The organism is Cryobacterium sp. N22, from assembly GCF_002929555.1.
GTDB lineage: Bacteria > Actinomycetota > Actinomycetes > Actinomycetales > Microbacteriaceae > Cryobacterium.
This window is the reverse complement of sequence record NZ_PJJP01000034.1, coordinates 1-218,936: the sequence shown is the minus strand read 5'-3', so window position 1 is coordinate 218,936 and position 218,936 is coordinate 1. Positions and strand designations below refer to the sequence as shown.

Annotated in this window: 211 protein-coding genes, 3 pseudogenes and 2 riboswitches; of the genes and pseudogenes, 97 read left to right on the top strand and 117 right to left on the bottom strand. The window is 69.8% G+C overall.

The window, feature by feature from the left end; translation table 11 throughout:
- The 7 genes from CXY76_RS10245 to CXY76_RS10215 form a co-directional block, all read right to left on the bottom strand.
- Positions 1-570 (bottom strand): hypothetical protein (locus CXY76_RS10245; protein ID WP_146073425.1); only part of this gene is annotated, 570 nt, incomplete at its 3' end.
- Between the two features lie 7 nt (positions 571-577).
- Positions 578-1,075: a hypothetical protein gene (locus CXY76_RS10240; RefSeq protein WP_104164126.1), complete on the bottom strand. Its 498-nt coding sequence runs from the start codon at positions 1,073-1,075 to the stop codon at positions 578-580.
- Positions 1,072-1,797: a 4Fe-4S single cluster domain-containing protein gene (locus CXY76_RS10235; protein ID WP_104164125.1), complete on the bottom strand. Its 726-nt coding sequence runs from the start codon at positions 1,795-1,797 to the stop codon at positions 1,072-1,074. Before CXY76_RS10235 ends, CXY76_RS10240 begins: the two co-directional genes overlap by 4 nt.
- Positions 1,794-2,006: a DUF2997 domain-containing protein gene (locus CXY76_RS10230; protein WP_104164124.1), complete on the bottom strand. Its 213-nt coding sequence runs from the start codon at positions 2,004-2,006 to the stop codon at positions 1,794-1,796. Before CXY76_RS10230 ends, CXY76_RS10235 begins: the two co-directional genes overlap by 4 nt.
- Before the next feature lie 23 nt (positions 2,007-2,029).
- Positions 2,030-3,658 carry an AAA family ATPase gene (locus tag CXY76_RS10225; RefSeq protein WP_104164123.1) on the bottom strand — a complete coding sequence of 543 codons (1,629 nt, stop codon included), beginning with the start codon at positions 3,656-3,658 and terminating at the stop codon, positions 2,030-2,032.
- Positions 3,655-4,473 carry a hypothetical protein gene (locus CXY76_RS10220; RefSeq protein WP_146073424.1) on the bottom strand — a complete coding sequence of 273 codons (819 nt, stop codon included), beginning with the start codon at positions 4,471-4,473 and terminating at the stop codon, positions 3,655-3,657. Before CXY76_RS10220 ends, CXY76_RS10225 begins: the two co-directional genes overlap by 4 nt.
- A 78-nt stretch (positions 4,474-4,551) precedes the next feature.
- The gene (locus tag CXY76_RS10215) at positions 4,552-4,980 is read right to left on the bottom strand and encodes a hypothetical protein (protein WP_104164121.1); all 429 of its coding nucleotides are present in this window, start codon (positions 4,978-4,980) and stop codon (positions 4,552-4,554) included.
- A 109-nt stretch (positions 4,981-5,089) separates the two neighbouring features.
- On the opposite strand from CXY76_RS10215, the gene CXY76_RS19750 reads away from it, so the two are divergent.
- The 3 genes from CXY76_RS19750 (at position 5,090) to CXY76_RS10205 (ending at position 6,668) form a co-directional block, all read left to right on the top strand.
- Complete coding sequence (locus tag CXY76_RS19750; protein WP_255408473.1) at positions 5,090-5,224, top strand: hypothetical protein; 135 nt, start codon at positions 5,090-5,092, stop codon at positions 5,222-5,224.
- 35 nt (positions 5,225-5,259) lie between these two features.
- Positions 5,260-5,547, top strand: coding sequence for a nitroreductase/quinone reductase family protein (locus tag CXY76_RS19680; RefSeq protein ID WP_233199690.1), 288 nt, complete (start codon positions 5,260-5,262; stop codon positions 5,545-5,547).
- Positions 5,548-5,618: 71 nt separating this feature from the next.
- A complete protein-coding gene (locus CXY76_RS10205) occupies positions 5,619-6,668 on the top strand; it encodes a zinc-dependent alcohol dehydrogenase family protein (protein WP_104164120.1) in 1,050 nt (349 codons plus the stop codon).
- A 302-nt stretch (positions 6,669-6,970) separates the two neighbouring features.
- Here the strand turns inward: CXY76_RS10205 and CXY76_RS10200 are convergent, their stop codons facing one another.
- The 8 genes from CXY76_RS10200 to CXY76_RS10165 all read right to left on the bottom strand — a co-directional run bounded on the left by CXY76_RS10200 (position 6,971) and on the right by CXY76_RS10165 (position 16,096).
- Positions 6,971-7,546 (bottom strand): nitroreductase family protein, encoded by a 576-nt coding sequence (locus tag CXY76_RS10200; RefSeq protein WP_104164119.1) that lies wholly within the window; start codon positions 7,544-7,546, stop codon positions 6,971-6,973.
- Positions 7,547-7,676: 130 nt separating this feature from the next.
- Positions 7,677-9,383, bottom strand: a complete 1,707-nt coding sequence (locus CXY76_RS10195; RefSeq protein ID WP_104164118.1) for a long-chain-fatty-acid--CoA ligase — start codon at positions 9,381-9,383, stop codon at positions 7,677-7,679.
- The gene (locus CXY76_RS10190; protein ID WP_233199689.1) at positions 9,380-10,450 is read right to left on the bottom strand and encodes a low specificity L-threonine aldolase; all 1,071 of its coding nucleotides are present in this window, start codon (positions 10,448-10,450) and stop codon (positions 9,380-9,382) included. The genes CXY76_RS10195 and CXY76_RS10190 overlap by 4 nt, the downstream gene beginning before the upstream one ends.
- A gap of 49 nt (positions 10,451-10,499) precedes the next feature.
- Positions 10,500-11,519: a nucleoside hydrolase gene (locus CXY76_RS10185; RefSeq protein ID WP_104164116.1), complete on the bottom strand. Its 1,020-nt coding sequence runs from the start codon at positions 11,517-11,519 to the stop codon at positions 10,500-10,502.
- Positions 11,516-12,421, bottom strand: a complete 906-nt coding sequence (locus CXY76_RS10180; RefSeq protein ID WP_104164115.1) for an ABC transporter permease — start codon at positions 12,419-12,421, stop codon at positions 11,516-11,518. Before CXY76_RS10180 ends, CXY76_RS10185 begins: the two co-directional genes overlap by 4 nt.
- Positions 12,421-13,506 (bottom strand): ABC transporter permease, encoded by a 1,086-nt coding sequence (locus CXY76_RS10175; protein WP_104164114.1) that lies wholly within the window; start codon positions 13,504-13,506, stop codon positions 12,421-12,423. The genes CXY76_RS10180 and CXY76_RS10175 overlap by 1 nt, the downstream gene beginning before the upstream one ends.
- Positions 13,503-15,053: an ABC transporter ATP-binding protein gene (locus CXY76_RS10170; protein ID WP_104164113.1), complete on the bottom strand. Its 1,551-nt coding sequence runs from the start codon at positions 15,051-15,053 to the stop codon at positions 13,503-13,505. The genes CXY76_RS10175 and CXY76_RS10170 overlap by 4 nt, the downstream gene beginning before the upstream one ends.
- On the bottom strand, positions 15,050-16,096 hold the full coding sequence (locus tag CXY76_RS10165) for a BMP family ABC transporter substrate-binding protein (RefSeq protein WP_104164112.1): 1,047 nt from the start codon (positions 16,094-16,096) through the stop codon (positions 15,050-15,052). Before CXY76_RS10165 ends, CXY76_RS10170 begins: the two co-directional genes overlap by 4 nt.
- Before the next feature lie 260 nt (positions 16,097-16,356).
- On the opposite strand from CXY76_RS10165, the gene CXY76_RS10160 reads away from it, so the two are divergent.
- From CXY76_RS10160 to mtnB, 4 genes are read left to right on the top strand one after another with little or no spacing between them, the layout of a single operon-like run.
- Entirely contained in the window at positions 16,357-17,448 is a 1,092-nt protein-coding gene (locus CXY76_RS10160; RefSeq protein WP_199190261.1) for a hypothetical protein, read from the top strand.
- Positions 17,445-18,680, top strand: coding sequence for a phosphotransferase (locus tag CXY76_RS10155; protein WP_104164111.1), 1,236 nt, complete (start codon positions 17,445-17,447; stop codon positions 18,678-18,680). Before CXY76_RS10160 ends, CXY76_RS10155 begins: the two co-directional genes overlap by 4 nt.
- Positions 18,677-19,393 carry an acireductone synthase gene (gene mtnC, locus CXY76_RS10150; RefSeq protein ID WP_104164110.1) on the top strand — a complete coding sequence of 239 codons (717 nt, stop codon included), beginning with the start codon at positions 18,677-18,679 and terminating at the stop codon, positions 19,391-19,393. The genes CXY76_RS10155 and mtnC overlap by 4 nt, the downstream gene beginning before the upstream one ends.
- Complete coding sequence (mtnB, locus tag CXY76_RS10145) at positions 19,390-20,043, top strand: methylthioribulose 1-phosphate dehydratase (protein WP_104164109.1); 654 nt, start codon at positions 19,390-19,392, stop codon at positions 20,041-20,043. Before mtnC ends, mtnB begins: the two co-directional genes overlap by 4 nt.
- Here mtnB and CXY76_RS10140 read toward each other — a convergent pair.
- The 3 genes from CXY76_RS10140 to CXY76_RS10130 are packed head-to-tail and all read right to left on the bottom strand — an operon-like array spanning position 20,040 to position 23,754.
- Entirely contained in the window at positions 20,040-21,104 is a 1,065-nt protein-coding gene (locus CXY76_RS10140; RefSeq protein ID WP_104164108.1) for an ABC transporter permease, read from the bottom strand. The two genes, mtnB and CXY76_RS10140, sit on opposite strands and share 4 nt — an antisense overlap.
- A complete protein-coding gene (locus tag CXY76_RS10135; protein ID WP_104164140.1) occupies positions 21,101-22,666 on the bottom strand; it encodes a sugar ABC transporter ATP-binding protein in 1,566 nt (521 codons plus the stop codon). Before CXY76_RS10135 ends, CXY76_RS10140 begins: the two co-directional genes overlap by 4 nt.
- Positions 22,663-23,754, bottom strand: coding sequence for a substrate-binding domain-containing protein (locus tag CXY76_RS10130; protein ID WP_104164107.1), 1,092 nt, complete (start codon positions 23,752-23,754; stop codon positions 22,663-22,665). The genes CXY76_RS10135 and CXY76_RS10130 overlap by 4 nt, the downstream gene beginning before the upstream one ends.
- A gap of 137 nt (positions 23,755-23,891) precedes the next feature.
- Here CXY76_RS10130 and CXY76_RS10125 point away from each other — a divergent pair, with 137 nt between their 5' ends.
- A complete protein-coding gene (locus CXY76_RS10125) occupies positions 23,892-24,467 on the top strand; it encodes an acireductone dioxygenase (protein ID WP_104164106.1) in 576 nt (191 codons plus the stop codon).
- A 1-nt stretch (position 24,468) separates the two neighbouring features.
- Here the strand turns inward: CXY76_RS10125 and CXY76_RS10120 are convergent, their stop codons facing one another.
- The 14 genes from CXY76_RS10120 to CXY76_RS10055 form a co-directional block, all read right to left on the bottom strand.
- Positions 24,469-25,608 carry an ABC transporter permease gene (locus tag CXY76_RS10120; protein ID WP_104164105.1) on the bottom strand — a complete coding sequence of 380 codons (1,140 nt, stop codon included), beginning with the start codon at positions 25,606-25,608 and terminating at the stop codon, positions 24,469-24,471.
- A complete protein-coding gene (locus CXY76_RS10115; RefSeq protein WP_104164104.1) occupies positions 25,605-26,489 on the bottom strand; it encodes an ABC transporter ATP-binding protein in 885 nt (294 codons plus the stop codon). The genes CXY76_RS10120 and CXY76_RS10115 overlap by 4 nt, the downstream gene beginning before the upstream one ends.
- Positions 26,490-26,595: 106 nt before the next feature.
- Positions 26,596-27,102: a universal stress protein gene (locus CXY76_RS10110; protein WP_104164103.1), complete on the bottom strand. Its 507-nt coding sequence runs from the start codon at positions 27,100-27,102 to the stop codon at positions 26,596-26,598.
- 81 nt (positions 27,103-27,183) lie between these two features.
- Positions 27,184-28,698, bottom strand: coding sequence for an HNH endonuclease signature motif containing protein (locus CXY76_RS10105; protein WP_104164102.1), 1,515 nt, complete (start codon positions 28,696-28,698; stop codon positions 27,184-27,186).
- Between the two features lie 153 nt (positions 28,699-28,851).
- Positions 28,852-29,892 carry an LPXTG cell wall anchor domain-containing protein gene (locus tag CXY76_RS10100; protein WP_104164101.1) on the bottom strand — a complete coding sequence of 347 codons (1,041 nt, stop codon included), beginning with the start codon at positions 29,890-29,892 and terminating at the stop codon, positions 28,852-28,854.
- Between the two features lie 147 nt (positions 29,893-30,039).
- Positions 30,040-30,765, bottom strand: a complete 726-nt coding sequence (locus CXY76_RS10095) for a response regulator transcription factor (protein ID WP_104164100.1) — start codon at positions 30,763-30,765, stop codon at positions 30,040-30,042.
- Positions 30,762-32,168, bottom strand: a complete 1,407-nt coding sequence (locus tag CXY76_RS10090; RefSeq protein ID WP_104164099.1) for a sensor histidine kinase — start codon at positions 32,166-32,168, stop codon at positions 30,762-30,764. The genes CXY76_RS10095 and CXY76_RS10090 overlap by 4 nt, the downstream gene beginning before the upstream one ends.
- 79 nt (positions 32,169-32,247) lie before the next feature.
- A complete protein-coding gene (locus CXY76_RS10085) occupies positions 32,248-33,135 on the bottom strand; it encodes a helix-turn-helix transcriptional regulator (RefSeq protein ID WP_104164098.1) in 888 nt (295 codons plus the stop codon).
- Between the two features lie 166 nt (positions 33,136-33,301).
- Positions 33,302-33,985, bottom strand: a complete 684-nt coding sequence (locus CXY76_RS10080) for an SDR family NAD(P)-dependent oxidoreductase (RefSeq protein ID WP_104164097.1) — start codon at positions 33,983-33,985, stop codon at positions 33,302-33,304.
- 7 nt (positions 33,986-33,992) lie between these two features.
- Positions 33,993-35,399, bottom strand: coding sequence for a DUF6421 family protein (locus CXY76_RS10075; protein WP_104164096.1), 1,407 nt, complete (start codon positions 35,397-35,399; stop codon positions 33,993-33,995).
- Positions 35,400-35,496: 97 nt separating this feature from the next.
- On the bottom strand, positions 35,497-35,811 hold the full coding sequence (locus tag CXY76_RS10070) for a hypothetical protein (protein WP_199190260.1): 315 nt from the start codon (positions 35,809-35,811) through the stop codon (positions 35,497-35,499).
- Complete coding sequence (locus CXY76_RS10065) at positions 35,774-36,463, bottom strand: hypothetical protein (RefSeq protein WP_104164095.1); 690 nt, start codon at positions 36,461-36,463, stop codon at positions 35,774-35,776. The genes CXY76_RS10070 and CXY76_RS10065 overlap by 38 nt, the downstream gene beginning before the upstream one ends.
- Positions 36,464-36,589: 126 nt before the next feature.
- Positions 36,590-39,268 carry a LuxR C-terminal-related transcriptional regulator gene (locus CXY76_RS10060; RefSeq protein WP_104164094.1) on the bottom strand — a complete coding sequence of 893 codons (2,679 nt, stop codon included), beginning with the start codon at positions 39,266-39,268 and terminating at the stop codon, positions 36,590-36,592.
- A gap of 9 nt (positions 39,269-39,277) precedes the next feature.
- Complete coding sequence (locus tag CXY76_RS10055) at positions 39,278-39,871, bottom strand: helix-turn-helix domain-containing protein (RefSeq protein ID WP_104164093.1); 594 nt, start codon at positions 39,869-39,871, stop codon at positions 39,278-39,280.
- A gap of 121 nt (positions 39,872-39,992) precedes the next feature.
- On the opposite strand from CXY76_RS10055, the gene CXY76_RS10050 reads away from it, so the two are divergent.
- From CXY76_RS10050 to CXY76_RS10020, 7 genes are all read left to right on the top strand, one after another.
- Positions 39,993-40,241, top strand: coding sequence for a hypothetical protein (locus tag CXY76_RS10050; protein WP_146073423.1), 249 nt, complete (start codon positions 39,993-39,995; stop codon positions 40,239-40,241).
- 28 nt (positions 40,242-40,269) lie between these two features.
- Positions 40,270-41,031 (top strand): DNA alkylation repair protein, encoded by a 762-nt coding sequence (locus tag CXY76_RS10045; protein ID WP_104164091.1) that lies wholly within the window; start codon positions 40,270-40,272, stop codon positions 41,029-41,031.
- A 115-nt stretch (positions 41,032-41,146) separates the two neighbouring features.
- Positions 41,147-42,322, top strand: coding sequence for an ROK family transcriptional regulator (locus CXY76_RS10040; protein WP_104164090.1), 1,176 nt, complete (start codon positions 41,147-41,149; stop codon positions 42,320-42,322).
- Between the two features lie 69 nt (positions 42,323-42,391).
- Positions 42,392-43,744, top strand: coding sequence for an extracellular solute-binding protein (locus CXY76_RS10035; protein WP_104164089.1), 1,353 nt, complete (start codon positions 42,392-42,394; stop codon positions 43,742-43,744).
- Between the two features lie 48 nt (positions 43,745-43,792).
- Positions 43,793-44,737: a carbohydrate ABC transporter permease gene (locus CXY76_RS10030; protein ID WP_104164088.1), complete on the top strand. Its 945-nt coding sequence runs from the start codon at positions 43,793-43,795 to the stop codon at positions 44,735-44,737.
- A complete protein-coding gene (locus CXY76_RS10025; RefSeq protein ID WP_104164087.1) occupies positions 44,734-45,675 on the top strand; it encodes a carbohydrate ABC transporter permease in 942 nt (313 codons plus the stop codon). The genes CXY76_RS10030 and CXY76_RS10025 overlap by 4 nt, the downstream gene beginning before the upstream one ends.
- Positions 45,672-47,204, top strand: a complete 1,533-nt coding sequence (locus CXY76_RS10020) for a glycoside hydrolase family 3 protein (protein WP_104164086.1) — start codon at positions 45,672-45,674, stop codon at positions 47,202-47,204. Before CXY76_RS10025 ends, CXY76_RS10020 begins: the two co-directional genes overlap by 4 nt.
- 25 nt (positions 47,205-47,229) lie before the next feature.
- Here CXY76_RS10020 and CXY76_RS10015 read toward each other — a convergent pair whose 3' ends face one another.
- Positions 47,230-48,192, bottom strand: coding sequence for an ROK family protein (locus CXY76_RS10015; RefSeq protein ID WP_104164085.1), 963 nt, complete (start codon positions 48,190-48,192; stop codon positions 47,230-47,232).
- Positions 48,193-48,419: 227 nt separating this feature from the next.
- Here CXY76_RS10015 and CXY76_RS10010 point away from each other — a divergent pair, with 227 nt between their 5' ends.
- Complete coding sequence (locus CXY76_RS10010) at positions 48,420-50,057, top strand: peptide chain release factor 3 (RefSeq protein ID WP_233199688.1); 1,638 nt, start codon at positions 48,420-48,422, stop codon at positions 50,055-50,057.
- Between the two features lie 13 nt (positions 50,058-50,070).
- Here CXY76_RS10010 and CXY76_RS10005 read toward each other — a convergent pair whose 3' ends face one another.
- The 5 genes from CXY76_RS10005 to CXY76_RS09985 are packed head-to-tail and all read right to left on the bottom strand — an operon-like array spanning position 50,071 to position 53,629.
- Positions 50,071-50,556: a MepB family protein gene (locus CXY76_RS10005; protein ID WP_104164084.1), complete on the bottom strand. Its 486-nt coding sequence runs from the start codon at positions 50,554-50,556 to the stop codon at positions 50,071-50,073.
- Positions 50,556-51,644 carry a sulfate/molybdate ABC transporter ATP-binding protein gene (locus tag CXY76_RS10000; protein ID WP_104164083.1) on the bottom strand — a complete coding sequence of 363 codons (1,089 nt, stop codon included), beginning with the start codon at positions 51,642-51,644 and terminating at the stop codon, positions 50,556-50,558. Before CXY76_RS10000 ends, CXY76_RS10005 begins: the two co-directional genes overlap by 1 nt.
- Positions 51,641-52,435 carry an ABC transporter permease gene (locus CXY76_RS09995; RefSeq protein ID WP_104164082.1) on the bottom strand — a complete coding sequence of 265 codons (795 nt, stop codon included), beginning with the start codon at positions 52,433-52,435 and terminating at the stop codon, positions 51,641-51,643. Before CXY76_RS09995 ends, CXY76_RS10000 begins: the two co-directional genes overlap by 4 nt.
- Before the next feature lie 4 nt (positions 52,436-52,439).
- Entirely contained in the window at positions 52,440-53,228 is a 789-nt protein-coding gene (gene modA / locus CXY76_RS09990; RefSeq protein ID WP_199190267.1) for a molybdate ABC transporter substrate-binding protein, read from the bottom strand.
- Positions 53,225-53,629, bottom strand: a complete 405-nt coding sequence (locus CXY76_RS09985) for a molybdopterin-binding protein (protein WP_103461285.1) — start codon at positions 53,627-53,629, stop codon at positions 53,225-53,227. The genes modA and CXY76_RS09985 overlap by 4 nt, the downstream gene beginning before the upstream one ends.
- A 134-nt stretch (positions 53,630-53,763) precedes the next feature.
- On the opposite strand from CXY76_RS09985, the gene CXY76_RS09980 reads away from it, so the two are divergent.
- Together CXY76_RS09980 and CXY76_RS09975 are read left to right on the top strand one after the other, a co-directional pair.
- On the top strand, positions 53,764-54,153 hold the full coding sequence (locus tag CXY76_RS09980; RefSeq protein ID WP_104164080.1) for a helix-turn-helix domain-containing protein: 390 nt from the start codon (positions 53,764-53,766) through the stop codon (positions 54,151-54,153).
- Positions 54,150-54,701, top strand: coding sequence for a cysteine hydrolase (locus CXY76_RS09975; protein ID WP_104164079.1), 552 nt, complete (start codon positions 54,150-54,152; stop codon positions 54,699-54,701). The genes CXY76_RS09980 and CXY76_RS09975 overlap by 4 nt, the downstream gene beginning before the upstream one ends.
- On the opposite strand, the gene CXY76_RS09970 is transcribed toward CXY76_RS09975, so the two are convergent.
- Together CXY76_RS09970 and CXY76_RS09965 are read right to left on the bottom strand one after the other, a co-directional pair.
- Positions 54,698-54,946, bottom strand: coding sequence for a hypothetical protein (locus CXY76_RS09970; protein WP_104164078.1), 249 nt, complete (start codon positions 54,944-54,946; stop codon positions 54,698-54,700). The genes CXY76_RS09975 and CXY76_RS09970 overlap by 4 nt on opposite strands.
- Complete coding sequence (locus CXY76_RS09965; protein ID WP_104164077.1) at positions 54,943-55,935, bottom strand: epimerase; 993 nt, start codon at positions 55,933-55,935, stop codon at positions 54,943-54,945. The genes CXY76_RS09970 and CXY76_RS09965 overlap by 4 nt, the downstream gene beginning before the upstream one ends.
- Before the next feature lie 110 nt (positions 55,936-56,045).
- Here CXY76_RS09965 and CXY76_RS09960 point away from each other — a divergent pair, with 110 nt between their 5' ends.
- Complete coding sequence (locus CXY76_RS09960; RefSeq protein WP_104164076.1) at positions 56,046-56,495, top strand: SRPBCC family protein; 450 nt, start codon at positions 56,046-56,048, stop codon at positions 56,493-56,495.
- A 26-nt stretch (positions 56,496-56,521) separates the two neighbouring features.
- On the opposite strand, the gene CXY76_RS09955 is transcribed toward CXY76_RS09960, so the two are convergent.
- Positions 56,522-57,019, bottom strand: a complete 498-nt coding sequence (locus CXY76_RS09955; RefSeq protein WP_233199687.1) for a ClbS/DfsB family four-helix bundle protein — start codon at positions 57,017-57,019, stop codon at positions 56,522-56,524.
- A 60-nt stretch (positions 57,020-57,079) separates the two neighbouring features.
- Positions 57,080-58,672, bottom strand: coding sequence for a sodium:proton antiporter (locus CXY76_RS09950; protein WP_146073422.1), 1,593 nt, complete (start codon positions 58,670-58,672; stop codon positions 57,080-57,082).
- 98 nt (positions 58,673-58,770) lie between these two features.
- On the opposite strand from CXY76_RS09950, the gene CXY76_RS09945 reads away from it, so the two are divergent.
- A complete protein-coding gene (locus tag CXY76_RS09945; protein ID WP_104164074.1) occupies positions 58,771-59,124 on the top strand; it encodes a VOC family protein in 354 nt (117 codons plus the stop codon).
- A gap of 4 nt (positions 59,125-59,128) precedes the next feature.
- Here CXY76_RS09945 and CXY76_RS09940 read toward each other — a convergent pair whose 3' ends face one another.
- Positions 59,129-60,361: an RNA polymerase sigma factor gene (locus CXY76_RS09940; protein WP_104164073.1), complete on the bottom strand. Its 1,233-nt coding sequence runs from the start codon at positions 60,359-60,361 to the stop codon at positions 59,129-59,131.
- 27 nt (positions 60,362-60,388) lie between these two features.
- Positions 60,389-60,814: a YciI family protein gene (locus CXY76_RS09935; protein WP_104164072.1), complete on the bottom strand. Its 426-nt coding sequence runs from the start codon at positions 60,812-60,814 to the stop codon at positions 60,389-60,391.
- Between the two features lie 171 nt (positions 60,815-60,985).
- Between CXY76_RS09935 and CXY76_RS09930 the strand changes: the two genes are divergently transcribed.
- Together CXY76_RS09930 and CXY76_RS09925 are read left to right on the top strand one after the other, a co-directional pair.
- Positions 60,986-61,372 (top strand): PadR family transcriptional regulator, encoded by a 387-nt coding sequence (locus tag CXY76_RS09930; RefSeq protein ID WP_233199686.1) that lies wholly within the window; start codon positions 60,986-60,988, stop codon positions 61,370-61,372.
- Positions 61,369-62,088: a hypothetical protein gene (locus CXY76_RS09925; protein WP_104164070.1), complete on the top strand. Its 720-nt coding sequence runs from the start codon at positions 61,369-61,371 to the stop codon at positions 62,086-62,088. Before CXY76_RS09930 ends, CXY76_RS09925 begins: the two co-directional genes overlap by 4 nt.
- On the opposite strand, the gene CXY76_RS09920 is transcribed toward CXY76_RS09925, so the two are convergent.
- The 11 genes from CXY76_RS09920 to CXY76_RS09870 form a co-directional block, all read right to left on the bottom strand.
- Positions 62,085-62,900, bottom strand: coding sequence for a hypothetical protein (locus tag CXY76_RS09920; RefSeq protein WP_104164069.1), 816 nt, complete (start codon positions 62,898-62,900; stop codon positions 62,085-62,087). The two genes, CXY76_RS09925 and CXY76_RS09920, sit on opposite strands and share 4 nt — an antisense overlap.
- Positions 62,897-64,054, bottom strand: coding sequence for a cysteine protease StiP family protein (locus tag CXY76_RS09915; RefSeq protein ID WP_104164068.1), 1,158 nt, complete (start codon positions 64,052-64,054; stop codon positions 62,897-62,899). Before CXY76_RS09915 ends, CXY76_RS09920 begins: the two co-directional genes overlap by 4 nt.
- On the bottom strand, positions 64,051-65,469 hold the full coding sequence (locus CXY76_RS09910) for a phosphoribosyltransferase domain-containing protein (RefSeq protein WP_104164067.1): 1,419 nt from the start codon (positions 65,467-65,469) through the stop codon (positions 64,051-64,053). The genes CXY76_RS09915 and CXY76_RS09910 overlap by 4 nt, the downstream gene beginning before the upstream one ends.
- Positions 65,466-66,656, bottom strand: a complete 1,191-nt coding sequence (locus CXY76_RS09905; RefSeq protein ID WP_104164066.1) for an HpcH/HpaI aldolase/citrate lyase family protein — start codon at positions 66,654-66,656, stop codon at positions 65,466-65,468. The genes CXY76_RS09910 and CXY76_RS09905 overlap by 4 nt, the downstream gene beginning before the upstream one ends.
- Before the next feature lie 5 nt (positions 66,657-66,661).
- The gene (locus CXY76_RS09900) at positions 66,662-67,465 is read right to left on the bottom strand and encodes a hypothetical protein (RefSeq protein ID WP_146073421.1); all 804 of its coding nucleotides are present in this window, start codon (positions 67,463-67,465) and stop codon (positions 66,662-66,664) included.
- 3 nt (positions 67,466-67,468) lie between these two features.
- The gene (locus tag CXY76_RS09895; protein WP_233199695.1) at positions 67,469-68,011 is read right to left on the bottom strand and encodes a TerD family protein; all 543 of its coding nucleotides are present in this window, start codon (positions 68,009-68,011) and stop codon (positions 67,469-67,471) included.
- Positions 68,012-68,016: 5 nt separating this feature from the next.
- A complete protein-coding gene (locus CXY76_RS09890; RefSeq protein ID WP_104164063.1) occupies positions 68,017-68,529 on the bottom strand; it encodes a hypothetical protein in 513 nt (170 codons plus the stop codon).
- Positions 68,530-68,564: 35 nt separating this feature from the next.
- Complete coding sequence (locus CXY76_RS09885; RefSeq protein WP_104164062.1) at positions 68,565-69,767, bottom strand: toxic anion resistance protein; 1,203 nt, start codon at positions 69,765-69,767, stop codon at positions 68,565-68,567.
- Positions 69,768-69,819: 52 nt separating this feature from the next.
- Complete coding sequence (locus tag CXY76_RS09880; RefSeq protein ID WP_104164061.1) at positions 69,820-70,398, bottom strand: TerD family protein; 579 nt, start codon at positions 70,396-70,398, stop codon at positions 69,820-69,822.
- A 56-nt stretch (positions 70,399-70,454) separates the two neighbouring features.
- Complete coding sequence (locus tag CXY76_RS09875) at positions 70,455-71,045, bottom strand: TerD family protein (protein WP_104164060.1); 591 nt, start codon at positions 71,043-71,045, stop codon at positions 70,455-70,457.
- Positions 71,046-71,187: 142 nt separating this feature from the next.
- Positions 71,188-72,369, bottom strand: a complete 1,182-nt coding sequence (locus tag CXY76_RS09870; protein WP_104164059.1) for a TerC family protein — start codon at positions 72,367-72,369, stop codon at positions 71,188-71,190.
- Between the two features lie 152 nt (positions 72,370-72,521).
- Here CXY76_RS09870 and CXY76_RS09865 point away from each other — a divergent pair, with 152 nt between their 5' ends.
- A complete protein-coding gene (locus CXY76_RS09865) occupies positions 72,522-73,016 on the top strand; it encodes a MarR family winged helix-turn-helix transcriptional regulator (RefSeq protein WP_104164058.1) in 495 nt (164 codons plus the stop codon).
- Positions 73,017-73,029: 13 nt separating this feature from the next.
- Here the strand turns inward: CXY76_RS09865 and CXY76_RS09860 are convergent, their stop codons facing one another.
- The 7 genes from CXY76_RS09860 to CXY76_RS09830 form a co-directional block, all read right to left on the bottom strand.
- Positions 73,030-73,407, bottom strand: coding sequence for a CrcB family protein (locus CXY76_RS09860; protein ID WP_104164057.1), 378 nt, complete (start codon positions 73,405-73,407; stop codon positions 73,030-73,032).
- Positions 73,404-73,862 (bottom strand): CrcB family protein, encoded by a 459-nt coding sequence (locus tag CXY76_RS09855; RefSeq protein WP_104164056.1) that lies wholly within the window; start codon positions 73,860-73,862, stop codon positions 73,404-73,406. Before CXY76_RS09855 ends, CXY76_RS09860 begins: the two co-directional genes overlap by 4 nt.
- On the bottom strand, positions 73,862-74,608 hold the full coding sequence (locus tag CXY76_RS09850) for a 2,3-diphosphoglycerate-dependent phosphoglycerate mutase (protein WP_233199685.1): 747 nt from the start codon (positions 74,606-74,608) through the stop codon (positions 73,862-73,864). The genes CXY76_RS09855 and CXY76_RS09850 overlap by 1 nt, the downstream gene beginning before the upstream one ends.
- A 36-nt stretch (positions 74,609-74,644) precedes the next feature.
- Positions 74,645-74,717: riboswitch (Fluoride riboswitch) on the bottom strand.
- A gap of 10 nt (positions 74,718-74,727) precedes the next feature.
- A complete protein-coding gene (locus CXY76_RS09845) occupies positions 74,728-75,201 on the bottom strand; it encodes a universal stress protein (protein WP_104164055.1) in 474 nt (157 codons plus the stop codon).
- A 72-nt stretch (positions 75,202-75,273) separates the two neighbouring features.
- Entirely contained in the window at positions 75,274-76,017 is a 744-nt protein-coding gene (locus CXY76_RS09840) for an SDR family NAD(P)-dependent oxidoreductase (protein WP_104164054.1), read from the bottom strand.
- 8 nt (positions 76,018-76,025) lie between these two features.
- The gene (locus CXY76_RS09835) at positions 76,026-76,805 is read right to left on the bottom strand and encodes an SDR family oxidoreductase (protein ID WP_104164053.1); all 780 of its coding nucleotides are present in this window, start codon (positions 76,803-76,805) and stop codon (positions 76,026-76,028) included.
- Entirely contained in the window at positions 76,802-77,341 is a 540-nt protein-coding gene (locus tag CXY76_RS09830; protein WP_158253878.1) for a MarR family winged helix-turn-helix transcriptional regulator, read from the bottom strand. Before CXY76_RS09830 ends, CXY76_RS09835 begins: the two co-directional genes overlap by 4 nt.
- A 221-nt stretch (positions 77,342-77,562) precedes the next feature.
- On the opposite strand from CXY76_RS09830, the gene CXY76_RS09825 reads away from it, so the two are divergent.
- From CXY76_RS09825 to CXY76_RS09805, 5 genes are all read left to right on the top strand, one after another.
- The gene (locus CXY76_RS09825; RefSeq protein WP_104164051.1) at positions 77,563-78,507 is read left to right on the top strand and encodes a carbohydrate ABC transporter permease; all 945 of its coding nucleotides are present in this window, start codon (positions 77,563-77,565) and stop codon (positions 78,505-78,507) included.
- A gap of 4 nt (positions 78,508-78,511) precedes the next feature.
- On the top strand, positions 78,512-79,468 hold the full coding sequence (locus CXY76_RS09820; RefSeq protein WP_104164050.1) for a carbohydrate ABC transporter permease: 957 nt from the start codon (positions 78,512-78,514) through the stop codon (positions 79,466-79,468).
- A 42-nt stretch (positions 79,469-79,510) separates the two neighbouring features.
- Positions 79,511-80,854 carry a sugar ABC transporter substrate-binding protein gene (locus CXY76_RS09815; protein ID WP_104164049.1) on the top strand — a complete coding sequence of 448 codons (1,344 nt, stop codon included), beginning with the start codon at positions 79,511-79,513 and terminating at the stop codon, positions 80,852-80,854.
- Between the two features lie 92 nt (positions 80,855-80,946).
- Positions 80,947-83,073: an alpha-galactosidase gene (locus CXY76_RS09810; RefSeq protein WP_199190259.1), complete on the top strand. Its 2,127-nt coding sequence runs from the start codon at positions 80,947-80,949 to the stop codon at positions 83,071-83,073.
- 30 nt (positions 83,074-83,103) lie between these two features.
- The gene (locus CXY76_RS09805; protein WP_104164048.1) at positions 83,104-83,511 is read left to right on the top strand and encodes a RidA family protein; all 408 of its coding nucleotides are present in this window, start codon (positions 83,104-83,106) and stop codon (positions 83,509-83,511) included.
- Here CXY76_RS09805 and CXY76_RS09800 read toward each other — a convergent pair.
- The 3 genes from CXY76_RS09800 to CXY76_RS09790 are packed head-to-tail and all read right to left on the bottom strand — an operon-like array spanning position 83,508 to position 85,390.
- Positions 83,508-84,020, bottom strand: a complete 513-nt coding sequence (locus tag CXY76_RS09800; protein WP_104164047.1) for a GNAT family N-acetyltransferase — start codon at positions 84,018-84,020, stop codon at positions 83,508-83,510. The genes CXY76_RS09805 and CXY76_RS09800 overlap by 4 nt on opposite strands.
- Positions 84,017-84,868, bottom strand: coding sequence for a siderophore-interacting protein (locus CXY76_RS09795; RefSeq protein WP_104164046.1), 852 nt, complete (start codon positions 84,866-84,868; stop codon positions 84,017-84,019). The genes CXY76_RS09800 and CXY76_RS09795 overlap by 4 nt, the downstream gene beginning before the upstream one ends.
- Before the next feature lie 51 nt (positions 84,869-84,919).
- Positions 84,920-85,390: a hypothetical protein gene (locus CXY76_RS09790; RefSeq protein WP_104164045.1), complete on the bottom strand. Its 471-nt coding sequence runs from the start codon at positions 85,388-85,390 to the stop codon at positions 84,920-84,922.
- 125 nt (positions 85,391-85,515) lie between these two features.
- On the opposite strand from CXY76_RS09790, the gene CXY76_RS09785 reads away from it, so the two are divergent.
- Positions 85,516-86,031, top strand: a complete 516-nt coding sequence (locus CXY76_RS09785; protein WP_146073420.1) for a hypothetical protein — start codon at positions 85,516-85,518, stop codon at positions 86,029-86,031.
- Between the two features lie 101 nt (positions 86,032-86,132).
- Here the strand turns inward: CXY76_RS09785 and CXY76_RS09780 are convergent, their stop codons facing one another.
- Genes CXY76_RS09780 through CXY76_RS09765 form a run of 4 tightly spaced genes read right to left on the bottom strand, consistent with a single transcriptional unit; the run spans position 86,133 to position 91,491 of the window.
- Positions 86,133-87,044: a carbohydrate ABC transporter permease gene (locus CXY76_RS09780; RefSeq protein WP_104164043.1), complete on the bottom strand. Its 912-nt coding sequence runs from the start codon at positions 87,042-87,044 to the stop codon at positions 86,133-86,135.
- Positions 87,041-87,979, bottom strand: a complete 939-nt coding sequence (locus tag CXY76_RS09775) for a carbohydrate ABC transporter permease (protein WP_104164042.1) — start codon at positions 87,977-87,979, stop codon at positions 87,041-87,043. The genes CXY76_RS09780 and CXY76_RS09775 overlap by 4 nt, the downstream gene beginning before the upstream one ends.
- A gap of 2 nt (positions 87,980-87,981) precedes the next feature.
- Positions 87,982-89,301 carry an ABC transporter substrate-binding protein gene (locus CXY76_RS09770; RefSeq protein WP_104164041.1) on the bottom strand — a complete coding sequence of 440 codons (1,320 nt, stop codon included), beginning with the start codon at positions 89,299-89,301 and terminating at the stop codon, positions 87,982-87,984.
- A 24-nt stretch (positions 89,302-89,325) separates the two neighbouring features.
- Positions 89,326-91,491: an alpha-galactosidase gene (locus CXY76_RS09765; RefSeq protein WP_104164040.1), complete on the bottom strand. Its 2,166-nt coding sequence runs from the start codon at positions 91,489-91,491 to the stop codon at positions 89,326-89,328.
- A gap of 213 nt (positions 91,492-91,704) precedes the next feature.
- Between CXY76_RS09765 and CXY76_RS09760 the strand changes: the two genes are divergently transcribed.
- Positions 91,705-92,859 carry an ROK family protein gene (locus CXY76_RS09760; RefSeq protein ID WP_104164039.1) on the top strand — a complete coding sequence of 385 codons (1,155 nt, stop codon included), beginning with the start codon at positions 91,705-91,707 and terminating at the stop codon, positions 92,857-92,859.
- Positions 92,860-92,923: 64 nt separating this feature from the next.
- Here CXY76_RS09760 and CXY76_RS09755 read toward each other — a convergent pair whose 3' ends face one another.
- Genes CXY76_RS09755 through CXY76_RS09745 form a run of 3 tightly spaced genes read right to left on the bottom strand, consistent with a single transcriptional unit; the run spans position 92,924 to position 95,807 of the window.
- A complete protein-coding gene (locus CXY76_RS09755; RefSeq protein WP_104164038.1) occupies positions 92,924-94,021 on the bottom strand; it encodes a D-2-hydroxyacid dehydrogenase in 1,098 nt (365 codons plus the stop codon).
- A complete protein-coding gene (locus CXY76_RS09750; RefSeq protein WP_104164037.1) occupies positions 94,018-95,037 on the bottom strand; it encodes a sugar kinase in 1,020 nt (339 codons plus the stop codon). Before CXY76_RS09750 ends, CXY76_RS09755 begins: the two co-directional genes overlap by 4 nt.
- Complete coding sequence (locus CXY76_RS09745) at positions 95,034-95,807, bottom strand: fumarylacetoacetate hydrolase family protein (protein ID WP_104164036.1); 774 nt, start codon at positions 95,805-95,807, stop codon at positions 95,034-95,036. The genes CXY76_RS09750 and CXY76_RS09745 overlap by 4 nt, the downstream gene beginning before the upstream one ends.
- 38 nt (positions 95,808-95,845) lie before the next feature.
- On the opposite strand from CXY76_RS09745, the gene CXY76_RS09740 reads away from it, so the two are divergent.
- The gene (locus CXY76_RS09740; RefSeq protein ID WP_233199684.1) at positions 95,846-96,622 is read left to right on the top strand and encodes an IclR family transcriptional regulator; all 777 of its coding nucleotides are present in this window, start codon (positions 95,846-95,848) and stop codon (positions 96,620-96,622) included.
- 25 nt (positions 96,623-96,647) lie between these two features.
- Here CXY76_RS09740 and CXY76_RS09735 read toward each other — a convergent pair whose 3' ends face one another.
- Positions 96,648-98,078, bottom strand: coding sequence for an MFS transporter (locus CXY76_RS09735; RefSeq protein ID WP_104164035.1), 1,431 nt, complete (start codon positions 98,076-98,078; stop codon positions 96,648-96,650).
- A 210-nt stretch (positions 98,079-98,288) separates the two neighbouring features.
- Between CXY76_RS09735 and CXY76_RS09730 the strand changes: the two genes are divergently transcribed.
- Positions 98,289-98,897 (top strand): TetR/AcrR family transcriptional regulator, encoded by a 609-nt coding sequence (locus CXY76_RS09730; protein WP_104164034.1) that lies wholly within the window; start codon positions 98,289-98,291, stop codon positions 98,895-98,897.
- 9 nt (positions 98,898-98,906) lie between these two features.
- Here CXY76_RS09730 and CXY76_RS09725 read toward each other — a convergent pair whose 3' ends face one another.
- A complete protein-coding gene (locus CXY76_RS09725; protein ID WP_104164033.1) occupies positions 98,907-100,019 on the bottom strand; it encodes a Gfo/Idh/MocA family protein in 1,113 nt (370 codons plus the stop codon).
- Positions 100,016-100,819, bottom strand: a complete 804-nt coding sequence (locus CXY76_RS09720) for a sugar phosphate isomerase/epimerase (RefSeq protein ID WP_104164032.1) — start codon at positions 100,817-100,819, stop codon at positions 100,016-100,018. Before CXY76_RS09720 ends, CXY76_RS09725 begins: the two co-directional genes overlap by 4 nt.
- A 228-nt stretch (positions 100,820-101,047) precedes the next feature.
- Between CXY76_RS09720 and CXY76_RS09715 the strand changes: the two genes are divergently transcribed.
- A complete protein-coding gene (locus tag CXY76_RS09715; protein WP_104164031.1) occupies positions 101,048-102,391 on the top strand; it encodes a hemolysin family protein in 1,344 nt (447 codons plus the stop codon).
- Positions 102,384-103,424: a hemolysin family protein gene (locus CXY76_RS09710; RefSeq protein ID WP_104164030.1), complete on the top strand. Its 1,041-nt coding sequence runs from the start codon at positions 102,384-102,386 to the stop codon at positions 103,422-103,424. Before CXY76_RS09715 ends, CXY76_RS09710 begins: the two co-directional genes overlap by 8 nt.
- A gap of 21 nt (positions 103,425-103,445) precedes the next feature.
- Here the strand turns inward: CXY76_RS09710 and CXY76_RS09705 are convergent, their stop codons facing one another.
- Positions 103,446-104,717, bottom strand: a complete 1,272-nt coding sequence (locus CXY76_RS09705; RefSeq protein WP_104164029.1) for an MFS transporter — start codon at positions 104,715-104,717, stop codon at positions 103,446-103,448.
- Between the two features lie 148 nt (positions 104,718-104,865).
- Between CXY76_RS09705 and CXY76_RS09700 the strand changes: the two genes are divergently transcribed.
- On the top strand, positions 104,866-105,240 hold the full coding sequence (locus tag CXY76_RS09700; RefSeq protein ID WP_104164028.1) for a DUF1622 domain-containing protein: 375 nt from the start codon (positions 104,866-104,868) through the stop codon (positions 105,238-105,240).
- 37 nt (positions 105,241-105,277) lie between these two features.
- On the opposite strand, the gene CXY76_RS09695 is transcribed toward CXY76_RS09700, so the two are convergent.
- The 4 genes from CXY76_RS09695 to CXY76_RS09675 form a co-directional block, all read right to left on the bottom strand.
- The gene (locus tag CXY76_RS09695) at positions 105,278-106,480 is read right to left on the bottom strand and encodes a class I SAM-dependent methyltransferase (RefSeq protein ID WP_104164027.1); all 1,203 of its coding nucleotides are present in this window, start codon (positions 106,478-106,480) and stop codon (positions 105,278-105,280) included.
- Between the two features lie 126 nt (positions 106,481-106,606).
- The gene (locus CXY76_RS09685) at positions 106,607-107,599 is read right to left on the bottom strand and encodes an LLM class F420-dependent oxidoreductase (RefSeq protein WP_104164026.1); all 993 of its coding nucleotides are present in this window, start codon (positions 107,597-107,599) and stop codon (positions 106,607-106,609) included.
- A 48-nt stretch (positions 107,600-107,647) separates the two neighbouring features.
- Complete coding sequence (locus CXY76_RS09680) at positions 107,648-108,052, bottom strand: VOC family protein (RefSeq protein WP_104164025.1); 405 nt, start codon at positions 108,050-108,052, stop codon at positions 107,648-107,650.
- Positions 108,053-108,078: 26 nt separating this feature from the next.
- Entirely contained in the window at positions 108,079-108,651 is a 573-nt protein-coding gene (locus CXY76_RS09675) for a signal peptidase II (protein ID WP_233199683.1), read from the bottom strand.
- 161 nt (positions 108,652-108,812) lie between these two features.
- On the opposite strand from CXY76_RS09675, the gene CXY76_RS09670 reads away from it, so the two are divergent.
- The 3 genes from CXY76_RS09670 to CXY76_RS09660 all read left to right on the top strand — a co-directional run bounded on the left by CXY76_RS09670 (position 108,813) and on the right by CXY76_RS09660 (position 111,433).
- Positions 108,813-109,877 (top strand): diacylglycerol kinase family protein, encoded by a 1,065-nt coding sequence (locus CXY76_RS09670; RefSeq protein ID WP_104164024.1) that lies wholly within the window; start codon positions 108,813-108,815, stop codon positions 109,875-109,877.
- 63 nt (positions 109,878-109,940) lie between these two features.
- Complete coding sequence (locus CXY76_RS09665) at positions 109,941-110,732, top strand: alpha/beta fold hydrolase (RefSeq protein WP_158253877.1); 792 nt, start codon at positions 109,941-109,943, stop codon at positions 110,730-110,732.
- Positions 110,729-111,433 (top strand): triacylglycerol lipase, encoded by a 705-nt coding sequence (locus CXY76_RS09660; protein WP_104164022.1) that lies wholly within the window; start codon positions 110,729-110,731, stop codon positions 111,431-111,433. The genes CXY76_RS09665 and CXY76_RS09660 overlap by 4 nt, the downstream gene beginning before the upstream one ends.
- A 46-nt stretch (positions 111,434-111,479) precedes the next feature.
- Here the strand turns inward: CXY76_RS09660 and acs are convergent, their stop codons facing one another.
- Positions 111,480-113,582, bottom strand: a complete 2,103-nt coding sequence (gene acs / locus CXY76_RS09655; protein ID WP_104164021.1) for an acetate--CoA ligase — start codon at positions 113,580-113,582, stop codon at positions 111,480-111,482.
- A gap of 325 nt (positions 113,583-113,907) precedes the next feature.
- Between acs and CXY76_RS09650 the strand changes: the two genes are divergently transcribed.
- The 8 genes from CXY76_RS09650 to CXY76_RS09615 all read left to right on the top strand — a co-directional run bounded on the left by CXY76_RS09650 (position 113,908) and on the right by CXY76_RS09615 (position 121,697).
- Entirely contained in the window at positions 113,908-114,744 is an 837-nt protein-coding gene (locus CXY76_RS09650) for an SDR family NAD(P)-dependent oxidoreductase (RefSeq protein WP_104164020.1), read from the top strand.
- Positions 114,745-114,942: 198 nt separating this feature from the next.
- Positions 114,943-115,980, top strand: a complete 1,038-nt coding sequence (locus CXY76_RS09645) for a LacI family DNA-binding transcriptional regulator (RefSeq protein WP_199190258.1) — start codon at positions 114,943-114,945, stop codon at positions 115,978-115,980.
- Complete coding sequence (locus CXY76_RS09640; RefSeq protein ID WP_104164018.1) at positions 115,977-117,482, top strand: sugar ABC transporter ATP-binding protein; 1,506 nt, start codon at positions 115,977-115,979, stop codon at positions 117,480-117,482. Before CXY76_RS09645 ends, CXY76_RS09640 begins: the two co-directional genes overlap by 4 nt.
- A 19-nt stretch (positions 117,483-117,501) precedes the next feature.
- A complete protein-coding gene (locus tag CXY76_RS09635) occupies positions 117,502-118,473 on the top strand; it encodes an ABC transporter permease (protein WP_104164017.1) in 972 nt (323 codons plus the stop codon).
- Positions 118,474-118,519: 46 nt separating this feature from the next.
- Positions 118,520-119,464 carry a substrate-binding domain-containing protein gene (locus tag CXY76_RS09630; RefSeq protein ID WP_104164016.1) on the top strand — a complete coding sequence of 315 codons (945 nt, stop codon included), beginning with the start codon at positions 118,520-118,522 and terminating at the stop codon, positions 119,462-119,464.
- A complete protein-coding gene (locus CXY76_RS09625) occupies positions 119,461-120,456 on the top strand; it encodes a ribokinase (protein ID WP_233199682.1) in 996 nt (331 codons plus the stop codon). Before CXY76_RS09630 ends, CXY76_RS09625 begins: the two co-directional genes overlap by 4 nt.
- Positions 120,453-120,836, top strand: coding sequence for a D-ribose pyranase (rbsD, locus tag CXY76_RS09620; RefSeq protein WP_104164015.1), 384 nt, complete (start codon positions 120,453-120,455; stop codon positions 120,834-120,836). Before CXY76_RS09625 ends, rbsD begins: the two co-directional genes overlap by 4 nt.
- 93 nt (positions 120,837-120,929) lie before the next feature.
- The gene (locus tag CXY76_RS09615) at positions 120,930-121,697 is read left to right on the top strand and encodes a VIT family protein (RefSeq protein ID WP_104164014.1); all 768 of its coding nucleotides are present in this window, start codon (positions 120,930-120,932) and stop codon (positions 121,695-121,697) included.
- On the opposite strand, the gene CXY76_RS09610 is transcribed toward CXY76_RS09615, so the two are convergent.
- The 4 genes from CXY76_RS09610 to CXY76_RS09595 all read right to left on the bottom strand — a co-directional run bounded on the left by CXY76_RS09610 (position 121,694) and on the right by CXY76_RS09595 (position 125,682).
- Positions 121,694-122,401, bottom strand: coding sequence for a M50 family metallopeptidase (locus CXY76_RS09610; RefSeq protein ID WP_104164013.1), 708 nt, complete (start codon positions 122,399-122,401; stop codon positions 121,694-121,696). The two genes, CXY76_RS09615 and CXY76_RS09610, sit on opposite strands and share 4 nt — an antisense overlap.
- A gap of 1 nt (position 122,402) precedes the next feature.
- The gene (locus CXY76_RS09605) at positions 122,403-122,981 is read right to left on the bottom strand and encodes a GNAT family N-acetyltransferase (protein WP_104164012.1); all 579 of its coding nucleotides are present in this window, start codon (positions 122,979-122,981) and stop codon (positions 122,403-122,405) included.
- Between the two features lie 80 nt (positions 122,982-123,061).
- On the bottom strand, positions 123,062-123,433 hold the full coding sequence (locus CXY76_RS09600) for a DUF488 domain-containing protein (RefSeq protein WP_104164011.1): 372 nt from the start codon (positions 123,431-123,433) through the stop codon (positions 123,062-123,064).
- A 35-nt stretch (positions 123,434-123,468) separates the two neighbouring features.
- Positions 123,469-125,682 (bottom strand): copper-translocating P-type ATPase, encoded by a 2,214-nt coding sequence (locus tag CXY76_RS09595; RefSeq protein ID WP_369826117.1) that lies wholly within the window; start codon positions 125,680-125,682, stop codon positions 123,469-123,471.
- A 96-nt stretch (positions 125,683-125,778) separates the two neighbouring features.
- Here CXY76_RS09595 and CXY76_RS09590 point away from each other — a divergent pair, with 96 nt between their 5' ends.
- The gene (locus tag CXY76_RS09590; RefSeq protein WP_104164010.1) at positions 125,779-126,015 is read left to right on the top strand and encodes an SHOCT domain-containing protein; all 237 of its coding nucleotides are present in this window, start codon (positions 125,779-125,781) and stop codon (positions 126,013-126,015) included.
- A 162-nt stretch (positions 126,016-126,177) separates the two neighbouring features.
- Here CXY76_RS09590 and CXY76_RS09585 read toward each other — a convergent pair whose 3' ends face one another.
- Positions 126,178-126,810: a GNAT family N-acetyltransferase gene (locus CXY76_RS09585; RefSeq protein WP_158253876.1), complete on the bottom strand. Its 633-nt coding sequence runs from the start codon at positions 126,808-126,810 to the stop codon at positions 126,178-126,180.
- Positions 126,811-126,979: 169 nt separating this feature from the next.
- On the bottom strand, positions 126,980-133,384 hold the full coding sequence (locus CXY76_RS09580; protein WP_104164008.1) for an SCO7613 C-terminal domain-containing membrane protein: 6,405 nt from the start codon (positions 133,382-133,384) through the stop codon (positions 126,980-126,982).
- 145 nt (positions 133,385-133,529) lie between these two features.
- Here CXY76_RS09580 and CXY76_RS09575 point away from each other — a divergent pair, with 145 nt between their 5' ends.
- Positions 133,530-134,147: a TetR/AcrR family transcriptional regulator gene (locus CXY76_RS09575; RefSeq protein ID WP_158253875.1), complete on the top strand. Its 618-nt coding sequence runs from the start codon at positions 133,530-133,532 to the stop codon at positions 134,145-134,147.
- A 51-nt stretch (positions 134,148-134,198) separates the two neighbouring features.
- Entirely contained in the window at positions 134,199-135,173 is a 975-nt protein-coding gene (locus CXY76_RS09570) for a DUF5692 family protein (RefSeq protein ID WP_104164006.1), read from the top strand.
- Positions 135,174-135,310: 137 nt separating this feature from the next.
- Here the strand turns inward: CXY76_RS09570 and CXY76_RS09565 are convergent, their stop codons facing one another.
- The 3 genes from CXY76_RS09565 to CXY76_RS09555 are packed head-to-tail and all read right to left on the bottom strand — an operon-like array spanning position 135,311 to position 136,950.
- Positions 135,311-136,126, bottom strand: coding sequence for an alpha/beta fold hydrolase (locus tag CXY76_RS09565; protein ID WP_104164005.1), 816 nt, complete (start codon positions 136,124-136,126; stop codon positions 135,311-135,313).
- Between the two features lie 49 nt (positions 136,127-136,175).
- A complete protein-coding gene (locus tag CXY76_RS09560) occupies positions 136,176-136,619 on the bottom strand; it encodes an SRPBCC domain-containing protein (protein WP_104164004.1) in 444 nt (147 codons plus the stop codon).
- Positions 136,612-136,950 carry a helix-turn-helix transcriptional regulator gene (locus CXY76_RS09555; RefSeq protein ID WP_104164003.1) on the bottom strand — a complete coding sequence of 113 codons (339 nt, stop codon included), beginning with the start codon at positions 136,948-136,950 and terminating at the stop codon, positions 136,612-136,614. The genes CXY76_RS09560 and CXY76_RS09555 overlap by 8 nt, the downstream gene beginning before the upstream one ends.
- Positions 136,951-137,067: 117 nt before the next feature.
- Here CXY76_RS09555 and CXY76_RS09550 point away from each other — a divergent pair, with 117 nt between their 5' ends.
- Positions 137,068-137,988, top strand: a complete 921-nt coding sequence (locus tag CXY76_RS09550) for an AEC family transporter (protein WP_104164002.1) — start codon at positions 137,068-137,070, stop codon at positions 137,986-137,988.
- Between the two features lie 12 nt (positions 137,989-138,000).
- Here the strand turns inward: CXY76_RS09550 and CXY76_RS09545 are convergent, their stop codons facing one another.
- A complete protein-coding gene (locus CXY76_RS09545; RefSeq protein ID WP_104164001.1) occupies positions 138,001-138,618 on the bottom strand; it encodes an antibiotic biosynthesis monooxygenase in 618 nt (205 codons plus the stop codon).
- 48 nt (positions 138,619-138,666) lie between these two features.
- Positions 138,667-139,503 (bottom strand): exodeoxyribonuclease III, encoded by an 837-nt coding sequence (locus CXY76_RS09540; RefSeq protein WP_104164000.1) that lies wholly within the window; start codon positions 139,501-139,503, stop codon positions 138,667-138,669.
- Between the two features lie 69 nt (positions 139,504-139,572).
- Here CXY76_RS09540 and CXY76_RS09535 point away from each other — a divergent pair, with 69 nt between their 5' ends.
- From CXY76_RS09535 to CXY76_RS09520, 4 genes are all read left to right on the top strand, one after another.
- Positions 139,573-140,574 carry a TIGR03557 family F420-dependent LLM class oxidoreductase gene (locus CXY76_RS09535; protein ID WP_088457473.1) on the top strand — a complete coding sequence of 334 codons (1,002 nt, stop codon included), beginning with the start codon at positions 139,573-139,575 and terminating at the stop codon, positions 140,572-140,574.
- Positions 140,575-140,576: 2 nt separating this feature from the next.
- Positions 140,577-142,040 (top strand): coenzyme F420-0:L-glutamate ligase, encoded by a 1,464-nt coding sequence (gene cofE / locus CXY76_RS19820; RefSeq protein ID WP_104163999.1) that lies wholly within the window; start codon positions 140,577-140,579, stop codon positions 142,038-142,040.
- The gene (cofC, locus tag CXY76_RS09525; RefSeq protein ID WP_104163998.1) at positions 142,037-142,786 is read left to right on the top strand and encodes a 2-phospho-L-lactate guanylyltransferase; all 750 of its coding nucleotides are present in this window, start codon (positions 142,037-142,039) and stop codon (positions 142,784-142,786) included. Before cofE ends, cofC begins: the two co-directional genes overlap by 4 nt.
- 99 nt (positions 142,787-142,885) lie before the next feature.
- Positions 142,886-143,728, top strand: coding sequence for a hypothetical protein (locus CXY76_RS09520; RefSeq protein WP_104163997.1), 843 nt, complete (start codon positions 142,886-142,888; stop codon positions 143,726-143,728).
- 104 nt (positions 143,729-143,832) lie between these two features.
- Here the strand turns inward: CXY76_RS09520 and CXY76_RS09515 are convergent, their stop codons facing one another.
- Positions 143,833-145,914: a fructose-specific PTS transporter subunit EIIC gene (locus CXY76_RS09515; protein ID WP_104164130.1), complete on the bottom strand. Its 2,082-nt coding sequence runs from the start codon at positions 145,912-145,914 to the stop codon at positions 143,833-143,835.
- Between the two features lie 152 nt (positions 145,915-146,066).
- Positions 146,067-146,167: riboswitch (TPP riboswitch) on the top strand.
- Here CXY76_RS09515 and CXY76_RS09510 point away from each other — a divergent pair.
- Positions 146,158-146,877 (top strand): hypothetical protein, encoded by a 720-nt coding sequence (locus tag CXY76_RS09510; protein WP_104163996.1) that lies wholly within the window; start codon positions 146,158-146,160, stop codon positions 146,875-146,877. Its footprint overlaps the riboswitch before it by 10 nt.
- Before the next feature lie 16 nt (positions 146,878-146,893).
- Here the strand turns inward: CXY76_RS09510 and CXY76_RS09505 are convergent, their stop codons facing one another.
- On the bottom strand, positions 146,894-149,248 hold the full coding sequence (locus tag CXY76_RS09505; RefSeq protein ID WP_104163995.1) for an arylsulfatase: 2,355 nt from the start codon (positions 149,246-149,248) through the stop codon (positions 146,894-146,896).
- Between the two features lie 135 nt (positions 149,249-149,383).
- A complete protein-coding gene (locus tag CXY76_RS09500; RefSeq protein WP_104163994.1) occupies positions 149,384-150,340 on the bottom strand; it encodes a formylglycine-generating enzyme family protein in 957 nt (318 codons plus the stop codon).
- A gap of 205 nt (positions 150,341-150,545) precedes the next feature.
- Between CXY76_RS09500 and CXY76_RS09495 the strand changes: the two genes are divergently transcribed.
- From CXY76_RS09495 to narI, 5 genes are all read left to right on the top strand, one after another.
- Complete coding sequence (locus CXY76_RS09495) at positions 150,546-151,217, top strand: metalloregulator ArsR/SmtB family transcription factor (protein ID WP_104163993.1); 672 nt, start codon at positions 150,546-150,548, stop codon at positions 151,215-151,217.
- Positions 151,218-151,408: 191 nt separating this feature from the next.
- Positions 151,409-155,113: a nitrate reductase subunit alpha gene (locus tag CXY76_RS09490; protein WP_369826119.1), complete on the top strand. Its 3,705-nt coding sequence runs from the start codon at positions 151,409-151,411 to the stop codon at positions 155,111-155,113.
- Positions 155,114-156,778, top strand: coding sequence for a nitrate reductase subunit beta (gene narH, locus CXY76_RS09485; protein WP_104163991.1), 1,665 nt, complete (start codon positions 155,114-155,116; stop codon positions 156,776-156,778).
- Positions 156,775-157,467 (top strand): nitrate reductase molybdenum cofactor assembly chaperone, encoded by a 693-nt coding sequence (gene narJ, locus CXY76_RS09480; protein ID WP_104163990.1) that lies wholly within the window; start codon positions 156,775-156,777, stop codon positions 157,465-157,467. The genes narH and narJ overlap by 4 nt, the downstream gene beginning before the upstream one ends.
- Positions 157,464-158,273 (top strand): respiratory nitrate reductase subunit gamma, encoded by an 810-nt coding sequence (narI, locus tag CXY76_RS09475; protein ID WP_104163989.1) that lies wholly within the window; start codon positions 157,464-157,466, stop codon positions 158,271-158,273. The genes narJ and narI overlap by 4 nt, the downstream gene beginning before the upstream one ends.
- Positions 158,274-158,564: 291 nt before the next feature.
- Here narI and CXY76_RS09470 read toward each other — a convergent pair whose 3' ends face one another.
- Entirely contained in the window at positions 158,565-160,193 is a 1,629-nt protein-coding gene (locus tag CXY76_RS09470; RefSeq protein WP_104163988.1) for an HNH endonuclease signature motif containing protein, read from the bottom strand.
- A 100-nt stretch (positions 160,194-160,293) separates the two neighbouring features.
- Positions 160,294-160,767 (bottom strand): hypothetical protein, encoded by a 474-nt coding sequence (locus tag CXY76_RS09465; protein ID WP_104163987.1) that lies wholly within the window; start codon positions 160,765-160,767, stop codon positions 160,294-160,296.
- 152 nt (positions 160,768-160,919) lie between these two features.
- Between CXY76_RS09465 and CXY76_RS09460 the strand changes: the two genes are divergently transcribed.
- Together CXY76_RS09460 and CXY76_RS09455 are read left to right on the top strand one after the other, a co-directional pair.
- Positions 160,920-162,140, top strand: coding sequence for a sensor histidine kinase (locus tag CXY76_RS09460; protein WP_199190257.1), 1,221 nt, complete (start codon positions 160,920-160,922; stop codon positions 162,138-162,140).
- 23 nt (positions 162,141-162,163) lie between these two features.
- Positions 162,164-162,744: pseudogene (locus CXY76_RS09455) on the top strand (DNA-binding response regulator).
- Here CXY76_RS09455 and CXY76_RS09450 read toward each other — a convergent pair.
- Positions 162,741-164,066: an MFS transporter gene (locus CXY76_RS09450; RefSeq protein ID WP_104163985.1), complete on the bottom strand. Its 1,326-nt coding sequence runs from the start codon at positions 164,064-164,066 to the stop codon at positions 162,741-162,743. The pseudogene CXY76_RS09455 and the gene CXY76_RS09450 sit on opposite strands and share 4 nt — an antisense overlap.
- Before the next feature lie 181 nt (positions 164,067-164,247).
- On the opposite strand from CXY76_RS09450, the gene moaA reads away from it, so the two are divergent.
- Together moaA and CXY76_RS09440 are read left to right on the top strand one after the other, a co-directional pair.
- Entirely contained in the window at positions 164,248-165,363 is a 1,116-nt protein-coding gene (moaA, locus tag CXY76_RS09445) for a GTP 3',8-cyclase MoaA (RefSeq protein ID WP_104163984.1), read from the top strand.
- A gap of 40 nt (positions 165,364-165,403) precedes the next feature.
- Positions 165,404-166,114 (top strand): metalloregulator ArsR/SmtB family transcription factor, encoded by a 711-nt coding sequence (locus tag CXY76_RS09440; protein WP_104163983.1) that lies wholly within the window; start codon positions 165,404-165,406, stop codon positions 166,112-166,114.
- A 56-nt stretch (positions 166,115-166,170) separates the two neighbouring features.
- Here CXY76_RS09440 and CXY76_RS09435 read toward each other — a convergent pair whose 3' ends face one another.
- Entirely contained in the window at positions 166,171-166,509 is a 339-nt protein-coding gene (locus CXY76_RS09435; protein ID WP_104163982.1) for a non-heme iron oxygenase ferredoxin subunit, read from the bottom strand.
- Positions 166,510-166,634: 125 nt separating this feature from the next.
- On the opposite strand from CXY76_RS09435, the gene CXY76_RS09430 reads away from it, so the two are divergent.
- From CXY76_RS09430 to CXY76_RS09405, 6 genes are all read left to right on the top strand, one after another.
- On the top strand, positions 166,635-166,961 hold the full coding sequence (locus CXY76_RS09430; RefSeq protein ID WP_233199681.1) for a DUF2249 domain-containing protein: 327 nt from the start codon (positions 166,635-166,637) through the stop codon (positions 166,959-166,961).
- Positions 166,962-166,993: 32 nt separating this feature from the next.
- Positions 166,994-168,202 carry a hypothetical protein gene (locus tag CXY76_RS09425; RefSeq protein ID WP_233199680.1) on the top strand — a complete coding sequence of 403 codons (1,209 nt, stop codon included), beginning with the start codon at positions 166,994-166,996 and terminating at the stop codon, positions 168,200-168,202.
- Positions 168,199-170,856 carry a multicopper oxidase domain-containing protein gene (locus CXY76_RS09420; protein ID WP_104163981.1) on the top strand — a complete coding sequence of 886 codons (2,658 nt, stop codon included), beginning with the start codon at positions 168,199-168,201 and terminating at the stop codon, positions 170,854-170,856. Before CXY76_RS09425 ends, CXY76_RS09420 begins: the two co-directional genes overlap by 4 nt.
- Complete coding sequence (locus CXY76_RS09415; RefSeq protein ID WP_233199679.1) at positions 170,853-171,602, top strand: Crp/Fnr family transcriptional regulator; 750 nt, start codon at positions 170,853-170,855, stop codon at positions 171,600-171,602. The genes CXY76_RS09420 and CXY76_RS09415 overlap by 4 nt, the downstream gene beginning before the upstream one ends.
- An 89-nt stretch (positions 171,603-171,691) precedes the next feature.
- On the top strand, positions 171,692-171,925 hold the full coding sequence (locus CXY76_RS09410) for a heavy-metal-associated domain-containing protein (protein ID WP_104163979.1): 234 nt from the start codon (positions 171,692-171,694) through the stop codon (positions 171,923-171,925).
- A gap of 21 nt (positions 171,926-171,946) precedes the next feature.
- Entirely contained in the window at positions 171,947-174,031 is a 2,085-nt protein-coding gene (locus CXY76_RS09405; RefSeq protein ID WP_233199678.1) for a cation-translocating P-type ATPase, read from the top strand.
- Here the strand turns inward: CXY76_RS09405 and CXY76_RS09400 are convergent.
- The 10 genes and pseudogenes from CXY76_RS09400 to CXY76_RS09355 form a co-directional block, all read right to left on the bottom strand.
- Positions 173,930-174,367: pseudogene (locus tag CXY76_RS09400) on the bottom strand (lysoplasmalogenase family protein); the annotation flags it as partial. The gene CXY76_RS09405 and the pseudogene CXY76_RS09400 overlap by 102 nt on opposite strands.
- Positions 174,368-174,538: 171 nt before the next feature.
- Complete coding sequence (locus tag CXY76_RS09395; RefSeq protein WP_199190256.1) at positions 174,539-175,420, bottom strand: alpha/beta fold hydrolase; 882 nt, start codon at positions 175,418-175,420, stop codon at positions 174,539-174,541.
- Positions 175,421-175,537: 117 nt separating this feature from the next.
- Positions 175,538-176,014: a hypothetical protein gene (locus CXY76_RS09390; RefSeq protein ID WP_104163976.1), complete on the bottom strand. Its 477-nt coding sequence runs from the start codon at positions 176,012-176,014 to the stop codon at positions 175,538-175,540.
- Between the two features lie 81 nt (positions 176,015-176,095).
- Entirely contained in the window at positions 176,096-177,607 is a 1,512-nt protein-coding gene (gene cofD / locus CXY76_RS09385) for a 2-phospho-L-lactate transferase (RefSeq protein WP_158253874.1), read from the bottom strand.
- Between the two features lie 52 nt (positions 177,608-177,659).
- On the bottom strand, positions 177,660-178,718 hold the full coding sequence (locus tag CXY76_RS09380) for an ABC transporter ATP-binding protein (protein WP_104163975.1): 1,059 nt from the start codon (positions 178,716-178,718) through the stop codon (positions 177,660-177,662).
- Positions 178,715-179,848 carry a putative F420-0 ABC transporter permease subunit gene (locus tag CXY76_RS09375; protein ID WP_104163974.1) on the bottom strand — a complete coding sequence of 378 codons (1,134 nt, stop codon included), beginning with the start codon at positions 179,846-179,848 and terminating at the stop codon, positions 178,715-178,717. The genes CXY76_RS09380 and CXY76_RS09375 overlap by 4 nt, the downstream gene beginning before the upstream one ends.
- Before the next feature lie 52 nt (positions 179,849-179,900).
- Positions 179,901-180,896, bottom strand: coding sequence for a putative F420-0 ABC transporter substrate-binding protein (locus CXY76_RS09370; protein WP_104163973.1), 996 nt, complete (start codon positions 180,894-180,896; stop codon positions 179,901-179,903).
- 399 nt (positions 180,897-181,295) lie between these two features.
- Positions 181,296-182,597 carry an FAD-binding oxidoreductase gene (locus CXY76_RS09365; protein WP_104163972.1) on the bottom strand — a complete coding sequence of 434 codons (1,302 nt, stop codon included), beginning with the start codon at positions 182,595-182,597 and terminating at the stop codon, positions 181,296-181,298.
- A 129-nt stretch (positions 182,598-182,726) separates the two neighbouring features.
- Positions 182,727-184,028 carry an FAD-binding oxidoreductase gene (locus tag CXY76_RS09360; protein WP_158253873.1) on the bottom strand — a complete coding sequence of 434 codons (1,302 nt, stop codon included), beginning with the start codon at positions 184,026-184,028 and terminating at the stop codon, positions 182,727-182,729.
- Between the two features lie 142 nt (positions 184,029-184,170).
- Positions 184,171-185,505: an aminotransferase class I/II-fold pyridoxal phosphate-dependent enzyme gene (locus CXY76_RS09355; RefSeq protein WP_233199677.1), complete on the bottom strand. Its 1,335-nt coding sequence runs from the start codon at positions 185,503-185,505 to the stop codon at positions 184,171-184,173.
- A gap of 241 nt (positions 185,506-185,746) precedes the next feature.
- Here CXY76_RS09355 and CXY76_RS09350 point away from each other — a divergent pair, with 241 nt between their 5' ends.
- From CXY76_RS09350 to CXY76_RS09300, 10 genes are all read left to right on the top strand, one after another.
- Positions 185,747-186,625, top strand: coding sequence for a nitrilase-related carbon-nitrogen hydrolase (locus CXY76_RS09350; protein WP_104163969.1), 879 nt, complete (start codon positions 185,747-185,749; stop codon positions 186,623-186,625).
- A gap of 244 nt (positions 186,626-186,869) precedes the next feature.
- A complete protein-coding gene (gene hydA / locus CXY76_RS09340) occupies positions 186,870-188,303 on the top strand; it encodes a dihydropyrimidinase (RefSeq protein WP_104163968.1) in 1,434 nt (477 codons plus the stop codon).
- 11 nt (positions 188,304-188,314) lie between these two features.
- Positions 188,315-189,352 carry a TIGR03842 family LLM class F420-dependent oxidoreductase gene (locus CXY76_RS09335; RefSeq protein ID WP_104163967.1) on the top strand — a complete coding sequence of 346 codons (1,038 nt, stop codon included), beginning with the start codon at positions 188,315-188,317 and terminating at the stop codon, positions 189,350-189,352.
- Positions 189,349-190,293 carry an ABC transporter permease gene (locus tag CXY76_RS09330; RefSeq protein WP_199190255.1) on the top strand — a complete coding sequence of 315 codons (945 nt, stop codon included), beginning with the start codon at positions 189,349-189,351 and terminating at the stop codon, positions 190,291-190,293. Before CXY76_RS09335 ends, CXY76_RS09330 begins: the two co-directional genes overlap by 4 nt.
- Positions 190,290-191,117 (top strand): ABC transporter ATP-binding protein, encoded by an 828-nt coding sequence (locus CXY76_RS09325; RefSeq protein WP_104163965.1) that lies wholly within the window; start codon positions 190,290-190,292, stop codon positions 191,115-191,117. The genes CXY76_RS09330 and CXY76_RS09325 overlap by 4 nt, the downstream gene beginning before the upstream one ends.
- Positions 191,114-191,944: an ABC transporter permease gene (locus CXY76_RS09320; RefSeq protein WP_104163964.1), complete on the top strand. Its 831-nt coding sequence runs from the start codon at positions 191,114-191,116 to the stop codon at positions 191,942-191,944. Before CXY76_RS09325 ends, CXY76_RS09320 begins: the two co-directional genes overlap by 4 nt.
- A 62-nt stretch (positions 191,945-192,006) precedes the next feature.
- On the top strand, positions 192,007-193,158 hold the full coding sequence (locus CXY76_RS09315; RefSeq protein ID WP_104163963.1) for an ABC transporter substrate-binding protein: 1,152 nt from the start codon (positions 192,007-192,009) through the stop codon (positions 193,156-193,158).
- Between the two features lie 93 nt (positions 193,159-193,251).
- Positions 193,252-194,580: an aspartate aminotransferase family protein gene (locus tag CXY76_RS09310; RefSeq protein WP_104163962.1), complete on the top strand. Its 1,329-nt coding sequence runs from the start codon at positions 193,252-193,254 to the stop codon at positions 194,578-194,580.
- Between the two features lie 169 nt (positions 194,581-194,749).
- Complete coding sequence (locus tag CXY76_RS09305) at positions 194,750-196,249, top strand: CoA-acylating methylmalonate-semialdehyde dehydrogenase (protein ID WP_104163961.1); 1,500 nt, start codon at positions 194,750-194,752, stop codon at positions 196,247-196,249.
- Positions 196,250-196,375: 126 nt separating this feature from the next.
- On the top strand, positions 196,376-196,786 hold the full coding sequence (locus CXY76_RS09300) for a CbbQ/NirQ/NorQ C-terminal domain-containing protein (RefSeq protein WP_199190254.1): 411 nt from the start codon (positions 196,376-196,378) through the stop codon (positions 196,784-196,786).
- 62 nt (positions 196,787-196,848) lie between these two features.
- Here the strand turns inward: CXY76_RS09300 and CXY76_RS09295 are convergent, their stop codons facing one another.
- The gene (locus CXY76_RS09295; RefSeq protein ID WP_104163959.1) at positions 196,849-197,127 is read right to left on the bottom strand and encodes a GlsB/YeaQ/YmgE family stress response membrane protein; all 279 of its coding nucleotides are present in this window, start codon (positions 197,125-197,127) and stop codon (positions 196,849-196,851) included.
- Positions 197,128-197,272: 145 nt separating this feature from the next.
- Between CXY76_RS09295 and CXY76_RS09290 the strand changes: the two genes are divergently transcribed.
- Genes CXY76_RS09290 through CXY76_RS09275 form a run of 4 tightly spaced genes read left to right on the top strand, consistent with a single transcriptional unit; the run spans position 197,273 to position 201,132 of the window.
- A complete protein-coding gene (locus CXY76_RS09290; RefSeq protein WP_104163958.1) occupies positions 197,273-197,935 on the top strand; it encodes a response regulator transcription factor in 663 nt (220 codons plus the stop codon).
- 35 nt (positions 197,936-197,970) lie between these two features.
- Positions 197,971-199,587, top strand: coding sequence for a xylulokinase (locus CXY76_RS09285; RefSeq protein ID WP_104163957.1), 1,617 nt, complete (start codon positions 197,971-197,973; stop codon positions 199,585-199,587).
- Positions 199,588-199,631: 44 nt separating this feature from the next.
- Positions 199,632-200,339, top strand: coding sequence for an alpha/beta hydrolase (locus CXY76_RS09280; protein ID WP_104163956.1), 708 nt, complete (start codon positions 199,632-199,634; stop codon positions 200,337-200,339).
- 31 nt (positions 200,340-200,370) lie between these two features.
- Entirely contained in the window at positions 200,371-201,132 is a 762-nt protein-coding gene (locus CXY76_RS09275; protein WP_104163955.1) for an SDR family oxidoreductase, read from the top strand.
- Between the two features lie 10 nt (positions 201,133-201,142).
- On the opposite strand, the gene CXY76_RS09270 is transcribed toward CXY76_RS09275, so the two are convergent.
- Entirely contained in the window at positions 201,143-201,556 is a 414-nt protein-coding gene (locus tag CXY76_RS09270; protein WP_104163954.1) for a helix-turn-helix domain-containing protein, read from the bottom strand.
- A 78-nt stretch (positions 201,557-201,634) separates the two neighbouring features.
- Here CXY76_RS09270 and CXY76_RS09265 point away from each other — a divergent pair, with 78 nt between their 5' ends.
- Positions 201,635-202,456: an NAD-dependent epimerase/dehydratase family protein gene (locus tag CXY76_RS09265; protein ID WP_199190253.1), complete on the top strand. Its 822-nt coding sequence runs from the start codon at positions 201,635-201,637 to the stop codon at positions 202,454-202,456.
- Here CXY76_RS09265 and CXY76_RS09260 read toward each other — a convergent pair.
- Positions 202,446-203,507 carry an SDR family oxidoreductase gene (locus tag CXY76_RS09260; RefSeq protein WP_104163953.1) on the bottom strand — a complete coding sequence of 354 codons (1,062 nt, stop codon included), beginning with the start codon at positions 203,505-203,507 and terminating at the stop codon, positions 202,446-202,448. The two genes, CXY76_RS09265 and CXY76_RS09260, sit on opposite strands and share 11 nt — an antisense overlap.
- Before the next feature lie 85 nt (positions 203,508-203,592).
- Between CXY76_RS09260 and CXY76_RS09255 the strand changes: the two genes are divergently transcribed.
- From CXY76_RS09255 to CXY76_RS09225, 7 genes are all read left to right on the top strand, one after another.
- A complete protein-coding gene (locus tag CXY76_RS09255) occupies positions 203,593-203,904 on the top strand; it encodes a helix-turn-helix transcriptional regulator (protein ID WP_104163952.1) in 312 nt (103 codons plus the stop codon).
- Positions 203,905-203,956: 52 nt separating this feature from the next.
- On the top strand, positions 203,957-204,523 hold the full coding sequence (locus tag CXY76_RS09250; RefSeq protein WP_104163951.1) for an AAA family ATPase: 567 nt from the start codon (positions 203,957-203,959) through the stop codon (positions 204,521-204,523).
- A gap of 70 nt (positions 204,524-204,593) precedes the next feature.
- Positions 204,594-205,001, top strand: coding sequence for a hypothetical protein (locus CXY76_RS09245; RefSeq protein ID WP_104163950.1), 408 nt, complete (start codon positions 204,594-204,596; stop codon positions 204,999-205,001).
- A gap of 141 nt (positions 205,002-205,142) precedes the next feature.
- Entirely contained in the window at positions 205,143-206,432 is a 1,290-nt protein-coding gene (locus CXY76_RS09240; protein ID WP_104164127.1) for an ROK family transcriptional regulator, read from the top strand.
- Between the two features lie 82 nt (positions 206,433-206,514).
- Positions 206,515-207,594: a sugar ABC transporter substrate-binding protein gene (locus CXY76_RS09235; RefSeq protein ID WP_104163949.1), complete on the top strand. Its 1,080-nt coding sequence runs from the start codon at positions 206,515-206,517 to the stop codon at positions 207,592-207,594.
- Between the two features lie 122 nt (positions 207,595-207,716).
- Complete coding sequence (locus tag CXY76_RS09230; protein WP_104163948.1) at positions 207,717-208,577, top strand: ATP-binding cassette domain-containing protein; 861 nt, start codon at positions 207,717-207,719, stop codon at positions 208,575-208,577.
- Entirely contained in the window at positions 208,574-209,878 is a 1,305-nt protein-coding gene (locus CXY76_RS09225; protein ID WP_104163947.1) for a sugar ABC transporter permease, read from the top strand. Before CXY76_RS09230 ends, CXY76_RS09225 begins: the two co-directional genes overlap by 4 nt.
- A 185-nt stretch (positions 209,879-210,063) precedes the next feature.
- Here the strand turns inward: CXY76_RS09225 and cobA are convergent, their stop codons facing one another.
- On the bottom strand, positions 210,064-211,158 hold the full coding sequence (gene cobA / locus CXY76_RS09220) for a uroporphyrinogen-III C-methyltransferase (protein ID WP_104163946.1): 1,095 nt from the start codon (positions 211,156-211,158) through the stop codon (positions 210,064-210,066).
- A gap of 3 nt (positions 211,159-211,161) precedes the next feature.
- Positions 211,162-213,834, bottom strand: coding sequence for a nitrite reductase large subunit NirB (nirB, locus tag CXY76_RS09215; RefSeq protein ID WP_104163945.1), 2,673 nt, complete (start codon positions 213,832-213,834; stop codon positions 211,162-211,164).
- Positions 213,835-214,037: 203 nt separating this feature from the next.
- Here nirB and nirD point away from each other — a divergent pair, with 203 nt between their 5' ends.
- Complete coding sequence (gene nirD, locus CXY76_RS09210) at positions 214,038-214,436, top strand: nitrite reductase small subunit NirD (RefSeq protein WP_104163944.1); 399 nt, start codon at positions 214,038-214,040, stop codon at positions 214,434-214,436.
- Positions 214,436-215,179, top strand: a complete 744-nt coding sequence (locus tag CXY76_RS09205) for a sirohydrochlorin chelatase (protein WP_104163943.1) — start codon at positions 214,436-214,438, stop codon at positions 215,177-215,179. Before nirD ends, CXY76_RS09205 begins: the two co-directional genes overlap by 1 nt.
- Positions 215,180-215,207: 28 nt before the next feature.
- Here the strand turns inward: CXY76_RS09205 and CXY76_RS09200 are convergent, their stop codons facing one another.
- The 3 genes from CXY76_RS09200 to CXY76_RS09190 are packed head-to-tail and all read right to left on the bottom strand — an operon-like array spanning position 215,208 to position 217,587.
- Positions 215,208-215,762: a GNAT family N-acetyltransferase gene (locus CXY76_RS09200; RefSeq protein WP_104163942.1), complete on the bottom strand. Its 555-nt coding sequence runs from the start codon at positions 215,760-215,762 to the stop codon at positions 215,208-215,210.
- Between the two features lie 9 nt (positions 215,763-215,771).
- A complete protein-coding gene (locus tag CXY76_RS09195) occupies positions 215,772-216,629 on the bottom strand; it encodes a hypothetical protein (protein WP_146073418.1) in 858 nt (285 codons plus the stop codon).
- 10 nt (positions 216,630-216,639) lie between these two features.
- Entirely contained in the window at positions 216,640-217,587 is a 948-nt protein-coding gene (locus CXY76_RS09190) for a LysR family transcriptional regulator (RefSeq protein ID WP_104163940.1), read from the bottom strand.
- 132 nt (positions 217,588-217,719) lie between these two features.
- Here CXY76_RS09190 and CXY76_RS19745 point away from each other — a divergent pair, with 132 nt between their 5' ends.
- The 3 genes and pseudogenes from CXY76_RS19745 to CXY76_RS09180 all read left to right on the top strand — a co-directional run.
- Positions 217,720-217,842, top strand: a complete 123-nt coding sequence (locus CXY76_RS19745) for a hypothetical protein (RefSeq protein ID WP_255408472.1) — start codon at positions 217,720-217,722, stop codon at positions 217,840-217,842.
- A gap of 73 nt (positions 217,843-217,915) precedes the next feature.
- Positions 217,916-218,461 carry an orotate phosphoribosyltransferase gene (gene pyrE, locus CXY76_RS09185; protein ID WP_199190252.1) on the top strand — a complete coding sequence of 182 codons (546 nt, stop codon included), beginning with the start codon at positions 217,916-217,918 and terminating at the stop codon, positions 218,459-218,461.
- Positions 218,461-218,936: pseudogene (locus tag CXY76_RS09180) on the top strand (hypothetical protein); the annotation flags it as partial. The gene pyrE and the pseudogene CXY76_RS09180, both read left to right, overlap by 1 nt.

Genomic DNA, 218,936 nt, shown 5'->3' with positions numbered 1-218,936 from the left:
GGCGCGCGCCGCCGCGTCGGCATCCGCGCGTCGCTGGGCGCGCGTGGACCGGCGCCGGCGCGGCGCCGACGGCGGGGCCGCGGAATCGTCGACGTAGTCGGACCTCGACGTGCCGCCGCCGCCGAGGAGCCGCTCCGCTTCCTTCGGCAGCGCCGCCGCGCGCTGCGTCGCACCGTTTGGCGCATTCCTCCGCGCTGCGCCGCCGCGGGGGTTGCCGAGTATCGTGAGACCGTTTTCGTTGCGCTCCCAGAGGAGCACAAGCCAGCCCTGGTTGATGATCAGGCCGTGCAGCAAGACCACTAGGTACAGCGTTCCCGCGGCGATGTGCCCCGCAGGGTCCTCCGGCACCAGAACGGCGATCGCGGCCACCGCATAGATCCCGGCGAAGATCCCCCAGGAGCGACGACGGGCGATGATGGCGAGTATCCCGAAAGCCAGCCAGGCGAGTGCGCCGCCGCCGACCAGCAGGAGCAGCAGCCACGCGCTCGCGCCGAAGCGCCAACGGAGCGACGGTCCGGTCGCGGTGGCCGTGACCGGTGCGCCGCGCGTGCGACTGGGGGCGTTCGTCATCGGTTCGTTATGCTCCCGCGCGGACGTTGAGCACCATGGTCACGGTGTCATCCGCCTCCCGGGTCTCCGAGACGAGTTCGAAGCCCGAGCCTTCAGCTCGAGCACGAATCTTCTCGGCGACGGCCTGCTGCACCATCCCGGCATACTCGGTGTCGAGTCGCTGCAGGAGTTCGGTCGCACTCACGACGGTGACGTCCCGGCCGTCGAGGCCCTCCACATGAGCCTCCCAGACCGCATCCTCGGTGAGGGTCATGGTCAGCGAGACACCGTCGACCTCGGCGGTGACGCGCGTGCGTGACACGTCGATGGCCGTGGCGCCGAGATTCGTCAGGGCGTCGGTGAGCAGTGTGCTGTCCTTCATCCGGGTGCGCACCCGGATCTCCGGGCGGGCGTGCTCGTCGGCATTGCCGCCCTTCGCCGTCACGGCCGCGCCGATCGCGCCGACGCCACCCGCTGCCGCGGCTGCGGCCAGCGCGAGGGGGAGGAGGATCAGGGTGACACTCATGCGAGTCTCGCTTTCGTTCGGGGCCGGTCCTGGCGGGGACCGAGGTCGTGCAAGAGTTCTTCGAGGGCCGCGTCGTCGGCCCAGCCGTTCACGTCGATCTGGCCGTCGGGGCGGATGCGGATTTCGAGCCGGTCGAGCCCGCCCTCCAGTTCGATCCGGGCGACCTCGTCGGCGTACGCCGGGGTGAGCGCGCGGATGCCCTGGTTGGTCGACCCGAGCCAGGGGCGCACGGCGTCGGGCCGGTCACGGAGGTACGGTCCGTCGACGAGCAGGTCGGTGGCCGCGAGGAGCCGGGCGATGTCCGGCCGGGTCGTCGACCATCCGGTGAGCAGGTCGAGGGGGTAACCGGAGAAGGTCATCACGGTCAGCCCGGCAGCGCGGAAGGCCTCCGCGACCGACCCGAGTGCGTCGGCCTGATCGAAGGGTTCGCCGCCGAGAAGGGTGATTCCCTCAACGCCGGCGCTGACCGCATCCGCCACAAAACGCTCGGCGAGCTGCGTCGTGTTCTCGACCGTGCCGCCGACCTCGGCCCAGAGCTGCGGGTTGAAGCAGCCGGGGCAGTGCACGCTGCAGCCCTGCACCCACAGCGCCGAGCGGAGGCCCGGACCTTCGGCGGCCGTCGCGGCCAGGAACCGCGACCAGCGCAGGTCGGTGCCCGGCTTGGCGACCGGCTCGACCGTACCTAACAGGGACGTGCCCAACACCGAAGCGAGCAGGGTCACCGGGTGCCGTCCCAGTTCTGCGCCGTCGTCTCCTGCTCTGCGGCCACCTGCGCATACGCATCCGTGAAGGACGACGCGGTCGTCTCAGCCTCGAGCATGTTCTCGAGCACGGCGATGTAGTCCAGGCATTCGTTGCCGTACATGCCGAGGGTTTCGGCGTGCACGGTGCCGTCGGGCCGGACCTGCACGATGAGCTGCTTGTCTGTCATGGGGGTGTCCTGTTCACAAACGGTTAGAAGTCAACGGTGCGTCCGCCGCGGCGGCTGGAGAGCCCCGCACCGCTCGTGTCGCCGGCACCGACCAGCGCGTCTTCGTGAGGGTCGATGTCTTCACTGCCGGTCGCCCGCACGGCGCGCACCTCGGCCCAGGCGCGGATGGCCTGCACCTCCTCCGACTGGGTCACGGCCAGCGGGATCATGTTGGTGATCGCCTCGGTGAGGTCGTGCAGGGTCGCCGGCCGGCGTTCCGCGAAGGCCTCGTAAAGCGCCACGATCACGGCCTGTTCGATCTCGGCGCCGGAGTAGTTCTCGCTGTCGGCGACGAGCTTGTCGACGTCGGCGGTGCCGATGGCCGCGAGCCCGTTGCCGCGGGTGGCGTTCGAGGCGAGCTGGATGGTCCAGATGGCGCGCCGCTCCACGGCGGTGGGCAGGTCGACGAAGAAGATCTCGTCGAATCGGCCCTTGCGCATGAACTCCGGCGGCAGCGAGTCGATGTTGTTGGCCGTGGCGACGACGAACACCGGATGCTGCTTCTCCTGCATCCAGGTGAGGAAGTAGCCGAAAACGCGAGCGGTGGTGCCGGAGTCGCCGGTGCCCGTGGTGTTCGAGAAGCCCTTTTCGATCTCATCGACCCAGAGGATGCACGGGGCGACGGCCTCCGCGGTGGCCAGGGCGGTGCGGAGGTTCTGCTCCGAGGAACCGACGAGTCCGGAGAAGATCCGGCCGATGTCGAGCCGGAGCAGCGGCAGACCCCACGACGCGGCCATCGCCTTGGCGGTGAGGGACTTTCCACAGCCGGGCACGCCGGTGATGAGCACCCCCTTCGGGGCCGGCAGGCCGAACTCCTCGGCTTCGGCCAGCCAGGAGCCGTCGCGCCTGGACAGCCAGCGTTTGAGGTTGTTCAGGCCGCCGACGGAGTCGAGGTCGAGGGCCTTGGTGACGAAGTCGAGCAGTCCGGACTTGCTGACGATCTGGCGTTTCTCGTCGAGCACCACGGTGATGTCGCCGGCAGTGAGCTGGCCGTCGTCGACCATCGCACGAGCGAAAGCGTTCTCGGCTTCGGACATCGTCAGGCCGCGCGCGGCCTGCACGAGGGCCTCGAGAGTTTTCTCATCGGCCCGCACCGTGATCCGGCCGCTGCCCGAGGCGTTGTTCTCGATCATGGTGTCGAGCATCGTGCGCAGCTCGACGGTGTTCGGCAACGGGAACTCAAGCAGGTGCGCGAGCTTGTCGAGCTCAGGGGGGATGCACCGCACCGGAGCCGTCACGACCAGCGCGCGGGCGGCATCCGCGTGGCGCAGCTCGAGAACCGTCTCGCGCACCTTGCGGATGATGACGGGGTCGCCGGGGCGTTGCTCGGTGCCGAAGTAGGCGTGCAGGTCGCAGAACACGAAGACGGCGTTCTCGGGGATGCCGACGATGTGGTCGAGCGCCCTGGCGGGTGTGGTCGTGTTGTTGATGCCCTTGCCGTCGGGGCCGATCAGCCCGGTAGCGCTGGTCCACGTCCACACCTCGCGCGGTCGCCGCAGCGCCTGGGCGGCGCGGGTCACCTCCTCGAGGGCACGCACCTCCTCGCTGGTCTCGATGTACAACAGCGGCAGACGGGCCTTGAAGGCCTGGTCGAGCGTCTGGGCGAAACTCATGGCGTTCCTCTCGGGGATTCGGCCGGGGATTCGGCGGGTTCGGGGTCATCCGGCGCCAGCTCGTCGATGTCGACCGACCAGGCGCCCCGGGCGTCATCGGCCTCGATGGAGATGTAGACGGCGTCGGTGGGGTCCCAGGACAGGCGTTGATCGACATCGCCGGACTCGATGATGGGCCGGTCTGACCGCTCGCCGATGGTCTGGATGGTCACGTAGAACACCCCCTCGCCCTTGTGCACGAAGCGTGCGCTGACCGCATCGCCGCGGTAGACGAGGAAGTCATTGCCCTCGCCGCTGGCGAACCCGTCGGTGATCTCGTCGACCTCGGCTTTTTGCAGAGTGAACTCCCACGGGTCGTCGGTACGCACCCACAGTTCGAGGTCTCCGGCGGGAGGGAGGACGAGGGCTTCATCGTCGGGGTCGTAGAAGTACGCGACGTTCTCGGGGTAGCCACGGTCATCGGCGGGCTGGTCGAGATCCTCGACCCCGGTGACGTAAAGGTCGAGATAGTCGCCCGAGACGAGCCGCACGAGGTAGGGGTCCTGATTGTGGTCCTCGAGGGGAATGCGGATCAGGCCGCTGCCCGCGCCCGAGTACGTGGTGCCGTCCGGTTCGAAAACGGGCGGCTCGTCGACGTCCCACGGGTTCTCCCCGTCGCCGAGGATTGCGAGGCCCTCCTCGCCGATCCCGACGTCGGCATAGGTGTTCAGTGCCCCGACGAATAGAACCAAGGCGCCCCACACCCAAATCCACACGGAGAACGTGCGGATGCGTCGCCGAGCCGTGCTGGACACCGAGACGTTCCCCATACTCACGATGCGTCTCCTCCCCCCGGTGCGCGCGGCGCAGTGTTCACAGACTACTGGGGGCGTGGCCGCGGGCTGGGCGGGGCTTCACTCGTGTCGCTGGGGGAGTTCCTCTGCCGGCGGCATCGTGCCGGGATACGGGTTCTCGGGTCGTCTGGCCGCCAGGTGCAGCAGCTCGTGGCGAGTGAGCCGGCCCTTCGAGGCCTTATCTGCGCACGCCATCATCTCGAAATCCGAGCCGACGCCTGGCTGGTCGTTCGTACCGTGCTGTTGGGTGATCGCCCACGCGTAGACGGCACGTTGGGTCTTCGACATCCGGCGGTAGGCACGGACCAGCCAGACCAGGCAGGCCAGGAACATGATCCCGATCAGGAACAGCATGACGCCCTTGCCGGGCTCGTCGACGATGAACAGAACGATGCCGCACGTCGGTGCGACGATCGCCGCAAACGCGCTCACAGCAATCTGCGACACCCAATAGCCGGCACCGGTCTGCTCCGCCTGTTTCGCCTGCATCGGACCACTGTACCGGGGAGGGTCAGGGTCGGGCCGGGGCGGGTGGGCGGAACGGTTGTACAGTCGCGCTGACAGTTCCGTTCTGACCGACCGAGAGGATGCAACCGTCATGACGACCCCCCGCTTGCCGCCGCGCTGGTTTGTCGTGCTGGCTTGGAAGGTGCACAGGGCCGTGTTCCGGGTGACCGGCGGCCGACGTGGCCTGTGGCGCGCCCGGCCCAGCGGTGGGGTGCGTTGCGGCTGACCACCACAGGTCGCCGCAGCGGCCAGGAACGGTCCGTGATCGTGGGCTATCTGGAGGACGGCCCGAACCTGGTGACCCTGGCGATGAACGGCTGGGGTGAAGCCGAGCCCGCGTGGTGGCTGAACCTGCAGGCGCACCCGCTGTGCCAGGTCCAACTCGCCGACGGGTCGCGCCGCGTTGTCGCGCACGCCGCGACCGGACTGGAACGCTCCCGGCTGTGGGACCGCTGGCGGTCGGTGGACAAGGACCTCGACGGGTTCGCCAGCCGCCGCCCCACCGAAACGGCCGTCGTGGTCCTCGAACCCGCCTCCCGCGAACCGTGAGCTAAGCACCTGAACTCGGCCGTTTCTGGGGCTTAACTCACGGTTCGCGGGCTGAGGGGTAGGGTTTTCTGATGCGTGCAACAGTTATTTACGGCGAGCGGGATGTCCGACTCGATGAAGTTCCCAACCCCGTCCTCTCCACCGGCGGTGACGCCATCGTGCGGGTGGTGGCGGCCTGCGTCTGCGGGTCGGACCTCTGGCCGTACCGCGGCGTGACCCCCACCGACGAGCCGCACCGGATCGGCCACGAGTTCGTCGGCATCGTCGACGAGATCGGTCCGGACGTCACCACCATCAACGTCGGCGACTTCGTCATCGCCCCGTTCTACGACTGCGACAACACCTGCGTCAACTGCCGCAACGGCGTCAGCACCTCCTGCCTCAACGGCGGCTGGTGGGGCTCGGACGACCAGCTCGGCGGCTTCGCCGACGGCGCCCAGGGCGAACGCGTGCGGGTTCCGCACGCCGACGGTTCGCTCGTCGCCACCCCCGAGCAGCCCACGGATGCCCAGGTGCCGGGCCTGCTGACCCTCGCCGATGTGATGGGCACCGGCCACCACGCCGCCGTCTCGGCCGGCGTCACCGTCGGCAGCACCGTCGTGGTGGTCGGCGACGGGGCCGTGGGCCTCTGTGCGATCATCGCCGCCAAGCGCCTCGGCGCCTCCCGCATCGTGGCCATGTCACGGCACGCCGACCGGCAGGCCGTGGCCCGCGAGTTCGGCGCCACCGACATCGTCGAGGAGCGGGGAGACGCCGGTGTCGAGCGCATCCAGGAGATGTTCGACGGCGTCGGCGCCGACTGCGTGCTCGAGTGCGTGGGCACCGAGGAGTCGATGGACCAGGCGATCCGCTCGACCCGGCCCGGCGGCATGGTCGGCTACGTCGGCGTGCCCAACGGCGGCGCCGAGCTGCCGATCAAGGCCCTCTTCGGCCGCAACGTGGGTGTGAACGGCGGTGTCGCATCCGTGCGCGGCTATGTTGAGGAACTGCTGCCCGAGGTGCTCAGCGGGGCGATCAACCCCGGCCGGGTCTTCGACCTGCAGCTGCCGCTGTCCGAGGTGGCGCTGGCCTACTCCGCCATGGACGAGCGCCGCGCCATCAAGGTGCTGCTGCGCCCGTAGCCCCACCGCACATGACGAACGCCCCCTCGCTCGATGCGAGGGGGCGTTCGTGTGTGCGCCCGCGGGACTTGCGGGCCCCGCGAGTTGCGGCGGATTCCCCCTTCAGTACAGCCAAAGGGGCGCAATGACGCAACTCGGTGAGATGCCTGCCGCACGACTCGCCACTTCCGGCCCATTGGCGGCCCGGTCACATCCATCATGCGGCGTCGACACCCGCGAGTTGCGGCAGAAGTCCCTTTCGGGGCGCCCCACAGGGAAATGTGCGGCAACTCGGCGGGATGGTGCCGCGACGGGGCGGATGCTTAGTCGTTGACGAGCAGGATCTCGGTGAGGGGCTTGCGGGTGCGCGGAGCGATCTCACGCTCGAGCAGCTCGGGGCTGAGGGCCTCGGCATCGCCGAGCACACCCAGCACCGTCACGGTGACGGCATCCTGGTCGGCCTTGAGGCGGAACGCTTCGGCCAGCGCCTTGCGGTCGATGCCGCCGAGCTGGTGGCTGAACAGGCCTTCGTGCTGAGCCTGGATGGTGAGGTGCGCGACGGCCTGGCCGAGGTCGTACTGAGCCCAGGGGTTGTCACCCTCGGCGATGTTGAGGATCAGCACGGAGGCCTTATCCGCCCAGGCCTGGTTGAAGCCCTTGAGGTTCGCGTGGATCTTGGCGAAGCTCGCGGACCCGCGGCGGGCGACGATAAATCGGGCCGGCTGGTTGTTGTTGCCGGACGGCGCCCAGCGGGCGGCCTCGAGCACCGTGGTGAGGGTGTCTTCGTCGATCACGGCGGTCGGGTCGAAGCCGCGGGGGCTCCAGCGCTCGGCCATCGCCGGGAGGATCGGCGCCGTCGTGTCGGCGGCGCGGCTGTGGGTGTCGGTAATGAGGGTCATGATGCCCGGCTTTCTCTCGTGCGTGTCTATCAATTGGCGCGGGGCATCATCGTCCCAGTCTGGGTCAACGCGGTGCGGGCCCAGTTATTCCATGCATCCGCATCTTTGGTGCGGTCTCGGATGCTGCCGGTCAGGCGGTGTGCTCCGCCGCCGCTTCGAGGTTGTCGCGCACGGTGCGGCGCAGGACCTTGCCGATCAGCGAGCGGGGCAGGTCGTCGACCTCGACGATGCTGCGGGGCACCTTGTAGGCGGAGATGCGAGTGCGGCAGTACTCCCGCAAGCCGGCCACGTCGAGGGTGGCGCCGGCGATGAGCACCACGGCGGCCACGACATCCTCGCCGCCGTGCGCGCTCTTCAGGCCCACCACGGCGGCGTCGGCGACGTCGGGGTGTGAGAGCAGGGCCGCCTCCACCTCGGACGGCGACACGTTGAACCCGCCGGTGATGATCAGTTCCTTGATGCGGTCCACGATGGTGACAAAACCGTCCGGGGACACCGTGACGATGTCACCGGTGCGCAGCCAGCCATCCGGCAGCAGCGTCTGAGCGGTCTCGGTGGGGCGGTCCCAGTAGCCGGAGAACACCTGCGGCCCGCGGATCAGCAGTTCGCCCTCCTCGTCGAACCCGCGGTCGACGGCGGGGTCGGCGGGGTCGACCACCCGGATCTCGGTGCTGGGGAACGGCACCCCCACGGTGCCGGGGCGCCGGCTCGGGCCCATCGGGTTGCCCACCGCGATGGGGGAGCATTCGGTCATGCCGTAGCCCTCCACCAGCAGGCCGTCCGTGGCGGACTCCCACAGTTCGACAGTGGCCAGGGGCAGGCTCATCGCACCCGAGATGGCGTACTTGGTGCCGCGCAGGCTGATGTTCTGCTTGGCGGCCGCCTTCACCAGGCGGTCGTAGATCGGCGGCACCGCGGGCAGGAAGGTGGGCGGGGTGCGCTTGACGGCGTTCAGCACCAGCCCCTCGTCGAACTTGGGGAAGAGCACCAGACGGGCGCCGATCGACATGGCGACGGTGAGGCAGAGGGTGAGGCCGTAGGCGTGGAACATCGGCAGGACGCCGTAGAAGACCTCGTTGCCGCGCTCGAGGCCGGGCACCCAGGCCTCGCTCTGCTGCGCGTTGGCCTGCAGGTTGAAGTGCGTGAGGATCGCGCCCTTGGGCGAACCGGTGGTGCCGCTGGTGTACTGCAGCACGGCGGTGTCGCCGAGCAGCGGGCGCGGATGCGCGGTGCGCAGCCGGCGGGAACCCACCAGGGCGCTCCATTCGATGGCGTCCTTGAGCGGCTGGGCCACGGTGAGGGCGGCGCGGGCGGTGCGGGACTTGGGGATCGGCAGGCGCAACGCCAGCCGGGTGGCCAGCGGCATCGACCGGGTGACGTCCACGGCCACGACAGTGTGCAGGCCCATGTCGCGGGGGAAGCCGCGCACCATGGAGTAGACCTTGTCCCAGACGATGGCAACGCTGGCCCCGTGGTCCTCGAACTGGTGCCGCAGTTCACGTTCGGTGTAGAGCGGGTTGTGCTCCACCACGATCGCGCCGAGCCGCAGCACGGCGTAGAACGCGACGATGTGCTGCGGACAGTTCGGCAGCACCAGCGCCACCCTGTCGCCGGGCTTGACGCCGAGCCGGCGCAGGCCGTTGGCCACCCGGGAGATCTCGTCGCCCAACTGCCCGTAGGTCATGGTGCCGCCGAAGAAGTCCAGCGCCACCTTGTCAGCGAACCGGCGGGTGGAGCCCTCGATCATGTCGACGAGGGTCTCGGTGGGGTCCTTGATCGTGTTGGGCACGCCCGCCGCGTAGGAGCTCAACCAGGGCTTGTTCGTGAAGACGTTCATGCGCTGATCAGTTCCTTCTTCAGGGCGGCGACAAAATCGTCGACATCGTCGGGGGTGGTGTCGAAGCCGCACATCCAGCGCACCTCGCCGGTGGCCGGGTTCCAGTCATAGAACCTGTAGAACTCGCGCACCTTGTCGGCCACACCGGCGGGCAGCACGGCGAAGATCGCGTTGGCCTGGGTGGGCTGGCTGAACGAGAGCCCGGTCACCGAGCCATCCGCCAGGCCCTCCTCGAGCGCACCGCGCAGGCGAGCGGCCATGGCGTTGGCATGGTCGGCGTTGCGCAGCCACAGGTCGCCGTCGAGCAGTGCGATCAGCTGAGCCGAGATGAAGCGCATCTTCGAGGACAGCTGCATGTTGAGCTTGCGCAGGTACTTCAAACCGGTGGAGCTGTGCGGGTTGAGCACCACGATGCACTCGCCGAGCATCATGCCGTTCTTGGTGCCGCCGAAGCTGAGCACGTCGACGCCGGCGTCGCTGGTGAACTCCCGGAACGGCACCCCGAGGGCGGCCGCGGCGTTGGAGATGCGGGCACCGTCCATGTGCAGCAGCATGCCGTTGGCGTGCGCGTGGTCGGCGATGGCGCGCACCTCGGCCGGCGTGTACAGGGTGCCCAGCTCGGTGGTCTGGGTGATCGACACCACGAGCGGCTGGGCACGGTGCTCGTCGCCCCAGCCCCAGGCCTCCTGGTCGATCAGGGCGGGGGTGAGCTTGCCGTCCGGCGTCTCGATCGGCAGCAGCTTGAGGCCGCCGACCCGCTCGGGGGCGCCGCCCTCGTCGGTGTGGATGTGCGCGGTGCTCGCGCAGATCACCGCTCCCCAGCGCGGCAGCATCGACTGCAGCCCGGTGACGTTGGCGCCGGTGCCGTTGAACACCGGGAACGCCTCCACGCCCTCGCCGAAGTGCCGCGTGAAAACACGCTGCAGTTCGGCGGTGTAGACGTCGTCGCCGTAGGCGATCTGGTGGGCGCCGTTTGCCCGCACGATGGCGTCGAGAATCTCCGGGTGAATGCCGGAGTAGTTGTCGGACGCGAAGCCGCGGGAGAGCAGGTCATGGAGGGAGGTCACCCCTCCATCTTGGCGTAAACGGATGCGCCCCATCTGTGGATTTCCCCGGTCAGCCCGCACTCGTTCCGGAGAGCACCCCGACAAAATCGGTGAGGAAGCTCGCGCGGTCGACGTCGACGACGACGACGGTGTCGGGCGCATCCGTCGTGGGCCAGCTCACCGGTGCGCCGTCGTGGGTGCGCACGAGGTGCGCGCGGATGGCGTATCCGTCGGTGGTGATGTTGACCGGGCCCTCGAGGGCGGCGGTGATCCACTCCGGGTGGATGAGCAGCGCCGCGGCCAGTCCGTCGTGCGCCGGCGAGACCCGTCGGCCCCAGGAGTACTGGTAGAAGTCCATGTACGCCTCGAGGATCGCGGCCGAGAACGTGCCCCACGGCGTTCCGGCGTCGTGCAGGGTGGCGACGGCCGTTTCGTCGACGATGGTTCCGGCGGTCACGTTGACGCCCACCATCACCAGGCGCCGCCGGGGAGCGGCGAACACCAGCGCCGCGGCATCCGCGTCGTTGTGGATGTTGGCGTCGACCATCTGCACGGTGCCGAGCGGCGGGAACGGGCCGGAGCCGCCCATGAGAACCACCGAGCGGAACAGGGTGAGCAGGTCGGGTTCGATCTGCAGTGCCAGGCCGAGGTTGGTCAGCGGTCCGATGGGCAGCAGGTCGTAGTAGCCGGGGCGGGAACGGCCGAGCTGCACGAGCAGCTCGGCCGACGACAACGGCGACAGGTTGCGCGGGGAGAGGGGTGTCGACCAGAGGTCGCCCAGCCCGTCGGCGCCGTGCACGTGACCGGCTATCCGGGGATCGCCGTTCAGCGGGCCGTCTGCCCCGCGGGCCACGAGCACGTCCGGCAGGCCGGCCACCTCGAGCACCCGGGCGATGTTGGTCAGCGCCGCGTCGACGGGGGTGTTGCCGTAGACGCTGGTGATCGCCGAGATCTCCGCGTTGGCGCTGCCGGCCAGGTAGAGCAGCGCCAGAGCGTCGTCGATGCCGGTGTCGGTGTCGACGATGATGTGCCGGACCGAGTCGACGGGGGCTGCGTCATCGCGGGCGGTGGCATCGGAGGGTGCGGTCATGCGGTGAGGCTCGCTTTCGTGCGGCGGGGAATGCGGATCCGGGTCAGGACCAGCACCAGGATGGTGATCAGGTACGGCGCCGCGTCGGTGAGCTGTTGGGGCGCACCCACACCCTGCAGCCGAAAACCGAGGGCCTCAGCCGCGCCGAAGCCCAGGCAGGCCAACGGCAGCCAGAGCGGCCGCCCGGCGACGAGCATCACGGCGGCGACGGCGATCCAGCCGCGGCCGGCGGTCATGTTCTCGGTGAAGACGGTGACGTTGCCCAGCGACAGCTGCGCGCCGGCGAAGCCGCAGAGCGCCCCGGCCGCGATGGTCACCCAGAACTGGTAGCCGGGAACGTTGATGCCCAGGCTCGCGGCGGCCTCCGGATGCTCCCCGACGCCGCGCAGCCGCAGTCCGTGCGGGGTGAACAGGAGCCAGAGCCCGACGACCACGATCAGCACCAGCGCGAGCGGAACGAGGGCCGTCTGGCCGCCGAACACCGCACCGAGCACGGGAACGTCGTGCAGCCACTGCATCTTCGGCAGGCCGACGAGGCCGCGGGGCGAGAACGACCCTGACACGTCGAAGAGCACGCCCATGAGGAAGCCGGTGATGCCGAGGGCGAAGAGGTTCGAGCCGATCGCGATGACGATGGGGTCGGCCTTCCACCTGGCCGCCCCGACGGCCAGGACCAGCGCGAACACCGCGGTGGACACGACGGCCGCCAGCACGCCGGCCCAGGGGTTGCCCGTGTAGTAGCTCGCGGCGACGGCCGCGAACGCGCCCCAGAGCATCTGGCCCTCCAGGGCGATGTTGAACACCCCCACCTGCGCCGAGATCGCCCCGGCGAGGGAGGCGAACAGCACCGGGGTGGCCGCGAGCAGCACGGCGGCGACGAAGCTCAGTTCGAACACGTGCATCAGCGGGCCCCGCTCTCGCCGGAGCGCCTGGAATCGATCACGGTGCGCAGCGCGAGCACGACGATGACCACACCCTGGAGCACATCGGAGAGCTGGCGCGGAACATCGGCCGAGCGTTCCATGGCCGCGCCGCCCACTTGCAACACCGTGAACAGGATGGCCGTCACCGGGATCAGCGCCGGCCGGCCGCCGGCCAACAGCGCCGCGGCGAGCCCGGCGAAGGTGTAGCCGGGCGAGAGCAGCGCACCGTCGATGAGCCGGTACGGGGAGGACAGCGTGATGATGGCCCCGACCACGCCGGCGACGGCGCCGGATGCCGCCATCGCGCCGAAGGCCAGGCGGCCCACCCGCACGCCGCCGTAGGCGCCGAACCGGCGGTTGGCGCCCACCACCCGCAGTTCGAACCCCACGGCGGTGCGGCTGTCGACCAGCCAGAAGGCCACCATCAGGCCGATCACGACCAGCAACCCCACATTGGTATAGGAGAGGTCGCCGATCGCCCACATCCGGGCGCCCTCCGGGAACCGTTCGGTCTGGGCGACGGCGGCGCCGGCCTCACCGATTCGGAAACGCACGAGGTAGGAGACCACGGCGACGGCGATGGGGGAGAGCAGCAGGGTGCTGATGATGATCGGGATGCCGAACCGGGTGGACAACGGGGCGGAGAGAGCGCCGAACCCGCCGGCGAGCACCGCGGCGGCCAGGAGGGCGACGGGCACGGCGACAAGCGGCGGCAGGCCGGACTGGCCGGCGACCAGCGCCGCGGCGAGTCCGCCGAGCACCAGCTGGCCGTTGCCGCCGAGGTTGAACTCGCCCATGCGCAGGGGGATGGCGGCCACGAGCGCCATGCCGCAGATGAATCCCCAGACCGAGAAGGTGTAGTCCAGGGTGTCGGGGTCCAGCGCCCCGGCGAGCACGGCCGCGTACGCGGTGACGGGGTCGAGCCCGGCCGCGGCGATGATGACGCCGCCGATGAGCACGGCAACGGCCACCGCGGCCAGCGGGACCACGGCGGGGTGGCGGGCGGCGGCATCCACCAGGCGGGCGGCCGGGTGGGCGCGCCAGGATGCGCGGGAGTCGCTCACGGGCGGGATCCGTTCGGTAGGTTCTGGGCGGCGAGGCCGGCCATGGCGGCGCCGATGCCCGCGGTGGTGGCGTCGGCGCGGCTGAATTCGGCGACCAGAGCGCCGTCGAGCATCACCAGGATCCGGTCGGCGAGCGCGAGGAGTTCGCTGATCTCGTGCGACACCAGCAGGATGGCGCCGCCGCCGGCCCGGTAGTCGAGCAGGCGGCCGTGGATGGCCTCGATGGCGCCGACGTCGACGCCCTGGGTGGGTTGTTCGGCGATCAGCAGCGGGGCGTTGTGGGAGAGTTCGCGGGCGATGACCACCTTCTGGGCGTTGCCGCCGGAGAGCGATCCGACGCTCTGCTGCTCGCCCGCGGTGCGCACGTCGTAGCCCGCGATGAGGGCCCGAGCCTCTGCCCGGGCGGCGCGCACCGAGATCCAGCCGCGGCGGATGCCCCGCTCCGCGCCGATCGGTGCGGTGCGGTGATGGCCGAGGGCCAGGTTCTCCGTGATCGACATGCCGATGGCGCTGCCCTCGCCGCGGCGGTCCTCCGGGATCACCGCCACGCCCCGCAGCCGGCGGTCCCGCACCGTCCAGCGGGTGACGTCGGCGCCGAGCAGTTCGACGGTGCCGGACTGCGTTGGCCTGGTGCCCAGGATCGCTTCGACAAGTTCGTGTTGGCCGTTGCCGGAGACCCCGGCGATGCCGACGATCTCGCCGGCCCGCACGGCGAATGACACGCTCCGCACCCGGGTGATGCCGGCGTCGACGACCCCGGCGTCGCGCACCTGCAGCACGGTGGCGCCGGGGCTCCCCAGCCCCGGGTTGCTCACCGGCCGCACCTCGCGGCCGGTCATGGCGTGCACGAGCTGGGCGCTGGAGGTCTCACCGGTGAGGAAGTGTCCGGTGACGCGCCCGTCGCGCAGCACCGTCACCTCGTCGCTGACGGTGAGCACCTCGTTGATCTTGTGTGTCACGAGCACCACGGTGGTTCCGGCATCCGCGGCGCGCCGGATTACGGCGAACAGGGTGGTGACCTCGCCGGGAGTGAGCACGGCGGTGGGTTCGTCGAGGATCAGGATGGTGGCGTCGCGGTGCAGCGCCTTGAGGATCTCCACCCGTTGGCGTTCGCCGACCGACAGCGAGGACACCCGTGCGCGGGGGTCGATCTGCAGGCCGTAGCGCTCGCCGAGTTCGCGCACCCGAGCCTCGGCGGCGCGCCGGTCGAACAGGCCCGCCCGGCGGGGTTCGGCGCCGTAGACGACGTTCGCCGCCACCGACAGGGAATCGAACAGTTTGAAGTGCTGGTGCACCATGCCCAGGCCCGCCGCGATCGCGTCCAACGGGCTGGTGAACACCTGCGGCCGGCCGGCGATCAGGATCTGGCCGGCATCGGGCGAGAGCAGGCCGAACAGGATTGACATCAGGGTGGACTTGCCGGCGCCGTTCTCACCCATCACGGCGTGCACGGTGCCGCGGCGCAGAACGAGGTCAACGCCGTCGTTGGCCACGACGGCGTTGAACCTTTTGCTGATTCCGGTCAGCTGGGCAGCGGGAAGGGTCATCCGGCGGTGAGCGGATCGACGACGACCAGGTCGCCCGCGATGATCTGGTCGCGCACCGCGGCGACCTTCTCGATCACGTCGGGGTGGTCGATGATCAGGCACTGCGAGTCGGCGACGCCGTCTTCCAGGCCGGTCAGGCTGACGCCGCCTTCGGCGAGGCCGTAGGCGGTGAATCCGCCGGTCGTGCCGTCGAGGATGTCGCCGATCGAGCTGACGACGGCGATGTCGACACGCTTGATGGCGTTGTCGACGACGTTGCCCGGCGAGTCGAGGCACTGGTTGGTGTCGACGCCGAATGCCTTCACCGACGTTTCGGAGGCCGCCTCGAACACGCCGAGGTTGCCGCCTGAGGCGGCGGCCTGCACATAGTCCGCGCCGGAGTCGGCGAGGATCTGGGCCTGCGCCTTGGCGCGGGCCTGGTCACCGAACGGGTTGTCGCCGCCGACGTACTGTGCGGCGGTCGTGATGGCGGGGTTGACGCTCGCGGCGCCGGCGAAGAACGGGTCGATCCAGCGGTGGATGAACGGGGTGTCCAGAGCGGCCACAACACCGATGTTGCCGGTCTCCGAGAGCAGGCCGGCCTCGACCCCGGTGAGGTAGGTCGCCTCGTACTCCTTGAAGACCGCGGCGGTGAGGTTGTCGGTCGGCTCGTCGGCCGAGGTGTCGATCAGCAGGAACTGCTGCTCGGGGTAGTCGATGGCCGCCTGGGTGAACTGGTCGAGCACGCTGTAGCTGACACCGATGATCACATCGGGCTTCTCCCGCACCGCGGCGTCGAGGTTCTGCTGGATGCTGGTGGGGTCCTCGCTCTCGTACACGTCGACACTGGCGTTGTACTTCTCTGCCGCCTCGGATGCGCCGTCCGAGGCCAGCTGCAGGAAGTTGTTGGAACCGATCGGCGTGGGCGTGATCATGATGATCGAGGCCTCGGTGGAGCTCGCGGACCCGGCGGCGTCGTCGGTTCCGGCGCATCCGGTGAGGGATGCGGCGACAGCGACAAGGGCGATGCCGGTGCTGATGCCGGCGCGCGCAGAAAGCTTCATGGGGGTGTACCTAACGGGGAACGGCGCAGCACGTTCGAGACGGGTGCGGGACGGGGAGCCCCGAGCGTAACAACGGCGCAACCCCCGGTCCGGCGGGCGTTGTCACAGAACTTAACAATTGCGGGCTGCCGCCGCCGCGTGATCACGGGGCGGGGAGCGCCCGGGGTCGGCGCGCAACTCTGCGGCCTCCCTCCGGCCGGTACTCTCGGGTGAATCGACCCGGCCGACGGGTGACCCCGCCCGCCACCTAAGAGGATCAAGTGACTGTTCGCGACACGCAAGGTATCCGTTTGCCTGCCGGGCCCGCGCTCGACGCCTCCGTGCGGGTCGAGGACGGTTCCGTCTGGATCCTGGACCGTCGCACCTTCCCGGCCCGCGTCGACTGGGTGCGCGCCGATTCGGCCATCGAGGTGGCCGCGGCCATCACGAGCATGGTCACGCAGAGTTCCGGCCCGACCTTCGCCGCCTGCGCCGGCATGGAGCTTGCCGCCCTGCAGGCCGCGACGCTGCCCCTGCCGGACGCCGCCACCGCGCTGAGGGGCGCGGCCGTGGTGCTCGCCAACGCCCGCCCCACCAACAACCATCCCCGCGAGGCCGTCGAGTTCGTGCAGGCGGCCCTGGTGGGGGCGTCGTCGACCGCCGAGCTGGTGGAACGCGCGATCGACGCCGCCCGCGGCTACGCGGTGCGGTACCGCAGCCGCAGCCGGGCCCTCGGCGAGCACACCGTGGCGCTGCTCGACGACGGCGCCCGCATCCTCACCCACTGCTGGATGGACACCTACCTGATCGAACTGGTGCGTGCGGCCGCCGAGGCGGGCAAACGCTTCGAGTGGGTCGCCACCGAGACCCGGCCGTACCTGCAGGGTGCCAGGCTCACGGCGCACACCCTGCGGGAGATGGACCAGCGGGTGACCCTGATCACCGACGGCATGGCCGCGGCCGCCCTCGCCCCCGGCTCCTCCCTGGGCCGGATCGACGCGCTCGTGACCGCCGCCGACCGGGTGAGCATGGACGGCAGCGTCGCCAACAAGGTCGGCACCCTCGGGCTCGCCGTCGCCGCGACCGCCTTCGACGTGCCGTACTACGCGCTGATCCAGGCGCCGGATGCGGCCCTCCCCACCGGCGCCGACATCGTGATCGAAAACCGGGACCCCGCTGAGGTCTTCCAGACCCTCGGCGCCCGCACCGCCTCCGCACTGGTGACGGATGCCTGGTACCCGGCGTTCGACGTCACCCCGCCCCGGTTCGTGACCGCCCTGGTGACCGACCGCGGCCCGTTCCAGCCGGCCGCGCTGAGCCGGTACTTCGACAGCCCCCACCCGTCCGCCTCCCAGGATCGAGCCACCCGGTGACCACAACCGCACCCCAGACCCCCGCCGCCTACGACCTCCTGGTGGACCGCGACGATGTCGTGAGCTACCTCGTTGGCGCCGGCTACCTGCCCCGCCTGGCCGCATCCGCTGAGCAGGTCACCGTGCGTGAGGTCACCGCCGGCAACATGAACCGGGTCTTCATCGCGAGCGGGCCGCTGGGCAGCCTGGCCGTGAAACAGGCGCCGCCGTGGGTGCAGGCGGTGGGCCCGGAGTGGCCGATCGACCCCAACCGGATCGCCTCGGAGGCCCGCGCCTACGCGATGCTCGCCGACCTGGCACCGGCCAGCGTGCCCACCGTCGACCCCGTCGACCTCGACAGGTACGTGCTGGTGATGGAGGATCTCTCCGACCTCGACGTGCTGCGGGATGTGCTGGTGCGCCAGGTGGCCGACATCGTCGCCGGCGCCGCACCCGTGGCCATCGACTTCGACGCTCTCGGCGCCGTCGTGGGCCGGTTCAGTGCCGAACTGACCCTCGCCACGAGCCTGGTGGCGCTCGCCCCCGCCGCGCACGCCGCTCTCATCGAGACGGCGGCCAACCCTGAGCTCTGCGCCCTCACCGTGGACGCCGTGCTCGACGAGCCGTACCGCCTCAACGACCACAACCACTGGATCCCCGAGCTGGACGGCGAGGTGCGGGCGATGTACACCGACACCGAGCTGCTGGCCGCCGTCGGCCACGTGCGGGAGATCTTCGCGACCCGCGCCGAGGCGCTCATCCACGGCGACCTGCACTCGGGGTCGCTGATGATCGGGGAACGGGAAGCCGAGCAGGCCACCAAGATCTTCGACCCCGAGTTCAGCTTCGTCGGCCCGATCGGCATGGACCTGGGGCTCTTCTGGGCCAACCTCACGATCGCGTCGATCGCGGCCACGCAGGTGGGGGCCGCCGGTCTCGCGCGCGAGCGCGCCTCGGCGATCCCGTCGAGCTGGGACGCGTTCGTGACGGTGGTCACCGAGCGCTGGCCGCACCGGGTGGGGGAGCCTGACGGACTCGACCTCGAGACCTGGCTGGCCCGCATCCGCAGTGACGCCTGGCGGTTCGCGGGGGTCGAGTCCGTGCGCCGGGCGGCCGGGTACTCGCATGCGGCCGACTTCACGACCCTCCCCGCCGCCCGGATCCCGGCCGCATACGCAGACCTGCTCGTGCGCGCGCGGGCCTGGATCATCACCGGCACCGACAGCACCGACTCCACCGAAGGAACCCTGTGACCCTGCGCATCACCGCCAGCACCCTCGTGCTCGACCTGGAGGGCACCACGAGCGCCGCCGGGTTCATCCTGGGCGACCTCTACGACTACGCCCGGCCGCGGCTGGATGCCTGGCTCGACGACCACGCCGCCGACCCGGCCATCGCCGAGGCGCGGGACCAGGTCATCGCCGACGCGTCCCTGTCGCCCGACGCCACGACCGAGCAGGTCGTCGCGGTGCTGCACCGGTGGATGGCCGAGGACGTCAAGGCCACCCCGCTCAAGACCATCCAGGGCCAGATCTGGGCCGAGGGCTTCGCCCACGACGAGATCAGCTCGCACTTCTTCGACGACGTGATCCCGCAGCTGCGCCGCTGGCACGAGAACGGCGTCACCCTCGCGGTGTTCTCCTCGGGGTCGGTGGCCAGCCAGGTGCCCTGGTTCCGGCATTCCCCCGACGGCGACCTGACCCCGCTGATCGTCGACTACTTCGACACCGTCAAGGCCGGCTCGAAGAAGGACCCGGCCTCCTACGAGACGATCCGCGCCGCACTGGGCGTCGACGCGGCCGACGTGGTCTTCTTCACCGACCACCCCGACGAGGTCGCCGCGGCGACCGAGGCCGCCTGGCAGGTCGTGGCGTTCTCCCGGCCGGATGAGCCGTGGTTCGGCGCCGACTTCGGCGCGGCCCCTGTCGTGGCGTCCTTCGACGAGGTCGAGGTGGCCCGGTCATGAACCAGTTCTCGCCGCAGGGCATCACCGAACAGACCCTGCACGCCGCCGGCAGCGCGCTCGCGGCCGAGGCGGCCCGCTTCGCCGGGCTCGGCTGGATGCGCGGCACCTCCGGCAACCTCTCGGTGACCCTGGACCGCGACCCGCTGCTGCTGGCCGTGACCGGCTCCGGGCTCGACAAGGGCGAGCTCACGGCATCCGATTTTGTGATCGTCGACCAGCTCGGTGAGCGGGTCGAGGGCCGCGGCGGATCGGGCCACCGACCCTCCGCCGAGGCGGGCCTGCACGCCCGCATCGCCCGGGTGACCGGTGCCGGCGCCGTCGTGCACGTACACGCCCTGGCCGCCGTCGTGGCGGCGCGCCACTGGCCGGACGGCGTGGTGCTGCGAAACCTGGAGATGCTCAAGGGCCTCGGGCACCTGGCGCACGACGAGACCGTTGTCATCCCGGTCGTGCCCAATAGCCAGGACATGGTGGAGTTGGGCGACGCCTTCGAGGCGCGCTACCTGCCGGCCACGAGCACGGTCGCCGAGGTGCCGGTGGTGCTGGTGGCCAACCACGGCATGTACGCCTGGGGCGCCGACCTGCAGCAGGCCCGCTGGCACGCCGAGCTCATCGAGTGGATGCTGCGCTTCACCATCGAGACGCGCTAGTTGGTCATGCTCCCGGCCACCACGACCGTGCGCTTGCGGGAGAAGGTGAAGCTGAACAGCAGGGCGACGAGCAGCACGATGCCCTTGCCGAAGTCCTGCGCGTAGTACGGCAGGCCGATCATGGTGAACCCGGTGACCATCACCGCGATCAGCACGGCGCCCAGCGCCGTGCCCCAGGCGTTCGGGCGGCCCATGCCGAGCACCGAGACACCCACCAGCGACACCGCCATGGCGTCCAGCAGTAGCGAGTTGCCCGCGCTCACGTCACCCTGGCCGATCCGGGCGGCCAGCAGCAGCCCGGCGACGGAGGCCAGCAGGCCACAGCCGACGTAGGCGGCGGTGCGGTAGAGCAGCACCCGGATGCCCGCGAGCCTGGCGGCTTCGGCGTTGGCGCCGACGGCGTAGAGCGCGCGGCCCCACTTGGTGCGCTCGAGCACGAACCAGAGCAGCACGGTGAGGGCGATGAAGATCACCACGGGCACCGGGACCGGCCCGATGTTGCCACGGTCGAGCCAGAGGAAGTCGGGCGTGAAACGGCCCGGCGCGCTCGACCCGTCGGCCAGGGTCATCTGCGACGAGATGGACTTGCCGTCGACGATGAGCAGCTTCAGCCCCACGATCACGAACATCGTCGTGAGGGTGGCGAGGAGGTCGGGGATGCGCGCGACCACGATGAGCAGGGCGTTGAGGGCGCCGATCAGGGCCCCGCCGACCAGCACGACGCCGACGGCGACACCGCCGACCTGATTGCCGACCACCATGGTCCACGCGGCGATGGACACCGCGAACCCGGCCGAGGCGCCCACCGAGAGGTCGATGCCGCCCACGGTCATCGCGAGCATCACGCCCAACCCGGCGATCGCGGTCGGGGCGATGAACTTGAGCATGCCGAACATGTTGTCCGCGGTGCGGAAATTCGGTTCGGTGAGAGCGAAGAAGCCGATCAGCAGCACGGTGACGGCCACGAAGCCCCACCGCACGATGCCCGCGGAAACGGTGTCGAGGGCACCGCCGCGAATGCGGTCGACGACGGTGGTGTTGCCTGGGGGAGTGCGGCTCATGCTGTGGTTCTTTCCGGTGTGGTGTCGGCGCCGATGAAGGCGGTGACGATCGTGGCGCGGTCCAGGGTGTCGGCGTACCCGTCGAGGGCGACCTCGCCGGCGACGAGCACCACGATCCGGTCGGACACCTCGAGGATCTCGTCAACGTCGCTGGAGAACACCACGGCGGCGTTCCCCGACTGGGCGAGGGTGTTCAGGTGGGCGCCGATGCCGCGGCGGGCGGCGATGTCGACCCCGCGGAACGGTTCGTCGAGCACGGCCAGCCTCGGGTTCGCCGAGAGCCACCGGCCCACGATCACCTTCTGCTGGTTGCCGCCGGAGAGGTCGTCGGTACTGGTCTGAACCGACTCGGTCACCACCTCGAGATCGGCCACCACGGCGGCGGCCCGGTCGGTTTCGAGGTCGCGCCGCAGCGTTCCCCAGCGGGAGGACTCGGTCAGGAACGGCACACTCACGGTCTGGGTGATCGACCAGCCGGGCAGGATCGCCTGGCGTTGCCGGTCCTCAGGCACGAGCACGACGCCGGCCGCGATGGCGTCGCCGGGCCGCCGGGGCGCGTACGGCGCTCCGTTGAGGGTGAGGCTGCCGCCGGCCGGGCGGGCCAGGCCGCCGAGGACCTCGGCGAGTTCGCTCTTGCCCGCGCCGATGAGGCCGAGCACGCCCAGCACCTCGCCGCCGCGGATGGTGAGCGAGAGGGGCCGCGCCTCCGGGAACAGGGGCACCCCCTGCACCTCGGCGACGACGGTGCCGCCCCGGTGCACGTGCTCACGCTTCTGGGCCAGCTCCGTGGCCCGGCCCAGCATGTCGTGCAGGATGCCGTTCCACTCGAATGGGCGCGGGCTGTGGCTCTGCACGGTGCCGTCCCGGAGCACCACGACGCTGTCGGCGAGGGCCTCGATCTCGCCGAACCGGTGCGAGACGTAGACAATCGCGAGACCGTCGGCGCGGAGGGCCCGCAGCACGTCGAAAAGCCGGTCGGCTTCGGCGGAGGTGAGCGCGGAGGTGGGCTCGTCGAGGATGAGCAGGCGCGGCGTGTGGCGCAGGGCGCGGGCCAGGGTGACGAGCTGGGCATCCGAGATGCGCAGGTCCCTGGCGTCCTGGGAGAGCACCCGGTCCGACCAGTCCAGGCCGAGCAGGGCGAGGGCGCGGCGGGCGGCGGCGAGGTCGCGCCGCCGGCTGCGCATCACCCCGCGGGCGCCGGCGAGGTTGTCCAGGAGCACGTTCTCGGCCACGGTGAGGCCGGGCACGATGCCGTCGGCCACCTTCTGGTGCACGGCGGAGATGCCGTGCAGCCGCGCGACCGTGGGGCTGGTGAGGGCGACCTCGGTGCCGGCGACGCTGATGGAGCCGGCGTAGCGCGGGTTGGCCCCGGACAGCGCCTTGATCAGCGTGGACTTGCCGGCGCCGTTCGCGCCGAGCAGGGCGGTGATGCGGCCGGGCGCGAAGTCGAGGTCGACGTCCCGCAGCACGACGTTGGAGCCGTAGGAAAGTGACACACCTCTGAGGGAGACGACCGGGGCGCGGTCGTCCCCCTCGAGGAGTGCGGTCGAGTCGTGGGTCACGAGGTGGCGGGCAGCCAATCGGCGACGACGGTGGTGTCCAGGGTCAGGCTCGGTTCGGCGTCACGCAGCGCGGTGACGTTGTCCACGCTCTTGGCCGCGAGGAAGTCCTGGGTGATGACGATGGCCGGGAACTGCACATCGGTCTCGTCGAGCTGGCCGGCCAGCGAGAGGGCCAGCGACCGCACGACGGCGGCGCCCACGGCGGCCGGGTCGGTGGCGGAGGTGGCGACCCAGGGGCTGTCCGCGGCGTTGATGACCTCGAGGTCGGCGTTGGAGATGTCGATGCCGTAGACCTTCACGGAGGACTGCAGGTTGTTCTGGATGACCGCCTGCACGGCGCCCTTGGTGATCTCGTCGTACGGGGCGAAGATCGCCTGCACGTCCGGGTTCTGCTTGAGCGCGGCATCCACCAGCGGGATGTTGTCGCTCGCGGTGGACTCGCTGACCTTGCCGGTGGAGAAGACCACGTCGAGGTCGTGGTCGTTCACGTACGTGTCCCATACGAGGGCACGTCGGTCGAGGGCGGCGAAGCCCGTGGCCGAGACGTAGCCGACCTTGGCGCCGTCGCCGACATCCGTGATGAGCTGGTCGAGCACACCGGAGGCCATCGACTCGTCGGACTGCGAGGTGGTGATGACGCCGGTGCTGTCGGTCAGGGCGAGGTCGTAGACGACGACGGGGATGCCGGCGTCGACAGCCTGGCTGATGAGCGGCTGGAGGGTGTCGGTCTGGCCGTGGTCGACGATGATCGCGTCGGGCTTGGAGGCGATGGCCTGCTCGAGGTCGCTGGCCTGCTTGGCGTTGTCGTTGCGGGCATCCGTGATGGTGAGGTCGATGTTCGCGGCCTTGGCCTGCGCCTTCGCGCCGGCGCCCCAGGCCTCGAAGTAGTCGCCGGCGCCGCTCTGGCGAACGAGCGCGACGGAGACCGCGTCACCGTCGAACGGGGCGGGCAGCGGCGCGGTGGCCTCGGTCACGGCGGCGGACGTGGATTCGGCGGTGCCGGCGGCGTTGGACTGCGCGCACCCCGTGAGAGCCAGGATGGCCGAAGCCGTGAGGGCAAGGACTGAAATGCTGCGTGCGTGGGCCATGGGCGGGTCTCCAGGAAAGGTGAGGGGGTAGCTCATCGAACCAAGAGGGGCGCTCCGGTGCACAATCACGTGACCGCGTGTTACGCCAGGGCCGTCCTGAGACTGCGGATCCCCTGGCGGCTGAATATATTCGTCTCATGACACTTCTCACCGTCTGGGACGAAACCGACGAAACCACCCCCACCCTGCAGACGCGGGATGCCGCCGTCATCGCCGACACCCTCTCGCCGTTGGGCGTGCGGTTCTCCCGCTGGGAGCTCGCGGAGCTGTCGGAGAACCCCACTCAGGACGAGGTCCTGGCGGCCTACGGAACGCAGATCGACGCGGTCAACGCCGCCCAGGGCTACACCCTGGTGGATGTCGTCTCGATCGCGCCGTCGGATGACCCCGCATACGCGGAACTGGCGGCGGTGTCACGACAGAAGTTCCTCAGCGAGCACCAGCACGACGACGACGAGGACCGTTTCTTCGCCCGCGGATCCGGCGTGTTCTACCTGCGTGTGAACGGTTTCGTGCACGCCGTTCTCTGCGAGGCGGGCGACCTCATCTCGGTTCCGGAGAACACCACCCACTGGTTCGACATGGGTACCCGCCCCGACTACGTGTCGGTGCGCTTCTTCCACGATGACGACGGCTGGGTCGGTAACTTCACCGGCAGCACCATCGCCACCAAGTTCGCCACCTTCGACGAACTCGCGGCCGTCCCCGCCTGAATCAGCCGCGCAGGGCCTGCTTGATGGTGACGCGGCCGCCCATCCGCAGCAGCGAGTTGCGGTAGATGCGCGAGCCCAGGACGATCACCCCGGCCGTGGTCACGGCGAGGATGATCAGCGCCAGGATCGGCTCCCACCATTCGGCCGAGCCCAGGAAGATGCGCACGGGCATCCCGACCGGTGCGGAGAACGGCACGTAGGACATGATGGCCATCACGAGCGGGTTGTCATTGAAGAAGATCACCAGGAAATAGGGGATCATCACCAGGTAGGTCACCGGAGCGGTGGTGGAACCCACGTCTTCCTGGCGGGACACCATCGACGCCGTCGCGGCGAAGAGGGCGGCGATCATCACGAAGCCGAAGGCGAAGAACACCGCGAACCAGCCGATGGCCGGACCCAGGTCGGCCAGCAGCACCCGTTGGCCGGTGACGGCCATGCCGATGCCCACCAGCAGGGCGATGGCCACGATCTGGCCCAACGCCATGATCGAGTTGCCCACCACCTTGCCCGCCAGCAGCGCGCGCACCGGGATGGCGGACATCAGGATCTCCACGACCCGGGTCTGCTTCTCCTCGACGACGCTCTGCGCGATGGTGGAACCGAAGGTCAGCGCCGACATGAAGAAGACCAGGCCGAAGCCGAGCGCCACGATGTAGACGAGGAAGCCGCCCTGTTCGGCCGGTTCGAGCAGCTCGACGGCGGGGGAGACGCTGAGCGCGTTCATCACCGCGCTCGGCGGTGAGTCCAGGGCGATCACGCTGACGCCCAGCAGGGAGTCGTCCGGAACCACGGCGGCTTCGACGGTGCCGTCGCGCACGAGGGCCTCCGCGTCAGCGACGTCGTCGGCGGGGACCGTGGTGAGACCGGCGGACTCGCCGACGACGGCGCCGGCCGAGCCGACCACGGCCACCGAGGTGGTGGACGGGTTGGCGCTCATGATGCCGCCGGCGACGACGGAGCCGACCGCGATCAGCAGCAGGATTCCAGTGGAGATGAGGAAGGCCTTGCTGCGCAGGCGCGAGATGATCTCCCGGGTGGCGACCAGCCAGACGCTGGCCCAGAAGTTGGGCGCGGGGTGTGTGGTGCGGGGCGCGGCCGTGGTGTCGGTGCCCTGGCGGGCTTCAGTTTCAGTGCTCATCGCACGACCTCCTTGAAGATGGTGGAAAGGGAGGGCCGGAGGTGGCCGAAGGAATGTACGGCGCCGCGGGTGAGGGCCTCACGGAGCACCTGCTGGCTGGCGGCGTCGGAGTCGGCCTCGAAGACGGCTTCGCCGCCGTCGAAGTCGACCACGGTGATGCCGGCGACGCCGCGGATCCAGCCGGCGTCGGCATCCGTATGGATCTCGAACCTGGGGGTGCTGAACTGCTCGCGAAGGCGTTCGCGGGACCCGTTGGCGCGGATTTCGCCGGCGGCGATGATCACGAGGTCGTCGCAGAGCCGTTCGACGAGGTCGAGCTGATGCGAGGAGAACAGCACGGGGGCGCCGGCGGCGGCGCGCTCCTTGAGCACCGTGAGCACCACCTCGACGGCGATGGGGTCGAGGCCGGAGAACGGTTCGTCGAGCACCAGGAACTCGGGGTCGTGCACGAGCGCTGCGGCGATCTGGGCGCGCTGCTGGTTGCCCAGCGAGAGGGCCTCGACAAGATCGTTGGCGCGCTCGCCGAGGCCGAGTCGCTCGAGCAGGTCGCCGGCGTTGCGCTTGGCGGTGGCGGTGCTCATGCCGTGCAGCCGGGCCAGGTAGACCAGCTGTTCGGCGACCTTCATCTTCGGGTAGAGGCCGCGTTCCTCTGGCATGTAGCCGAACCGGCGGCGGTCACCGGCGGTGAGCGGCACGCCGTCGAGCAGCACGCTGCCGGAGTCCGGCGAGAGCACCCCCAGAATGATGCGCATCGACGTGGTCTTGCCGGCGCCGTTGGCGCCCACGAAGCCGGTCATGCGGCCCGCGCCCACGCTGAAGCTCACATCGGTGAGCACCTGGTGGGTGCCGTAGTGCTTGTTGATGTCCCTGATCTCGAGCATGTCTGCCCTTTCGTTGCGTAACGTCAACGCTAGGGATGCGGGGCCGTGGCCGCATCCGCCTGCGGGGTGAGTGTCGGCCTCCGCCCACCGGGTGAGGAGCGCTGCCTCATTCCTCGTCCCAGGGTAGTTCGGTCCCGAACGGAATCGGGTTGAGCGGGATGATGATGACCGGGCGTTGCTGGCCGTGGGCGAGGCGCACGGCCACCGATCCGGTGAAGAACGACCGGAGGGTGTGCCGCACGGTCGGTTCCCGGGACCCGACGACGATCATCATGGCCCGCACGGTGCCGGCGAGGTGGCCGAGCGCCCTGGCCGGCTCGCCGGCGAGTGCCCGCGTCGACCAGACAACCCTGCGGCCGGCCAACACCCGTTCGATTTGGGCGCGCAGGCCAGCGTCGAAGTCGGCGGCCGCCTGCTCGAACGAGTCCGGGTCGAACGAGGCGCTCGTCATGCTGCCGTCCGGCAGCTCCTCGAGCATGTAGCGGCTCGGGTCCACCGACGCGCAGATCAGCTCAGCACCGAATTGGGCGGCGAATTCCGACGCGGCCAGGACCACGGCATCGGGCTGACCCGTTGTGACACCGACGACGACGGGCGGGGGTGTGCGCACCATGGTTGCTCCTTCGCGACGCTGGACTCCGGCGCCGTCCCCCCGGTGCCGGGTTCTGCTTCGACCCTAGCCGGGATACCCGGCTCAGAACGGCGGCGGGTCGTCGGCGCCGTGTCGAGGTGCGGATGCCGAGGGCTTGGCCGGGGCCGGAGCTGGTGCCGGAGCCGGTGTCGGAGGTGCTGGCGTGGCCGTCGGGTCGATGGGGCGGCCGGTTGGTTGGTTGTCGTAGCTGGCGGGGTCGGTGTTGGCGGGGGCGGAGCGGTATTTCTTGCCGGCGGGGGTGGTCCAGGTGAGGGCGCCGCCCGGGCCCTGGCTGGTGCTGAAGCTGGATTGGTGTTTCAGGCGGTGGCAGCCTTTGCAGAGGTGCACGAGGTTGTCGACGTCGGTGCGGCCGCCGGTGTTCCAGGCCTGGGTGTGGTCGATTTCGCTGAGGGTGGCCCGCCGGTTGCAGCCGATGCCCTGGCAGGTTTGGTCGCGGGCGTCCAGGTAGCGACGCATATCGGCGGGCGGGTTGTGGGTGTCGCGGCCCATGCTGAGCCGGCAGCCGGTCTCGGGGTGGGTGAGGATCCGGATCCAGCTGGTCGCGGTGCCCGCGATGCGGCGGGCGGTCTCGGGGGCGGTGGGCCCGTAGCCTTCGAGGATGGCGGGTTCGTCGCTGCGACCCAGCAGGGTCAGGGCCGGAACGGTCACGTGCACGGTGCCGCGGATACCGTGGCCGAGCCCAGTGGGACCGACGCCTTCCAGGAGCAGGTCACGGTAGGCGTCCGCGCGGCGCTGGTCTTTGGTGCGGTGGGCGATCGGGGCGTCGGTGCCGCTGCCGGAGGAGTCGGCATGAGTGCCGGGTGCCGCAGGGGCGTCCGTGTCGAGGTCGAGGTCTTTGGCGATGTGGTTGAGCCGGTCGTAGATCGCCTGGGCGTCCTCGGCTGTCAGGTAGGCGTTCAGCCACGCCATCCCGTCGGCGTCGGGCTGCAGTAGCACCCGGCGTTTGGTGGCCGCGGCGTCGGCGCGCTCCTGCATCGGCACCGGGTGCATCCCCTCGAGGATCCGGCCGGCGACCCGGACGAACTGGGTGGAGGTGAGCTTCTGCGCCGCGGGCAGCACCTTCGCTTCGAACGCGGGCAGGATCTCCTCGGGAACACCGTCGGTGAGATCGAGCATCTTCACCGCGTGGCCCCAGGTGATGCTGCCCCGGCTCAGCGCCGCGTGGAAGCCGGGCAGCTGGCCGGTGAGGCGGGCGGCGGTGAAGATCATGATGCCCGCCGTGGTGGCCGTCAACCGCAACGCCCCGGCGGCTTCGGCGGCCATGCAGCGGCGGGCCAGTTCCTCGTCGTCCCAGGCCGGGCCGTGCGCGCCGGTATCCGGGTCGTTCCGGCCGGACTCGATCGGGTCACCGCACAGGCCCGCGATGATGCGCGGCTCGTGACCGAGCCGGTCCAACTCCGCCAACAGCCGGGTGCGTTCCGCGTAACCGGCGGCGATTGTTTTCTCGTTGGTGATCAGCGGGTCGATGACCGCGCTGATCGCCGCCGCGACAGGATCCACCGCGGGGTCCGAGGTGTCATCGGGGGTGTCGTCGGGTGTGGCAGCTGAGGTGGCCATAGGGACAGTGAACCACCCACCACCGACACTAAAAGGCCCCACAAACCAGCTGTGGACAGGCCGTCACATGCCCGCCTGTGGAGGAGGGGCGCCGGCGAAGACATGACAAAGGGGCGCGGCCGACCGGCCGCGCCCCTTCGCTGGTTGTGCTGGTTAGGCGGTCACGCGACGGCGACGCACGACCAGCACGGCACCGAGCATGAGGAGCACCGCTGCGGCTGTCAGCGGACCGGTTACTGAAGCGCCGGTCTCGGCCAGAGCGGCGCCGGTGCGCACGGCAGCGACTGCAGACGGGGCAACGTTCAGCGCCACGGCCTGGGTCAGGCCTGAGGTCTGTCCGGTGATCACCAGGGTGTGCGCACCGGCGGGAAGGGCGCCCAGCAGTGCGGCGCTCAGCGGGATCTGTACGGCACCGTCGACAACCGCAAAGCTACCCACCAGCGTGGGCTGTGAGTACACGTAGACGTCGACGTAAGAGTCGCTCATCTCCATCCACGTGATGTTCGCCGTGTATGCGCTTGTCGGGTTGAGCGCGCCGGCCGGCAGTCCAGCCGACGTCTGCGGCTCAACTGTCACGTTCGCAGCGGCCAGGTACTGGCTCAGCACGGCAGAATCGGGCGCCACCGCGGCCGGCTTCTGGGGCTGGGTCACGGTTGTCTCCATGAATTCGCGCACCGTCGTTGAGGTGAAGCCGTCGAGCGACCCCGTGACGGCCAGTCCCATCGAGCCGTTGGCCTCGGCTGAAGTCAGGGTGTAGTTGATCGAGGTGGCACCTTCGACCTCGCCGCCGTAGTAACCGAAACCGACGGTCCACTGGTACGTGAGGGTGGTTCCTGCCGGCCAGCCGGTCGTGGTGCCCGTGAGGGTGTTTCCCACGATCGGTTCGCCGGAGACCGCGACGGTGCCGGCCGCAAGAGCGGGGAGCTCAGGAGCTGCGGGCGCTGGAGTGGGAGAGGACGTCGGAACGTCGGAAGGTGACGGGGAGGGCGTGGCCTCGTCGGAAGGCTCGGGGGTCGGCTCGACCTCGGGGGCGACGGCCTCCTCGGAGGGGACGGGTGAGGCTGTTGCGGCAGCCGGCTGAATCTCTTCTGCCTGGGCGGGGCTGGCAACCAGGGCCATGCCGCCGATGAGGGCCAGGCCCAGGCCGAACGCTGCTGTGCGGTTCGTCCACGTCTTGGTAATGCTTGTCGTCAAGGTTCGGTTCTCATTCAGGTCAGGGTCGGGAGAGTGAGGGGTCGCGCACAGCGGCTGCGCGCGGGGGGCGTATGTTCACGCTGTACGGGAGCGTAACGAATAGAGGGTGCCCTGACCGTGGTTCGGCCCGAACTGGGGGTACCCCGGTCAGCGCTGCTGCGCCGCCCCGGGCACCACGATGCCGTGTTCGTAGGCGTAGACCACAGCCTGGATGCGGTCGCGCAGATCGAGTTTCTGCAGCACCTTCGAGACGTGGGTCTTCACCGTGGCCTCACCCAGGTACAGCCGGCCGGCGATCTCGGCGTTGGCCAGGCCCAGCGCGATCAGCTCGAAGACCTCGCGCTCCCGGTCGGTGAGCATGCCCACCGCGGCCGGCTCCGGCCGGTGCGCACCCGGCGCGGGCGCGGCATCCGGTGCGGCGGCCGGCGGGGAGCCCGGGAAGCTGCCGGCGAAGCGGGCGATCACCCGGCGGGTGATTTCGGGGGAGAGCAGGGCGTCGCCGCGGGCGAGCACCTGCACCGCCTCGACGAGGGACTCCGGCGAGGCGTTCTTGAGTAGGAACCCGCTGGCGCCGTGCTGCAGGGCGGCGAACAGGTAGTCCTCCCTGTCGAAGGTGGTGAGCACGAGAACCGCGGCGCGGCTGGTCGGGTCGGCCACGATCGCGCGGGTGGCGCTGAGCCCGTCCATGCCCGGCATCTGCACGTCCATGCAGACCACGTCGGGCCGCAAGGCGGCGGCCTGGCGAATCGCGGCGGCGCCGTCAACGGCCTCGCCGACCACCACGATGCCCGGCTCGGACTCGAGGATGATGCGGAATCCGGCCCGCACCAGGGCCTGGTCGTCCACGAGGAGCACCCGGATCGGCGCGCTCATTCGACGGTCTCCACGGCTTGGGGCGCCCGCGCTTCGGCGGGCGGCACGGCGAGGGGCGGCTCGGTGGCCGCCGGCGGACCGGTGAGCGGAACGCGGGCGCGCACCAGATAGCCGCCCCGGGGCCGGTTGGCCAGCTCGAGGGTGCCGCCGACGGCCGCGACGCGCTCGCGCATGCCCTGCTGGCCGAGGCCGCCGGGGGTGCTCCGCTCGACGGCGGGGTTGGCCGGGGCGCGCACGCCGCGACCGGTGTCGGTCGCCTCCAGCTCCACGGCATCCGCCTCGTACCGCAGGCGCAGGTCGGCCGTCGCGCCGGAACCGGCGTGCTTGCGGGTGTTGGTCAGGGCCTCCTGGGCGATTCGGTAGAGGCTGAGACCGATGGTGCCGGGTACCGGGCGCGGCTCGCCGATCACCTGGAGCCGCACGGGCAACCCGGCGTCGGTGTTCTCCTGGGCGAGTTCGGCGAGCTGATCGACACCGCGGGTGCTGGTGCTCTGGTGGGCGGGCTGCGCACCGTCGGCGTCGTCGGCGCGCAGGGCGCCGAGCATGGTGTTCAGTTCGTCCACGGCGGTGCGGGCGCTCTCTTCGATCACCGTGATCGCGCGCACGGCCGCGGCCGCGTCGCGGTCGAGGATGCGCCGGGCGGCGCCGGCCTGCACGCCCATCAACGACACGTGGTGGGCGACCACGTCGTGGAGCTCCCGGGCGATGCGCACCCGTTCGAGGCTGACCGCCTGGGCCGCGGTGCGCTCCCGTTCGGTGGCGAGCTCACGGGTGAGACCCTCGAGCGCCGCCGAGCGCCGGGCCGCCTGCCAGGCGGCGCCGCCGAAGTAGTATGCGGCCCAGAAGTAGACCAGGTTGAGCAGCACCTGCAGCAGGCCGTAGGCGGCATAGGGGGAGAAGAAGCCGTCCCTGGACAGTTCGGGGATGGCGGTGGCCTGGTTGGCGGTCTCCAACAGGCTCCAGAACAGCCAGATGAACATGCCCGCGATGATGCCCAGCCGCGTCCACCGGGCGATCGTGCGGTGGTGGCTCCACGCGCCCACCGAGTAGATGGCCACGTAGAGGCAGATGTTGGAGAAGAGGCCGTCGGTGATGCCCATGCTGCCGGACACGGCGAAGACCAGGGAGACGAGCAGCGCCACGGCCTCCGGCCAGCGGCGACGGGCGGCCAGGGGCAGCGCGATGAGGGCCACCCAGATCACGACCTGCCACCACGGCGCATCGCCCATGAGCCCGGTGCCGAGGCTCAGCGAGATGCTCAGGGCGGTGCCGCCGGCCAGCGCCAGCGCCACCCAGGCATCCACCCGGTACGCGGAGCGGGGACCGCGCGGCCGCCGCCATCCGTCGGCCAGCGGGTCGGCGGCCCGTTCGGTGACCCGTTCGGGTCGGGCTTCGGCAGTCATCCCCCCACGCTAGCGTCGTCGCGGCGCGGGCGGATCAGCCCCAAGGGGGAGGGTCGTTACGCGAACAGGCCGGCGCGGTTCAGGCCTCGTCGCGGACCGTCGCCTGGTGCTGCGGGAGCGGCTCCTGGGTGGCGGCCCAGCTCGAGAGCAGCCTGAGGGCGTCCTGGCTGGCCGAGCCGGGCTCGGTGCCGTAGACGATCAGGGCCAGGCCGGGGTCGGCGGGCAGGTCCATCGATTCGAAGGTGAGGTGCAGGTCTCCCACCACCGGGTGATGGATGGACTTGGCGCCCATGGTGTGGTGGCGCACATTGTGCGCAGCCCAGAGAATGGCGAATTCGGTGCTGCGGGTGGCCAGTTCGCCGACCAGGTCGGAGAGGCCCCGGTCATGCGGGTCGCGGCCGGCTTCGCCGCGGAGGCTCGCGACCATGTCGGTCGCCGCGCCCTGCCAGTCCAGGAAGAACGTGCGCGCCCGGGGATTGAGGAACAGGAATCTGGCGGTGTTGACCGGGGCGGGGCCGTCGGCGTACACCTCGGAGTAGACCGCGAAGCCGAGCCGGTTGGCCGCGAGCAGGTCGCGCCGGTTGTTGCGCACGAAGGCGGGCGCATCCGTCATGGCGTCGAGGATGCGTTGAATGGTGGGCCGAACCCGCTGCGGGGCGGGGCGGCGGCGCGGAGGTCGTACGGTGGCGGTGGCGCGGGCCAGGTCGAAGAGGTGCTCGCGTTCGGCGTCGTCGAGCTGCAACGCCCGGGCGATGGCGGCGAGCACGCTCTCGGAGACGCCGCCGAAGTTGCCGCGCTCCAGCCGCGTGTAATAGTCCACGCTCACACCGGCGAGCATGGCGACCTCTTCGCGGCGGAGGCCGGCGACGCGACGATTGCCGCCGTAGGCCGGCAGGCCCGCCTGCTCTGGCGTGATTTTCGCCCGCCGGGTGGCCAGGAATTCGCGGATATCGCTCTGGGTGCTCACCCGTTAAATCTACGCGGCGGCCCCCGCCGGCTGAGAGGCCCTGACAGTACCTGGGTTTCAATCGGCGACGGATGCCGGTGCGCGGGTCAGGCGCCGCTGCGCGGGTGGCGCGCCACCCGCCTAGCGGCGCGTTGCCCGCATTCCGCGCCGCGGGCCGCCGCCGCGGTCAGGGGGCGAGGATGCGGCGGGTGTTGTTCAGGGTCGCGGCGGGGGAGTCCCAGAGCGCCACGACCTCCGCGGCCAGCCGGGACTCGAGACCCTCCAGGGCCCGCACCGCGTATATCACGGCCGCGGCGGTGTCGCCGGCCTTGGCGAAGCCGTGGCCCACCGCCCGGGTCCAGGTCTCGGCGGCGGCCTTGGCGCTGGCGTAGTTGGCGCCGCCGGGGGTGGGCGCATCCACCGACACAGACGACACGATCGCCAGCCGGCCGGTGAACGAGGCCAGCAGGTCGGCGTTGAAGGCCCGGGTGGTGTTGCGCAGGGTCTGCACAATGCGGGAGTGCAGAAAATCCCAGTCCTCGTCGGTCTGGCCGTCGAGCCCGCCACCGCCGCGCCAACCGCCCACCAGATGCACGAGCCCGTCGACGGGTCCGTGTTGGGCGTGCACGGTGGCGGCCAGGGCGGTCACCGCCGCGAAGTCGGCCAGGTCACAGACGTAGACGGATGCTTCCGGCACCACCTCCAGCACCCGCACCAGGTGCTTCTCGTTGGAGCCCACGGCCAGCACCCGGGCGCCCGCCCCCGCCAGGGCGGCCGCGACGGCCACTCCGGCGGTGCTGGTTGCCCCGGCGATCAGCACCGTGTGCCCGGCGGCCCCGCGCTCGCCCGGGTCCCCGGACGGGTCGACCATCGTGAGCCTACGCATCCGCGGTGATGCCCACGGTCGACTCGATGACCGGCTTCATCTTCTTGTCGAGCGCCTCGAAGAACATCGAAAGCGGGAACTCGTCGTCCAGGACGAGGTCGGTGTACCCCTTCGGTGCCCCGGCCAGCACCTCGAGCGGCAGACCATGAGCCCACGTCGACGCCGGATTGGGCGTGAGCGTCTTCGTGAGCATCTCGTACGCGGCCAGCCAGTGCGCCTTCTTCGGCCGGTCGATGGATTCCCAGTACAGCTCGTCGATCTGGGCGCCGAGGGCGATGACCACGTCGGGCACCGCCTCCCAGTCGAAGGAGAGCGCCGTGTCGGTCCAGTGCAGCACGTGGTGCTGGTGCAGCCAGGCGAACAGCAGCTGGCCGCCGAGACCGTCATAGTTGCGCACCCGGCTGCCGGTGATCGAGAACCTGAAGATGCGGTCGAAGATCACCGCGTACTGCACCAGCTTGGCGTGCCGGCGGGCGTCGGGGCTGGCGGCCTCGTCGTGTTCGATCTTCACCGACTCGCGGAACGCGGTGAGGTCGCAGCGGAGCTCCTCGAGTGAGTAGAGGAAGAACGGCATCCGCTGCTTGATCATGAACGGGTCGAAAGGCAGGTCACCGCGCATGTGGGTGCGGTCGTGGATGAGGTCCCACATCACGAAGGTCTCTTCGGTGAGGTGTTGGTCGTCAAGCAGCGCGGCGGCCTCGGCGGGCAGCTCCAGCCGGGTGATCTCGGCGGCGGCGCGCACCACCCGGCGGAACCGCGCGGCCTCCCGGTCGGCGAAGATCGCTCCCCAGGTGAACGTGGGGATCTGCCGCATCGCCACGGTCTCGGGAAAGAGCACCGCCGAGTTGGTGTCATACCCGGCCGTGAAGTCGAGGAAGCGGATGGGCACGAACAGCTTGTTGGTGTACTCGAGCTCGAGCTCGGCCACGAACTCCGGCCAGAGCACCTCGATCAACACGGCCTCGACGAGCCGGTTCGGGCTGCCGTTCTGGGTGTACATCGGGAACACCACCAGGTGCCGGATGCCGTCGACCCGGTGCTGCTGGGGTTGGAAGGCCAGCAGCGAGTCGTAGAAGTCGGGCACACCGAAACCGCCCGCCACCCAGCTGTCGAAGTCGACCACGACGGCAGCCAGGTAGGCGGCATCGTGCGGGAAGTGCGGCGCCAACTCGGTGACCGCGGCGGTGATCTCGGCGACGGACGCGTGCGCATCGGCGTGTGCACCGGCCTCCGGGATTGAGCCGTCCTGTGCCTGCACGGCCTGCAGGGCGGTGGCGGCGGTCTTGAGCCGCAGCCAGGCGGGCGAGCCGGTCAGGTCCGAGCCGGTCAGGTCCGTGGCCACGGTGTCCTCGAGAACCTCGGGCTCACCGACCAGTGCGTTTGCAATGTAATTCGACATGGGAACCTCCCGTCCTCGTGAGTGCCGCGGGCGCGACGTGCGTGCGACGCACACCGGTGTGCGCCGCCCCCAGCGTAACCGGGGGTTGACGGCGTTTTCATGCGAGCCTCCGCAGTGAATCGCCGTCTTCGCCCGGTTCGGCGCGTGATTCGGCCGGCCGGACCCGGTGATCCGGGGCGGTGGCGTTGATCGAGATCAGGGTGACGCCGAGGTCACCGATGCGGCGCAGCAGCCCGTGCAGTGCCGCCTGATCCGGAACGGGGCCGGTCAGGATGGTGGTCCCGTCGCTCCCAGCGCTGAGCTGGAAGCCGTCGAACCAGGTCCTCCACCGGTCATCGAACCGGCCCCGGAGACGAATCTCGTAACGGGCGAGCTCAGCGGGTGGGTGCGGCATCCTGGCTGCGTCGCTCATCTCGACCCTCCTTCAGCGCCGCGTTCTTACGCACTGTCGACCACAGCGAGTAGCCGAGCCAGATCAGGGCGAGGCCCATCGGAATGGCAGCCAGCCGTTCGATGTTGTGCGGGAGCAGGCCGAAGACGGGCGTGAGCACGGCCGCGGCGATGAGCAGGATGCCCGCACCGCGCGAAAGAACGTGCGCCCGGAGAATCGCGATCCCCAGCAGCAGCGCGCCCAGGATGTACAGCGCACTCCCGACCGGCACGACCAACGCAAGCGGGCCCAGGTCGGTCTCGCTGGCGTAGCGGCCGAAGAGCCCCACGAAGTCCTCGGCGAACTGCGGGGCGACTCCGGCGATCAATGGCGCGATGAATGCCTCGGCGAAGTTGAACGCCGCCTGCAGGATGAAGAACAGGCTGAACATGAGGTATCCGATCAGGCCCAGCAGCCCGAGCTTCGTCACCTGGCTCAGGTACAAGCCGGCCAAGCCCGCAAGGCCCAGGACGGCCATGCTGAGGCTCAGGATGTGCACGATCACCCAGGCCGGCGTGGTGATGGAGGCGACCACGTCGCTGGGGTGGATGAATTGGATGACGATGTACAGAAGCCCGGAAAGCGCGGCAGAAATGCCGGCTGCGCGGGTGAGGGCGGACGGTGTGATGCTCATGGTGTCTCTCCTTGATCGTGAGTGGCTCAGGCTGATTCCTGATGACGACCTGAATCTACGGAGAGAGGTGGTGACACGGCATCACCAGGCATGGTGATCGACGTGGTGATTGTGCCCGGCAGCGGTCTAGAGCAGGCCCAACGCTTCTGCGCGAGACACGGCCGCCGGGCGGCTTTTCACGTCGAGCTTGGCGAAGATGTGCTTGGTGTGAGTGCGCAGGGTATTCACCGAGATGTACAGCTCGCGGGCGATGTCGGGACCGCTCAGGTCGCTGGCCAGCAGCCTGACCACCTGCACCTCGCGTTCGCTCAGAGGGTCCGCCAGGGTCTGGATGCTCCCGGGCCGGCCAGCGGTGAGCCGGGTGTCGCGCTGCAGTCGCCGAACATAGTCCGGGGCGATCCCCCTGGTCGAGGCCTCGCGCAGCAGCGCCGCCATCCCCGCCCCCTCATCAGCGAAGAGCCGCAGATATCCTTCGGGCTCGGCCTGGGCGAGAGAGCGTGCCAGGGGAGTGAGCGCCAGCGCCGTGTCGCCGTGGGAACCGTGCGCCAGTGCCTGGAGCATCAGGATTTCGGTCGTGCTGCGGCACCCGGTCTCCGCCGCATCCAGCAGCCGTTCCAGTAACCGCAACGCCTCCGGCGTCTTCTGCTGGGCGATCAGCAGTCTCGCCAGGGTGAGATGGTCGAACTCGCGGAGATAGGTCAGGTCTTCAGCGACCGGTTCGGCGCCGGCCGACAGGCCCCGCTCATCGGCCCAGGCTCCGGCCTCATCCAGCCGCCCCTGCGCGATCCGAACCCGGGCCGTCATCGCCGGGATCGGGCGCACTTCGGGGAAGAACCCGCGCAGGTAATGACGCTCCGCCTTGCCGAGCAGGTCGATGGACGCATCCAGGTCGCCCTCCGTCTGCCGGATGCGCGCCATGGCCACGAACCACCGGTACCGGTTCTCCCGCGAGTTGGCCTGGTCGCCCAGCGCCTCACTCGCCGCCAGATGCCCGGCGGCGGCGGGCAGGTCACCCAGCTCCCGCAGCAGTTCGCCGAGACCGATATGCAGGTCGCCGGTGGATTGCGGGGGCGGATCGCCCTGCTCGCCGGCCAGCTGCAGAGCCTGCTCATAGGCGCGTCGGGCCTCCCTCAGCCGGCCCTGGGAGAGGAGCATGTCAGCGGTCGGAATGGTGGTCGCCAACGCATCGGCCAGGTTGCCGGCCAGACGCAGGCTCGTCCTGACCTCGCCGAAGGCGCGCACCCCGCCGTCGAGATCGCCGGCGGCCCACGAGGCGAGCCCGAGGAAACCGGCGGCCGCGCCGCGTCCGAGATGGTCGCCGGGTCGGCTGAGGTCCAGGGCCCGCCCGGCGTGCACCTTCATCGCGCCTACATCGCCCCGCGCCTGCGCCAGGGCGGCCCGATAGACCGCGATCGTCACGGGAAGGGTGCGCAGCTCCTCGCCGGGCGCCGAATCGTGCGCCGGGGCTCCGTCCGCGGTGGTGGCGGCCAGCGCGTGCTCCGCGTCGACCAGGCGGGATTCCACGGTCAGCAGGTCGCCGGAAACGAGCGACGACCAGGCGTAGTACACGCCCAGCACGGGACGCCGCGCGATGGTGTCCTCAGGTAACAGCGTCAACCAGCGCAGCAGCGTGGCATCCTGCCGGCTTTGCCGCACCAGGGGTACCGCGAGCTCAATCAGCCGCGCCGCCCGGTCAAAATCCGCTGCCGCCAGCGCGTGGGCGACGGCGTCCTCCGCCAGGCCGTTGTGCTCGTGCCACGCGCTCGCGAGAGTGTGCAGACGGGCAGGGCCGGCCGGGTCGTCGGCGGCCAGCCGCGCGCGGAGCACGTCGGCGAACAGGTGGTGGTAGCGGTACCACTGGCGTCGATCATCCAGGGGGACGACGAACACGTTGTCCCGCTCGAGCGAAGCGAGGATCTCGCTGCTTCCCGAGCGCTCGGTCACGGCGTCGCAGAGGGGGCCGCTGAGCCTGTCGAGGATGGCGGTGTGCAGCAGGAAGTCGCGGATGCGGGTGGGCTGGCGGTGCAGGACCTCTTCAACGAGGTAGTCGATGACAAAACGGTTGCTGCCGGTGAAGCCCTGGATGAAGCCGGTGGCGTCGGTGCGCTCCCGTAGCGACAGCGCTGCCAGCTGAAGCCCCGCGATCCAGCCCTCCGTGCGGGCCTCGAGGGCGGTTATGTCGGCTGCGGACAGGTCCAGGTGCATCATCTGGTTGAGGAACGTGGCGGCCTCGTGCGGCGTGAAGCGCAGGTCGGCCGCGCGCAACTCGGTGAGCTCGCCGCCGGCCCTGAGCCGCGCCACGGGCAACAACGGGTCGGAACGGCTCACGATCACCAGGTGCAGTTTCGGCGGGAGGTGGTCGAGCAGGAACACGAGGGCGCCCAGGATCGACGGGTCCTCGATGAACTGGAAGTCGTCGAGCACGAGAAGGATGTGGTGCGACCCCTGGCTCACCTCGTTGATGAGGGTGGTCAGTGTGCCAATCGGCTGGTCGCTCGGCGCCTCAACACCCAGGGTCGCATCGGCGCGATTCACGGCGCCGAGCAGGCAGGCGAGGAAGCGGGACGGATCGTTGTCACCCTCGTCCAGGGACAACCAGGCGACCTTGGGGAACGGGTCCTGGTGCTGGACATCGGTAATCCACTCGCTGAGCAGCGTGGTTTTCCCGAATCCGGCGGGGGCTGCGACCAGTGTCAGCTTGCGTCCGGAGCGGAGCGCCTCGTTCAGCTTCTCGATCAGGCGCGGCCGGGGAACGGTGTGCGGTCGGAGTCGCGGGATGAAGAGCTTCGTCTGCAGAACGGGCATGGTCCGCGGCTAGCTCGACGTGGCGGATGTCGACCGGGCGCGCAGGTGGATGCGTTCGCCCTGCTTGCCGAACATGGAGAGGATCTCCACCGAATCGGTGCCGGTGGAGCCGAACCAATGGGGATTGCGGGTGTCGAACTCCGCCGCCTCACCCGTGCCCAGGACCACGTCGTGCTCGCCGAGGATCAGCCGAAGGCGACCGGAGAGCACGTAGATCCACTCGTACCCGGTGTGGGTGCGGGGTGCGGGCACCCGATCGGTGGCGGGGATGACGATCTTGAAGGCCTGGGGCTCGCCCTGGTGCTGTGAGAGGGGCGTGAGGGTGCGGCCATCCGCGCGGGTGGGCTTCTGCGGTACTCGCGGGTCCTGCACCCTGGGCGGGCTGACGATCTCCTCGAACGGCACCGCCAGGGCGGCCACGATGGGCAACAGGAGCTCGAGGTTGGGCTTTCTCTGCCCGGACTCGAGCCTGGACAGCGTGCTCTTGGAGATCCCGGTAATGGTGGCGAGTTCGGCCAGCGTGACGTTCTTCTTCTCGCGGGCGCGGCGCAGGCGCGGCGCGATCTGACTCAGCTCGTCGTTGATCCGGGGAGTGCTGCTCATGCGGCCAGCTAAGCAGCGTGTCCCACTTTTGGCAACGATAGTTTCAGTATTCTCGCGGCGGCCGCACTGTAGGTGGACGAGGTCGTGATCATCGGCCGCCCGTTTCTCGAGAGGAAAAACCGTGTCAATTCCCCCAGCTCCCCGCGGAAGTGCCGGACCCCCATCGGTGCACGCGCGGGCCGTGATCACCTGGATCGCCATCTTCCCGTTGGTGACGCTCGGATTCTTCGCGATTGCCCCGTTCGCCGCCGACTGGAATCCGGTTCTGCGCGCCTTCGTGCTCTCCATCGTCGTGGTGCCGGTCGCCGTGTACCTCGTGGTGCCCCAGCTGATGCGTGCCTACGGCGCGATCCGCACCCGGCGGCGCTGATCGGCCCGCGAGGCGCTAGCCTGCTGCCATGACGGATGCCGGGCACGCTCTGGGCAGTGCCACGGCTGACGACGTGCGGGCCGCGCTCGCCGCGATCGCCGACCCGGAGCGCGCGGCGGGGACCGCCCGATACTTCCAGACCGGGCCCGGGCAGTACGCCGAGGGTGACGTGTTCATCGGGGTCACCGTGCCGCAGACCCGCGCCGTGGTCACGCGGTTCTCCACGCTGGGGCTGACCGAGACCGGGCAGCTCCTCGCCGGCCCGGTGCACGAACACCGGCTCGCCGCCCTGCTCATCCTGGTGGCGCAGTTCGCCCGGGCGAGCGCCCCGCGCACCCGCGACGATCCCCGGCGCCGGGTTCTCGCCGAGTTCTATCTCGCGCAGCTCCGGGCCGGCCGGGTGAACAACTGGGACCTGGTGGACTCGTCGGCGCCCGGGCTGCTCGGCGAGTACCTGTTCGACCGCCCGCGCGGCCTGCTTCTCGAGCTCGCGACCAGCGAAATGCTCTGGGAGCGGCGGGTGGCGGTGGTCGCCACGTCGGCCTTCATCCGCCGAGGCGACGCGACCACCACCCTCGACCTGGCCGCCCGGATGCTGAGTGACCCCGAGCCGCCGATGCACAAGGCCGTGGGCTGGATGCTGCGCGAGGTGGGCGCCCGCATCGACCGGGACCTGCTGCTCGGCTTCCTCGACCTGCACGCCGGCCGGATGCCTCGCACCATGCTCAGCTACGCCACCGAGCACCTCGGCCCGCAGCTGCGCGCGCACTATCGCGGCCTGCCCCGCTGAGCGTCGCGGCCCTGCCGACGGGCGCTAGCGGCCCCGCGTTACGAATTGGTAAACAACCCAACCAATAGTTTGTTCTCCCTTGCGCGCATTTCGTTCGTAAGGTTTACTAACAAACATGACAGCAACCGGCGCCCCGCGGACGATCCAGGACCGAGCCCTTCGCCCCACCACGAAGGTGTTGCCCGAGCACATCCGCCTGAACAATCGCACCCTGGTGTTGCAGACGCTGTACCGCACCGGGCTGCAAAGCCGCGCGGACCTGGCCCGTGAGACCGGCCTCACCCGGGTGACGGTGTCCGACCTGATCAGCGAGCTGATGGGGGAGAACCTCGTCATCGAACTCGGCCAGCGCCAGGAACCGCGCCCCGGAAAACCGGCCACCCTGCTCGACATCAACCGGGCCGCCTTCCAGATCGTTTCGCTCGACCTCTCCGGTCACACCCGGTTGCGCGGCGCCGTGCTCAGCCTCGACGGTGCGGTGCTCTCCAGCTCGGGACTCGACCTGGCCGGCGCCCGCGGCGAGGCCGCCTTCGACACCGTCGCCGAGCTACTCGCCCAGGTGATCGCCCGGGCCACCGCCCCGATCCTCGGTGTCGGAATCGGCTCGCCCGGCATCGTCGACCGGGCCGGCGTCGTCCGCAACGCGCCCAACCTCGGCTGGCGTGACCAGCCGCTCCAGGCCCGGCTCCAGGGGCTGACCGGTCTGCCCGTTCGGGTGGTCAACGACGCCAACGCCGCCGTGCTCGCCGAACACAGCTTCGGTGGCGCCGACCACGATCTGCTCCTGGTCAAGGTGGGCCACGGCGTCGGCGCCGGCCTGCTGATCGGCGGTCGCGCCATCTTCGGCGAGCGCTTCGCCGCCGGTGAGATCGGCCACGTCGTCGTGGGCACCGACGACGGTCCGCTGTGCGCCTGCGGCAAGTCCGGTTGCCTCGAGGCCTGGCTCTCCGTACCGCGGCTGACCAAGGCGATCCACGACGCCACCGCCGCGGCCGCCACACCAATGGATGCCGAGCGCGCCATCTCCGACATCCTCACCGAGGCAGGCCGCCGGCTGGGCATCATCCTCGCTCCCGTCGTCGGCGCCCTCAACCTGCTCGAGATCGTGTTGAGCGGTCCCCCCGAACTTCTCGACGGCGCCCTCTCCGCGGCCACGGTCGAGACCCTCCGGTCGAGGACCATGGCCACCGAAACCGGCGATCTCACCCTGCGCATGACCGCGCAGGGGGAGGACATCGTCCTGCGCGGCGCGGCCGTGATGGTTCTCTCCGCACAACTCGGCGTTTCGTAGCCGAAGGATTTCCCCTGCACCAACGACGTGGCACCCGCCAACGTCGGCAATCCACGAAAGGAATATCTCATGAAGAGAAAGCTCGTATCTCTCGCCGCGCTGGCCACTGCCTCCGCGCTCGTGCTGGCGGGATGTTCGTCCTCCGCCGATGGAGGCACTGACGCCTCCACCGACAACAGCGGCAAGACCATCACCCTCTGGCTCGCCGGCGGTGACACCCCCGACAAGATGCGCGACTACCTGAAGTCCGAATTCGCCGAACAGACCGGCGCCACCCTGAACATCCAGCAGCAGGACTGGGGAGACCTCGTCACCAAGCTGACCACCTCGCTGCCGGACGCCAACAACACACCGGATGTCGCCGAGCTGGGCAACACCCAGTCGTCGACCTTCGCCAACGTGGGTGCGTTCCTCGACATCTCCGACATGTACGAGGAGCTCGGCGGCACCAAGCTGCTGCAGTCCTTCGTCGACGCCGGCATGGTGGGCGACAAGAACTACGCCCTGCCCTACTACTTCGGCTCCCGCGCCGTATTCACCCGCTCCGACGTCTGGGCGGCAGCCGGAGTCGAGCAGCCCACGACCCTCGACGAGTTCAACGCCGGCGTCGCCGCGATCAACGCCGCCGATCCGCTGGGCATCCCCGACTTCTCCGGTTTCTACCTCGGCGGTCAGGACTGGCGCAACGGCATCTCCTGGATCTTCGCCAATGACGGCGAGCTCGCCACCGTCAAGGACGGCACCTGGACCTCGACGCTGGCCTCCGAGAACAGCCTCAAGGGCCTCGCCCAGCTGCAGAAGCTGTACAAGTCCGCCTCCAACGCGCCCAACGACGCCAAGGACTCCAACCAGTACATCTACCTGAACGACAGCGACGAGATCAAGGATGCGGAGGGTGTCGTCACGTCGAACACCTCGCTGTCCGCCGCCACGATCATGGCGCCCACCTGGGCGCACCTGTCGATCGGAACCCTCGGCACCGACGCCGACGGCAAGGCCACCCGCACCTGGGACGACACCAAGAACGAGGTGTTCGCCCTGCCGGGCAACGACGGCAAGCCCGCCCCGGTCTTCGCCGGCGGTTCCAACATCGGCATCTCCGCGAAGAGCAAGAACCCCGAACTGGCCAAGAGCCTCCTCACGATCATCTACTCGGAGGACTACCAGACCATGCTCGGCCAGAACGGCCTCGGCCCGGCGAACAGCGACTACGTTGACTCGCTCGGCGACGACCAGTTCGCCCAGGCGCTGATCGAATCGGCCTCGAACTCGAAGCTCACCCCGGCAGCACCCGGCTGGGCCACGGTGGAAGGCTCCCTCGTGATGGAGGAGTTCTTCAGCAAGATCGAAGGCGCCACCGACCTCAAGGCCCTCGCGAAGGAATACGACGAGAAGCTCACCCCGATGCTGAACGGCGAATAACCGGCGCCTGTCGAACCAGACGAACCGAACAACGAAAGGAGGGTCGGCGTGACCACGCAGAACCTCGTGCTGGGCCAGGCCGATCCGCCTCGCCAGGCCAGGCCCCGAAAAAGGGGCAACACAACGCCGTACCTGCTGGTCATCCCGGCCTGCGGCATCCTGATCCTGGCGCTCGGCTACCCGCTGGTCTGGCAGTTCGTCACCTCGATGCAGAGGTTCGGGCTCTCCCAGCAGTTCGGCCAACCCCCGGAATTCGTCTGGTTCGACAACTACGTCACCCTGTTCACCGACCCGTACATGTGGACAGTGGTGGCGCGGTCGCTGGCCTTCTGCCTGGTCACCGCCGCGGTCACCATGGCCATCGGCACCCTGATGGCCCTGCTGATGAACGCCGTGCACACCAGTGTGCGCATCACCCTGCAGATCTCGATGCTGCTCGCCTGGGCGATGCCCGTCGTGGCGGCGATGACGGTCTGGAACTGGCTCATCGACTGGCGCCGCGGCGTGCTGAACTCGGTTCTGACCGGCATGGGCCTGGATTTCCAGAACCACAACTGGCTGGCCGACCCGCTGTCGTTCTTCTTCGTGGCCATGGTCATCGTGGTCTGGATGAGCGTGCCGTTCGTGGCGTTCTCCATCTTCGCCGGCCTCACCCAGGTGTCCACCGAGGTGCTCGAGGCCGCCCAGCTGGACGGCGCCACGCTGTCCCAGCGGCTCCGGTTCATCATCGTTCCGATCATCCGGCCGGTGCTCGCGATCATCCTGCTGCTGCAGGTGATCTGGGACCTGCGGGTGTTCACCCAGATCCGGCTGCTGCAGGATGTGGGCTCGATCGCCTCGGAGACCAACCTGCTCGGCACCTATATCTACCAACTCGGCGTCGGCTCCAGCGACTTCGCGATGGCCAGCGCCGTCTCGATCTTCGTGCTCGTGCTGACCGTGGCCCTGAGCTGGTTCTACGTACGCAGCATGCTCAAGGAGGACGAATCATGACCTCGACGGTCCACCCCGCCGATGCGGGAACCGCGCAGGCCGGCCCCCCGCTCCGGCCCCGGCCCAGCACTGAACCGTCCCGCCGGAAGAGCGGCGGCAACCGGCGCATCCGGCCCGGCCGGATCGCGCTGGGCGCCATCGGCGTCGGGGTCTCGCTGATCTGGGTCTTCCCGGTCTACTGGATGCTCAACTCGTCGCTGCTGCCCAACGTGGTGCTGCAGAGCACCACCCCGACCTGGCTGCCGTTCGGCGGCTCCCTCGACAACTTCGTCGCGGTCTTTTCGGGCGGAACGTTCCTGCCCGCCCTGGGCATGAGCACGGCCATCGCCCTCATCACCGTGGCGTTCTGCCTATTCTTCGCGTTTCTCGGGGCGTTGGCGATCAGCCGGTTCAGGTTCCGTGGCCGCAAGGCGTTCGTCCTGGCCGTGCTGCTGATCCAGATGCTCCCCGCTGAGGGTCTCTTCATCGCCCAGTACAAGCTGATGGGCAGCCTGAACATGCTCAACTCGATCGTGGGCGTGAGCATCATCTACATCGCCGCCGTCGTGCCCTTCACGATCTGGATGCTGCGCGGCTTCGTCGCCGGGGTGCCCGCCGACCTCGAGGAGGCGGGCATGATCGACGGCCTGAGCCGCACCCAGGCCTTCATGCGCATCACCTTCCCCCTCCTCGCACCCGGGCTGGTGGCATCGGGGGTGTACGCCTTCCTGCAGGCCTGGAACGAGTTCACCGTCGCCCTGGTGCTGCTGCAGGACACCTCCAGCCAGACGCTTCCGCTCTGGCTGCGCGGCTTCATCCAGGCCAGCGCCAGCCGGGCCACCGACTGGGGCCAGGTGATGGCGGCCTCCACCATGGTGGCCATTCCGGTGATCATTTTCTTCCTCTTCGTGCAGGGCAGGATGACCAGCGGACTGGTCAGCGGGGCGGTGAAGGGATGACCGGCGTCACCGGCGACGAGTCCCTGCTGCGCACGCACATCCGGGCAACCCTGATGCCGGGCTTCGTGGGCACGGCGCTGCCGGATTGGCTGCGCCTGCGCCTGCAGGGCGGACTCGGCGCCGTGTGCCTGTTCGGGCAGAACATCGTCTCGATCGCCCAGCTGCGGGCGCTGACGGACTCGATCCGCGCCGCGAACCCGCTCGCGGTCATCGCGATCGACGAGGAGGGCGGCGACGTCACCCGGCTCTACTTCTCCTCGGGCTCGCCGTATCCGGGCAACGCCATCCTCGGCCGGATCGACGACGTCGGCTACACCGAGGAGGTCGGCCGTCAGGTCGGCTGGGAGCTGCGCAAGGCCGGCTGCACCCTCACTTTCGCACCGGACACCGACGTCAATTCCAATCCCGACAATCCGGTGATCGGCGTGCGCAGTTTCGGCACCGACCCGGTCCGGGTGGGCCTGCACTCCGCCGCCTGGGTGCGCGGGTTGCAGTCCACCGGGGTCGCCGCCTGCCCCAAGCATTTTCCGGGCCACGGTGACACCGCGCTCGACTCCCACCTGGCCATGCCCGTGGTCGACCTGCCCCTGGCGACCCTGCGCGAGCGGGAACTGGTGCCCTTCCGTGCCGCGATCACGGCCGGCGCGAAGAGCATCATGACCTCGCACATCCTGCTGCCCCAGATCGACCCGGAGAACCCCGCGACGCTCTCGCCGCGGGTGCTCGGCGGCCTGCTGCGCACCGAACTGGGCTTCACGGGCGTCATCGTCAGCGACGCCCTGGACATGAAGGGCGCCAGCGGCATCCTGGGCATCCCGGGGGCCGCCGCCGCTGCGCTGGCCGCGGGCTGCGACCTGCTCTGCATCGGCACCGAGAACACCGCCGACCAGCTCGACTGGATCGAGGCCACGGTCCTGGCCGCCGTTGAGGCCGGCACCCTCACGGAGGACCGGCTCGCGGAGGCCGCCGGCCGCGTGCATCGACTTGCCGCCGGCACCCGCGACGAGACCCTGAGCGTCCCGCTGCCGGCTGCCGCGCTGTCGATGTCTGAGCCCGCCTTCGATGCCGGCCGGATCCGTGCCTCCTTCGCCGTCAACGACCACGCGAAGCGGTGGCTCGAGGCGGCTCCGGAGACCTTCTCGGTGGTGCGGCTCGACACCGTGACGAACATCGCCGTGGGCCCGGCGCCCTGGGGGCCGTTCGCCGAGGCGGCCGCCCACCCCGAGTCGGACCTCGCCGCCGCATGGCGGGCCCTGCCCCTCGTCGGGCGCAGCGCGCACGACACCGGGGCGGTGGAACTCGCCGACCGGGCACCCGTGGTCGTGATCGGCAAGGACAACCATCGGCATCCGTTCATTCGCGGCCTGGTGGATGCGCTGCGAGCCGACCGCCGTGATGTGCTCGTGGTCGACATGGGCTGGCCGTCGGATGACCTGCGCTACGCCGACATCGCCACCTTCGGCGCCTCACGGCTGGCCGGGCGCGCGCTGCTCGAACTGCTGGTGTTCCCGTCAGGCGAGCCGGCCTAGCCCGCGGGCGCTGCCCGTCGCGCCGCTAGCTGACCAGGTCCCGCGCGCGCAGGGCGCCGCCGAGCAGGCCGGCGTTCTCGCCGATCGACGCCGGCAGGATCACGGGCCGCCGGTGGAAGCTGAGCAGGGCGCTCACCCGTTCACGCAGTGGCACGAACAGGTGGTCGCCCGCCTGCGCCAGCCCGCCGCCGATCACGATGGCCTCCGGCGCGAGGATCGCGGCCAGCTGGGCGATGCTCAGGGCGAGGGCGTCCAGTGCCTCGCTCCAGATCAGCGCTGCCGCGGGGTCGCCGGTGCGGGCCAGGGCCAGCACCTCGCGGGCCCCGCCCAAACGGATGCCGGTGACCTCCTCGTACCGGCGCACGATCGCGCCGGCCGAGGCCACGGTCTCCAGGCAACCCCGGGAGCCGCAGCCGCAGAGCGGCCCGGCGGGGTGCACTATCGAGTGGCCGATCTCGCCCGCGTAGCCGGCGCCGGTGTGGGCCCGGCCGTTGATGAACAGCGAACCGGCGATTCCGGTGCCGATGACCAGCACCACCACGTTGCGATACGGGCGGGCAGCACCGAGCCTGAACTCGGCCTCGCCGGCGGCCCGCACGTCGTGCGAGAAGGTGGTGGGCAGGTGGATGAGGTCTTCGGTGAGTTGTTTGAAGGGCACGTTGGACCAGTGCAGGTTGGTGGAGAGCACGCCGATGCCCGCGTCGTCGTCGACGAGGCCAGGCGCGAGCAGGCCCACCGCCCGGGGCCGCACCCCGGGAAAGTCCGCGGCGAACTGCAGCGTGAGTTCCTGCACCCTGGCGATGACCGAGAAGGCCGTGTTCTCGCCGTCGAGCGGTGTCGGCGTGCGGCTGAGTCCGAGCATCCGGCCGGACGCGTCGAAGAGCGCGGCCTTGGTGTCGGTGCCGCCCACATCCACGGCGATCACCGGCTCGCCGTCCCCGAGCGGGAGGGCCTGGTCGAGAGCCGGAGTGAGGGTCACGGCGGTCATGGCGGGGGCTCCTCAGCGGTAGGCGAGTGTCGCGGGCAAGAAACCGGCCACGAGGGTGCTCATGCTGTCATCAACTGCCTGTGAGGTCAGTATCCCATGCGCCGACACTGTTTGTAAAGGATGGTAACAATTAGCGGGGAGGAGTTGAACAGCCGCGCAGGTTAGGTTTGAAGGACGCGTGCGCGCAAGCGGCGTATTGACAGACATATAGAGGTAGGAACCGAGCAGTGGCTGAAGCAACCGTGACCCCTGGCACCGAGGTGTCCCCGAAAGAGGTCGAGGCTCAGGCCGTGCGCCGGCGCACCTTCGCCGTCATCTCCCACCCCGACGCGGGCAAGTCCACGCTCACCGAGGCACTGCTGCTGCACGCGCGCGCCATCACCACCGCCGGCGCCACGCACGGCAAGGCCGGCCGGCGCGGCACCGTCTCCGACTGGATGACCATGGAGCAGGAGCGCGGCATCTCGATCACCTCCGCCGCCATCCAGTTCGAGTACCGCGACAGCGTCATCAACCTCGTCGACACCCCCGGCCACGCCGACTTCTCCGAGGACACCTTCCGGGTGCTCTCCGCGGTGGATGCCGCCGTGATGCTCGTCGACGCCAGCAAGGGCCTCGAGGTGCAGACCATGAAGCTCTTCGAGGTGTGCAAGCAGCGGGGCCTGCCCGTCATCACCGTGATCAACAAGTGGGACCGGCCCGGCTCCGCCGCGCTCGACCTGATGGACGAGATCCGCACCCGCACCGGCCTGATCCCCACCCCGCTGACCTGGCCGGTGGGCATCGCCGGCGACTTCCGTGGTGTCATCGAACGCGACAGCAGCGACTTCATCCGCTTCAACCGCACCGCCGGCGGCGCCACCCGCGCCGACTTCGAGCGCACCAGCGCCGACGACGCCGCCGCATCCGAGGGCGCCGCCTGGGTCGCCGCCGCCGAGGAATCCGAACTGCTCGCCGAGGAAGGCCAGAACCACGACGAGGAACTGTTCCTGGACGGCGTGACCACCCCGGTGCTGTTCTCCGCCGCGGTGCTCAACTTCGGCGTGCAGCACATCCTGGACACCCTGGTGGACTTCGCCCCGCCCGCCGAGGCGCGCCTGGACGCCGACGGCGGCCACCGCCCGGTGACCAGCCCGTTCTCCGGCTTCGTCTTCAAGGTGCAGTCCGGCATGAACTCCTCGCACCGCGACTACGTCGCGTTCGTGCGGGTCTGCTCCGGCCAGTTCCGCCGCGGCATGGTGGTCACCCACTCCGCCACCGGCCGGCCGTTCGCCACCAAGTACGCCCAGCAGCTGTTCGGCAAGGACCGTGAGGTGGCCGAGGAAGCCTGGCCCGGCGACATCGTCGGCCTGGTCAACGCCTCCGCGCTGCGGGTCGGCGACTCGATCCACGAGGGCAGCCCCGCCGTCACCTTCCCGCCGCTGCCGATGTTCGCGCCGGCGCACTTCCGTGCCGTGCGCCCCGCCGACACCAGCAAGCACAAGCAGTTCCGTCGCGGCATCGACCAGCTCGACCACGAGGGCGTCATTCAGGTGATGCGCTCGGATCTCCGCGGCGACCAGGCCCCGGTGCTCGGCGCTGTCGGCCCGATGCAGTTCGAGGTCGTCGAAGAGCGGATGTCGCACGACTTCGGCGCCGCGATTCGCAGCGACGTGCTGCCCTACCAGCTGGCTCGCCGCACCGACAAGGAGAGTGCGCTGATCCTCGGGCACGACCGCCAGGTCGAGGTGCTCCGCCGCAGCGACGGCACCCTGCTGGCCCTGTTCAGCACCCCGTGGCGCCTGCGCAACACCGTGCGCGACCACCCCGAACTGCTGCTCGAAGACCTCGCCGGCGGCGGTCCGGTCGACGAGGTGCGCTACTAGCGACGTCCGGGTCTCACTGGCCGGTGAGTATCCGCAGCCGGTCGAGATCGAACCCGTCGCCGGTGTCGAGGAAGTACGCGCCCTGCCACTTCTGGGTGCGGATGGCCTGGGCATTGTCGGTGGGGGACCACGGCGGGTAGACCCTGAAGCCCCGTTTGCCGCCGGCGCCGGCCACCGAGGTGATGCCGTGGCGCACCAGCGCCGACCGGGGGAAGACGAACTGGCCGGCGTTCTGGCCCTCCGTGGTGGTGATCACCAGCAGGTCGACGTCGTCGGCGGGGAACGGTTCCGTGGGTCCGGCGGTCGAGCGCCGCCAGACGGCGACGAACAGGCCCACTTTGGTCGGGGTCAGCTTGCCGACCCGCAGCCGCACGGTCCGCGCCCCGATCCGGGTGAGCGCGGCGCCGTACTCGTCGTTGTCGGCCTCGGCGACGGCCGGCTGTGGGCTGTCGCCGAGCAGCGCGAAGAGTCGGATGGCCTGGGCAACTTCTGGATGCATCACGATGGTGCGGACCTTTCGGATCGGCCGGTGGGGTAGACCATCGCGGCGGCAGACGGAATCGAGAACCACAGGGCCGAGCCCACGGCCGCATCGAGCCCCGCGGCGTCCTTCGGGCTGACATCCGCGGCGAGCAGGGCGCTGCGCGCCCGCACGAAGTCGCCCCGGGGTTCGAGGTCGATCAGCTCGGCGCGCACGCTGGTGCGGGCCGGATCGGCCGGTTCGTCGAACGTCACCGTCACTGCCGCGGGCCTCACCGCGAGGGAGATGGGGTCGCCGTCGGCGCCGGCCGACCCGGCGTCGATGGTGATCGTCGTCGCGGGGTCGGCCACGACCAGGGTGTCGCCCCGCCGGATGCCGGTGATCAGGTTCAGCCCGGCCAGGCCCGCCGCGAACGCGCTGCGCGGGCGATCGAGCACCTCCGCGGGTGTTCCCTGGTCGACGACCCGGCCGTCTTCGATGATCACGACCCTGTCGGCGAGGGTGTACGCGTCGAGCACGTCGTGGGTCACGATCACGGCGCTGCGATCGAAAAGCACGCGGCGGAGCATCCGCCGCACCGCCGGGGCCACCGAGATATCCAGCGCGGCCAGCGGTTCGTCCAGCAGCAACAGGCCGGGGTCGGAGGCCAGCGCCCGCGCCACCGCGATGCGCTGAGCCTGCCCGCCGGAGAGCTCGGCCGGGCGCCGGGCCGCGAGGGCCTCGGCATCCACTTCGCGCAGCCACCGGGTCGCCGTCTGGCGTGCGCGGGTCGCCGGGACACCCGCGCTGCGCGGGCCGAAGGCCACGTTGTCGAGTGCGCTCAGGTGCGGGAACAGCAACGCCTCCTGCGCCAGCAGGGAGACGCCGCGCTGGTGCGGCGGACGCCAGATCCGGCGGCCGCTCCCGGCTGCCGGCAGGTCGAACAACACGGTGCCGTTGAGCTCCGCGCGCCCGGAGTCGGGGGTGACCAACCCGGCGATGGTGCCCAGCAGGGTGGACTTGCCGGCGCCGTTGGGTCCGAGGATCGCGACGGTCTCACCGGCCGCCACGTCCAGGTGCAGGCTCACGTCGCGTTCGGCGACGTGCAGGTCGAGGGAGAAGGTCACGAGAGCGCCCGCGCCCGCCGGCGGGAGGGCTCACCGGTGCGGTGGGCGAGGCTGACGATGATGACGGCCACGACCACCAGCACCAGTGACAGGGCCACGGCGGTGTCGGGGTCGGTCTCCCGCTGCAGGTAGATCTCCAGCGGCAGGGTGCGGGTGGTGCCCTGCAGGCTGCCGGCGAAGGTGAGGGTGGCGCCGAACTCGCCGAGGGCCCTGGCGAACGACAGCACGGCGCCGGAGAGCACCGCCGGCAGCACCAGGGGCAGGGTGATGCGGCGCAGCACCGTGGTGGGGCTCGCGCCGAGGGTGGCGCCGACGGCCTCGTAGCGGCTGCCCACCGTGCGCAGGGCGCCCTCCAGGCTCAGCACCAGGAACGGCAGGGCGACGAAGGTCTGCGCGATCACGACGGCGGTGGTGGAGAAGGCGATCTCGATGCCCAGGAGCTCGAAGGTCTGCCCGAGCAGCCCGCGGCGGCCGAACGTGTAGAGCAGCGCGATGCCGCCCACGACCGGCGGGAGCACGAGGGGGAGCAGCACCAGCGAGCGGAGCACCTTCTGACCCCAGAAGTCGGTGCGGGCCAGCACCAGCGCCATCGGTACGCCGAAGATCACGCATAGCAGGGTGGCGGCCAGCGACGTGCGCAGGCTGAGGAGCAGTGCGGCGACCGAGGCCTCCGAACTGATCAGCGGCACGAACTCCGCCCAGTTCACCCGGAGCACCATCGCCACCAGCGGCAGCAGCACGAAGGCCGCGCCGATACCGGCCATGGCGAAGACCCAGCGGGGAACCGTCATGGGATTACGGCGCCCCGAAGCCCGCGGCACCGAGCACGGCGGCGCCGGTGCCGCCGGTGACGTAGTCCACGAACGCCCGGGCCACGTCGGCGGATGCCGAGCCGGTCACGGGCACGATCGGGTAGGTGTTGACGGCGCCGGCGGACTCGGCGAACTCAATGCCCTCGACGGCGGCGCCCGCGGCGGCCACGTCGGTGACGTAGACCAGGCCGGCGTCCGCTTCGCCCGAGGTGACCTTGCCGAGCACATCGGTGACGGACGATTCCTCGCTCACCGGGGTGAGCGTGACGCCGGCGGTCGCGGCCAGGGCCGTGGCCGCGCGGCCGCAGGGCACCTCGGGGGCGCAGACGACGAGCCTGACGTCGGGGCCGGCCAAGTCGGCGAGGTCGGTGATGCCCGCCGGGTTGCCCGGCGGCACGGCGATGGCCAGGACGTTGGTGGCGAAGTCGACGGGGCTGCCGTCGGTCAGGGACGCGTCCGTGAGCCTGGTCATGTTGGCGGTGTCTGCCGAGGCGAACACGTCGGCCGGGGCGCCCTCGATGATCTGGGTGACGAGGGCGGAGGAGCCCGCGAAGTTCAGCACCACCGTGGTGCCCGGGTGGTCGGTCTCGAAGGACGCGGCCAGGTCGGTGAAGGTGGCCTGGAGCGACGCGGCGGCGTAGACCGTGATGTCGCCCTGGAGGGTGACGGCGGAGCCGGTCGGTGAGCCGGCGGCCGGGGTTGCGCATCCGGTGAGGGCCAGGGTGATTCCGAGTACGATCGCGAGGCCGCGGGTGACGCGGGCCACGGTCAGACTCGCCCCTGGGGGGTTTCGACGATGACCGTCGTGGCCTTCACCACGGCGATGGCGACCGAGCCGAGTTCCAGGCCGAGCTCGCGCACGGCTTCGCTGCTCATCAGTGACACGACCCGGTGCGGGCCGCACTGGATCTCGACCTGGGCCATCACCGTGTCCATCACGATGTCGGTCACGAGGCCCACGAACCGGTTGCGGGCGGACCGGCCGATTCCCGACGGGTCCTCCGGGAGCACCGCGTTCTTGCGCGCCAGCTGGGCCAGCGCCAGACCGTCGACGACCGTGCGCGACGAGGCGTCCTTCGAGCTGGGCAGCACGCCGTTGTCGATCCACCGGCGCACGGTGTCGTCGCTGACACTCAAGAACGCGGCGGCGTCTTTGATGCGTATCTGAGGCATGGGAACCATGCTATCGCCGATTCCGCGGAATGGACCTGCGCCTCGGTCCGTATTCGCGACTGGCGATAGTCGGTCGGCGGGGTGACAGAAGTGCTTACTTTGCGTAAGTACTTGATCCGGCCTAGCCTGTAGCCATGACGCCGGAGATCGCTCAGTCCGCCGAGTGGGCCGACCCGGTTGCCACGTCGCGCGAAGTGCTGGAACACGCGACCGGCCGCTGGGGCGCACTCACCCTCGCGGCATTGATCGATGGACCGTTGAGGTTCGCCCAACTGGGCCGGGCGGTGCGGGGAATCTCGGACCGAATGCTGGGGCAGACGCTGCAGCGGCTCGAGGGGCACGGGCTGGTGTCGCGAACACAGCACTCCACCGAGGCGCTCCGGGTGGACTACGCCCTCACCGACCTCGGCCGCCCCGTCGCCCTGAGCGTGCGCGCCCTGATCGACACCATCCGCGACCAGCTCCCCGGCATCCTCGAGCATCACCACCGCCAACCCGCCCCGCCCCAAGGAGAATCCCTGTGACCATCACCGCTCTCGACAGCACGACCGCCCTCATCGTGATCGACCTGCAGGCCGGAACGCTCGGCGGCCCTACCGCGCATCCGGCCGAGGAGATCGTCGAGCGCGCCGCCGAACTGCTCGCAGCGTTTCGCGAGCATGAGCTGCTCGTGGTGCTGGCGAACGTCAACGGCACGCCGGCCGGCCGCACCGAGTATGGCGCGGGCGCCCGGGAGTTCCCGGCGGCGTTCAGCGCCCTCGTGCCCGGTCTCGACCAGCAGCCCACCGACGTCACCGTCACCCGCGCCACCTGGAGCGCCTTCGCGGGCACCGACCTCGACGCCGTGCTGACCGAGCGGGGCATCACCCAGATCGTGCTGGCGGGCATCGCGACGAGCCTCGGCGTGGAGTCCACGGCCCGCGATGCGTATGACCGCGGCTACACCGTGACCCTGGCGGTCGACGCCATCACCGATCGCAGCGCGGATGCCCACACCACGAGCGTGGTCGGCGTCTTCCCGGCCCTCGGCCAGTGCGGCACCGTGGCGGAGGTCATCGCGCTGCTCGCCTAGTTGGACCGACGCTTCCGGCGGCGCCGAAAACGCGGCTTCGCGCGGGTCGCGACGGCGGGAGGTTCGTCCTCGCCCCGGCGCGGCAGCAGGACGGGCAGGTGAACGACCGACGACGTCGCGGAGCCGGGGCCGGCTCCCAGTGCGTCGAAGATCACCAGAGCCGTTTTCAGGGCCGCCTGGGCGATCGTGCGACCCAGGCGTGCCAGTCGTGCGGTGAGTGCGCCGCGGGCGCGATCCCCGGTCACTGTCGTGCCGTTCGCGTGGCCACATCGGCGATGGCGGGCTCAAGGTCTGGCCAGAGGAACCGGTATCCGGCGGCGACCAGGCGTTCCGGCTCCACCCAGCGGCTCTTGAGCACCAGCTCGGGTTCGGTGCGCAGCAGCCACATGGCCGGTTCAAGCATCCAGCGGAACGCCGGCAGGCCGAGCCTGGCGCCCACACTGCGGCGCAGCGTCGACATGAGCGTGCGGTTGTCGCTGGGGTGCGGCGCGGCGAGGTTGACCGGCCCGGTGAGTTCGTCGTGGGCGACGATGAATCGGATGGATGCCACGACATCGTCGATGTGAATCCAGCTGAAACGCTGCCGCCCGCGGGAGTGATGCGTCGGCGCCCTGCTGTCGCCGGTCGGCTGGGCGCCGATGCCGCGATAGCGCCGGTGCGGAAACCACCGGCCGTCGACCTGCGGGCCGCCCAGCCCGAAACGGGCCAGGCGCAGGAGAATCGCGGTGGCGGGACCGTCGCCGAGCACGATGGCCATCCGCAGCGCCACCCGCCGGGTCCCGGGCAGGTCGCCGCCGAAGAACTCGTCCTCCCAGTTGCGGGCGATGTCCGCCGAGAAGCCGGAGCCGATCTCGCCGTGGGTCTCGGTCATCGGGCGATCCATCGCGTACCGGTAGATGGTGGCGGTGCTCGCGTTCAGCCACACCCGCGGCGGCCGGACGCTCGCCTCGATGGCCTCGCGAAGCTGCCGGGTGGTGTCGATCCGGGAGCGCAGGATCTCGGTGCGGTTCCGGTCGGTGTACCGGCAGTTCACGCTTGTGCCGGCCAGGTTGATGACCAGCGCGGAACCGTCGATCAGCGCCCGCACGGCGTCGTCGTCGTCCCAGCGCGCGTCGGGCCCGGTGCGGCCGATGCGGGCGACCTCGTAGCCCTGGTCGCGGAGCTCGCGAACAAGCCTCTGGCCGATGAACCCGGATGCCCCGGCTACCACTGCGCGTTCTCTCGTGTCCCCCACGGGCCCCGCCTGCCCCGCCTAGCTCGTGTGGCACTCGCGCGGCCGGGCTCGACGACCCGTGGTCGCAGACTGCGCCGGCGGCGCCATCGGCCCGCTGATAGGTTGGCGCCATGCCGGTCTCCTTCGAATGCAGCACGGAGTCGGTGCTCCACCCCGCACGCCTGTTCGATCTCGCGCGCGATGTCTCCGCGCACACCGAATCCATGTCCAGATCACGGGAGAGCGCGATCGGCGGGGTCCGAAGCGGTCTCATCGGCCTCGGCGAGGAGGTCACCTGGCGCGCCTGGCACTTCGGGCTGCCCCTGCGCATGACCAGCAGAATCACCGCGATGAGTCCGTCATCCAGTTTCACCGATGAGCAGATCCGGGGGCCTTTCCGTTACTTCAGGCATGAACACCTGTTCACTCCGCGGGGAACGGGCACCCTCATGATCGATCGGGTCGCCTTCGCGGCGCCGCTGGGGGTGCTCGGCCGGGCGGCCGAGAGCCTGTTCCTCGCGAACTACCTGCGCAGGATCATCGAACAACGAAACGTGTACCTCGCGAGCATCGACTCCTAGCTCGCAGTTCCTGGCGCGCAGTGGGCTCAGAGGGTTCTCAGCCACGCGCGGATGCGGCCCCGTGCGTTCAGGTACGGGGAGGAGGTGTTCAGGGAGATCATCCGGCCCATCGTGTAGGTGCCGTACCAGGCGCGGCCGTAGAGCTCATCGTCGGAGTACCCGTCGACCAGCGCCACGACGGCCTGATTGGCCCTGGCCAGCCGGGAGCGCAACTCGCTCCAGGACTCATCCCGATGCTCGGAGTAGTACCGCTGGGCGAGCGCGCCGAGCTCGTTCCAGGCGGCGCCGGCCGCCGGGAACTCGTCGGGCAGGCTCGCCGACCGACGCTCGTGCCAGAGAAGCACCTGCTCGTTCCAGCCGATCAGATAGGCAACGAGGTCGGCGGGACTCATCGTCGTGTTCTTGGCATGGCCGGCGAGCACGGGTTCGCGGGCGAGTTCCGGCGGCACCCTGTCGAGGTCGGTGTTGAGCGACGAGAAGGTCGTCTCGATGGCCAGGAGAAGGTCTGCTTTCGAGACAGGCACCGCCACCGACAGCCTCCTCCGATTCACCCCGACTATAGCGGGCGAGCGGATGCGCGTGCGCTAGTCGAGCAGCGGTGTCACCCCGGCCTGCAGGGCATCGAGTTCGCTCCGCACGTCTCGGGCGCTGCCCGGGTAGACCTGCCGGGCCCGAACCGCCGCGGTGAGGGCGGCCCGCTGCAGGTCGAAATACTCGCCATCGGTGGTGTCGGTCCGGCCGGCGACCGCGGCGGCGGCCACGGCGCGGGCCTCCGCCCGGCCCTCCTCCACCTCGGCGTCTTCGGCGCTGGTGTCGATCCGCAGGGTCTTGGCCAGCAGCGGCAGCGTCGATCCCTGCAGCAGCAGGGTGCCGACGGCCACGATGAACGCAACGGTCTGGATGATGGTGCGGCCGGGGAACGGCGCCCCGGAGGCGATGGTGAGCGGGATGCCGCCGGCGGCGGCGAGGGTGATGATGCCGCGCATGCCGGTCCAGGAGACGAGGAGGTTCTCCGCGGGGGTCAGCACCGTGACGTGACCGCGGTCCCTGCCGCCCTGCCGCCCCAGCGGACCGGTCCGGCCGCCGCGCCCGGGTCCGCCGCGCCCGCGCCGACGACGCCGGGCCAGGGGATCGAGGGAGGCGGCCATCCGTCTGGCGTAGATCAGCAGCGCGAGTTGGGCGCGGCCGTAGCTGAGGTATACCCAGGCGAACCGGCAGAGGATGACCGCGAGCAGCACGATCAGGCCCAGGCCGATGGTGGACCAGGTGGGGGTGCTCGAGCCGGCGAGGTCTTCGAGCACAAACCTGAACTGCAGGCCCATGTAGGCGAAGACGAAGGCCTCCAGGATGAGGTCGACCACCGGCCAGAGCGCGGCCTCCTGCAGCCGGGTGCGGTAGGCGGTGGAAGGCTGGGCGGACTTTCTGCGGCCGAAGGAGGACAGGCTCACGGTGAAGCCGGCCGCGACGACGGCGATGATGCCGGAGGCGTGCAGTTGCTCGGCCGCGACGTAGGCCAGGAACGGCACCAGCAGGTTCAGCCCGCTCTCGATGGTGGGGTTGCCCACCCTGGCCCGCACCCCCACGACGACCCGGCCGACGATGACACCGAGGATCAGCCCGATCGCGGCCTCCCAGCCGAAGAGCAGGAACGGGTTCTCGATGAACTCCCGGTCGCCGGTGACCGCGGCCACGGCCACGGCGAACAGGGTCAGCGCCGCCGCGTCGTTGACGAGGCTCTCGCCGGTGAGGATGGAGATCGTGCGCCGCGGCAGGCCGATCTCCCGGCCGTGGCTGACGGTGGTGACCGAGTCCGGCGGTGAGACCACGGCGGCGAGCACGAACGCGCCGGCCAGGCCGAGCTCGGGGGCGATCCACGAGGTGAGGAAGCCGACGACCACGGTGGTGAAGATCACCAGGCCGACGCCGAGGCCGAGGATGCTGCGCAGGTTCTTGAGGAAGGCGAAGAACGAGAAATTCAGCGTGGCCGAGTAGAGCAGCGGCGGGATGACCACCCCGAGAATCAGCTCGGGGTCGAGCTCGAGCCTGGGCAGGCCCGGGATGAACGAGATGGCCGCCGCCAGGGTGACGGTGACGATGCCGGCCTGCAGGCCACGCAGGTGGGCGAAGGCGGCGATGACCAGCGCACCGGTCATCACGAGGAGCAGCTGGACGTCCATGGTGCCTGTCTGGTCGGAATCGGTATCGTGCCAGTCTTCCCTAGAGCGGTCGTGTAAACGAACCTCCGGACCCTGAGCTGCCGTGGCAAGCTGGGGGAATGGAACATGTGCTTGGAATCGGCGGCTACTTCCTGCGGGCCGCGGACCCGGTGGCCTTGACCGCCTGGTATCGCGAGTGCCTCGGCCTGGACGCCGGTGAGAACGGCCTGTGGCAGCAGGAACCCGGACCGACGGTGTTCGCGACGTTCGAGCCCGAGACCGACTACTTCGGCTCTCGTACACAGGGCACCATGCTCAACTTCCGGGTGCGCGACCTCGACGCGATGCTCGCGCAATTGGGCGCCGCGGGAGCGGACGTGGCCGCTGAGACTGAGGACATGGTTGGGGTCGGCCGATTCGGTTGGGTCACCGATCCTGAGGGCAACCGGATCGAGCTGTGGCAGCCCGCCTGAGCGATCACAGGGCGGCGGCCTTGGCCAGCAGCACAGCGCGCTCCCGCGTGTTCGCGGTGAGGGCGGCGGCCGTGACGAACTCCGCACGGGCCTCCTGGCCGCGGCCGAGCCGGGCCAGCAGCTCGCCGCGCACACTGGGCAACAGGGCCGAGCCGCGCAGCGCGCCGGCGTCGGCCAGCTCGTCCACGATCCGCAAAGCGGATGCGGGACCCGTCGCCATCGCCACCGCCACCGCCTTGTTGAGCTCCACCACAGGGTTCGGCGCGATCCGGCCGAGCGCCTCGTAGAGCAGCACGATCCGGGCCCAATCGGTGTCGGCGACGCTCGGGGCGGTGGCATGGCACTCGGCGATCGCGGCCTGCAGGGCGTAGTTGCCCCGGCCGCGGCCCAGCGCGTCGGCGCGGGCGAGGGCGGCCTGCCCCCGGCCGATCTGGGCGTGATCCCAGCGGCCGCGGTCCTGGTCGGCCAGCAGGATGGGCGTGCCGTCGGCGCGCAGCCGGGCACCGAACCTGGAGGCCTGCAGCTCCATCAGCGCCACGAGCGCGTGCGCCTCGGGCTCCCGCGGCATGAGGCCGGCGAGAACCCGGGCAAGCCGCAGCGCCTCGTTCGCGAGGTCGGTGCGCATCCAGTGGTCGCCGGCGGTGGCCGCGTAGCCCTCGGTGAAGATCAGGTAGACCACCCCGAGCACGGAGCCGAGCCGGGCCCGCCACTCGGTCGGGTCGGGCGCCTCGAAGGGCACCTTCGCGGCGGCGAGGGTCTTCTTGGCCCGCACGATGCGCTGCTGGATGGTGGCCACCGGAACCAGGAACAGCCGGGCGATCTCCTCGGTGGTGAGCCCGCCGATCAGCCGCAACGTCAGCGCCACCTGGGCCTCGCGTGCGAGCACCGGGTGGCAGGCGATGAACACCAGGCGCAGCACGTCGTCGTCGATCGGTTCCCCGGCATCCGCGGCGGCGCCGGCGCTCGGCAGGTTGTGGGCCATCGCCCGGTATCTCGCATCGAGGCGCTCGCGCCGCCGCCAGGTGTCGATGGCCCTGCGCTTGGCGACGGCCGTGAGCCAGGCCCCCGGGTTCTGCGGGATGCCCGACTCCGGCCACTGCCTGAGCGCGTCGACCACGGCTTCCTGGGCGAGATCCTCGGCCAGCACCACATCGTTGGTCATCCTGGCCAGGGTGGCGACGATCCTGGCGCTCTCGATGCGCCAGACCGCCTCAACGGTGCGCCGCGGATCGGCCATGATTCCAGCCTCCCGGCCGAGGTCCCGTCAGGCCTGGCCGCTCTCGGCGCGCCAGAGTTCCTGCTGCGCAAGAACCGGGTTGTCGGCCGCCTCACCGAAATCGCTCATCTCGGTGACCCGGCGCACCTCGAGCTTCGACCCTGGCCCGAGCGGGCACCGGCTCGCCCACTGAATGGCCTCCTCCTTCGAAGCGACCTCGATCATCCAGAAGCCGCTGAACAGTTCGTGGGTTTCGCCGTAGGGGCCGTCGGTCACGATGGGCGGGTCGGCCGCGAAGTCGACCACGAAGTTGTCGGCCATGGAGTCGGCGAGGCCGTCGCCGGCGAGCATCACACCGGCCTTGAACAGGGCCTCGTTGTAGGCGCCCATCTTCTCGATGATCTCGTTGATGTCCGCCTTGTCGTAGTCCTGACGGGCCGCTTCGGTCGCGCGCATGATCAGCATGTACTTCATCGGGTTCTCCTCACTTCTCAGGGCGCCGAGTGCGTCCCTCTACATAATGCGTCGAACGGGGCCGGCCTGGATCGACAGGACGGTGAACAAATCCAAGCAGATTTCGCCCGGCGGATCTATGGCCCGGCCCAATGGGTTGACACCCACACTACTTAGACACACAATATAGTCATGACTGCTGACCGACCGGATACCCCTGACCCGATGCCGGGGGAGTGGCCCAGCGACTGGCTGCGCGCGACGCTCGGCCTCCTGGCGCTGCGCGCGCTCGAAGCGGGCCCCTCGTATGGCTACGCGATCATCGCCGAGCTCGAGCGGAACGGCCTGGGCGTCATCAAGGGCGGAACGCTCTATCCCTTGCTCACGCGCTACGAGGCGGCGGGCCTGGTGGCCACCGAGTGGCGACCGGGCGACGCCGGCCCCGGCCGGAAGTACTTCGCCCTGACCGACCGTGGGCGCACCGAACTGCAGCGGTCGCGCACCGACTGGACGCGGTTCACCTGGGCCACCACCAGCTATCTCGACGCCGACCGCCCCAACAAGGAGAACCTCGCATGAAGACCAGCACCCCCGACAAAAAGTGGTTCGACGACCTCATCGTTGAGCTCCGGCTGCGCCAGGTCAACGGCCCCGCTATCGGCGATACCGTCGCGAGCGCCCGGGAGCTGCTCGCCGACACCGGGCAGGATGCGCAGGACGCCTTCGGGCCCGCTCGCGACTACGCCGCGTCGCTTGAGTTGCCCCGTGACGATCGGGGCCTGTGGCGGGGTGCCGCCCTGTGGTCCTCGCTGGCCGGGCTCATCGTTTTCCTCACGTTCACGCAGGCCCTCGTGCCCTGGGCGAGGGGCGAGCCTCTTCTGTTCTCTCCCGCCCAGCTGGCGCTGTTGGGAGTGACAGTGCTTCTCATCGCCCTACTGCCGCTCTACCTCACCGCGGCCATCCGGCATCCGTGGCTGCTCGGGCTGCTCTTCGCGATCGGCGGCGCCGCTGGATTCCTCTCGTCCGTCGTGGCGCCCGAGACGGTCGACGAGGCCTGGCTGGTGCTGGCCGCCGCGCCGTGGCTGGCCGGCAGCGCGGCAGCGATGGTTCTCGTCTCGCTCGGCAACACCATCCGCGTCTTGCGGCGCGGCAGCGTCGACGACATCACCGACCCGCTGCAGGCGCCCGCCTCAAGGCGCAAGCGCTCGGGCCTCGTGCTGGCGCTGGTCACCGCATGGCTGTTCCCGCTCTTCGCGGGGCTGATGTTCGCCCTGGTGACCGTGTTCCTGCGTTAGGGGCCGAAGGCCTGCCGGGTGATGGAGAGCAGCAGTTCCTCCCCGGCCAGGATGCCCCGCGTGTTGGTCACCGCCAGGTTGTGCCTCGTGAATGCCGCGTCGTGCAGCTCGCCGTGGGCCGGGCGGAAGGCGAAGTGCGCCTCCTCCAGCATGCGCTGGTCGAGGAGCGAGTCGCCGGCGGCCAGCACCGTGGGTGAGCCGAGCCGGCGGTGCACCTCGGCCACGGCGGCGCTCTTGTTCACGGCCTCCGGCACGCAGTAGAGCTTGCGCCCCTGCACGGATACCGTCCAGCCGAGCGCCCGGCACCGCTCGTGCAGCCCGGCGATCCAGTCCGCGGGCATCGCCTCACGGTCGATGATCGCGTAGGTGAACAGGTCCTCCGCGGTGTGCACCCGCACGATCCAGCCCGCCGCGGCCGGGTCCTCGAGCAGGGACCTGACCTCGGCCAGCGGAGCCGCTTCCGCGCCCAACCGTGTCTGCAGGGTGCGTGACCACGCCGGATCGACCTCACCGTCGACCAGGATGGTGCCGCCGTTGGTGGTGATGGCGAAGCGTGGCACGGGCCCCGGCAGCTGCACCCGGCTGTACTGGGCCACGGTGCGGGTGGTGACCGGCACGAAGGTGGCCGCCGCGGCGAGCTCGATCAGAAGCTGCTCGGCGGCGCGGGTCATGTAGGAGATCGGCACGCCGTTGTAAACCTCGGAGACCACGATCGGGGGCGCCTGGGCGTCCGGCGTCTCGAGCCAGAAGGCGCGCGACGAGTAGATCAGGGTGCGGTCGAGATCGCAGGCGACCAGGGGCAGGCCGGTCACTGGGCAGCCTGAATCCCGTGGCCGGGTCGGATGAGCCCCACGCAGCTGTACGGCAGGTCAGGCACGACCTCGATCGGCACGCCGCGCTGCTCGGCCAGCAGCAGCACGTGCGCGACATCCGCCACGGCATCCGCCCGCACCAGCACCTTCCAGGGAACCCGGCGCAGCAGCACCCGGGTGGTCTCGCCGACCCCCGGCTTGACCAGGTTCACGTCGTTGATGCCGTACTCGGTGCTGATCTGCTCGACCGCTTTCCAGCCGACCCACGACGGGGTGCGGTCCTCGGTGCCTGCCGCCGCGACCCCGGCGGCGACGTCGTCGGCGACATCGGTGAAGTAGCCGCAGACGGTGTCGAGAAAGTCCCTCGAGACGTCGTTGTGGCTCAGCTCGGCGTAGAACTTGGCGCCGTGGAACTCGTCCTCGCCGATCAGGTCCCGGTTGAAGACGGTGCGGGACACGAGCCCGGACACCGTGGAGTTCAAACAGGCCGACGGGATCAGGTAGTCCTCGCGGGTGCCGTGGATGGTGACGCAGTGCCCGGGGTCGGCCAGCACCGCCAGGTCGTCCCCGAAGAACACGCCGTCGGTCTGGCCGAACAGGGCGATCGCCGCGGACAGCTCCCGCGCGATGGCGCCCTTGCCGGTCCAGCCGTCGACGAAAATGATCTGCTCAGGTTCGTGGTGCACGGCGAGGTAGCGCAGCGCGGTCTGGTCCAGCCCCACGCCGCGCACGATGCTCATCGTGTAGTGCGGCACGTCGATCCCGCGGGCGTGTTGGGCCCAGCGCCGCATCAGGATGCCGATCGGGGTGCCGGCCCTGGCGAGGGAGACGAACACCGGCCGGTTGCCGCGGGCGGCGAGGGCGAGGTCGGTGACGACGCCGACGGCGACCGCGAGCCGGCGGCCGGAGCGTTCCAGGGCCTCCCGGTAGAGGGCCTCGTATTCCGGCGACGGGAGGTATTCGATGGGCAGCGACTCGGCGTAGTTCGCCGCCCCGGTCTGGATGGCGTGCTCGCGCTCCTCGGCCGGTGCTTCGAGGGCGGCGCCCTGCAGGTCCTGCAGCAGCCAGCTCACGTCCTCGGCGGCGTACGAGCCGAAGGCGGGGCCGCTGAGCGGATGCGGCAGCACGGCCGCGGTCGGGAGAGAGCTGGTCACGGGGCGGGTATCCCATCGGTGGGGGCTGACGCGGTCAGAAGCACGACCACGATGCGGTCGCTGACGCGGCGGAGGGCCTCGAGCACGCCGTCGGCGCCGTCGAGCCCGGCCGGGTCGGTGCCGGGTTCCGGCATGAACACCACGGTGCCGAAACGGCGGCCGGAGGCGGTGAGATTGTAGGCGAAGCGCACCCCGACGCCGTCGGAGGTCGTGTCGTGGCTGCGGAAGCGGATTGCGCTTCTGATGGGGTAGTCGGCCTGATCGAGCGTGGCGATCGGCGACCGGGTGCTGGTGGAGAACCTCACCGACAGCGGCGCTGCGGCGCGCTCCAGCTCGGCCGCGGTCAGCATCGGTAGGGCGATGAATTCCTCCGAGCCCAGCACCAGGACCCCCCGGTCGCCGGCAGCCGGCGTTCCGGTGGGGAGCAGGGTTGCCACACGATCGGCGATCGCCGTCGCGACGGCGGTGTCGGCGGGCGCGGTGGTGCCGAAGCGGGCGCTCCGCAACGGTGGCAGGTCGGTGCAGTCGAGCAGGCGCACCTCGCCGGCGACGGCGGGCGCCGGGGGGACTGCGGGCATCGACTCGATCATCCGGCCGGCGCGGGGGAGCACGTCGGCGGGGAGCCCGATCGAGCCGGCGGCCAGGCAGACCACGGAGATGCGGGTGCCGAGCGTTGCCGCCAGCTCGTCGAAGCGGCCGAGGTCGGCGGGCGAACGCAGGTCGATCAGGGAGGCGATCACCCAGTGCCGTTGCGGGACGAGGGCCTGGAGCGCTGTGATCGTGTTGATCACCGTGGTGCCGGTGCTCAGTTCGTCGTCGACCAGGATCGTCGTGCCGCCCGCCCGCAGCCAGTGCGGGTCGGAGGGCAGCAGGGCGTGGTCGGTGGCGTGGGAGTGTTCCTCAGCGAAGCCGGCGAAGGACGTGGCCCCGGCCGGGGCGTGCCGGGTCGAATGCAGGTAGTAGGCGCCGAGGGCGTCGGCGACGAGCTGGCCGAGACCGGTCGCCGTCTCGGCGTAGCCGAAGGTCACGACGCCGGGTCGCGGTGTCGTCGCGGCGCGGACGTCGCGGCGCAGGGTGGTGAGGTCGCGGTGGGCCCGCTCCAGGGTGTCCGCATCCGTCGGATCGGTCTGCTCGGCCAGCCGGGCCACCAGGACGGCGAAACGGTCGCCCAGCTCGCGCGCACCCCCGGGGCCGGCGTCGCCGACGACGCCGGACACGAGGAGGCCGAGCAGCTCTCCGGCCGCCAGGGCGATGCCGGGCGCCGTCGGGACGTGCTTGGCGAGCACCGTGGAGACCAGCAGATGGGCGCGTTTGGGGTTGCGGCGGAGAGCGATGCCGACGAGCTCGTCGACGCCGAGGATGCTCCGGTCGGAATCGGTGAGCACATGGATGTCGAGGGCCGTCGCCACCGTCACCGCATGCTCGCTTCGAGGAGGTCGACGAAGGTGGTGTCCTCCGAGGCGACACCGAAGGCCTCGGCGCGCAGCATCGTCTTGTGCGCCCACGCGGAGTGCGGCTTGGCCTCGTTCATCTTGTTGCCGTAGGGGGATGCGCTGGCGCCGCCACCCACATTGTCGAGAATGACCGCGGCGTCGAGGTACTCCTCGTGGCTCACGACCGACAGGGCGTGTACAACCGACACGTGGGTGGGATGGATCACCGTTTTGCCGAGGAGACCGTTGGCCTGGTCGAGGGAGATCTCACGGATCAGCCCGTCCAGGCCGCCGAGCATCAGCCGGTGCCGCAGTTCCCGTTCGTTGGCCTCGACGAAGGGGGTGAGGCGCAGCTGAGGGCGGAGGATGCGTTCGGTCGCGTAGTGCTCCCAGACGGTTCCGGTGATCACAAAACTGTCGTCGGAGCGGCCCAGCACGTTCACGATGTCGGAGATCATCGAGGCGACCACCTTGACGTCGTACACGGTGAGGTCGCGCGAGCGGCGCAGCCCGAACGCGCTGGACAGGTCGGTCGCGCCGATGCGCGCGGCCAGCACGTCCTCGCGGTTGTCGTGCAGGATCTCGCGGATCGAGGAGAGCGCCGAGGTGCGCGTTTCGCTGTGGATCATGCTCGGCGACTCCAGGATCGGCATCAGCCGCAGCCGCTTGCCGCCCTGCGAGCCGTCGGCGCCCCAGTGGCGCTGGATGTCGCGGAGCGCGACGAAGAACGCCTCGCCGTAGCCGGTCTCGTTTTCGAACTTGGGGACCACGAACCCGCTCAGCAGGTCGAGGCCCGCACCGCTGGACTCGGCCACCCGCCGCATCTGTTCCGGGGTGCGCACCCGCACGAAGAGCAGCGGGAGGGCGATGTCCGGCTGGTCCAGCGACAGGCGGTGCAGGGTTGTGATCGCCTCGGCGACGTTGATCTCGGCGGCCGCTACGGCGCTGTCGGCGATCGAGTCCTCAAGGCAGAGCACCATGCTGACGCAGCCGCGCGCGGCCTGTTTGACGACGTCGTCGGCGATCGCGGGACGGTCGCCGGGGCAGTAGAGCGTGGCGCCGAGGAACGCCGCGAGCAGCGGTGCGGGCGAGTCGACCGCTATCTCCTGCGGCTGCCGGTGGAAGAGCTCACCGGCTTGGGAGCTGTCGAGGAATGCGAAGTGGCGCATGGTGCTTATCGGCTCCGGGATTCTCGGGTGGCGACGTGGGGGGTGAGGGTGAAGCCGAACTGCTTCAGGATCGTGTCATCCGACGCTGTGCGGTCGACGGGTTCGGCGCGCAACTCGAGCAGGTTGCCGATCCGCAGGAGGTAGAGCACGAACATCCGTGAGTCGTCGCCCCTGGCTGTCGTGACCGTGGCGCCGTCGAAGACCTGCACGCCGAGGGTGTGCGGGCCGCGGGCCACGAACAGGGCCCGGCGCAGTTCCCGCACGTGCCGGAGGGAGACGAGAGCGTCGGCCTCGTCGAAACCCACCAGCGGCCGATTGCCGGAGGTCGTCACCGGGGTGCCGGCGGTGTCGCCGGAGGCGTGCGCCGAGCCGGTCACCCGGTCGGTGTCTTCCCACACCGCCACATCGGCGCCGCTGACGATGAGACTGCCCACGGCGGACTCGCGGGCATTGAGCCGGAGCACCGGCTCGGTGCCGCCCAGTTCGCGGACGTCGTCGATCGTGGGGGCGGGGAACGGGAGCGAGTCCGGCGAAACGGCGGTCGGCGCCGCCGCGACAGACGCCCGGCCGGCCGGTGACGCGGTGCTCGTCGACCCGGCACTTACCGACGCTGTGCCCGTCGACGCTGTCCCCGTCGGATGGGGGGCGAGCGACAACCCGGCGGATGCCGCCCGGCGAGGTGCCGGCTCGGCCTCGGCGGTCTCGCGCTCGGCGGCGGCCGGCGCGGCGGTCGCGGCCGGTGCTGCGGGCTTGACGCGCCGGCGCAGGTACCCGATGTCGGCGCGCACCCCAGAGCTGTTCAGTGCCACCGGTCAGAGGTCGATTCTGAAGTCGGCGGCGACGCCGCGCAGGCCCGTTGAATAGCCCTGGCCGAGGGCCCGGAACTTCCAGTCGTCGCGGTGGCGGTAGAGCTCGCCGAACATCAGCACGTCGATGTTGCGGTTTTCGCCGGCCGGGAGGGCGAAGCGCACGAGCTCCCGGTTGTCGCGGGTGGCCACACGGACGTAGGCGGAGCGCACCGACGAGAAGTTACCGGCTCCGCGCACGTCGGGGTCCACGTAGACGACGAACACGATCTTCGCGACCTCGGCGGGCACCCGTGCCAGGTCGACGTCGATCTCCTCGGTGTCGCGATCGTCGCGAAAGGCGACGGAGCCGTCCTGGCTGACGATCTGGTTGAAGAACACCAGGTGGTCGTTGGAGAGCGAGGTGCCCTGGGCGTCACACAGAATGGCCAGCGGCACGAGCTCGACCTGCGGCCCGCGGCTCGGGATGATCTCCCAGCCGAAGCCGATCATCAGTTCAGTGAGTCCCGGGTTCTCACTGGTCAGAGCGGCGTTGGCCCCCGGGATCATGTCGGTCACGACCGTCCGTCCAGGGTGAGGGAGGGCGCCGCGAACTTATCGGCGAGAAAGCGGCCGTGAGTGGAAAGCTCCGCGATGGCGCCGATGCGGATCTGGTTGAGCAGGTCGTTGATCGTCTCTTCGAGGATCCCGAGCTGGGCGGAGAACTGCAGGGTGGCGGACGAGGTGTTCGTGCGCTGGCCCTCCGGCAGGGCCAGGTACGCGCGCAGCGGAGTCGGCAGGTAGTCCCGGATCATCGCGTCGAGCAGCACCCGTTGCTCGGTCGAGGCGTTCTGGGCGGCCACCATCTCGATCACGACACGGAGCAGGTCGTCGATCTGCGCCAGCCTGGAGCTGAGCAGGGTGGGCAGTTCGCTTCCGGCGCTCCGCACGGCGGTGCGCAGCAGGTCCAGCGCGCGCGCCGTCGCCTGGTCCTCGGTTTCCGCGGCACGGGGCTCGGCCGCGACCGATGACACGTCGGGCGTCGCCTGACCCTTGAACAGCGAGTCTACGAACTTGCCGAATGCCATCTGCGTTTACCGTCCCCGTGCTGTTGCCCGATTCTCTAGCGTAGCTCCCGCTGTTCGCCCTGCTTGCTGCGTTCCAGGTAGGGCTTCGCCTTCGCCAGTCCCACCTCGAGGGCCGAGACTGTGCCCTCCATGTTCTTGGCGGCGTCGGCACGGAAAGTGTCGATGGCGTCCATGGTGGCGAACACGTTGTCGAAGGCCTTCTGCAGCGTCTCGACGCTCACGCCGGAGTTCGACGCCTGCTCGTGGATGCGCACGGTCTGGTCCTTGAGCATCTCGCTGGTCTTGAGGATCATGTTGTTGGTGGTGGTGTTGATCGCGTCGATCTGGTCGAGCACCATCTTCTGGTTGGCCAGGGCCTGCGCCACGATGACCGCCGTGCGCAGCGCCGCGATGGTCGTCGTGCGCGCCCGGTCGACACCCTTGATGAGTTCCAGGTTGTTCTTGCGGATCAGATCCATCGCCAGGTAGCCCTGCACCGACACCGCGAGCTGGGTGAGGATGTCCTGGTGCCGCTGGCGGATTGGGAAGAGCACGTCGGCCTCGAGCTTTTGCGCTTCGTCGATGCGGCCGGCCGAGCGCGAGGCATCGATCTTCTCCACGGTGGCGTTGTCCAGGGCCTTGGCGAAGACCGCGTACTCGCTCAGCGTCTGCATGGTCTCCCAGAGCTGCACCTTCTCACCGGCGAGCGACGCGTTGTCCTTGAGCAGTTCGTCCTGCCCGCTCATCAGCGACTTGATGATGGCGTCGAGCTGGGTCTGGGCGGACTCGTACTTCTGGAAGTACTTCGCCAGCTTGTTCCCGCCGGGGATGAAGCCCAGAATCTTGCGTCCCATGCCGAGGTCGGCGTCGTTCGGCGTGAGGTCCTCGACGGTTGAACGCAACTCACCGAGCGTGTTCGCCACGGTGATCTGCGCGCTGTTGCCGGTGCGCTTGGCGCCGGCAACCGAGGTCGACGAGCGTTCCAGCATGCGGGTGGAGTAGCCGCTGGACTGCACCATTTCCGCGCCCGCGAGGCCGGAGATCCCCTCGATCTTCGCGCTGAACTCGGGTGTCCGCGGGTCGAGGGACGAGACATCCGCCACGAACTCCCGCGCCTGACGGGCGATCTCCTGCTGCCGCTCGGCCGGAACCGGAACCATGCCTGGCGCGTCGTCCGCCACCACGATGTCCGGTGCGTCCGGCGCTTTCAGCACCAGGGCCAGCTCGGAGGCGTCCGGGGGAGAGAGGGGTGAACTCATGCGTGTTCCTGTCTGATTTACGATGCGGCGGGCGGCGACGAGCGCGAGCCGGTTAGTCGAGTGAGATGCCGAAGTCGGTGGCGATGCCGGCGAGCCCGGAGGTGTAGCCCTGGCCGACGGCCTTGAACTTCCAGTCGGCGCCATTGCGGTAGACCTCGGCGAACAGCATGGCGGTCTCGGGCGCCGCGTCTTCGCTCAGGTCGAAACGCACGATCTCCGCGTCATCCTGGTCGACGACCCGGCAGTACGCCCCGCGCACCTGGCCGAAGTTCTGGCGGCGTGCGTCGGCCTGGTCGATCGAGACCACGATCACCACGCGGGAGACGTCGCTGGGCACCAGGCGCAGGTCGATCGTGATCTGCTCGTCGTCGCCGTCGCCGGCTCCGGACCGGTTGTCACCGAGGTGCACGACCGACTTGTCGGCCGAGGCCGGCTGGTTGTAGAAGATGAAGTCGGCAGAGGAGCGCACCTTGCCGTTGTCGCCGATGAGGAGCGCGGAGGCGTCCAGGTCGAAAGCCTCGCCGCTGGTGGTGCGCGGGTCCCAACCGAGGCCGACCGTGGCGACGGTGAGTCCGGGGCTGACCTTGGTCAGCGAGAGGTTGTTGCCTTTTGCGAGTGTCAGACCTGCCATGGGGATTTTCTCCTTGTGTGTACGGGGTGGGTGAACGGACGTGCGGTGGGGCCCGGTTAGAGGGCCTTCGCTGCCGCCGTGAGCAGGTCCATGGCCGAACGGCCGGTGGCGCGCTCGCCGATGGCCTTGAAGGTCCAGCCGTTGCCGTCGCGGGAGACCTTCGACATGATCATCGCGGTGTGCGGGCCGCTGTCGGTCAGCTGGTAGCGGGCGACCTCGGGGGTGCCGGCTGAGGAGTCGTCGACGAGGCGGCTGAACGCGTTCTCGACGGCGTCGAAGGTCTGCTGGCTGTAGCTGCTGATGACGAACACGATCTGCGAGACCGCGGGGGACACCTTGGCGAGGTCGACGAGGATGGTTTCGTCGTCGCCGTCGCCGGCCCCGGTGAGGTTGTCGCCGGTGTGGCGGGTCGATCCGTCCTTGCTGCTCAGCTGCTGGAACCAGACGGTGTCGAGGACCTTGCCGGCGGCGTCGAAGAAGATCGCCGAGGCGTCGAGGTCAACCTCCGCGGCCTTGCCGCGACCGAACAGTCCGCGCTTGACGGGGGCGGCGCTGTCCCAGCCCAGGCCCATGCGGACCTTCGAGAGGCTTCCGCCATCCGCCTTGGTCAGCGAGAGCGACTGGCCCTTTGACAAGCTCAAACCCATTGTGTACTCCTTTTTATGACGTTTTTGTTGGTCAGCGCCAGTGCGCGCCCAGTCTAGAGGCCACCGGCACGGAAAATCCTGCACGGAGCGGGCGGCGGGGCGACGACAGCCGCGTGCTTCGCCGCCCGCTCCCTAGGTGTTGCTACTTCGCGAAGCTGCTGTGCGCGTCGTGCGCCTCGGTCAGGAGGGTCTGCAGTTCGTCGTCTTCGGCGGCACGAGCCTGGTGCTCGCTCGAGAGCAGGCCCAGAGCGCGTTCGTGGGCGACGACGAGCGCGTAGGTCTCGTCGCGCGTCTCACCCTTGCCACTGAAGTCGCCGGTCAGGTACTTCTTGGCCGATCCCTTGCTCAGTGCGATCGCGCTGTGCGCCCGACCAGCGGGGCTGATCAACGAGGCGACAACGGTGACCGCGAGCACACCGATGATCACGGCGAGCGAGAGGCCGGTGCTGATCTCGAAGACCGGCACGTGCTCGCCGCCGTTGATGAACGGCAGCGTGTTCTCGTGCAGGGCGTGCAGCACGAGCTTGACGCCGATGAAGCCGAGGATCGCGGCCAGGCCGTAGCTGAGGTAGATCAGGCGGTCGAGCAGTCCGTCGATGAGGAAGTAGAGCTGACGCAGGCCCATGAGCGAGAACGCCGTCGCGGTGAAGACGATGTAGACGTTCTGGGTGAGGCCGAAGATCGCGGGCACGGAGTCCAGCGCGAACAGGAGGTCGGTTCCACCGATGGCCACCATGACGAGAAGCATCGGCGTCATGACCTTCTTGCCGTTCTCCATGGTGAACAGGCGGTCGCCGTCGTAGCGTTCGGTGGTGTGGAACAGGCGCTTGGCGAGCCGGATGATGAAGTTGTCGGCCTCGTCGCTCTCGGCTTCGGGCTTGAGCAGCTTGACCGCGGTGTAGATGAGGAACGCGCCGAACAGGTAGAACAGCCAGGCGAACGAGTTGATCAGGGCCGAGCCGAGGAAGATGAACCCCGTGCGAGCGATCAGCGCGAAGACGATGCCGAAGAGGAGCACCTTCTGCTGGTCGGCGCGAGGCACCTTGAAGCTGGCCATGATGATCAGGAAGACGAAGAGGTTGTCGACCGACAACGCCTTCTCCGTGATGTAGCCGGCGAAGTACTCGGTTCCCAGCGTGCTGCCGCCGAAGAAGAGAACGCCGAGCCCGAAGATGATCGCGATGCCCACGTAGATGGCGGACCATTTGGCGGCCTCGGGCAGCGTCGGCTCGTGCGCCTTGCGCACGTGGAAGAAGAAGTCGAAGGTGAGCAACGCAAGGATGCCGAGGATCGTGAGGAGCCAGACGTATCCGGGTATGTCCATGGGTGAAGTTCTCCGCGGGGGTTAGTGGTGTGATGAAGTTGGGGGCACCCCAACCGTTCGCCTGCCTACCGAAAGGTAAGGTGGCTCCACTATATTAGTTGGATACGTCCAACTATTCGTCCAACCCCCGAAAAGTCAGGAAACATTCAGCCATGGCGCACAGTCGGGAACCCGCAACCGCCGTGGGCGAGGCCTTGGAATCGGCCCTGTCGTCAATCCTCCGCTGGTCCACCCGCGCGGACAATAAACGGATGCTGCACGATTCGAGCGGTGCCGCCCTCTCCAGCACGGACTCCTGGTTGCTGGAACGCGTCGTGGTCGCCGGTCCGCTGCGGATGTCGAAGCTCGCGGGCTGGATGGCGGTCGACAAGTCCACCATGACCACCGAGATCCGTCGGCTGGAGAAATCGGGCCTGGTGACTCGGCGATCCGATCCGACCGATCGTCGCGCCGTGCTCATCACCGCAACCGACGAGGGTCGAACTGCAATCGCCCGGCACCGCCAGCTCGCTCAAGACGTCTACGGAACCCTGGTCGGTAAGTGGACCCTGGAGGACCGCACCGAGTTCGCGCGGTTGCTCGGCCGCTTCGTCGACGAACTCTCCTGGGTGACCGATGCGGTGGCCCGGCACAACGAGTCGATCTGACCGGCGCGCTGGGCTACCCGCCCAGGCCCAGCCACAGGCCGAGGGAGGCGCAGCCCACCGCGAGGACGAGCATCCCGAGCCCGTTGAACAGGGTCGGGAGAGACCGGCGATCCTGCGCCAGCCGCACGGTCTCGTAGCTGGCGGTGCTGAACGTCGTGAACCCGCCCAGCAGGCCGCCGCCGAGCACGAGGTGCCAGGCCTCTGGCAGCCAGAGGGCCAGGGTGAGCCCGGTGATCAGGCCCAGCAGCAGGGAGCCGACCACGTTGATGAGCAGGGTGCCGACAGGCAGGGTGGTGCGCACCCTGGTGCGCACGACGCCGTCGAGGACCAGCCGCAGGGTCGCGCCGAGACCGCCGGCCAGCGCCACGGCGACGAAGAGCGGCGGGGTCATCGGGTCGCCGTCCCGCTACGGTCCGGGCGCCGGCGATGCAGGGCGCCGGCCGCGCCGATCCCGGCCCAGGAGGCTGCCGCGCCGACGAGGACGGTGCCCAGGGCGTAGAGCAGCGCCGCGGGGAGCCGGCCGTCGGCCAGCAGCAGGCTTGTGTCCGTGGCCAGGGCGCTGTACGTGGTGAAGCCGCCGAGCACGCCGGTGCCCAGCAGCAGCCGCAGGTGCCGGCGCCGGCCCTCGTCGGGGCCGCGGTGGGCCAGGGTCTCCAGCAGCAGCCCGAGCAGGAACGCGCCGACGATGTTGATGGCCACGATCGACACGGCCACCCCTGCGACCGGCGGGACCGCGATCGCCAGGAGCTGGCGCAGCGCGGTGCCCATGGTGCCACCGGCGAAGACGAGGGCGAGGTGCGGCCAGTGCAGGTGCACGGCGCGGGGCGGGGCGGGGCGGACCGTCATCAGGTGCCGCCGTCGAGGGTGAGCGCGAGCGCGGCCGCCTCGGCACGCGGGGCGTCGAGGTAGCGCCGGCCACCGGCCTGGTACACGAGCGGATGCGCGGTGGGCAGGTTGAGCCGGTGGATGGCCGATTTGTCGAGTGCCTCGAGCACGGCGCAATACGCGCGGAGCGAGTTGCCGTGCGCCACGACCAGCACGGTGCGCTTCTCCGCCAGGAGCGGCAGCACCCGTTCGGTGTGGATCTCGGCCACCCGGGCCATCACGTCGCGCAACGACTCGGTGCGGGTCAGCGCCCGCCGGGGCAGGCCGCGGAACAGGGCGGTGCCCGCGAAGACCGCGAGCCGCTCGTCGGACATGGCCGGGGGCGCGGTGTCGACCGAGCGGCGCCAGGCCAGGAACTGTGCCTCGCCGGCCTCGGCACGCACGTCGTCCTTGGACCGTCCGGTGAGGGCGCCGTAGTTGCGTTCGTTCAGGCGCCAGTCGGTGTCGACCGTGCCGGCCGGCAGCTGCAGGTCGCCGGCCACGATCGCGGCGGTCTGCACGGCGCGCTGCAGCGGGGACACGAGGACGGCATCCGGCACCAGGTCGTGCGCCGTGAGCAGGCCGGCCGCGGACAGCGCCTCGTCGGCGCCCGACGGCGACAGTGCGGGGTCGAGGATGCCGGTGAAGAGGCCGGCGGCGTTCGCGGTGCTCTGTCCGTGGCGGAGCAGAACGAGGGAACCACCGCTCGGCCAGCTCGTCACGGTCACCCACCAGTCTCGTCGGCCGGCGTCGGCGCGACTAAGAAGTCGGTAGGAACCATCAGCGCAGTCGGCGGTTCGAGCGGGTGCTCAGGTGGGATCCATCACCACGCAAAAGGGTACACCGCTCAATCGGACTCCCAGGGCAGGTCATCGTCGAACGACACCGGCGACAGGGGGACGACGACGACGGGACGGTTCTGCCGGTGGGCCAGGTGCATCGCGATCGATCCCGCGAAGAACTCTTGCAGGCTGCCGCGCACGGTGCCGTCCCGGGTGCCGACCACGATCATCACGGCCCGCAGCGTCTCGGCGAGCTGCCCGAGCGCCCTGGCCGGGTCGCCGGAGAGCTGGCGGGTGCTCCACTGGATGTCGTGGCCGCCCAGGATGCGGGTCAGGTGGGCGGTGAGGTAGGGGTCGATGCCCGCGCCGTCACCCGCTGCGGGCGCATCGGCATGGTCGGATCGCGGATGCCGGCCCGGGTCTACCCAGGCGCACACCAGCTCGGCGTCGAACCGCGCCGCGAAGACCGCGGCCTGCAGCACCACGCCGTCGTCCTGACCTGGATAGACGCCCACCACCACTCGGGCTCGGATGTTCATGGCGCCCAGAGTGGCAGAAGTCCCCGAACCCCGGTAGGCCCCTATCCAGGACGGCGCCGATGTGCGGTCGACTCAGTGCAGTTTGATCGTTCCGCCGTCGACCATGAGCGTCTGCCCGGTGATGTAACTCGAGTCGTCAGAAACCAGGAATGCAACGGCGGGTGCGACATCGGTGCGCGGGTCGCCGAAGCGACCGAGGGGGATTTTGCCCAGCGTCGACCGGTAGAGCTCCGGGAATGCCTGCGACCAGGCCTGAACGCCCTCGGTCATTGCCATGGGGCATACGACGTTGACCCGGATTCCGTCTGGCGCCCATTCGTTCGAGACGACTCGGCTGAGCCCCCGGATCGCTTCCTTCGCTGCCGCGTAGGCGGCCTGGGTGGGCTGGCCGTCCAGGCCGGCGCCCGAGCCGAAGTTGACCACTGACCCCGTGGTCTTCTTCAGCTCAGGGTAGGCGGCGCGCATGAAGTTGATGGTGGCACGCAGTCCGGTGGAGAACGAGAGGTCCCACATCTGCTCGGTGAGCTCGAGGAAGGACGCCTGACGCGAGGCGTGCGCATTGTTCACCAGTCCGTGCAGCCCGCCGAAGCGCTCCACGGCTGCGCTGACGGCACGCTCGGCCACGGCGGGGTCGGACACGTCGCCCTGCAGGAACACCACGGAGTCACCGAGCTCGGCGGACAGGGCTTCCCCGGCCTCCGTGGCGAGATCCACCATGACGACGCTGGCGCCACGTTCGACGAAGGTGCGGGTGATGGCACCGCCGATGCCGGAGGCTCCGCCGGTGACGATGACGCTCTTGTTGTCGAGTTGCATTTTCGGGGTTACCAAGTGCTGTCGCCGCGCACCACGGCGTCGTAGCCGCCGTCGATGAAGATGACCTGGCCGCATAGGTGCGAGTTCTCTTCGTCGGCGAGCCAGACGAGCAGCTTCGCGGCGACGTCGGCGTCGAACGGTCCGTTCAGTGGCATGGGCACCTGTTCGTTCAGGCGTGCCCGTCCCTCGGGGGTGGCGACCAACTCGGTGGTCATCGGGGTGAGAACGACACCCGGCGCGATCGCATTGAGCGGAATCCCGGCGCCGGCCCAGTCGGCGGTAGGTGCGGTCGTGCGCAGCCACCGGGCCAGGGCCCGCTTGCTGGACGAGTAGATCTGGTGCCCGGTCGCCGGGTCGGTGGCGAGCTCGGCGGCGCGGGCCAGGGCCTCCTGTTCGGTGCCCTCCAGCAGGAGCCGCACCAGCTCCTCATCGCAGGGCTGCAGCGATGCCATCGAGGCGACGGCCACGGCGCGCGGGGCGGGGGAGCGGGTCAGCAGCGGGCGGAGACCCTCCAGGGTCGCGACGGTGCCGTAGTAGTTGACCGCGGCGGTGACGGGGATCGGGTGGCTGAGACCGGCGACGGCGATGACGCCATCCAGCACACCGCCGGAGAGCTCCCCGGCGGCTTGGACCAGCGTCTCGCGTCCCTGCACGGTGGACAGGTCGGCGTTGATGTCAGAGTCCCTGAGGTCGGCGCCGATCACCCGGTGGCCCCTCTCGATCAGGAGTGCGGCGGTGGCCTTGCCGATGCCGCTGGCGGCGCCGGTCACGAGGTAGGTGCGGGTCATTGCTGTTCTGCTTTCTGGTCGGTGGTGAGTTCGGGCGTCGGCGCCTCGACGCGGATGGCGTGCGCGAGCGCGTCGTCCCGGAATCGGCTGAGTAATCGGGTGAAGTCGGCGCGGTCGTCGTCTGACCAGCGGCGCATCAGGTCCGCCATCATCACGTCGCCGGCCTGGGTCAGCGCCGTCGCGGCGGCTGTTCCGGCGGGCGTCAAGCGCAGAAGGGTGGCCCGGGAGTCGTCGGGGTCCTGGCGCTTCTCGATCAGGCCGTGCGCGGTGAGCCGGTTGCTCAGTTTGGAGATCGCGGAGGCGCCGACGCGCAGGCGGGAGGCGAGGGCGGACGCACGCTGCTCGCCGTCGCGGGCGAGAACGGTGACGGCCACGATCGAGGTGGCGTCCAGATCGACCCCGGCCCCGACCGCCAGTCCACGGATGAACGTTCCGGAGGACCAGACCGAGAAGACCTCGAGCAGCGCCCCGAGCTGCTCGTGGCGGTACGACCGAGCGAACGGTCCCGGTCCTGCGTCGTCGGCCTCAGGGGACACAGCGGCACGTCCTTTCACACTCTCGTCTTTTACTGTCTCTAAGACAGCATATAGGAACCGAGTTTGTTTCGTTAGGGAAGGTAATGAAGCGCACACTGTAAAAAGTTTCGATGTCGCGCCGCGAAATGTGCCCGATTGTCACAGTTTGACCAGATCTATTGACGAAGTTACTTGCAACATGCAACGATCTCTCTCGACAACGAAGTTATGGAGGCCGTCCCATGGTGGTGACCGCACTGAAGGAACCCGCCGCGTCGCTTGCGACCCGGAGAACACCCAGAGTGAAGACCGGACGCAGGGACTCGCAAACGCGGGCCGCGATCCTCTTTCTCGTCCCGGCGAGCATCGGCTTCCTGGCCTTCTTCGCCTGGCCCACCCTGCGCGGCCTGTACCTGAGCTTCACGGACTACAACCTGCTGCGGGACCCCACCTTCATCGGGCTCGACAACTACCTCGCGATCGCCGGCGATCCGGTGTTCTGGAATTCGCTCAAGGTCACCCTGGAATACGTGGTCATCAACGTGGGCGTGCAGACCGTCGCGGCGCTCGCGCTGGCTGTACTGATGCAACGCTTCACCCGGTCGATGGTGGTGCGCGGCGTGATCATGCTGCCGTACCTGATCGCCAACGTGATCGTGGCGCTGGTCTGGTTCTGGCTGGCCGACTACAACCTCGGTCTCATCAACGCGACCCTGGACACCATGGGCCTGGGCAAGATCGGCTTCTTCGGCAACGAGGACCTCGCCATGGGCACCATCGCCCTGGTCAACGTCTGGCGGCACCTGGGCTACACGGCCCTGCTGCTCTTCGCCGGGCTGCAGGCCATCCCGCGCGATGTCTACGAGGCGGCCGAGGTCGACGGTGCCGGAGAGTGGCGGGTCTTCCGCAGCGTGACACTGCCGTTGCTGCGGCCGGTACTCGCGTTCGTCCTCGTCGTCACGGTCGTCGGTTCGTTCCAGATCTTCGACACCATCGCCGTCACCACCGGCGGCGGCCCCGTCGACGCGACTCGCGCGATCAACTACTACATCTACCAACGCGCCTTCGAGCGACTGGACTTCGGCTACGCCTCGGCCCTGGCCGTGATCCTGATGATCCTCCTGGCCGCCATCGCCCTGGTGCAGAACAAACTGCTGCGCGCCAACGAGTCAGACCTGGAGAGATAGCACCATGGCCATCATCGCCTTCAAAGCCGGTAAACGTCCCTCCCTTTCGGCCAAGCGCGCGTCGAACGCCGACGACGCGGCCCTGGCCAAGTCCAAGGTCTCGCTGTTCTTCGGCCGGCTCGCCCTGGTCATCGTGATCCTCATCACGCTGTTCCCGATCTACTGGATGTTCCGCACGGCCTTCAGCAACAACCGGGCCATGTTCTCCGAACCGCTCAGCCTGCTGCCGGTGGACTTCACCTTCGGCCCGCTGCAACGGGTGCTCGGCCTGGCCACGACTGAGGAGGCACTGGCCGAAGGCGGCTCCGGCGCCTCGATCAACTTCGGCCAATACATGCTCAACTCGGTCCTGGCCTGCACCCTCATCACCGTGCTGCAGGTGACGTTCAGCTCGATGGCCGCCTACGCGTTCGCCCTGCTCAACTGGAAGGGCCGCGACAAGGTCTTCGCGATCTTCCTCATCGCCCTGATGGTGCCCGGCATCTTCACCCTGCTGCCCAACTTCATCCTGGTGAAGGACCTCGGCCTGCTCAACACCATCCTGGGAATCGCCCTGCCGGCGATGTTCATGACCCCGTTCGCGATCTTCTTCCTGCGGCAGTTCTTCCTGGGGGTCAACCGCAGCATCATCGAGGCCGCGGTGATCGACGGCGCCAACCACTGGCGCATCTTCAGCCGGATCGTGGTGCCGCTGGCCTGGCCGCAGATCATCACCCTGGGCATCCTGCAGTTCATCCAGTACTGGAACGACTATCTCTGGCCGTTCCTGGTGGGCCAGAGCGAGACCTCCAAACTTCTCACGGTGGGCCTGGGCATCTTCAAGTCCCAGACGCCGCAGGGCAACCCCGACTGGGCGGGCCTGATGGCCGGCGCCCTCGTCGCGGCCGTGCCGATCTTCATCCTGATGCTCGTCTTCGGTCGCAAGATCGTGGGCTCCATCCAGTCTTCCGGCGTCAAGTAACCCGCGCCCCTCCCCAACCCCCAAGAGAAAGAGAACACGACCATGAAGAAGAACCGACTGGCGATCCTGACCCTCGCCGCGATTCCTCTCGTCCTCACCGGATGCTCCGCCCCCGCGGGCTCCGATTCGGCCGACGGAACCACACTGTCCTACGGACTGTGGGACGCGAACCAGCTGCCCGCCTACGAGCAGTGCGCAGCGGACTTCCACGAGGCCAACCCCACCATCACCGTCGATGTGGAGCAGCTGGGCTGGGACGACTATTGGAACAAGATCAACACCGGCTTCGTCTCCGGCGAGAACTTCGACGTCTTCACCGGCCACCTGGCCAACTTCCCCGAGTTCATGCTCAACGAGCAGATCCTGCCGTTGGACGACTACATCAAGGCCGACGGCGTCGACCTCTCCATCTACCAGGCCGGCCTGGCCGACCTGTGGAAGGGCTCGGACGATAAGCAGTACGGCCTGCCCAAGGACTTCGACACCGTCGCCCTGTTCTACAACAAGCAGTTCACCGACGCCGCGGGCCTCACCGCCGAGCAGCTGGGCGCCCTGACCTGGAACCCCGAGGACGGCGGCAGCTACGAGGCGGCCATCGCGCACCTCACCGTGGACAAGAACGGCGTGCGCGGCGACGAGCCCGGCTTCGACAAGTCGAACGTGGAAACCTACGGCCTGTGGATGGAGAACTCCGGCGGCGCCGACGGCCAGACCCAGTGGGCCTACCTCACCCAGACCAACGGCTGGACACAGACCAACGGCGCCTGGGGCGACGAGTACAACTTCGACGACCCCGCATTCCAGGACACCATCGACTGGTGGTACTCGCTGGTGGAGAAGGGCTACATGCCCACCTTCGAAGCGCAGACCGGCATCGGCTGGGCCGACCAGTTGTCAGCGGGCAAGGCCGCCCTGGTGGGCAACGGCTCATGGATGACCGGAGCCGTGTTCGGTTCGGCCAGTGACACCTTCACGCCGGCGATCGCCCCCACCCCGGTGGGCCCGAGCGGCGAGCGCGCGTCGATGCTCAACGGCCTCGCCGATAACATCTGGGCCGGCACCGACCACCCCGACGAGTCCTGGGAATGGGTGAAGTACCTGGGCTCCAGCGCCTGCCAGGACGTCGTAGCCGAAGCTGCCGTCGTCTTCCCCGCCATCACCACGGCGACCGACGCCGCGGTGGAGGCGTTCGCCGCCAAGGACATCGACGTGAGCCCGTTCATCATGCAGGTCGACGATGACACGACCTTCCTCTACTCGATCACCGACCACCGCTCCGATGTGCTCGCCCTGGTCACCCCGGTGATGGAGTCGATCATGTCGGGCAAGTCCCCGGCCAGTGCGCTCACCCCCGTGAACGAGGAGATCAACGCGCTCTTCAAGTAGCATCGCACCACTGCACGAGCCGATCGGCTGGGATCCCGCCGGAACCCAGCCGATCGGCGCTCCACCACCACCCACCCTTTGAAGGAACCGCCGTGAGCCAGCCCGTGAGTATCCCCGACACCCTGATCGAACTCGTCGCCGATGGGGTATGCCTCCGCGTCGACCTGGCGACGGGAACCCCGGTGATCCAGCACTGGGGAGCCGGGCTCGGCGCGCCGGGATCGGCGGGCGAGGTCGCCGATCTGCTGCACGACGGGGTTCCGCAGTCGAGCATCGACGAGCCGGTCGCCCCCGGCCTCTGGCGGGAAAATGCCCGCGGATTCCTCGGCCGCCCGTCGGTTCTCGGGCACCGGGCCGGCGCCGACTGGTCGCAGCTGTTCACCGTCAACCGGGTCGAAGCGACGGCGGCCACCCTGCTTGTCGAGTCGACGGATGCCGTGGCCGGCCTCACCGTTCGCGTCACCTTCGACCTGCAACCGGCCGGTGTGCTCCTGATCAGCCAGACCGTCACCAACGACGGCGCCACCCCCTTCGACCTCACCGAGCTCACCACCTGGCTGCCGTTGCCCGACGCCGCGACCGAAACCCTCGACTTCACCGGCCGCTGGTTGAAGGAGCGCCAGCCGCAGCGCCGGCCCATCCAGGTGGGCACCTGGGCGCGCGAGATCCGCGAGGGCCGCTCCGGCCACGACTACACGATCGTGCAACTCGCCCTCTCCGACGGCGCCGACTACCAGACCGGTTCGGTGTGGAGCACCGGCCTGCTCTGGAGCGGTAACACCAGGCACCTGGTCGAACGACTGCCGAACGGGAACACCTCCTTCGGCGCCGGCGAGCTCCTGCTGCCCGGCGAATCGATCCTCGCCCCCGGTGCGAGCTACGCCGCGCCCACGGTGGCCGCCACCTTCTCGGATGCGGGCATCGACGGCATGACCGACCGGTTGTACCGCTGGCTGCGCGCACGGCCGCAGCATCCGGTCCGGCCACGCCCGCTGACGCTGAACGTGTGGGAGGCCGTCTACTTCGACCACGACCTGGTCAAGCTCGGCGCCCTCGTCGACGCGGCCGCCGAGGTGGGCGTGGAACGTTTCGTGCTTGACGACGGCTGGTTCCTCGGCCGTCGCAACGATTTTGCCGGCCTTGGCGACTGGATCGTGGACCCCATGGTCTGGCCCGACGGGCTGGGGCCGCTGGCCGCCCGGGTGGCAGCGGCGGGCATGGAATTCGGGCTCTGGTTCGAGGGCGAGATGGTCAACGTCGACTCCGACGTCTACCGGGAGCACCCCGAGTGGATCTTCCAGGCCGGCGGGAGGATCCCGCCGGAGGCCCGGCACCAGCAGGTGCTCGACCTCGGGCACCCGGGCGCCTACGCTCACGTGCTCGGCCAGGTCGACGCGATTCTCACCGAGTACGGCATCAGCTACATCAAGTGGGACCACAACAGGGTGCTCACCGAGCCCGCCCACCTCGGCGTTGCCGGCGTGCGCCGCCAGACCGAGGCGATCTACCGGCTCTTCGACGAGCTCAAGCGCCGCCACCCGCGGCTGGAAATCGAGTCCTGCTCCTCCGGCGGCGGCCGGGTCGACCTGGGCATGACCCAGCACGCCGACAGGTTCTGGACCTCGGACTGCAACGACGCCCTCGAACGCCAGTACATTCAGCGCTACACCCAGTTCGCGATCCCGCCTGAGCTGCTCGGCACCCACATCGGCCCGACTCACTCGCACACCACCGGCCGGGTGCACGCCCTGTCCTTCCGCGCGATCACGGCCCTCTTCGGCCACGCCGGGATCGAGTGGGACATCACCGAGGCCACCCCGGCCGAACGCGCCGCCCTCGCCTCCTGGGCCGCCTACTACAAGCAGAAGCGCGCACTGCTGCACACGGGCCGGGTGGTGCGGGTCGAGCAGGCCGACGACACGGCGTTCCTGCACGGAGTGGTGGCGCAGGATGGCGGCGAGGCCGTGTTCGCCTACGTGCAGCTGGCCGCGGCCGGTGGCAGCAACCCGCGGCGCATCCTGCTGCCCGGACTCGACCCGGCGGCGCGCTACCGGGTGCGGCTGGTGGAACCGGCCGGAGCGGCGGGCACCACCCAGGCCCAGCAGCCGAGCTGGCTGACCGGGCTGGAGAGCACCGGGGCGGCGCTGGCGCAGATCGGGCTTCGGCCGCCGATCCTGTATCCGGAGACCGCCATCCTGATCGAGCTGACCCGGCTCTGAGCACCCGGCAGCGGGGCGATACCGTGGGGCATGCCCTCTGCCGTCACCCTGATTCGTTCCGCTGCCCTCTCCTCAGTCGCCGAGTACGCCTATGCGGCGACCGCTCCCGCCGGTGCCCGGCTCATCTTCCTGGCCGGTGCGTGCCCGGTGAACCTCGACGGGAGCACGGCGGGGGTCGGCGACTATGCGGCGCAGGCGGCGAAGGCGATGGAGAACCTCGTGATCGCCCTGGCGGCCGCGGGGGCCGAGCTTGGTGACGTGCTGAGCACGCGGGTGCTCGTCGCATCCGCCCGGCAGAGCGATCTCGTCGAGGCGTGGACGGTCGTGCGTGACGCCTTCGGCGCGCACGACGCGCCGAGTACCCTGCTGGGTGTGACGGTCCTGGGCTACACCGACCAGCTCGTCGAGATCGAAGCGGTCGCTGCGGTGGTCGACTAGCTTTCAGCGTCGCCAGGAGGAGTGCTGAGCTGTTTCGCCATCCGGAAGTTTCGCATGCGCACTCCCCGGGTGACCGGATGCTGTTCCGCAACGATGACGAACCCGTATCGTTCGAAGAACGGGCGAGCGGTGATGCTCGCGTTTGTCGACAACGACGAAACGCCGAGACTGTGCGCTCGCCGTTCGACCGCCGCCAGCAGGTCGCGAGCGACGCCTCGCCGGCCGAACCGTGAAGCCACGAACATCATGTGGATGTACCCGTCGGCGCTCACGTCAGAGAAGCCGGCCAGCTCCCCGTCACTGATCGCGACCACGGTCCCGAGCCCGGTGCGGGCCAGGTTCCACTCCGTGAGGTCGCGCTCCTTGGGCGCGGACCACGCCGCAACCTGTTCGGGCGAGTAGTCCTTGGCGGCGGTGACGGTCACGGCGTCCAGGAAAACGGCGAGCGTGCCCTCGGCATCGTTCGCCTGGTAGGGGCGAACCGTCACGGTGCCGACGGGCGGCGTCATCGACTCAGCGTCGGTGACTGCTCGGGAACGGGGAGGATCTGGCCGACCGGCTCACGCTTCTCGGCCTGGAACCGGTCCTCGGTGCGGCCCTGCGCCCAGTACCCCGACAGGGAGAGCTCTGAGCGCTGCACGCCGCGTGCCGAGAAGACCTCGCGCAGGCCCTTCATCGCCGAGCGCTCGCCGTGCGCGAAGACCTGCGGCCGGCCGGGCAGCCAGGTCGCGGCATCCACCGCAATGGACAGCTGGCCGGGGTCGGTACCGAACAGCCACTGAATCTGCACCGCGCCGGGAGCGGCCAGCTCCAGGATCTCGGTCGCGTTCGGCACCTGGATGAAGGCCAGTCCTTCTGCCGTGGCCGGCAGCGACGCCAGGGCGGATGCGATGGCGGGCAGTGCGGACTGGTCGCCGGCGAACAGGTGCCAGTGGGAACCGGGGTCGGGGGCGTAAGCGCCGCCGGGGCCGGAGAATGACAGGCGGTCACCGAGTTGGGCCGCGTCGGCCCACGGTCCGGCCAGACCCTCAGTGCCGTGGACGACGAAGTCGATCGAGAGGGTGCGCGCGTCAAGGTCCACGTTGCGCACGGTGTAGGTGCGCGTCACCGGCAGGTCTTCCGGGGCGAGGGTTTCGCGCAGGAGGGCGGCATCGAACGGCGGTGTGAGTCCGAGCTCCGGCTTGGCGAAGTGGATCTTCACGTACTTGTCGGTCGCGTCGTTCGTCACGAAGTTCTCGAACTGATCGCCGGAGAGGACGATCCGCACCAGGTGCGGGCTCAGCTGTTCGCGTCGGACGACCGAGAGGGTGATTTGCGGCCGGACGGGACGGGCCGGTGCGGCGGTGGGAGTAGACATCGCGATCCACTCTAAGTTAGGTAACCCTCACTTGGCAATGCCGGGGTGCCGCTAGCCGAAGCGCAGAATACGGAATCCTGCCGCGTCCAGGGTGGTGAGGCCGAACCGCTGCCGGAGGGTGCGTTCCTTCTGGCCCGGCACGACGTTCGAGAGTGCCAGGGCCACATGGAACAGGACCTCCGACGCCACCAGACGTTGCAGCTTCGGGGGCGCGAGCTTGGACCGGCGGCTCTGCACCACGATGATCCGCACGGCGTCCGGCGCGATGTGGTCGTTCAGGTCCCGAAGCAGCGACGCCGCCTTCACGAGCGAGGACCGCCGGGCATCGCGTTGGATGGCCACCACGACGACACGTGCCGGCTGCGTCGCCGACGCGCGGTCGGTCTCCGGAATCCCCGCTGCGCGCGCGCCGGTTCGCATCACGGTGAGGAGCTCGTCGGCGTCCCCCTCGAGCAGGATCGGTGCCGTCAGGACGTGTGTTGCAATCGCCCGAAGTTGTTCCGCGCGCCTCTTCCGCGACATGCCGCCCCCTCTGCTGTCCCTCCCATTCTCCGGCACAACCGCTGGGAGCGGGCCTAGACACCGTCGGATGGTCGGGGCAAAGATCGTATCGAAGAACGCCGACGCGCGGCGCGGGATGGAGACCAGTGGATGCGGAGACAGTGAGGCCCTGGTCGAGCGCCTGGCTGAGACGGGAGTTCATCACTCAGGAACTCATCTCGGGCACCGTGCTGGTCAGTGTCGTGATCGCGGTGGCCGACGAGGCCGGTGGCATCCTCGATGTCTTCGCGATCACCCTGGTGAGCATGCTGATCTTCTGGGCCACTGAGGTCTTCGCGCACACCATCGCCGCGCAACGGCGCCGGCCCGACACCGAGACCGTGCACGTCAGGGCATCGGTCCGGTCGGCGCTCAAGGACTCCCGAGGGCTGGTATTCGCGAGCATTCCGCCCCTGGTCTTCCTGCTGCTCGGACTCCTCGGGGTGCACGAAGGCGAAGTGGCCTACTGGACCGCGCTCTGGGTCGAGGTGGCCATCCTGGCGGCGGCGGGCTGGATCGCCTTCGGCGGTATGCGGGTCGCCTGGTACTGGCGGGTCTGCGGGGCGTTGGCCACGGCGGCCCTGGGCTTGCTCGCCATGCTGCTGAAGATCCTGGTGCACTGACGCAGCACCGTACAGTGCGGTGCGGGCCGAGGTGGATTCAACCCACGAGGCCCGGCTCCCCGAGGGAGGCCGGGCCGCGCGAGTGTCTCTGGCTGCGGCGGCTACTTCACCGAACCGCGGGTGACGCCGCTCACCACCCACTTCTGGGCGATCACGTAGACCACCAGCAGCGGGGCCAGGGCCATCAGGTAGGAGGCGAACGCCACCGGGTAGTTGGTGTTGAACTGGCCCTGGAAGATGAACTGCGCCAGCGGCAGGGTCCGCGCCGACGGGTCGGAGAGCACCACCAGCGGCAGCAGGAAGTCGTTCCACGCCCACACGCAGGTGAGGATTCCGACCGTGGCGTTCATCGGGGACAGCAGCGGGAAGATCACCTTCCAGAACACCATCCAGGTGCTCGCGCCGTCCAGCCGGGCGGCCTCTTCCAGCTCCACCGGGATGGAGTTGATGTAGGCCACGAAGATGAAGATGTTGAACGAGAGCCCGTAGACCGTGTACAGCAGGATCAGGCCCACCGGGGTGTCGATGCCCAGCATCGCGGTCTCCTTCACCACCGGCAGCATGATGATCGGGAACGGCACGAAGATCGCCGCGAGGAAGTAGAAGTACAGCCCCTTGAAGAACTTCTTGTGCATGTTGCGGGCGATCGCGTAGGCCACCAGCGAGTTGGTGAGCAGCGTGAGGAACACCGCGCCCACCGTGATCAGGGCCGTGTTCATCAGCGCCCGCGGGAAGTTCGTCAGCTGGTAGGCATCCGCGAAGTTCTCCCAGCGGATGCTGGTGGGCAGTTCGAACCCGGTGCCGCCGAGCTGGTCGGGCGTCTTCAACGCGGTGACGACGGTGAAGTACAGCGGGATCAGCACGGTCAGCGAGCACACCGCGATCAGCGCGGTGAGCCACCAGTTGGTGCCGCCGTTGCCGCCGTCCAGGCGCCGGCGGGTGCGGGGTGCGCGGGTCGGCGCATCCGGGGTCTCTGGCAGCGGTGCGCTGGTCTGGGTGAGGGTGTCGGTCATGAGAAGCTCGCCTCCCGGCGCTGCAGGATGCGCAGCTGGAGAAATGAAACGATGATGATGACGAAGAGGTAGACCACGGCGTTGGCCATCTGGTACCCGTACTCACCGCCCTGGAAGCCGCCGCGGAAGATCACGAGGGCGATGGATTCGGTGGACGTGCCCGGTCCGCCGGCGGTGAGGGCCACGATCTGGTCGAAGACCTGCAGGAACGACTTGAACGAGAGCACCATGTTGATGGTGAAGTACGCGCCGATGAGCGGGAAGGTGATCGACCGGAACCGGCGCCAGCCGGAGGCGCCGTCGATGGCGGCGGCCTCGTACAGGTCGGCGGAGATGGTCTGCAGCCCGGCCAGGTAGAGGATGACGTTGAACGCCGCCGCCTGCCAGACCGTGGTGATGACGATGCCGATCCAGGCGAAGTCGGGGCTGGCCAGCAGGTTGTCCGAGAGCCCCGGCAGGCCCAGCGCGGTGAAGATCGCCGGGAACGAGTTGGCGAACAGGTAGTTGAACACGTAGCCGATGATCAGGATCGCCAACACGTACGGGATGAAGAACACCCCGCGGAACGCGGCCTGGAATTTGATCTTCGAGTTCAGGCCCAGCGCGATGGCCAGCGCGATCACGTTTACCAGGAGGGTGGACACGATGGCGAAACCGAAGGTGAAGCCGTAGGAGTTGAGCACCCGGTCGTCCTGGAACAGGTTGATGTAGTTCGAGAAGCCGACCAGGTCCCAGGTGCCGTAGCCGGCGTAGTTGGTCAGGCTGAAGAACATGCCGCTCAAGACCGGAATCGTGTGCAGGGCGAAGAAGATCACGACGGCCGGCACCACCATCCAGTAGAAGGTGCGCGGTGTGCGGGCGATATTCGAGCGGACGCGCGCCGGGGGGCGCGGTGTTGCGGTGGGCGTCTTCGCCCGCGTGGCAGTGGAGGTCATGCTCACTTCCCCTGTCTCTGCGTGGTGGTGCGGGCGGCGACCTTGTCCCATTCGGAATCCAGGTCGGCGAGGAAGGTCTCGGTGTCGCCGGTGATCACCAGCGTCTGGAGCAGGTTCGGCAGCGGGACCGCCGCGGGAATCTGGTGGTCGATGAAGCCGATGATCGTGCCGGCAGAGAAGTACGGCTCGAGTCCGGCCAGGGCGGGGTCGTTGTTGGGTGCGGCATTCTTGAGCGGCGAGAAGGTGCTCTGCGCTTCGGAATACGCGGTCACGACGTCCGGCGACATCAGGTAATCCACGAACTTCTGCGCCTCGGCGGCGTGCGGGGTGTCCCGGCCGATCATGATGCCCACGTCGACTCCGGAGACCGCGACGCGGCTGTCGGCGTCGTCGGTGACCGGGTAGGGGAAGGAGCCGATGCTGGCGTCGGGGTTGTTGGCACGGATGGCGGGGATCGCGTAGGAGCCCTGCAGGTACATCGCCGATTCACCGTCGGCGAAGGCCTTGTTGCCGGCGTTGTAGTCGCGGCTGGCGAAGTTGTCCTGGCAGTACTCGAACAGTGCCACCTCCTTGTCGGCGGCCTCGGCGAAGTCCTGGGCGAACGAGACCGTGCCGGCGCCGCCGGTGCTCTCCTCGCGGAGGGTGTCGAAGAAGCCGTCGGGCATCAGCGTGCCGCCGAGGTTGACGAAGGCCGGGTTGGCGGTCCAGGAGTCCTTCATCGTGCAGAAGAACGGGGAGACCCCGTTGGCCTGGAAGGTGTCGGCGGCCGCGACGAGCTCGGTCCAGGTGGTGGGCACCTCCACGCCGTTCGCGGCGAAGATATCGGGGTTGTAGAGGATGCCGGAGGCGTTGCTGGCGAACGGCAGCGCGTTGACCTCGTCAGCGCCGTCGGCGCCGCAGGTGCCCAGCGACTGCACGATGTCCTGCACGGCCGGTTTCACGGTGTCGGCGACCGGGTTCTCGCCGAGGTCGGCGAAGATGCAGGCCCTGGCGAGCTCACCGTAGTTGCCGTTGACGTTGAGCGTGAGAACGTCGGGCACCTTGTCTTTCACGAGCAGGGTGCGGATGGCGGTGTCAGGTTCCGGCACCGAGTTCTGGGCAACCCTGATGCCCGGGTTCTCGGCCTCGAAGTCCTTGATGATGGCGGTGAAGTCGCCCACCGCCTCCGGCTTGAACTGGAAGAAGTTCAGGGTGACGACGTCGCCGGCGCCGGCGGAGGCGGAGCATCCGCTCAGGGCGACAAGGGCCGCGGCCGCGAGGACCATGGCGGTCGCCCGCCGGCGACGCGGTCTGGGGCGGGACGTGGTGCGGGGTGGTTTCATGGCGCCTCCTTGCGCTCGGTCCGCCTAAGCGGACGTGATCTGGAAAACAGCGAGGTGTTCGGGGAAGAGCACCGGCCCCTGCAGGCCGATGGTTCGCAGTGCCCGGCCGGTGAGGGTCAGTGGCTTCTCCGCCCACACCAGCGGGGACTGGCCGTTGCCGACGCCGGTGTGCTCCCGGTTGACCAGCCGCACGCTGTAGCGGGTGTCGTCGGCCAGGCCGGTGAAGCGCAGCGGCCCGACCGGGTAGGCCGCGCTGCTGGCGACCAGGCTGAAGACGAACATCGCCTCGCTCCGGTCGGCGGCGACCACGCCGCGCAGGTCGACGGCCGGGTCGGCGTGGTCGACGTGCACCGAGGTTCCGGTGTGGAAAAGGGCGCGGTTGGCCTTGTAGAGCTCGATCCAGCTGATCAGCTCGGTCTCCTCGGCCGCGGACAGCGCACTGATGTCCCACTCGATGCCGAGGTGGCCGAACAGGGCGACGCCCGCGCGCAACGACAGGTCGTGGCGGCGCCCGGTGGAGTGCGATTCGGGGCCGCTGATGTGCGCCCCCATCAGTTCGTAGGGCACCAGCAGGCCGGTGTACTTCTGGATGGTGAGGCGTTCGATCGGGTCGATGCAGTCGCTGGTCCAGATGCGGTCGGTGTGGTCGAGGATGCCGAGGTCGACGCGGGCGCCGCCGGAAGCGCAGCTCTCGATCTCCAGGCCGGGGTGGCGGGCCTTGAGCTCGTCGAGCAGGGCGTACAGGGCCACGACGTTGTCGTGCACGGCGGCGGTGCCGGTGCGGGTGCTGCCGGCGTCGACGAGGTCGCGGTTGTGGTCCCACTTGAGGTAGCCGATGGGGTATTCCACGAGCAAGGCATCGAGGCTCGCGAGGATGTAGGCGTAGGCATCCGGGTGCGAGAGGTCGAGGACCTGCTGCTGGCGGCCCTCGACGGGCAGCCGTTCGGCGGCCTGCAGCAGCCAGTCGGGATGCGCGCGGGCCAGGTCGGAGTCCGGGTTGACCATCTCGGGTTCGACCCAGAGGCCGAACTGCATGCCGAGGCCGGTGACGGTGTCGATCAGCGGGCCGAGGCCGTCGGGCCAGACGTCGGCGTCGACGACCCAGTCGCCGAGGCCGGCGGTGTCGTCGCGACGGCCGAGGAACCAGCCGTCGTCGAGCACGTACCGTTCGACGCCGACGCGGGCGGCGGCCTGCGCCAGTGCGGTGAGCCGGCCGAGATCGTGGTCGAAGTAGACCGCCTCCCAGGTGTTGAGGGTGACCGGGCGCGGGGTGCGCGGGTGCACGTCGCGGGAGCGCAGGCGGGTGTGGATGCGGGCGGAGAGCTCGTTGAGCCCGTCGCCCCAGGAGGCGATCACGGTGGGGGTGCTGTAGCCGGCGCCGGGGGCGAGGCGGATCTCGCCGGCGGCGAGCAGCTCGCCGGCCTGCAGGAACGCCGACCCGGTGACGAGCTTCTCGGCGGCCAAGCGGTGGTTGCCGCTGAAGGCCAGGTGCACGGCGTGCACGAGGCCACTCTCGAAACCGAAGCCGGGGGTCCCGGCGGCCAGCAGCAGGGTCGCGTCCGCGCCGGGACGGCCCTTGCGGCTGTCGCGCTGGTGCCGGCCCTGGGTGAAGGCGTGCCGCTGCGGGGAGCGTTCGCGCAAGTGCCGGCCGGTGGTGTCCAGGATCTCGGTGGCGCTGGCGGGCAGCGGCAGGGTGACGCAGAGGTCGACCAGGTCGTAGTCGTCGTCGCCGGTGTTGGTGAGCGTGAGGCTCGAGCTGAGCACGCCGGCCGCGTCGACGGCCAGGTCGATGCGGAGGGCCAGGCGGTTGATGTCATCCGTGGCGTGCGCGGTGAGGGTGTTGCCGGTGTGCTCGATGGCGGTGGTGACCAGTGCGGGGGAGAAGAACCGGCCCGCGCGGCTGCCGGTCAGGCCAGGGGTGCCCTGCCAGCCGGTGGACTCCTGGGGCAGTAGGCCGAGGCGGGCCGGCACGTCGAGACCGCCGGAGACGCGCTGGGGCAGGGTGGCCAGCACGATGGCGTCGAGGTCGGCGGCATCGGGGGAGCCCAGGTCGGCGCCCCAGTGCACGATCACGGGAAGGCCGGGGCCGCTCGGATCGACAAGAACGCTGGTGCCGCCGTTGCGGAGATGGACGACGGCACTGTTGTTCACGACGACACTGTTATTCACGACGACACTGTGGTGGGACATGCATATATTTCTATATTGCAAGTAAAGCAAAGTCAAGTTGGCCGGATCCACCCGGAAACCCGCAAGTCTGCGCGCTCGACGGCTTCATTTTCTTGCGTTTTGCAACATAACGGGGCGAGCGGAACCGGTATTCTGATCGTACTCACCAGCCCCTGAGCGCCGATGGCGCAGGGGGCGCCGTGCCGGCACTGTCCGATCGAAAGTTGCCCACCCATGTCATCCGTCGATGCCGCCGAGCGCCGCTACCGCGCACCGTCCAGCGAGCTGGCCCGGGAGGTCCTGATCCACGGGCCGATCCTGCGGAGTGTGCTGGCCCAACGGCTCGGCCTGTCGCTGGCCACGCTCACCCGCCTGGCGCGCCCCCTGCTCGACGGCGGCCTGCTGGTGGAGGTGACCGAGCAGCTCGAGGGCGCCATGGGCCGCCCGGCGAAGCCGCTCGACGTGCGCGCGGATGCCCGGCAGTTCCTGGGCGTGAAGCTCACGGGCGACACGGCCGTCGCCGTCACCACCGACCTGCGCGCCGCGGAGGGGAGCAGGGCCACCCGCCCGCTGCCCAGCCACGAGCTGCACGACGTCGTCGCGGTGATCGTGGACCTGGCCCGGGAGCTGGCGAACGAGCAGGAGTTCTCCGCCATCGGCATCAGCGTCGGCGGCCAGGTCTCCGACAACAGGGTGGTCGACCGCGCACCGTTCCTGGGCTGGCGCGGGGTGCCCCTGGCGGATGCCGTAGAGGCGCAGCTGAAGGTGCCGGTCATGGTCGAGAACGACGTCGTGGCCCTGGCGGCGGCCGAGCACTGGTTCGGCCTGGGTCGAGGGTTCTCCAACTTCGCCGTGCTCACCGTCGGTGCCGGCGTGGGCTACGGCCTCGTCATGCACGACCAGGTGGTCAGCACCTCGCAGGCGGGCCTCGGCCTGGGCGGGCACTTCCCGCTCGACCCCACCGGACCGCTGTGCTTCCTGGGCCACCGCGGCTGCTCCACCGCGCTGCTGACCATTCCCAGCATCCGTGCGCAGGTGGAGGTGGCCCTGGGGCGCCCGGTCAGCTACGCCGAGGTGCTCGAGCTCGCGCAGAACGACAACCCGGTGGCGCTCGCCGTGCTGCGCGCCGCCGGAACCGCACTGGGCCGGCTGATTGCCGCGGTGGCCAACCTCGCCATGGTGGAACACGTGGTGCTCGCCGGCGAGGGGCTGGGCTTCCTGGAGATCGCGCGCGCCGAGATGGATGCCGCCATCCTGGCCGACCGCGACCCGGAGGCCGCCGAGGTTGACGTGCTGCTGGAAGCGAGCGGATTCATCTCTTGGGCGCAGGGCGCCGCGGCCGTCGCCATCCAGCGCACCATGGACACCCTGACGTCCCGCGAACCGTGAGCTAAGCCCCAAAAATCGCGGATTTTCGGGGCTTAAGTCACGGTTCGCGGAAGGGGCAGGGGCCCTAGTAGAACTCGACGGTGTCGACCTCGTTGCGCAGGGGCCTGCCGTCGAGCAGGGCGGTGGCGTTCTCGGCGAACAGCTCGGCGATGCGGCGTTCCTCGCCGGGGTCGAGGGCGGCGGTGTGCGGGCTGACGAGAACGTTCGGCAGGTCCCACAGTGCGCTGTCGGCGGCGAGGGGCTCGGTGGCGAACACGTCGAGCGCGGCGAAACCGACCTGGCCGTTCTGCAGGGCGAGAGTGAGGGCGGCCTCGTCGATGACGGTGCCGCGGCCCACGTTCACGACGGTGACGCCGGGCCGGGCGGTGGCGAACACCGCTGCGCCCACTAGGCCTTCGGTGGCGTCGGTGCCGGGCAGCGAGACGACGATGGCGTCCGCGCGGGCGGCGTGCTCGGCGAGGTCGTCGATGGACACGTACTCGTCGACGTGGTCGACGGTGCTGCTGCTGCCCGCACGGCGGGCGCCGATCACGTGCATGCCGAGGGCGTGGGTGAGCCGGGCGATTTCCCGGCCGATGCCGCCCAGGCCCACGAGGAGCACGGTCTGGTCGCGCACCTGGCCGAGCGGGCGGCGGGCCGGCCAGTCGTGCTCGTGTTGCTGCTGCTGCAGCTGGGGCAGCCGCTTGGCGCCGGCCAGGATGCCGAACAGGGCGAACTCCGCCAGCGGGCCGCCGTGCACCCCCGCGGAGGTGGTGAAGGCCACCCGTGCCAGGTCGTCGTCGCCGAGTCCGGCCGCCTTCACCTGGGCGCCGCCGCCGGCGGCCATGAGCTGCACCCAGCGCAGCTTCGGGTTGGCCTGCGCCGTGCGCCGGAGCGCGTCGGGGTCCACATCGGGGATGCCGTAGAGCACGTCGGCGGAGTCGACGAGCGCCTCGAACGCCGCCTGCTGGGCGGGTGTGCGACGGAAGGCCGGGTCGCCGCGGTAGTCGGCGGGGTGCCGCATGGGCGGGAGCAGGGTTTGGTCCCGCACGAGGTCGAGGCGCGGTTCGGCCCGCTCGATGAGTCGGCAGAGCTCCTCCGAGAGCGGGGAGGCCACGACGACGCGAAGGGTTGACGGGCGGAGTGCGGACGGGCGGGTGGTGGTGGTGGTGGTGGTGGTCATGCGAAGGCCCTTTCTGCGGGCGTGGAGGCGTGGTTGAGAGGCTGGCGTGTCGCGGCTTCGAGGAAGGCCTCGAGGCCGGCGCGGTCGGGCAGGCCTTCCTGGTCGCCGTGGCTGGTGGTGGCGATGGCGCCCACCGCGGCGGCTCGGCTGAGCCACTCGTGCACGGGGCGGCCGTCGAGGGCGGCGCTGATGAACCCGGCCGCGAAGCCGTCGCCGGCGCCGACGGTGTCGACCGGGGACACCCGGAACGGCGGGCAGACGACGTGCAGGCCGTCGCGGGTGAAGAGTTCGGCGCCCGCCGAGCCGGTCTTGACGGCGACCACCTTCACTCCGCGGTCGAGGTACCAGCCGGCGACGCCCTCCGGCGTGCCGTGCCCGGTGAGGATGCGTCCCTCGGGCAGGCCGGGCAGCACCCAGTCGGCCTGCACGGCGAGATCGTTGACCGTCCGCACCATGGTCGCGGTGTCCGGCCAGAGCGCTGGACGCAGATTGGGATCGACGCTCACCGTGGCGCCGGAGCGCCGGGCGGCGGCGATCGCCTGGCCGGCGAGGGCGCGCGGGCCCTCGCCGAGGGCGAGCGGGATGCCGGTGAGGTGAAGGTGCCTGGCGCGGCGCAGATAGGCATCCGTCGCCGCGGTGGGGGCCAGCCGGCGGGCGGCGGAGTGCGCCCTGAAGTACACGACGGTGGGGTCGTCGCCGGGGTCGGCCCGGTTCTTCAGCTGGAATCCGGTGGGAGCGCCGGCGTCCATGCTGACCTCCCCGGCGTCGATGCCGAGTTCTCGCAGCCGGGCGAGTGCGAACTCGCCGAACGGGTCGGCGCCCAACCGGGTGAGATAGCCCACCCGGTGGCCGAGCCGGGTCAGGCCCACCGCCACGTTGAACTCAGCCCCGGCCAGCCGGCGGGTGAAATGATCGACGCCAGCCAGGATGCCGGCCTCGTCGGCCACGAACATCGCCATGATCTCGCCGAGGGTGACGACGTCGAGAGTGCCGCTCTGGCGCGTGTTGGGGGTCATGCGATGGCCTTCCGGTAGTGCTCGAGCAGGCCGGCTGGGGCGGCGGCGCCGACGACGGGGTTTACCAGGGTGAGCCCGCCCACGGTGATGGCCACGGTGCCGCCGGGCAGCAGGCCGGCGTCGGCACCCGGGGCGCCGGTGAGGATGACGTCACCCGGCTGCAGGGTGGTGATGCTGCTGAGGTAGACGATGATCTCGGCGAATCCGCGTGCCAGTGCGGTCGTTGTGGAGGCGGAGACCGTCGTGCCGTCGACGGCCAGGCAGATGCCGGCCTCGACGGGCAGCTCGGTGTCGATCACCGGGCCGAGCGGGGTGAACCCGTCGAAGCCCTTGCCGGCCAGCCACAGCGAATCCTGGGCCTGCAGCGCGCGAGCGGTGACATCGTTCGCGGCGGTATAGCCGAGAACCACCTCGAGCGCGTCGGCGAGGCTGCGATGCCGGGCCGGGCTGCCGATCACGAGGGCCAGCTCGGCCTCGGCGACGACAGGGCCGATCCCGTGCGGCACCGGGATGGGGTCGCCGGGGCCGATGGCGCCGTGCCGCGGCTTGAGGAACGCCTGCGGCGCCAGTTCCCGGTCGGCGGGACCGGTGTTGTGGGCCATCCCATAGATGGTGCCCGGCTGTACCGGCGCAAGCAGGGTGTGCGGCGTGAACGGTACCCGCTCGCCCGTGCGGCGCAGATCGGCGAGGCTGCACACCAGCCGCACCTGGTCGCCGTCCACGATGCCGTGCCGGGGTCCACTGTCGGTGGCCACCCGTGCGATCAGCACGGTGCGCCCGCCAGAGCGGATGCCGGTACGATCGACGCGTGAGAACCGGGGACACCGAGACGGTGGGCAAGGACATGGTGGGCAAGGCGCTGAGCCTGCTGACCGTGCTCGGCCCGCATCCCGACGGGGCCACCCTGTCGGACCTGGCGCGCTGGAGCGGGTACCCGGTGACCACGACGCACCGGCTGCTCGGCTCGCTGGTGCGCGACGACTTCGTGAGCTTCAATCCGGAGACCAAGCTCTACAGCCTCGGGTTGCGCCTGTTCCAGCTCGGCGCCGCCGTGTCCAGCGCCCACGGCTTCCAGGGCGTGGCCCTGCCCGTGCTTCGCACGCTGTCGCGAGCCACCGGCGAGGCCAGCCTGATGTCGGTCCTCGACGGCGAGCATCAGCTCTACATCCACCACATCGAGGCGCGCCACCACGTGGGCGTTCGCGGCGAGACCGGCAAGCTCGGCCCGCTGCACTGCACGTCGATGGGCAAGGTGCTCGTGGCCTTCGCCGACTGGGAGACCCGCGACCACCTGGTGACGACGCTGCCGCTGGAGCGGTTCACCAGCCGCACGATCACCGACCGGTCGGCATTCGCGGCCGAGATCGCCCGGGTGCGCTCGCAGGGTTTCGCGGTCTCGAACGAGGAGCACGAGGAGGGCATCGTCACCGTCGGCGTTCCCGTGCTCGATGCCATGGGCATCGCGGTGGCCGCCCTCTCCGTTCCGTCGCCGGCCTACCGCACCACGGTGGAGCAGGCCCTGCAATTCCTCGGTCCGTTGCGCGAGGCCGCCGCCGAGCTGGCCGTGCTGCTGCCCCGGCGCTGAGGTCGACGCGTCGGCCGCATCCAGGTCAGGCACGAGGAGTACCCACCGCGGCGGCGACCGGCGCGGATGCCGTTGCCGGGGCCGTCAGGGAGACGTCGTCGAGCGCATCCGTCTCGAGGTCGAGGTCGCGGCCCCTGGTCTCCGGCGTGATGAACGTCACGGCGATCGTGATACCGGTCAGCAGGAGCAGGTAGAGCGCCAGCGGCACCCAGCTGTCGCTGAACCAGGCCAGCAGCAGCGCACCGACCAGCGGCACCAGGCCGCCCGCGATGACGGCGGAGAATTCGCGGGCCACCGACACTCCGGTGTAGCGGTGCCGGGAGCCGAACAGCTCGGGCATCAGGGCGCCCTGGGCGCCGAACATGCCCCAGGTGCCGATGCCGAGGGCCACCGAGATGGCCGCGACGGTCGCCACGACGTTGCCGGTGCTCAGGATCCACCAGACCGGCACCGCGATCACGAACTGGAAGATCGCGAACCCGCGGTAGACCCGCACCCGACCGAACCTGTCGCTGAGCAGCCCGGCCACGGGCACCGTGATCGCGCCGACGGCGGCGGCGAAGACCAGCGAGATTGCGCCGATCGGCCCGGCGGTGACCGACGAGCCCAGCGCGACGGTGACGACGTAGCTGATGGCCAGCACCTGGTAAATCGACGAGCCGCCGTTTTCGGCCATGCGCAGGCCCATGCCGATCAGCACGGTCTTGCGCGAGGTGCGCAGGAGGCTGCGCAGCGGCTTCTCCTGCACCTGCTCGTGGGCCTCGAGCTTCACGAACGAGGGCGATTCCTTGAGCTTGAGCCTGATGTATACGGCCACGCCGATGAGCACGGCGCTGGCCAGGAACGGGATGCGCCACAGGCCGTCCAGGACGACCTGCTGGCTCGGGATGAGCAGCAGGAAGAAGACCAGGGCCGCGATCACGGTGCCGATCTGGATGCCCATGAACGGCAGCGACGCGAAGAACCCGCGGCGGTGGCGGGGCGCGTACTCGGTCATCAGGGTGGCGGCGCCCGCCTGCTCGGCGCCCGCGCCGAAGCCCTGAAGGATGCGGAGCACGATGAGCAGGATCGGTGCCAGGATGCCGACCTGGTCGTAGGTGGGCAGCAGGCCCATCGCGGTGCTGGCGCCGCCCATCAGGAGCACGGTGAGAAGCAGCACCGACTTGCGGCCGATGCGGTCGCCGAGCGATCCGAAGAACAGGCCGCCGAGGGGGCGCACCGCGAAACCGATGAAGTAGGTGGCGAAGGCCAGGATGCGCCCGGTGGTGGGGTCGCTGTCGGTGAAGAACAGTTCGCTGAAGATGAGCGCCGACGCCAGGCTGTAGAGCGCGAAGTCGTAGTACTCCAGTGCGCTGCCGAGCGAGCTGGCCCAGCCGGCCCGGCGCAGGTCCGCCTCGGAGATGCTCGAGTCGGCGGTGCGGGGCGGCGCGGCCGGGACGGGGGTTGACGATGACATGGAGACCTCTCTGTCTTTTGTCTGAATCCAGTGTGCGTGAACGTGCGTCCGGTGACCGGCGCGGGATCAGAATTCCACACAGTTTCCACTATGTGGGTGCCCTTTCCGCGATGCGGAAAGCCTCCTCTCGCGAACTGTGAGATAAGCCCCACAAACCTCGGGTTTTAGGTGCTTTGCTCACGGTTCGCGGAAGGTCGGTAGCCTTGGGAAATGGCGACCCTGGGCAGATACCCGAAAGGCGTCGCGAAGCGCGCCGAGATCCTCGAGACCGCCCTGGCGCTCGTGGCTCGGCAGGGCTTCCACCAGACTTCGGTGCGGGACATCGCCGCCGCGGTGGGCCTCACGCAGGCCGGCCTGTTGCACTACTTCGAGTCCAAGGACGACCTCTGGGTGGCCATCCTGCGCACCCGGGACGAGATCGACGCGGCGAAGGATCCCGAGGACCCGGACCCGGCGGCCACCTTCGCGGCCCTGATCCGGCACAACGCCGAGGTCCCCGGGCTCGTGCAGATGTTTGCGAACCTGTCCGCCGCCGCGGCGACCGACCCCGAGCATCCTGCGCACGACTACTTCCGGGAACGCTACGCGCACTCGCGGAGCACCATCACGGCCGGGCTGAGCCGGATGCAGGCATCCGGCCGGCTCGACGCCTCGGTCGACCCGGAGATGCTGGCGTCGATCCTGATGGCGGTCAGCGACGGCATGCAGGTGCAGTGGATGTTCGATGGCACCCGGGACATGGGCGCCCACGTCGAGGCCGTGATCGCGCTGGCCCGCACCGGGAACCGCCCGCCGGCGGCGGGCGGCTCCCCGGCCTGATCGGCTCGGCTACAGGGTGGCCGCCGCGGGATCCCAGTCTTCGGCCAGCGGCGTCGGCTGGGGAACGCTCGACGCCACGTCGACGGTCTGGGCGGTCTCGGCGGCCTCGGCGACGGCCAGCAGCACGTCGAGCACGTGCGCCGCGACCGCGCCGCTGGCGCGCTCGGGCACCCCGGCCCGGATCGAGCGGGCCAGGTCGAGCACTCCGGAGCCGCGGCCGTAGCTGGAGCCTGTCGCCGTGAGAAGACTCGGCTCCTCGTGGCCGAACCGCCACAGGGTGGAATCACCCTCGAAGGTGTTCGGGTCCGGGAGCACCAGGGTGCCCTCGGTGCCGCTGATCTCCACGAAGCCCATCCGGGGCAGGGCGTTCTGGAAGCTGAACGTGGACTGCGCCGACTGGCCGCCCTCGAACGCGATGACCGCGGCGTGGTGGGTGGGCACCTCGACCGGGAACTCGGTGCCGGCGCGGGGTCCGCTGCCGATGGTGCGCACCGCGCTGGAGGTGGACGACACCGCGCCGACCCGGCTGGCGGGGCCGAAGGCGTGCACAAGCGTCGTGACGTAATACGGCCCCATGTCGAAGAGCGGGCCGGCTCCAAGCGCGAACAGGAACTCCGGATTCGGGTGCCAGGCATCGGGGCCCGGGACGTGGAACATCGTGGTGGCCGTCAGCGGCTCCCCGATGTCGCCGCGCCTGATCGCCCGCATGGCGGTCTGGATGCCCGCGCCCAGCACGGTGTCCGGCGCGCAGGCGACCCGCAGGCCCGCGGCGTCCGCCGCGGCGAGCAGCGCCGCGCCGGAGTCGTGGTCCAGGGCCAGCGGCTTCTCGCTCCAGACATGCTTGCCCGCGGCGATGATCCGCGCACCCACTGCGGTGTGCACGGCGGGGATGGTGAGGTTCACGACGATCTCGATGTCGTCCCTGGCCAGCAGGTCCTCGACGGAACCGTGGCCGGGAACCCCGTAGGCCTCGGCCTGCGCCTGGGCGCGATCGAGGTCGAGGTCGGCGACGAAGAGCACGTCGAGGTCGGCGAAGGCCGTCATGTTCTCCAGGTAGGTACCGCTGATGACCCCGGCGCCGATGACGCCGACGCCGACGCCGACGCGTCCGGTGCGGCTCACTTGTCGTTCTCCAGAAGCCAGGCGAACGACGCCGCGATGCCCTCGAAGACATCGCCCGCGTAGCCGTCGAACTCCACCACGCGCAGGGCGTGCGGGGCTGCCGTGAGGATGGCGGCGACGCCGACGTCGCCGCTGCCGGCCGGCAGCTGGTTCTTGAACGCCTGGGTGAGTTCCTCCGGAACCTCCAGTGCGCTCTCGTTGCTGGGCAGCGTCGTGGCGATGGCGCCGGCGATCGGGCCGTCCTTCACGTGCAGGAACTGCACGCGGTCGCCCAGGCGGCGCAGCAGCTCCGGAGTGTCCGCGCCGCCGACGGTCGACCAGTAGGTGTCGAGTTCGAGCGCGACGTCGGGGGAGAGTCGCTCGACGAACAGCTCGTAGATGCTGCGGCCGTCCACCTGGTTCGCGAACTCCCACTGGTGATTGTGGTAGCCGAAACGGAGGCCCTGGGCGGCGGCGATCGTCTGGAGTTCGTTCACCCTGTCGGCGATGCGCGCGGCGTCGTCGGCCGTCTGCCAGCGGTCGCTCGGGATGAACGGATCGATGACGGTGCCGATGCCCAGCTGGGCAGCGGCGTCGAAGGTGCGGCCGGGGTCGGCGGAGTCGATGACGGGGGCGTGCCCGGACGGTGCCGTGACGCCGGATGCGGCGAACGCCTTCGCGAACTCGTCGGAGCGTTCGACGAAAGCGTACGGCTCGACCTGGGTGAAGCCGATGTCGGCGACGCGGGCGATGGCGCCCTGGAGGTCTGCGGAGATGGCATCCCTCACGGTGTACAGCTGGACCGAGGGTGTGCTGGACATACTTGCTCCTTTGGAAGTGATGGCGGGCAGGATTCTGCCGCAGGAACAAACCTAACGTTGCAAGGTTTTTTATGCCAGACCGCCCTGGCTGCGAGCTCCTGTGCGTTTGTACAGGGAGGGACCCTAGGCTCGACCCACAATGGATGACCCTCCCACGCATAAACCCATGCTCCCTGCCCGCCCCGAAGCCTTTCAGGCACAGAATTCACGGGCACAGGGAGCCACCTCGTGAACGAATGGATCATGCTGGGCCTCGGGCTCATCCTGACCTTCGGCACCGGCGTGTTCGTCGCCGCCGAGTTCGCCCTCGTCACGCTCGACCGCAATGAGCTCGAGGCCCGAGCGGCCCGCGGCGAGAAACGTCTCGGCCCCACCATCAAGGCGCTGCGGATCACGTCTACGCACCTCTCCAGCGCCCAGCTGGGCATTACCCTGACGACCCTGCTCACCGGATACACCTTCGAGCCGGCCATCAGCGCGCTGCTGCGCGGACCGATGATCAACCTCGGAGTGCCGGAGGGCGCCGTGCCCGTGCTCGGCACCGTGATCGGCATCTCGCTGGCCACCCTGTTCTCCATGGTGATCGGCGAGCTCGTGCCCAAGAACTTCGCGTTGGCCGTTCCGCTGGCCACCGCCAAGTTCGTCGTGCCGATGCAGGCCGCGTTCACCACGGTGTTCAAGCCCGTGATCCTGCTGTTCAACAACACCGCCAACGCCCTCATCCGCCTGGTCGGCATCGAGCCCAAGGAGGAACTCACCGGCGCGCGCAGCGCCGAGGAGCTCGGCTTCCTGGTGCGCCGCTCGGCGATGGAAGGGCTGCTGGACGCCGACCACGCCGAAATGCTGGGCCGCACCCTGCGGTTCTCCGACCACTCGGCCGCCGACGTGATGACCCCCCGGGTGCAGATGGCGTCGGTGCACGCCGGCGACACCGCCGAGGGCATCGTCACCCTGGCCAGCGCCACCGGCTACTCCCGGTTCCCGGTGATCGGCCGTGACACCGACGACATCCTGGGCGTGCTGCACGTCAAGCAGGCCTTCGCGGTGGCCCTGGGCCGACGCACCCTGGTGCGCGCCGACGAGCTGATGCTGCCCGCCCTGCGGGTACCGGAGTCGATGGGGGTCGACAGGTTGCTCGGCACCCTGCGCGAGGAAGGCCTGCAGATCGCCGTGGTGTCGGACGAGTACGGCGGCACCGCCGGCATCGTCACCCTCGAGGACCTCGTGGAGGAACTGGTCGGCGAACTCGATGACGAGCACGACAGGGCCAAGCCCGGCATCGTCCGCACCGGCCGCTCCATAGTCTTCGACGCGGGCCTCCGCCCCGACGAACTGCTCGAGCGGATCGGCGTCACCGTGCCGGACGACGGCGACTACGACACCATCGCCGGTTTCGTGACCGACCGGCTCGACCGCATGCCCGAGTTGGGCGACACCGTGCGCATCGACGTGGGCATGCTGCGGGTCGAGCGGATGGACGGCGCCCGTGTCTCGCGCATCCGCCTCACCCCCACCGAAACCACACCAGACCCGGTCAGCGCCGTTCTCGAAGGGAGGCCGACCCATGAGTGAGTACCTTCCCGGGCTGCTCTGGCTTGTTGTGCTGCTGGCCGTCAACGCCTTCTTCGTCGGCGCCGAGTTCGCCGTGATCTCGGCCCGTCGCTCGCAGATCGAGCCCCTGGCCGCGCAGGGCAACAAGGCCGCCAAGACCACCCTGTGGGCCATGGAACACGCCACGCTCATGCTGGCGACCTCGCAACTGGGCATCACCGTGTGCTCGCTGGTGATCCTCAACGTGTCCGAACCGGCGATCCACCACCTGCTCGAGATCCCGCTGGGCCTCACGGCGCTCTCCGATGAGGCGATCAGCGCGATCGCGTTCGCGGTGGCGCTGGGCCTGGTCACCTTCCTGCACGTGGTGCTGGGCGAGATGGTGCCCAAGAACATCTCGTTCTCGGTGCCCGACCGTGCGGCGCTGATTCTCGCACCGCCGTTGGTGTTCGTGGCCCGGGTGTTCACACCGGTGATCGTCAGCCTCAACTGGCTGGCGAACAGCGTGCTGCGGCTGTTCAGGGTGACGCCCAAGGACGAAGCTACCAGCGCGTTCACCCTCGACGAGGTCGCCGGCATCGTTCGGCAGTCCACCCGTGAGGGCATGCTCCTGGATGCTTCCGGCACGCTTTCGGCGGCGTTCGAGTTCACCACCAAACGGGTCCTGGACGTGGAGGTGCCGCTGTCGGGCATCGTATGCCTGCCCGAGCATGCGTCGCCGGCCGACCTTCAGCGTGCGGTGGCCGAGCACGGCTTCTCCAGGTACATCCTCACCGATGCGGCCGGGTTGCCCGCCGGTTACCTGCACCTCAAGGACGTGATGGACCTCACCGGACCGGAGGCCTTCGCGGCGCCGGTGCCCGCCAAACGGGTGCGCAAGCTCGCCTCGGTGCTGCGTGAGCGCGACCTCGAAGACGCCCTCGCGGCCATGCGCCGCACCGGCTCGCACGTGGCCACCTCGTTCGACACGAGCGGGGTCGCCACCGGGGTGCTGTTCCTCGAGGACATCATCGAGGAGCTCGTCGGCGAGGTTGAGGACGTCACCAGCGTGTAGGCCGCGACAAACGCCCGTCGCTCAGCCTGCGAGCGGTGCGAGCGGGGCGACCGGGCGGCCGAGCAGCGACCAGGCCACGACCACCGCCACGAGGGCCATCGCCGCGACGCCGAGGCCCGAGTAGCCCACCAGCAGCAGGACCGGGCCGGCCAGGGCCCCGCCGAGCGCTCCCGCGGCGTTCATCGACAGGTCGGAGAAGCCCTGCAGCGCCGACCTGTCGTGCACCCCGACGGCCTCGGTGATCAGCGTCGAGGCGGCCACGACGGATGCCGACCAGCCGAGCCCGAGCAGGATCAGCCCGACCGTCATGGCCGTCGCGTTGTCGCCGGCGAGCCAGAACAGCACCAGCGCGGCCAGCAGCAGGGCCTGCCCGGCCAGGATCACCGGCATCCGCCCCACCCTGTCGGCGAGGGCGCCGAACACCGGCGAGAGCGCGTACATGCCGGCCACATGCAGGCTGATGGTCAGGCCAACGATGGTGAGCGAGGCGCCGTGCTCGGTGAGGTGCACCGGCGCCATCGACATGAGCGCGACCATGGTGGCGTGGCTGAGGGCGATGACGGCCACGGCGTAGCGGGCCAGCGGGTTGGAGCGCACGATGGCCAGCCCGCCGTGCTGGCGGGTGTTCGCCGGCCGGGCCTCGCGCGCCGACAGGGCGGTGAGCAGCGGGTCGGGCCGCAGCCCGATAGTGTAGACCAGGGCGGCGCCCACCTGCGCGGCGAGGGAGAAGGCGAACGCCCCGGTGAGCGGGGGCAGGCCGAGCTGTGCGCCGACGACCTCGCCAGGGCCGAACAGGTTGGGGCCGAGGACCGCGCCGATGGTGGTCGACCACACGACGATCGACAGGTCGCGGGCTCGGGTGGTGGGGCCGGCCAGGTCGGTCGCGGCGAACCGGGCCTGCAGGTTGGTGGCCGAGCCGGCGCCGAGCAGCATCAGGGCGAGCAGCAGCAGCGGGAAGGTGTCGAGCGCGACCGCGGTGATGGCCAGGATGGCGCCGATCCCGGCGATGCCGGCCCCGGTGGCGAGGGACCGGCGGCGGCCGCTGGCCTGGGCCAGGCGGGCCAGCGGCACGGCCACCAGGGCCGCGCCCAGCGTGCTCATGGTCGCGGCCATGCCCGACCAGGCGTTCGACCCGGAGAGCTGCGCGGCGAGCAGCGCGCCGAGCGAGAGCGTGGCGCCCATGCCGATGCCGCCGAGGATCTGGCCGAGGATCAGCACCCGCACCACCTTGCGTTGCAGGCGGGGGTGCGCGCTCGAGTCCGTGCCGGAGGCGGGACGGCGGGGTGTGGTCATGGGATCCCTGGGTCTGCTGTGCTGACGAATGTGGGCGGCATCGATCAGCCTAGGGCTCGGTTGGTCGTGCACGTCCGACCGGCGGGGCAGGCTCGCCCGGCGAGGGGGGAGTATCTTCGCGCCAAGGGTGACGGCGGGAGAGGTGCGGATGACGTTCGAGGAAGTGGTGGAGGCGGCCGTGCGGGTGGTCGAGGTGGCCGGTGCGGCCATCATGGTGTTCGGCGGGCTGGCGGCGCTCCTGGCCGGCATCCCGCGGATACTCCGCTCGGACACCAGGCCGACGGCGTACCAGGCCATGCGGCGGGAGCTCGGCCGGGCCATCCTGCTGGGCCTGGAGGTGCTGATCGTCGCCGACATCATCCGCACCATCGTGGTGGAGCCCACGGTGGAGAGCGTGCTGGTGCTCGGGGCGATCGTGATCATCCGGGTGCTGCTGAGCTTCTCGCTCGAGGTGGAGATGGACGGCGTGTGGCCGTGGGCGCGGTGGCGGATGACGGGCACGACGCCACGCGCCACGGAGTAGCGCGAGTTGCCCACCTCCGGATTGGGCAACTCGGCGGTTAGGCCCGGCGCAGCCGCCAGAGCGAGGTGACCTCGGCCGCCCGCGCCGCGTGCAGCGGGTCGGACGTGTCGGCGACCTTGCGGTGGGTGGGCCGGGTGTCGAGGCGCGCGACCACCGCGAGGCCCGCGTCGTCGATGAGGTCGAGCAGTGCACCGCGGGAGCGCAGCCCGAGCAGCTCGGCCAGGTTGGAGAGGATCAGCCAGCCCTCGCCATCGTCGGTGAGGTGCCCTGCGAGCCCGGCCAGGAAGCCGCGCAGCATGCGGCTGTCGGGGTCGTAGACGGCGGCGTCGGTGCTCGTAGCGGCGGAGGCCGGTAGCCAGGGCGGGTTGCAGACCACGAGGTCGGCGCGGCCCGGCGGGAACAGGTCGGCCTCGACCACCTCGACCTGGTCGGCATAACCCAGGCGGGTCAGGTTCTCGCGGGCGCAGGCCAGTGCGCGGGGTTCCATGTCGGTGGCCACGACGCGGTCGAATCCGCGCTGGGCGAGCATCGCGGCGATCACGCCGGAGCCGGTGCCGATGTCGAACGCCAGCCCGGTCGCGGGCAGGGGAGCGGTGGCGACGAGGTCGAGGTACTCGCCGCGCACCGGCGAGAAGACGCCGTAGTGCGGGTGGATGCTGGCGCCGAGCGCCGCGACCGGCACGCCCTTGACACGCCACTCGTGAGCGCCGATCACGCCGAGCAGTTCGCGGAGTGAGCGAACCGACGCGCGGGTTCCGGGGCCGTACGCCTCGTCGCAGGCCTGCCGCACGTCGGGGGCGCGGCGCAGGCTCAGGGTGTGGTCGGCATCGAGCGACACGAGCACCAGGCCCAGCAGCCTGGCGCGGCGCAGGGCGTCGGCGCGGCTGATCTCGAACGCGGCCGACAGGCCCGTGGCGGGGGTGCGCCGGCGCCGGTCCACGCGCCGGGCCATCGCCGTGAGCAGTTGCCGGGCGTTCTGGAAGTCGCCCTGCCAGAGCAGGCCGGTGCCGGACTTCGCCAGCCGGTATGCGGCATCCGCGGTGAGGGTGTCGTCGACGACGACCACCCGCTTGGGCGCCGGCCAGCCGCCCTCGGAGTGCCAGCGGGCGGTGTGCTCGGTGTCGCCGTCACGCCAGTGGATGTCGGCGGCCGCGTCGGGTGCGGCCACGGCGGGTGCGGCCGCGTCGGTGCTGCCCGAATCGGGGGCATCGGCGTTGTCGGGGGTGTTCGTGCTGGACATGGTGTCCGATCTTGTGCCGCTGGGGTTCGGTCCGCCCGGGTTCGTGCACGCGGGCCGCTCGGCCGGAACCGCAGAGGCGGTCCCGACCTGTTCGATTATCGCATCCGTCGCCGCCCCACCGCCTCGCTACAGCAGCGCCGGCATGACCTCGCGCTCGAACAGCTCGAGGCCCGACCTGTCGTAGGCCGCCTCGGGGAAGTAGTGGATCGCGTAGCCGAGCCCGCGCTCCTTCATGCCGGTCAGCCGTTCCACGATCTGCTCCGGCGTGCCCACGCCCTGCGCCTCGCCGCTGCAGTACTCGGCCATGAAGCTCGCCGCGCCCTCCACGCCGAGGTGCGGGGTGACCCTGGCCTCGATGGCGTCCAGTCTCTCGGCGACCTCGGCCTCGTCGCGGCCGATCACGGTGTTGTAGTTGGCCGAGCGCGTGATGGCGTCGAAGTCGGTGCCGAGCGTGGCGCAGTGCTCGCGCAGCAGGTCGCTCTTGTGAGTGAAGCCCTCGGGGGTGCCGTCGAAGTTGGTGTAGTTCGCGTACTGCGCCGCAATGCGCAGGGTGACCTTCTCGCCGCCGCCGGCGATCCAGATCGGGATGCCGCCCTCCTGCAGCGGCAGCGGCCGCACGATGGCGCCGTCCACCCGGTAGTGCTCGCCGTCGAGGGTGGCGGTGCCGGTGGTCCAGGCCTGCTGCATGATCTGCACACCCTCGTCGAGGCGGGCGAGGCGTTCGCCGGCGCGCGGGAAGCCGTAACCGTAGGCACGCCACTCGTGCTCGTACCAGCCGGCGCCGATGCCCATCTCGACGCGGCCGCCAGAGATGATGTCGATCGTGGAGGCCACCTTGGCCAGGTACGCGGGGTTGCGGTAGCTCATGCAGGTGCACATCTGGCCGAGGCGCACCCGGCTGGTGGTGGCGGCGAAGGCGCTCATCAGGGTCCACGCCTCGTGGGTGGCCTGCTCGCTCGGCACCGGAACCGTGTGGAAGTGGTCGTACACCCAGATCGATTCCCAGGCGCCGGCATCCGCGTGGGCCGCGAGGCCGCTCATGGTGGCCCACTGCTGGGCGGGATCGATGCCGACGAGGTCATGACGCCAGCCCTGGGGAATGAAGAGTCCGAATCGCATGAGGCCCAGCCTAGGGGTGGCGCCGCGGTCGAAGCGGAAGCGGCCGAATCAGGCGGGCAGGACCGCGAAAAGGGAATGGATGTTGCCCTCCGGGTCGGCGAAGAAGCCGGTCAGGTGGCCCCAGTCGCGCTCCGCCGGCGCGGCGATGGCCACCGCCCCACGCTCGACGAGCTCGGCAAACCGGGTGCGCACCTGGTCCGGAGTGCCGCACTGGAAATTCAGTTCCACCGCCTGCCCGCTCCGCGGCGCCACGAATGACGGATGGTCGTGGGTGTGTGCCCCCATTCCGCCGCGCCGGAAGATGGCCAGCCGCACCCCGATCGGGCCGCCCAGCGCCACATAGTCCGGTTCGCGCACGGCCACCTCGAACCCGAGCGCATGCTCGTAGAAGTCGGCCATGCCGGCCACGTCGTCGGCCAGCAACGTCACACCCTCGAGCATCATCGCGTCCATGCCTCAGACGGTAGCATCGCCCAGGCTCAGGCCGTGCTGCCGGGGTCCTGGGGTGCGGGGGAGGCGGTGCCGGCTTCCGGGGTGCGCATGTGCACGCCCATCACGGTGAGGATCGCCAGCATGACGGCGCCGGCGAAGATCGCGATATCGGCGACGTTGCCGATGAACAGATTGCCGTAGCCGATGAAGTCCACCACGTGGCCGCGGGCGAAGCCGGGCTCGCGGAACAACCGGTCACCCAGGTGGGTGACGGCGCCGCCGAGCAGCAGGCCGAGGGCGATCATCCAGCCGCGGGACTCGACCCGCAAGGTGAGCATGGTGATCCACACCACGGCGGCGGCGGCGAGCACAGCGAACACCCAGGTGAAGTCGGAGCCGATCGAGAAGGCCGCGCCCGGGTTGTAGACGAGCACGAAGCGGATGACGTCACCGATCACCGGAATGACCTGGCCGTCGCCGAGTGCGGCCTCTGCCCACCACTTGGAGGCCTGGTCGAGGAGGATCACGACCAGGGCGATGGCGAAGGCGGGCCAGGCCAGCCTGGATGCCCGCGGCGAGCGGGTGGTGGCCGGCAGCGGAGTCTGGGAGGCAGAAGTCACCCCTCCATCATCCCAGCGATCGAGCGGACCGTGCGGCGCGGTTGTCGGAACCCTTCCCGAGTGAGGCGTGTAGCGTTATTGCACCCGCACGCTGAGCCTGCCGGCTGCAGCGGGATCGACCCGAGCGGAATCATCCGCTCATCTGCCTGAGGAGAGCGCGCATGTCGACACCTACCGACATCCCCACCGACGACCCCACCGACATCCCCACCGACATCCCGACCGACGACGACACCGCGACCGCGGATGCGCAGCCCGACCGGGAGGCCGCCGCCGGCCTGGCCGCCGTGGTCTACAACCCCATCAAGGTGAACCTCGACGCCATCAAGCGCGCCGTCGCGGTCGAAGAGGCCAAGGCCGGCTGGGGTGAGACCCTCTGGTTCGAAACCTCCAAGGAAGACCCGGGCCAGGGCGCGGCGCAGCGAGCCCTCGACGCCGGCGCCACGATGGTGATCGCCGCCGGCGGTGACGGCACCGTGCGCGCGGTGGCCGAGGTCGTGCACGACAGCGACGCGGCGCTGGCCCTGCTGCCGTCCGGCACCGGCAACCTGCTGGCCCGCAACCTCAACCTCACCCTGGACAACCTCGAGCACTCGATCGGTACGGCCTTCTCCGGCACGGATCGCAAGGTCGACATCGCCCGGATCGAGATCCGGCACGAGGATGACACGGTCAGCAAACACGCGTTCCTCGTGATGGCCGGCCTGGGCCTGGACGCCAAGATGCTCGCCAGCACCAACGACGAGCTCAAGGCCAAGATCGGCTGGCTCGCCTACGTGGGCGCGATCATCACGGCCCTGCGTGACCGCAACCAGCTGCGCCTGCGCTACAGCCTCGACGGCGGCAGCACCAAGTCGGTGCGCGCGCACACCGTGATCGTGGGCAACACGGGCACCCTCACCGCCAACGTGCTGCTGCTGCCCGAGGCCGTCATCGACGACGGGCAGTTCGAGATGCTCATGCTGCGCCCGGAGGGGTTCGTGCACTGGGTGCAGATCATCGTCAAGGTGTTCTGGGAGAACGGCGTGCTGCGCCGCACCCCGCTCGGCCGGCGCATGATGACCAAGGAGGTCGAGGCCCTCAACTACGTCAAGGGCCGCCAGATCACCGTGAAGCTCAGCCACCCCGAGGAGATCGAACTCGACGGCGACGGCTTCGGCACCGCCACCGCTTTCAAGGCGCGGGTGCTGGCCGGCGGCCTGCGGGTGCGGGTTCCGCAGGAGTGACCGATGTTTCCGATCGCGCGAATCTCCCACCGGCGAACACGTCGAGCGAGCGGAGTCGGCCGCGTGCGTGAGCTGCTGCTGCCGGTGAGCGGCGCATCCGTCCGGGTGCGCTCGACTCCGGGCCCGGGCACGCCGGATGCGCCGGTGTTCGTGCTGGTGCACGGCATCGGCATGTCGCACCGCTACTTCGACAGGATGCACGCCGAGCTGGCCGCCGCGGGCGCCGTGCACTCGGTGGACCTGCCGGGCTTCGGCCGCTCGCCCAAGCCCGCGGATGGGGTGTCGATCGAGCAGTACGCCGACTACCTCGGCGAGTTGCTGCCGATGCTCAGCGTGCGGCCCGTCGTGCTGGTCGGGCATTCGATGGGCGCCCAGTTCGTGACCGAGGCGGCCGTGCGGCACCCGACGGAGGTCGCCCACCTGGTGTTGATCGGCGGCGTCACCGACCCCACCCGTAATTCGGCGCTGCGCCAGGCACTGGCCCTCGGCCGGGACACCCTGAAGGAACCGGTCACCGGCACGACGATCGTGTTGCGCGACTACCTGCTGTGCGGTCCGCGCTGGTACCTCGCAACCCTGCGGCCGATGCTGGCCTACCGCACCGACCTGCGGCTACGGGATGTGCGCGCGCCTACCCTGGTGATTCGGGGAGAGGACGACCCGGTTTCACGCCACGACTGGGGCGTGCACCTTGCCGCGCAGGCCCCGCGGGGGAAGCTGCTCGAAGTGCCCGGCCGCCACCTCGTGCACTTCAGTGCCGCGGCCGCCACGGCGGCCGGCATCCGCGAGTACGCCCGCACGGTGGCGCCTGACGGTGTCCGCGCCGCGCCGCTCGACGAGCCCGTCACGCCATGACCCGCAAGCCCGGTCGGTCGACGCGTGGCCGACTCGGCGAGGGCCTCCGCAACGCCGGTTCCTGGCTGCTGGATTACCGGTACGCCGTTCTCGCCCAGGCGCGTGGTGCCCTCGCCCGCACTCACCCCGACGAGTTCGCGTCCGGCGACCGGGCGCCGGTGCTGATAATCCCCGGGATCTACGAAAGCTGGCACTTCATGCGCCCGCTGATCGACGCACTGCACGAGCACGGGCATCCGGTGCACGTGGTGACCCCACTGCACACCAACCGGCGCCCGGTGGTGCCGTCGGCCGAGATCGTGGCCGACTACGTGCGTCAGCGCGACCTGCACGGTGTGGTGATCGTGGCACACAGCAAGGGCGGTCTGATCGGCAAATACCTGATGACGCAGCTGGATCCCGATAACCGGGTCGAGCGGATGGTGGCGGTGAGCACCCCGTTCTCCGGTTCGCGCTACGCCCGGTACATGCCCACGCCCAGCCTGCGCGACTTCGCCGCGAAGCACCCGGACCTGCTCGCCTTGTCCGCCGACGAACGGCTGAACGGGCGCGTGGTCTCGATCTTCGGGCGGTTCGATCCGCACATCCCGGAGGGCAGCATCCTGCCGGGCGCCGAGAACGTGCGGATCGACACGGGTGGCCATTTCCGTATCCTCAGCCATCCCGACACGATCCGGCAGGTGCTCGCCGCGGCCGGGTAGCCCGGCCCGCTCACCCAACAGTTGCTGCTCGGATGCGCGGTGGCCGTCAGGCGCGGGCGGCCTGAACGATGGCCTGGATGCGGCCGGGCACGGTGTCGTCCTGCAGCGAGGTGACATCGCCGAGCGTGCGGCCGTCGACAATGTCGCCGAGCAGCCGGCGCATGATCTTGCCCGAGCGGGTCTTGGGCAGGTCGGGCACCAGGAACACGTCCCGGGGTTTGGCCACCGCGCCGATCTCGTGGGTGATGTGCGCCCGCAGCTGCGGGGCCAGCTCGTCGGCCAGGGCCAGCCAGGCCGCCGGGTCATCCGTTTCGGGGGCCACCGCGGGGATCACGAACGCGGCGATGGCCTCGCCGGTGGTCGCATCCGTCACGCCCACCACGCCGGACTCGCCGACGGCCGGGTGCGTCACCAGCGCCGACTCGATCTCGATCGTGGACAGCCGGTGCCCGGACACGTTGATGACGTCGTCGACCCGGCCGAGCAGCCAGATGTCGCCGTCGTCGTCGTATTTGGCGCCGTCGCCGGAGAAGAAGTAGCCCTGTTCGTGGAACCGGGCCCAGTAGGAGTCGCGGTAGCGCTCCGGGTTGCCCCAGACGGTGCGGGCCATGCCCGGCCAGGTGCCGGCAAGCACCAGGTAGCCGCCGGTGCCGTGCGGAACCGGCTGACCCGCGTCATCCACCACCAGGGTCTGCAGGCCCGGCAGCGCGCGCAGCGCCGACCCGGGCTTGAGCGTGCTCACCCCGGGCAGCGGTGCCATCACGGCCGCGCCGGTCTCTGACTGCCACCAGGTGTCCACGATCGGGGCTGTGCTTGCGCCGATGTTCTCCCGGAACCACACCCAGGCCTCGGGGTTGATCGCCTCGCCGACCGAGCCGAGCAGGCGGATGCTGGACAGGTCGTGCTCCGCGGGGAGGCCATCCGGGAACCAGGTCATGAACGTGCGGATCAGCGTGGGCGCCGTGTAGTAGGTGGTGACGCCGTAGCGCTGGATGATCTCGAAGTGCCGGCCGGGGTGCGGCGTGTTCGGGGTGCCCTCGTAGATCACCGAGGTGGTGCCGTTGGAGAGCGGGCCGTAGTGCACGTAGCTGTGCGCGGTGACCCAGGCGAGGTCGGCGGTGCACCAGTGCACGTCGTCGTCCTTGGCGTCGAAGACGGCCCAGTGGCTCCACGACGCGTGGGTGAGGTAGCCGCCGCTGGTGTGCACCAGACCCTTGGGCTTACCGGTGGTGCCCGAGGTGTAGATGATGAACAGCGGCGTCTCGGCGTCGAAGAACTCGGGGTCGTGGGTCGCGGATGCGGTGTCGACGCTGTCGTGCCACCACACGTCGCGGCCGGTGGTCCAGGGGATGTCCGGGGTCAGGTCGCCGGTGCGGCGCACCACGAGCACGTGCTCGATCGAGTCCACGCCTGTGACGGCCTCGTCGGCGGCTTCCTTCACGGGGACGGCCGTGCCGCGGCGGAACTGGCCGTCGGTGGTGACGAGCAGCTTGGCGCCGGTGTCTTCCACCCGGAACCGCAGTGCCTCGGCGGAGAAGCCGCCGAACACCAGCGAGTGGATGGCGCCGAGGCGGGCGACCGCGAGGGTGATGATGATGGTCTCGGGGATCACCGGCAGGTAGATGACGACCCGGTCGCCCTGCACGATGCCGAGATCGGTGAGCGCGTTCGCGGCGCGGGCGACCTCCTTCTCGAGGTCGGCGTAGGTGAGGGTGCGGCGGTCGCCGGGCTCACCCTCGAAGTGGAACGCCACCTTGTCGCCGCGACCGGCGGCGACGTGCCTGTCGACGCAGTTCACCGCCACGTTGAGCTTGCCACCGGCGAGCCACTCAGCGTGCGGCACGCTCAGCACGCCGTCGGCATCCGGTGCGGCGGGCTGCCAGGTGTGGTCGGTGTGCCAGGGTTCGGCCCAGTCGAGGCGCTTGGCCTGTTCGGTCCAGAAGGCGACCGGGTCGGCCGCGGCCTTTTCGTACCAGGAGGCGTCGACGTTGGCCTGGGCGGCGAAGGCGGCCGGGGCGGGGTAGCGGCGGTGCTCGGTGGAAAGGTTGCGGATGGTGGCGCTGGTGTCGGTCCAGTCGGCGGTCGCGGCGCGGCTGGCCGGGCTGGCGGTGGCCGTGCGGGTGTCCGTGTCGATGTCGGGTTTCGACATGGGCACACTCCTGCGTTCGGTTCGGCATGGGAATTGGAACAGATTCGACGCTACGCAGCGGCCGCGCACGTCGCTCGACGCAGCGCAACGCGGCGTAATCTTGCCCTGCCTCTGCGTGCCCCGGTCTCTCGGCGCCCCGGGCGTGCTCGCGGCAGGTGTTGTGCCCGGCGGCACGTGATACTCCCCGCGGCAGGTGGTCTAACGCGTGCCGCGGCGCATAACTCGTGCCGCGACGCAAAACGTGTGCCGCCGCGACGCGGGTGGAGTGTCGCAGCGAACCCCACGCCGTTTTCCGCGCGCCGCCGGTAGTTGGGATGATTGACCCATGACTCGAACCGTTTCCGGAGCCCGCGTGCTGATCACCGGCGCCGCCATGGGCATGGGCCGCCTCTACGCCGAGCGGGCCGTCGCCGAGGGCGCACGGGCCGTGATCCTGTGGGACCGGGACGCCGCCGCGCTCTCGGCCACCGCCGCCATCCTCACCGAACGCGCGGGCGGCGGCACCCAGATCGCCCCCTACGTGGTCGACATCGCCGACCTGGGCGCCATCGCGCAGACCGCCCAACGGGTGCGCACCGAGGTGGGCAATCCCGACATCGTGATCAACAACGCGGGCATCGTGCGCGGCTCGTTCTTCTGGGAGCACGACAACGGCGACGACACCCGCTCCACGATGCAGGTGAACGCCCTGGCCCCGATGTACATCACCCGGGAATTCCTGCCCGCCATGATGCGCAACCCGTACCGCGAATCGCGCATCGTCAACATCGCCTCCGCCGCCGGGATGCTCTCCAATCCGCGGATGAGCGTCTACGCGGCCTCCAAGGCCGCCGTGATCACCTGGAGCGATTCGCTGCGCCTCGAGCTTGCGCAGCAGGGCTTCGACCACGTGCGGGTGAGCACCATCGCGCCCAGCTACATCTCCACCGGCATGTTCGACGGCGCCCGCGGGCCGCTGTTCACCCCCGTGATGACCCCGGAGTACGTGGTCAACCGGGTCTGGCGGGCGATGCTCGCCGGTTCGCCCCAGCTGCTGATGCCGTGGACCGTGGGCTTCTCCAAGAAGCTGCGCGGCGTGCTGCCCCTGCCCGCCTGGGACGCCGTGGCCGGCCGGGTCTTCGGCGTGTACAGGTCGATGGACACCTTCGTCGGGCGCCGCTGACCCGATCAGCGCAGCGCGGATGAGCCGTCCCGGATGACGCGGCGCGGATGACCGTACCTGGTTGAGACCTTCGGTTGACACGGTCTTGTCGCGCGACGTACGATGGAAACGATTCCATGGAAACGATTCCACGAGATCGCCAGAAGCACCAGGCACCAAGCACGAAGCACCAACGCACGCACACACAAGGGAGTGGCTGTGGAAGCCGTAACGATCAAGGAAGTCGCCGCACTCGCGGGCGTCTCGGTGGGCACGGCCTCCAGGGTCCTGTCGGGCAACCCCGCCACCTCGGCCGACACCCGCGAACGCGTTGCCGCCGCGGCCGCCGAGCTGGACTACCAGCCCAACGCCCAGGCCCAGGCCCTGCGCTCCACCCGGTCCAACTCCCTCGGCCTGCTGGTGCCGGATGTGCGCAACCCGTTCTTCGCCGACCTCGCGCACGCCGCCGAACAGGCCGCCCTCTCGGCCGGCTACGTCACCCTGCTCGGCAACGCCAACGAGCGCAACGACCAGCAGGACCGCTACCTCGACACCCTCATCTCCCGCCGCGTCGACGGAGTGATCGTCGCCCCCGTCGGCGACGACGGCGGCCGGCTGCGCGCCCTGATCGAACGCAAGGTTCCCACGGTGCTCGTGGACCGCACCGTTCCCGGCCTCGACCTGCCCAGCGTCACCACCGACAGCGAGACCGGCATCCGCCAGGCCGTGCAGCACCTCGCCGAACAGGGCCACACCCGCATCGGCTACATCTCGGGCCCGCAGGCCACCTCCACCGGCCGGGACCGCTTCGCGGCCTTCACCCGCGCCGTCGCCGAGGCCGGCCTCAGCCAGGACCCCGACCTGGTCTACTTCGGCGACTACCAGGCCGCCAGCGGCTCGGCCGGCGTGCACGCCCTGATGGACCTCACGAACCCGCCCACCGCGTTGCTCGCCGCCGACAGCCTGATGGCCGTCGGCGCCATCAGCATCCTGCACAAGCTCGGGATGCGCATCGGCACCGACATCGCGCTCGTCGCCTTCGACGACATCGAGTGGTTCGCGCTGCTCAACCCGGCGCTGAGCGTGATCGCGCACAGCGTGGAAGACATGGGCCGGATCGCCATCGACCTGCTGCTGCAGGTCATCAACGGCCAGAGCCCCGAATCGGTCGTTCTGCCCTCCGAACTGATCGTGCGGGCCTCCTCGGCCACGCCGATCCGCCCCACCAGCACGACTGAGCAATGGAGCCAGCAATGACCGTGAACCCTCTGATCACCCTGCAGAACGTGACCAAGACCTTCGGCCAGGTCACCGTGATCCAGGATGTCACCGTGAGCGTCTACCCCGGCCAGGTGCAGGTGCTGCTCGGCGAGAACGGCGCCGGCAAGTCCACCCTGATCAAGATGGTCGCCGGCGTCTACCAGCCCGACGGCGGCCAGATCCTCGTCGACGGCACCGTGACCACCCTGCCCACCACCCGCGCCGCCGAGGAACACGGCATCGCCACCATCCACCAGGAACTCAACCTCGTGGCCACCATGAGCGTGGCCGAGAACGTGATGCTGGGCCGGATGCCCACCAAGCTCGGCATGGTCGACCGCAAGGAACTGCGCCGGCAGGCCCGCGCCGCCCTGGCGCTGATCGGCCTCGAGATCGACGTGGACACCCCGGTGGGCGAGCTCGGCATCGCCCGGCAGCAGCTGGTGGAGATCGCCAAGGCCCTGAGCATCAACGCCCGGGTGCTCATCCTCGACGAACCCACCGCCGCGCTCACCCGGCACGAAACCCAGGCCCTGTTCGCCGTGATGGCCGACCTCCGCCGGCGCGGCGTCGGCATGCTCTTCATCAGCCACCACCTCGACGAGATCGCCGAGGTCGGCGACACCGTCACCGTCATCCGCGACGGCCACTTCATCGCCGAGGTCCCCGCATCCACCCCCGAAGACGAGCTGGTCAAGCTGATGGTCGGCCGCAGCATCGAGGACCAGTTCCCGCGCCGTGCCGACGAGACGCCCGCGCTCACCGAGGTCCTCACGGTCGAGAACCTCACCAGCGCCGGCCACTTCGACGACATCAGCTTCACCGTGCGCGCCGGCGAGGTGCTCGGCATCGCCGGGCTCGTCGGGGCCGGCCGCACCGAACTCATCCGCGCCATCGCCGGCGCCGACCGCTACGACACCGGTTCCGTCGCCGTGCGCGGCACGCCGCTGCCCAAGGGCGACATCCAGGCGGCCATCCGGGCCGGCATCGGCCACGTGCCCGAAGACCGCAAGGGCCAGGGCCTCGTGCTGGACGCCTCGGTCAATGACAACCTCGGCTACGCCACCCTGGCCTCCAGCGCCAAGCTCGGCCTGGCCGACTTCACCGGCCAGCGCCGCCGGGCCGAGGCCGTCGCCGCGAAGCTGCGCATCCGGATGCACACCATCGACCAGCCGATCCGCTCGCTCTCCGGCGGCAACCAGCAGAAGGCGGTCTTCGGCCGGTGGATCATCGCCGCCTCGACGGTGCTGCTGCTGGACGAACCCACCCGCGGCGTGGACGTGGGCGCCAAGGTCGAAATCTACGAACTGATGAACTCGATCACCGCAGCCGGCGGAGCCATCGTCATGGTCTCCAGCGAACTGCCCGAGATCCTGGGCATGAGCGACCGCATCCTCGTCATGCGCGACGGCCGGCTGGCCGGCGAACTCAGCGCAGCGGATGCCACCCAAGACACCGTCATGACTCTTGCTGCCCGCGACGTAGCCGCGCAGCGCTGAAACCGAAGGAACTGAAACTATGTCCACGACCACCCTCGCGCCCACCCGACGCTCCTTCGACTACAAGACCTTCCTGGCCAACAACGGCGCCCTGGTCGGCCTGGTGGTGCTCTGCATCGCGCTGGTCATCGCCACGCCGGACTTCCTGACCGGCCAGAACCTGCTCAACATCGGCATCCAGGTGTCGACAGTGGCGGTGCTCGCCTTCGGCATGACCTTCGTCATCGTCGCCGGCGGCATCGACCTGTCGGTCGGCGCCGTCGCGGCGCTCTCGGCCATGGCCTCCGGCTGGTTCTTCGTCAGCGCCGGGATGCCCGGCTGGGTCGCGCTGCTCGGTGGCCTCGCCGTCGGGCTCCTCGCCGGTATCGTCAACGGCGCCGCGAACGCCTACGGCAAGCTGCCCTCCTTCATCGCCACCCTGGCGATGCTCAGCGTGGCCCGCGGCCTCACCCTGGTGATCTCCGACGGCCGGCCGATCAAGACCGCCGCAGAGGTGTCGTTCCTCGGCGGCAACATCGGCCCGGTGCCGATGCCCATCGTGATCCTGGTCCTGGCCGCGCTGGTCGCCTCCTTCATCCTCAACCGCACCGTGCTCGGCCGCTCCATGTACGCGGTCGGCGGCAACGCCGAGGCCGCCCGGCTCTCCGGCCTGCCGGTGAAGCGCATCATCGTCACGGTCTTCGCCCTGGCCGGCGTCTTCGCGGCGCTGGCCGGACTGCTCCTGGCCGGGCGCCTCGACTCCGCGCAGCCGCAGGCCGCCGCCGGCTACGAGCTGGATGCGATCGCCGCCGTCGTCATCGGCGGGGCCTCGCTCTCCGGCGGGCTCGGCAAGATCTCCGGCACCTTCATCGGCGCCCTGGTGCTCGTCGTCATCCGCAACGGCCTCAACCTGCTCAACGTGTCCTCGTTCTGGCAGCAGGTCGTCATCGGCCTGGTCATCGCCCTCGCGGTGGGTGCCGACGTGCTCCGCCGCAAGACCCGCAACAGCTGACCCCCTCACTTTCCCCAACCCCGCCCCACCCACAAAAGGAACCACAATGAAGTCATCCTCCTTTCGCCGTATCGCCGCCGTCACCGCCACGGCCGCACTGATCCTCGCCGGCACCACAGCCTGCGGCCGCGGCAGCGGTGACGAGGCCAGCGGACCCAAGGTCGTCCTCGCCATCTCCACCCTGAACAACCCGTTCTTCGTCGAACTGCGTGACGGCGCCCAGGCCGCCGCCGACGAGGCCGGCGTCGACCTCTACATCGTCGACGCCCAGAACGACTCCGCCACCCAGGCCAACCAGCTGGCCACGGCCGCCGCCGGCAGCACCAAGGCCGTCATCGTCAACCCGGTCGACTCCGACGCCGCCAGCGCCTCGGTGAACACCCTGACCGCCGCGAACATCCCGGTCATCGGCGTGGACCGCACCGTCAACGACGCCGACCTGACCAGCCTGGTCGCCAGTGACAACGTCGCCGGCGGCAAGCAGGCCGCCGACGAGCTCGCCGCGGCCATGGGCGAGAAGGGCACCGTCATCTCCCTGCAGGGCGTGTCCGGCACCTCCGCCAGCCGCGACCGCGGCGCCGGCTTCGACGAGGGCATCGCCGCCTACCCCGACATCACCGTCGTCGCCGAGCAGACCGCGAACTTCGACCGCGCCTCCGCCCTCGACGTCACCACCAACCTGCTGCAGGCCAACCCCGGCGTCACCGGCATCTTCGCCGAGAACGACGAGATGGCCCTCGGCGCCATCCAGGCTCTCGGCGCCCGCGCCGGCGCCGAGGTCTCCGTCGTCGGCTTCGACGGCACCGCGGATGGCCTGACCGCCATCTCGGACGGCTCGCTCTACGCCACCGTCGCCCAGCAGCCCGCCGAGCTCGGCAAGCTCGCCATCGAACTGGCCGTCAAGGCCATCAACGGCGACGACGTCGAAGCGACAGTTCCCGTCAAGGTCGTCTCCGTCACGAAGACGAACGTGGGCGACTTCTCCAAGTGACCCCGCCAACCCCGAAACCCCACTCCGGGACGGCCCTGACCGGGGTCGTCGTGGTCGGCTCGATCAACGCCGACCAGGTCACCACCGTCGCGCGTCATCCGCTGCCCGGCGAGACCCTGATCGGCACCTCGATGGTCGTTCTGCCCGGCGGCAAGGGCGCCAACCAGGCCGTCGCCGCCGCGCAGCTCGGCGCCCGGGTGGGCATGGTCGGCGCGATCGGCCTGGACACCCTGGCCGCCTCCGCCACGGCGATCCTCGAATCCGCGAACGTCGACCTGTCCGCCGTGCGGACCGTGGCCGGGCCAACCGGCCTGGCCGTGATCACCGTGGCCGCCGACGGCGAGAACACCATCGTCGTCATTCCCGGGGCCAACGCCACGGTGGATGCCGACGTCGTCGGCCAGAGCGCCGACCTGATCGCCGGGGCCGCCGTGGTGGTCCTGCAGGGCGAGATCCCCGCGGCCGGAATCGCCGCGGCCGCCCGGCTCGCCCGCGGACGGGTCGTGCTCAACCTCGCCCCCGTGATCGAACTGGACCCGGCCACGATCGCGGCCGCCGACCCGCTGATCGTGAACGAACACGAGGCCGCGCTGCTCCTGGCGCAGCTCACGCCCGGCACAACGCCGCCCGCCTCGGACGCCGAGGCGGTGGCCCGGCTGCGCGAGTGGGGGGTGACCTCGGTCGTGCTCACCCGCGGTGCGCTCGGCGCGATCGTCTCCGACGCCGAGGGCACGGATGCCGTGGCCTCGCCCGTTGTGGTGGCGGTCGACAGCTCCGGTGCCGGCGACGCTTTCGTGGGCGCGCTGAGCGCCCGGCTCGCCGCCGGCGACAGCCTCCGCGAAGCGGCCCGGCTGGCCGTGCGGGTCGGCGCGTTCGCGGTGCAGTCCCGTGGCACGCAGCCGTCCTATCCGCACGCGGGCGACATCCTGCCCGAGGTCGGCGCCGATCACGGCGCCGATCACACAACCGAGAAGATCGAGGCACACCCGTGAAACGCACCGGCATCCTGAACGCCGACCTGAACGCGGCACTGAGCCGCCTGGGTCACGGCGACATCGTCCTCGTCGCCGACTGCGGGATGCCGGCGCCCGCCGGGGTGCCGGTGATCGACCTCGCCCTGGTGCACGGGGTTCCCGGGTTCGAGCAGGTCCTCGACGCGTTGCTGGGCGAACTCGTCGTGGAGCGCTGCGTGGCCGCGGAGGAGGCGAAGGGCACCGTGGCCCAGGACTGGCTGAGCGGGCGCTTCACCGACATCGAGTACATCGGGCACGGCGAGCTCAAGGCGCTCTCGGCGTCGGCGCGGGTGTTCGTGCGCACCGGGGAGGCCACCGCCTTCGCCAACGCCGCGCTCGTGTGCGGGGTGCCGTTCTAGCGGATTAGGTTAGCCTTTCCATCCTCTGATCAGGGGGATTAGGCAAGCCTTTCCAGGCTGGCGGAGCCCGCGCGAGGTGCCTATGGTGACTCTATGGCCATCCTCTCGCCCCCGTTTTTCAGGCCCTTTCACGCCGCCCCGGATGCCGCAGCGCGCGTCGAAACAGTGGGCGCCTCGCAGAGCGGCAGCCTGGCCACCCGGCTCAACTGGCTGCGCGCCGGCGTGCTCGGCGCCAACGACGGCATCGTCTCCGTGGCGGCCATCGTGGTCGGCGTCGCGGGCGCCGGTGGCAGCACTCCTGCCATCGTCGCCGCCGGCGCGGCCGGCCTCGTCGGCGGCGCCATCTCGATGGCGCTCGGCGAGTACGTCTCGGTGAGCAGCCAGAGCGACAGCCAGCGCGCGATGATCCAGAAGCAGAAGCGCGAGCTACGGGACGACCCGGCCGGCGAACTGGACGTGCTCACCTCGCTCTACGAGGAGCGGGGACTGGCCCCGGCCACCGCCCGCCAGGTGGCGGTCGAACTCACCGAGAAGGATGCGCTCAAGGCGCACCTGTCCCTCGAGCTCAACATCGTCGAGGAAGAGGTGGCCAACCCGTGGCACGCCGCCGGCGCGTCGGCGCTGGCGTTCACCCTCGGCGCCATCCTGCCGCTGTTGGCGATCCTATTGCCGCCGGAGGGCATCCGCGTGCCCGTGACCTTCGCAGCCGTGCTGGTGGCGCTCGCCCTCACCGGAGCGCTCGGCGCCCGCTTGGGCGGCAGCCCCCTCGCCCGCGCCACCGTACGCGTGGTCACCGGCGGCGCCGCGGCCCTCTTCGTCACCTGGCTGGTCGGCACCCTGCTGGGCGTGACCGTCTTCTAGACCAGGCCGAGCAGCCGCGCCGCGCCCACGAGGCAGGCGCCGGCCACGGCGAAGAACACGACCACCCAGAACAGGCCGGGCAGGTGGCTGAGCCGTGCCAGCTGGTCGGCGTCCGAGGCGGTGCCGCCGCGGCGCGACCGGGTGGCCTGCAGCTCGACGACGGTGCGCAACGCCCCGAGCAGCAGGAACGCGGTGACCAGCACGGCGAAGATGCTCTGCACGGCGGGGGAGCCAAACCAGGTGACGGCGAAGACCACCGCCGCGGTGACGGCCACCGACCACAGGCCGAACCAATTACGAATCTGCACCAACAGCAACGCCAGCGCCGCGAGCAGCGCCCAGAGCAGGCCGATGTCGTGGCCCAGACTGAGCATCCACGCCGCCCCGAGCCCGAGCAGGGCCGGCGCCGTGTACCCGGCGAGCAGGGTGAAGACCATGCCGAGCCCGCGGGGCTTGCCGCGGCTCACGGTGAGGCCGGAGGTGTCGGAGTGCAGCCGGATGCCCTGCAGCCGGCGGCCCCCGAGCGCCGCGACGAGCCCGTGGCCGCCCTCGTGCACGATCGTGATGCCGTGCCGGGTCAGCTTCCAGGCCGGCGGAACCAGCACGAGCAGGGCGGCCGCGGCGATGGTCAGCCACACGGTCAGTGCCGGCAGCGGAGCGTTCGTGGCCGAGACGCGGGTCCAGAATTCGAGGAGCAGGTCCATCTCAGCGCGCCGTGGCCAGGACCATTTCCAGGTGCCGCTCCGAGGTGCGCCGCGGGTCGGTGATGTACTCGCCGGTGGGCCGGGCGCCGTTCTTCTCGTAGAAGCGGATGGCGCGGTGATTGCTTTCGTGCACGTGCAGGTAGAGCCGGTCGAGGCCCTGTTCCTCGGTGACCCAGGCGCGCACGGCACCGAGGAGTCGCGTGGCCACTCCGGTGCGGCCGCGATAGGAGGGGTCGACCCAAACTCCGACGAGGTTGGCGCGCGGCGGGCCACCGATCGGGAGCTCATCCGGCCGGTAGCTCGGCGGGCCGGAGGACACGAACGCGGCCATGGTGCCGACCCACTGCTCACCCGGGGTGCGCGCGACTACCTGGAAACTGGTGGGTTCGGTGTTCCGGGCACCGCGCTGGCGCCAGTCCGTTTCGGTGAGCGCGAGGGCGGCGGCGAACGATTCGAAGAAGCCCAGCGGGAAGTTGGCGATGGACCGGAGACGGATATCGCGCAAGCCGGCCCAATCGTCGGCGGTGGGACAGTAGAGCTCCACAGCGCGGGGTGCGGCGGGTGTTCGTGTTTCGGCCATCAATGGAGGCTAGTCGTGTTCTCTGACCAACGGGTCAATCGTGCGGACGGCGCCGGCCGCCAGGCGCAGCCGGTCGGTCGCTACGGGAGCGCCGGCGCGGCCAGATAGTCGGCGAGGATTCGAGCATGATTGACCCGTTCGTCCTTGGCGCCGTAGAGCAGGGTGGTGCCGGTCGGGTTCCGGGTGTCGAGGTCGCGCAGTTCGGCGACCGCCAGGGCGGTATTCGGTTCGGTGTCGAGTTCGGCGCGGTAGCGGGCGGCGAATTCGTCGATCCGGTCCGGGTCGTGGTTCCACCAGGTTCGCAGGGCCGGCGACGGGGCCACGTCCTTGAGCCACGCATCCAGGTTGGCGCGCTCTCTGCTGATGCCCCGCGGCCACAGTCGATCGACCAGCACCCGGCAGCCGTCGTCGTCGGATGCGTCGTCGTAAATGCGCTTGATCCGGAAAGCCATGTCCACACCGTAGACCTCGCGGCGTGGCCGGGGAGTCAGGGCAGCGACGGCGCTGGGGCGAGGCCGCGGTCGCCGAGCACGCGGGCGCAGCTCACCTCCGGCCGCAGGTCGAGGCGGCGCAGCAGCTGGGCGTTCACGGCCACGACCACCGTCGAGGCCGACATCAGCAGCGCGCCCACCTCCATGGGCAGCACGAAACCGATCGGGGCGAGTACCCCGGCGGCCAGGGGCACCGAGAGCAGGTTGTAGCCGGCGGCCCACCACAGGTTCTGCGTCATCTTGCGGTAGCTGGCCCTGGAGAGTTCGATCACGGAGAGCACCGACCGGGGGTCGTCGCTGGCGAGCATGACGCCCGCCGACGCTATCGCGACATCCGTGCCGGCGCCGATGGCGATGCCCACGTCGGCCTGGGCCAGGGCCGGGGCGTCGTTGACCCCGTCGCCCACCATGGCCACCCGGTGCCCCTCCCGCTGCAGCTGCACCACCGTGGCGGCCTTATGGGCGGGGTGCACGCCGGCGAAGACCCTGTCGATGCCGAGCTCGGTGGCCACCGCGTGCGCCACCGCCTCGGCGTCGCCGGTGATCATCACCACGGCGATGCCCAGCGCGTGCAGGGCGTCGACGGCCTCCTTCGACTCCGGCCGCACCTCGTCGGCGAGGCCGATAGCCCCGATGACCCGGCCGTCCCGCAGCACGTGCAACACGATGGCGCCCTCGGCGGCCCAGGCATCGGTGCGCTCAAGCGGCGCGGCACCGTGGCGGCCGAGCAGGCTCGGCCCGCCCACCGAGACCTCGTGGCCGGCGACCGTGGCGCTCACGCCCACGGCGGTGGCCGCCCGGAACCCGGTGGCCGCGGGCACGGATCGGCCGCGGGCCGCGGTGACGATGGCCCGCGCCAGCGGATGCTCGCTGTCGGCCTCCACGGCGGCCGCCAGGGTGAGCACGTCCTCCTCGGTGTGGCCGGCAGCGGCGTGCACATGGCTGACCACGGGCTCGCCCCGGGTGAGGGTGCCGGTCTTGTCGAACAGCACGGTGTCGACGGTACGCATGCTCTCCAGAGCGAGCCGGTCGGTCACCAGCACCCCGCCGCGGGCGGCACGCTCGGTCGCGATCGACACCACCAGCGGAATCGCCAGGCCCAGAGCGTGCGGGCAGGCGATCACGAGGACGGTGATGGTGCGCATCACGGCGTCCTCTGGGCTGCCGAGCAGGCTCCAGGCGATCGCGGTGAGCACGCCGACCCCGAGAGCGAACCAGAACAGCCAGCCGGCCGCCCGGTCGGCGAGGCGCTGCGCCCGCGATGACGAGGCCTGCGCCTCGGCGACGAGCCGGCGGATGCCCGCGAGCGCGGTGTCGTCGCCGACCGCGGTCACCCGCAGCCGCAGGGCCGTGTCGGTGGCGACGGTGCCGGCCACCACGGGGTCGCCGGGGCCCCGGCGCACCGGCCGGGACTCGCCGGTGATCATCGACTCGTCCACCTCGGCGGTGCCCTCGGTGACCCGGCCGTCGGCGGGGATCCGGCCGCCCGGCCGCACGATCACCAGGTCGCCCACCCGGAGGTCGGCGGGAGCGACGAGCGTGACGGCCCCGGCATCCACCCGCTCGGCCTCGTCGGGCAGCAGCGCTGCCAGCGACTCGAGCGCCGAGGAGGACTGCGCCAGCGAGCGCATCTCGATCCAGTGGCCGAGCAGCATGATCACGATCAGCAGGGCGAGTTCCCACCAGAAATCGAGCTCCATGGCCAGGATGCCCAGGCTCGCGCCCCACGAGGAGAGGAACGCCACGGTGATCGCGAGCGCGATCAGCAGCATCATTCCGGGGGAGCGCTGTCGGAGCTCGGCCACCGCGCCGGTGAGGAACGGGCGGCCGCCCCAGACGTACATGACGGTGCCGAGCACGGGCGAGATCCAGGCGGCCCAGGCGGCGTCAGGCAGCTCGTAGCTCAGGAGCATTGCGAACATGCCGCTGAAGGCCACGACGGGCACGGCCAGCGCCAGCATCAGCCAGAACAGCCGCCGGAACTGGCCGACGTGGTCGCCGTGGCCGGCGTGACCCATGGCTCCGTGGTCCATTGAGGTGTGGTCCATGGCGGCGTGGTCCATCGAGGTGTGGTCCATGGTCGCGTGGTCCATCGAGGTGTGGTCCATTCCGGCGTGATTCAGCGCGGCAGGGCCCGTGACGGGCGGGTCAACGGGCCCGTGGGCTGATGTCTCGGAGTGCGCCTGGTGGTGATCTGAGTGGGAAGCCATACCCACAACATATACCCCCTAGGGGTACCTGACAAGGAAAACGAGGCTACCGTGGGAGCACGACCACCCGCGCTTGTCGGAGGAAAGGGACCCGTGATGATGTGGGGATACGGAATGAACCCGGTCTGGCTCTGGATCTACGGGCTGCTGTCGTTGGGAGCGACGGTGGTGCTCATCGTGTGGACCGTGCGGGTGTTCCGCAACGACTCGCCCAGCCCGGTGGGCCCGCGCACCACCGACGCCCGGCGCATCCTCGACGAGCGCTATGCCCGCGGCGAGCTCACGGCCGAGCAGTACCGGCAACAGGTCACCGACCTCGGCGAGCAGCCCTGATCGGGTGCCGGCGCGGCCGAGCTAGTACGTGAAGGCGGAGAAATTCGGGACTCGCCGTGCCGGCTGCCACAACACGCCGATGGAGCAGGAAATTCTCCGCCTTTAGCGCAGGCGCAGGCGCAGGCGCAGGCGCAGGCGCAGGCGCAGGCGCCGGCGCTCGGGTCAGCCGAGACGGATGATCGCGGCCAGCAACTCGGGCGTGAGCGGGCGGTCGGCGAAGATAAGCCGTTCGAGCGCGGTGGTGTCGGGTAGTGCGGGCGCGTCGGCGGGTGTCGTGCCGGGCGCGCCCCGCCCGCGCCACACTCGGGTGAGCCCGATGCGCTCGAGCACCCGCACCGAGGCCGGGTTGGCGGCCAGGACACGGGCGGTGACCGGGTACGCCGAGGCCTGCGCCACGGCGAGGGCCACCGTGGCGGCCTCGGTGGCCAGGCCGATTCCCCAGCTGGCCGGGGTCAGCCGGTAGCCGAAGTTGCGCGCCCCGCAGTCCATCAGCATCGCCGAGGCCACCCCGATGAGGGTCCCCGCCGGCAGTGCAGTGCCGGGCAGGTCGGTGCCGGGCAGGTCGTGCCGCAGCCGAATCGCCCAGCGTCCCAGACCGGATGCGGCCCAGCTCTGCTCGCTCTCGTCGACCACCCGCTCGGTCTGCGCGAGCGTCGTGTGGCGGCCGGCCGGCAGGTGCAGCCATGTGGCCGGGTCGGCGTAGATGGCGTGTACCTCGGCCACATCGGCCGGGGCGAGAGGCGCCAGCCGCAGACGGGCCGTGGTGAGGTACTCGGGGGCGTCGGTTTCGGTCACCTCCCCATGTTTCCACGACGCACGGCGCCGGCCATCCCGCCCCGTCTTCCCGGCCTTCCCGAGGCGACGACGAGGTCGATGGCCACCTCCTTCAGGAGTTATGCACCCCGCACCCCGCACCCCGCGCCCGGGGCGGCGGACTGGGCACGGGGCGCCCGGGGGAGGCGGGCTACCGCAGCGCGGAGATCCTGAGGGCCACCGTCTTGAAGTTCTGGATGCGCTGCTCGTAGCGTGCGGCGAGCACGATCAGCAATACGCCGCCGATGCCGAGCCAGAGCCACCACTGCACCGAGACGTAGAGCAGGGCGATCCATGGCCAGAGCTGGGCGAGCGCGTGCACCAGCAGCACCGCGGCGCCGAGCACGAACGGAGCCTGCAACCGCCGCGCGGTGCCGAGCAGCAGCACCGCGATCGCGACCACGCCGAGTCCCACCACGCGCCAGATCGGGCTGAAACTCAGGTCGAGCAGTAGCGAGGGCACCAGCAGTAGGAGCAGACCCGGGGAAAGCGCACGCCAGCTGCCCGCGGCGGGCACCCGCCGTAGGTGCACCAGCCCGGCGGCCACGAGCGCCAGGGCCAGCGGCACGCTGACGATCTCGATGGGGTCCGGTACGTCCTGGATCAGGCCGGCACCGAGCATCCCGGCGGCGCCGGCGAGGGCCACCCAGGCGATGAGCCGGCCCAGGGGGCTGCGGTCGCCCCAGAACGCGGCAAGGAACACCGCCGCGAAGACCCAGACCACCAGCACCACGCGCACAGTGGCCAACGGCGAGTAGCCCAGCGCGATCATTTCGGCGAGCACCGTGCCGAGCAAGGCCACGACGACGAGGGCGTACCCGCCGCGGAGCGGCAGGCTGGAGGCATCGGCGGAATCCGAGCTGCGGGCAACCCAGACCAGGCAGGTTCCGGTGGCCACCAGGACGGCCGCGGCCGGCAGCAGCCAGGCCTCCAGCTGGCCGGTGGGCCCGGCGGGCGTTCCGGGGAGGGCGAGGATCCGCAGGGCGGCCGTGACCAGGACGGTGATCGTGCCCACCAGGCAGGCCGGCCAGGCCAGCAGGGTCCAGCGTGGGTGGTGCACGTGCAGGGCGCCCAGGATGGCCAGGGCACCGCCGATCGACAGGGTGAGCACCGCACGCACCGGGGTTCCCTCTGCGCCGAGGACGGCGCTGGGCAGCAACGCCACGGCCAGGCCCACGGCGAGACCGGCCTGCACCAGGCGGGCCGAGGGGGCCTGGGTAGCGGCAGTCGGCCCCCGGCCGATGACCCCTGCCGCGATCAGCTGCCCGACGACCAGGGCGAGCCCCAGCGGCACGGTGCCCAGCTCGACAGGGTCGAGCAGGTCCCGGCCGAGACCGGCGACCAGCACCAGGAAGCCGGCCGCCACGAGTAGCCAGGCCAGCAGGTCGCCCGCGCGGCTGCGGTCGAACCAGCGCACGGCGACCTGAAGCACGGCGAACAGCCCGATCAGGGCGATCACCCGGCCCTCGGCGAAGGCCGCATAGGGCAACGCGGCGGTCTCGGCCCCCAGGATGCCGGCGAGCGCGACGATGACGAGGCCGTAGCCGAGCAGGCGGCGCGACCCGGCCGGGTCCACGGTCGCCCCCGCAGCACCTGTGGCACTGCCCGGAACCGGCCGCCCCAACGCCGAGGAGCGGGCGATGATGACATAGCCCGCGCCGATGAGCAGCAGGGCGGCCGGCAGCAGCCAGGCCTCGAGCCGTCCGTCCGGGCCGGCGGGCGAGCCGAGCAGCGGACGGATGCGCCCGGAGGCCGCGACGGCAATGGCAACGGCGCCGACCAGAACGCCGGGCCAGGTCACGATCAGCCACCGCGCCCGGGTGATCAGCAGGGCTCCGGCGAGCAGGAGAATGCCGCCACCGCAGAGCACCAGCACCGGACGCAGCAGCGCGCCCTGGGCGCCCTCGACAGCGCTGGGCAGCAGCACCAGACCCAGGCCCGCGGCGAGCCAGACCTGCAGAAGCTGGCCGGCAGCAGGAACGCTGGCCGACGCCGGGTCTCGCGCCGGACCGAGGAGCCCGGCGGCCAGGAGCTGCCCGAGAATCAGGGAGAGCCCCAGCGGCACCGTCGTGAGTTCGAGCGGGGTGGGCAGCCCGAACCCGAGGCCGGCCAGGAGGGCGATCAGGCCCGCGGCCCAGCTGAGCCAGGCGAGCACGGTGCCCGCGGGGCTCCGGTCGAACCGGCGCAGGGCCACGTGCAGCACGGCGAACAGCCCGACCAGGGCAATCACGCGTCCCTCAGCGTACGGGCCGTACGGCAGCGAAGCGGTTTCCGCACCGAGGATGCCGAGCAGCGCCAGGCCGACGAGACCGTAGCCGAAGCCCCGGCGCACGGTGCGGGGCCCGGTCGCCGTGAGCGTCTGGGCAGACGCGACGGTGAACGGCGTGTTCATGATGATGATGCCGCCGGCGACCACCAGCAGCAGCGCCGCGGGCAGCAGCCACGCCTCGAGGCGCCAGTCGGCGACGCCCGCGCCGGGTGAAAGCAGCGACAGGATGCGCCCGGTCGCCGTGAGCACGACGGCCGCGGCTCCCACGAGCAGGCCGGGCCAGGCGAGCAGGCTCCACCGGGGGCGGCCCAGCAGCACGGCGCCCGCGACGGCGAGCAGGCCGCCGAGGGCCAGGGTGAGCAGTTGGCGCACGGCGTCGTCGGTGAGGCCGGCGGTGCTGAGGGTCGAGGCACCGGGCGAGGCCGCCACGAGGGCGCTGGGCAGCAACGCGAGCGCCAGCCCGGCACCGGTCCACGCCCACGCGGTGCCGGCGGGCCGGACGCCGTTGGTGGCCAGGGGTCGGGCCGAGACGAGCTGACCGGCCACCAGGGCGAGCCCGACGGGCACCGTCACGAGCTCGAAAGGCTCCACCGCGGCGGTGACGAGCGCGGCCCCGGCAACAAAACCGGCCAGGCCGGCACAGGTCCACGCCACGATGCTGCCCAGCGGCACACGCGGTCGCCAGAGCGCCAGCACGTGCCCCACGGCAAGAACGGCCACGAGGGCCATGGCGCGCCCAGCCGCCAGGCTCGAGGTGTCGAGCGAGGCCGTTTCCATCACGGTGAGGGTGCCCAGGGCCACGATCAAAAGCGCGACACCGGCGCGGTCCCTGGCCACGCGGGTGCGGGCATCCGGGTGGCGCACCAGCAGGAACGCCGCGACCGCCGTGATGCCCACGGTGGGCAGCAGCCACGCCTCGAGGAGCGGCCCCGTGGAGCCTACGGAGTCGAGCACGCGCAGCGAGCGGGCGACGCCCGTGCTGAGTAGCCCGAGAGCGCCGGCCAACCCGGCCGCGGCCAGGTAGGCCGAGCGCGGCGGCGTCCAGCGCACCAGCGTGGCGCCGACGAGCAGCACCGCGGATGCCGCGCCGACGACGACCGGACGCACCGGCGACCCGGTCTGCGCAGTGAGGGCCAGGGGGAGCAGGGCCACCGAGAGGCCGGCCAGGGTGAGCAACGCGGCGCCCGGGCTCGCGGTGACGGCGCGGTCGACGCGGCCGTAGCGCCAGAGCAGCGCGGCCAGGAGCAGCAGTAGGCCGGCCAGGGGGAGCACGTAGGCCTCCACCGGGGTGGTGCCGGCGCGGGCCAGGCCCCACCAGAGGCCGCCGGTGGCCGAGACGAGCGAGAGCCAGCCGACGTGGCGGCGCCAGGAGGTCGAGGCGAACAGGCCGTCGGCGTCGATGGCGGTGAGCAGCAGGGCCACTGCGGTGAGCAGCAGCACCAGCCAGCCGAGCTCGCTGAGTCCGGGCTGCAGGAAGACCGAGGCGAGCACCACGGCGGCGCCGATCTCCAGACCGGCCGAGGAATCCGCCCAGGCGCTGGTCCTGCCACTGGTAGTGGCGCCGGGCGTGGCGCCGTTCGTGTCGGTGGGGGTGCCGGCGAGGGTGCGGAGCACGAGGGCCAGCGCCACCGTGACCAGGGCGGCGATCGGCGCGGCGAGCACCGACACCGTGGCGGGCGCCTCCGTGATCGAGATGAGGTTCACGGTGAGTGCGAGCACGGCCGGGGCCACGAGGAGCGCGCCGGCGAACCGTTCACAACGCAGGTCGCTGCCGGGGCTCAGAGTCCAGAGCAGCGTCGCGGCCACGATCAGCGCAGCGGCCAGGATTCCGGCGACGGGCACGCCCAGCGGGAGCGTCGCCCGGTCGGCAACGCCCAGGCCGTCGATGATGCGCCCGGTGGGCAGCACCACGCCCAGCAGGGTCGGGGCGAGCAGGGTCCAGAACGCTGCTCGGCGTTCGACGACGGTGAAACCGCCGATCCGGCCCTGGGCCAGGAGCAGCTGGAGCAGACCGGTGACCAGCGCCACGGCGAGGACCACCAGCAGCCAGAGCACGGCCGTGGTGGGCGGCGCGGCGAGGGTGAGCGACTCCGGCGCCGCGACGGCGCCGATGAGGGTGAGCACAATCGCACCGGAGAGCAGCACCCCGCGGCCGCCGGCCTGGGACTCGCGGTGCAGCAGCAGGCGGGCGAGGAACACGGCCAGCACCGCCGACAGCGTGCCGAGCCACCAGCTGGTGCTGCCGGCCCAGCTCACGGCGTAGCCGAGCGCCTCGGCGGAGATGAAGAAGGTCACCAGAATCGGGCGATAGCCGCCCAGGGGCACACGCCGGGCGCGGGCGAGCAGGAGCACGGTGAGGGTGGCGGCGCCCAGCAGCAGGTACAGCGGCAGCACCAGCCAGAGCGCCTCGGTGAACGGCACGGCGAGCAGCACCATGACGAGACCGAACCAGGCGAGCATCCGCAGGCGTGGGACGAGCACCGCACCGGCCCGCCAGAACCCGGCCACCAGCACGCCCACGCCGGCCAGCGTGGCCAGGGCCCAGACGCTCATGTCGTTGACCGAGACAATCGGATCCCCCGACGGGCCGAACGCCGAGAGCAGGGCGAGCGCCAGCGGTGCGGCGGCCGTGGCCAGTGCAACCGCACCGATCATGGCCACGAACGCCGCGGCGGTGAGCGTGGCAGTGAGCAGGGCGATGCGGGCGGAGCCGGCCGCGCGCCGCCGCAAGGCCAGTTCGAGGCTCAGCGCCAGAGCGGTGGCGGCCAGCAACGGAACGGTCACGAGCAGGGTGTTGTCCTCGGTGCGCCAGACGAACACCTCGATGCCGAACACCACCGTCAAGGTGGCCAGGCTCGCGGATGCGTAAGCGAAAACCCTGTAGAGGGCATCCGGTGTGCGCCCGGTCAACGCGACGACGGCGTGCGCGAGCGAGATGGCGGCCACGGCGCCGAAGGTGAGCAGCGGAACGGCCGTTTCGGCGGGAGCCACGAATCCGGCGGTCACCGTGGCGGTCGCCAGGGCGAGAGCGGCCAGGGCGAGCAGGGCGATCCTCTCGGCGGCGCGGTCCACGGCGGGCCAGAACGAGGCCGTGCCCGGCCGGGTGAATCTGTGCAGGAGCGCGCCGGTGGCGACGCCCAGGGCGGCCAGGAACACCCGGGTGAGCGGCTCGGCGTCCGCCGCCAGCCCGGCGGCCAGCAGGCCCACGGCCGGTGCGGCCGCGGCGAATCCGGCCACGCTGGCCACCCGCAGCGACGACACCGCGTGCCAGAGCAGGAACAGTGCCGTGCACACCGTCAGCGTCGCGCCCCAGAAGAGGAGTCCGTCGGCGTCGCCGAGGCCGAACAGGTTGTTCTGCCGCAACGCCCAGGCGTCCAGGAGCACCAGCACCACGGCGAGGGCGCCGATGCCTTCCGCGGTGCTGACCAGTCCCTTGCGCCGCAGCAGCCCCGCTGTGGCCAGCATGGCCAGGGTGAAGAGCCCCACGATGGCCGAACGAACGGCCAGGCCGGCGACGACGAAGGCCACGGTGAGGAAGACGATCGCCGCGACCGAGACGAGGGTGACGCCCACGAGCAGCAGCACGACCTGCACGCTCGAGCGCTTGTGGGGGGCCGGGCCGGTCGGCGTTGCCGGGGCGGGCGTGCTCGGCGGTGTCGGCGGCGTGTGAGCGGCCGGGCGACCGGCGTCGGGCGTTGCGAACGGAGGAATCGGAGGAGCGAACCGGGCAGGTTCGGCAGCTGCGGCGGCGGGTGCGGCGACGGTAGGGGAGGCCGGCGCTGCGGAGGCGATGCTGATGGGCGACTGCGCGGTGACCTGCGCCGCGGCCCGGGTTTCGGCCGTGGCCTGTGCGGAAAGCTGGGCGGCAGCCTGCGCGGCCCGGGCCGCGTCGGCCTCGGCGGCCTGCTGGGCTTGGACCTGCGCGTGGGCCTGTGCCTCGCGCTCGCTCGCGACCCGCCGTTCGGCTTCGGCGGCTTGCGCCGCCGCCTGTTGCGCCGCCACCTTCTCGGCCGCCAGCGCCGTCTGGGCCTCGGCGACCTCGAAGCGGATCTGACCGATCAGCTGCACCCGCCGCTCGAGGGCGGTGGCGGCATCCGTCGACGCGGTGAGCAGTTCGCGGGCGGCCGGATGGCGCAGGTCGAGCCCGCAGGACGGGCAGACCGGGCTCGGCAGCGCGGTCAGGCAGGCCGGGCACCGGGACGTATCGGTGAGTTCGGCCGCGTTGAGCGGCCAATGAAAGCGCCCGACGTACTGCGCGAAGTCGCGAATGGAGCTGCTCGGTGACATCAATCCCCCTGATGAATGGTGCGGCTTCCACAGGCTAGTGGTTCGGCGGCGCGGCGGAGCGAGTTGCCCACAGGGGACACCCCACTTCGGGGCGATTGACGCGGTGTCATTGACGCTGTGTCAACCGCGGGAGTACCGTGCGATCATGAGCACCACGAAGACCTCCCCGCGGCTGAGCAAACAGCCCGACGAGCGCCACGACGAGATCGTCGCCGCCACCCGGCAGCTCTTCGCCGAACGGGGCGTGGCCAAGGTCTCCGTCACCGAGATCGCCAAGCGCGTCGGCGTCACGCGGGGCCTGATCTACCACTACTTTCCCGACCGGGACGCGTTGATCGACCTGATCTTCGAGGACCACATCGCTGAGTTCGTCGAGGCCGTCTCCCGCTGGGACGCCGACCGGGAGCCCGGCAACGTGTCGAAGGCGCTGCTGGACTGCGTCGTGCTGTTCCGCCACCACCTGCACGCCAAGGACATGTTCCGCGAGGACCTCGGCCACCCCGAGAACGCCGGCCTCTACAACCGGTTCGTGGACCGCGCCGTGCGCGCCATCGTCGAGCGCCTGCGGGTGACCACGGTCGAGGCCTACGCCCGGGCGCACCACATCGAGATCGACCACGTCGGCGAGGTCTTCTACGTGTTGGTCTACGGCCTGATCGGCCTGGTGCGCTCGTCGCCAGATGTCGACGACGAGGTTCTGGTCGCCATCGTGCGGCAGACGCTGCACCTGGACATGGGCACTCCGCCCGAACCAGCCCTATAACCAACACCGCCGCACCACCCCATAAAGAAAACCGAATAAGGAGAAACGAAGATGTTCCTGTACGAGTCAATCCCCTGGTACTCCACGCTGATGTGGGTTGCGGTGGTGGCGGGCCTGATGCTTGCCAACGAGATCGCCCGAGCCAGCAAGTGGGCCGCGCTCGTGTTGTTCATCGGGTTGCCGGTGGTGCTCACCATCTTCGTCTGGCCGCACACCGCGGGCGCCGACTCCAGCACCGGAACCTGGTTCCACTGGGTCAAGGTGTACTCCGCGCTGGCCGGCTGCCTGGGCTTCATGGCCATCCGCTTCATCCCGAAGCTGCAGAAAAACAGGTACTGGCTGATGTTCCCGGCGGCGATCCTCGCGCTGAACATCTTCGAGGCGGTCATCCGCGACTTCCAGGTGTACGGCATGCAGGGCATGGTTGACGGCGTCTTCATGGTGGGCGGCCCGTGGAACATCATGAACGGCATAGCCGGCCTGCTCAACCTGGTCACCATCTGCGGCTGGGCGGGCATCATCATCAGCCGCGGCAAGAAGAAGGACATGATCTGGCCCGACATGCTCTGGTTCTGGATCATCGCGTACGACCTGTGGAACTTCGCCTACGTCTACAACGCCGTCGGTGACCACTCCTTCTATGCCGGCGCCGCCCTGCTGATCTCCTGCACCATCCCCGCGTTCTTCATCAAGCGTGGTGCCTGGCTGCAGCACCGGGCGCAGACCCTGGCGTTCTGGATGATGTTCACCATGGCCGTGCCCACGTTCGTGACCAGCTCGAAGTTCGCGGTCGAGTCCTCGCACAACCCCACCGCGCTGTTCATCGTCAGCGCGATCTCGCTGGCCGCCAACATCGCCGTGGTCGTCTACCAGGTGCGCGTCATCGTGCGCACCAAGCGCAACCCGCTGAAGGACGAGCTGTTCGTGGAGCTGCCCGCCTACCAGAAGGTGCTGGCCGACAACCGGCCGCTGGATGCCGAACCCGGCACGAGCGCTCCCGCCGCGCCGGTCGCCTCCCGCGTCTAGCTCCGCACCACACCATCCCGCGTTCCGCGCAGCACCATCCCGCGTTCCGCGCAGCACCATCCCGCGAGAGCGGTCGTGTGGTTGCCTCGAGCCTCTCGAAGCAACCACATGGCCGCTTTCGCGGCAGTTAAGGGGCGCTACAGGTTGTTCTCGGCGAGCCAGCCGAGCAGCACTCGCTGCACATCTTCGGGGCGTTCCACGTTCGGCAGGTGTGCGGTGTCGCGAAACACACATCCGCTGGCGTCGGGCACCGTGGAGACCAGGTACTCGTAGGCCGCGAGCACCTCCGACATGTCGTACTCGCCCACCGTCACCAGGGTGGGCACCTCGATGTCGACGACCCTGTCGTAGGCGGGCGGTTCGAGGGGAAGCGACACGGGGTGCTCCTCGGCGTGGATGACATTCACCCGGTTGAGCGCGTAGGCGGCCTCGACGAACTCGGGGTCGAGGTCCTCCTCGCGGCGCAGCGGGCCGAAATCCCAGATCGCGGCCTCGAGCCGGGCCAGCCTGTGCCAGTCCTGGGCTTCGAAGGCCTGGTCGATCTCGTCGAACCTGGCGTCCTCCACCTCGGTCAGCTCCGTGTCGGGGAACCCGCTCGGTCCCGAGCCGATCACGATCAGCCCGGCCACCCGGTCCGGGCTCTCCACCGCGAGGTCGATGGCGATGCCGCCGCCGCGGGAGCAGCCGATCAGGGTGGCGCGGGCCACGCCGAGATGGTCGAGCACGGCCAGCGCATCCGCCCGGTTGGAGAACTCGACATCGTCGGTGCTGGTCTGGCCGAAGCCGCGGGTGTCGAAGCGGATGACGAAGTGGTCCGCGGCCAACGCCTCGATCTGCGGATCCCACATGCGTAGGTTCGCGATACCCGCATGAAGCAGCAGAAGCGCCGGCTTCGAGGCATGTCCGTCGGTTTCGTAGTACAGGCTCGCGCCCGGCACGGTGAGGTGAGGCATGAGTCGAGCGTAGGGGAGCGGCGTCCGCGGCGAAAGAGCGGCGCGGCTCTTAGACCCTGGCAGCGAGGGTGGTGTCCATTGCGTCGAACACGGCCCGCCAGCCCACCGTCGTGCCTTCGTACTCCTCGGCAGAGAGGTTGCCGCCGGTCTGGCTGAAGCGCATCTCGGTGCCGCCGTCCACTGCGGTGAGCACCACGGTGAGCAGTTCGCGGGCGTCACCGGGTTGGAACGTCGTGGTCAGCACCAGCTTGTTCGGGCGGTCGACCTCGAGGTACTCGCCCCGCCAATGGAACTGCAGGTCCGGACTGAGAATCATGGTGGCCTTCCAGGTGCCCCCTGGGCGGACGTCCAGCGAGACGGAGTCGAGGGGGACCTCGGCCGCGCTGCCGCCCCACCACGCGGCGAAGGTTGCCGGGGTCACCCAGGCATCGAAGACGGCTTCTGGTGGTGCCGCGAACGTGCGGGTGATGTGGGAGCCGTGTGTCTCAGTCATTGGTCGTGCCTTTCTCTTCGGAGGTGAGCTGGTCGTCAAGCGCATCGAAACTTCTGTCCCAGAACCGGCGGTAGCCGTCGATCCAGTCGGCCGCGGGGGCGAGCGTCACGGCGTTCAGCCGCGCCGGCCGCCACTGGGCGTCGCGGCCGCGGGAGATCAGCGCCGCCCTCTCGAGCACCTGAAGGTGCTTCGAAATTGCCGGCAGGCTCATCTCGAACGGTGCCGCGATGTCGTTCACCGTAGCCTCGCCCTGCGACAGCATCGCGAGAATAGCCCGACGGGTGGGGTCGGAGAGCGCCGCGAAGGTCCTGCTGAGTTGATCCGTTGCCATGCACCAATAATAAACCTTGTGGTTAATTAAAGACAAGGCTAAATAACGAGCCGGCTGCTGAAGCCGTGGCCCAGCCGGGTGCGAATCCGGCATCGGCGGTGGCCGTAGGCTCGAAGAGTGGGCGGTGTACTGGTCGGGTTTTCGATCATCGGGTTTGTGATCCTGGTGGGTTACCTCGTCGAGCGCACCGGCGTGGCCGGCGAGGACGCCGGCCGGGTGCTCAACCGCATCGCGTTCTTCGTGGCCACCCCGGCGCTGCTGTTCACCGTTCTCTCGCACGCGGATGTGCACGTGTTGTTCTCCGCGTTCCTCGCCACGGTGCTGTGCAGCGTGATCGTCGGCATGCTGCTGTATATCGTGCTGGCCAGGATTTTCTTCCGGAACCCGCTGCCGGAGACCGTGCTCGGCGCCACCAGCGCCACCTACGTGAACGCCAACAACATCGGCCTGCCGGTGGCCATCTACGTGCTCGGCAGCGCCCAGTACGTGGCGCCGGTGTTGCTGCTGCAGCTGCTCGTTCTCGCGCCGATCACCCTGAGCATCCTCGACGCCTCCACCCGCGGCCGGGTGTCGGTGCGCAGCATCCTCACCCAGCCGCTGCGGAACCCGATGATCATCGCCTCCGTGCTCGGCGTGCTCGTGGCCGCCTTCGGCATCCCGGTGCCCGACGCCGTGATCGCGCCGCTGGATATCATCGGCGGCGCCGCGATCCCGCTGGTGCTGATGTCATTCGGCATGTCCCTGCACGGCCAGCGGCTGCTGCAGGCCGGCACCGGGCGCAAGCAGGTGGTCGCGGCGTCGGCGATCAAGGTGGTGCTGATGCCCGTCATCGCGTACCTGTTCGGCCGGTTCGTGTTCGGGCTGGCCGGCGCCGAGCTGTTCGCCGTGGTGACCGTGAGCGCGCTGCCGACCGCGCAGAACATCTTCAACTTCGCGTCCCGGTACGACCGGGGCGTGGTGGTGGCGCGGGACACCGTGCTGGTCACCACGATCGGTGCGATCCCGGCGCTGGTGATCGTCGCGGCGCTGCTCGCCTGAGCCGCCGGACGGTCAGGCTTTCTTCCTGGGTGGCTTCTGCAGCCAGGGCCGCAACCGGCGGGTGATGAAGGGCATCACCAGGTAGGTCATCGTGGGCGCCATCACGAAGGTGGTCAGCAGGATGCGGAGCACCGTCGGGATGTCGTTCCAGTGCGGGTCCACCCCGGTGACCAGGTAGGTGAAGATCACGTTCAGCGGGAAGAAGCCCAGCCCGATGGCCACGGCCTGCTTCCAGCGCGGCGGCTGGATCGGCGCCGACGGGCCGGCGTTGGTCTGGGACTCGTCGAACCAGCCTTCGATGCCGGTGCGCCGCACCGCGTGGGACTCGAGCACCAGGCCCTCACCCTCGTGCAGCCAGCTGGTGCGGGCGATCGAGTGCTCCCAGGCATCCAGCGAGGCCGCATCCTTGAACTTGTAGAGCATGTGCCAGTGGGCGGAACCGGCGTGCGCGCGCACCCAGCCGGACCCGAGGAATCCCGGGTACTCGTTGGCCAGGTCTATCCCGGTCTGCACCCAGTGGGTGGCCTCGTCGAACCTGTCGGGGTCGACGCGACGGCGGATGGAGACGGTGACGGGAGCCTCGGCGGCTGCTTGTGGCGCCGCGTCGTTTCCGGATGCAGCAGGGGACATGCGTTAAGTATGGGCGACGAGCCGTTGGTCGAGCTTGTCGAGACCCCGTTAGAAGATCATCGGGCGGTCGTCGTCCTCGTCCTCGGTCTCGATGTCCACCAGCACGGGCACGTGGTCGCTCGGGGCGTCACCCTTGCGTTCGTTGCGGTGGATGCTCGCATCCGTCACGAGCTCGGCGAACGCCGGCGAGCCGAGGATGAAGTCGATGCGCAGGCCCTCGTTGCGCGGGAACCGCAGCTGCTTGTAGTCCCAGTAGGTGAAGCCCTCCGGCACGATCGGGCGCACCACGTCGGTGAAGCCCGCCGCCTCGAACGCCTCGAAGGCGCTGCGCTCCGCCTCGGAGATGTGGGTGGAGACGCCCGGAACCAGGGTGGGGTCGCCCACGTCGGAGTCCAGTGGCGCCACGTTCCAGTCGCCCATCAGCGCCATCGCCAGCCGGGGGTTCTTGGCCAGCTCAGCGGCGGCGTGGGTGTTGAGGCGGGTCAGCCAGTCCAGCTTGTAGACGTAGTGCGGGTCGTCGAGGGTGCGGCCGTTGGGCACGTACAGGCTCCATAGGCGCATCTCGTTCACGGTCACGCCGAGCGCGCGGGCCTCCAACGGCAGGCCGGGGCCCTCTTCGCCCTTGAGGAAGCCGGGCATCTCGGGGAACGCGGTGACGACATCCGTCATCTCGTGGCGGCTGGCGAACGCGACGCCGTTCCACTGGCTGAGGCCGTGGATGGCCAGCTCGTAGCCGGCGTCCTCGAAGGCCTGCGCGGGGAACTGCTCAGGCTTGCATTTGATCTCCTGCATGGCGAGCACGTCGATGTCCTCCCGCACCATCCAGTCGACCACCCGGTCGACGCGGGCACGGATGGAGTTGACGTTCCAGGTGGCGATGCGCATGCGCCTAAGCCTATTTGGCACGGACGCCTAAGAAACCTCGCTGACACACGTGAGTGGCAGGATGGCTGTATGTCGGAATTGCAGATCGGTTACGCGGCCATGTTGGAGCAGTTCGCCCCCGCCGAGGCGGTGGCCCTGTCGGCCTACGCGGAGGAGCACGGCTTCTCCGGGGTCATGGCGGCCGACCACTTCCAACCGTGGGTGCCCGCCCAGGGCGAATCCTCGTTCGTGTGGAGCGTGCTCGCCGCGATCGGTGAGCGCACCAAGGGCGACATGGGTCCCGGCGTCACCGCGCCCACTTTCCGTTGGCACCCCGCGATGGTGGCGCAGGCCTCCGCCACGCTCGCCTCGATGTACCCGGGCCGGCACTGGCTGGGCCTGGGTTCCGGTGAGGCGCTGAACGAGCACATCGTCGGCGGCTACTGGCCCGAGGCGCCCGAGCGCATCAACCGTATGTTCGAGGCCATCGAGATCATCTCGAAGCTGTTCACCGCATCCATTGCCGGCAAGGACGTCAAGCACTCCGGCCAGTTCTTCAAGCTCGAGTCCACCCGGCTGTGGACCATGCCGGAGGTCGCGCCCGAGATCCTCGTCGCCACCGCCGGCCCGGTCACCGCCAAACGCGCCGGCCGGCACGCCGACGGCCTCATCACGGTCGGCGCTCCGCTGGAGAAGATCTCGATGCTGTTCGGCAAGTTCGACGACGGCGCCCGCGAAGCCGGCAAGGACCCGTCGACCATGCCCAAGGTGCTGCAGCTGCACATGAGCTGGGCCGAGACCGACGAGGAGGCCATGGCCAACGCGCTGCACGAGTGGCCCAACGGCGGCATGAAGTTCCCCAAGGGCGACATCCGTTCGCCGTTCGAGTTCGAGCAGATGGCCAAACTCGTGCGCCCAGAGGACTTCGAGGGCCGCATGATCATCTCCGCCGATCCCGACGACCACCGCGCCTACATCCAGAAGTTCGTCGACCTCGGCTTCGACAAGATCTACCTGCACAACGTGGGCCGCAACCAGCGCCAGTGGATCGACGTCTTCGGCCGCGACGTGCTGCCGAAGCTCGCCCGGTAGCGATGCACTCCGCGGCGGACGGTGCGCGCCTCCGGCTCGAGGTGTTCGTGCTGCCCGGAATCGGCGAGGTGCGGGCCGGCGACGACCTGGCCGCGATCATCGCGGCCGCCGCCGGACCGGCGGCGTCCCGCCTGGCCGACGGAGACATCCTGGCCGTGACCAGCAAGATCGTGTCCAAGGCCGAGGGCAGGCAGATGGCCGCGACCGACCGGGAACAGGCCATCGCCGACGAGACCGTGCGGGTCGTCGCGACCCGGGCGCATCCGGGCGGGGTCACCCGCATCGTCGAGAACCGGCAGGGCCTGGTGATGGCCGCCGCCGGCGTCGACGCCAGCAACGTCGAACACGGCACGGTGCTGCTGCTACCCGTCGACCCGGATGCCTCCGCCCGCGCCCTCTGCACCGCCCTCCGCGCGGCAACCGGCCTGCACCTCGGGGTGCTGATCACCGACACCGTGGGCCGCCCGTGGCGCGACGGCCAGACCGACATCGCCATCGGCGCCGCCGGCGTGGCCGTGCTCGATGACCTGCGCGGCACGGCGGATGCGCACGGTCGCCGCCTCGACGTCACCGTCGCCGCGGTGGCGGACGAGATCGCCGGCGCCACCGACCTCATCAAGGGCAAGACCAGCGGCAACCCCGTCGCCGTGCTGCGCGGCCTGGGCCACCTGGTGGGCGCGATCGACGCGGGGGATCGCGGCGCGCGGCGGTTGTTGCGCGACAGTGCGAACGACATGTTCCGGGTGGGCAGCGCCGAGGCGTACGCGGAGGGGTATGCGGCGGGGCTGGCGGCGGGTGCGGCTGGTGCTGGGACGGCGTCCGAATCCGGTGGGGCTGTGGCATTCGTTGCGCCTATGGACCCGGGTGCGGATGGTGCGCCGGCGAACGATGATGAGGTGGGAACGACCAGGGCGGCTGATGACATGTCCGTGTCCGCCGACTTACCGAAAAGTGCCCCTTCGGCGCTCCGGAAGAGGGACTTTGCGGCAACTCGCGGGATTCCTGGTGACGACTTGCTGGGAAGTCCCCCTTCGGCGCTCCCGAGAGGGCACATTGCGGCAACTCGCGGGACGCCTGCGGCTGGTGACGGTGCGCCCGGGAGTGAGTTGCAAGTTGCGGCCCCTGTGGAGCGCCCCAATGGGCCTGAAGTGTCATCTCGCGAGAGAGCGGCTGCTGAGTTGCCAGTTGGGGTCCCTTCGGAGCGCCCCAATGGGCCTGAAGTGGCTTCTCACGAGATGCAGTCCGGTGAGTTGCCAGTTGCGGCCGCTCCTGGGCCCGGCAAGGGGCCCGAAGTGGCTTTTCACGAGATGCAGTCCGGTGAGTTGCCAGTTGCGGCCCCTGTGGAGCGCCCCAATGGGCCTGAAGTGTCATCTCGTGAGGTGCCCGTTGCCGAGTTGTCAGTTGAGGCCACTTCATTGCGCGCCAATGGGCCTGAAGTGACCTCTCGCGGAACCGCAACGGCGTGAGCTGGGTGTGCGTGGTGCCCGTCAAGGGCAGCGCCGGCGCCAAGAGCCGCCTGGGCGCCCTGCCGGAGACCTTCCCGGCGCGCGGCGAGCTCGCCGAGGTTTTCGCGCTCGACACCGTGGCCGCGCTGCTGGCCGCCGCCATGGTGGAGCGGGTGCTCGTGGTGACCGCCGACCCCGCTGCCGCCGCGCCGCTCGCGGCCCTGGGCGCCCAGATCGTGCCCGAGTTGCCGCACAAAGACCCTTCCGGGCCCGCGAAGGGGCATGTTGCGGCAACCCGTGAGATCGGGTCTGTCGACGTGCCGCAGAAGGACCCGTCAGCGCCTCCCACCGGGGACATTGCGGCACCTCGCGACCCGCTCAATGCGGCGATCGCCGAGGGCATCCGGGTGGCGCACCACACCTACCCGCTCTGCAACGTGGCCGTGCTCACGGGAGACCTGCCCGCGCTCACCGTCGCCGACGTCGAGACGACCCTCACCGCCGCAACCGCCCACGACCTGGCCATGGTCGCCGACGAAGAGGGCACCGGCACCACCACGTTGCTCGCCCGCGCCGGCATCGCACTCACGCCCAGGTTCGGCCTCGGCTCGCGCGCCGCGCACGAGGCGGCCGGCCATGTGCCGCTCGACCTGCCCGCCACGGCCTCGATCCGCCGCGACGTCGACACCGTCGACAACCTCGCCGAGGTGCTGCACCGCGGCGTCGGGGCGCACACCAGCGCGCTCATCGCCCGCTCGCAGCAGTAGCCGGGCTCGCAGGACGGCTCACCAGACCGGGGCGACGGCTCTGGGCTGAGCCGCGCGACCACCGCGCGGAGGCCATCGCCGTTGCGCTAGCGTGCAGGCATGGGGAACACCGCACGCCGGATCCGCCCGGTAGTCGCCGCGCGGTTCGCCCTCACGGTCATGCTCGCGGCGGTCGCGGTTGCCGCGACGGCCGTCCTGGTGATCGCCCTGCGCCGGGGTGCATCGCTGGGGGAGGCCTGGGCGGAAGTCGCGGGGGCCTACCCCGGCCTGGCTGCCGTCGCCGTTGTCATCGGCGCCGGCACGCTCACCCTGCTTCTGGTGTTCTCGCCACCGGCCGGCCGCTGGGGCCTCGGCTGGCGCAGCGCGCTCGCCGGTTATGCCGGCCTGATCGCCGCGGCGCTGTCGCTGCTGCTTCTGACCGAGTGGCTGCCCGGCCAACCGGGCGCCGCCGGTGGTGCTGCGGTCATCGCTGCCGCGATGCTCGGCTTCACCCTGGCCGGTGGCCCGCTCTGGATCGGCCTCATCGCCGTGCTCCTCGGCCGCACGGCGCTCCTGCCGGCCGGCATCGGGAAGCAGCGGCTCTCCGCCGCCCAACGCACCCGATTCGGCACCGTCCTTATCGTGGCGGGGCTCGGCGCGGCCGCGCTCGTCACCGCCGGGGCGTACCTCGTGGCCGTGCACGGTGGCCTGGGCTACGCCTGCTCCGTGGAGGGGCCGTTCTCCCCGCTCGGCGCGGTGTCCGAGCGCGCCGGCGTCGTCAGCGGCAGCTTCTCGTGGTGGCCGCTCGGCCGGACCTGCACCTGGGACGCGGCCAGCGGAAGCGGCACTGTGTTGGCCACTTCGGGCTGGGGCAACACCGTGTTTGTCGCGGTGTTGCTCGGGGTCGCCGCGGCGGGCATCGGCCTGCGAACACGGCCGACCGCGGCCGAACTCGGTACGTAAAGTACGCAAAGGCGGAGAAATTCGGGAAACGCCGGGTCGCGCAGGCTCGCGCGGCGGCGTTTCCTGAAAAAGTCCGCCTTTACGTGCGCGGCCCGGGGCGGGCGCTAGTGCGCGGGAGCCGCCGGCCGCACCGAGGAGGCCAGCGCCGCGAGCACGTCGGCCGGGGTGGCCGCCATCTCGATCGAGGCGCGGAACGACGGCTTCATCAGGCTGCGGCTCAGCTGGGCGAGCACCTTGAGGTGCTCGGTGCCGGCGGCGGCCTCCGGCACGGCGATCATGAAGATCAGGTGCGCGGGGGCCTCGTCGAGCGAGTTCCAGTCGACGCCGCCCCGGCTGCGCGCGAACGCGAGCACGGGGGAGGTGGCGCCGTCGGACTTGGCGTGCGGGATCGCGATGCCCTCGCCGATGCCGGTGGTGCTGATTAGTTCACGGTCCAGTGCGGCCTGCACGACGGCGTCGACGTCGAGCACCCGGCCGGTGGTCTGCATCAGTCCGGCCAGGCGGCGGATGACGCTGTCCCGGTCGGTCTCGTCGATGTCGAGCACGATGGTGCGTTCGTCGATGTAGTCGAGCACGGTCTTCGGGGCGGGGGTCACGGGCTCGGCGACCGTCGGAGCCACGGCCGTCTGAGCGGCGGCCGCAGTAGCCGGCGCGGCAAGAACCGGCGCCGCAGCAACCGGCGCAGCACCATCCGCAGCACCGACCGGCGCCGCCTCGGCACCCACCGCAGCAGCATCCACCGGCGCGACCTTGCGCACGGAGATGCCGATCAGCAGCACCGACACCAGAGCAGTGACGGCCACACCTGCGAGGATCGCGACGAAGTACATCGGCACGCCGCTCACCGCACCGAAGACGGCCACGATCGGGCCGCCGTGCGGCACGGCGTTGGTGACGCCGGCGATCGCAGCGATCGCGCCGGCGACGGCGCCACCGAGCACGTTCGCGGGGATGACCTGCAGCGGACGGGCCGCGGCGAGCGGGATCGCGCCCTCGGTGATGCCGAAGAAGCCCATGAACAGCGCGGCGATGCCGGCCTCGCGTTCCACCGGGGTGAAGAAGCGGCGACGGATGACCGTGGCCAGTCCCATGCCCAGCGGCGGCACGGCGATGGCCGCGGCGACCATGCCCATCGGGCCCGGGTTGCCGGAGGCGATCAGGGCGGAGCCGAACAGGAACGCGGTCTTGTTGATCGGGCCGCCCATGTCGAACGCGACCATCGCGCCCAGGATCAGGCCGAGCACGACGACGCTGCCGCCGTCGAGGCTGGCGAGGAAGTCGGTCATCGAGGAGAACACCCATGCGATCGGCTGGCCGAGGGCGAGCACGAACAGTCCGCCGACGACGAGGGTGGTGATCACGGGGATGACCAGGATCGGCATGATCGGCTTGATGAAGCGGTGCACGGGGATCTTCTTGATGCCCAGCGCCACGAAGCCCACCAGGAAGCCGGTGACGATGCCGCCGATGAAGCCGGCGCCCGATTCGGAGTTGTAGAACGAGCCGGTGGTGGCGATCCAACCGCAGATCATGCCCGGTGCGAGCCCGGGCCGGTCGGCGATCGCGTAGGCGATGAAACCGGAGAGGATCGGCACCATCAGAGTGAAGCCGAGCACGCCGATCTGGTTGATGGTGAACCAGAAGCTGTCCTCGGGGATCACGAGTCCCTGCGGGGTGGCCTCGCCGCCGATCGACAGCGAGATCGCGATGAGCAACCCGCCGACGACGACGAACGGGATCATGTACGACACACCGTTCATCAGCGCGCGGTAGATGAAGCCGCCGATGTCGCGTGTGCCGGCGCTCGCCGGGGCATCCGTGCGCTCGGCGGCGCTGCCGGTGGGGGAGGCGGCCATGGCCTCGGCGATCAGCGCGGCCGGGCGGTGGATGCCGTCGGCGACGCGGGTGGAGACGATGCGCTTGCCGCCGAAACGGGACAGGTCGATCTGGGTGTCGGCGGCGACCACGACGGCGTCGGCGCGGTCGATGTCGGCCTGGCTGAAGGTGCCTTCGACGCCGACGGACCCGTGCGTCTCGACCCGGATCTCATAGCCGAGTTCGGTGGCGGCGGCGTCGAGCTTCTCGGCGGCCATGTAGGTGTGGGCGATGCCCGTTGGGCAGGCCGTGATCGCCAGGATCAGCACCGTGGGCGGTGCGATGGTGGTGTCGGTCGGAGTGTCAGGCATGGTGCGGTGTCCTTCCAGGACGGCGCCGCCGAACGGTGGCCCGTCGGCCGTGGAGCGCGTGCTCACCGGGTGAAGGATGCAGCAGCCTGTCCAGCGTACAGTTCGGCCCCGAGGCATTCGAGAGTCTTTGGGCCCTGCCGGCCGCTAGGGTGGGACGCGACACGGGGTGCCTCCGCCGGATGCGGAAGCTGAGATCCAGACCCGTCGAACCTGACTAGTTAGCACTAGCGAAGGGATGTCGCCATGACCGTCCACGCCGATCCGCGCCCGGACCCGCGCCCGGATGCACAGCCGCAGCCGGGCAGCACCGAGCCGTTCAGCGGCCTGCTCTGGGCCGACATCGCGGCCACCCGCACCGCCATCGACGAGTTGCCCTTCATCGCGGCTCTCGGCGACGGCGGCCTGGCCGCCGGCCACTTCGCCTACTACCTGGCCCAGGATGCCCTCTACCTCGCGGCGTACTCCCGGGTGTTGGCCGAGGCGAGCGTCCTGGCGCCCACCCCCGCCGAACGGGAGTTCTGGGCGGCCGGCGCGGCCAGCTGCATCGAGGTGGAACTCGAGCTGCACCGCAGCTGGCTGGCCGGCGACGACACCCGGCCGGCGCCCGGCCCGGTGACCCGGGCCTACGTCGACCATCTGGTCGCGGTCAGCGCGGCGGGCAACTACGCGGTGCTGCTGGCCGCGGTGCTGCCCTGCTACTGGCTCTATGCCGACGTCGGCGAGCGCCTGCACGCCGGCTACCTGGCCGGCCGGCGCGAGGCGGCGCATCCGTACGCCGACTGGCTGGAGACCTACGCCGACGAGGCGTTCGCGGCCGCGACCCGGCAGGCCATCCTGCTCACCGACGCCGCGGCGGCCACCGCGACGACCGTGGACCGGGCGCTGATGCGCGCCGTGTTCGCCCGGTCGGCGGCCCTCGAGTTGCTCTTCTTCGACGCGCCCCGGCTGCACGCGCCGGGATAGCCGGCGGCCGGCCGCCCTATTCGCGCATCAGCATGGCCTGGGCCTCCCGCTCGAGGTCCACATACGGTTCGCCGCTCACGTCCACGCCCACCCGGTGGATCGTGCCGCCCGTGAAGGTCCACGGCGCGGTGCCGGCGTAGTCGGTGACGGCCTCACCGCTGTCCCGGCCGATGCTGAGCCCCTCGCCGGCAATCGAGAACTTGCCCGGCTGGGTCCTGATGCGGCCCTCGCCCACCTTCGACTCGCCGTAGTAGAGGCTGAGGATACCGGTGGAGACGTGCTGCGGATCCTCGCCGTCCTTGTCGAACGAGGCCGAGAGGATCAGGTTCTCGCCCCGCGGCAGGTCGGTGTCGGCGTCGATTTTCTGCTCGATCAACCCGACGAAGTTGTTCACGTAGTGCAGCCGGTTGTCCTTTACGTAGAGCGCGTGCCCGCCGAACCTGGAGCCCTGCGCGAAGAGCACACCCTGGGCGCCGGGCGCGGGCAGGTCCACCAGGGCGCCGATCACGAATGACCGGTTGCGCAGGTTCACCGCCTGCGACTCGGGCACCTCGGAGGTGCCCGGGTAGTAGACGTACCGGTTGCGCGGCGGCGACAGCACCGGCCGGGGTGTGACGAAGATCTCGAAGGCCGACCTGTCGTCGAGGGGGAAGGCCTGGTTCGCGCCGGCCTCAGCGAACCACAGGTTGACGAGTTCGCGCACCTTCTCCGGATGCTCGGCCGCCAGGTTGTGCAGCTCACCGCGGTCCACATCGGTGTGGTAAAGCTCCCATTCGTCGTCGTTGAAGTGGCTCCAGCCGCTGAGCGTGGGGTGCGTGGTGATGGCCTTCCAGCCGTCGTGCCAGATCGCCCGGGAGCCCAGCATCGAGTAGAACTGGGTGCGTCGGGTTGTCGGTGCGTCGGCATCCGCGAATCCGTACCGCATGCTGACCCCGTCGAAGCGGCTCTGCACGTGCCCCTTGATGCGCTCGGGCGGTTGCACGCCGAGCACGTCGAGGATGGTCGGGGCGATGTCCACCGCGTGGTGATACTGCTCACGCAGCTCACCGCGGGCGGGCAGCCCGGCCGGCCAGGACATGATGCAGGGGTCGCAGGTGCCACCGTTGAACTCGTACCGCTTCCACATCTTGAACGGGGTGTTGAACGCCATCGCCCAACCGTTCGGGTAGTGGTTGTAGGTGGCCGGGCCGCCGAGCTCGTCGAGCATCTTGAGGTTGTCAGCCATCTCGTCCGGAACGCCGTTGACGAACTTCATCTCGTTGACCGACCCGTTCGGCCCGCCCTCACCACTGGCGCCGTTGTCGGAGACCACCACGACCAGGGTGTTCTCGCGTTCGCCGAGCTCGTCGAGGTAGTCCAACAGCCGGCCGATCTGGTGGTCGGCATGGGAGAGGAATCCCGCGTACACCTCGGCCATGCGGCTGAACAGGTGCTGCTCGTCGGCGGAGAGCGAATCCCAGGGCCGGGTCATGTCCATCAGCGGAAAAGGCTGCCCGTCGGGACCCGAACGGGTCTCCGGGGTGCCGAGCGGATTCATCGGCGGCAGCTCGGTGTCGGCCGGCACGATGCCCATCTCCTTCTGCCGTTTCAGGGTCTCCTCGCGGATGGCCTCGTAGCCCATGTCGAACCGGCCCGCGTACTTGTCGGCCCACTCCTTCGGCGCGTGGTGCGGCGCGTGCGCGGCGCCGGGCGCGTAATAGAGGAAGAACGGCTTCTCCGGGGCGATGACCTTGGAGTCCTTGATGAACTCGATGGCTTTGTCGGTGATGTCCACCGAGAAGTGGTAGCCGTCTTCGGGCAGTGCGGGCTGGTCGACGGGGTGGTTGTCATAGACCAGCTCGGGGTACCACTGGTTGGTCTCGGCGCCGAGGAAGCCGTACCAGCGCTCGAAACCGCGCCCCGTTGGCCAGTTGCGCCGGGTGGACGCCACGTTCATCTCGTCGTCGGGGCAGAGGTGCCACTTGCCGACCATGTAGGTGTTCCAGCCGAGCTCGCCGAGGATCTCCGGCAGCATCCCGTTCTCCGGTGGGATGGTGCCGCTGGCGTTGGGAAACCCGATCGCGGCCTCGGTGATGCAGGCCATGCTGTTGCGGGTGTGGTTGCGGCCGGTGAGCAGGCAGGAGCGGGTCGGTGAGCACAGCGCCGTCGTGTGCCACTGGGTGTACCGCACCCCCGCACCCGCGACCCTGTCGATATTCGGGGTCTGGATGGGCCCGCCGTAGCTGGACATGGCCGAGAAACCCACGTCGTCGAGCACGATGTAGACCACATTGGGCGACCCGGCGGCGGCCTGCGGCGGTTCGAACGGCGCCCAGTCCGGTTCGGAGTCGCGGATGTCGACGTTGATGGTTCCTCTGAACGGTGCGGGCATGGGGTTCTCCGTTTCCAATTCTGTTTCCACACACTGGAATCGGGCCGTCCCCGCCACGGCCGCTGGGCCAGCGAGCGCTGACGCGACCGACTGTATTACCGCACCCCGGGGAGTCAAGGCCGACGGCCCCGGCTCTCAGGTCAGGGCGACGGTGCGAAAGCCCACGTTGCCGGCGGCGGAGTCCGCGGTGTTGGAGGCCCGGGCTGAGTTGCGGTACCGGTTGCAATAGGAGTCGTGGCAGAGGTACGAGCCGCCGCGCATGGAGCGCTGCTCACCGGTCACCGGCCCGGTCGGGTTGTCGGCGGGGGAGCTGGCGTAGTAGCCCTCCGCCCACCAGTCGGAGCACCACTCCCACACGTTGCCGACGCTCTGCCAGAGGCCGTACCCGTTCGGCGCGAACTCCCGCACCGGGGCCGTGCCGAGCCAGCCGTCGGCCAGGGTGTTCACCGCGGGAAACCGGCCCTGCCAGATGTTGCAGCGCTGTCCCTCGTGCCATTCGTCGCCCCACGGGTAGCGCCGGCCGGCCAGCCCGCCGCGCGACGCGCACTCCCATTCGGCCTCGGTCGGCAGCCGCCTCCCCGCCCAGGCGCAGTAGGCCAACGCGTCGTTCCAGCTCACCTGCACCACCGGATGCTCGGCCAGCCCGTCGAGCGACGAACGGGGGCCAGCCGGATGCGCCCAGTCGGCGCCCCGCACCCCCAACCACCAGGGTGTCTGCGGGGGTTGGCCGACAACGTCGTCGAGGTCGGCCCGCAATAAGAGGTGGAACACCGCGGAGTAGCCGAACCGCTCCGACTCGGTGCGATACCCGGTGTCGGCCACGAACCGGGCGAAGGCGGCGTTGGTGACCGTCGTCGCGTCGATGGAGAAGGCAGCCAGCCGCACCTCGTGCACGGGGGTCTCGCCGTCGCCGAGGTTGCCCGCGCCGTCGGCGTCGCCCATTGAGAAGGCCTGCGCCGGGACCACCGCCTGGTCGTGGTCATGCCGACGGTGTGAATCGGGAGCAACCGGTGCCGGGTCGTGGTGGGACGGGGCCGCGCCCGGGTGCGCCAGGGTCTCGTGTCCACCCACGGTCGGCCGGGCCGGGTGCATCACCTCGTGTGCGGGCGCGCAGCACCCGTGCTCATCCGTCGTCACGCGCAGACCCTAGCGCGCCTCCCGCCCCGCGACCACCCGGCCGGCGTGACGAAAACCGGCCCGTCGTGGCGGCGGGCGACGGCCGCGGGTGCGCGAAAACTGGCCCCCGATCAGGGGTAGGGGGTACCGCCAGGCTGCACGGGGGCGCATACTTGGCTCCATGGTTCCCCGCTCCGCCCCGAGTTATCGCACGCTCGCCTCGATCAGCAGGATCACGCTGCTCCTGCACCTGCAGCGTCGCGGAACCATGACCGTCGGCGACCTTGCCGAGGCGGCCGGTTTGCATCCGAACACCGCCAGGGAGCACCTGCAGCGCCTGGTCGACGACGGCTTCATCACCTGCCAGCCGGAGACCCGCGAGACCAAGGGCCGTCCCCGCATGCTCTACAGCGCGGCGGCCGGCACCGCAGAGCCGGGCTCGGTGCGCGCGGCCAAGGCCGAGGCCGCGCAGCGCCGCGGCGACCTCGTACGAAAGCTCCTGCCTCTGGAGGCGGTCGACACCTCCCCGCGCCAATGCCAGATGGACGCGCTCGACGACCACCTCGACGCGAGCGGCTTCGACTCCGACCACGACCCTGACGGCACCCACGTGCACCTGCACGACTGCCCGTACAGCGAGATGGTGAAACTGCACCCCGAGGTGTGCACGGTGCACTTCGGCCTGATCAAATCGCTGCTGGAACAGACGGAAGGCCCGCTGCGGGCCGAACGGATGCATCCGCTGGCCGGGCCGGACACCTGCACCCTCGACCTGCTGGTGCGGGTTCTCGAACCGGCGCTGGCTGCGGACACGTCGCCCCCGGTGGTCATTTACGCTCCCGCCGATTATTAACGGCGTTTCGCGGTTGTAGCGGTTTTCCGCACTCGCGAGACTTGCGCAGAGGGCATCGCTGACCGTGGCGGCGCCGGCAGCGCTAGGAGATTTTCGTGAAGTCACTCAAGGATTCTGTCTTTTCACGAAACGGCCGAGCTGGCGGGGCGGCGTCCGCCAAGGCAGGCAGCGACGGCCCCCTCACCGACTCGATCCTCAACCTCGGCAGGTTCCTGCGTCGCGGTGAAACCTCACCCGACCTGCGCTCGTTGTTCCTCGAGGGCGGCCGCGACGCCGACTCGTTCTACCGCGACCGTTGGACCCACGACAAGGAGGTGCGGTCCACCCACGGCGTGAACTGCACGGGCTCCTGCTCCTGGAAGGTGTACGTCAAGGACGGCATCATCACCTGGGAGACCCAGCAGACCGACTACCCGTCCGTCGGCCCGGACTCGCCCGAGTACGAACCCCGCGGCTGCCCCCGCGGCGCCGCGTTCAGCTGGTACACCTACTCGCCCAACCGGGTGCGCTACCCCTATGTGCGCGGTGTGCTGCTCGAGCTGTACCGCGCCGCCAAGGCTCGCACCGGCGACCCGGTGCTCGCCTGGGCCGAGGTCACCGGCAACCCGGAGAGCGCCAAGGCGTACAAGAGCGCACGCGGTCAGGGTGGCCTGGTGCGCGCCAGCTGGGACGAGGCCGCGGAGATCGTCGCCGCCGCCCAGGTGCACACCATCAAGGAGTACGGGCCGGACCGCATCGCCGGTTTCTCGCCGATCCCGGCCATGTCGATCGTCTCGCACGGGGTGGGCAACCGGTTCATCACCCTGCTCGGCGGCACCATGCTCTCGTTCTACGACTGGTACGCCGACCTGCCCGTCGCCAGTCCGCAGGTGTTCGGCGACCAGACGGATGTGCCCGAATCCGCCGACTGGTGGAACTCCAGCTACCTGATCATGTGGGGCTCGAACGTTCCCGTGACCCGCACCCCCGACGCGCACTTCATGGTCGAGGCCCGCTACCGCGGCCAGAAGGTCATCACCGTCTCGCCCGACTACGCCGACAACTCCAAGTTCGCCGACGAGTGGCTGGCCGTGCACCCCGGCACCGACGGCGCCCTCGCCCTGGCCATGGGCCACGTCGTGCTCAAGGAATTCCTGGTCGACCGGCGCACCCCGCAGTTCGTGGACTACATGAAGAAGTTCAGCGACTCCGCCTACCTGATCACCCTCACCCCGCGTGGTGACGCCTACGTGCCCGGCAAGTTCCTCACCGCGGATGCCCTGCCCGACACGGCCTCCACCGTCGCCAGCGCCACCTTCAAGCCGGTGCTGCTCGACCAGGACGGCCACGCGGTTGTGCCCAACGGCTCGCTCGGCCACCGGTTCAGCGAAACCGACGCCGGCAAGTGGAACCTCGACCTGGAGGGCGTCGACCCGCTGCTCTCCATCGCGGACAGCCCCGACCACGACGGCCGGAGCGCCGCCATCGACATGCCCCGCTTCGACGTCTCCGCCCTCACCGGCGAGGAAGGCGAGGAGCACACCGGCGGCGCCGGCGTCATCCGCCGCGGCGTGCCCGTGCGCACGGTGGCCGGCCAGCTGGTCACCACGGTCTTCGACCTGCTGCTCGCCCAGTACGGCGTGAGCCGCGATGAGCTGAACCTGCCCGGCGTCTGGCCCACCGGCTACGACGACGCCTCCTCGCCCGGCACCCCCGCCTGGCAGGAAGAGATCACCTCGGTGCCGGCGTCGGCCGCGGCCCGGATCGGCCGGGAGTTCGCGCAGAACGCCGAGGACTCCGGCGGTCGCTCGATGATCCTGATGGGTGCCGGCACCAACCACTGGTTCCACTCCGACACCATCTACCGCGCGTTCCTCGCGCTGACCACAATGACCGGCTGCCAGGGCGTGAACGGCGGCGGCTGGGCACACTACGTGGGCCAGGAGAAGGTGCGCCCGGTCACCGGCCAAGCGCAGTACGCGTTCGCGCTGGACTGGGTGCGCCCGCCGCGCGCCATGATCGGCACCGCGTTCTGGTACCTCGCCACCGACCAGTGGCGCTACGACGGCCTCAGCGCCGACACCCTCGCCAGCCCGCTGGCCACCGGCACCTTCACCGGCCGAACCACGGCCGACTGCCTGGTCGAATCGGCCAAGCGCGGCTGGATGCCCAGCTACCCCACCTTCAACCGCAACTCGCTCGACATCGTCGACGACGCCGACAAGGCCGGGGTCGCGCCGGCCCAGTACGTGGTCGATTCGCTCAAGGACGGCAGCCTCGGCTACGCCTGCGAAGACCCTGACGCACCGGAGAACTTCCCCCGGGTGCTCGTTGTCTGGCGGGCCAACATCCTCGGCTCCTCGGGCAAGGGCAACGAGTACTTCCTCAAGCACCTGCTCGGCGCCCAGAGCGCCGTGCGCGCGCCGGAATCCCCGGAGGAGAAGCGCCCGCAGACCATGAAGTGGCACGAGTCTGCCCCGGAGGGCAAGCTCGACCTTATGGTCACCAGCGACTTCCGGATGACCTCCACCACCATCTACAGCGACGTGGTGCTGCCGCCGGCCACCTGGTACGAGAAGCACGACCTGTCGACCACGGACATGCACCCGTTCATCCACTCGTTCAACCCGGCGATCGACCCGCCGTTCCAGTCCAAGACCGACTTCGACATCTTCCACCTGCTGGCCCAGAAGGTCTCCGAGTTCTCCGAGACGCACCTCGGTGTGCGCCGCGACCTCGTCGCCACCCCGCTGATGCACGACACCCCCGACGCCATGGCCACCCCGCACGGCATCGTGGTGGAGAACCCCGACCTGATCCCCGGCATCACCATGCCCAGGCTGGTCGTGGTGGAACGTGACTACCCCGCCTTCGCCGCGCAGCTGGGCGCGCTCGGCCCGCTCACCGCCAAGCTCGGCATGACCATCAAGGGCGTCAAGTACGACCCCGACAAGGAGATCGAGTACCTCGGCACCAAGAACGGCCTCGTCGAGTCCGGACCCGCGGCCGGCCGGCCCAAGCTGGCCACCGACATCCACGCCTGCGAGATGGTGCTCGCGTTCTCCGGCACCACCAACGGCCGCCTCGGCACCCAGGGCTTCCGCCAGCTCGAGGAGCGCACCGGGCAGAAGCTCGCGCACCTGGCCAGCGACAACGAGGGCCGCCGGTTCACCTTCAAGGATGTGCAGGGCGCGCCGGTTCCGGTGCTCACCTCGCCGGAATGGTCGGGCAGCGAGCACGGCGGTCGCCGGTACAGCGCCTTCACCATCAACGTCGAACACCTCAAACCGTGGCACACCCTCACCGGGCGGCAACACTTCTACCTCGACCACGACTGGATGATCGAGCTCGGCGAGCAGCTGCCGATCTACCGGCCACCGCTGGACATGCACCGTCTCTTCGACGACTCGATCGTCGGGTCGACGAAGTCGACGGGGGCGCCCGGCTCGAAGGGCCGTGCCGAGGTGGCCGTGCGTTACCTCACCCCGCACTCCAAGTGGTCGATCCACTCCGAATACCAGGACAACCTGTTGATGCTCTCGCTTTCCCGCGGCGGACCCACCATCTGGATGTCGCCGCAGGACGCCGACAAGATCGGCGTGCGCGACAACGAGTGGATCGAGTCCTACAACCGCAACGGCGTCGTCGTGGCCCGGGCGATCGTCTCGCACCGGATGCCTGAGGGCACCGTGTACATGTACCACGCGAAGGACCGCACCATCAACGTGCCCGTCGCGGAGACCAGCGGACTGCGCGGTGGCACCAACAACTCGCTCACCCGCATCCTGCTCAAACCCAGCCACCTGATCGGCGGCTATGCCCAACTTTCATTCGCTTTCAACTACCTCGGCCCGACCGGGAACCAACGCGACGAGGTCACCGTGATCCGTCGACGCAGCCAGGAGGTTGAGTACTAAATGCGCGTTATGGCTCAAATGTCGATGATCATGAATCTCGACAAATGCATCGGCTGTCACACCTGCTCGGTGACCTGCAAGCAGGTCTGGACCAACCGCACCGGCGTCGAGTACGCCTGGTTCAACAACGTGGAGACCAAGCCCGGCGTGGGCTACCCGCGCCAGTACGAAGACCAGGAGAAGTGGAAGGGCGGCTGGGTGCGCACCAAGCGCGGCCGCCTGAAGCTGCGCGCCGGCGGCCGGCTGAGCAAGCTGCTGCACATCTTCGACAACCCCGACCTGCCCGTGATCGACGACTACTACGAGCCGTGGACCTACGACTACGACATGCTCACCACCGCTCCGGCCGGCACCCAAAGCCCGGTCGCTCGGCCCAAGTCGCTGCTGACCGGCAAGAACATGGACATCAAGTGGTCGGGTAACTGGGACGACAACCTCGGTGGCTCGCAGGAGACCGCCGCTGACGACCCCATCCTCGCCACCATGAGCGAGCACGTGAAGATGGAGTTCGAGAACACCTTCATGTTCTACCTGCCGCGCATCTGCGAGCACTGCCTCAACCCCGCCTGCGTCGCGGCGTGCCCGTCCGGCGCCATGTACAAGCGCGAGGAAGACGGCATCGTCCTCGTCGACGAGGACGGCTGCCGCGGCTGGCGCATGTGCGTCTCCGCCTGCCCCTACAAGAAGGTGTACTTCAACCACAAGACCGGCAAGGCCGAGAAGTGCACGCTCTGCTACCCGCTGATCGAACAGGGCAAGCCCACCATCTGCTCCGAGACCTGCGTGGGACGCCTGCGCTACCTCGGCCTGATGCTTTACGACGCCGACGCCGTGCTCGCCGCAGCGTCGATCGAGAACGACCAGGACCTGCTGGATGCCCAGCGCGGGGTCTTCCTCGACCCGTTCGATCCCGAGGTCATCGCCGCGGCCAAGGCTGAGGGCATGGAGGACGACTGGATCCTCGCGGCTCAGAACAGCCCGATCTACAAGCTCATCGCCGAGTACAAGATCGCGCTGCCGCTGCACCCCGAGTACCGCACCATGCCCATGGTCTGGTACATCCCGCCGCTGTCCCCGGTGGTCGACGTGGTCTCCACCACACAAGCAGACAGTGAGGATGCCCGCACCCTGTTCGCCGCCATCGACCGGCTGCGAATCCCGGTGGAGTACCTGGCCGGGCTGTTCTCGGCCGGCGACGTGCGACCGGTGGAGGCGTCGCTGAAGAAGCTCGCGGCGATGCGCTCCTACATGCGCGACATCAACCTCGGCAAGCCGGCCGACGAGCGCATCGCCCGCGCCGTCGGCATGACCGGCACGACGATGGAAGCCATGTACCGGTTGCTCGCCATCGCCAAGTACGAGGACCGCTACGTGATCCCCAAGGCTCACGTGGAGACCGCCCGCGAACTGGACGAGCTGGCCTGCTCGCTCGAAACCGACGGCGGACCCGGCATGGGCGGACCCGGCCAGAACGCCGGACCGTTCGGCCAGGAGCCCGGCATGCCGCTGGCCGGCACCGTGTCCAACTACAACGAGATGACCGGCAAGGGCGGCGAGAAGACCAAGCCCACCACCCCGGGCCGGGTCAACCTGCTCAACTGGACCGGTGGCAATGTGCCTCCGGGCATGTTCCCGCCGAAGCAGAGCCCGGGAGCGCCCGCATGAGAATGCCCAAGCTCGCCCCCCGGCGGGTGACCGCTCTCGCGCTCGACGACCAGCACCGCCGGATCGCGCACATGGCGGCCTCCCTGCTGCTGGACTACCCCGACGAGGAGCGCCGGGCCAAGTTCGCCGTCGTCGCCGCATCGCTGGGCGAGCTGCCGGAGGCGCTGCAGTCGGCGTTCGGCGCGTTCCTCGACGCCGCCGGCGAGCTCAGCCAGCAGGAGCTCGAGGTGCACTTCACGGCCACCTTCGACCTCAAGCGCAAGTGCTGCCCGTACCTGAGCTACTACGCCGCCGGCGACACCCGTCGGCGCGGCATGGCCCTGGTGCGCTTCGTCGAGGCCTACCGGGCCGCCGGCTGGGAGGTCGACGCCGACGAGCTGCCCGACTACCTGCCGATGGTTCTCGAATTCTCCGCGCTCTCCGATTCCCCGATCGCCGGTCAGCTGCTCTCGTCCCACCGGGACGGCATCGAGGTGTTGCGCGCGGCCCTGGAGAAGGTCAACAGCCCGTACGCGCACCTCGTCGAAGCGGTCTGCCTGTCGCTGCCGCCGATCGACGACGAGACCCGCAAGCGTTACCTGGACCTCGTCAATGAGGGCCCGCCCACCGAGACCGTCGGTATGACCTACCTCGGCAACCTGAAACCGTTCTCCGCGCATGGCGCGTCCAGTGAGGAAGTACGCCGATGACCCCGCTCGATTTCCTGTTGTGGGTGGCGTTCCCCTACTTCGCCGCGGCCACCTTCGTGGTCGGCCACATCCTGCGGTACCGGTTCGACCAGTTCGGCTGGACGAGCCGCTCCAGTCAGACCTATGAGAACCGGCTGCTGCGCTGGGGGTCGCCGATGTTCCACTACGGCATGATCATGGTGATCGGCGGCCACGTCGTGGGCCTGTTCATCCCCAAGCCCTGGCTGGAATTCTTCGGCGTCACCGAGCACATCTACCACCTCGGCGCCACCTGGATGGGAAGCGTCGCGGCGGTGCTGACCATCGCGGGGCTGGTCATCCTGATCATCCGCCGGCGACTGGTCACCCGGGTGCACCTGGCCACCACGGTGATGGACAAGGTGATGTACATCTTCCTCGGCGGCACCATCCTGTTCGGCACCATCGCCACCGTGCTGCACCAGGTGCTCGGCGCCGGCTACGACTACCGCGGCTCGATCTCCCCGTGGATCCGCAGCCTCTGGGGCCTGCAGCCCGACCCGTCGCTGATGAGTGACGTGCCGTTCTTCTTCCAGCTGCACGTGCTCACTGCCACGGCGCTGTTCCTGCTCTGGCCGTTTACCCGGCTGGTGCACGTGTTCTCCGCCCCGATCGGTTACATCTGGCGGCCCTACGTGATCTACCGCTCGCGCGACACCCACAAGGGCTCCGGCGCCCGCCCGGTGCAGCGCGGCTGGGAAAAGGCGGAGCTCCCCAACGTGCGGGTCTCCCCGCGCGCCGACGAGCCCGCTCGCCCCTCCCGCTCCCGCACCAACATCCGCCGCTAACGCCGCCTCGCGAACGCGGTCGTCCCGCTGGATCTCGACAAGCTCGATCAACGCATGGTGCCGACCCGCTCGTCGGTCGAGCTTGTCGAGACCACGTGACGTATCCGAGGTCGGTTCCCACCTCGTTGGTCGAGCTTGTCGAGACCACGTGACGTATCCGAGGTCGGTTCCCACCTCGTTGGTCGAGCTTGTCGACGCCGTGCTGAGCTTGTCGAATTAGACCTGGTGAGCTGTGTCGCGATCGCGCACCGGGTCGGGGGATCTCGACAGGCTCGATCAACGGATGGGGGCTTAGGTGTGTCGCGGTTGGTTGTGGTTGGGCATCTCGATGAGGGTCTGCCCGGGGTCGATGGTGGCGGGTGGCCGGAGCCAGTAGCGGCCGGTGTTTTCGAAGATTTGCCAGCGTTGGTTGTGCAGCAGCATGTGGTGGCCGGGGCAGAGCAGGATGCCCTGGTTGATGTCGGTTCTGCCGTGGTCCCGAAGCCAGTGGTCGATGTGGTGGGCTTCGGTGAAGGCTGGTGGCCGGTCGCAGCCGGGCCATCGGCAGCCGCCGTCGCGGGCGGCGAGGGCGCGGCGTTGGGCCCGGGTGAACAGGCGTTGTTCGTGGCCCAGGTCCAGTGGCCGGTCGAACTCGTCGACCCTGATCTCGACGGTGCCGGAGTCGCAGATCAGGCGTTCGATGGTTTCGGCGGAGACCGGGGCGTTGTTGCCTTCGATGTAGCCGTGGCCGGCCTGCCCGGGTAGGCAGATCAGGATGTCGTCGGGTGTAGCCGGTGTAGCCGGTGCAGCCAGTGCGTCGGCGGCGTGGAGTTCGTTGGTATCGGTGGGCTCTGCGGCGGCGGGCCGGGCGGCCGGGGTGTGGGTGGTGAGGATCTGCACGGCGGGGCGTCGGCCGCCGAGCATGTTGTTGGGGTTGATGGTGGTGCCGGCTTTGAGCAGGTCGATGAAGCCGTCGCAGGTGATCTGGGTGGTTGTGCGGGGGTCGTCTTTGACTCGTTTGGCCCAGGCGGCCCGGTCGGTGTCGACGAAGCGCACGCCGCCGCGGCGGGGGCTGGTGAAGCTGTCGAAGGCGGATTTGATGAACTCGCCCTGTTCCGGCGGGAAGAGGCCGTCGACGCGGACCTGGCCGGTGTTCAGGGTCCAGATGCGCAGGTAGCGGTCGTCCCAGGCCTTCTGTTCGCGCACCCGGATGCCGGCCTCGTCGAGGGTGTCACGTACTTGGCGGGCTCGTTTGAGCAGCTGGTCCACGTTCATCGCTTCGGCGTCAACGAGCAGCCCGGCCAGGGCGTCGGCGAGGGCCGCACCGGTGACGACGGTGTCGATGTCGCCCAGGCCGGTGCGCAGGGCGTGGGCGGCATCGATGGAGAGGGCGCCTCCGGTCACGGCGTGCGAGATCGGTGCGTGCCACGGCGCCGGTGCCGGCGGCAGCAGCAGCGGAACGGCGGAGTCCTGGGCGTCGGGGGAGTCCGGGTTGAGCGCGCCATCCAGCGCACCGTCGAGCAACCAGCGGGCCGCCTCGTCCTCGGCCGCCCGGAACGCGGCCGCCTGCGCTTCGGCGTCTTCGGTCTCGGCGAGCATCCGGCCCACACCGACGAGCTTCCGCGACTCGACCTTGCTCGTGCCGGTCAGCTCCTGGATCAGGGCCTCGGGGTTGAGGAAACCCTGCTGCGCAGCCAGGCCGGACTGGCCCAGCTCCCACCGGGAACGCTGGGCGAGGGTCTTCGCCATCCAGGCCTTGCGGGTATCGAGCTCGCGCTGCGCCTGCGCGAGAGTGCGCTGACCGGCCAATACAGCGGCATCCGACAACGTGTCGTAGTCGGTGCTGCAGGAGCCCAGCCGGGCCACGTCGAGGGCCGCACCCACCAGCGCATCGTCGCGAGGAGCGACGAATGTATCTGCGAGACTCGACTGGTTTGTCATGCCCCGAATCTAGCCCGATTACGAAGCTTTGTGTGAGTAAATGTCAACTTGTGGATAACCTTTTTGCCCACCGACCGCACCCTGCCCGGACGGCAGCTCCCTAGCGGAGGACCGTGACGCCGAGGGTGGCGAGCACGCCGAAGACCACGCCCCAGATGATGATCGAGATGATCTGCCAGAGGATGACGACGTTCTTCGAGGCGCCGAACGACACCATGGCGGCCGAGGTGATCTGGCTCGGCAGGATCGTCTGGCCGAGGAGGCTGACACCGGCGACGCCGTACCTGTCGAAGCGCTCTCGCAGCTTCGCCCGGCGGGGCGAGTCGGGCTTGGCGACTTTGCCGAGGCGAACCCGTGACCGTACCCCGTGGGCGCTGAGAACGAACGCGAGCATCGAGAGCACGTTGCCGACGATGGCGGCGAGGATGGCGACGACCGGATTGACGCCGGCGAGAATGCCGATGGCAGCGCCGAAGTACGACTCCACGAACGGGATCGCGGCGGCGAGGACGATTCCCAACCACTGCAGGAGCTCGGGCAGGGAGGCGGTGAAGTCGCGCAGCGCGTCAATCAAGGTGAAGCCTTTCTTCGGTTGGCCCGGTTTCTCCAAGCCATGACTCAACCCTCCGGGTCGGCTGCTCCCCGCTGAAGTGTCGCCGTGTCACCGCATGCCGGGCACTTCTGCACGTCGGACAGTGACAAATGTCACTGCTCTACGCTGGCAGCATGCCTGACGCCCCTACCCGCGAATCGCCGCGCCCGCACGGGCAGGCGCGCAGCGTGCACACGACCTGGACCTACACCCTCGGATCGATCGTCTTCTTCTTCGTCGTGCTCGATTCGATCCTGCTGAGCGTGGCTGCCGCGAACTTCGCGGCAGCCGAAGACCCCCGCGACGCCGCCCTCATCGTGCTGATTCTCGTGTGCGCGGCGATACACGTGCGCTACTGCTGGTTCCTCCGGGTCGGTCGGGGCGGCGGGATGCCGAGGCTCGCCTGGACCGTCGCCCTGATCGTTCCCGCGGTCGCCGTGTGGCTGCTCGGCCTCGTCACCCCGGGCGCCGGCCTGTTCGCCGCCTTCCCACTGTGGATGAGTGTCAACGCCATCGCACCCCTACTGCCCAGGGCGCGCCGGTGGACGGTGCTCGTCGCCGGTGCCGCCGTAACCCTGGCCCACCCGCTGCTGGCGTCGTCGGCCTTCGGCCATCCGCTCGAGGCATCGGGTCCCTCGGGCGTCTGGCTGTTGTTCGCCTACGGTGCGATGCTGCCGATGATGGTGCTCTCGAGCCTGTGGTGGTGGGAGATCGTGGTGACCCTCGATCGGCACCGGTCGGTCGCCGCCGAGCTCGCGGTCGCGCACGAGCGACTGCGCTTCGCCTCCGACCTGCACGACATCCAGGGCCATCACCTGCAGGTGATCGCGCTCAAGTCCGAACTGGCCGAACGCCTCCTTTCCATCGATCCGGATGCCGCCAGGGAGCACCTGCACGAGACCCGGCTCATCGCCAAGCGGGCGCTCGAGGAGACCCGCTCCCTCGTTGCCGGCTACCGCGAAGTGGATCTGGCGACGGAGCTCGAGAACGCCCGGGAGGTGCTGACCGCGTCCGGGGCGGACTGCGCACTCGAACTCGGCGCCCTGCCCACGGATATCGAGGTGCGCAGAGTGCTCGCCCTGGTCGTGCGGGAGGCGACGACGAACATCCTGCGGCACAGCACCGCGAGCCGGGCGGCGATCACCCTCGCCACAAGCGCCGCCGGCAGCACCCTCGAGGTCGTCAACAACGCGGCATCGCCCGCGACGGATGCCCTGGGACACGCCCCCAGCAGCGGCCTGACCGGTTTGCGCGACCGGGTCGCGGCGATCGGCGGGCACCTGGACACCGAAAGCGATGGCGACACCTTTGTGCTGCGGGTATTCGTCGCCGTCAGGGCAGGGGTTGACGCGTGAGCGCGGCGCCCCGTGTCATCCGGCTGTTGATCGCCGATGATGAGCACCTGATCCGCGGCGCGCTCAGCGCCCTGCCGACATCGAGGTCGTGGCCAGCGTCGGAAACGGCGTCGCGGCGGCGGAGCGGGCGCTGGAGACGAAGCCCGACGTGTGCCTGCTCGACCTCGAGATGCCCGAGGCCGATGGCATCGAGGCGGCCACACGCATCCTCTCGACGGTGGCGACGAAGGTCGTGATCGTGACGCGGCATGCCCGCCCCGGTGTGCTGCGGCGCGCGCTGGGAGCACGGGTGTCGGGATTCGTGCCGAAGTCGACGGCGGCTGAGGACCTCGCCGACGTGATCCGCGCCGTGGCGGCGGGCAAGCGGTACATCGACCCCGAGATCGCGGCGACGGCGCTGACGGCGGAACGCTGCCCGCTCACCGACCGCGAACTCGACGCTCTGCGGTTCAGCCGGTCGACGATGAGCGTGCAGGAGATCGCCGACAGGCTCCATCTCGCGGCCGGGACCGTGCGCAATTACCTGTCATCGGCGATGACGAAGCTCAACGCACGGTCCCGGCACGAGGCTGCCGAGATCGCCTGGCAGCAGGGCTGGATCTAGCCGGGGTACGGGGCGTTCGGCCGGGCGTAGAAGACCCAGGCCAGGACGGTGCAGAAGACGCAGAACACGGCGCAGCCGATGAAGAACGCGGTCGGGCTGATCGCCGTGAGCGAGATGCCCACGATGAACGGGCCGAACGCCGCGATGGCGGAGGTCCAGGCGATGGCGCCGCCGGCCTGGCGCTTGGGGAAGATCATCGGCATCTGCTTGAACGTGCCGCCGTTGGCCAGGCCCGCGAAGAAGAAGATGATCAGCATCCCGGTGAGGAAGCCCCAGAACTCGCCGACGCTCGACGGGGTGAGGAAGAACGCGGTCAGGACCGTGCCCACCACCATGCCGGCGCCGCCGACGAAGGTGAAGATCGCGCCGCCGAACTTGTCGCAGAACGGGCCGCTCGCCGCGCGCACGGCGGCACCGACGACGGGGCCGATGAAGGCGAACGCCAGGGGGTTGGGCGCATCCGGGAAGTCGCCGTAGACGTTGAGGATGATCAGGCCCATCTGGGCGGCCAGGCCGCTGTAGGCGCCGAAGCTCATCAGGTAGATCGCGGTCATGATCCAGGTGTGCTTGACCTTGAAGATGTCCACCTGCTGCGCGAAGTTGGCCGTGATCGGCACCCTGCGCAGGTAGACGATCGAGAGCACCATCGCGAGCAGGGCCCAGGGAATGAGCACGAGTCCGCCGTTGTGCAGCCAGACCAGCTCGCCGTTGGCGCTGGACTGCGGGGTGAGCGCGGCCGTGCCGAGCAGGCCGAATCCGACCACCCAGGGCAGCAGCAGCTGGATCAGGCCGATACCGAAGTTGCCCAGGCCCGCCTGCAGTCCGAGTGCGGTGCCGGCCAGGCGCTTGGGAAAGAAGTAGCTGGTGGAGGCCATCAGGCCGGAGAACGCGCCGCCGCCGATGCCGGCCGAGAACGACAGGCAGAGCAGCACCCAGAACGGCGTCGAGGTGTCCCGCACGGCGAGGGTCCAGCCGAGCATCGGCAGGATCAACAGCCCGGACGACATCGCGACCAGGTTGCGGGTGCCCATGATCGGCGGCAGGAACATGAAGACCAACCGCAGGATGCCGGCGGCCAGGCCGGGCAGGGCCACCAGCCAGTAGAGCTGCTCGGGTGCGAGCGAGTAGCCGATGTCGTTGAGTCGCGGCGCGATCGCGCTCACCAGGTACCAGGAGGCGAACGCGAGGGTGAGGCTGAAGGTGGTGATCCAGAGGGTGCGCCAAGCGAGCTTGGAATCCCAGGTCTCTTCGTTTTCCGGGTCCCAATTGGACAGGTCCGGTTCGAGGCGGCTGCTGACGGCGGTGGAAGCGGCGGCTGACATGAAAGCTCCTGGTTTCCGGTCGGATGAGAGTGCACCCTGATGGTGTGCTCAAGGTCAGCCTGACCGTCGCCGCGGCGTGCGACAACGAGCGAACACCGTGAAAAATGATTCGGCCCGACAGAGGCGGTTGTCTTCGCGGGCGATGCGGCGAACCCGAACCGTTCGGGGTTAGGGTCGGTGTATGTCCGGCGCACCGATCCCCGTGCGCGTCATCGAGCCGCTGGCCGGTGGCGTGCCGCTCCGGCCTGCCCCGGCCCCGGATGTCTCCCTCGTCGACACCCTCGGTCGCCCACTGCACGACCTGCGCCTGTCGGTCACCGACCGGTGCAACTTCCGCTGCGTGTACTGCATGCCCAAGGAGGTCTTCGGCAAGGACTTCGCGTTCATGCCGCGCGATGAGATGCTCTCGTTCGAGGAGATGACCCGGCTGGCGCGCATCTCGGTGGCGCACGGTGTGGAAAAGATCCGGCTCACCGGCGGTGAACCGCTGCTGCGCAAGGGCCTCGAAGAACTCATCGAGATGCTCGCCGCCCTGCGCACCCCCGACGGCCGGCCCGTGGACATCGCCCTCACCACCAACGGCTCCGCCCTGGCGATGAAGGCCCAGGCGCTCAAGGACGCCGGCCTGGCGCGGGTGACAGTGTCCCTGGATTCCCTGGACGACACCACCTTCCGCACCATGAACGACGTCAACTTCCCGGTCGCCCGCATCCTGGCCGGCCTCGACGCCGCCCACGCCGTGGGCCTGGGCCCGATCAAGATCAACATGGTCGTCAAGCGCGGCCAGAACGACCACGACATCGTCAACATGGCCCGGCATTTCAAGGGCACCCCGTACATCCTGCGGTTCATCGAGTTCATGGACGTGGGCACCAGCAACGGCTGGGACATGGCCGCCGTGCTGCCGTCCAGCGAGGTGCGCGATCGCATCCACGCCGAACTGCCGCTGGAAGAAGTGGCGCCCAACTACACCGGCGAGACCAGTAGGCGCTGGCGCTACGCCGACGGCGAGGGCGAGATCGGCCTGATCTCCAGCGTCACCCAGTCCTTCTGCCACACCTGCTCGCGGGCCCGCGTCTCCACCGACGGCAAGCTGTTCACCTGCCTGTTCGCCAGCGAGGGTCACGACCTGCGCAAGCTGCTCCGCGACGGCAGCAGCGACGAGCAGCTCTCGGCCGCGATGGGCTCCATCTGGCGCACCCGCAACGACCGGGCCTCCCAGCTGCGCAGCGCCCAGACCGGTGCGGTGCGCGCTCCCGGCGGCAAGAAGATCGAGATGTCCTACATCGGCGGCTGACCACCGGCCCGGTTTAACCGCACGCTGCTACTCTAAAATCATGGTTTCGACCGATCAGAGTGACGCCAGGCACGCGGCCCTGGCCAGCGAGCCGCGCCGTCGGGTGCTGGGCCTGCTCACCGCCGCCGCCGGGCCGCTGGATGCCGTCACCGTAGCCGCGGGCATCGGCCTGCACGTCACCACGGCCCGGTTCCACCTGGAGCAACTCGAGGCCGCCGGACTCGTCGAGCGCCGGGTGGCCAGGGCCGGCCAGCGTGGCCGCCCGCACGTGCTGTTCAGCCCGGTGGCGGCGCCGCTGCCCGCAGAAGACGCCCAGCAGCAGCTCACCCAGGCCCTCGCCTCCGTGATCGGCGAGGACGCCGATGGCGGCCGCGCCCGCTCGGTGCGCGCCGGCGAGCGTTGGTCGGCGCAGTACCCGGCCGTGGCGGATGCCGACGCCCCACCCGGCGCGACGGGTGGGGCGTCGGCCACCGGGGAACCCGGCACCGGCATCGTGCCCCCGTTGCTGCGGGTGCTCACCGAGATCGGTTTCGAGCCTCAGCTGCGCGCCGACGAGAACACCATCGCGCTGCCCGCCTGCCCGTTCCGCGCCGAGGCGCGGCAGAATCCCGACGTGGTCTGCTCGGTGCACCTGGGCCTGATCAAGGGCCTGGTGCGGGAGCGGGGCCACGACGCCTCCGGCATCCGCCTGCTGCCCTTCGTGCAGCCCCACCTCTGTCTCGTGGAGTTGCCGCCAGGTCTCGCGAACTGAGAGAAAAGCCCCACGTCGCGCCGCAAACTGGTGCTTAACTCACAGTTCGCGGGGCGTTAGGCCACGTAGGAGGACACGTCGACCTGCGTGCTGACGTCGACGTAGACGTCGCCGTCGATGATGGTGAGCGGGTAGACCGGCACCGGCTCGGAGGCCGGCAGGGTGCGGGCCCGCCCGGTGGACAGCTCGAACCGTCCGCCGTGCGCCCAGCACTCGAGGTCGTCGCCCTCGACGAAGCCGTCGGAGAGGGAGATGTCGGCGTGTGAGCACATATCGCCGAGCGCGAAGCAGTTGCCGGCGCTGTCCTTCACCAGTGCCACAGCCACGCCGTCGACCATCACCTTGATCGCTTCGCCGAGCTCGAGTTCGGATTCCGCGCACACCCTGGTTGCCATCTGCTTCTCGTTCCTGCCGATTCTTCTTGCGGCCTGGGCCGATGGGACGAACGTCCCGATTAAAAGGATAGGCATCCTCTAAAGTGACTCACTAGGGTCATACGACCCGGCGAAGGAGAATTCTTGTGACTGTCGAACCGATCAACCTCTCATCCAGCCGTCCCGGTGCCGTGGATGTCGAAGCCCCCGCTGGACATGCCTGCGCCTGCGGCCACGAAGACACCGAGAAGATCGTCCTCGACTCCCGCACCATCCCGCACGCCATTCGCCACGCCACGATTTTCGGAGCCCTCGGAGCCATCAAGCCCGGCTTCGCCCTCGACCTGATCGCCTCGCACAACCCGCTGCCGTTGCTCGGCCAGCTCGAAAGCAGCCGCCCCGGCGACTTCATCGTCTCCTACCTCGAGAACGGACCCGAAACCTGGACCATCCGCCTCACCCGCGCCAACTAGCCAGCGCCCGCCTGCCTGACCAGCCGCCGCCGATGACCACGCTCAGTCCCCTCCGCCGCACCGGCAGCGCAGCGCGCGGCACCGGTCCGGCGGCGCGGCCGAAGGTCACCGGCCGGCTGGTGTTCCTGCTCCTGGGCGGCATCGCCCTGCTCGCCGGACTCGACGGCGCCCTGCTGCTCCTCGGCCTGGCGGCCCCGGTCGACAACGCGCGGCTCAGCGCGGTGCACGGGCCGCTGATGGTGTTCGGCTTCGTCGGTACCGTCGTCGTGCTCGAACGGGCGGTGGCGGTGCGCCGCGGCTGGGCCTACCTGTCCCCGGGGCTGCTCGGCGCCGGCGGTCTCGCCCTCATCTCACCGCTGCCGGTGGTCGTGGGCCAGGTCGCCCTCGTCGCCGGCTGCGCCATGCTGCTGGCCATCTACGCCGAGATCTGGCGCCGGCAGGGGTCGGTGTCCACCGCGGTGCAGGTGCTCGGCGCCGTCGCCGGGCTGATGGCCACGGTGTTGTGGCTGCGCGGCATCGGCATCCCGCAACTCGCGCCCCTGCTGATCCTCTATCTGGTACTCACCATCGCCGGCGAACGCCTCGAGCTGTCCCGCATCTCGCCCACCGTGAACCGCCGGGCCGAACAGTGGATGCTCGCCCTCAGCCTCGCCCTCAGCTTCGGCTCGGTCATCGGCCTGGTCTGGCCGGTCGCCGGCTACCCGCTGCTGGGTGCCGGGATGCTGGCGCTGGTGGCCTGGCTCTTCCGCCACGACATCGCCACCCGCATGGTGCGCTCGGTCGGGCTGCCCCGCTACATGGCCTGCTGCCTCCTGGCCGGCTACGGCTGGCTGGTCGTGGTGGGCGGTATCTGGCTACTGCGGGGCCCGGTCTACTCCGGCCCCGCCTACGACGCCATGATGCACGCCGTGTTCCTCGGCTTCGTGATGTCGATGATCATGGCGCATGCGCCCACCATCCTGCCGGCCGTGCTGCGCCGGCCGCTGCCCTACCGGCCGGTCATGTATCTGCCGGCCGCGCTGCTGCACGCCTCGCTGCTGGCCCGGGTGCTGCTCGGCGACGCCTACGGTTGGCCGGTGCTGGTGCAGTGGGGCGGCGTGTTCAACATCGTCGCGGTGCTGCTGTTCGTGGCTGTCGCCGTGATCTCGGTGCTGCGCGGCGCCACCGTGCGACCTGCGCGCCCAGCATCACGCGGCGCCGCCGTGCCCACGCCCACACCCCTGCGAGGCTCGCTCCTATGAAGAACCGGCTCTGGCACATTGTCTCGGGCATCCTGGTGCCCGCCTGGCTGGCCGCCGCGGTGGTCTTCACCGTCCTGCACCGCCTCGTTCCGTCGTCGGGCTGGTTGCTCGTGCACCTGCTGCTGCTCGGCGCGGTGAGCACTGCCATCCTGATCTGGAGCCAGCACTTCGCCGACACCCTGCTGCGACGCAAGGCCCTCGGCCACCGCTTCTCGCTCGGGCTGCGGCTGAGCGCGCACACCGTGGGCGCCATCCTGGTGATGACGGGCATGGTCGTCGACGCGTACCCGCTGGTGCTGGTCGGCGGCGTCCTGGTGGGCCTGAACGCGATCCTTCACGCCGTCGTGATCGTGGGCCAGTCCCGCGGCGCGATGCCGGGCCGGTTCGCCCCGCTGGTGCGCTACTACGTGGCCAGCGCGCTGATGCTGGCCGCCGGGGTGGTTCTGGGCATCCTGATGGCCAGGCTCGACGGTGGCGGCGAAGACTATGAACGCCTCTTCATCGGACACCTCGGCCTCAACCTGCTCGGCTGGGTGGGCCTGACCGTGATCGGCACCATCGCCCTGCTCTGGCCCACGGTGCTGCACACCCGGGTGGAGGGCGCCACTCTCGCCGGCGGGCACACCCTGATGCTGCTCGTGGGCGCACTCGGTCTGCTCGCACTGGGCTGCCTGGCCGACCTGCGCCTGATCGTGGCCCTGGGCGTGCTGGTCTACCTGGCCGGGCTGGGCCGGGTGCTCTGGGAGGCCGTCGGCCACCTGCGCCGCGCGCCAGCCGTCACCTTCGCCGCCTGGAGCCTCGGCGCCGCGCTGGCCTGGTTCGCGCTCTGCACCCTCGGTTTCGGACTGCAGCTGGCCCTCGCCCCCAGCTGGACGGCCGCCGCCGCCGGTGTGGAAACCCTGGTGCCGTACTTCGCGGTCGGCTTCGCCGCCCAGATCCTGCTCGGCGCCCTGAGCCACCTGGTGCCCGTGGTGCTCGGCGGCGGCCCGGCCACCCTCAAGGCCACCGCGGCCGAACTCGACCGGGGCGGCCTGTTCAGGGTCGTGGTCGTCAACGGCGGCCTCGCCCTCACGCTGCTGCCGGTGTCCAGCACCCTCACCGTGCTGCTGTCGCTGCTGATCGTGGGCATTCTGGCCAGTTTCCTGGTGCTGTTCACCCTGGCGCTCCGCACCAACCGAAGGGTGCGCGCCCTCCCACTGGCGCGCATCGCACCGGGCGAACGCGCGGTGCCGGCCGAGCGACCCCGCAGCACCGGGCGGATGCTCGCGGCCGCGACCGTGCTGCTGCTCACGGTGACCGTGGGCATCGTGGCCGACCCGGCCTCTGTCGGCCTGTCGACGGTGTCGACCTCGGCCGCCGGCTCCGTCGCTGGTGCCGCGACCGGGCACACCACCACGGTGGCGGTGGACATGGTGGACACCCGGTTCGTGCCCGACCGCATCGAGGTGCCGGCCGGCGACGAACTGGTGATCGAACTCACCAACAGCGATGACATGGTGCACAACCTGGTGCTGGAGTCCGGGTTGGTGTCCGGCTCGCTCGACCCTGGCGCCACCGAAGCCGTGGCCGTGGGCGTGATCGGCGCGAGCGTGGACGGCTGGTGCTCGATCGCCGGACACCGGCTCCTGGGCATGGAGATCAGCATCGTCGCCGTGGGCGGCGACAGCGCCGCCGATGCCGGCGATGGCACGTCGATGGACGGTATGGCGGGCATGTCCGCAGACGGCAGCCACACCGGCCACGGCGCTGCTGCGACCGGGGCGTCCGCCGCCGACGACCTCGACCCCATGGCAGAACCCGGCGCCGCATTCGAGGCGAGGGACGCCACACTGCCGCCCGCCCCGTCCGACACCGTGCACCGGCAGACCCTGACCGTGCGCAATGTGGAGACCGAAGTGGCCCCTGGCGTCACCCAGATGCTGTGGACTTTCAACGGCACCGCTCCCGGGCCCACCCTGCGCGGCACGGTCGGCGACGTGTTCGAGATCACCCTGGTCAACGAGGGCACGATGGGCCATTCCATCGACTTCCACGCCGGAGACATCGCCCCCGATGACGTGATGCGCACCATCCAGCCCGGCGAGAGCCTGGTCTACACGTTCACCGCCACCCGGTCGGGCATCTGGCTCTACCACTGCTCCACCATGCCGATGTCGGTGCACATCGCCAACGGCATGTTCGGCGCCGTCATCATCGACCCGCCCGGCCTGGCCGAGGTCGATCGGGAGTACCTCGTCGTGCAGTCCGAGCTCTACCTCGGCGCGCAGGGCGGCGAGGTCGACGACCGCAAGGTCGAGGCGCAGACCCCCGACCTCGTCGTCTTCAACGGCTACGCCAACCAGTACGCCGCCCGCCCGCTCGCGGCCCGGGTGGGCGAGACCGTGCGGGTCTGGGTCCTGGATGCCGGCCCCAATGTGGGCAGCGCCTTCCACGTCGTCGGCGGACAGTTCCACACCGTCTACAGGGAGGGTGACTACACGCTCAAAGACGGCGGCAGTACCGGAACCGGCGGCTCCCAGGTGCTCGACCTCGCCGCGGCGCAGGGCGGTTTTGTGGAGCTCAGCTTCAGTCAGGCCGGCCACTACCCGTTCGTGAGCCACATCATGTCGGATGCCGAGAAGGGCGCCCGCGGCGTCATCGAGGTGCTGCCGTGAGTGAGCCCCGGCGCACGGTGCCGCTCCGCAGCACCTGTGGAAGCCCGCACCCGTGTCCGCCCGAGATGCAACTGCGGATCCTCGGGCAGATCGGCCTCTTCCACGACCTGCCCGGCGTCGAGCTGGCCTCGATCGGCAGACGGATGGAATCGCTGGCCTGGTCCGCCGGCGAGGCCATGTTCACCGCCGGCGACCCCGCCGAGCACGTCTATCTGCTCGCGGCCGGCCAGGCGAAGGCCTTCCGCACCACCCCCGCCGGCCAGCGCACCAGCCTCGACTTCTTCGGGCCGGGAGACGTGCTCGGCGGCCTCACCTGGGCGGGCCGCAGCGGCTACGCCGAGACGGCCGTGGCCCTGGTCACCACCTGCGCCCTCCGCATCGACGCCGGCGCCTTCCGCGAGGTGATGCTCGCGCATCCGTCGGTGGCGCTCGGCGTGCTCGACGTGGTCTCCGACCGTCTGGCCCGCGCCCGCTCCACCGAGCAGGAGCAGGCCTCCACGACCGTCACCGAACGGGTGGCGGCCGGCCTGCTCCGCCTGGCCGACAGCTTCGGCGTGCCGGGCGACGCCCCCGGCACGACCCTCATCCAGCTGCCCCTGACCCGCGCCGACCTGGCCGCCATGGCGGGCACCAGCGCCGAGTCGGTGTCCCGCACGATGAGCCGGCTCCGCCGCGACGGACTCATCGACTCGGGCCGCCGCTGGACCGCGGTGCTCGACCGGACCGGCCTGCTCGCGGCAAAATGACGGCCGTCATGGTCGCCGGCCGGCGGCTTCCGTAACGTCGTGAATGCCCCGGTCAGCCGGGGTGCGCGGCACCTACGAAAGGACACACCATGACCACCCTCACCACCACCCACACCATCCTGCGGGCCGACGGCTTCTCCTGCCCCTCGTGCGTCGCCAAGATCGAGAAGCTGGTCGGCCGGCTGCCCGGCGTCACCGGGGTCGCCGTGTTCTTCTCCTCCGCCCGCATCGAGATCGACCACGACCCGGCCCTGGTTACGACGGATGCCCTCATCGCCGCGGTCGGCAAGGCCGGCTACACCGCCCGGCTGGCCGCGTTCTGACGCCCAGGTCGGGGGAGTGACATGCGCACCGCGGCCGGCCTCGGCCGCCGGCTGAACACCCGTTGGACGATACCGGCCGTGTCCGGGACGCTGATCGCGGCGGCTTGGCTGGCCGGTCTGGCGCCAGCGTTGAGCCTGGCCTCGGACACGGCGATGGGGGCGGCCGCCATCGTGGCCGGCGCCCCGATCGCCCGGGCGGCCCTGCGTGGCCTGTCGGGGCGTGTGGTCGGCATCGACCTGCTTGTCACCGTGGCCACGGTGGGTGCTGTCGTACTCGGCGAGTACTGGGAGGCCGCCGCGGTGACCTTTCTGTTCGCCGTCGGCCACGCCCTCGAAACGGCGACCCTGAATCGCACCCGGTCCGCCCTGACCGCCCTCGTGGCGCTGGCGCCCGACGTGGCCGTGGTGCTGCGCGGCGGCGCGCAGGCCGAGGTGCCGGCCGCCGCCGTGCTCAGCGGCGAGACCGTGCTGGTCAAGTCCGGCGCGCGGGTGCCGGTGGACGGCATCGTGACGCAGGGCACCGGCGCCCTCGACGAGTCCTCGATCACGGGCGAATCCCTCCCGGTGGCCAAGGGGCCCGGCGACAGCGTCTTCGCCGGCACGATGTGCACCGGCGGGTTGCTGCAGGTCGAGGCCACCGAGGTCGGCGCGGCCACCACTCTGGCCCGCATCGTGCACAGGGTGGAGGAGGCCCAGGACGCCACCGCCCCGACCCAGGTCTTCATGGACAGGTTCTCCGCCTGGTACACCCCCGGTATCCTGGTGCTCGCCGTCGTCGTCGGTCTTGCCACCGGCGACCTGTTCCTGGCGCTGACGCTGCTGGTGATCGGCTGCCCCGGCGCCCTGGTCATCTCGATTCCCGTCGCGATCGTCGCCGGGATCGGCCGTGCCGCCCGGTCCGGAATCCTGATCAAGGGCGGCGAGTTCCTCGAGACCGCATCAAGGATCACCGTCGTCGCCGTCGACAAGACCGGAACCCTCACCCGGGGTCGCCCGCAACTGACCGACGTGGTGGTGCTGAACCCCGAACTGACCCGCGCCGACGTGCTCGGCTGGGCCGCCAGGGCCGAGGCCGGCTCCGGGCATCCGCTGGCCGGAGCGATCGTGTTGGCCGCCGCGGACAGCGCCACGGGGACGGCCGTGGCCGAAGCTCGCGGTGCCGGCGGAACCCACCTGCCCGACACCATCACGTCAATCCCCGGCCAGGGCATAACCGCCACCGTGGCCGGTCGCACCGTGCTGATCGGCAACCCGGCGCTGCTGGCCGCTCACGCCATCGACGACCCGGATGCGGCCGTCACGGTGGCCGCCGGCCTCGCCGCCCGCGGTCGCACGCCGCTGATCGTCGTGATCGACGGCATCGTGGCCGGGGTTCTCGCGGTTGCCGACGAGGTGCGTCCCGACGCCGCCCGCATGCTGGCGGGGCTGCGCGCCGCCGGGGTGCACAGGGTCATCATGCTCACCGGCGACGGCCCGCTGGTGGCATCCATGGTCGGTGCCGCCGTCGGTATCGACGAGATCCGGGCATCGCTGCTGCCCGAGGACAAGCTCGACGTGGTGACGCGGCTGCAACACGAGGGCCACGTTGTGGCGATGGTGGGCGACGGCGTGAACGATGCCCCGGCGCTGGCCACGGCCGACATCGGCATCGCGATGGGCGCGGCCGGGTCGGCGGTGGCGGTCGAAACCGCCGACATCGCCCTGATGGGTGACAACCTGCTGATGCTGCCCGTGGCCATCGACCTGGCCCGGCGCACCGTGCGCACCATGCACCAGAACGTTGCCGTCGCCGTGATAACGGTGGTGCTGCTGCTGGCCGGGGTGCTGCTGGGCGGTGTGACCATGGCCGTGGGGATGCTCGTGCACGAGGCATCCGTTCTGCTCGTGATCGTCAACGCGATGCGGCTGTTACGCCGAAGCCACCCGCGCCCGCTCGTGCCGCAGCAGCCCCCACACGATGAGCGTCTGGGCCGCGATATAGGTGACCATGATCAGGAAATCCGCCAGGGGTATGCCGGCGTCCGGCAGGAACCTGTTGATCGCCAGGAGCGAGTCGGAGACGACGAAGAGCGCCCCGCCCCACGCGACCCAGCGGTTGCACCGTGACGCGAATGCGGCCATCGCGGAGAGCACGATGCCGTAGGCGATGACCGGAATCAGCAGGGAGCCGGTGTGGGGGCCCAGAATCGTGAGCAAGACGATGAGCCAGGCCGCATAGGCGGCGGCCCACCATTGCAGCCGGCGCCGCACGGCGAGCCGGGTGACGAAAAGCACGAGGTAGGCGATGTGCGCCAGCAGGAAGAACACCAGGCCGACGACGAACCACCACGGGATCGTGACGTCTCCCACCCACGAGAGGAACAACGCGACTACCCCGAGCACCACTGCCGGCGAGCGACGCTCGGGCGCGCCCCAGATGAGCCCGGTCGCCAGGGCCGGCATGAGCAGCGGCTTCGTCCACTCCGCCGCGACGGGCAGCGACAGCAGGATGGCACCCAGGTGGATCACGGCGACCACGAGGAGCGGCAGAAACTGTACGACGGAAGACGCCGGTCGGACCGCAATACGGGATTCGTGCACTGTGCTCACTTCGATGGGGGCCGGATGTCTCACTCACTGTACTGAGATGTCACCCCGGCCGGCCCCAGGCTCGGCCCGGCCGGCCGGCGAGCCGGTGTCGTCGGGCGGGTCGAGGAACGAGAGGATGTCGGGCAGGAACCGGGGATCCAGCCCGGTGCTCATGTGGCCTCGGCCGGAGTAGAGGGCCAGGTCGGCGCGGGGGATACCCTCCGCCGTCTGGCGGAAAAGCTCGGCCGAATAGAAGGCATCCCTGTCCCCTCCGATCACCAGCGTTGGGGCCACGATGTCAGCCAACCCGGTGCGCAGGTTGAAGGCATCCTCGGCCCGGATGGTGGTCATCAGGTCGGCGCTCGCACGGGCGAAGAAGGGTTTGCCGATCAGCCAGCCCAGAGCCGCCAACAGCCGATTGGAGAGGGCGCCGGAGCCCGTCATCCGCATCAGCTCCGCCCCGGCGGCGCGCGGACGGCCGTCGAGAACGTCGTCGGCCACCCGCAGCATGGTGTCGCGGCCCTCCTCGCTGAGCCGGTAGGCGGCCGACACGATCACGAGCCGCTTCACGACGGCCGGGTGGTCGGCGGCGAGCTGCAGAGCCACGCTGCCGCCGGTGGACTCGCCGATCACGTCGACGGGTTCGTCGAAGCGCCGCAGCATCGCGCTGGCGTAGTCGGCGGCGATGTCGGCCATGGTGGCGGCGGGGTCGAGTCCCGGCCGCCGGTTCACCCACCACACCCGGCGCGACGCGGCGTACGGCAGAATCTGCCGGGCCTGGAAACGACGCTCGGTACCCGTGGGCGCGTCGTGGTTCGGGGTGGTGCCGGGTAGGAAGACCAGCGGCGGGCCGGAGCCGACGGCAAGGTAGGGCATCCCGCCGGGCCAGGTGCCGTAGACGCGGGGCGGCGTGGGAACAGGAGACATGACGGTGGCCCTTCGCTCGGGGGCGGGTCGGCGCGTGGCGCTTCGACGTAGCCGAGAGTAGCGCGGCCCCGTAGTCCCCGGCAGGGCTCGAGGCGTCCGGTTGGGTACCCGGTCGTCTCAGGTTCGGTTGTCGGTGTCCTGCGGCGGCGGCTGATCGGTGTGGCGCGGCTCGGTGGCCGCCGGGCGCTCGTCCACCGTTCCGGCACCCGTTGCGGTGTCGTCGTGGCGTCCGCCGTGGCGCGTGTCCACGGTCGGATCGATCTCGTCGGCGTGCCGGCTCTGCTCCTCGGAGTGGGCGCGGAGGTCCTGCGCTTCGGCTTGGCGCTGATCGGCTTCCTGGCGCAGCCGGTCGGCGTCCACCTGCGCCTGTTGGGCATCCGCCTGCGCCCGGGTGGCCTTGGCCTCGTTCTCGCGCGCGTCGATGGCGCGGGCCTCGGCATCCCGGCGCATCTCCTCGGCTCGCTGCTGGTCTTCGCGGTGTTTCTTCTCGCGCTGCTCCCGGCCGCGCCGGGCGGCGACGACGGCGATCACGCCGATGATGGCGATCACGACGACGATGCCCACGATGATCCAGATGACTGTGGCCGTGTCCATGGCAGTTCCACCTTCCGCACGCTCGAACCGATTCACCGGCGATAGTAGGCCGCTCGGCGGGGTTCTGCTTGCCCGGGCGGGTCAGGCGCGGGGCAGCACCCGCACGACCCGCAGCCGCTCGAGCACGACCTCGGTGTCGTCGGTCACGGTGAAGGCAGGGTCGCCGAGGTAGGCGCGCATGTCGTCGCTGTGCCAGAAGCGCTCGTGGCCGGCCCGCCAGGCGGCCACGGAGTCGTAGCCTTCACCTTCGTCGAGGGCGTGGTCCAGATCCACGGCGCCGAGGCGCACAACGCGCATCCCCGTGGTCTCGATGATCGCCACCGGGCGCCCCGCCGAATCGATCACGACCTGCCGGCTGCCGACCACGGGCAGCGGCTCGTCCTCGATGCCGTACTCGATGAGCGTGGACGTCGTCGAGGTCTTCGAGCCGTTCAGGATCGCGGCGACCAGCCGGTCGCGCAGCGGCCCGGGAAAGGCGAACTCCACGACCGGCAGGTCGTGCTGCGCCGGGTGCGCGGCGTCTGTCAGGTCGGCGGCGATCCTCAGGGCCTCGGCGGCGATCTGCGCCGTCGCGGCCACATCGCTCATCCAGAGCGGCACGGCGGCCGCGCGGATGCCGGCGGCCTCGAGCGCGGGCACCGCGTCGGCATCCGTCTCGTCGACGAGCCAGGCGTCGAGCACCCCGTCGCCCCGGCGGGAGCCGTAGTGCAGGCCCACCGCGAGGGCGGAGGTCTCCACGCCGATGGTGCTCAGGCAGGTGTCGGCCATGCCGCGCACGGCGGAACCGGAGATGATCGGCGAGATACCCACGACCCGGGCCGTGGTGGCGCGCAAGGCCTCGCGGATGCCGGGGATGCTCAGGATCGTGCCCACCGACACGACGGGGTTCGACGGTGGCAGGATCACCAGGTCGGCGGTGAGGATGGCGTCGATCACCCCGGGCGCCGCGACGGCGTCGGCCAGGCCCAGCTGCACGAACTCGGTGATGGGCGTGGTCGCGCGGTAGCGCACCCACCACTCCTCGAAGTGGATGAGGTCGCCCGCACGGTGCTCGTCGGCATCCTCGGCCAGCCGCACGTGCGTCTCCACGAACTGGTCGCTCATCGGCAGCAGCCGGGCGCCGGGCTGCCAGCGCCGGCAGAGGAACTCCGTGGCGGCGCTGAGGGTGGCGCCGTTTCGGAGCAGGTCGGTGCGCACGATGTGGGTGGCCAGGTCGAGGTCGCCGAGGGTGAACCACGACCAGCCGCGCCCGTATGCGGCGATCTCGGCGGAGGTGCGCCGGGACTCGTCGGGCCGGCCCCAGCCCTGCTCCTCGCTGATGCCGCCGCCGAGGGTGTACATCACGGTGTCGAGGTCGGGGCAGATGCGCAGCCCGTCGAGCCACATGTCGTCGCCGGTGTTGACGATCACGGTGACCTCGCTGGCGGCCCCCGCGGTGGTTTCCTGCGCCGAGCCGCCGGAAACCGCCCCTTCACGCCCGCCGAAGGGGTCATTTGCCGCAACTCGAGCGTCCACGGAGGCCAGCTGCTGCAGCAACCCGCGGGTGAAGCGGGCGCCGCCGACGCCGCCGGCGAGAACTGTGACTCGGGTCATGGGGGTTCCTTCTGCAGGTCTAGGTGTCGTGCGAGTTGCCGATTGCGGCCGTTTACGGAGTGCTGAGGGGGCCCGAAGTGTCATCTCGCGCACCTGGCGAGGCGGATGCGAGCGGCTCGGGCTGCTCATCCGGCCCGGAGAACACGATCACCGGCCGGCCGGTGCGGGGGTGCGGCACGATGTCGCAGTCGACCCCGTACACGGCCTGGATGATCTCGGGACGCAGCACCTGGGCGGGCGTGCCGAACGCGGCCAGCCGGCCGGCCTGCAGCAGCACGATGTGGTCGCAGTACGCCGCGGCGAGGTTGAGGTCGTGCAGGGCGAGCACCGAGGTGAGGCCGAGCCCGCGCACCTGGTGCAGCAGCGACAGTTGCGCGCTCACGTCAAGGTGGTTGGTGGGTTCGTCCAGCAGCAGCAGACTCGGCCGCTGGGCCAGGGCCCTGGCGATCTGCACCCGCTGTTGCTGCCCGCCGCTGAGGGTGTGCCAGCGCCGGTCGAGGAGGTCGGCGGCGCCCACCATCGCCAGCGCCTCGGTGGCCACGGCAAGGTCGTCGTCACCGCCGAAGCTGCCCAGCAGCCGGCTGCGGTGCGGGATGCGGCCGAGCAGCACGACGTCGCGCACGGACAGGTCGACGCTGGGCGCCACGTTCTGCTCGAGCAGGGCGATGCGCCGGGCGGCCTCGCGCCGGCGCAGCTGCCCCACGACCGCGCCGTCCAGGGCGACGGTGCCGGCATCCGCCCGGTCGATGCCGGCGATGATGCGCAGCAGGCTGGACTTGCCCGCCCCGTTCGGCCCGAGCAGCCCGGTGACGGTACCGGGCGGCAGGGTCGCCGAGACACCCTGCAGGATGCTGATGCCGTCGATGCTGAGGGACACCCCGTCGAGCACCACGCCGGCCGTGAGCGCCGCCCCCGCGTCGCCAGGCGCGCCCGAGTTGCCCGTTGCGGCCCCTTGAGCGCTCCCGAACGGGCGGGAAGTGTCATCTCGTGGGCGGGAATCTCGCGAGTTGCGGGAAAGCGCCCCTTCAGAGCGATCGATGGGGGTATCTGCGGCAACTCGCGGTGCGGATTCGGGTGCGGATGCGGATGCGCCGCCGCGCTCGGGACTCATGCCCAGGCCGCGCTTCGCTTGCGCTTGATCAGCAGGATGAACACGGGCACCCCGATGAACGCGGTGATGATGCCCACCGGCAGCTCGCGCGGGTCGAAGACCGTGCGGGCGAGGGTGTCGGCGAGCACCAGGAACAGCGCCCCCACCACCCCGACCAGCGGCAGCAGGCGCCGGTGCCCCGGGCCGCTGAGCCCGCGCACCAGGTGCGGCAGGATCAGCCCCACGAAGCCGATCGCCCCGCTCACGGCCACCATCGCGCCCGTGAGCAGCGCCACCGCCACGAGGAATCCCCAACGGGTGGCGTTCACGTTGATGCCCAGCGACGCGGCGTTCGTGTCGCCGAAGGTGAACGCATCCAGCCGGCTGGCGGCGAGCAGGATGCCGGTGCCCACCACAACCAGCGCGACCGAGGAGATCAGCACACTGCTCCACGAGCTGCCCGCCAGCGAGCCGAGCAGCCAGTTGAGGATCTCCCGGTAGGAGTCGCCCTTGGCGGCCCAGAAGATGATGAACGAGGTGCCCGCGGAGCCCAGCTGGGCGATCGCCAGCCCGGCCAGCACGGCCCGGCCCGGGGTGATGCTGCCGCCGACGCGGGCGATGTTGAGGGTGGCGAACAGGGCGATCAACGCCCCGGCGAACGCGGCCGCCGGCAGCGCGAAACCGATGCCGAGGATCACCACGCAGACCGCGCCGAGCGACGCCCCGGACGACAGGCCGAGCAGGTAGGGGTCGGCCAACGGGTTGCGGGTGACGCTCTGCATGACCGCGCCGCTCAGCGCCAGGCCCGCGCCCACCATGGCGGCGGTGAGCACCCGCGGCATCCGCAGCTGCCACACGATCGCGTCGGTCAGCGGCGGCACCGGGGTGTCGCCGGCGAGCCCGGGCAGGCCGAGATGGCCGGCCACACTGCCCCAGACCTGCGCCAGGCTCACGTCGGCCGGGCCGATCGTCACGGCCACCGCGCTGCCGAGCACCAGCGCCACCACCGCCGCGAGCAGCCAGATCAGGTACCGGCCGGGCCCGCCGTGCCGGGCGCGAGCGGATGACGCGGGCGTGCCGGGCGCACCGTGCGCCGCGGGCCCGCCGGGCGCGGCGGTGCCGTGGCCCTGCCTGCTCGGGGTGACGGTCATCCGCGGTCCTTCGAATCGGTGTTGGTGTGAGGTCGGACTGCCTGCCCCGGGCCTACTCGGCCTCGAGCGCGGCGAGCTGGTCGATGATCGACGCGGCGGCCTCCACGTTGCGGATGCCCGCCTCTGAGGCCGCGAACGGCACCACGATGTAGCGGTCGTTCAGCACGGCGTCGAGCCCGGCGGTCGCCGCGTTGGCCTTGAGATTGGCGATCTTCGAGTCCGCGGTGTTCCAGGTGGCGTCCACGAGCACGATCACGCTCGGGTTGGCCTCCACGACCGACTCCCAGCCGGCCGAGGTCCAGGTGTCCTGCACGTCGGCGAAGATGTTCGTCAGGCCCGCGGCATCCATGATCATCTGCGGCGCGCCGATGCCGGCGCCCACGTATGGGGTGTCGGTGCCGCTGGAGTACCAGAGCGCCGTCGTGTCGCCGGTGGCGGGCTCAAGCGCGGCCAGTTCGGCCTCCTGCTCGGCGACGAGCGCGTCGGCGGCATCCGGCACGCCGAACAGGGCGCCGGCCTCGTCGATCTCGGCGAACACGGTGTCGAAGGTGAGCGGGTCGGGCATGGCGTCGCCCTTGCACGCGGCCGGCGACACATAGCTGCCGATGCCCAGGCCGGCCAGCACGCTGCGCTCACCCACGCCCTCGGCGGAGAAGTTCGACTCCCAGCCGCCGTAGACGAAGTCGGGGGTGAGCGCCAGCACGGCCTCCTGGCCGGGTACGAAGTCGCTGATCACGTTGAGATCGGCACCGGCGTCGGCGAGGGATGCCGGCAGCGGGCCGTCGAGGAACGCCGAGCCGACGATGCGCTCGCCGAGTCCCAGGGCGAGCAGCAGCTCGGTGGTGTTCGACTTGATCGTGACGATGCGTTCGGGGGCGGCCTGAAGGGTGACCGAGGTGTCGCAGTTCTCGAACGACACCGGGAACGCGCCGGCGCCACCACCGGCTGAGGCTGTCGGGGCTGGCGCGGCGGCCGTCGAACCGGAGGCGCAGCCGGCCAGCAGCAGCACGGCCGCGGTGGCGGCGATGGCGGGGTAGCGAATCTTCATGGGACCAATCTGAGCGGCGGGAGCCGTGCATCCGTCGGCGTGGTCGCCAGGCAACGGACCGAAACACGGTGTCGCGGGCGACACCGGCGCCGGCCGGCACCGCAGGCGTACGCGAGGGAGCAGGGCTCAAACGAGGTGGGGTGAAACAGAAGGCAAAGCCCCGACCTGCCGCCCAAATCCGGGCCGGCGCAACCGGTCAGATCGAACCGGGGGTCACAACCAGCCTAAACCCCTGGTGTTCGCGGCGGATGCCCGGGCCGGCCCCCGCCCAACTGTTGCCGGTGCGGACAAGTGCGCCCGGTGTGCCGGTAACAATTGTCCGCACGGGCAACAGTTGCGCCACGGGCGCCCCGCCTGGCCCGCGACCCGCCCCCGAGTCACTCCGGCGAGCGGTCCCGCTCAGGGCACGATGTTGTGGTTGAAGGCGAGCACGTTCTCCGGGTCGTAGCGGCGTTTGGCCGCCCGCAGTCGCTCCACGGTGGCCGGCGGATAGATCCGGGTGATCGTCGTCGCATCCGGGTGCATGCTGAAATTGCCGTACTCGCCGGTCACGTCGCCGGCCAGGGCGGCCCAGCCGTCGTGGATGCGGCGCTCGGCCTCAGCCGGGGCATCCGGCGGCAGAAACGCCGCCGACACGACGAAGGCCTCGGCGTCCCGGTAGGCCAGCGCCGTGGCATCCGCCGGCACCCGGTTGAACGCCCCGCGCAAGTAGCGCACCATGAGCACGGCCGCCCCGAAGGCTTCGTGCGCGGTGGTGAGCCGGCTGATCAGGCCGTCGTCGACGTCGCGGGCGAAGCCGTTGTGGTCGACCAGCCGTATCTCGGCCGGAGGCAGCTCCGGTTCCTCGAGCACGTCCACGTAGGCCTTGGGCGCCACATCGTTTCCGGTCACGCCGGGCAGGGCCAGCAACGGCCGGATTGCCTTCATCGCCGCGTCGACGTCGTTGCCGCCGAAGCAGACCAGTACCTGGGTTGCGGCCGGCATCTCGGGACCGAATGCAGGCATCGCGATCACGGTGGAGTTGAGCTCCTCCGGTGAGTGCCGCATCACGTCGCGCCATCCGCGCAGGGTGTCCGCCAGCCGCGCTGGGTCGACGGTGATGGAGCCGGCGACCACCCCGGGCAGCGGATGCGCCTGGAACGTGAACCGGGTCACCACGCCGAAGTTGCCGCCGCCGCCGCGCAGCGCCCAGAACAGCTCCGGCTCAACGGTCGCGCTGGCCGTCACGATGTCGCCGCTGGGCAGCACCACCTCGGCCTCGCGCAGGCTGTCGAACGCCAGACCGTGTTGGCGCACCATCCAGCCGATGCCGCCGCCCAGGGTGAGCCCGCCCACGCCGACCGAGTAGGTGTCGCCCGATGACAGCGCCAGCCCATGCGGCTGCAGCGCCCGGGCGACATCGCCCCACACCGCGCCACCGCCGACGCGCACCAGGTCGTTGCCGAGCAGTTCCACGTCGTGGATGGCGCGTAGGTCGAGCACCATCCCGCCGTCATTGGTGCTGAACAGAGTGTGCCCGCCGCTCCTCACCGACAACGGCAAACCGTGCGCCCTGGCATAGCCGATCGCCAACGCGATATCCGCCGCGGACGACGGCCGGGCAACCAGCGCCGGGCTGCCGAGTACGCCGTAGGCGGTGGCCGCCGCCGGGTATTCCTCCGAGCCGGGCATCAGGATGGTGCCCGCGAATCCGTCGATCATCGTTCCTCCCACGCCTGTCGCGTGCGGCGCCGATAGCTCACGGTCGCATCCGCCGGCCCGCACGGGCTGAGTAGCCGTCGACGCCCAGCATGCCCCTCGTGCACCCGGGCCGCGACCCCGGGACCGGGCTCAGGGCACGATGTTGAGGTTGTGGGCCAGCACGTTCTCGGGGTCGTAGCGCCGTTTCGCCGCCCGCAGCCGTTCCATGGTGGCCGGCGGGTACATCAGGTCGAGCACGTCGGGATACGCGCGCAAATTGAAGTTGCCGTAGGTGCCCGTCAATCTCTCGGCCACGGGCGACCACCCGTCCAGGATGCGCCGCTCGTCCTCGTCGGGGGCATCCGGCGGCAGGAATGCCGCCGACATCACGAAGGCCTCCACATCCCGGTGCGGAAATGCCGTGGCATCGGTGGGCACCCGGTTCATCGCCCCGCGCACGTAACGCACCATCAGCACCGCCGAATCGAGCGAGGAGGTCACGGTGGTGACCCGTTCGATGAGAGTGTCGTCGAGGTCACGGGCGAAGCCGTTGCGGTCAATGATCCGGATCGACCCCGGCGGCGCCGACGGTTCGTCGAAGACCTCCACGAAGAGTTTGAGTTCCACGTCGTTGCCGGTCACCCCCGGCAGAGCGAGCAGGGGCCGGATGGCCGACATTGCTTCGTCCTGATCGGCGCTGCCGTAGCAGACCAGCACCTTCGTCGTCGCGGGCAGCTCGGGACCGAACTCCGGCGTCGAGTAGACCGTCGAATTGAGCCGCTCCGGCGAGGCGCGCATCACGTCCCGCCAGCCGCGCAGCGTCTCGGCCAGGTGCGCCGGGTGCACGTCGATGGTGCCGAAGACCACACCCCGCAGCGGATGCGCCTGGAAGGTGAACCTCGTGACGACGCCGAAGTTGCCGCCGCCGCCGCGCAGCGCCCAGAACAGCTCAGGCTCACTGGTGTCGCTGGCCGTCACGATGGCGCCGCTGGGTAACACCACCTCCGCCTCGCGCAGGCTGTCGATCGCCAGCCCGTGTTGTCGCACCAGCCACCCGATGCCGCCGCCCAGGGTGAGACCGCCAACGCCCACCGAGTAGGTGTCGCCGCTGGAGACCGCCAGGTCGTACTCGAGCAGCTCCTGCGCCACACTGCCCCAGGTGGCGCCGCTGCCCAGCCGAACCCGGTTGCCGCCCTGCACCTCGACGTCGCGGATGCGGGACAGGTCGAGCACCATGCCGCCGTCGTTGGTGTTCAGCGGGCTGTGCCCGCCGCTCCGCACAGACAACACGAGACCCTGGGCCCTGGCGTAGGCGATCGCCGCCGCGACATCCGCCGCGTTGGTCGGTCGGGCCGCCAGCACGGGCCTGCCGACCTTCCCGTAGGCGGTGGCCGCCATCAGGTATTCGTCCGAACTGGGCAGGAGTATCGTGCCCGCAAAACCGTCGATCATGGTTCCTCCGCACCTGTCGCGTGCGGCGTCGATCGTCCCCGAGTCGCATCCGCCGGACCGCACTGGCGAGTCACTGTCTGCGCCCAGCATGCCCCTCGGCCTCGTTGCCCGCGACCCCGCTGATGCGCGCCAGACGCGCCCCTCAGGTCGCGAGCACCCCTGCCGCCGCGATCGCCCGGGCGACCGGCACCACGTCGTCGACCAACGCCCCGGCGGTCACCCGAATGAACGCCTCGGGCCGGTCCAGCGCGAGAAACGGGCTGCCGCCGGCCACCCGGATGCCCGACGCCGCCAGCCGCACGATGGCGTCGCGCTCATCAGCCACCGGCACCCAGGCGTTGATGCCGTCGGCACGCGGCAGGGGCACGCCGAACCCGGTGAGGGCATCCGCCAGCGCCTTCTGCCGGGCGAAGTACACGTGCCGGGCCTCGAACACCAGCGCCATGCTGGCGCTGTCGGTGAGCAGCTCGTGCAGGATCGTCTGCAGCATCCGGCTGGTCCAGCCCGGTCCCAGCATCCGCCGGGCCACGATCCGGTCCACCAACGCGGCCGGCCCGCCGAGAGCTGCGATGCGCAGGTCGGGCCCGTGCGACTTGGAGTAGCTGCGCACGTGCAAGACCCGCTCGGGCAGCCAGCGGCCCAGCGACACATCGGGGGAAGTGCTGATCGCACCGGAGTGGTCGTCCTCGATCACTACGGTGTGCGCGGCCCGTTTGCTGGTGGCCAGCAGCCGGGCCAGCTCGGCAGCCCGGTCCGGCGACATCGATGCCCCGGTGGGGTTGTGCGCCCGCGGCTGCAGGATGACCGCGGCCGGCGACTGCGCCAGCGCCGCCTGGAAGGCGGCCGGGTCGATGCCCTCCGCATCCACCGCCACGGGTAGCCGCTCGATGCCCATCTGTTCGAGCAGGTCGAAGAACGGCGGGAAGCCCGGGTGTTCGACGATGACCCTGTCGCCGAACCTGGCCACCTGCTCGAGGCTGCGCGAGATCGCGTCGAGGGCCCCGTCGACCACCGTGATCGACTCGCACCGGTACGGCCAGGAGCCGGTCAGCACGGTGAGCAGCTCCGGGATCACCGGCGGCGCCTGGTAGCTGGGTGTCATCGCGCGCTGGGAGACCCTGGAGAGCGCGGGGCCGAGGGCGGGCAACAACAGCGGGTCCGGCGTGCCCCGGGACAGGTCGATGCGGGTGTCGCTCAGATGGCCGGCCAACGACTGGGAGCGGGCGGGCAGCCAGTTCGTGGACTGCTCCCGAACGAACGTGCCGCTGCGGCCGCGCGAGACGATCAAGCCCGCCGAGGACAGCGCCTGCCAGGCGTGGCTGACCGTGGCGGGGCTCACCCCGAGCTCCCCGGCGAGGTCCCGCACGGTGGGCAGGCGCTCGCCGGGGGCGATCCGGCCGGTGCTGATCAGCCGGCCGAGGGCGGCAGCGATTCCGGCCGGCGTGGCCTGTTCGATCTCGTCCAGATACAGCTGCACGGGGTCCTTCCTGGGCAAATGCTTGCCAGCAGCATCCGCTAACGACAGGATGATGATTTACGCATGCGTCATGTGAAGAAACAGAACAGAAATGTTTACGTCGAATAATAACAAAACCGGACACCGTAACGTGGCTCGATCTCGACAGGCTCTCTCACCGTTCAGCTCGCAGAACATCGCGTTGCCGTCCGACCCCCGCTGACGAGGTTCCACAGTGTGAGACCCAGTGGAGGCAGACAGTATGAGCGTTGACACAACCAGCACCGGCACAGCCAACATCGTGCGAGCGGCGATCACCCAGACCACGTGGACGGGGGATATCGAATCGATGATCGCCAAGCACGAGCAGTTCGCCCGTGACGCGGCCGCCGACGGGGCTCAGGTGATCTGCTTCCAGGAGCTGTTCTACGGCCCGTACTTCGGCATCACCGAAGACGCCAAGTACTACGACTACGCCGAGGCGGCCGACGGCCCCATCGTGCAGCGCTTCGCCGCCCTGGCCAAGGAACTGAACATGGTCATGGTGCTCCCCATCTACGAGGAGGAGCAGCCTGGCGTGTACTACAACACCGCCGTGGTGGTTGATGCCGACGGCACCATCCTCGGCAAGTACCGCAAGCACCACATCCCCCACCTCGACAAGTTCTGGGAGAAGTTCTACTTCCGCCCCGGCAACCTCGGCTACCCGGTTTTCAACACCGCGGTCGGCCCGATCGGCGTGTACATCTGCTACGACCGGCACTTCCCAGAGGGCTGGCGGGAGCTGGGCCTGAACGGCGCGCAGATCGTCTTCAACCCCAACGCCACCAAGCCCGGGCTGTCGAACCGGCTCTGGGAGATCGAGCAACCGGCCGCCGCCGCCGCGAACGGATACTTCGTGGCCGCGCCCAACCGGGTGGGCCGGGAGGACAACGAATACGGCGAGCTCGCTGTGACGTTCTACGGCACCAGCCAGTTCGTCGACCCGCAGGGCAACTACGTGGGTGAGCTGGGCAGCGCGGATGCCGAGGAGGTCGTGATCCGCGACCTCGACCTCGGCATGATCCGCCAGGTACGCAACAACTGGCAGTTCTACCGGGACCGCCGCCCGGACTCCTACACCTCGATCCCGAAGCCGTAGGCCGACCTGCGGAACTGAAGTTCCGTTGGTCGAGCTTGTCGAGACCCCGCAACCCGGCCATCCGTTGGTCGAGCTTGTCGAGACCCCGCAACCCGGCCATCCGTTGGTCGAGCTTGTCGAGACCCCGCAACCCGGCCTAGGTTCCGAGGACAGGGAACCAGGTTTCGACAGGCTCAACCAACGAGACGGCTCGACCCGCAGACGAAGCAGCGAAGTAGCGCAGTAACGAACAGGAGAACCACTCATGAAGACCCTGATCAAGAACGGCACCGTGGTCAATTCCACGGGAACGGCCACAGCGGATGTGCTGATCGACGGCGAGAAGATCGCCGCGGTGCTCGCCCCCGGTTCCACCCTGCTCGGCTTCGACATCGAGCGGAACGTCGACACCGTGATCGACGCCGCCGGCAAATACGTCATCCCCGGCGGCATCGACGCGCACACCCACATGCAGATGCCGTTCGGCGGTACCGAGGCCAGCGACACCTTCGAGACCGGCACCCGGGCTGCGGCCTGGGGCGGCACCACGAGCATCGTCGACTTCGTGGTGCAGTACGCCGGCGAGAACGTGCTCGACCAGTATCACCACTGGCAGGAGAAGGCCCGCGGCGAGTGCGCCATCGACTACGGCTTCCACCAGATCCTCTCCGACGTGCAGGATTCCTCTCTCGTCGCGATGGACGAACTCGTCAACGAGGGCGTCTCCAGCTTCAAGCTGTTCATGGCCTACAAGGGGGTGTTCCTCTCCGACGACGGCCAGATCGTCAAGGCCATGCAGAAGGCGGCCGGCAACGGCAGCATGATCATGATGCACGCCGAGAACGGCAGCGTCATCGACCTGCTCGTGCAGCAGGCCGTCGCCGCCGGCAACACCACGCCGTACTATCACGGCCTGACCCGGCCGTGGCAGGCCGAGGAGGAGGCCACCCACCGGGCGATCATGCTCGCCGACCTCACCGGGGCGCCGCTGTACGTGGTTCACGTCTCCGCCAAGCAGGCCGTGGAGCAGATCATGATCGCCCGTGACCGCGGCCAGAACGTCTTCGGCGAGACCTGCCCGCAGTACCTCTATCTCTCGCTGGAAGACCAGCTCGGCGCCCAGAGCGAGGAGTGGGGCGACTTCGAGGGCGCCAAGTGGGTGTGCTCCACCCCCTTGCGGTCCAAGGCCGAGGGGCACCAGCACCACATGTGGCAGAGCCTGCGCACGAACGACATCCAGATGGTCTCCACCGACCACTGCCCGTTCTGCATGAAGGGCCAGAAAGACATGGGGCTGACCGACTTCTCCAAGATCCCCAACGGCATCGGCTCGGTCGAACACCGCATGGACCTGCTGTTCCAGGGCGTTGTCGACAAGCAGATCTCCCTCGAGCGCTGGGTGGAGGTCACGTCCACCACCCCGGCGCGCATGTTCGGCATGTACGGCACCAAGGGGGTCATCCAGCCCGGCGCCGACGGCGACGTGGTGGTCTACGACCCCCAGGGGCACACCTCGATCGGTGTGGAGAAAACCCACCACATGAACATGGACTACTCCGCGTACGAGGGCTTCGAGATCGACGGCCACGTCGACACCGTGCTCTCCCGCGGCAAGGTCGTCATCGACAACAACCGGTACCTCGGCGCCAAGGGTGATGGCAAGTACATCAAACGCGGCCTCAGCCAGTACCTGATCTAGGCGGGAACCCCATGGACTTCGGCGCAGTACTCCAGACCAATCCGCCGTCGGCGCGCACCGTGCAACTGGCCCAGTTGGCCGAGAACCACGGTTTCAGCCACGTGTGGACCTTCGACTCGCACCTGCTCTGGCAGGAGCCCTACGTGATCTACAGCCAGATCCTCGAGCGAACCCGCAAGGTGATCGTGGGCCCGATGGTCACCAACCCGGCCACCAGGGACTGGACCGTCACGGCCTCCACCTACGCCACCCTCAACGAGATGTACGGCAACCGCACGATTTGCGGCATCGGCCGCGGCGACTCGGCCGTGCGGGTGACCAACGGCAGGCCCAGCACGCTGAAGACCCTGCGCGAGGCGATCCACGTGATCCGCGAGCTCGCCAACTCCCGGTCGGTGGAGTACAACGGGGCCACCCTGCAGTTCCCCTGGAGTCAGGGGTCCACCCTGGATGTGTGGGTGGCCGCGTACGGCCCGCTCGCGCTCAAGCTCGCCGGCGAGGTCGGCGATGGTTTCATCCTGCAGATGGCCGACCTCGACGTGGCCGAGTGGATGATCAAGACCGTGCGCACCGCCGCCAGCGACGCCGGCCGCGACCCCGACGCGATCAAGTTCTGCGTCGCGGCGCCGATGTACATCGGCGACGACCTCCAGCACATGCGTGATCAGTGCCGCTGGTTCGGCGGCATGGTCGGCAACCACGTGGCCGACATCGTCGCCAAGTACGGCTCTGACCCTTCGACAGGCTCAGGGCAAGCCGCGGTTCCGAAGGCCCTGACCGACTACATCAAGGGCCGCGAGGGCTATGACTACAACGAGCACGGCCGCGCGGGCAACACCCACGCCGACTTCGTGCCCGACGAGATCGTCGATAGGTTCTGCCTGTTGGGGCCGGCCGAGGCGCACATCGAGAAGCTCACCGCGCTCAAGGCGCTCGGTGTCGACCAGTTCGCCGGCTACCTGCAGCACGACAATAAAGAGGAGACGCTGCGGGTCTACGGCGAGACCGTGATCCCCGCCCTCGCCAACCACATCACGGCCAAGGCATGACTCCGGCCGGCTCCGTGCGCACCGCCCCCGCGAAAGCGGGCGCTGCGGCGCGGGGCCGGGCGCGGCTGAGCCAGGGGATGCCGCGGCGCATCCTGGTGGGTGCCCTCGGCGTGCTGGTGCTCGCGCTGCTCTGGGAGCTCTACATCCTCCTCGGCCCCGAAGACGGCGTGGTCGTCGGCGGTGTCACCGTGCTGCCGCGGGCCAGCGAGATGGCCATGCCGCACCTGTGGGTGATGTTCGAACGCATCCTCGAACCCGTCACCGGCAGCGCCAGCGCCATCCCGATGTGGCAGGCGGTGCTCGAGGCGTCCCTGTTCACCCTCGGCATCTCGGCCGTCGGCTGGATCGTGGGCGTCACGGTGGGCCTGGCCCTGGCGTTGGTGATGCAGCGCTTCAAGCTGGCCGAATCGGCCATCCTGCCCTGGGTCATCCTCAGCCAGACCGTGCCGCTGATTGCGCTGGCCCCGCTGGTGCGGCGCTGGGGCGCGCAGCTCGAATTCGGCGCCTTCACCTGGGAGAACTGGATGTCGGTGGCGCTGATCGCCTCCTACCTCGCCTTCTTCCCGGTCTCGATCGGTGCGCTCAAGGGCCTCGGCTCGCCCGACACCAACCACATCGACCTGATGCACTGCTACGCCGTGGGCTGGTGGAAGACGCTCTGGCGGCTGCGGCTGCCCGCCAGCGTGGGCTACCTGCTGCCGGCCCTCCGCCTCGCGGCGGCCAGCGCCGTGATCGGCAGCGTCGTCGCCGAGGTGTCGATCGGGCTGCGCGGCGGCATCGGCCGCCTCATCGTCGAATACGCCGGCGCCGCCGGCAGCGACCCGGGCAAGCCCTGGGCCCCCATCTTCGGGTCGATCCTGGTGGGCCTCGTCGCCGCCGGTTTTGTCGGCCTGATCTCACTGTTCCTACGTCGATTCCGCAGGGGAGAGGTGGCCGCATGACCACGGCAGCACGACCGGTACAGCACGCCGTGGAGGTGACCGAGGTCAGCCGCGTCTTCGCCGGCCGCAAGGGCGCATCCGTCACGGCCCTGGATGCGGTGAGCCTCACCGTCGCCCCCGGCGAATTCGTCTCGCTGATCGGGCCTAGCGGCTGCGGCAAGAGCACCCTGCTGCGGCTGATCGCCGACCTCGACACCCCCACCAGCGGGTCGATCGAGGTGTTCGGCAAAACCGCCAGTCAGGCGCGCATCGACCAGGACTACGGCATCGCGTTCCAGCAGGCCGGCCTGCTGCCCTGGCGCACGGTGACCGGCAACATCGAACTGCCCCTGGAACTGCACGGCGCCGGCAAGGCCGCCCGCCGCGAGCGGGCCGCAGAGCTGATCGAGCTCGTGGGCCTGACCGACTTCGCCGGGCACTACCCCGACCAGCTCTCCGGCGGCATGCAGCAGCGGGTGGCGATCGCCCGGTCGCTGGCCGAGAGCCCGAGCCTGCTGTTGATGGACGAACCGTTCGGTGCTCTCGACGAGATGACCAGGGAGCGCATGCAGAACGAGCTCGTGCGCATCTGCGCCGAGACCAGCGCCGCCGTGGTCTTCGTCACCCACTCCATCCCCGAGGCGGTGTTCCTCTCCAACCGGGTGGTGGTGATGTCGCCGCGGCCCGGCCGCATCCGCGACGTGCTGGGCGTGAACCTCGGCCGAATGAGCGACCGCGGCGAGAACCTGCGCGAAGACGCGGAGTTCTTCCACTCGGTCAGCCGGGTGCGGGAGTTGCTGCACGGCGACACCCCCACCGGGGCGCGCGGGGTCGAGACGCGATGAGCGCCGGCGCGGGCGTGCGCGAGGCCGCACCGGCTCCGGCCGGGTCGGCGCGCGCGAACCCGGCCGGCTCCGGCCTGGCCCGCACCGTGCTGCCACCGGTACTGCTCGGGGTCCTGGCGATCCTGCTCTGGCAGGGCTTCGTCACGGTGCTGGCGATCAAGCCGTTCATCCTGCCCGGCCCGTTCGCGATCGGCGAGCAGTTCGTCGCCAACCTGCAGAACGTCGTCAGCGGCTCCGTCGTCACCGGCCGCAACGCCCTGATCGGCCTGGTGATCGGCGCGATCGTCGGCGTGCTGCTGGCCATCCTCTCGGCCCTCGTGCGGATCTTCGACGGGATGGCCGCACCGGTTGTGGCAGCCGTCGCCGTGGTGCCGATCGTGGCCCTGGCGCCCGTGCTGTGCACGATGTTCGGCGCCAACGCCGAGACCGCCCGACAGCTTGTGGCCGCGCTGGCGGTGTTCGTGCCGGTGTACTTCAACACCCTCAAGGGCCTCCGCATGGTGCGGCCGGTGCACCGCGACCTGATGCGTTCCTACGCAGCCTCCGCCTGGCAGGCCACCAAGACCGTGACCCTGCCCACCGCGGTGCCGTTCGTGTTCACGGGCCTTCGCATCGCGTCCTCGCTCGCCGTGATCTCCGCCCTGATCGCCGAGTACTTCGGCGGCCCGGTCGGGGGCCTGGGCAAGTCGATCACCTCCGCCGCGTCCAGCAGCAACTACGGCCTCGCCTGGGCCTACGTGCTCGGCTCGATAATCCTCGGTCTCCTCTTCTACTGCGCAGCGCTCGGCCTCGAGAAGCTGGTCAGCCGCCGCGCCCCCACCGCCTGAAACCATCCCCGCAGCACCCCCCGCAACAGCACCCCCGCAGCAGTACATATAAGGAGGAACTCATGAAACACAGCACACGATGGCTGACGACGGCAGGCGCCGTCGCGGCGGCCGGCGCCCTCGTCCTTTCCGGATGCAGCGCCGCCAGCGATGCCGACCCGACCGAGGACTCCGCCACCGGCGGCCTCACCCCCGTCACCCTGCAGTTGCAGTGGGTGGCGCAGGCCCAGTTCGCCGGCTACTACGCGGCCGTCGAGCAGGGTTACTACGAAGACGAAGGCCTCGACGTGACCATCGCGGAGGGCGGCGCCGACATCGTGCCGCAGGACGTGCTCGCCTCCGGCGACGTGGACTACGCCATCTCCTGGGTGCCCAAGGTGCTCGGATCCATCGAACAGGGCGCCAACATCACCAACGTCGCCCAGATCTTCGAACGCAGCGCCACCACCCAGATCTCGTTCGTTGACAAGAACATCACCAGCCCGGCCGACCTGGCCGGCAAGAACGTGGGCAGCTGGGGCTACGGCAACGAGTGGGAGCTCTTCGCCGGCATGCAGCAGGCCGGCGTGGAGGTGGGCGACATCAGCCTGGTGCAGCAGGCGTTCGACATGAACGCCTTCCTGGCCGGCGACATCGACGCGGCCCAGGCGATGACCTACAACGAGTACGCCCAGGTGCTCGAAACCATCAACCCCGACACCGGCGAGCTCTACCAGCCCGAGGACCTCAACGTCATCGACTGGAACGAGGAGGGCACCGCGATGCTCCAGGACGCCATCTGGGCCAACACCGACAAGCTCGCCGACGACGAGGCCTACGCCGACCAGACCGTGAAGTTCATCAAGGCCTCCATCAAGGGGTGGATCTACGCCGCCGGTAACCCCGACGAGGCCGCAGCCATCGTGGCCGACGCCGGCTCGGCCCTGCCCGCCGGCCACCAGCTGTGGATGACCAACGAGGTCAGCAAGCTGATCTTTCCGTCCACGAACGGTGTCGGCCTGATCGACGAGGCCGCCTGGGCCAACACCGTCGATATCGCGATGAACACGAAGAACGAAACCGGTGGCACCATCATCACCACAGAGCCGCCCGAAACCGCGTACTCCAACGAGTACGTGCAGCAGGCCCTGGATGAGCTCACCGCCGATGGCGTCGACGTGATGGGCGCCGACTGGGGTCCGATCGAGGTCACCCTGAAGGAGGGCGGCGAGTAGACAACCCAGACCGGGCGGCGGCCTCGCGTCGCCGCCCGGTCACCACCGCCCCGTGCACCGGGGCGTACAGAGCAGAAGAGAAGGACACACATCGTGACCGACACCGACACCACTACCGAGCTCGGCCTGAACGACCGCACCACTCAGCTCGACAAGGCCCACATCTTCCACTCCTGGTCCGCCCAGGCCAAGCTGGTGCCCCTGGTCATCGCCGGCGGTCTGGGCTGCCGGGTCTGGGACCACGACGGGCGCAGCTACCTCGACTTCTCCAGCCAGCTGGTCAACGTCAACATCGGCCACCAGCATCCGGCTGTGATCAAGGGCATCATCGACCAGGCGCAGTTGCTCACCACCATCGCTCCGTCCACTGCCAACCTGGCCCGCGGCGAGGCCGCCAAACGCATCGTCGACCGGGCACCCGACGGCTTCAACAAGGTCTTCTTCACCAACGGCGGTGCGGATGCCAACGAGAACGCCATCCGGATGGCCCGCCTGCACACCGGCCGCGACACCGTGCTCTCCACCTACCGCTCGTACCACGGCAACACCGGTGCGGCCATCGTCGCCACCGGCGACTGGCGGCGCATCCCCAACGAGTTCGCCCGCGGCCACGTGCACTTCTTCGGGCCGTACCTCTATCGCAGCGAGTTCTGGGCGACGACGCCCGAGCAGGAAACCGAACGGGCCCTGCACCACTTGGAACGGGTCATCCAGAGCGAGGGCGCCACCTCCATCGCGGCGGTGCTGCTCGAAACCATCCCCGGCACCGCCGGGGTGCTGATGCCGCCGCCCGGCTACCTCGCCGGGGTGCGCGAGCTCTGTGACCGCTACGGCATCATGCTGATCCTCGACGAGGTGATGGTGGGCTTCGGCCGCACGGGGCGCTGGTTCGCCTTCGACGGCACCGGCGTCGTGCCCGACCTGATCACCTTCGCCAAGGGCGTCAACTCCGGATACGTGCCCGTCGGTGGCGTGATCATCTCCGACGCCATCGCCGCCGACTTCCACAACACTGTGTTCCCCGGAGGGCTTACCTATAGCGGGCATCCGCTGGCGATGGCCTCGATCGTTGCCGCGCTCGATGCCATGGAGAACGAGGGCATCGTCGACAACGCCGCCAGGGTCGGCACCGACGCCATCGGCCCCGGGCTGGAAGCGCTCAAGGCCAAGCACCCGATCATCGGGGAGGTGCGCGGCGAGGGCGTCTTCTGGGCGATCGAGCTTGTGGCCGACCGGGAGAGCCGGGAGCCCGTGTCGCCGGCCGTGATGGCCCACATCAAGACCGAGCTGCTGGCCCGCAACCTGCTGCCCTTCATCATGGACAACCGCATCCACGTGGTGCCGCCCTGCGTCGTCACCGACTCCGAGGTGGCCGAGGCCCTCGCCATCTACGACGAGGTCCTCTCCCTCGACCTCCTCTAGCCGCCCAGCGCTGGTCGAGCTTGTCGAGACCCCGCAACCCGAACTCAAAAACTTGCCCCGCCCGCTGGTCGAGCTTGTCGAGACCCCGTGACCCGATCTCTGAACCTAGACAGGGTCACCAGATCTCGACAAGCTCGATCAACGGACAACCCCAACAGAATCGACTGACATGAACGACCTTCCCGTCCTCACCCACTGGATCGACGGCGCTCCCGGCACCGGAAGCTCTGCTCGTTCCGCCCCCGTCTACAACCCGGCCACCGGCAGAGTGCAGCGCCTGGTCTCGCTGGCCTCCGCTGCCGACGTCGACACCGCTGTCGCCTCGGCCCAGGCCGCCTACCCCGCCTGGCGCGACGCCTCCCTCGCCAAACGCCAGGGCGTCATGTTCAACTTCCGCGAGCTGCTCAACGCCCGCAAGGGCGAGCTCGCCGACATTCTCACCAGCGAGCACGGCAAGGTCACCTCCGACGCCCTCGGCGAGATCGCCCGCGGCCTCGAGGTCGTCGAGTTCGCCCTCGGCCTGCCGCACCTGGCCAAGGGCGAGTTCTCCGAGAACGTCTCCACGGGCGTCGACGTCTACACCCTGCGCCAGCCGCTCGGCGTGGTCGGCATCATCAGTCCGTTCAACTTCCCCGCCATGGTGCCGCTCTGGTTCTTCCCCATCGCCATCGCCGCCGGCAACTGTGTCGTGCTCAAGCCCAGCGAGAAGGACCCGTCCGCCGCGAACTGGCTCGCGGCCCTCATGACCGAGGCCGGTCTGCCCGACGGCGTGCTCAACGTCGTGCATGGCGACAAAGAAGCCGTGGACGCCCTGCTGGTGCACCCCGACGTGCAGGCCATCTCCTTCGTCGGCTCCACCCCGATCGCCAAGTACATCTACGAGACCGCCGCGCAGCACGGCAAGCGGGTGCAGGCCCTCGGCGGCGCCAAGAACCACATGCTGGTGCTGCCGGATGCCGACCTCGACCTCGCCGCGGATGCCGCGGTCAACGCCGGCTTCGGTTCGGCGGGGGAGCGCTGCATGGCCATCAGCGTCATCGTGGCCGTCGAGCCCGTCGCCGACGAGCTCATCGCCAAGATCGCCGACCGGGTCAAGCGCCTCACCGTGGGCGACGGCATGCGCGGCTGCGACATGGGCCCGCTGATCACCCAAGCGCACCGCGACAAGGTCGCCGGCTACATCGACATCGCCCAGAAGGATGGCGCGGAGGTCGTGATCGACGGACGCGGCATCGAGGTCGACGGTGACGCATCCGGTTTCTGGCTCGGCCCGACCCTGTTCGACAAGGTCAGCCTGGACTCCGCCGTATATAAGGACGAGATCTTCGGCCCGGTGCTCAGCGTGCTGCGGGTGGCCAGCTACACCGACGGCGTGGCCGTCATCAACGCCAGCCGCTACGGCAACGGCACCGCGATCTTCACCAACGACGGTGGCGCAGCCAGGCGCTTCCAACACGAGGTGCAGGTGGGCATGGTCGGCATCAACGTGCCGATCCCGGTGCCGGTGGCGTACCACTCGTTCGGCGGCTGGAAGGATTCCCTGTTCGGTGACGCCAAGGCCTACGGCCCCGCCGGCATCAACTTCTACACCCGGGAGAAGGCCGTCACCGCCCGTTGGCTCGACCCCAGCCACGGCGGCATCAACCTGGGCTTCCCGCAGAACACCTAGCGACGCGGCTGCCCGCCCGCCGGGTTCGGCGGGCAGCCACCGGCGTAGTCGAGCAGGATCAAAGAAGCACGATCGCCGGGTTCCTCTTACAGTAGGTGCCATAAGCGCAACCCTGAGGAGTAGATGATGAGCACAGCATTCAGCAAAGAGGAGAAGGCCGCGATGCGGGCGGTGGTGGCCGAAGCAAAGGCTGCACAAGTCGGCGCCGACCTGGAAGCGGCGTGCCTCGCCGCAATCGCCGAGATGTCCGGCACGGACCAGGAACTGGCCGAGACGCTGCACCGGCTGGTCAAGGACAACACCGACCTGGGCGCCAAGACCTGGTACGGCATGCCTGCCTACGCCAACGCGGACGGCAAGGTGGTGGTCTTTTTCCAGAGCGCCGCCAAGTTCAAGGTGCGCTACGCCACCATCGGTTTCCAGCCGGACGCGCACCTCGACGAGGGCAATTTGTGGCCGACGTCGTTCGCGGTAGAAAGGCTCACCGACGCGGACCAGAAGCAGCTGGTCGAGCTGCTGAAGAAGGCCGTCTCCTGACGGAAGCACTCAGGGCGCAGTTGGCCCGGTGACCGACGAACAGCGGTCACCGGGGGAGCCGGCTAGTGCTGAACGCTGCGCCGGCCGCTGACGCGGATGTAAACCAAGAGCACGATGATCGCGCCGATGATGGATCCGATGATGCCGGCTGGCTGGAAGAAGCCGTCCATCGGGTCGTGCTGGAAGATCAGGAAGCCGAGGAATCCACCGACGAAGGATCCGAGGATGCCCAGCACAATGGTCATCGGGATGCTGATGTTCTGCCGACCGGGCACGACGAGGCGAGCGACGGCGCCGGCGATGATGCCGACGACGATGAGGCTGATGATGAGACCAAGCATTGTGGTCTCCTTCCTGTTGGGTGTGGCTGAGCCTTCGATGTGACCAGCGATTGCTGGACGATGAACAGCAAAACACCCTGACGGAGGCGGCGGTACACCCTTAGGGGTGTAGCCACTCGACCGACACTGGCAGTAACGTCCTACTATGTCCCCGTCCCAGCCCGTGACTGTCGCCCTTGTCGATGACTACGACATTGTGCTCAAGGGCCTGGCGCACATGTTCGATCACTACCGGGATCGTGTGCTTGTTGTGGAGATCGATGCGAACACGGCTCTCTCCGACACGACCGACATCGTGCTGTATGACTCCTTCGCCCAACCCGAATCCGATCTGTCTGAGCTCTCGGCTCTCGTCCGGAATCCACGAGCCGGTCGCGTCGTTGTGTACACCTGGAACTTCCAGCCCGCGCTCATCGCCGATGCTTTGGATCGGGGTGTCAGCGGCTACCTGTCGAAGACGTTGCCCGCCCGCGACCTCGTGGCGGCCCTGGAATCGGTGCAGGCCGGCGAGATCGTGGTGAGTGATCCGCCGAAGCGGGCGGGCAGCGCTCCGGGGCTGGACTGGCCCGGGCGTCGCGAAGGGATCACGGATCGCGAGTCCGAGATTCTGGCGTTGATCACCCAGGGCAAGAGCAACGCCGAAGTGGCCGCGCTCACCTATCTCAGTCCCAATACCGTGAAGTCCTATATACGTAGTGTCTACGGCAAGATCGGCGTTGCCAGCCGCACCCAGGCCGTCCTGTGGGGCGTCGGCAACGGATTCACCCCCGACCACCATCGGATCGACAACTGGCTCGGCGGACCTTGACAGTGGGGCGGTGAAATCACCGCCATAATCGACATATGACTAGCAACGATGCACTCGAGGCCGCCCGGACCGCAATTCTCAGCGGACGGACGTCCCTGGGAATCGAGCTGGGGTCGACCCGCATCAAGGCCTGCCTGATCGGCGAGGACCCGGCTGACGTGCTTTCCGTCGGCAGCCACGAGTGGGAAAACCAGTTCGTCGATCGCGTCTGGACGTACTCGTTAGCAGACGTCTGGACGGGCATCCAGGCCGCACACGCTGCCCTCGTCGCCGACGTCGAAAAGCAGTACGGTGTGCGCCTCGAGAGCTACGGTGCGGTCGGCGTTTCGGCCATGATGCACGGCTATCTCGCGTTCGACGCCGCCGGCGAACAACTGGTGCCGTTCCGCACCTGGCGCAACACCACGACCGGTCCAGCGGCGGCCGAGCTGACCGAGCTGTTCGGCGTGAACATTCCGCTGCGCTGGTCGATCGCCCACCTGCACCAGGCGGTTGTCGACCACGAGCCGCACGTGTCGCAGCTCGATTTCATCACGACCCTCGCCGGCTACGTGCACTGGCGACTCACCGGCCGCAAGGTCCTCGGCGTCGGCGACGCATCGGGCATGTTCCCCATCGACGCCGCCACCGCCGACTACGACGCCGAACTCCTCGCCCGGTACGACGGCCTGGTCGCCGAATCCGCTCCCGACCTCAACCTTGCCGCGCTGCTGCCGACGGTGCTCGTGGCCGGACAGCCGGCTGGCGAGCTCACCGCAGCGGGCGCGGCCCTCCTGGACCCGACCGGAGCCCTCCGGCCCGGCGCCGTGCTGTGCCCGCCGGAAGGCGACGCCGGCACCGGCATGGTCGCCACCTGTTCCGTCGCCCCACGCACCGGCAATGTCAGCGCCGGCACCAGCATCTTCGCGATGGTCGTGCTCGAACGCCCCCTCAAGAAGGTGCACCACGAACTCGACCTGGTCACCACACCGGCCGGCGATCCCGTCGCGATGGTGCACTGCAACAACGGGGCAAGTGAGCTCGCCGCGTGGGCCGGGATGTTCGGCCGCTTCGCCGCGGCCAGCGGAAACCCCGTCACCAGCGACGCGGTCTTCGACGCTCTGTTCCGCGAGGCGCTCGACGGTGACGCGGATGCCGGCGGCCTGTTGGCCTACAACCACCTGGCTGGCGAGCCCATCGCCGGCCTCACCGAGGGCCGGCCGCTCTTCGTGCGCACCCCCGACAGCCGGCTCACCCTCGCGAACTTCATGCGCGCACAGCTCTACGGAGTGTTCGGCACGCTGAGCCTCGGTATGCGCGTGCTCGCCGAGGAGGGCGTCGAGCTCGACGCGATGTTCGCGCACGGTGGGCTCTTCCGCACCGCCGGTGTGGCCCAGAGATTCCTCGCCGGTGCCCTGGACGCCCCGGTCTCCGTCGCCGAGACGGCCTCGGAAGGCGGTGCCTGGGGCATCGCGGTCCTGGCGTCCTTCACGGCGGCCGCAGCATCCGGCGTCGACCTCGATCTTGACGGCTACCTGCGGGAGCGAGTCTTCGCGGGGCAGGAATTCGAGACCGTCGCACCCGACCCTGTCGACGTCGCCGGCTTCTCCAGCTACCTCGACCGCTACCACGCGGGCCTCGCCGTCGAGCGGGCTGCCGTCGACACGCTCTGATCCGAGCTCCACCACCACTTCCCAACCGTGCAGGAAGGACCGACATGGAACTGATCTTCGTCCACGGCGCTCTCGTGCGAGACGGGCAGTGGTGGTGGCAGCGAAGCGCTGACCTTCTCCGCGAACGCACGGGCATCCGCAGCCGAGCCCTGGCGCTGCCGTCCTGTGGCGAGACTACGCCCGAGCAGGTTGCGGGCGGCCTGATTGCCGACGCCGCGGCCCTCCGCCAGGACCTCGATGATGTGGATTCAGCGATCGTGGTCGGCCATTCGTATGGCGGCACCGTCATAGCCGAGGCCGGCGCACATCCCGCCGTCGCGCACCTGCTTTACGTGTCGTCGTATCTGCCCGAGATCGGGCAGTCGCAGGGCGCGATCATGAGCGGTGAGAGCAACCCGGTGTCGATCGGAGTCAACGGCGATGGCACGCTCGGCGTTTCGGGCTACGACGCCGCCTCGTTTGGAGCCCGATTCCTGCAGGACGCGGACGCCGCCACCCAGCAACAGGCCTGGGAGCGAGTGACCGCGCAGGCCGCCGGAGCGTTCATGACGCCGACCAGCGCTGCCGGCTGGCACGGGGTCGATTCGACGTACATCGTCTGCGGGCAGGACCGCAGCACGTCGGTGGATCTGCAGCGATTCCACGCCGAGCGAGCGACGCGCGTCGTCGAGCTTCCGACCGGGCACCACCCGTTCATCACCCGTCCCGACCTGGTCGTTGAGCAGGTACGAGCGCTCGCGCACGAGTTGTGATCGGCATCCGGCTCACGGTCATACTGGTGGGATGAATACAGACCCAGGGGCCCGCGGCGTTGCAGTCATCACGGGTGGGAGCCGTGGAATCGGTGCCGCCGCCGCGATTGCCGCGGCACATGCGGGCTGGTCAGTGCTCCTCACCTATCAACGAGATGAGCAGGCAGCCGCCACAGTCGTCGAGACGATTCAGACGGCCGGCCGTCTGGCGTCCTCCATCCGAGCAGACATGGCGAGCGAGGACGACATAGCGGCGATGTTCGAGGCCGCCGACAAACTCGGCAGGGTAACGGCGTTCGTCGCCAATGCCGGAGTCGCAGCCTCACAGTCCAGAGTTGATGAGCTCACCGCTGCACGCATCGCCGAAATACTCGCGGTCAACGTCGCGGGCCCATTGCTTGCTTGCGGGCATGCGGTACGGCGGATGTCCACACTCCACGGGGGCGCGGGCGGAGGCATCGTTCTGGTGTCATCAGCGGCGAGTCGGCTGGGGGCGCCCGGCGAGTACGTGGACTACGCCGCATCGAAAGGTGCAATCGACACTCTCGGCATCGGCTTGTCACGTGAAGTCGCCAATGAGGGCATTCGGGTGAACGTCGTTCGGCCCGGAATCATCGACACGGAAATGCACGGTCGAAACGGTCGACCGGACCGGGCGCAGGACATGGCCCCTGCCATTCCGATGCAACGAGCCGGACATCCCGCGGAAGTCGCAGCCGCGATCATCTGGCTGCTCGGCGACGATGCAAGCTACTGCACCGGAAGCATCCTGGACATAGCCGGAGGCCGCTAGCTCAGATCTCCTATCGGATCTCGTGGCCGGGGTGAGCTGTGTCGTAGTGGTGGCGGGCTTCGGCAATGGCCGGGCGTTGTTCGAGTGACCAGTCGGCCAAGGCCTTCACGAGGTGGGTCAGGCTCTCGCCGGTCCGCGTGAGCTCGTAGGAGACCTGGGCCGGAACTGTGGCGTAGACGGTGCGGGTGACGAGACCGTCGCGCTCCAGCCGGCGCACGGTGAGGGTCAGCATCCTTTGCGAAATGCCGTCGATGGCTCTCTGCAACTCGCGGAACCGGTGGACGCCGCTTGCGAGCTGAACGATCACAAGCACCGACCACTTGTCACCGACGCGGTCGAGGACATCGCGGATTCCGCAGTCGGGATGCTCCGCCTTGCCGCAGGGATCCAGCAATGCGGTTACTTCGGTGTGCGTCACTGACACGAAACTGCCTCCTTGTGGGCTCCCCGCCGGTCGGACACGATCAATCGTAGTTACTGAACAGAACCACGAAAGGCACACATGATTCTCGTGACCGGCGCATCGGGTCAACTCGGTGGGGCGATCCTTGCCTCACTCATCAATTCGGGCCACGAGGCGGTCGGTAGCAGCCGCGCCGGAGGGGCGCCCGGCCGGCGGATCGACTTCGACCAACCCGCAACTATCGATTTCTCTCAGGTGGACACCCTGGTCTTGGTCTCGGCTGGGGAAGCCGAGGACGACGTGGTGATTGCCCGGCATGACGCGGCCATTGCGGCGGCGGAGCGGGACGGCGTTCAGCATGTCATCTACACCAGCGTCACAACCGCGGGGGATCATCTCGCGTTTGCGCTGGCTCACCGGTGGACCGAACGCCGCCTCCGGAACAGCTCGATGTCGTGGACCGTGCTCCGAAATGGTCTCTACGCCGAGCTGTTCGGTTCGCTCCTCACCTGGTCGCCCGAGGGGCTGTTATCGGCGTTCGGGCCAGGATCCCTCGCCGCGGCCACTCGCCACGATCTGGCAGATGCCGCCGCAATCGTTGCCGCCGACGCTGCACGGCACTCCAGCCGAACGTACGATCTGGTCGGGACTCCCGTCAGCGCAGCCGCAGTGGCCCAGCGCCTGGGCGTTGCCGTGGTGACGACGTCGCTCGAGGACCGCCGTGCCGAGCTTCTCGGAGCCGGACTGAAACCATTTCAGCCCTCGATGCTGATGTCCATCTACACGGCAGTGCGACACGGCTTTCTCGCTCAAGGCAACGATGACCTTCGAACAGTGCTCGGCAGATCTGTGCAGGACGGAACGGAAGCCGCAGCGAATGCCGTCACCCTGGGTCGTGTGGTGCCCGCCCTTAGGGGATGAGCCTCTGATCGCGGAGGCTCTGGAAGATTCGGAGGAACATCTCCTCGGTCTCGACGTACTGGTGGAAGCCGGCTCGCCGCGCCTTGGAGCTGTCGGCGATGACGTCGTAGTCCCAGCCGAACACGAAGTCGCCGAACTGCCAGGACGAGACTACCGAGTACGGCGTGGGCTGGAGTCCGTGGGCCGCTACCAGGTTGTCCCACAGGTCGTTCTTGTCGGCCATGATCTCGGTGAGCTGCATGGGCAGGGGCGGGGCCACATCGAGTTCGAAGAACGCCGCGATCTTGGGCCACATCCGGCTCCACCGGAAAACATCGCCGTTGGTGATGTTGTAGGCCTGATTGGCACTGCCAGTGTTGGTGGCGGCCCACACCGTCGCGGCCGCCAGAAGGTCGGCGTCGGTCATCTCGATCAGGGCCGTGTAGGCGCCGGGCTTGCCGGGGAACCGCAGCGGGATGCCGAGCTCCTTGCTCATCGAGGCGTAGATGGCGATAACCATGGCCAGGTTCATCGGGTTGCCGAGGCCGATGCCGGCCACAACCGAGGGTCGGAGTGCGGACCAGGTCCAGGAGGAGCCCACCTGCCGCCGCTCGAGGAATTGCTGCTGGTCGACGTTGAACTCGGGCGGCATGTGGGGCGGGTCATCCTCGCGTGCGGGTGTCGGGAAGGGGCCCAGGTGAGCGCCATAGACCTTGTAGCCCTGCATGAGGCTGATGTGTTCGAGGTGCGGTGCGAGGGGCTCCACGGCGTCGACGATGTTGGTCAGCATCGCCAGGTTGGGCGGCACCAGCTCGGCCCACGTGGCTCGGTCCTGATAGGCCGCATAAAAGATGTGGGTGACGGCCGAGATGCCCGGGACGCGGGCCAGGGCGCCAGCAGTTTCGTCAGCCTGCAGGAGATCGACGGCGACGTGCCGCACGGCTCCACCATCGACTCCGCCGCGTCGGGAGAGCCCGATGACGTCCCAGCCGCCGAGGCTCTGAAGGTGGGTGATGAGGTTCCCGCCGATGACTCCGTGGGCCCCGACAACGAGCGCTGTCCTCTGGGTCATATCGCTTCCAATCGTTAAATCGTTATTTACCGATGCATGTTTAGCACATCATCGCGATTTTACGATTTAGCTGTACTCTGGTGGAGTGCCAGACCCTCTCGATGACCTCGTTCCAGCGTTCAAGGCGTTGGGGCACCCCACGCGTCTCGCGATCCTCGGCTGGCTCAAGGACCCGGCTTCGTTTCCTCCGCAGGACCAGCCGGCCGAGGACGTCGGGGTGTGCCTGAAGCACATTCAGGCCCGCGCGAACGTTTCCCAATCAACCGCCTCTCAGTTCATGGCGACTCTGCAGCGAGCGAACCTCGTGACGTGCACCCGGGTTGGGCAGTGGTCGCACTACCGTCGCAATGAGGAGACAATCGCGCGCCTCGGGCAGCTCGTGAGCGACGCGGTCTAAGCGCCGTGGCAGATTAGCCTCGGGCGTGACCGGCCGTGTTTACACTGGGTCGATGCTCTCCTCCGACGGCGCCCTTCCTCATCGTCCCCGCCGCGTCCTTGTCGCTGGGGTGTCCGGCACGGGCAAGACCACCCTGGCCGCGCGAATCGCCGTGCTCACCGGGGGTCCGCACACGGAGATCGACGGGCTGTTCCACGGCCCGAATTGGGTTCCTCGGCCAGAATTCGCCGACGATGTACGAGCCTTCATCGCCGCGGAGTCGTGGACGACCGAATGGCAGTACAGCGCCGCCCGTGAGGTGCTTGCCGAGCGTGCCGATCTGCTCGTGTGGCTCGATCTGCCATTCCTGCGAGTGACGCTTCCCCGGGTGATCCGCCGTACCGTCCGTCGCCGGGTTCGCCGGGAGGAGTTGTGGAACGGCAACGTCGAGCCACCGTTCCGCACGCTGCTCACCAACCGTGAGCACATCGTGCGATGGGCGATCTCGACCCGGCGGAACTACGAGGAGCGGGTGCCGCTGGTGGAACTCCAGCATCCGCACCTCGTCGTGGTGAGGCTGCGATCGCAGCGTGAGGTCGAGCAGTGGCTGGGCGGGGCTCTCGCTCACGCCGTGCGCTAACGCTGGACCTGATTGCGTCGTGTTTCCTGCTTGGATGGGGTGGTCCCTCCATTCGAAAGGCCGTGACGAGATGACCGAGCCCACCGGGCGCCGCGTGAGGGGCGGGTACACACCCGTCGACCCGGACAAGTTCGTGCACATCGACCGGCCGAGCGACGCGTCGCTGCGCGGAGCGATGGTCGTGGGCTTTGTGCTCGCCATCGGGGCCGGGGCCAGCGCCGCTGCCTTCGTTGTCGTCTTGTTCGACCCGGCCGAGGACTGGATTTACCTGGTTGCCGCTCTGATCGGAGCGTCCCTGGCGCTCCTGTGGAGTGTTCGCAGCACGTTGCGGTCCGGACGGCGGCGGCGGGAGGACTTCGTGCGGTGCGGCGGTGACCCGACCGGGATGACCGACATGATGTTCGGCTCCATGCGGGGCGTGCGGACCCCCGAAGGTCGTTGGGAAGTCCCCGAGCAGGGCTCCGGCGACTACGTCTGAACTGACCAGCGACGCGCGTCTATAAGGACAAGGGCCGCAAACAAGGACCCGGTGTCCAATCCCGTCCTTGTAAGGTCACTTTTTCCTTATAACGAGGTGCAGTTCCTCGCGAACACCTCGCCCGGCACTATCGTGTGTCCTGTGAGCAGCCGCCGCAATCCCGGGTCGCAGTCGTCCCTGCGTGAGGCCAACCGCGCCCGCATTCTTGACGCGATCACGCACCATGGCGCCCTCACCCAGGTGGAACTGGCCGCGGTCACCGGGCTGTCGCCGGCCACGGTGTCCAACATCGTCAAGGAGCAGGCCGCCGCCGGGGTGCTGGCGACCACCCCGACCTCGCGCAGCGGCCGCCGCGCGGTGCGGGTCACCCTCGCCCGGGAGGTGGGCCTGGTGGTGGGCCTGCACGTGGCGAACCGGCAGCTGCGGCTGGCGCTGGCCGATGCCGGCCACCAGGTGCTGGCCGAGCGGATGCTGCCGCTGGCCCGCGACCACCGCGCCGACAGCGAACTCGACAGGGTGATGCTGCTCATCCGGGACATGACCGAGTCGGTCGGTGCCGGCCTCGACGAAGTGCTCGCGGTGGGGGTGGGCCTGGCCGCTCCGGTCGACCCGCGCACCGGCCTCATCGCCACCCCCGGCCTGCTGCGCGGCTGGGACGGGGTGCCCGTCGCTGAGGAACTCGAGTCCCGGCTGCACCGCCCGGTGTTCGTCGACAACGAGGCCAACCTCGGTGCGCTCGCCGAGTACCGTATTGGCGCGGCCCAGGGCATCCGGCAGGCGGCCTACCTGCGCCTGTCGCACGGCGTGGGCGCCGGGCTGATCGTGGACGGCCGGGTCTACCGCGGCGGCAGCGGCAAGGCCGGCGAGATCGGCCACCTCACCCTCGACGAGCAGGGACTGGTCTGCCGGTGCGGCAACCGCGGCTGCCTGGAAACCCTGGTGGGGGCCCCCGCGCTGGCCGCGAAGTTCCCCGGCAGCCACGGCGAGGTGAAGCTGCGCGACATCGTGCTGCGCGCCGACGCCGGCGAGGCCCTGGCCCGCCGGGTGATCGCCGACGCCGGCCGGCACCTGGGTATCGCGCTCGCGGGCCTGAGCAACCTCGTCGACCCGCACCGCATCGTGGTCGGCGGCGAGCTGGCCGAAGCCGGCGAGATGCTGCTCAGCCCGCTGCGGCACGCTCTGGAAAGGTCCACCCTGGCCACGCCATCCGGGGTTCCCGAGGTGGTCAAGGGCGAGCTGGGCGAGCGGGCCGAGCTGCTCGGTGCGGTGCTTTTCGCCATCGATCGGGCCCAGATCACGGCGGGCCGGGCCGAAGACACCGTCCGCACCGTGGCGGCCGCCCCGGCCCCCGATATCCTGCCGGGGATCGGTGGAATCCTGCCCGGTTTGGCCCCGCAAATATCGCCCGAAAGGGGCGGTCTGGCCTCTTGAGTTCAAGCCTTGACGGCATTTGGCACCGGGGCCATGCTCGTTACACCGCCAACGAGGGTGGTCACAGTAGGAGGCATTCATCATGAGCAAACCCAGGAAGAGGTTCGCGCTCCTGGCAATTGCAGCACTCGCGATATCAGGCGCCCTTGCCGCCTGTTCCCCGTCCGGTTCCGACTCCGACAGCACCGACGGCTCCGGCGACACTATCAAAATCGGCCTACTTCTACCCGAAACCAAGACCGCCCGGTACGAAGCGTTCGACCGACCCTTGTTTGAAGACAAGATCACCTCGCTCGGCAACTACGAGGTTGTCTACGCCAACGCCGCCCAGGATGCCGACAAACAGCTACAGCAGGCTGAATCGGCGCTCACCGAGGGGATCAAGGTGCTGGTGCTCGACCCCGTTGACGGCACGGCCGCCGTAACCATCGTCGAGGCTGCCGCCGCGCAGGATGTGCCCGTGATCGCCTACGACCGCTTCATCAAGAGCGACAAAGTCTCCTACTACATCTCGTTCGACAACGAGAAGGTGGGGGTTCTGCAGGCCACGGCACTTGTCGACAAGCTCAAGGCAGACGGCACAACCACGGGCCTGATCATGATCAACGGGTCGCCCACCGACGCCAACGCAGCCGACTTCAAGAAGGCCGCGCACTCGGTTATCGACCCGAGCGGCATCCCGATTCTCGCCGAATTCGACACGCCAGACTGGAGTCCGGACAAGGCCCAAGAGTGGGCGGCCGGCCAGGTCACCCAGTTCGGCACCGAGATGTCCGGCGTGTACGCGGCCAACGACGGCACCGCCGGTGGCGCCATCGCCGCGATGAAGGCCGCCGGAACCGACCCATGGCCGCCGGTCACCGGTCAGGACGCTGAGCTCGCCGGCATCCAGCGCATCGTCGCCGGGGACCAGTTCATGACCGTCTACAAGGCGATCAAGCTGCAGGCCGAGCTTGCGGCAGAGGTCGCCCATCAGCTGGCCCAGGGTAAGACGCCGGAACCCGACACCACTGTTCAGGACATCCCGTCAACCCTGCTCACCCCGGTGGTGGTCACGGTCGACAACATCCAGGAGACCGTGATCGACGACGGCTTCTGGACGGTCGACCAGATCTGCACGGCCGACTACGCCGACGCGTGCGCCGCCGCCGGGCTGCAATAGCACGTGCGACTGCGCCCGGCCGCACGGAATAGCCATAACTGAACAGTCACGAACGGCCGGCCGGGGCACCGCTACCCACGATTGCGGGTCCCGGCCGGCTCCACCCAGCAGGAGGAATCACAATGACTGTGCTTTCCACCCCCGAGACACATACCAGCGAGCTGGTGCTGTCGCTTCGCGGAATCGACAAGAACTTCGGAGCCGTGCAGGCTCTCACTGCCATCGACCTCGACATTTACAGCGGCGAGGTGGTCGCCCTGGTCGGTGACAACGGCGCCGGAAAGTCCACGCTGATCAAGATCCTGGCCGGGGTGCACCCACAAGACGGCGGCACGATCACGTCGGGCGACAAGCGGGTATCGATCAACAACCCCGCGGACTCCAACAACCTCGGTATCGCAACCGTCTACCAGGACCTCGCGCTCTGCGACAACCTCGACGTGGTCGCCAACCTGTACCTCGGGCACGAGCTCGGGCGCGGCACCATCAACGAGGTCGAGATGGAGAAACGCTCCTGGGGGCTGCTCCGTCAGCTCTCCGCCCGGATCCCGTCGGTGCGTATCCCGGTCGCATCCCTCTCCGGCGGGCAGCGGCAGACCGTGGCGATCGCCCGGTCGCTGATCGGCGAACCGCGCATCGTCATCCTCGACGAACCCACCGCCGCCCTGGGTGTGGCCCAGACGGCCGAGGTGCTCAACCTCATCGAACGGTTGCGCGAACGCGGCCTGGCCGTGGTGCTGATCAGTCACAATATGGCGGATGTGCAGGCCGTCGCCGACCGCATCGTGGTGCTGCGGCTGGGCAGAAACAACGGCGAGTTCAGGGTCGCCGACGTCAGCTATGAGGACATCATCGCGGCGATCACCGGCGCAAGCGACAACGCCGTCACGCGGCGCGCCCAGGCGCGGGTGGACTCCGCCGACGCCGCGGCCGCGGCGAGCGAACCTATCGACACCGCACTCCCCGAGGAGGATCGGCCATGACGACCCCGACTTCGACCCCGCCGTCGGCCGGAGCCGACGACACCGCCCCGCCCACCGAAACGGTTCGGCTGGCCGCCGTTGCGGCCGACCTGCAGGACGAACGCCTGATCCAGCCGCACGGCATCGGCGGCACGGTGCGCGCCTTCGGCAGGCGGGTGCGTTCCGGTGACATCGGTTCGCTGCCCGTCGTGATCGGCCTGATCGTGATCTGGGTGGTGTTCTCCCTGCTCAACCCGAATTTCCTCTCAAGCACCAACCTGGTCAACCTCACCCTGCAATGCGCGGCGGTCGGCACCATCTCCGTCGGCATCGTGCTGGTGCTCCTGTTGGGCGAGATCGACCTGTCGGTCGGTTCGGTCAGCGGCCTGTCGGCGGCCATCCTCGCGGTCAGCTTCGTCAACCTGGGTTGGCCCCTGCCGGTGTCCCTGCTGGCCTCATTGCTGACGGGTATGGCGATCGGGCTGCTCTACGGCTTCCTGTACACCCGGTTCGGGGTACCGAGCTTCGTGATCACCCTGGCCGGTTTGCTTGGCTTCCTGGGGTTGCAGTTGTGGGTGCTCGGCTCAACGGGGTCGATCAACATCCCGTTCGACTCCTGGATCGTGCAGTTCGCCCAGCAGTGGTTCCTGCCCGACTGGCTCTCCTACGTGCTGGTGGTGCTCACGGCGCTGGTCTATGCGGCGCAACTGTTCGTCACCGCGAACCGTCGGGCCGCGGCGGGGCTCTCCGCCGTGCCGGCCACGTCGATCGTGGTGCGCAGCGTGTTCCTGCTGCTGGTGCTCGGGGTGCCGACCTGGTACCTCAATCAGACCCGCGGGGTCGGCGCCATGTTCCTGTTGTTCCTGGTGATTGTGGTGGTGGTGAACTTCTTCCTCACCCGCACCCGCTGGGGCCGGTCCGTCTACGCCGTCGGCGGCAACGTCGAGGCCGCCCGCCGTTCGGGCATCAACGTCACCGGGGTGTACCTCTCGGTGTTCATGCTCTGCTCAACCTTCGCGGCCCTCGGCGGCATCCTCGCCGCGGGGCGGCTGGCGGCGGCCAACCAGGGCTCGGGCGGCGGCGACACCAACCTCAACGCCATCGCCGCGGCGGTGATCGGCGGCGCCAGCCTCTTCGGCGGCCGCGGCAGTGCGTTCTCCGCCTTGCTGGGCATCCTGGTGATCCAGTCGATCTCCAGCGGTCTCACCCTGCTCAACCTGGACTCGTCGATCCGGTACATGATCACCGGCGCGGTGCTGCTGCTCGCGGTCATCGTCGACTCCCTGTCGCGTCGCACCCGGGCGTCGCACGGTAGAGCCTGACCGCCTCCCGCCCGGGGCCGGGCGGAGGCGGCAGAGGAAGGCGGCGGTTCTCGCCCCACGACGGCAGCGCAGCCGGCGAGGGCAGGATCGCCGCCTTCGCGTTGCGCCGGCCGGGCTGCCCGACCGGCACCGACCGGCCGAATTGCAGGAGTTATGCAACCCGTCCGGTAGTGGAGGAGGCGAACTCAGGCTGTCAGGGTGGCGGCCTCGCGCAGGAGGTCGGCGGCAGCGTCATCCCCGTTCGCGGCCAGGCTCACCACGTCGCCGATCACCACAACGGCGGGGGAGCGCACCCCGGCATGCGCCGCGAGCTCACCGATGGTGTCGAGGCGGCCGAAGGTCGAGCGCTGGTCGTGCGCGAATCCCCGTTCGATGATCGCTACGGGCATGTCGGTGCGCATCCCGAGCCTGGAAAGCCCCGCGGCCATCTGCTGCAGGGTGCCGATGCCCATCAACACCACGATGGTGCCGCCGAGGCCGATCAGATGGGTCAGCTCCGAATCGGTGATCGGTGCGTGACCGGAGATCACCGTGAACAGGTGACTGACCTCCCGGTGCGTCACGGGGATGCCCGCGGCGGCCGGCACGGCGATCGCGCTCGTCACGCCCGAGATCACGGTCACGGGCACGCCGGCGGCACGGCAGGCGAGAACCTCTTCGCCGCCGCGCCCGAAGACGAACGGGTCGCCGCCCTTGAGTCGCACCACGGTGCGGCCGGCCAGGGCCGAGGCCACCATCATCCGTTCGGCGTCACGCTGCGGAACCGCGTGGTGCCCCGGCGCTTTGCCGACGTCCACGTGCTCGGCGCCCGGCGCCCACTCCTCGAGCCGGTCGGTGGGACCCAGTCGGTCGTAGTACACGATGTCGGCGGCGTTCAGTGCCGCGAGCGCGCCGACCGTGAGCAGGCGTTCGAGGCCGGGGCCGCCGCCGACGAGCGTGACCGACCCGATGGGTGCAGTCGCCGCCGCGGTTTCCCGGCTCAGCCAGGTGCGGTGCGTGGCGCACGCCGCGGTGATCACGGCGTCGGTGGGCGGTGTGGTCTCCACGAGGGCGACCAGGTCGACCGCGCCGATGAGTGCATCCCACGCGCCCACTGACCGGGGAAACACCGGGGTGTGCACCCCGGGCGCCGGCTGGCCGGCCGGCGAATGCGGGCCGGGCCCGGCCAGGTGGTACACCGTCGCACCCGAGGCCAGGTACCGCGCGAGGACGCGGCGTGACGCGTGGGCGCCGCCCACGACGAGCACCCGTTTCCCCGAGAAGTCGAGGTTGAGAGTCACGGGCTACTCCGCGCCCATCGCCGAGGCGACCGGGATGTCGTCGCCGACGCGCCGCACCGGGATGGTGACGCCGGCCAGGTGCACGGGGCCGGCGGCGCTGGTGCCGTCGCGCTCGTCGGGCCGGGCCGGACGCGGCTGGCCGCGCTCGATGACCTGCAGGAGCGACGGGTCGGGGGTGTCGGCGTTCACGAACGGCCGGAACCGGCGCAGCCGCTCCGGGTCGGCGAGGGTCGCCGCCCACTCGTCTTCGTACACGTCGATGTGCGAGGCCATGGCCGCTTCGAGGTCGGCGGCGATGCCCAGCGAGTCGTTCACGACCACGTCGCGCACGTGGTCGATGCCGCCCGCGATCTCTTCCTGCCAGCGAGCGGTGCGCTGCACCCGGTCGGCGGTGCGGATGTAGTACATCAGGTACCGGTCGATGTACGTCACGAGGGTGTCCTCGTCGAGGTCCTTCGCGAGCAGCACGGCGTGAACAGGCTGGAAGCCGCCGTTGCCGCCGACGTAGAGGTTCCAGCCGAGTTCGGTGGCGATGACGCCGATGTCCTTGGCGCGGGCTTCGGCGCACTCGCGAGCGCAGCCGGAGACCCCGATCTTGAATTTGTGCGGCGAACGCAACCCGCGGTACCGGTTTTCCAGCGTGATCGCCAGCGCCACGGAATCCTGCACGCCGAAGCGGCACCAGGCCGATCCGACACACGACTTCGCCGTGCGCAGGCTCTTGCCGTAGGCCTGGCCGGATTCGAAGCCGGCATCCACGAGGGTGCGCCAGATGTCGGGCAGCTGGTCGAGCCGGGCGCCGAACAGGGCGATCCGCTGGCCGCCGGTGATCTTGGTGTACAGGTTGAATTCGGCGGCGACCTCGCCGATCACGATGAGCTTCTCCGGGGTGATCTCACCGCCGGGGATGCGGGGGATCACCGAGTAGCTGCCGTCCTTCTGCATGTTCCCGAGGGCACGGTCGTTGGTGTCCTGCAGGCCGCCACGGCCGGCATCCAGAATATACGCGGAGGACTGCGAGGCCAGGATCGAGGCGATGGTGGGCTTGCAGACGTCGCAGCCGAGGCCGGTGCCGAAGCGGTCCATGATCTGGTCGAACGAGGTGAGCTGCAGCACCCGCACCGATTCGAAGAGTTCGCTGCGGCTGATGGAGATGTGCTCGCAGAGCGCCTTGGAGATCTCGAGGCCGGCAGCGGTCAGCTCGGTTTCGAGCACCTTCTTGAGCAGCGGCACGCAGGAGCCGCACTGGGTACCGGCCCTGGTGCAGGCCTTCAGGGCGCCGAGCTCGGTTACCGGGTCGCCATGGTCACCACGGATGGCCGCGCGCACGGTGCCGAACGACACGTCGTTGCACGAGCACAGCTGGGCGTCGTCGGGCATGTCAGAGCTGGACGGCAGCTCGGCGCCGGAGGCGGACAGGTACGCTCCGGGCTCGGCGGGCAGCTCGCGGCCGAGCAGCGGACGCAGCGACAGGAACGGGGACGCGTCGCCGACGAAGATGCCGCCGAGCAGGGTTTTCGCATCGCTGGAGACGACGACCTTCTGGTACAGGCCGCGGGCCGGGTCGGCATAGACGACCTCGAGGGCCCTCTCGCCGGTGGCGAAGGCGTCGCCGAAGCTGGCCACTTCCACTCCGGACAGCTTGAGCTTGGTGGCGTCGTCGATGCCGGGGAACAGGGCCTGGCCGCCGTTGAGCCTGTCGGCGACGACCTCGGCCATCGCATTCGCCGGTGCGACGAGCCCGATGCACTGGCCGTCGTAGCTGGCGACCTCGCCGATGGCCCAGATGCCGGGCACCGAGCTGGAGCAGTCGTCACCGATCACGATGCCGCCGCGCGGGCCGATCTCCAGGCCTGCGGTGCGGGCGAGTTCGTCGCGGGCCCGGATGCCGATGGACCAGACGATCAGGTCGGCATTGAGCGAGCGGCCGTCGTCGAGGGTCAGCCCGAGCACCTGGCCGGTCTCGGCGGTGAGGATCTCGGTGGGGCGGTGGCCGAGTTCGAGGTGGATGCCCTGGCCGTCGATGAGGCGGCCGAGGGCCATGCCGGCACCCTGGTCGAGCTGGGTGGGCATCAGCCAGGTGGCGCCATCCACGATCGTGGTGTTCGCGCCGAGGCGTTGCACTCCACCAGCGGCCTCGAGTCCGAGCAACCCGCCACCGATCACGGTGACGTTCGCGGGCCGGCCGAACTTCGCCTTCAGGCGTGCGGTCTCGCTGACCAGGAAGTCCACGTCTTCGATGGTGCGGTAGACGACCCCCTTGTCGGCCCCGGGAACCGGGGGAACGAAGGCGCTCGATCCGGTGGCGAAGACCAGGTCGTCGTAGACGAGGGCGTCACCGTTGTCGAGGGTGACGGTCTGGGCCGCGGGGTCGACGGCGGTGACGCGGCGGCCGCCGCGGTAGTGCACGGTCTCGGACTGCCAGAACACCGGGTCGCCCAGGGTCAGGTCCTCCGGACCGTTCAGGCGGTGCGAGAGCGACACCCTGTCGTAGGGCAGGTGATTCTCCTCGCCGATGACGGTGATGTCCACGGGCCGGGCGGAATCGCCGTTGGCCTCGGCGCGGGCGACCATGGCTTCGGCAAACCTGTGCGCGGCGGGACCGCCTCCGATCACGATGACCCGGCGCGTGCCGTTTGATTCGATCGTCTTCGGCAGGGGGGTGTTCAGTGTCATTACGGCATCTCTCGGGGGTCAATCAGGTGGCATATTCCCGACGGCGTCGTCCGCCGTCGCGCCGCCTCATGGCGTCTCTCAAGTAAGCCATACCCGCGCGCGCCTAAAGAGGGTCCTTAGTCCCGAAAAACGCGCCCTCGGCTTGGGTAATCTGAGGGGGTGCCGAACGCATCCACTGGCCCGGCGCAGGAATCGAGGACATCATGCTGACAGCTCAAGACACCACGGCACCACGAAGCGCCGACGCGACCAGCGGATGGGCGACCGTCTGCGAGCTCGCCCAGCTCGAACCCCTTTGGGCAGAAGCGGCCATGGTCGACGGCGAGCAGCTCGCGCTGGTGCGGATGCCCAACGGAACCGTGTACGCCGTCTCCAACCAGGACCCCGCGACAGGCTCGTTCGTGATGTGCCGGGGCATCGTCGGTTCGCACGGCGACCGGGACACGCTGGCCTCTCCGCTGCACAAGCAGGTGTACGACCTGGCCAGCGGCGAGTGCTTCAGCTCCGCCGACCTCACGCTGCGCACCTTCGAGACCCGGGTCGAATCCGGCTCCGTGTGGGTGCGGCTGGTCCCGGAAGCCTCGGCCCGCGCCGCGGCGTGATGAGCGACGCACCCCAGAGCGAGATCGCGCCGCTGCTCCTCCTCGCCTCCCACGGCTCCCGGGATCCCGCTGCCCAGCGCGCGGTGCTGGCCCTCGTCGACGCGGTGACCCTGGCGCTGACCACGATCAGCCCGGCCACCCTCGTCACGGCCGGTTTCATCGACGTGCAGCAGCCGGATGTGCCGCACTGCCTCGCCGCGGCCGAGCCCGGCCGGGCCGCCGTTCTCGTGCCGCTGCTGGTGTCCGCCGGCTATCACGTGCGGTTCGACCTCGCCAACGCCGTTGCCCAGGCCCAGCCGCGCCAGGTCGCCGTCACCGCCGCGCTCGGACCCGACAGCCGGCTGACCGGCATCCTCGCCGACAGGCTGGCCCAGAGCGGCCTGGGCGCGGGAGACCGGGTGATCCTCGCCGCCGCCGGATCGAGCGACGCGAACGCCGTGGCCGACTGCCGCGCCGCGGGCGAGCAGCTCGCCGCCCTGCTGGGCCGGCCGGTCACCGTCGCCTTCATCGCCGCCGCGACGCCGAGCCTGGCGGATGCCGTGGCCGCCGCGCGGACCGAGTCACCGGATGCCCGCGTGGTCGTCGCGAGCTATCTCCTGGCACCGGGCACCTTCGCCAGATGGTCGCTCGACGCGGGCGCGGACGTGGTCAGCGCGCCCCTCCTTGTCGAGGGCGAAGACCCCCCGGCCGCGCTCGTCGACGTGGTGGTGGACCGGTACCTGACCGCCCTGCGCGCGCTCTGACGTCGCAGCCGTCGGCAGTCGGCGGGGCCTACACCTCGAGGCCGTCGCGGATGATCGTGTGCCCGGTCGGCCACTCGCTGAACGGCGCCGACACCGGGAGCACCATCGCGGGGCCGGTGAAGGTCTCCGGGCGCATCTTGGTATCGATCATGCGGGTCACCTGTCCGGGCGACTGCTGCCAGCCGCCGCCGACATAGTAGGCGACGAGCTCGGGGGCGCAGGTGAGGTAGCCGAACGGCAGACCCTGGCCGGTCAGGGCCGCGGCCGCCTCGGTGAGCAGCCGGCGACCGAGGCCCGTGCCCTGGTAGTCGGGATCGACACCGACCAGGCCCACATCGCCGACCAGTTGCGACCCGCCGGACTCCAGGCGCAGCATCCGCCGCACGAAGCCGAGGTGGGCGACCGGCCGGCCCTTGTCGTAGGCGATCACCCGGGCCTCAGGGCGGGCACCCATCCAGCTGCGGGCGCCGGTGAAGGTGGCGTGATCCTCCGGGAAGTAACGCGCGAACAGGGCCGCGAGGGCGGTGTGGTCGTCGGCCGAGAGATCGGCCTCCCAGCGTAGGGTCCATTCGATGTCAGCCATCCGGTCAGCCTAACCGGCAGCGCGACGCGTGGACCTGGCGAGTCCGGCGACGAAGAACACCACCAGGCCGATGAAGACCCAGCTGGCGATGACGGCCCGTGGTTCCCCGGTCAGGGTGATGAGCTCCCAGAAGTCGTAGACCATCCGGCTGATCCGGTTACCGCCCTCGTCGGAGACGTTGGGCATCGACACGGCAAATCCCACGATGCTGAAGGGGATCGCCGCAGTCCAGCGCTGTTCGCCCGGTGACAGTCGGCCGAACACGCTTCCGCCGGGCGAGCGGTGCGGCAGCAACGACGCCGCAAAAAGCCCGATGGGTGCGATCAGGAGCATCCAGACGAGCACGGAGGTCAATGCGGCGATCGTGAAGATCAGCAGGTGCATGCCCAGCACGCCCGCCACGGGCATGCCCGGCACGAACGAATCGGTGGGGAGGCTCCACGGGGTGATCACCGCAAGCACGAGAAGCGGCACTGTCGCCGGCAGTACCCAGACGGTCCAGGAATGCCGGGGTGGAGTATGGCCGGTGATCGTCAGCCGGGTGTAGAGCGGCGCCGTGGGCAGCGCATAGACCGCCCAGCAGATCTGGAACAGGTAGCCCAGGAGCAGGATCGCCGCAGCGACGGGGGTGAAGACAGCAAAGTCCGGCGCCCCAGGCCGGATGACGAGCACCACCCATGCCGCGATCACCGCGAGGGCGGAGGCGCTCGCCACAATGATGGGAGCGGCGGGCAGGGAAACCGGGCGGGAACCGTTCCGGTGACTCCGGCGAAGAGCCCTGAGCTCGGAAGGGGAGAGCCCCTGGCGGGCGGTCTTCGAACGCGCGGCGACAGTGCCCCGGTCGGCTCGGCGTGATCGTCGCGTCATTCCCCACACCCTATCTGGCGGTGATTTCCGGCTCAGCCGCCGCCGCCGCGTGCTCGGCCTGCACCTGAGCCGCCCGGGCGCGCAACGCCTCGACGACGGTGCGCACGGCCAGGCGCTCGGCCCGGTCGGGGCGCATCAGCGCCACGATCTGCCGTTCGGCGTCGAGTCCCCGCAATGGCTTGAGCACCATCCGGCCCGGCTGATCGCCGCTGGACGTGTACCGGGGGACGAGGGCGATGCCGAGACCGGCCATGATGAACGATTCGATCAGCCGCATGTCCGCGAACCGCTGGGTCACCCGGGCGCGGCTGCCGGTCTGCAGCTCGATGTCGTGCAGGATGCGTCCGAACGGGTAGCCGACCGGCACGCCGATCCAGGTCTCGCCGACCACGTCGCTCGCGCCGAGGGACACCCGGCCGGCCAGCCGGTGGCCGGTGGGCAGGCCGACGTCCAGCGGCTCCGTCATCAGGGGCACCGAGGTGAGGCCGCGTCCGCCCCAGGTGTGCTGCCCGCGCATGCTGTGGGCGAGCACGATGTCGTATTCGCTCGTGAGTGCGGGAAAATCGCTGAGTTCCGGGTCCATGTCGGTGCAGTGCACCGCCAGGCCGTCGTGGTCGGCGAGGTCCTGCAGCGCCCCCGGCAGCAGCATCTGCCCGGCGGTGGGAAACGTGACCAGGCTCACGTCGCCGGTGGCCCGGTTGCGGAAGGTGTCCCAGACCGCGGTGGCGCGCTCCAGGGCCACCGCGATGTCCGTCGCGCTCGCGGCCAGCGCGCGGCCCGCGTCGGTGAGCACGAGCCCGCGCCCGCTGCGTTCGGTGAGCGGCAGGCCGGCCTCGCGCTCGAGGACCTTCAGCTGCTGCGAAACCGCCGAGGGGGTGCGGTGGGTGGCCCGGGCCACGGCGGTCACGCTGCCGCGTTCGGCCAGTTCGCGGAGCAGTTCGAGGCGCTGAACATCCATGAAGCCAGACTACATGGTCACTGCTAAACAATGTGATTGTGCTGAATGGTTGTTGGTGGTCTGATGAAGACGTCGGTTACCGGGCTCCTGCCCGGGTGACCCGGCCATCCACTTCCTTCGAAAGGCACGTCAGTGTTCGTTTTCATGCTCCTCATCTCCCTGGTCGCCGTGGGCTCCGTCGTCGGCACCGTCGTCGCCGTGAACAAGGATGGCTACGGTCGTGTTCCCGTGCGGAAGTTCGTTCGCAGCTTCTAAAACACGCCGTCCGGCGCACGCCTGCATCGTGCACCGGGCGCGCGGGCGCGTGTTGGCCTAAAGTAGCCCTGTGATGGATACCCGCAGAAAACTCATCGACTATATCTCGGCCGACGCCGTCTTCCACGGTGACTTCACCCTTACCAGCGGCAAGAAGGCCACGTACTACGTGGACCTCCGCAAGGTCAGCCTCGACCACAGGGTCGCCCCGCTGATCGGCCAGGTCATGATCGACCTCATCAAGGACATCCCCGATGTCGTGGCCGTCGGCGGCATGACCATGGGCGCCGACCCCGTCGCCACGGCGATCCTGCACCAGGGTGCCGCCCGCGGGCTGGCCTACGACGCCTTCGTCGTGCGCAAGGAGCCCAAGGACCACGGCCGCGGCCGCCAGGTCGAGGGCCCGGAGCTCGCCGGCAAGCGGGTCATCGTCCTCGAAGACACCTCCACCACCGGCGGCTCGCCGCTGGCCGCCATCGAGGCGCTGCTCAAGGTGGGCGCCGTCATCGCCGGCGTCGCCGTGGTCGTGGACCGCAGCACCGGGGCCCGCGAGATCATCGAAGCGGCCGGCTACCCGTACTACGCGGCCATCGGACTCGAGGACCTGGGACTGAGCTGATGCCGGAGCAGGGCGGAAACGACGACAAGGACCTCGGCCTGGACTGGCTCGCGGCTCAGCTGAACGCCGACGACGACGAGGCCGCCGCCGAGCCCGACGAGGATGCCGCGGACGATACCGCCGCGGGCACCGAAGCGGATGCTCGTCCCGACTCCGCCCCGACCGTCGCCCTCCCCGTCGCGCCGGTTGTCGTGCCTCCGGTCGCACCGCCCGCAGACCCTCCCACCGCTCCGCCCGCGCCCGCCGCCGAGCGGGCCGTTCCCGAGCGGCCCGCCGCGCAGGTTCCATCGGCGGATTCGGTTCCGGCCGGCGGCGACACCGCTCCCGCCGCGACTGCCCCGGCAGAGCCGGCCTCCGGCGGCTTCCGCTGGGGCCTCACCCCGAGCGTCGAGCCCGATCCGGCCGTTGACGCCGTGCGCCGCACCCCGCCGGCCCAGGCCGCCCCCGTCACGCCGGTCACACCCGCCGCGCCCGT

Coding starts and splice junctions, on each gene's coding strand:
- CXY76_RS10240 (WP_104164126.1), bottom strand. CDS start 1,075: ATGAGTGTCACCCTGATCCTCCTCCCCCTCGCGCTGGCCGCAGCCGCG.
- CXY76_RS10230 (WP_104164124.1), bottom strand. CDS start 2,006: ATGACAGACAAGCAGCTCATCGTGCAGGTCCGGCCCGACGGCACCGTG.
- CXY76_RS10225 (WP_104164123.1), bottom strand. CDS start 3,658: ATGAGTTTCGCCCAGACGCTCGACCAGGCCTTCAAGGCCCGTCTGCCG.
- CXY76_RS10215 (WP_104164121.1), bottom strand. CDS start 4,980: ATGCAGGCGAAACAGGCGGAGCAGACCGGTGCCGGCTATTGGGTGTCG.
- CXY76_RS19750 (WP_255408473.1), top strand. CDS start 5,090: ATGACGACCCCCCGCTTGCCGCCGCGCTGGTTTGTCGTGCTGGCTTGG.
- CXY76_RS10205 (WP_104164120.1), top strand. CDS start 5,619: ATGCGTGCAACAGTTATTTACGGCGAGCGGGATGTCCGACTCGATGAA.
- CXY76_RS10200 (WP_104164119.1), bottom strand. CDS start 7,546: ATGACCCTCATTACCGACACCCACAGCCGCGCCGCCGACACGACGGCG.
- CXY76_RS10195 (WP_104164118.1), bottom strand. CDS start 9,383: ATGAACGTCTTCACGAACAAGCCCTGGTTGAGCTCCTACGCGGCGGGC.
- CXY76_RS10185 (WP_104164116.1), bottom strand. CDS start 11,519: ATGACCGCACCCTCCGATGCCACCGCCCGCGATGACGCAGCCCCCGTC.
- CXY76_RS10180 (WP_104164115.1), bottom strand. CDS start 12,421: ATGCACGTGTTCGAACTGAGCTTCGTCGCCGCCGTGCTGCTCGCGGCC.
- CXY76_RS10170 (WP_104164113.1), bottom strand. CDS start 15,053: ATGACCCTTCCCGCTGCCCAGCTGACCGGAATCAGCAAAAGGTTCAAC.
- CXY76_RS10165 (WP_104164112.1), bottom strand. CDS start 16,096: ATGAAGCTTTCTGCGCGCGCCGGCATCAGCACCGGCATCGCCCTTGTC.
- mtnB (WP_104164109.1), top strand. CDS start 19,390: ATGAACCAGTTCTCGCCGCAGGGCATCACCGAACAGACCCTGCACGCC.
- CXY76_RS10140 (WP_104164108.1), bottom strand. CDS start 21,104: ATGAGCCGCACTCCCCCAGGCAACACCACCGTCGTCGACCGCATTCGC.
- CXY76_RS10130 (WP_104164107.1), bottom strand. CDS start 23,754: ATGGCCCACGCACGCAGCATTTCAGTCCTTGCCCTCACGGCTTCGGCC.
- CXY76_RS10125 (WP_104164106.1), top strand. CDS start 23,892: ATGACACTTCTCACCGTCTGGGACGAAACCGACGAAACCACCCCCACC.
- CXY76_RS10120 (WP_104164105.1), bottom strand. CDS start 25,608: ATGAGCACTGAAACTGAAGCCCGCCAGGGCACCGACACCACGGCCGCG.
- CXY76_RS10115 (WP_104164104.1), bottom strand. CDS start 26,489: ATGCTCGAGATCAGGGACATCAACAAGCACTACGGCACCCACCAGGTG.
- CXY76_RS10110 (WP_104164103.1), bottom strand. CDS start 27,102: ATGGTGCGCACACCCCCGCCCGTCGTCGTCGGTGTCACAACGGGTCAG.
- CXY76_RS10105 (WP_104164102.1), bottom strand. CDS start 28,698: ATGGCCACCTCAGCTGCCACACCCGACGACACCCCCGATGACACCTCG.
- CXY76_RS10095 (WP_104164100.1), bottom strand. CDS start 30,765: ATGAGCGCGCCGATCCGGGTGCTCCTCGTGGACGACCAGGCCCTGGTG.
- CXY76_RS10090 (WP_104164099.1), bottom strand. CDS start 32,168: ATGACTGCCGAAGCCCGACCCGAACGGGTCACCGAACGGGCCGCCGAC.
- CXY76_RS10080 (WP_104164097.1), bottom strand. CDS start 33,985: ATGGTCGACCCGTCCGGGGACCCGGGCGAGCGCGGGGCCGCCGGGCAC.
- CXY76_RS10075 (WP_104164096.1), bottom strand. CDS start 35,399: ATGTCGAATTACATTGCAAACGCACTGGTCGGTGAGCCCGAGGTTCTC.
- CXY76_RS10070 (WP_199190260.1), bottom strand. CDS start 35,811: ATGAGCGACGCAGCCAGGATGCCGCACCCACCCGCTGAGCTCGCCCGT.
- CXY76_RS10065 (WP_104164095.1), bottom strand. CDS start 36,463: ATGAGCATCACACCGTCCGCCCTCACCCGCGCAGCCGGCATTTCTGCC.
- CXY76_RS10060 (WP_104164094.1), bottom strand. CDS start 39,268: ATGCCCGTTCTGCAGACGAAGCTCTTCATCCCGCGACTCCGACCGCAC.
- CXY76_RS10055 (WP_104164093.1), bottom strand. CDS start 39,871: ATGAGCAGCACTCCCCGGATCAACGACGAGCTGAGTCAGATCGCGCCG.
- CXY76_RS10045 (WP_104164091.1), top strand. CDS start 40,270: ATGACGGATGCCGGGCACGCTCTGGGCAGTGCCACGGCTGACGACGTG.
- CXY76_RS10040 (WP_104164090.1), top strand. CDS start 41,147: ATGACAGCAACCGGCGCCCCGCGGACGATCCAGGACCGAGCCCTTCGC.
- CXY76_RS10035 (WP_104164089.1), top strand. CDS start 42,392: ATGAAGAGAAAGCTCGTATCTCTCGCCGCGCTGGCCACTGCCTCCGCG.
- CXY76_RS10025 (WP_104164087.1), top strand. CDS start 44,734: ATGACCTCGACGGTCCACCCCGCCGATGCGGGAACCGCGCAGGCCGGC.
- CXY76_RS10020 (WP_104164086.1), top strand. CDS start 45,672: ATGACCGGCGTCACCGGCGACGAGTCCCTGCTGCGCACGCACATCCGG.
- CXY76_RS10015 (WP_104164085.1), bottom strand. CDS start 48,192: ATGACCGCCGTGACCCTCACTCCGGCTCTCGACCAGGCCCTCCCGCTC.
- CXY76_RS10005 (WP_104164084.1), bottom strand. CDS start 50,556: ATGCATCCAGAAGTTGCCCAGGCCATCCGACTCTTCGCGCTGCTCGGC.
- CXY76_RS09995 (WP_104164082.1), bottom strand. CDS start 52,435: ATGACGGTTCCCCGCTGGGTCTTCGCCATGGCCGGTATCGGCGCGGCC.
- CXY76_RS09985 (WP_103461285.1), bottom strand. CDS start 53,629: ATGCCTCAGATACGCATCAAAGACGCCGCCGCGTTCTTGAGTGTCAGC.
- CXY76_RS09980 (WP_104164080.1), top strand. CDS start 53,764: ATGACGCCGGAGATCGCTCAGTCCGCCGAGTGGGCCGACCCGGTTGCC.
- CXY76_RS09960 (WP_104164076.1), top strand. CDS start 56,046: ATGCCGGTCTCCTTCGAATGCAGCACGGAGTCGGTGCTCCACCCCGCA.
- CXY76_RS09950 (WP_146073422.1), bottom strand. CDS start 58,672: ATGGACGTCCAGCTGCTCCTCGTGATGACCGGTGCGCTGGTCATCGCC.
- CXY76_RS09945 (WP_104164074.1), top strand. CDS start 58,771: ATGGAACATGTGCTTGGAATCGGCGGCTACTTCCTGCGGGCCGCGGAC.
- CXY76_RS09940 (WP_104164073.1), bottom strand. CDS start 60,361: ATGGCCGATCCGCGGCGCACCGTTGAGGCGGTCTGGCGCATCGAGAGC.
- CXY76_RS09935 (WP_104164072.1), bottom strand. CDS start 60,814: ATGAAGTACATGCTGATCATGCGCGCGACCGAAGCGGCCCGTCAGGAC.
- CXY76_RS09930 (WP_233199686.1), top strand. CDS start 60,986: ATGACTGCTGACCGACCGGATACCCCTGACCCGATGCCGGGGGAGTGG.
- CXY76_RS09925 (WP_104164070.1), top strand. CDS start 61,369: ATGAAGACCAGCACCCCCGACAAAAAGTGGTTCGACGACCTCATCGTT.
- CXY76_RS09905 (WP_104164066.1), bottom strand. CDS start 66,656: ATGCGCCACTTCGCATTCCTCGACAGCTCCCAAGCCGGTGAGCTCTTC.
- CXY76_RS09895 (WP_233199695.1), bottom strand. CDS start 68,011: ATGATCCCGGGGGCCAACGCCGCTCTGACCAGTGAGAACCCGGGACTC.
- CXY76_RS09890 (WP_104164063.1), bottom strand. CDS start 68,529: ATGGCATTCGGCAAGTTCGTAGACTCGCTGTTCAAGGGTCAGGCGACG.
- CXY76_RS09885 (WP_104164062.1), bottom strand. CDS start 69,767: ATGAGTTCACCCCTCTCTCCCCCGGACGCCTCCGAGCTGGCCCTGGTG.
- CXY76_RS09880 (WP_104164061.1), bottom strand. CDS start 70,398: ATGGCAGGTCTGACACTCGCAAAAGGCAACAACCTCTCGCTGACCAAG.
- CXY76_RS09875 (WP_104164060.1), bottom strand. CDS start 71,045: ATGGGTTTGAGCTTGTCAAAGGGCCAGTCGCTCTCGCTGACCAAGGCG.
- CXY76_RS09870 (WP_104164059.1), bottom strand. CDS start 72,369: ATGGACATACCCGGATACGTCTGGCTCCTCACGATCCTCGGCATCCTT.
- CXY76_RS09865 (WP_104164058.1), top strand. CDS start 72,522: ATGGCGCACAGTCGGGAACCCGCAACCGCCGTGGGCGAGGCCTTGGAA.
- CXY76_RS09860 (WP_104164057.1), bottom strand. CDS start 73,407: ATGACCCCGCCGCTCTTCGTCGCCGTGGCGCTGGCCGGCGGTCTCGGC.
- CXY76_RS09855 (WP_104164056.1), bottom strand. CDS start 73,862: ATGACGGTCCGCCCCGCCCCGCCCCGCGCCGTGCACCTGCACTGGCCG.
- CXY76_RS09845 (WP_104164055.1), bottom strand. CDS start 75,201: ATGAACATCCGAGCCCGAGTGGTGGTGGGCGTCTATCCAGGTCAGGAC.
- CXY76_RS09840 (WP_104164054.1), bottom strand. CDS start 76,017: ATGCAACTCGACAACAAGAGCGTCATCGTCACCGGCGGAGCCTCCGGC.
- CXY76_RS09835 (WP_104164053.1), bottom strand. CDS start 76,805: ATGACCCGCACCTACCTCGTGACCGGCGCCGCCAGCGGCATCGGCAAG.
- CXY76_RS09825 (WP_104164051.1), top strand. CDS start 77,563: ATGGTGGTGACCGCACTGAAGGAACCCGCCGCGTCGCTTGCGACCCGG.
- CXY76_RS09820 (WP_104164050.1), top strand. CDS start 78,512: ATGGCCATCATCGCCTTCAAAGCCGGTAAACGTCCCTCCCTTTCGGCC.
- CXY76_RS09815 (WP_104164049.1), top strand. CDS start 79,511: ATGAAGAAGAACCGACTGGCGATCCTGACCCTCGCCGCGATTCCTCTC.
- CXY76_RS09805 (WP_104164048.1), top strand. CDS start 83,104: ATGCCCTCTGCCGTCACCCTGATTCGTTCCGCTGCCCTCTCCTCAGTC.
- CXY76_RS09800 (WP_104164047.1), bottom strand. CDS start 84,020: ATGACGCCGCCCGTCGGCACCGTGACGGTTCGCCCCTACCAGGCGAAC.
- CXY76_RS09795 (WP_104164046.1), bottom strand. CDS start 84,868: ATGTCTACTCCCACCGCCGCACCGGCCCGTCCCGTCCGGCCGCAAATC.
- CXY76_RS09790 (WP_104164045.1), bottom strand. CDS start 85,390: ATGTCGCGGAAGAGGCGCGCGGAACAACTTCGGGCGATTGCAACACAC.
- CXY76_RS09780 (WP_104164043.1), bottom strand. CDS start 87,044: ATGACCGACACCCTCACCCAGACCAGCGCACCGCTGCCAGAGACCCCG.
- CXY76_RS09775 (WP_104164042.1), bottom strand. CDS start 87,979: ATGACCTCCACTGCCACGCGGGCGAAGACGCCCACCGCAACACCGCGC.
- CXY76_RS09770 (WP_104164041.1), bottom strand. CDS start 89,301: ATGAAACCACCCCGCACCACGTCCCGCCCCAGACCGCGTCGCCGGCGG.
- CXY76_RS09765 (WP_104164040.1), bottom strand. CDS start 91,491: ATGTCCCACCACAGTGTCGTCGTGAATAACAGTGTCGTCGTGAACAAC.
- CXY76_RS09760 (WP_104164039.1), top strand. CDS start 91,705: ATGTCATCCGTCGATGCCGCCGAGCGCCGCTACCGCGCACCGTCCAGC.
- CXY76_RS09755 (WP_104164038.1), bottom strand. CDS start 94,021: ATGACCACCACCACCACCACCACCACCCGCCCGTCCGCACTCCGCCCG.
- CXY76_RS09750 (WP_104164037.1), bottom strand. CDS start 95,037: ATGACCCCCAACACGCGCCAGAGCGGCACTCTCGACGTCGTCACCCTC.
- CXY76_RS09735 (WP_104164035.1), bottom strand. CDS start 98,078: ATGTCATCGTCAACCCCCGTCCCGGCCGCGCCGCCCCGCACCGCCGAC.
- CXY76_RS09730 (WP_104164034.1), top strand. CDS start 98,289: ATGGCGACCCTGGGCAGATACCCGAAAGGCGTCGCGAAGCGCGCCGAG.
- CXY76_RS09720 (WP_104164032.1), bottom strand. CDS start 100,819: ATGTCCAGCACACCCTCGGTCCAGCTGTACACCGTGAGGGATGCCATC.
- CXY76_RS09710 (WP_104164030.1), top strand. CDS start 102,384: ATGAGTGAGTACCTTCCCGGGCTGCTCTGGCTTGTTGTGCTGCTGGCC.
- CXY76_RS09705 (WP_104164029.1), bottom strand. CDS start 104,717: ATGACCACACCCCGCCGTCCCGCCTCCGGCACGGACTCGAGCGCGCAC.
- CXY76_RS09700 (WP_104164028.1), top strand. CDS start 104,866: ATGACGTTCGAGGAAGTGGTGGAGGCGGCCGTGCGGGTGGTCGAGGTG.
- CXY76_RS09695 (WP_104164027.1), bottom strand. CDS start 106,480: ATGTCCAGCACGAACACCCCCGACAACGCCGATGCCCCCGATTCGGGC.
- CXY76_RS09685 (WP_104164026.1), bottom strand. CDS start 107,599: ATGCGATTCGGACTCTTCATTCCCCAGGGCTGGCGTCATGACCTCGTC.
- CXY76_RS09680 (WP_104164025.1), bottom strand. CDS start 108,052: ATGGACGCGATGATGCTCGAGGGTGTGACGTTGCTGGCCGACGACGTG.
- CXY76_RS09670 (WP_104164024.1), top strand. CDS start 108,813: ATGTCGACACCTACCGACATCCCCACCGACGACCCCACCGACATCCCC.
- CXY76_RS09660 (WP_104164022.1), top strand. CDS start 110,729: ATGACCCGCAAGCCCGGTCGGTCGACGCGTGGCCGACTCGGCGAGGGC.
- acs (WP_104164021.1), bottom strand. CDS start 113,582: ATGTCGAAACCCGACATCGACACGGACACCCGCACGGCCACCGCCAGC.
- CXY76_RS09650 (WP_104164020.1), top strand. CDS start 113,908: ATGACTCGAACCGTTTCCGGAGCCCGCGTGCTGATCACCGGCGCCGCC.
- CXY76_RS09640 (WP_104164018.1), top strand. CDS start 115,977: ATGACCGTGAACCCTCTGATCACCCTGCAGAACGTGACCAAGACCTTC.
- CXY76_RS09635 (WP_104164017.1), top strand. CDS start 117,502: ATGTCCACGACCACCCTCGCGCCCACCCGACGCTCCTTCGACTACAAG.
- CXY76_RS09630 (WP_104164016.1), top strand. CDS start 118,520: ATGAAGTCATCCTCCTTTCGCCGTATCGCCGCCGTCACCGCCACGGCC.
- CXY76_RS09615 (WP_104164014.1), top strand. CDS start 120,930: ATGGCCATCCTCTCGCCCCCGTTTTTCAGGCCCTTTCACGCCGCCCCG.
- CXY76_RS09610 (WP_104164013.1), bottom strand. CDS start 122,401: ATGGACCTGCTCCTCGAATTCTGGACCCGCGTCTCGGCCACGAACGCT.
- CXY76_RS09605 (WP_104164012.1), bottom strand. CDS start 122,981: ATGGCCGAAACACGAACACCCGCCGCACCCCGCGCTGTGGAGCTCTAC.
- CXY76_RS09600 (WP_104164011.1), bottom strand. CDS start 123,433: ATGGCTTTCCGGATCAAGCGCATTTACGACGACGCATCCGACGACGAC.
- CXY76_RS09595 (WP_369826117.1), bottom strand. CDS start 125,682: ATGGCTTCCCACTCAGATCACCACCAGGCGCACTCCGAGACATCAGCC.
- CXY76_RS09590 (WP_104164010.1), top strand. CDS start 125,779: ATGATGTGGGGATACGGAATGAACCCGGTCTGGCTCTGGATCTACGGG.
- CXY76_RS09580 (WP_104164008.1), bottom strand. CDS start 133,384: ATGTCACCGAGCAGCTCCATTCGCGACTTCGCGCAGTACGTCGGGCGC.
- CXY76_RS09575 (WP_158253875.1), top strand. CDS start 133,530: ATGAGCACCACGAAGACCTCCCCGCGGCTGAGCAAACAGCCCGACGAG.
- CXY76_RS09570 (WP_104164006.1), top strand. CDS start 134,199: ATGTTCCTGTACGAGTCAATCCCCTGGTACTCCACGCTGATGTGGGTT.
- CXY76_RS09565 (WP_104164005.1), bottom strand. CDS start 136,126: ATGCCTCACCTCACCGTGCCGGGCGCGAGCCTGTACTACGAAACCGAC.
- CXY76_RS09560 (WP_104164004.1), bottom strand. CDS start 136,619: ATGACTGAGACACACGGCTCCCACATCACCCGCACGTTCGCGGCACCA.
- CXY76_RS09555 (WP_104164003.1), bottom strand. CDS start 136,950: ATGGCAACGGATCAACTCAGCAGGACCTTCGCGGCGCTCTCCGACCCC.
- CXY76_RS09545 (WP_104164001.1), bottom strand. CDS start 138,618: ATGTCCCCTGCTGCATCCGGAAACGACGCGGCGCCACAAGCAGCCGCC.
- CXY76_RS09540 (WP_104164000.1), bottom strand. CDS start 139,503: ATGCGCATCGCCACCTGGAACGTCAACTCCATCCGTGCCCGCGTCGAC.
- CXY76_RS09535 (WP_088457473.1), top strand. CDS start 139,573: ATGTCGGAATTGCAGATCGGTTACGCGGCCATGTTGGAGCAGTTCGCC.
- cofE (WP_104163999.1), top strand. CDS start 140,577: ATGCACTCCGCGGCGGACGGTGCGCGCCTCCGGCTCGAGGTGTTCGTG.
- CXY76_RS09520 (WP_104163997.1), top strand. CDS start 142,886: ATGGGGAACACCGCACGCCGGATCCGCCCGGTAGTCGCCGCGCGGTTC.
- CXY76_RS09515 (WP_104164130.1), bottom strand. CDS start 145,914: ATGCCTGACACTCCGACCGACACCACCATCGCACCGCCCACGGTGCTG.
- CXY76_RS09510 (WP_104163996.1), top strand. CDS start 146,158: ATGACCGTCCACGCCGATCCGCGCCCGGACCCGCGCCCGGATGCACAG.
- CXY76_RS09505 (WP_104163995.1), bottom strand. CDS start 149,248: ATGCCCGCACCGTTCAGAGGAACCATCAACGTCGACATCCGCGACTCC.
- CXY76_RS09500 (WP_104163994.1), bottom strand. CDS start 150,340: ATGCACCCGGCCCGGCCGACCGTGGGTGGACACGAGACCCTGGCGCAC.
- CXY76_RS09495 (WP_104163993.1), top strand. CDS start 150,546: ATGGTTCCCCGCTCCGCCCCGAGTTATCGCACGCTCGCCTCGATCAGC.
- narH (WP_104163991.1), top strand. CDS start 155,114: ATGCGCGTTATGGCTCAAATGTCGATGATCATGAATCTCGACAAATGC.
- narJ (WP_104163990.1), top strand. CDS start 156,775: ATGAGAATGCCCAAGCTCGCCCCCCGGCGGGTGACCGCTCTCGCGCTC.
- narI (WP_104163989.1), top strand. CDS start 157,464: ATGACCCCGCTCGATTTCCTGTTGTGGGTGGCGTTCCCCTACTTCGCC.
- CXY76_RS09470 (WP_104163988.1), bottom strand. CDS start 160,193: ATGACAAACCAGTCGAGTCTCGCAGATACATTCGTCGCTCCTCGCGAC.
- CXY76_RS09460 (WP_199190257.1), top strand. CDS start 160,920: ATGCCTGACGCCCCTACCCGCGAATCGCCGCGCCCGCACGGGCAGGCG.
- CXY76_RS09450 (WP_104163985.1), bottom strand. CDS start 164,066: ATGTCAGCCGCCGCTTCCACCGCCGTCAGCAGCCGCCTCGAACCGGAC.
- moaA (WP_104163984.1), top strand. CDS start 164,248: ATGTCCGGCGCACCGATCCCCGTGCGCGTCATCGAGCCGCTGGCCGGT.
- CXY76_RS09440 (WP_104163983.1), top strand. CDS start 165,404: ATGGTTTCGACCGATCAGAGTGACGCCAGGCACGCGGCCCTGGCCAGC.
- CXY76_RS09435 (WP_104163982.1), bottom strand. CDS start 166,509: ATGGCAACCAGGGTGTGCGCGGAATCCGAACTCGAGCTCGGCGAAGCG.
- CXY76_RS09425 (WP_233199680.1), top strand. CDS start 166,994: ATGACCACGCTCAGTCCCCTCCGCCGCACCGGCAGCGCAGCGCGCGGC.
- CXY76_RS09420 (WP_104163981.1), top strand. CDS start 168,199: ATGAAGAACCGGCTCTGGCACATTGTCTCGGGCATCCTGGTGCCCGCC.
- CXY76_RS09410 (WP_104163979.1), top strand. CDS start 171,692: ATGACCACCCTCACCACCACCCACACCATCCTGCGGGCCGACGGCTTC.
- CXY76_RS09405 (WP_233199678.1), top strand. CDS start 171,947: ATGCGCACCGCGGCCGGCCTCGGCCGCCGGCTGAACACCCGTTGGACG.
- CXY76_RS09395 (WP_199190256.1), bottom strand. CDS start 175,420: ATGTCTCCTGTTCCCACGCCGCCCCGCGTCTACGGCACCTGGCCCGGC.
- CXY76_RS09390 (WP_104163976.1), bottom strand. CDS start 176,014: ATGGACACGGCCACAGTCATCTGGATCATCGTGGGCATCGTCGTCGTG.
- cofD (WP_158253874.1), bottom strand. CDS start 177,607: ATGACCCGAGTCACAGTTCTCGCCGGCGGCGTCGGCGGCGCCCGCTTC.
- CXY76_RS09380 (WP_104163975.1), bottom strand. CDS start 178,718: ATGAGTCCCGAGCGCGGCGGCGCATCCGCATCCGCACCCGAATCCGCA.
- CXY76_RS09375 (WP_104163974.1), bottom strand. CDS start 179,848: ATGACCGTCACCCCGAGCAGGCAGGGCCACGGCACCGCCGCGCCCGGC.
- CXY76_RS09370 (WP_104163973.1), bottom strand. CDS start 180,896: ATGAAGATTCGCTACCCCGCCATCGCCGCCACCGCGGCCGTGCTGCTG.
- CXY76_RS09365 (WP_104163972.1), bottom strand. CDS start 182,597: ATGATCGACGGATTCGCGGGCACCATCCTGATGCCCGGCTCGGAGGAA.
- CXY76_RS09360 (WP_158253873.1), bottom strand. CDS start 184,028: ATGATCGACGGTTTTGCGGGCACGATACTCCTGCCCAGTTCGGACGAA.
- CXY76_RS09350 (WP_104163969.1), top strand. CDS start 185,747: ATGAGCGTTGACACAACCAGCACCGGCACAGCCAACATCGTGCGAGCG.
- hydA (WP_104163968.1), top strand. CDS start 186,870: ATGAAGACCCTGATCAAGAACGGCACCGTGGTCAATTCCACGGGAACG.
- CXY76_RS09335 (WP_104163967.1), top strand. CDS start 188,315: ATGGACTTCGGCGCAGTACTCCAGACCAATCCGCCGTCGGCGCGCACC.
- CXY76_RS09330 (WP_199190255.1), top strand. CDS start 189,349: ATGACTCCGGCCGGCTCCGTGCGCACCGCCCCCGCGAAAGCGGGCGCT.
- CXY76_RS09325 (WP_104163965.1), top strand. CDS start 190,290: ATGACCACGGCAGCACGACCGGTACAGCACGCCGTGGAGGTGACCGAG.
- CXY76_RS09320 (WP_104163964.1), top strand. CDS start 191,114: ATGAGCGCCGGCGCGGGCGTGCGCGAGGCCGCACCGGCTCCGGCCGGG.
- CXY76_RS09315 (WP_104163963.1), top strand. CDS start 192,007: ATGAAACACAGCACACGATGGCTGACGACGGCAGGCGCCGTCGCGGCG.
- CXY76_RS09305 (WP_104163961.1), top strand. CDS start 194,750: ATGAACGACCTTCCCGTCCTCACCCACTGGATCGACGGCGCTCCCGGC.
- CXY76_RS09300 (WP_199190254.1), top strand. CDS start 196,376: ATGAGCACAGCATTCAGCAAAGAGGAGAAGGCCGCGATGCGGGCGGTG.
- CXY76_RS09295 (WP_104163959.1), bottom strand. CDS start 197,127: ATGCTTGGTCTCATCATCAGCCTCATCGTCGTCGGCATCATCGCCGGC.
- CXY76_RS09290 (WP_104163958.1), top strand. CDS start 197,273: ATGTCCCCGTCCCAGCCCGTGACTGTCGCCCTTGTCGATGACTACGAC.
- CXY76_RS09285 (WP_104163957.1), top strand. CDS start 197,971: ATGACTAGCAACGATGCACTCGAGGCCGCCCGGACCGCAATTCTCAGC.
- CXY76_RS09280 (WP_104163956.1), top strand. CDS start 199,632: ATGGAACTGATCTTCGTCCACGGCGCTCTCGTGCGAGACGGGCAGTGG.
- CXY76_RS09275 (WP_104163955.1), top strand. CDS start 200,371: ATGAATACAGACCCAGGGGCCCGCGGCGTTGCAGTCATCACGGGTGGG.
- CXY76_RS09265 (WP_199190253.1), top strand. CDS start 201,635: ATGATTCTCGTGACCGGCGCATCGGGTCAACTCGGTGGGGCGATCCTT.
- CXY76_RS09260 (WP_104163953.1), bottom strand. CDS start 203,507: ATGACCCAGAGGACAGCGCTCGTTGTCGGGGCCCACGGAGTCATCGGC.
- CXY76_RS09250 (WP_104163951.1), top strand. CDS start 203,957: ATGCTCTCCTCCGACGGCGCCCTTCCTCATCGTCCCCGCCGCGTCCTT.
- CXY76_RS09245 (WP_104163950.1), top strand. CDS start 204,594: ATGACCGAGCCCACCGGGCGCCGCGTGAGGGGCGGGTACACACCCGTC.
- CXY76_RS09235 (WP_104163949.1), top strand. CDS start 206,515: ATGAGCAAACCCAGGAAGAGGTTCGCGCTCCTGGCAATTGCAGCACTC.
- CXY76_RS09230 (WP_104163948.1), top strand. CDS start 207,717: ATGACTGTGCTTTCCACCCCCGAGACACATACCAGCGAGCTGGTGCTG.
- CXY76_RS09225 (WP_104163947.1), top strand. CDS start 208,574: ATGACGACCCCGACTTCGACCCCGCCGTCGGCCGGAGCCGACGACACC.
- nirB (WP_104163945.1), bottom strand. CDS start 213,834: ATGACACTGAACACCCCCCTGCCGAAGACGATCGAATCAAACGGCACG.
- nirD (WP_104163944.1), top strand. CDS start 214,038: ATGCTGACAGCTCAAGACACCACGGCACCACGAAGCGCCGACGCGACC.
- CXY76_RS09205 (WP_104163943.1), top strand. CDS start 214,436: ATGAGCGACGCACCCCAGAGCGAGATCGCGCCGCTGCTCCTCCTCGCC.
- CXY76_RS09200 (WP_104163942.1), bottom strand. CDS start 215,762: ATGGCTGACATCGAATGGACCCTACGCTGGGAGGCCGATCTCTCGGCC.
- CXY76_RS09195 (WP_146073418.1), bottom strand. CDS start 216,629: ATGACGCGACGATCACGCCGAGCCGACCGGGGCACTGTCGCCGCGCGT.
- CXY76_RS09190 (WP_104163940.1), bottom strand. CDS start 217,587: ATGGATGTTCAGCGCCTCGAACTGCTCCGCGAACTGGCCGAACGCGGC.
- pyrE (WP_199190252.1), top strand. CDS start 217,916: ATGGATACCCGCAGAAAACTCATCGACTATATCTCGGCCGACGCCGTC.